Source organism: Arthrobacter sp. Rue61a (genome assembly GCF_000294695.2).
In the GTDB taxonomy this organism is placed as follows: Bacteria; Actinomycetota; Actinomycetes; order Actinomycetales; family Micrococcaceae; genus Arthrobacter; species Arthrobacter aurescens_A.
Map to the genome: position 1 here is coordinate 2,861,212 of NC_018531.1, position 230,686 is coordinate 3,091,897.

Below are 230,686 nucleotides of genomic sequence, written 5' to 3' on the forward strand. Positions count from 1 at the left end.
AGTAGACTTCGCCGTCGGCGCTGCGAGCCTGAAGATCTACGTGGTTGGCCAAGTAGAACCGCCGCTCAGTTTCCACCACGTAGCTGAACAGACCAACAACATCCCGGTACTCGCGGTAGAGCTGAAGCTCCATGTCGGTTTCATAGTTCTCAAGGTCCTCGGCGCTCATAGTTCCATCTTGCACTATCAGCCGGGCAGCACGCGCCATGGGACGCGTCGGCGCCGTTCAGGACAACGTCACAACAGCTCAGGCCCAGTAAGGTTCCAGCTGGTCCGGTGGTGTGCGCTTGGGCCCTGCAGCCGGATCACGTCCCGGTGAGCAGAGGTGGCGTAGCCCTTATTCACGTTCCAGCCATAGGAGGGAATCTCCGAATGCAGGTCCACCATGATCCGGTCACGGGCAACCTTCGCCAGAACACTCGCTGCGGCAACACTGAGGCAGCTCATATCGGCTTTCACCCTGGTGTGGACAGGCGCTTCGCACCATGGACCCGAGTCGGGTGTGTCGAAGAGAGAGGCTTGAACGTCGGGCGAAAGCCAGTTGTGGCTACCGTCCAACAGCACGACATCCGGCGTGATGCCGCCGGCCAGGATCTCAAACCAAGCGCGGGTTCCGGCCAGGCGGAGTGCTGCAATGATGCCTATTTGGTCAATCTCCCGCGACGATGCGTGCCCGACGGCGGAGGCGACGGCCCATTCCCGAACAAGTGGTTCCAGCCTGTCGCGGTCCTCGGGCTTGAGCAGTTTGCTGTCCCGGACGTCTGCCAGCAAGCCGTGGTTTTCGAGGTTGACCACGGCAATTCCCACGCTGACGGGACCAGCCAGCGCTCCCCGCCCAACCTCATCCACACCGGCCAGCAACCGCACTCCGGAGGACAAGAACGATCGTTCGACGTCAAGGGTAGGGAAACCCACCGGGCTCTTGGCCTTAGTGGTGGATTTAGCCTTCGTCTTGGCTTGGGCTTTGACCTTCGCCTTGCCCTTGGAGCCGGTAGCCGTTGTAGCCATTACGTTGCCGGTGTTGCCTTACTTGGTAGGGGTACCTTCAGGGACGTCACGGAAAACGTCCTGGTAGTTATCGAGGATGGTCCAACGGTTGATCGGCCAGGCAATGACGGTGGCCTTGCCTTCAACATCCTCAATGTTAATGAAACCACCATTGACCTCCTGGTGCGCCCGGGAATCCTCGGAATGGTTTCGGTTGTCGCCCATCACCCACACCTTTCCTTCCGGAACAACGATGTCGAAAGGCTGCGGAGAAGGTACTTCTGCCGGGTTGATATACGTCTCATTGACCGGCACACCGTTGATCGAAAGACGGCCCTCAGCGTCGCAACAGGAAACCCTGTCGCCCGGGAGCCCGATGATTCGCTTAACAAGATGTTGATCATTGTCATCAGCAGCCAAACCGACGAACTCCAGGCCGTCCCCCACCCAGTCCATGGGTCCGGCCGGCTTCTTGGCCACGGGCGGTAGCCAGGCCTGAGCGTCCCTGAAGACCACAACGTCCCCGCGTTCCAGGTCGAAAGGCCCAGGCACCAAGAGGTTGATGAAGATGCGATCGTTGACGTCCAAAGTGCTTTCCATGGACTCGGACGGAATGTAAAACGCCCTGAACAGGAAGGTCTTGAGAAGGAAGGACAAAACCAGCGCAATGGCCACCACTGTGACAATCTCTTTGACCCATACGAACACCGGGTTCTTGCGCGGTTTCTCGGCTGCGTGGGATCCACCTTCGGAATCCCGGGAACGCGGCCCGTCCGCCCCATCTCGCGAACCAGATGCGACGTCGTCAACCGGGCGGGGCTCCGCCACGCCGGCGGCACTTGCCGTTCCGTCCGAGAACCGGGCGTCGTCGTCGTACCGCTCGGGATTCTCTGGAGCTTTGTCCGGCATTTACTGTCCGTTCTTCGATGATGGTTCGGCCTGCGCTGAGCGAGGCATCTCTGCAAATCTATCAAGTGGCCAGACGATCTGGACCGGACGGCCTATAACGCGTTCCACCGGAACCATACCGCCGCCCGGGGCTCCCAGCAGTCCACGGGAGTCAGCAGAACGTGAACGGTGGTCACCCATCAGCCAGAGGCGGCCATCAGGAACTACGACGTCGAATTTCTGATCGCTGGGGTCATCCCCCGGATACAAATATGGTTCCTCAAGAATCTGGCCATTCACCGTGAGATGTCCTGCTGCGTCGCAGCACTTAACCTGGTCTCCTCCAACCCCGATGACCCGCTTTACGTAGGTGGTGTCGCTGCCGGTCAGCCCGAACCATTGGCTCGCAGCCGACACCGCATCAACAAACGGGCCTTGTCCGCTGCTCAGGGGTGCGAAGGAACCGCGGCCATCGAAGACCGCTACGTCCCCGCGGCGAATCGGCTCGTCGTTGAAGGCCGTCCGCGATACCAGGATCCTGTCCCCTTCTCCGAGGAGGGGTTCCATGGACTCGGACGGAATGTAGTAGACATCCAGCCACAAGGAACGGACCAAGCCACTGATCGCTACGGCCAACACCAGTGCGAGCAAAACAAAACGCCAGCCCTGTTTACGGGGCTGGCGTTCTGATGTGTCCATGACTCGTATCCCTGTTGCGTTGCGGATTGCTCCGGAACTACCGGGCACGAATCCTGGACCCGTTGCGTAAGTCGCAGGACTTACTTGGCGAAGTCGCGCTTTTCCTTGATCTTCGCAGCCTTACCGCGCAGTGCACGCATGTAGTAAAGCTTCGCGCGGCGGACGTCACCCTTCGTGACGACCTCGATCTTGTCGATAATCGGGGAGTGTACCGGGAAGGTACGCTCTACGCCGACACCGAAGGAAACCTTACGCACGGTGAAGGTTTCGCGAACGCCGTCACCCTGGCGGCCCAGGACGAAGCCCTGGAATACCTGGACACGGGAGTTCTTGCCTTCGATGATGTTGACGTGAACCTTGAGGGTATCGCCCGCGCGGAACTCCGGAACATCGTTACGCAGCGAGGCTGCATCTACGCTATCGAGGATATGCATTAATCCACTCCTGGTGAACGCCACAGGTCATTCACTTTGGGTTACGGCGGACAAGCCCGGGGCACGAAAGCCAACCGGAAATCTCCGCCGAAGTTTCTTAGTGTCCAGCTCCGCCACTGATTGGCGTCGCCGGGTTGTCCGACTGTTGGCTGAACTCCCCCTGTGGCAGGTGTCAGCCCAGCAGACACAAGGGTTAATTCTGCCATAGTCGCCACCATCAGGCCAACTGCAGCAACGTTCGACGGCGGGAGGTGGACTTAGTTTTCGGTGTCGCCGCCGGGCTTGGCACGGAGGCGGCCATCAACGACGTCGTACCCGAGGTCCGCGAGGGCCTGCCGGTCCGCGCGACTCAACACACCGGCGTCGAGCCCTTCCATAAGGTCCGGCCTGCGCTCAGCCGTCCGGCGGAACTGCTCGTGGCGCCGCCACTGTGCAATCTTGCCGTGGTTGCCGCTAAGGAGGATCGGCGGGACGTCGTGATCTCGCCACGCTGACGGTTTGGTGTAAACGGGATACTCCAGGAGACCATCGGAGTGGGACTCCTCTACCAAGGATTCGGGGTTTCCGACTACACCGGGAAGGAGGCGGCCAATGGCTTCGACCATGGCCAACACGGCCACTTCTCCGCCGTTGAGGACGTAATCACCGAGGCTGACAGGCCGGACCCTGAAGTGATCCTGAGCCCAATCAATGACGCGTTCGTCGATGCCCTCGTAGCGTCCGCAGGCGAAGACGAGCTGCTCTTCCTCTGCGAGTTCATATGCCAAGGCCTGGTTGAATTTCTCCCCTGCCGGCGAGGGAACAATCAGCACCGGCTTGGAGTTTTCGCGGGCGGCGGCAACCGACTCGAGGGCTTGTGCCCATGGTTCCGGTTTCATCACCATTCCAGCGCCACCACCATACGGCGTGTCATCCACTGTCCGGTGCTTGTCCGTGGTGAAGGTGCGAAGATCGTGGACGTTGAGCTCCAACAATCCGTCCTGGCGGGCCTTGCCTATGAGTGACAGCTCCAGCGGGGCGAGGTACTCAGGAAAAATGCTGACAACATCGATCCTCATTCAGGCATCATCCCCGGCGCCGTCCTTGGGCTCCTTGGCGTTCTCGTCGTTGATCTCAAACAGGCCAGATGGTGGGGTGATGAGGATGTACCCGCCCTCCACATTGACCTCCGGCACGATTTCGTCAACGAAGGGAATGAGAATTTCTTTGCCCTCCTCTGTCGTCACCGTGAGCAGGTCCTGGACCGGCAGGGTGCTGAGCGCTGCTACTTTGCCCACTACCTGTGAACCAACGCGGGCCTCCAAGCCAACGAGCTCGTGCTCGTACCAGCCTTCATCGTCATCTTCGTCGCTGAGCTCCTCGGTTTCGATGAAAAGCTTCGCTCCACGGATGACTTCGGCAGCGTTGCGGTCGGCGATTTCCTCAAAGCCAAGCAGGAGGATGTCCTTGTTCCACCTGGCGCTCCGGATGGTCAACGGGCCGGCGGAGGCGGGCTCCACGACGAACTCGGTTCCGGCGACGAATCGCTCGGAGGGTGCGTCGGTGAGTACCTGCACCGTCACCTCGCCGCGGATGCCATGGGGTTTGCCGATCCGGGCCACCTGGAGCTGCATGGGTTCCTCTGAATTCTTGTAGTGCCCGCGCTGCCGGGCAGCAACGGACAGTAAATTGTGGATAAAGCAATCCGGCCCCTCCACCATATTCGGTGAAGGGGCCGGATCTAAGACAAGTAGTGCTGAGCGCGTTACCGGCGACGGTCGGTGTCGACGACGTCGACCCTGACCTGCTCGCCACCAGCCAAAGCTGCAACCACTGTGCGCAATGCACGTGCGGTGCGTCCTTGACGGCCGATCACCCGTCCGAGGTCCTCCTGGTGAACACGCACCTCGAGGGATTCCCCGCGGCGATTGTTCTTGGCACTGACCTTGACATCCTCAGGGCTGTCAACAATCCCACGGACCAAGTGCTCGAGCGCTTCTGCCAGCAACTTACTCAGCCTCGGTGGTCTCTGCTTCAGCCTCGGCCGGAGCTTCGGCTTCGTCCTTCTTGGCCTTCTTGGTGATGGCTTCCGGAATGATGACGGAACCCTTCTCCGGGGCTACGAAGGCTTCCTTCGGAGCTTTGGTCTTCAGGGTGCCTTCCTGGCCCGGCAGGCCCTTGAACTTCTGCCAGTCACCGGTGATCTTGAGGATCGCGGCGACCTGCTCGGTCGGCTGGGCGCCAACGGAAAGCCAGTACTGGGCGCGCTCGGAAGCGACCTCGATGTACGACGGCTCTTCGGTGGGGTGGTACTTGCCGATTTCTTCAATGGCACGGCCATCGCGCTTGGCGCGGGCATCCATGACGACGATGCGGTAGTACGGTGCGCGCATCTTACCGAAGCGCTTAAGGCGAATCTTTACGGCCACTTTTGTGGTCACTCCTGTTTCTGAAACGAGGTTGAACCCGACGTTCTGCACCCGTGGGGCGGGCCATACTTGACGGTTCGAAGGACAAGATACGAGCACGGAGAGAGGGGCCGCACCGATCGAGTACCTGTCTATTGTGCCAGATGCCCGGAGCAAATACGACTTAGGCCACGCGGGGCGGCGTGTTCTTCCTCACTCCCCGGGGTTGAACGTGCGGCCAAAACCGGATCGGTGGGTTACTCAGACCACACATAGAGGCCCGTGCGCTCAGCCTTCTCCACGTCCGTCGCGAGGGCAGCGAGCTGTTGGACGTACTGGCGTGACTGGGCGGCATCGAAAGGCATGTCGTCCTGCGCGGCCCAGGCAGCAGCGACGTCGTCGAGAACGTTCGCGTCGCCTTCGCTCTCATAAGTCAGCAGTTCAGCAAGGGCCCGCACCATGGCTTCGGGAACCCCCAGAAGTGCGTCACTCGTCACATCAACCAGGGCAAGCTCGTAGTCAGCTCCGGCGGCGTGGACAGCCTGTCCTGCGAGGTCGCCCAACTGTTCGACTTCGAAGTCGGTAATGCCGTCAATCCTGACGGCCGGGCCGGTCACATCCGCGCCCTTCTCCAGGGCAGCTGCCCGTTTGAGTGCTTCATCGTGGGTGGCTACAAAAATTTCGGCAAAGCCCATGGAAAGTACTCTCATTCCTTCGTGCTGACGGGGCGGCGGCACGGAATCCATATCGGCTCCGTGCCGTCACTGCCCAGCCTAATGCAGCGGGAGGGGGCCAGCGGATCAGGCGCGGGTGGCCACGGCTTAGCAGGTGGCCGCGGCTTAACAGGTGGCCGTGGCTTATTTGGCGGCGACCCGCAGCTTGTTCCGCCAAGGATCCTCAAACTGAAGCTCAGCTCCGGTGTGATGATTCTGCACACCCGCAACTTTCAGGCGATCCGCCAGCGCTGCTACGTCTTCACTGCCGGGGACTTCGATCAAGACTTCACCCAGGCCGAGCGTGTCCTTCCGGGGTCCGGCTCCGCGACTGTTCCAAACGTTCATCGCCATGTGATGGTGGTAGCCGCCGGCGGAAACGAACAGCGCCTGACCATGCCAGCCTGCAGTCCGCTCGAAGCCAAGGGTCTCAACGTAGAACTTCTGCGCAGTCTCCACGTCGCCCACCTGCAGGTGCACGTGTCCAACGCCGGCAGCGGCCTCCCGCTGCCCCGTTACGGCAGCTTCGCTCAGGTGCTGCTGGAGGAAGCGCTGCGGCGGCAAGGCCACATTGTCCATCACTACATTCTTGCCATCCCACTGCCAGAGTTCACGCGGCTTGTCGTAGTAAAGCTCGATTCCATTGCCTTCGGGGTCAGTGAAGTAGAACGCTTCGCTGACCAGGTGGTCGGCGCTGCCCGCGAACGCCCGGGGCTCATATTCAGCGGCCGTGGCGATGGTTGCGGCCAGTGAGGGCTGATCCTGGAACAGGATGGCTGTGTGGAACAGGCCAGCCTCCCCCCGCCCCGGTATCTGCAAGCCAACCGCCGGCGCAAGATGGACAACGGGCTTACCTACGCGTCCCAAATAGAGCCCGCCATCCTGCTCGGCCACGACGTCCAGCCCCAGGGCGCGCTGGTAATAGTCACTCATGACCTTCATGTCGCCGACCTTGAGCATGACGGTGCCCATGGTGAGTTCGGCGGGAAGAAGATCCTGGCTGGAGGTGGTGGTCATGTGAAGCTCCCGGTTTTGAGGATGCCGCCTTTCGGTACCCTGCTTACCTTACTAAATTACTTGAAGCTTCAATTTATTCCTAACGTACGAACTCGCCTCGCAGGACGATGTGCTTTAGTTCGAGCACTGTCTCCAGGTGGCGCCGTGGATCGGTACTGCACAGCACGACGTCGGCACTCGCCCCGTCGCTGATGCCGTCGGCTCCCAGCCATGGACGGGCACTCCACGCGGCGGCGTCCAGGACCGCCGCCGGCGGCAGGCCGGCGTCGTGCAGTTCCTTCATTTCGTCGGCAATCCTGCCGTGCTTGATCACGCTGCCGGCGTCGGTGCCTGCATAGATGGAAACACCCGCCTCGAAGGCCTCAAGCACACGCTCACGCCTCCCCTCCCAGAGACGGGTCATATGGTCCGCGTACTCCGGAAACTTCTGCCCGGCCTGGGCTGCTATATCCGGGAAAGTAGCGATGTTGACCAAGGTGGGAACGATCGGCACTGACTGTTCCACCAAGCGGGGAAGGTGTCGCGGCAGGAGACCGGTGGCGTGCTCTATGCAGTCGATATTGGCATCAAGCATGTCGTCGATGGTGTCCTCGGCGAAACAGTGAGCCGTGACCCTGGCACCTTCATCATGCGCGGCCGAAATGGCGTCCCTCACGATCCTCGCCGGGAAAGAGGCAGCGAGATCGCCAACGCCGCGATCGATCCAGTCACCCACCAGCTTTACCCAGCCGTCGCCGTCGCGGGCTTCCTTTCGGACGGTCTCCACGAGGTCGCCGGGCTCAATCTCGTGGCCCAACCCGCGGAGGTAACGTCGGCTCCGCGCGATATGCCGGCCTGACCGGATCAACCGGGGCAAGTCCGATCGCTGCTGTACCCAGCGGGTGTCTGAGGGCGATCCGCAATCGCGGATCAGCAGCGTCCCGGCGACGAGGTCTGCTTGTGCCTGGGCAAGCGTGGCCTGCTCGTCAACCGCTCCTCCAACGCCGAGTCCGATATGGCAGTGTGCGTCAACAAAACCCGGCAGGACCCAGCCATCCAATACCTTGTCCGGCGAGGCAAGGGGACGTTCAAACGTCAGTTTGCCGTCGATGGACCACAGCCCGCGGCGCTCTTCGTCCGCCGAGACGAGCACGGGTCCACTGAATTCGATGATGTTGGCCATGGCAAAAGCGTAGCTGCGGTGGCTCGCCAGAGCCTGCTGTACTCATGTGACTGGGAGCCCGCCGGGAGCTGTGGTAGCTTCGTCTACGACCACACGGGAGCCCTTGCAGGGGCTGAGATCGGACTGATGCAGTCTGCGACCGTTGAACCTGTCCGGGTAATGCCGGCGAAGGAAGTGAGTATTCCCTTGAGCACCGCAGAAACACAGCACAGCCCTGTTCAAAATCAGATCAACGCAGGCCAAAACCAGATCAACGCAAGCGAAAACGCTCCTGAGCCCGTCACGCAATCGTTGAAGTCCCACACGTTGGCGTGGCTGGAAGACCGCGACAACGGCATACGTGTCCCCGTCACGGAGATCGCTTTGGAGCCCTCCCCCAACGGGCAAGCCAATCCCCCTTTGCAGGTGTACCGAACAGCAGGCCCGGGCAGCGATCCGGTGGTGGGGTTGGAGCCGTTCCGTGCACCGTGGATCGAAGCCCGCGGAGACACGGAGGCCTATTCTGGTCGGGAACGAAACCTACTCGACGACGGCAAGTCCGCGGTTCGGCGTGGAGCAGCGTCAGCGGAGTGGAAGGGCGCGCAACCTGTGCCGCGCCGCGCCGTCGAGGGTAGGGCCGTCACGCAGATGCACTACGCGAAGCAGGGAGTTGTGACTCCTGAAATGCAGTTCGTCGCGTTGCGGGAAAACTGCGATGTTGACCTTGTCCGCAGCGAAGTTGCCGCGGGAAGAGCGATTATCCCGAACAACATCAACCACCCCGAATCCGAGCCGATGATCATTGGCAAGGCTTTCTTGGTGAAGATCAACGCCAACATCGGAAACTCTGCAGTCACCAGCTCCATCGCCGAGGAGGTGGACAAGCTGCAGTGGGCAGCCCAGTGGGGCGCTGACACAGTGATGGACCTCTCTACGGGAGATGACATCCACACGACGCGCGAATGGATCATCCGCAACTCCCCCGTTCCGATCGGAACAGTCCCTATCTACCAGGCGCTGGAAAAAGTGAACGGCGAGGCCAACAAGCTGACGTGGGAAATCTTCCGCGATACCGTGATCGAGCAATGCGAGCAGGGCGTGGACTACATGACCATCCACGCGGGCGTTCTGCTGAGGTACGTGCCGTTGACCGCCAACCGGGTCACGGGCATCGTGTCCCGCGGCGGTTCGATCATGGCCGGCTGGTGCTTGGCGCACCACCAGGAGAACTTCCTGTACACGCATTTTGACGAGTTGTGCGAAATCTTCGCCAAATACGATGTCGCGTTTTCCCTGGGTGACGGGCTCCGCCCCGGTTCCATCGCCGACGCGAACGACGCCGCGCAGTTCGCCGAGCTGGATACGCTCGCTGAGCTGACACAACGGGCGTGGGAGTTCGACGTGCAGGTCATGGTGGAAGGCCCGGGGCACATTCCCTTCCATCTGGTGCGTGAAAATGTGGAGCGCCAGCAGGAACTGTGCAAGGGTGCGCCGTTCTACACGTTGGGTCCGCTGGTTACCGATATCGCCCCCGGCTATGACCACATCACCTCGGCCATCGGCGCCACGGAAATTGCACGCTACGGCACGGCCATGCTCTGTTATGTGACCCCGAAGGAGCATCTGGGGCTTCCCAACAAGGACGACGTCAAAACGGGCGTCATCACCTACAAGATCGCGGCGCACGCTGCGGACCTCGCCAAGGGACATCCGGGGGCTCATGAACGTGATGATGCACTTTCCAAGGCGCGGTTTGAATTCCGGTGGCGCGACCAGTTCGCGTTGTCCCTCGATCCCGTGACTGCCGAGGCCTTCCATGATGAGACGTTGCCCGCCGAACCGGCGAAGACCGCCCATTTCTGCTCCATGTGCGGACCCAAGTTCTGTTCGATGCGCATCAGCCAGGACATCCGTGACGAGTATGGTTCGGCAGAATCGCAGGCGGCCATCGCTGGAATGTACAGCGGCATGCGGGAAAAGAGCGAGGAGTTCCTGGCTTCAGGTGGAAAGGTGTACCTGCCGGAGCTTCAGGTCCCGGCAAACCAGGGCGTCAGCCGCTCAGGAAGCTTGAACTGACATAGCCCGGCCGACATCCGCGATGAACGAGCGGATAGCCTGATCTCCGTCAACGGAATCCTGGGGCCGGTGTCCTCCCGCTGCTACGCGGCGGAGGGCACCGGTTTCCTGCAGATAGCCGGCGATTTCCTCATACAAGGGCTCCCAACCTCCCGTGAGGACGAGTGTGGGAACGCCCGGCACGATATGGAGCGGGGCATCCCATGGCGGTGCTTGGAGCCGGAGCCTGCGGGCTGACCGCCGGGCCTCCGGGGTGTCCAGCCCGCCGGTTTCGGCCGAGAAAGCACGCCGGTAGAACTCGCGCTGGTAGTCGGCGTCGTTGAGCTGGTTTCTTACGTCGAACAGCGGTTCCATGAGGGCCCGGTAGGAAGCAGTCGCCGGAAGCTCAGCGGTCAGAGACAAGCAGGACGGCTCTACCAGGGAGAGCGAGTGCACCAGATCGGGGCGCTCGACGGCGGCAAGCATGGCGGATATAGCGCCTTGTTCGTGGGCAACGACGTGGCCGCCGCCGGAGTCCACCAGCGCGTTGATCAGGATGGCCACGTCCGCCGCGACGTTGGACTCCAGAGGTTCGGTGACGGCATCAAAGCCGTGCCGCCGAAGGAAGAGTGCGTCATAAGCAAGGGCCATGCCATGTTGCTTCGGCCATGCGGCTGAACCGAAACTGCCCAAACCGTGGACGAAGACTACGCGCTGCTTATGCATTGGTTCAGCCTATTCCACGGCTCTGACATCCCAACTGACCGACATTTGTGGTTGCTTTGAGTGTTCAAAACAACCACTAATGTCAGCCAGTCGGGTTGCAACGTTTACTTGCCGAGGAACTTGTCGAAGCCCTTGGGAAGGTTGAGCGATGACGGGTCGAAGTCTGCTGCGCCCTGGCCGAAAGCCGCACCCGTGGGTGCCGCCGAGGCTGCGTTTGCCCGCTTGGCTTCGGCATCGCGAAGTTCCTGGGCTGCCTTGGCGGGATTGCCGGAGCGTGCTTTCTTCTTCGGGGCATTCTTGCCGCCCTTGCGTCCGCCACCGGGGCCTCCGAGGCCCGGCATTCCGGGCATTCCCGGCATGCCGCCACCCTGAGCGAGCTTCTTCATCATCTTCTGGGCCTGGGCGAACCGCTCCAGCAGGCCATTGACCTCGGACACATGCACACCGGAGCCCCTGGCGATACGGGCGCGACGTGAGCCGTTGATGATCTTCGGAGCCACACGCTCGTGGGGAGTCATGGAGCGGACGATTGCCTCGACGCGGTCGATCTCTTTTTCGTCGAAGTTCTCCAGCTGCTGACGGATGTTCTGCGCACCCGGCATCATCATGAGCATCTTTTTCATGGAGCCCATGTTGCGGATCTGCTGCATCTGGGCGAGGAAGTCGTCCAGGGTGAAGTCTTCCTGGTCAGCGAACTTCTTCGCCATCCGGGCGGCTTCGTCCTTGTCCCACGCCTTTTCCGCCTGTTCGATCAGGGTGAGGACGTCACCCATGTCCAGGATGCGGGAGGCCATGCGGTCTGGGTGGAAGAGCTCGAAATCGTCCAGGCCTTCGCCGGTGGACGCGAACATCACCGGCTTACCGGTCACGGACGCTACCGAAAGCGCGGCACCGCCGCGGGCGTCGCCGTCGAGCTTGGACAGCACGATGCCCGTGAAGTTGACGCCTTCATCAAAAGCCATCGCCGTGTTGACGGCGTCCTGGCCGATCATGGAGTCGATGACGAAGAGGACCTCGTTGGGGATGATCGCCTGACGGATGCGGCGGGCCTGGTCCATCATTTCGGCGTCGACGCCAAGGCGGCCGGCGGTGTCAACGATCACGACGTCGTGCAGCTTCTGGCGAGCTTCCTCAACACCGGCCTTGGCGACGGCTACCGGGTCACCGGCAGGGTGCTCGAGCTCGGACGTAGCACCGGGGTGCGGAGCAAACACGGGAACGCCCGCGCGCTGGCCGACAACCTGGAGCTGGGTCACTGCATTGGGGCGCTGAAGGTCACAGGCCACCAACATGGGGCTGTGGCCCTGTGCCTTGAGCCACTTGGACAGCTTGCCGGCGAGGGTGGTCTTACCGGCGCCTTGGAGGCCGGCAAGCATGATGATGGTGGGGCCGGTCTTGGCCAGGCGGATGCGGCGGGTTTCGCCACCAAGGATCTCTTTGAGTTCCTCGTTGACGATCTTCACGATCTGCTGGCTCGGGTTCAATGCTCCCGAGACTTCGGCGCCGAGGGCACGTTCGCGGATACGGCCAGTGAACTCGCGGACCACGGATACGGCAACGTCCGCATCCAAGAGGGCACGGCGAATCTCCCGAACGGTGGCATCGACATCAGCCTCGGTGAGGCGGCCCTTGCCACGAAGGTTCTTGAAGGTTGCTGTCAACCGGTCAGAGAGTGAATTGAACACGCGCCGTGCACTTCTTTCGATGGTCTACGAATGACGGCCAATGCGGCACGCCAGAGTCTTGACGATTGCCCCCAAATAAAAATGTCTCAACCCAACAAATCTGAATCGACAAGGGGACTCGACTATCTAGGGTACCAAGTCGCACCTGCAAGATGGCATGCTGGCACAGTGACCAGCAAAACGACGGTAAAAACGTTGCTCATCCTCGGCGCGTCCGGGGACCTCACAGGCAGGCTGCTGCTTCCCGGACTCGCCGGGCTACTGGCTTCGGGCCGGGCTCCCGGTCTTCGGTTGGTCGGAGCCGGCTCCGACCCTTGGTCCCCTGAACAGTGGCAGGAAAGAGTCAAGGGCGCCTTTGAAACTGCCGTGCGCGGGGCCGACGCCACGGGGCAAGCTGCTTTGGCCGCCGTTGCCGCCGGCACGGAATACCACCAAGTGGATGTCACGGCGGACGGACCCCTGGCGGAGCTGCTCGCGACGTTGGAGGGGCCTATTGCCATCTACTTCGCCCTGCCCCCGCACGTCAGCCAGAAGGCTTGCGAGGTCCTGCACAGGGATCAGCTGCCCGCCGGTACACGCTTGGTCATGGAGAAGCCCTTCGGTTCGGGCACGGAATCGGCGCATGAGTTGAACAAGACGTTGGCCGCTTTGGTGCCTGAAGATCACATCCACCGGGTGGACCACTTCCTGGGCAAAGCCACTGTGCTGAACATCCTGGGCCTCCGCTTTGCCAACAGGTTCCTGGAACCAGTGTGGAACCGGGACCACATCGAAAAAGTGGAGGTCATCTTCGACGAGGACCTGGCACTCGAGGGTCGGGCCCGCTATTACGACACCGCCGGGGCGCTCCGCGACATGATTCAGAGCCACCTCCTGCACATCATGGCTTTCCTCGCCATCGATGCCCCAGCCACCATCGAGGAACGGGACCTTCGTGACGCCGTGGCAACGGTCCTGCGGGCCAGCAGCATCAAGGCCCCTTACACCAGCTCGACGCGGCGCGCCCGGTATGCAGCGGGAACCATCGGGGAACGCAAGGTACCGGACTACGCCGCCGAGGAAGGTGTGGACCCGTCCCGAAATACCGAAACACTCGCAGAGGTCAGGGTGGACATCGACAACTGGCGATGGAAGGGCGTCCCCTTCATCCTTCGATCGGGCAAGGCCCTGGGGCGCCGGCGCAAAGAGGCAGTGATCACCTTCCGCCCTGTGCCTCATCTGCCAAAGGGCTTCTCCGGTATGGACTCCCCCAACCAGCTGCGGATCGGTTTCGGTCCGGACGTGCTCCAACTCAACGTCGACGTGAACGGCCCCGGAGACATCTTCACCTTGGACCGCGCCAGTCTGGTGGCCGAGCTCAACGCACCCGGCATGCTGCCCTACGGAGAAGTGCTGGAGGGCATCCTGACCGGGGATCCGCTGCTGTCCGTCCGTGGCGACACGGCTGAAGACTGCTGGAGGATCATCGAGCCGGTCCTTCGGGCCTGGGAGAGCGGTACCGTCCCCTTGGACGAGTACGACGCCGGCAGCGCGGGGCCGGCGAACTGGCCCACCGACGTCGAGGACTAAAGTCAGCGGATACACCAAAAGCGGGCCGGGTACCTTGACTGGTACCCGGCCCGCTGTGGTGGGTGAGGACTTAGATTGCGGCTGCGCCGCGCTCTCCGGTCCTGACCCGGACTGCTTCGTAGACATCCACGGTCCACACCTTGCCGTCACCGGCGCGGCCGGTGTTGGAGCTGGCGATGAGGACATCCAGGATGTCGTCTGCCTGCTCATCCGTAGCGAGGACCTCTATGCGGATCTTGGGCAGCAAATCCACGTTGTACTCGGCTCCGCGATACACCTCGGTGTAACCGCGCTGACGGCCGTACCCGCTGGCCGCGCTGACCGTCAGGCCCTGGACCCCGTATGATTCGAGGCCTTCCCGGACTGCTTCAAGCTTTTCGGGACGGACGATCGCTGTGATGAGCTTCATGCCTGGACACTCTCCTTGCCTTCTGCGGGGGTCTTGGCTGCTGCGGGATCGCTCTTTCCAGTCATCGCCTCGTGCAGGGGCTGGAAGCTGCCGCCGTGGCCGTTGACACCGAATTCGTAGGCCGTCTCAGCGTGGAGGCTGAGGTCGACGCCAACGTTCTCCTGCTCAGTGGAGACCCGGAAGCCCATGGTCTTGTGGATGGCGAAGGCGATGATGGCCGTCATGATGGCCGAGAAAGCAATGGCGATACCGGCTGCCGCGAGCTGTGCCCACATCTGGGCCATGCCGCCACCGTAGAAGAGGCCGCCACCGACGCCGTCGGTGGGCAGGGCGATGAAGCCCAATGCCACGGTGCCGATGATGCCGGAAACAAGGTGGACGCCTACGACATCCAGCGAGTCGTCGAAGCCCCAGCGGAACTTCAGGCCAACGGCCAGGGCCGACGCCACACCGGCAACCACGCCGAGACCGAGTGCACCTATGGGACTGACGTTTGCACAGGCGGGGGTGATGGCCACGAGGCCGGCAACCACACCTGAAGCTGCACCGAGGGAGGTCGGGTGGCCGTCGCGGATGCGTTCGGTGATGAGCCAGCCGATCATGGCTGCTGCAGGTGCTGCGAGGGTGTTGATCCAGATGAGGCCACCCTGTTCAGCGGTGGTTGCTGCACCGCCGTTGAATCCGAACCAGCCGAACCAAAGGATTGCAGCGCCAAGCATCACGAACGGGATGTTGTGCGGGCGGTGGTTCGGGTCCTTGCCGAAACCACGGCGGTTACCAATGATGAGGACCAGGACCAAGGCTGCTACACCGGCATTGATGTGCACCACGGTGCCACCTGCAAAGTCAATGGCCGGGCCAAGGGCCTTGCCGATAGCGCCTTCCGGGCCGAAGAGTCCGCCGCCCCACACCATGTAGGCCAGCGGGCAGTAAACCAGCGTGACCCAAACCGGGACGAAGATGCTCCAGGCGCCGAACTTTGCGCGGTCAGCGATCGCGCCACTGATGAGGGCGACCGTGATGATGGCGAAGGTGGAAGCGTAGCCGACCTTGATCAAGCCATCCGGGGTGTCAATGCCTTCCAGGCCGAAGGTGGCAAACGGGTTACCCACGATCTGCAGGAAACCTTCACCGGAGCTCATCGAAGCGCCCCACAGCACCCAGACGACGCCCACGATGCCGATGGAGATGAAGCTCATCATCATCATGTTCAGGGCTGCCTTGGCGCGTGTCATGCCGCCGTAGAAAAATGCCAGACCAGGTGTCATGAACAGCACAAGCGCCGCCGCCACCATGACCCATACGTGACCTGCGGTAAGTTCCATGGTGCACGTTCCTCTCTTGCTAGATCTGCGGTTCAACCGCTGTCCTGACGCCGTTTGCGTCCTGCTTAAGAGTTTTGTGCCGCCGTGTTTCACCTGCGCAGGTTTTACATTGCGGGCTCGTTACAACAACCTCCCCAACGTAAATGGTGCATATCCCCGGTGTTACGGATATGTTTCAGGCGTCGGACTTCACAGGAAATACCCGGTTTTCGACCACACGCACCCCAATAGCCCCAGACATCCCACCTGAAGGACCAGTACCGTATGACCGAGTCGCCCAGATCCGTCAAAGCTCCAAGGATCAGGCCGGAGAAGGCTCCCCTTCCGCGCGACATCAAGGTGATGTTGGCTGCGGCTTTCCTGATCGCGTTGGGCTTTGGTCTGGTGGCTCCTGTCCTGCCGCAGTTCGCCACAACGTTCGACGTCGGCGCCACGGCTGCAGCAGTGATTGTCAGCATCTTCGCCTTCATGAGGCTGGTCTTCGCCCCGGCAGGCGGCGCGTTGATCGGACGCTTTGGCGAACGGAATGTCTACGTCTCAGGCTTGCTGATCGTGGCGGTGTCCACGGCGGCTTGCGCCTTTGCCCAAGACTATTGGCAACTGCTGATCTTCCGCGGTCTGGGCGGGGCCGGCTCGGTGATGTTCACGGTTGCCGCCATGGGACTGCTCATCCGGCTCGCACCACCCGAACGGCGGGGACGTGTGTCCGGTGCTTACGCCTCAGCTTTCCTGATCGGAAGCGTCCTGGGGCCGGTAGTAGGCGGTTTGCTGGCGGGCTTTGGCCTCCGGGTGCCCTTCCTTGCCTACGCCGGAGCGTTGTTGGTGGCTGCCCTGGTGGTGCGCACCATGCTCAGCGGGGAAGGCAATGCGGCGGAGGACGCAGCACCTGCCCCGGCAATGACTTTGAAGGAAGCTCTGGCGGACTCCGCGTACCGTGCCGCCATTTTTTCGAGCTTCGGCAACGGCTGGGTGACGTTCGGCGTCCGCATGGCCACTATCCCGCTGTTCGCCGTTGCTGTCCTGCAGTCCGCGCCGGAGACCGCCGCTTGGGCCCTGGCTATCTTTGCCGTTGGCAACGCCTTGGCGCTGACCTTCAGCGGGCGGCTCGCGGACGCTTGGGGAAGAAAGCCCTTGCTGATCCCCGGTCTGGTCATCACAGGCGCGGCCACCGGGGTCATTGGCCTCACATCAGACCTGCCCGCATTCCTCATAGCTTCGGCTGTGGCAGGATTCGGCTCCGGTTTGCTGGGGCCGGCGCAACAGGCCGCCGTCGCCGATGTTATCGGCCGGGGACGTTCGGGAGGGAAGGTACTCGCCATCTTCCAGATGGCGGCTGACACAGGCGCGATCGTCGGTCCCATCGTGGCGGGACTCCTCGCTGACCGCCTTGGCTACGGCTGGGCGTTCGGCATCACAGGAGGCGTGCTCCTCCTTACCGCCGCGGCGTGGCTGCCGGCACGCGAACCGCTTAAACCGAAAAACTGACTGGCATTAGTGGTTGCTCTGAGGGCTCGGAACAACCGCTAATGCCAGTCAGTTGGGCAGGCAGCGCTAGTTAAGCAGTGCGTCCACGAAGCTTTCGGCATCGAACGGTGCGAGGTCGTCCGGGCCTTCGCCCAAGCCAATGAGTTTCACCGGGACCCCCAATGACTTCTGGATGGCCACAACAATGCCGCCCTTGGCGGTTCCGTCCAGCTTGGTCAGGACGATGCCCGTGATGTTGACTACCTCCGCGAAGACGCGCGCCTGGTTGAGGCCGTTCTGTCCGGTAGTGGCGTCCAGGACCAGCAGGACCTCATCCACTTCGGCCAGCTTTTCGATGACGCGCTTGACCTTTCCGAGCTCATCCATCAGGCCGGTCTTGTTCTGCAGGCGTCCGGCGGTGTCCACCATGACCACATCGACTTCCTGGTCAATGCCGGCCTTCACGGCCTCGTAGGCCACGGAAGCTGGGTCCGCGCCGTCGATATCGGATTTGACGGTGGGCACACCCACGCGCTGTCCCCACGTGGCCAACTGCTCGGCCGCTGCCGCACGGAACGTGTCAGCCGCCCCCAACAGCACGTCCTTGTCTTCAGCCACCAGCACACGTGCCAGCTTGCCTACGGTGGTGGTCTTGCCAACGCCGTTCACACCAACAACAAGGACGACGGCGGGACGGTCACCCTTGCGCTCGACGTTCAACGAACGGTCCATGCCGGGATCCACCAGCTTGATGAGCTCCTCACGGAGCATCGCCTTGACGTCCTCGGGGCTGCGGGTGCCCAGCACCTTCACGCGCTCCCGCAAAGCATCGACCAGCTGCATGGTGGGTTCGGTGCCAAGGTCGGCCAGCAGGAGGGTCTCTTCAACCTCGTCCCACACGTTCTCGTCGATCTTGTCGCCTGACAACAGTGCGAGGAGGCCCTTGCCCAGGATGTTGTTGGACTTGATCAACCTGGCACGGAGACGGGTCAGGCGACCCTCCACCGGCGCCGGTGTATCGATGGCGATGGTCTCGAGCCCGGCGGCGTCATCCGGGACGTCCGTGTCCTCGACGGTTCCGTCGAAGGTCGGGGCCGGGGCCTTTACCGCATCCGGGCGGTCCTCCACAAGGGTTCCGCCGCCTGCTGCCGATGACTGGACGGGATCATTCGCGTCACGTGTTCCGGGGTACTTTGCGCCGGTCTTCCGGGCTTTCATCAGTACCGGCGCGAGTCCGCCGACCACTACGAGCGCAGCGAGAATGGACAGAATTATGGGTAGGAAATCGTTCACTCCCCTACCTTCTCATAAAGCTATGCCCCGGCACCGAGCCTCTGGCTGATCACGGTGGAGACGCCGTCGCCCCGCATCGTGACTCCGTAAAGTGCGTCGGCCACTTCCATGGTTCGTTTCTGGTGGGTGATCACGATCAACTGGCTGGACTCCCGCAGTTCCTCAAAAATGGTGATGAGCCGGCCCAGGTTGGTATCGTCCAACGCCGCCTCCACTTCATCCATGACATAGAACGGCGAGGGACGGGCTTTGAAGATCGCCACCAATAGTGCCACTGCCGTGAGTGAGCGCTCCCCGCCGGAGAGCAGCGAAAGCCTCTTGATCTTCTTGCCAGCGGGCCTGGCCTCTACTTCTATTCCCGTGGTGAGCATGTCGTCAGGGTCAGTGAGTACCAACTTTCCTTCGCCGCCGGGAAAGAGCCGGGCAAAGACGTGGTCGAACTGCGCTGAAGTATCAGCAAAGGCTTCGGTGAACACCTGCTGGACACGGTTATCCACCTCTTTGATGATGTCCAGCAGGTCTTTGCGGCTGGATTTGAGGTCTTCAAGCTGCGAGCTCAGGAACTGGTGCCGTTCTTCCAGCGCGGCGAACTCTTCCAAGGCGAGGGGGTTCACTTTGCCCAGCGCCGCAAGTTCTCGTTCGGCCTTCTTCAGCCGTTTTTCCTGCTCTGCCCGGACGAACGGAACTCCCTCGATGATGGCCTCGCCGTTCTCATCAACCGGCGCCCGAAGCTCAGCCCACTTATCGGTGGTGGCTCCAGGTGGCAGTGGAACCGGTTGATCGGGACCGTAATCGGCAATGAGTTGTTCAGCGGAGAGGCCCAGTTCTTCGATGGACCGCGATTCCAGGGCCTCGATGCGGAGCCGCTGCTGTGTCCGGGCCATTTCATCCCGGTGCACCGAGTCAGTCAGTTCGGCAAGCTCCCGGGCCAGGGCATCGTTCCCGGAGCGGACCTCAGTGAGCTCCTTCTCCAGCTGCTCACGCTTTTGCTCGGCAAGGTCACGATCATATCCGGCCAGATCCACCGAAATATCGATGAACCGGAGGGTCTGCTCCACCGCTGACGCGACTGCCGCCGCACGATTCGCCTGGGCGCGTCGGCGTTGCGCCCGACGAGCGGCCTCTTCACGGGCACGGCGTTCAGTTGCTGCTGCCCGCTCAAGAGATGCCGCCCTGTTACTGATTGCTCCCAACTGCTCTTCCGAAGTCCGGAGCGCGAGGCGGGCCTCTGTTTCCAATGCCCGGGCGGTTCTGGCGTGGGCAGCCAGTTCATCCCGTTGATCCGTGGCCGGTTCCTCATCCGGAGCTTCCTGGGCCGCAGCAAGGCGCTCCGCCGCGACCTCGAGGTCCAGTTGAGCTTCAGCGATGTTGGCTTCAGCCTTGGCCATGGATGCAGCGAGCCTTTCGCTTTCGCCAACAGCACTGCGAAGAACCGAGTTAAGATGGCCCAAGCGCTCAGCGACCGCCGCCAGCCGGGCATCCGATTCGTGCAGCCGCTCCAAGGCGGCGTCGGCGCGGTCCTGCGCTTCGGCGCGGCGCGATTGAGCTCCGGCCAAGGCGAAGCGTCCACGTTCCAGACGGGCCGTGACCTCCTGGAGCCGGGCAACGGCGTCGTCCACTGCTGCCTGAACCTCAAGCAGTGACGGCGCGGTGGCCGATCCGCCTGTGATGGTCAGGGAGGTCAGAACGTCACCTTCACGGGTGACAGCCCTGAGGCCAGGGTGCTCCGCAATGAGGTCTGCCGCCGCCTCCACATCATCGACGACGGCGGTACGGGCCAAGAGTGCGAGCGCACCTTGAGCAGCGGGATCAGCGATTTTCACCACATCGGCTGCCCAGCGACTACCGGCGGGAAGCGCGGCGTTGGCACGTACGTCTTCCTCGGCGGGTGGACCGCCGGCAAGAAGCAGTGCTGCCCGGCCGGCGTCGTCATCCTTCAGTAAACGCAAGGCTGCTACAGCGCTGTCCGTATCGGCGACCACCAAGGCGTCCGAGGCACTCCCCAGGGCGGCAGCTATGGCGGCCTCATATCCCGGCTCGATAGTTATCAGCGCGGCCAATGAACCAAGAACGCCCTCAGCCGTCAGAAGACTTCCTGACCCGTCCTTGCGGTTGAGCCCCAGTTGAAGTGCATCACGCCGAGCCGTCAGGGCGTCCCGCTCACGGACAGCTTCCCGCTCGGAAGCTTTCAGTTCCTCGATCTCCGCCAGGACAGCATCCAGGACCTCGTTGGCATTCTCGTAGTCAGCGTCGAGGCTCTCTTCGCCGTCTTCAACGCCCGCCACCTGTGTTTCGAGGGCAGTGAACTCGCTTTGCGCCTTACGGCGCCGTTCGTCACCTGCACCGAGGGATTCCCTGAGGCGACCACGCTCGGCTTCGGCAGCTTCAGCCCGGGATCTGGCCGCTGCCACTTGGCCTGCCAATCTGGCCAGCCCTTCCCTGCGGTCGGCGGCTGCCCTTAGCATGGCCGTCAGGCGCTTGTCTTCCGCGGCTGCGAGTGCTTCGGCCGAGTCCTTCGCTACCGTGGCTTCCAGGAGCGCGGCTTGTTTGGCAAGAATGTCGTGTTCAAGGGCAGCTTGTTCCTCGCGGACCCGCGCGGCCTGGCGTTCGAGTTGCTCGGGATCGCGTCCAGTATCCGGGGGCGCCTCTGAGGAGCCAAGGAGTCGCCGGCGTTCTGTTGCCAGTGATCCGAGTGAGCGGAGTCGCTCCCTGTTTGCGGAGAGCTGGTACCAGTGATCGCGTGCGGCGTTGAGTCGCGGCGTGGCTTCGGCGGCCTGCTGCTCCAAAGCAGCTTGGCGTCGCCTCCCCGAACCCAACCCGGCCTCAACCACCTGGCGGCGTTCCTGGAGGGCCGCTTCGTCGGCAACATCCTTTTCAAGGGTGGTTGTCAGTTGAACGAGCTCGTCCGCCAAGAGTCGGGCGCGGGCGTCCCGAACGTCGAATTGCACTGTTTGGGCACGGCGGGCTATCTCTGCCTGCTTGCCCAAGGGAGTCAACTGCCGCCGTATTTCCGCCGTTAGGTCACCCAGGCGCGCGAGGTTGGCCTGCATGGCCTCCAGCTTGCGGACCGTCTTTTCCTTGCGGCGGCGGTGCTTAAGGATTCCTGCCGCCTCTTCGATGAAGCCGCGCCGGTCCTCGGGTGTCGCGTGGAGTACGCGGTCCAGCTGGCCTTGTCCCACGATGACGTGCATTTCGCGGCCGAGACCGGAATCGGAGAGGAGTTCCTGTATGTCCAGGAGCCGGCACGGTGCTCCGTTGATGGCGTACTCGGATCCACCCGTTCGGAAGAGAGTGCGGGAGATGGTGACTTCGCTGTACTCGATGGGGAGCGCGTTGTCTGCGTTGTCGATAGTCAAGGCGACATGGGCGCGGCCCAGAGGCGGCCTGCCTGAGGTGCCGGCGAAGATGACGTCTTCCATCTTGCCGCCGCGAAGGGTTTTTGCACCCTGCTCTCCCATGACCCAGGCCAAGGCATCCACCACATTGGATTTACCGGACCCGTTGGGACCGACGACAGCAGTGACGCCGGGCTCAAAGTCGAAGGTCGTGGCCGACGCAAACGACTTGAATCCGCGGACAGTCAAACTTTTCAGGTGCAAGGCGCTTCGGTTCTCCTGGGTGGCCCGGGTGTCTGTATCCACTAAATCTACTGCGGTTTGTGCGGAATCCGCGGATCTGACGGCGGAAGCCCTTGCGGGCGGCATTCCACACCCCTACACTCCTGCCAAGGGTTACTTGGCGGATTTGTTCCTGTAATCCGGCTTCGGCTTGAACTTCTGTTCGGTCACTGCCGGATACGGTCCCGATCTTCGGAACATTCATTCGCCTACCCTGCGTTTCATAACTGAAGATCTTGGTTTGACCCTGGCTGGGGAGCGGCAAGCAGGGCCCGCGCGTAAAACCGCGGACCCGTCTTAGCAATTGGCGTACCACTCCAGGAGTTCTGATGCCCGGTCGTTCAGCTACCCGATCACAGCGAGTCTTCAGGGGATTTCTTGTGCCCTTGGTGATTGGCATGACGGCGGCCCTGCTGCCCCTTAGCGCACCCGTAGCGGTAGCCGCTGGCCCATGTGATCCGGTAGTAAACGCCGTGGCCTGTGAGAACTCCAAGCCCGGAAGTCCTCCGTCCGAGTGGGACATCGAGGTTCCGGGCGACGACAGCATACAAGGCTTCTCGACCGAGATGAGCGTCAATGCCGGCCAGCCAATACGCTTCAAGGTGGATACTGACGCGTCAACTTACACCATCGGGATTTACCGTACGGGCTGGTATGGCGGCAACGGGGCCCGCAAGATCGCGAATGTAACTCCATCGGTTTTCCGGCAGAATCAGCCCCAGTGCCGAACGGACTTGGCCACCGAGCTATACGATTGCGGCAATTGGGCGGTGTCTGCAACCTGGCAGGTACCGGCTACGGCCGTCTCTGGCGTCTACGTGGCGCTGCTAACCAGACCCGACACTGGCGGCCAAAGTCACATAACGTTCGTTGTTCGGTCTGACTCGAGCCGCTCGGATGTTGTGTTCCAGACGTCTGATACGACGTGGCAGGCTTACAACACCTATGGCGGCTCCAATTTTTACCAAGGCGGCGAAAACGGCAGGGCCTACAAGATCAGCTACAACCGTCCAATGGCCAGCCGCGGTGCTAATGCCGGCAGAGATTTTTACTTTGCCAATGAATACCCGATGGTCCGGTTTCTGGAACAAAACGGTTACGACGTCAGCTACATCAGCGGCCTCGATACGGACCGCAGCGGTTCGTTACTGCTCAACCACAAAGTCTTCCTCTCTGTAGGCCACGATGAATATTGGTCTGGCGCCCAGAGGGCCAACGTCGCGGCGGCCCGCGATGCGGGTGTCAACCTGCAGTTCCTGTCCGGGAACGAGATGTATTGGAAGACCCGGTTCGAACCTTCCATCGTGGACGGCGCTGCCGGGCGCACACTGACTTCATATAAGGAGACCTGGTCCAACGGCAAGATCGACCCCAGCCCACAGTGGACAGGTACTTGGCGGGACCCTCGCTTCGCATCACAAGCCAACGGCGGCGGACTACCGGAGAACGGGCTGACCGGGACCCTTTACATGTCCAATTACTCCGATCTACCCGTGACGGTTAGCTCCGAGGAAGGAAAGACCCGGCTATGGCGTAATACCCCCCTGGCGTCATTACCCGCTGGCTCATCGGCAGCCTTGGCTCAACACACAGTCGGCTATGAGTCCAACGAAGACATCGACAACGGGTTCCGTCCGGCCGGCCTCATCCGGCTTTCCACAACGGTAGGGAGCGTACCCGAATACCTGCAGGATTACGGGAACACCGTCAAGCCCGGAACTACGACACATAATGTGACGCTTTATCGCGCTGCGAGCGGCGCCTTGGTCTTCTCAGCCGGCAGCGTGCAATGGACTTGGGGCCTGGACCAGGAACACGACGGCAACGGGGCGGCAGCGGACCCCAGGATGCGGCAAGCCCAGATCAATCTCTTTGCGGATATGGGCGTGCAGCCTGCGACGCGTGCGGCAGGTCTTGTGGCCGCAGCCCCGAGCAGCGATCGGACAGGGCCTACGGTTGCTGTTACCGCACCGGCCAACGGCGCCACAATCCCCCACGGCTCCAAGGTCACCGTCACTGGCACCGCGGCCGACAGCGGAGGCGTGGTAGCCGGCGTCGAGGTTTCCACGGACGGCGGCAACACATGGCACCCTGCCGTGGGAAAGCAGAACTGGACCTTCAGCTACATACAGCAGGGCCTGGCGACTGCCACCATCCAAGTCCGGGCAATTGACGATAGCGCCAACATTGGTACGCCCACCACTCGCAACCTCGTACTCGCCGGACCCTACAGCGTCTTTGGCCAGACGGTTCCCGCCATTCAGGACTCCGGCGACGGTGGAGCCTACGAAATGGGACTGCGCTTCACTCCCACTGTTGACGGCTTCATCACCGGCGTGCGCTTCTACAAGAGCGCGGCCAACACAGGAACACATACAGGCTCGCTCTGGAGCTCCTCCGGCGAGCGCCTGGCCACGGCCACCTTTACCAACGAGACTGCCAGCGGCTGGCAGACCACGCTGTTCAGCCAACCTGTGGCTGTCACGGCCGGACAGAAGTACACCGTCTCGTACTGGGCACCACGGGGGCACTATGCCATAAAGGACTTCCAGTGGGCGAGCTTCGGGTCTACTGCTGCTCCGCTAACCGTGGCTGGTGGCTTCGGAGCTGAACCAGCAGGCGTCTACAGCACGTCGCAGAGCTTCCCGACTGCCAGTTACAACGGGGGCAACTACTTCGCCGACGCCATCTTCAGCACCGTGGACAACTCCCCTTTGACGGTGTCCGGGCACTCTCCGATCCCGTCGTCGTCCAGCGTTGCGGTTGCCACGAAGGTCAGCGCGGTGTTCTCCAAGCCCGTTACCCCAGCAAGCGTACAGTTGACGTTGCGGTCGTCCGCTGGCCCTGTGGCCGGGACCACTGCTTACGATGCTGCGACCCGCCGCGCCACTTTCACTCCAAGCTCGCAGTTGGCGTTTAGTACGCAGTACACGGCGACGATCGCCGGTACTGACGCGGTCGGCGGACAAGTAGTATCCGGCGGCACTTGGACGTTCACCACAGCGGCCACCCTGCCTGTCCCCGGCTCCTGCCCCTGCAGCTTCTACGATGACAGCGTCACTCCGGGGATTGCCGAGATTCGCGATGGCGTTCCGCTGACGTTGGGCGTTCGGTTCTCGAGCGTTTCGGCAGGCGAGGTCACAGGCATCCGCTTCTACAAGTCGGCCGGGAACACCGGCACTCACACGGGCGCCCTTTACACGGCCAACGGCCAGCAATTGGCAACAGTGACCTTCGCCAACGAGAGCAGCTCCGGATGGCAGACCGCCATGTTCAGCCAGCCGGTCCAGATTACGGCCAACACGCAGTACATTGCCTCTTACAAGACACCTACAGGCACCTATTCCGCCACCGCAAACGGTTTCGGCCCGGGCATGAGTGTTGGGCCGCTTCGGGCAGATGCCGACGCCGGCGCGTACTCGTACAGCGGGGACTTTCCCAATTCGCGGTCGACCGCCAGCTACCTGGTTGACGTCATCGTCATGATTCCAGCGCCGCCATTCACGGTTGGCTCCCATTCACCCCTGCCTGGTTCCTCAAGTGTTCCGCTGGATAAGGCTGTGTCAGCCGTGTTGTCGGAGGCCGCGGTGCCGTCGAGCGTCACGCTGTCCTTGAAGAACAGCAACGGGGTTGCGGTAGCGGGCACCACCACGTACGACCAAGCAACACGGAAGGTTACTTTCGCTCCTTCTGCGTCCCTTGCGGCAGGTATGTCCTACACGGCCACCCTCACCGCCACGGCGGTGTCCGGGCAACCGATGTCCTCCGGTGGTTCGTGGACCTTCACTACCGTTCCCCCGCCACGGACCCCGGGAGTGTGCCCCTGCACCTTGTACCAGGACACGGTAGTACCTACCACCGCCGAAGTGGACGATGGCATGGCTTTGACATTGGGCGTACGGTTCGCCAGCGATACCGCCGGTCAGATCACCGCCATCCGTTTCTACAAGTCGGGTGGGAACACCGGGACGCATACCGGGTCCCTCTATACCGCAGCGGGGCAATTGTTGGCATCAGTGACATTTACCAACGAAACAACAAGCGGCTGGCAGACTGCGACCTTCAGTCAGCCAGTGTCCATCCAGGCTGACACAGAATACGTGGCCGCATACAAGTCTCCGAGTGGCAAATATTCCTACACCGACGGAGGGTTCGGCGCCGGCTTCACCAGCGGTCCGCTCCGCACAGCGCCAGACTCCGGAATGTATTCGTATACAAACAACTTCCCGAGTGACCGTTCGTTTGCAAGCTACTTGGTGGACCTCGTGTTTAGTGTCACGACTGCTCAGCTAACGGTCTCAGAACAGATTCCGGCACCGGGTGCTACCGGGATTCCTGTGGACGTCAAGCCGTCCATCACGTTCTCGTCCGCCATCAACCCCGGCGCTTCGTTCACGTTGACCGCGAACGGCGCGTCCGTCGCAGGGACGGCTGCATTTTCTGCCGATGCCCGGACCATCACCTTCACCCCAAGCGCGCCGCTCCCCAACAGCACAGCGATTTCGGCCACCGTGGCGAACGTCGTGTCCCAGCAAGGGCAGGCGTTCCCCACCACCACCTGGCAATTTACAACTGCGGCCCCGGCCGTCCAGCAATCCACGATTTTCGGGTCGCTGGTTCCACAGGTCGCCGCAAACTCTGACTTCCTGTCTGTGGAACTGGGTACCGCCTTCACGGTGTCCCAAGCCGGGAACGTGACGGGAATCCGCTTCTACAAGGGGGCCGGAAACACGGGAACTCACGTGGGCTCTCTGTGGAACGCGGCAGGCACCCGTCTGGCGCAAGTGACCTTCACCAATGAGACGGCGACAGGCTGGCAAACTGCCACCTTGGCCACACCAGTGGCATTGACGACGGGCCAAACCTACGTGGTGTCCTACCGGGCACCGAATGGCCGCTACTCGTCGACATCCGGGTTCTTCAACCAGACATGGACGAGCGGGGTATTCACTGCCGCTGGCCCGAACAATGGCCGCTACCGGTACGGCTCCGGCGGAGTCATGCCAACCAGCTCCTGGAATGCCACCAACTACTTTGTGGACGTGGTGTATTCCTCCGCAGCTCCGGCTCAGCAGCAGCTGGCCGCCCCATCTCCGTCGCCTACACCCACTCCGACAGTGACTCCGACACCAACGCCGACCGCAACTGCGACAGCGACGCCAACTCCGAGTCCGTCACCGAGCCCGACGCCCAGTCCCACACAAACAGGCGGGCTAGTATGCGGGCTGTTGCGGGTCTGCTGAAGGCTAGCTGAAAGGGACTGCTTCCGCTGGTGTCCGAACCCCTGAACTCCGGGCCGGGCGCCAGCGGATCCATGCAGTGGACCCCTGACCTCGAGCAGCTTCAGCGGACCACGCTGGGTGACCATGCGTGGGCGATGAACAGGCTCGGCTGCGAGTCGGGATCGGTTGCCAGCTTCCAGATGTTGCTGTCCCCGTCAATGGTTTCGTCCGCTAAACCGTAGAGAACGTTCTGGTTGTCGAGCCATTCGATCTGGTCATCGACACTGCGCTTCTCAGCGAGTACCGTTTCCCGTCCCGTAGCGAGCTCAAGCACAGCGACGTTCCAGTGGGCTGCCAACGCCCCGCCGTCGTTCTTCTTAAACGCGATCCGCGTGCCATCAGGCGAGATGGACGGACACTCAACGTTGTCGTGAATGGCAGTCAGGGTCTTGGCGGACAGGCTCCCCCGCACCAGCCAGATGCGCCCTGAGGAAGCGGCAGTAGCGTAGAAAACATCGCTCTGGCCAGGCGCGAAGGTCACACCCCAAATGTTCCTGTCGGTGGCAAGAAGCCTTTCGCCGTTCACCATCAAGGCGAAGTCCTCGAGGTTACCGGAGGTACCTTCCGGAAGGCTGATCTCGGTGGCGGTGGAAAAGCCTGCTGTGGCATAGGAGTGGCCGGAAACGAAAACGGTGGTGGCGATCATGGAACCGTCGGGGCTGATGCGGGTCCTGCTGGGTATTCCCGGGACCGGCCAGGCCCGTTGCTGCTCCCAGTTGCGGTCCAGCACAGCAGCCTCGAATGCCGTCACCAATCCCCGGTTTGTCTTCAGGCACACCACGTTCTCCGGCGTTCCGTAAACGCGATCGCACTCTTGTCCACTCACCGCCCGGGTGCCATCCGGGGAGTCCAACGGAACAGTGGCGGCGTTTCCGTAGCCTTTGCCTGATGCTGTGTTGCGAAAAAGAATGAAGGGTCCGGCCGGAAGCGGCTGGCTCGCCGTGACGCCCACGGACGAGGCCGCAGTGCGACTCTCCTCGAAACGCTGATATGCGCCCACCGCGTAGATACCTGCCGCCACCAGGACCAGTGCCGTGACGGCAAGGAGGGCACCCCACCGCAACTTACCTTCCGCGAGCCCGCCGCTCATGCCTCGTCACTTGCATCCTGAACCGGGGCAACCCGGGCGCCTCGCAGGATGAACGCGGCGGCCACCACAGCGCAGGCGAGCAACCCACCGGCCACCACCATGGCCGTTGGCGCACCGACTGCGTACCAGAGGACACCGAAACCTGCCGATGCCATCATCCGGCTGAGAGCCACCACTGTCTGCGCAGAGGCAATGCCCGTGGCGAGCTTTCCCGGAGGGGTTAGTTGGCTGGCCAAGGCGGCCAGAACGCCATCTGTGGCTGCGTAGAACGCTCCCAGGAGGACCAGGCAGCCTACAGTCGCCCAAAGCCCCCCGAAAGGTGCCGCCGCGAGGAGGTAGGTTGCCAGTAGCGCAATGTGTCCCGCTACGAACACCGGGATCTTTCCCACCCGGTCCGCCAGCCGTCCCAGCGGAATGGCGAAGGCGAGGAACACTACATTTGTGCCCACGAACAACAACGGAAACCACTGGACGGCGAAGGAATCCCGTGCCTGCAGCACCAGATAGATGAAGCCGTCACCAACGGTCACCAACCCCAACAGCCCCGCAGCAATCAGCAGCTTGCCCAGCCCTGGTTCCTTCAGGTGACTCCAGGAAAAAGCGAAAAGCCGGCGTCCTTCGCGTTCCTCCGTGCCCTTAAGGCCACGCGCCTTGATATCAGGCACCACCAAAGCAAGAACAGCAACACCGATCACGGCGAACGCCAGCGACACCACAAACACCGTGCTGAAACCGTTGGGAATCATCAACAACACGAAGAACGCGATCAACGGCCCGGCCGCGGCGCCGATGTTGTCCAGCATCCTGTGCACGCCGAAGGAACGAGCCAGATGTTCGGGCTGTGCTGAGACCGAAATGAGGGCGTCCCGCGGTGCCGTACGGATGCCCTTGCCGATCCTGTCACCGGTAACTATTGCCGCTATTGCCCAGAACCCGCCCGCGAAGAGAAAACCAATCCTGGCAATCATGGACAAGCCGTAGCCGGCCAAAGCTATCCGTTTGGGGTGGCCACTGCGGTCGGCAGCCCAGCCGGCCGCAATCCTGACGATCGCACTGGCGCCCTGGTTGATGCCGTCGATGAACCCAAAGGCAATGGTGGACAATCCCAGGAATCCGGTTACATACAAAGGGAGGATCGCGGTGACCGACTCCGAGGAGACATCGGTCACCATACTCACAATGCCCAACCACAAAATGACCGGAGACAAACGGAACGGCACTTCGCTCGATAGTGCCGTTCGTGTTCCCTCCGGCTTGTCCCGTTTACCTCGGTCCGAGAGTGAAATGTACATCGCTGCCCCTAGTCCGCCGCCGTGTGCAGGCTGCCCAAAAGCTGGAAACGTGAGTTGCCGGTACCTGTTGTCGATACCGAAACCGTGACCGTGTCTGTGCCCCGCACGAACCGTTCGGCAACAGCTCCTTCCGCTGCGGGGGCTCCCTCCGACCAGAATCCATGGGCCACCAACGACTGCCGGAAGGACGCCAGGACCTCGGCCTGCGGTTTGGCAATGATTCCGTCCGCTGTTACTTGGAGGACATCACCAGACGTCGATATTGAGGTGGAACCGATCGTTGTTCCTTGGGGCAACGTCAAAATATCGGCAGGCCATCCGTCCACCACTTCACCGGCCGCACTTCCGGGCTCAGGCAAGGTGGTGATCAGTGGCGCGGGGGCAGATGGTTCGGGCAAACCTGTGGGAGTGGCGGTTACCGGCGGGAGGACCTCGAGCGGCTTGGCGGTGGACGGGCCACCCTCCTCCTCGCTGTTGTTGCCTGCGCTGCCTTCGGCGCCCGACGTCGGGCTACCGGACTGGGCGGGCTCCCCGGCACCACCCGGGGTCGGGGCCCCTGAAGCGGTGGCGTTGGAGCCTGGGGTTGGGGCGGAAGACGTTGTGCTTTGGGCGGCCGACGGCCCTGGCTTCCCGGCCATCTGGTCCAAAACTACGGCGACGGCGGCGATCAGCACAGCAAGGCAGATGCCCGCAATGACCAACCGCCGCGCCATCATGGCATGTCCGGGGTGACGGGATTGCCGAGAGGTTGGTACGCCTTTTCACGATGGACGGCGGGTAGAACTGACGCCACCCACATTGTGGTGGCGTTGATCCTTGCGATGGCGATTCGAAGCGCCAAGCTGTTCATGGGGACAGTCTGCCATTGCGACCCCGATTCCGGAACAGTTTTGGCCCTACCAACGTCCATTCCGCGGCCGCGGCTGGCACACCGGGCAGGTATAGGAAGAACGGTTCATAAACTGTTCCCGCTTCATGACGCTGTGCAATCCGATTGCCTCGCAACGGCCACACAGTTCACCGGCACGTCCGTAGGCATTGAGCGACCTGGCGAAGTACCCGGAATCGCCATTGACATTCACATAGAGGGAGTCAAAACTCGTCCCCCCTGCGGCAAGGGCGGCGTTCATGACGTCTTTCACAGCCTCAACCAGGCGCTCGGCATCCGCCCGGCGAAGTTTGTCTGTGGCCCTGGCATAGTGGAGACGGGCACGCCACAAGGCTTCATCCGCATAGATGTTGCCGATGCCGGAAATGACCCCTTGGTCCAGAAGAGCGCGCTTCAGGCCGGTCTTGCGGCCCTTGACCTTCCGGTAGAACGCGTCAAACGAGAAGTAAGGGTCAAGCGGATCCCGGGCAATGTGCGATGCTTCCTCGGCGATCTCCGGCAGGGGCGTTTCGCCCAGGCCGCCAGGGCCGCCGTCGACAGTTGGCACCAAAGCAGTCACGAACAGGCCACCAAAAATCCTCTGGTCCACGAACCGCAGCTGCTCAGGCATCCCGTCCGCCGGGCTGAGGCTGATTCTGACCTTCAGGTGCTTCTCATCCGGCACCACGGGGTCCTGCATCAGCAGCTGCCCGCTCATTCCCAGATGCGCCATCAGCGCCACCTTGGGGAGCTCGTCCGCGGGTTCGGTGTCGGATACGCCGGACATGGCGAGGGGCATCCAGAGGAACTTGCCTCGACGGACGACGTCCAGCACGGTTGCGTGCTCAAGATTCCCGATAAAGTCTTCTGTTCCGAGGGCATGGCGTCGGATGGAGCGCGGATCAAGGACATCAACACCGGTGATGGTACGGCCACGAACCCACCGGGCCAAGCCGCGGCGGACAACCTCTACTTCAGGAAGTTCAGGCATCCGGGTTCAAGCGGAAGAAGGACCGGCAGTAGTGGGATCCAAGGCAGTCAGGGCACGCCAGGCATCAGCGGCTGCTTCCTGCTCTGCTTCTTTCTTGGAATGGCCCGAGCCCCGGCCGTAGGGAGTTCCACCGATGTTCAGTACTGCCTCGAACGTCCTGGCGTGGTCCGGCCCGGAGCCCTCCACAGCATAGTGAATGGCGCCCAGTTGCCGGCTCGCCGTAAGTTCCTGGATGCTGGTCTTCCAGTCGGTTCCTGCTCCAAGGGCACCGGCATCTTTGAGCAGCGGGCCCACCAGGCGCATCACCAGTTGGCGTGCGGTCTCGATGTCGTTCGAGAGATACGTGGCCCCGATCAGGGCCTCCATGGTGTCAGCCAGGATGGAGGCCTTGTTCTTGCCGTCAGTCAGCTTCTCGCCTTGACCGAGGTAAATAAACTCGCCGACGCCGATCTCCCGGCCAATACCAGCCAAAGCACGCGTACTGACGACGGCGGAGCGTCGCTTGGCGAGCTCACCTTCAGGCAGCGAGGGGTTCTCACGGTAAAGAGAATCGGTGACCGAGAATCCCAGGATGGAGTCGCCGAGGAACTCAAGACGCTCGTTGGTGGGAATCCCGCCGTTCTCATACGCATATGAGCGATGTGTCAGAGCAAGACGAAGCGTCTCGGTGTCAATCGAGACACCGAGACGCTTCAGAAGCTCTTCAGTTGAAGACATCCTTAGTCAGCCTGTACGGCAGATTAGGCGTCTGCGACCTTGCGGCCCTTGTATTCAAGGAACAGCGCGGTGCCGGCAGAGTCAGTAACGACCTTTGCCTGGTGCGGCAGGCTGTAGGTAACCTGACCGTTTTCGATGGTCTTGACCAAGTTGGGGGCAGTTGCCTTCCACTGGGCACGGCGGGCGCGTGTATTTGCGCGAGACATTTTCCGCTTGGGAACAGCCACGGCTATCTCATTTCTCTCTTAGACGAACACTTACTAATCGGTTTGCCGGTCAGTCTTAGCCAGATCAGCTAGGGCAGCCCAGCGAGGGTCAATGACCTCGTGGTGGTGCCCCGGCTCGTCTTCCAGGCGCGCTCCACATTCGGAACACAGGCCCTGGCAGTCTTCCCGGCACACCGGCTGGAACGGCAGCATAGTGACAACTGCGTCCCGCAACACCGGCTCAAGATCGATTAGATCGTACTCGACTCGACGTTGCTCTTCATCGTCTTCTTCGCCCGAAAGCTCAACGCCTTCGTAGAAGAAAAGTTCTTGCACATTGACCTCAAGGTCATACGCAAGGGGATCCAGGCATCGACCGCATTCGCCGGTTACTTCGACGTCTACGGTTCCAGATACCAGAATTCCTTCGTGTACGGCCTCAAGACGAAGATCCAGCTCGATATCCGAGCCTTCCTTTACGCCAATGAGCGCCACACCAAGGTCACTTGGCGCAGGTACATGCTCGTTGAGTGTCCGCATGGTCCCTGGACTGCGTCCAAGGTCCTTGACTACCAGCGCCAAGGGCGAACTTGCATCTCGCTTAATGAGAACTCCTGTAGAACATATGACCGACGTATCATCTTAGCCTGATCACGCTTGAGGACTCAAACCGACGCCGGGCGCGCGTGAATGCGCGGTGATTTCAGCTTGGGAACTCCGCGCGAAGGCGCAAGGTACCCATCAAGCCTACCCCTTGCGCGAGGGTTCCGTGGGCGGCTCGCCAGCGAGGAGCCTCTTCAGCACCGATTTGGGGACGTACTCGGAGATGTCGCCGCCGAGGACGTTGACCTCTTTGATCAAGGTGGAGGAAAGGTGCACGTAATGCGCTTCCGCAGGCAGGAAGACCGTTTCGACGCCGGTCAACTGGCGGTTCATGGTGGCCATCGGCAACTCGTAATCGAAATCCGAAGATGAACGCAGCCCCTTGACTATGGCTGAGACACCGCGGTGACGGCAGTACTCCGCCAGCAAACCTTCGCCCATGGGCTCCACGATGATCCCGCGCAGAGAGGCCAATGTTTCCCGCGCCATTTCCATGCGGTCTTCAAGGCTGAACCTGTATTTTTTGGCGTAGTTGGTGGACACGGCCACGATGACTTCGTCGAACAGGCCGGCGGCCCGGGCGATGACTTCGAGATGTCCATTGTGAATGGGGTCAAAGGATCCAGGGCATACCGCGCGTCTCATGAGACGAACCTACCCCATGGCTTTGCCGGGATACCATGGCTGACATGGCATCCGCAGGCAAAAGCCCCTCCCTTGATATGAGTGCCGGCACCACCGCTGGTACTGACTCAACACCATGGCAGCGGGCCGCTACGGGAGCCAATCTGCTCTCCCCCGATGGAACGTTGGGTGTGACAATCTTCGAGGAAATGACCACCTTGGCACTGTCCACCGGTGCCATAAACCTTGGCCAGGGGTTTCCCGATGAAGACGGCCCGGCGGAAATCAAAGCGGCTGCCCAATCCGCCATCGCCCAGGGAGCCAACCAATACGCGCCAGGCAAGGGCACTGCCGCGTTGAGGGAAGCCATTGCCACACACCAACAGCGCTTCTACGGGCTTAACCCGGATCCGGACACGGAAGTACTGGTCACAACTGGCGCAACGGAAGCCATTGCCGCCACACTGCTCGCCTTCATCCAGCCCGGCGACGAAGTCCTGACCTTCGAGCCCTTCTACGACTCGTACGGGGCCATCATCGGCATGGCGGGAGGCAACCACGTCACCGCTCCCCTGCTGGCTCCGGACTTCCTCCCCGACCTCGCGGAGCTGGAAGACTCCTTCAGCAGCCGGACCAAAATCGTCCTTTTGAATAATCCGCATAACCCCACAGGAGCCGTTTTTCCGGAACCCGTACTGACCAGGATTGTGGAACTCGCAGCTAAGTACGGCGCCATCATCGTGAGCGACGAAGTCTACGAGCACCTGACATTCGGCGTAAGGCACATCCCGATCACGTCGCTGCCCGGCGCCGCCGAACGCACCATCACCATTTCGTCCGCAGGCAAGACCTTCTCCTTCACCGGGTGGAAAATCGGCTGGCTCAGCGGACCGGCGGAGCTGGTGGCGGCAGTGCGTACGGTGAAACAATTCCTGACTTACAGCTCGGGGACGCCCTTCCAAAGCGCAATCGCCGTGGGACTTGCCCTACCCGATGAGTTCTACACGGGCATTGCCAATACCCTTCGACACAAGCGCGACATTCTTGCTGAGGGCCTCCGCGCCGCAGGCTTCGGAGTCTACAACCCCAGCGGAACCTACTTCATCAACGTCGACACCGCTCCGCTGGGCATTCGGGACTCGGTGGATCTCGCACGGCGACTTCCCGGGCTCGTTGGAGTAGCAGCCATCCCTGTCCCCGTGTTCTGCCACCCCGAAGGGGCCGAGCGAACGCGGAGCCTGCTGCGGTTTGCCTTCTGCAAGAAAGCGGACGTCCTGGAAGAGGCTGCCGCCCGACTGGCCACCCTCAAGGACCGGCTCTGAACCCGGCAGGCTCCGGCCAGCATGGGGCTACCCGCTTCCTCAGAACCACAGGACAGCACGCCACCATCGAGACGGACACCCTGATTGAGGGCGGCTTCATCCTCAGCATCGGCGGAGCCGAACAATCGCATGTGAACCTGGCCGATCCATCGGAGATCTTCTACGAGTACCTGCGCAGGATCGGGCACGTGGTGGACTTGGCTGCCGAACCCGGAAAACCCATCAGCGCCCTGCATCTGGGCGCCGGCGCCCTCACCTTGGCGCGTTACATCCAAGCGACCCGTCCGGGCTCGGAACAATACGCCGTTGAGCTGGAACGTGAGCTTTTGGACTTCGTACTCCAGAAACTGCCCATGCCTGAAGGCACCACGTTGACCACCCACATCGGCGACGCCCGCGACGCGTTGGCCGAACTTCCCGCGCAGGTGACGTTCGACGTCGTGATTCTCGATATCTTCTCCGGACCGGAGGCCCCTGCCCATATCGCCTGCCGGGAATTCTATGAAGAAGCAGCCGCGCGGTTGCGGCCCGACGGGGTGCTGATCGTCAACGTGGGTGACGAACCCGCGCTGACGCTCGTACGCAGTCAAGTGGCTGCGTTGCGCCAGGCCATGCCGGACGTCGCCGCCTTCGCTGAAACGGGAATGTTCGCTGGCCGCTACCCGGGCAATATAGTGCTGGTGGGCACACGCAAGCCGTGGTCCCCGGACTGGACCGCGCGGCTGCTGGCGCTTGGCCCCCACCCCGCAACCGTCCTCACGGGCGTGGAGCTGGATAGGATTACTGCCTAGCACCCGCAAGCGTTAGGCAGGCTCAGCGAACCACAACTTGGTCTCGCCGTACTTCTTGTCCGCGAAACATTCCAGAGCCTCGGGCCACACAGGTTCCGGGCTCCGCGAACTCCGCTCCACCACCACAACGGCCGCGTCGTCCAAGTACGGTGCCAACTTTTCGAGCACGGCACTCAGGGCAGGCTCATCCAAGGGATAAGGCGGATCAAGGAAGACCAGATCCCACCTGTCAGCGTCGCCCGCACGCTCCAGGAACGACTCCACCTTGGAACGATGCACCGAGACCCTCTTGCCGCCCAGGAGCTGATTCACCAAATCCGCATTGCGCTGGCAGACATCGCTCGCCTTGGCATCAAACTCCACCAGATCCACGGTCCGGGCACCTCGGCTGGCACTCTCGATGCCCAAGGAACCGGATCCTGCATAAAGGTCCAGGACCCTGGCATCGTCAATTACCGCCAAGGATTCCAGGCGGGAAAACAGCGCTTCCTTGACCCTGTCGGTCGTGGGACGCGTAGCCGTTCCGGGAACGCTGGTCAGCGGGTTCCCGCCACCAACTCCGGCAATGATCCGGCTCACAGGGATTCTCCATGTGCGAGCATCCATGGATCTCTATCCGCGTTCAAGGAACGCCTCCTTCTCAGGGTTCAAATACTCATCGATCGCGGCGGCAAGAACCGGCTGATGGTCCAACGCCGGGTCCTCCGACACCAAGCCTTGGGCGTCAGTTCGTGCACGGGCAATGATTTCTTCGTGTTCAAGTACACGGAGCAACTTCAGCGTGGACCGCCCGCCGGATTGCGAAGCACCCAGAATGTCACCTTCCCGGCGGAGTTTCAGGTCTTCCTGGGACAGCTCAAAACCGTCGGTCGTTGAAGCAACGGCATCAAGCCGCCGCCGACTCGGGTGTCCGGGTTCCAACGTAGTCACCAGCAGGCAAGTGCCCGGCAGTCCCCCACGACCCACCCGGCCGCGCAACTGGTGGAGCTGGGAGATCCCAAAGCGGTCGGCGTCGAGAATCACCATGAGGGTGGCGTTGTGGACGTCCACGCCCACCTCAATGACAGTAGTGGACACCAGCACTTTGGTGTTGTTGGATGCGAACGAAGCCATCGTCTCGGACTTCACCTGCGGATCCTGCCGGCCGTGGAGCGGCGCCACCGGGACACCCGCCAGCGCCGGCTCCTGCAAGAGGCTTTCGACGACGGCGGTCACCGAGGCCAGCTCCCGCGCCGGGCCTTCGTCCGCGAGCTCGGCATCGCTGGGTTCCGCTTCGCCAGGGCTGAAGTCGCCGTCGTCGTCCGAGCCGATCTTGGGGCACACCACATACACCTGATGGCCGGAATCGACTTCTTCACGTGAACGCTTCCAAATGCGGTCCACCCAGCCCGGATTCTCAGCGAGCCCCACCACGTGCGTCGAAATAGGTGCACGTCCGGCTGGAAGCTCATCAAGGATGGAAGTCTCAAGGTCACCGAATACCGTCATGGCAACCGTGCGCGGAATCGGTGTGGCCGTCATGACCAGCAAATGTGGAGGCCGCCGCGCCTTTGCGCGGAGGGCATCGCGCTGCTCCACGCCAAAGCGGTGCTGCTCATCCACCACAATCAATCCGAGGTCCTGAAAGCTGGTTTTGTCGCTCAGCAAAGCATGAGTACCAATGACGATTCCCGCATTCCCGGAGGCCGCATCCAGCATTGCCTGTTTGCGTGCCGCGGTGGGCATGGAGCCGGTGAGGAGCGTTACTTGCACGGCTTCCTGAGTGGAGTCTCCTCCCAGCATGCCCGCTCCGCCAAAGATATGGTCCCGAGCCAGTGGCCCCAAGGTCTTGCGGATCGAGTGGAAATGTTGGGCCGCCAAAACCTCCGTAGGCGCCAGCAGGGCAGCCTGGCCACCCGCGTCCACTACCTGCAACATGGCCCGAAGGGCAACGATCGTCTTGCCCGAGCCCACTTCACCCTGCAGGAGCCTGTTCATGGGGGTATCGCGCCCGAGCTCTTCAGCCAGTGTCTTTCCGATTGCGGACTGGCCGGCGGTCAGCGTAAAAGGCAGGTTCTGGTCGAACTTGCTGAGCAACCCGTCCGCGCGCGGCCGGCGCGCAGTGGCTTCCTCGGCGGCGAGCTGCGCGCGACGGCGTGCCAGAGCCGTTTGCAGCACTAGCGCTTCCTGATACCGGAAGCGTTCTTGGGCCCGTTGCCAGTCCTTGGCAATGTCAGGTGAATGGATCAGACGGTATGCCTCAGCCACGCTGAGCAATGCGTCCCTTCGGACAATACTTTCCGGCAGCGGGTCTTCCAAGGAATCAAGATCCATGGTTTGGAGCAAGGCGGTGATTACTTTGTGGATGGACCAACTGGTCAGCTTGGCAGTTGCCGGGTAGACGGGGATGGGCATGGCGGCGAGCTTCTCCGGATCCACGGAACCCTCGGCTTCAGGGTCCTCGTCCAGCAGAAGGAAGTCGGGGTTGGTCAGGCCGAGGGCCCCGCCGTAGCGGGTCACCTTTCCAGAGAACATGGCCCGACGACCAGGCAGTAGTTCTGCCTTCGCACGGAACCCGTTGAAGAAGCTGACCTTCAACGTGCCTGGAACGCCGCCGCCCCCGGCCTCGTCCGTCACCACCACATCTGTGATCGAACCACGCCGGGCCCGCATCTGGCGTGTGCTGTTGGACAGCACACGGGCAATCAGCGTGACCTCTTCATCCAGCGGAAGCTTGTTGATGGGCGTCAATTCACCGCGACTCAAGTATCTGCGAGGGAAGTAGTTCAGCAAGGCTCCGGCCGTTTTGAGGCCCAAGTGCTTATCAATGACAGCCGCAGACCGCTTGCCGATTCTGCGTTCGAGGGGCAGTTCCAGCTCAGAATTCATGCCGTGACTGGCCCGGGACTGGGGAGGCTTGGTTGATGCTGGTGGATTCTCCGCCAGCTGGTTCCAGTGTGGCCGGTTCCTGCCCGTCATCACGGGGTATCGCCAGCTGGCTTACGGCGATATCAGTCGGTTCCCCCAGCGAACGTATGAGTGCTACAGCCGGCTCCGGATCCGGGACATGCACATGAACGCGCCAACGGTAGCTGATTTCGACGCCGGATTCGTCGTCATCATCATCGGCGCCCTGGGCACCACCAACTTGACTCATGATGACGGAATCGCCCATCTCGTCGAGGCGCTGGCGAAGGATGGCTGCATTCAGTGGCGAGAGGTTGATGGTGCACATGACCTCCACGCCATCGTCGGCAGGCATGTGCTCATGGATGTGGGGATCCTGCAATTTGTAGCCATGGAGACCATCCAGCAGTTCCTCCTGGAGTTCCTCACCAAGGACGGCAGCGCGGAGGCAATCCAGCACCAGCAGCATGCCCACCCCGCCCGCATCCACAACATGTGCTTCATGGAGCTGTGCGAGCTCATCCTCGGTCCGGACAACTGCTTGGTAGGCCGCCTCCACCACGGCGTCGAGCGAGAGCCCCAATGCATGGTTGCTGTCGTCGCCGCTTTGGGATGCATCCACCGCTTGGGCAGCGTGAGCGGCGGCTTCCAGCACAGACAGCATGGTGCCTGCCACAGGCTCACTCAAGGCAGACCAAGCCCGGATCTGTGCCCTGTTCAGGGCAGCGGCAAGCAGGGGTGCGCTGAGGCGCGATTTTCCCGCCAAAGGCTCTGCGGCGGCGCACAGGAACACCGCAAAAAGCGTGCCCGAATTGCCCCGTGCTTGCTCCATTGCTGCCTGCCCCGCGCGGGACAGCAAGGCGCCGACGTCGTTGCCGGTCTCGGTGGTGTCCGGCGCAGCTCCACCCAGGGCAGCCACTGCTGCCCGAACAGTGAGATAAAGGTTGGTTCCGGTATCGCCGTCAGCGACAGGAAAGATGTTGATCGCATTGAGACGGTCGCTGTGGTTGCCGAGGACAACCTCCGCCTTGCCGAGCCAACGTTTCATGGCGTGTGCATTCGCGGCGATCTTAGTCTGCAAAGTGATCCCATCCAACGGTGTCAGCAGTTTGCCCGGCAATCCGGACGCCACTGCCTGGCGGCTCGACAACGGCTTGCACCGAGCCTATCGCAGTGAAGCCCTGCGGCAGCTGAATTTCTGCCGGGAACGTAGCAAGCAAACCGTGGTCTTCTCCCCCACCGAGCACCCACCGCATCGCTTCCCCGCCCAGAACCGCAGCTGCTGGTTCCAACGGGGCTGCGTGAATCTTCAAAGCAGCAGGATCAAAGTCCAGGACCACGCCGCTGGCTCCGGCCAGCCGGCTGCCGTCCCGCAGCAGGCCGTCGGAAATATCCAACATGGCCGTGGCACCCGCATGCGCAGCCAGCGGTCCGGCTGCCAGCGGTGGCAGCGGCCGGCATTGGTTGTCCACCAAGCTCCGCAACTCACCTGACAGGCTGTCCAAGGGAATTTCACTTTCCAGCAGCGCCCAGCCGGCAGCTGCCCTTCCCAGCGTCCCTGAAACCGCCACGACGTCCCCGGGTTTGGCGCCGGACCTCAGCACCGGCGCCATACCGGCCAGCGTTCCGACGACGGCGACGGTCACCGCGAGCTCGCGGCCCCTTCCAAGGTCTCCGCCGGCAACGGAGCAGTCCTGGGCGCCTAAACCCACAATTGCCGCCGAGAGGCCATCGGCAAACGCTTCAACCCATTCGACGGGCGTTTCCGGTGGCATGGTCAGGCTCACCACGAGACTCGTGGCACTGCCGCCCATGGCATTGATGTCACTGAGGTTTTGCGCCGCAGCTTTCCAGCCGACGTCGTATCCCGTGGTCCGGTAGCCGTTACGCCACTCAAGCCTGAAGTCCTGATCCTGCGTTTGAGTGTCAATGGAGATGAGCGTCCGGCCGTCCGGGGCTGAGATCAGGGCGGCATCGTCACCAGGTCCCAGCAGAACGCCGGGGCTATGATGCAGGCGAGGAAAGATCCGGGCGAGGAGCTCAGACTCCGAAAGGTCTTGGACGTGCAACCGTTCTGCAGGCACTGCTCTCAATTCTTCTGCTGGCACTGCGTCTTCTGCTGGCACTGCGCTCGACTCTTCTTCCCGCACTGCGCTCGACTCTTCTCCTGGCAATGCTCTCCACACTTCTTCTGGCACTGCGCTCCACTCTTCTTCCCGCACTGCACTCGACTCTTCTCCTGACACTGCTCCACGCTATCGCGATCCACCGACAGAATAATGCGGCGCTGCATTGTGGGGGTTCCGACCTTAGTGTGACCCTGGCAACGCGAATCTGACTGCCAGCGCTTGCGGGATAGTCTGGATGAATGCACCGAAAGATCCTTCGCCGGACTGCTCTGGCCATCGCCTTGGCTTCGGCATCCGTCACCGCTTTGTCGGCTTGTGCGCCGGCCGTGGACGTCACGGCCGCCGCCGACGCCGCAAATCCTGCCTGCGCACCAATGATGGTGGCCCTGCCGGACCAAATCGGTGACGCCGCCCTCCGCAAAACCAACAGCCAGGCGACAGCTGCGTGGGGAGACCCTTCGCAGGTCATTCTCCGGTGCGGCGTGAACGTTCCCGGCCCCACTACCGACCGTTGCGTGAGCGTCAACGACATTGACTGGGTGATCAAGGAAGGCGATCCCGTCTACACCTTGACCACGTTCGGCCGCGAACCGGCCACGGAGATCTTGATTGATCCGGTCAAACTGGAAGCGGCAAACATCAGTTCCGCAACCGTGCTGACCGAGCTGGCAGCGGCGGTTGGCAAGATCAAGGCAACTGGAAAGTGTGTGGGCCAGGAGGACCTTCAGAACTTGCCGTCCGCGCAGTAGTCGACGCCCACTGACGGGCAAGAGTAGTTGTCTTTAGCACAACAACCACTATTGCCACGTACGTGGGTCAGCGCAGCCCGGTCTTGCGGGTCAGAGCCAGATGGATCAGTTCATCTATCAAGTCCCCGTAGGCCAGACCGGATGCCGCCCACATCTGCGGGTACATGCTTTTCGGCGTGAAGCCAGGCATGGTGTTGATCTCATTGATGATCAGCTCTCCGGCCGGGGTATAGAAGAAGTCCACACGACTGAGGCCTTCTGCTCCCACGGCGTCGAAAGCGACGGCGGCGAGTTCCCGCACGCGTGCGATCGCCTCATCCGGCATATCTGCCGGGCAGCTTAGAGCTGCGGCCCCGTCCTCAACATACTTGGCCGCAAAGTCGTAGAACTGATGTTCCCCAACTGCCACCGCAATCTCACCCGGCATGGAGGTACGTGGCGCATCCGTGCCACGGCCCTGTAGGACAGCGCACTCGATTTCGCGGCCCACGATGCCGGCTTCAATGACCAGCTTCAGGTCGTGGCGGCGCGCTTCATCGATGGCCGCGTCAAGTCCTTCCATCGAGTCAACTTTGGAGATACCCATGGACGAACCCGCGCGGGCAGGCTTGACGAACACGGGGAACCCGAGCTTGTCCACCCGCTTACGAACAGCCTCCGCGTCGGTGCTCCATTCGCGGTCTGTGACAGCCACGTACGGGCCCACGCTCAGTCCGGCGGACTCAAACACCACCTTCATGAAGTGCTTGTCCATTCCCACAGCCGAGGCCAGCACACCGGCGCCGACATAGCGCGTGTCTGAAAGCTCCAAGAGGCCCTGGATGGTCCCGTCTTCGCCCCATGGCCCATGCAGCAAGGGGAAGACAACATCCACCGAACCCAGTTCCTGGGGAACGGCATTGGGCTCGGTCACGATGAGCTGATGCTCACCACCCACTTCGGCCAAGGTTACGGTCCTGCCCGACGGCGCCACCTCGGGAAGCGCTGCGGAGCTCAAGGACCACTCACTTGTGTCGCCCGAAGCGAGAACCCACTGCCCCGATTTGGCGATGCCAATCGGTATGACCTCGTACTTGTTCTTGTCGATCGCGCCCATGACACCAGCGGCGGTAACGCAGCTGACGGCATGCTCGCTGGAGCGCCCCCCAAAGAGAATCGCTACACGGGGGCGGCCCGTCACGGGGGTGGAGTGGTCAGTCACCATCAGTAGTCGCCTTCGGACTTCAGTGCCCGGGCCAACAGTCGCGGCCCCAGGTCATCAACGGACATTCTGCCTTCAAGCACCGCCACGACGGCAGCCGTTATGGGCATTTCAACATTCAACTTGCCAGCAAGCTCGTGCACAGCAGGGCCTGACTTGATGCCCTCCGCTGTCTGCGTCATCTGTTCGGCAACCTGCTCAAGGCTGAGACCTTCGCCGAGCAATCTGCCGGCCGTGTGGTTGCGTGAGAGTGCTGAAGAGCATGTGGCAACAAGATCGCCGAGTCCGGCAAGACCGGCCATGGTGTGTGCTTCTCCGCCAAGAGCCAGCGCCAGCCGGGACGTCTCGGCGAGACCGCGCGTGATGACGGAAGCTTTAGTGTTGTCGCCCATCTGCCGGCCTTCGCAAATGCCCACGGCAAGTGCAATCACGTTCTTCACGATCCCGCCGATTTCCACACCTACGACGTCGGTGCTGGTGTACGGCCGGAAGTAGGGTGCCGTGCAGCAAAGCGCTATGGCAGCAGCGGTGTCGGCGTCGCTGCAAGCAACAACTGACGCCGTTGGTTGTTCCCTGGCAATCTCCATCGCCAGGTTAGGGCCTGAAACCACAGCAACGCGCGATGCGGGAAGACCCAGCTCCTGGGCAATGACTTCGCTCATCCGGGCGTCCGTGCCCAATTCCAGGCCCTTCATCAAGGAGACAACCACGGCGTCCGGCGCCAGCAACGGCTTCCATTCCCCCAGCTGCGGCCGCAGGGACTGGGCGGGCACGGCGAGGACCACCAAGGTGGCATCCCGGAGCACCTCCGCCACATCCGTGGACGCTGTGATGGATGACGGAAGGTCAATGTCTTTGAGGTACTGCTTGTTGCGGTGTGAAGAGTTGATCTGCTCCACAACTTCCGTGCGACGTCCCCAGATCCGGATACTGCGCTCAGATCCCGTAGCGTCAGCTGCGTCAGCCAGGACCTTGGCAAACGTGGTTCCCCACGACCCGGCACCCAAGACAGCCACGATGTCCGGTGTTTTGACGGGGCTTTCCACTGCGATCATTTGCTGTCCTCCCCTTCACGGGCATCAGGAGAGCCACCCTGAGTGAAGCGGCCGTGCTTGGACTGTTTGTGGACAGCCGGATCCCAGCGTTCAGCCGGAGCATCTTTGCCGCGAAGAGTCTCAAGGAGTTCCGTGATGGCGTCCATGATGACTTCAGTGGCCTCGGTCAGTGTGGCGCGGTCCATCGGCCGGTCACTGAACGCACTGAGATCCACGGGCTTCCCGATGAGCACGCGAACCGTTTTCCGCGGGAACACATGGAACCGCTTGGCATAACGCGGGAAAACATCTTGCGCACCCCAGTGGGCCATGGGCACCACAGGGGCTCCGGTCTGCAGGGCAAGCCTGGCGGCCCCGGTGTGCCCCTTCATCGGCCACAGATCAGGATCCCGGGTCAAGGTGCCCTCGGGATAAATAATGATGGCACCGCCGGCATCCACCACCTCTTTGGCGACTTGGAGCGAGCGGTTCGCTCCCGCCGTCGAGCGTTCAACCGGAATCTGCCTGGTGGCGTGCAGCAGGGCACCCAGCACGGGGACCTTGAAGAGGCCTGTCTTCGCGAGGAAGTGCGGTGGCCGCTTCTGGTTGTACACCATGTGTCCAATGACGATGGGGTCGATCTCGGTGCAGTGGTTTGGTACTGCGATGAAGCCGCCAGGTGGAAGGTTCTCCACACCTTCCCACTTCTTGGCCATCAGGATGTTCATCAACGGGCGCGCGAGACCCGCCAGCAGCATGAACGTTGCACGGCTCTTGGCCGATTCCTTCAAAGGATCCCCCGCTACTTGGTGGTGGTGATGTCGAAATCGGCGCCCAGACCGGCCAGCTTCTCGGTAAAGCGCTCGTAACCGCGGTTGATGATGTCTATGCCCGTAACGCGTGACGTTCCCGTGGCGGCCAAAGCCGCGATGAGGTGGCTGAAACCGCCACGGAGGTCGGGAATGTCAATGTCCGTGCCCCTGAGCGGAGTGGGACCTGAGATCACTGCTGAGTGGAGGAAGTTCCGCTGTCCGAACCGGCAGGGAACACTGCCCAGGCACTCACGGTGTACCTGAATGTTCGCACCCATCCGCGCAAGGGCTTCTGTGAATCCGAAACGGTTCTCATAGACAGTCTCGTGGACGATGGAGACGCCCTCGGCCTGTGTCAGGGCAACCACCAACGGCTGCTGCCAGTCCGTCATGAAGCCGGGGTGGACGTCCGTCTCCAGGACGAGCGGGGAGAGCTTTCCGCCCTGGTGGTAGAAGCGGATGCCGTCGTCGCCGATGTCCATGCCGCCGCCAACCTTGCGGTAGGTATTCAGGAACGTCATCATGTCCCGCTGCGAAGCACCCTCAACAAAGATGTCGCCGCGCGTGACCAAGGCGGCAGATGCCCAGGACGCGGATTCGTTGCGGTCCGGGAGTGCGCGGTGGTTGTAGCCACCAAGGTCCTTGACGCCCTCAATCCGGATGGTCCGGTCAGTCTGGACGCTGATAATGGCGCCCATTTTCTGCAGGACCGCAATGAGGTCGATGATCTCCGGTTCCGTGGCCGCACCAATGAGTTCGGTGATGCCCTCGGCGCGCGTGGCGCTGAGCAGCACCTGCTCAGTGGCTCCAACTGACGGATACGGCAGCGAAATCTTGGCTCCGTGCAGACCGTTGGGGGCGGAGATATGAATACCGCCCGGACGCTTTTCCACCACGGCACCAAATTGGCGCAGGACGTTCAGGTGGTAGTCGATGGGCCTGTCGCCGATCTTGCAACCACCAAGGTCGGGGATGAAGGCCTCGCCGATCGCATGGATCAGGGGTCCGCACAGCAGGATGGGAATCCGCGAATCGCCCGCGTGCGCATCAATTGCTGTACTGGAGGCCGTCTTGGCATCCTTGGGATCCAAGGTGAGGTCTCCCGTCACCGGATCCTTTACGACGGTTACGCCATGCAGCTGCAGCAGGCTGGTGACAACCTCGACATCCTTGATTTCCGGCACGTTCCTCAGCACCGATGGTTCGCTGCCCAGCAACGCCGCCACCATGGCCTTTGGCACCAGGTTCTTGGCACCGCGAACGGTCACTCGTCCTGTTAATGGGACGCCACCGCGGATTGTCAGAACACTACTCATCTATACCGGTTTCCTCACGACTACTCGCCCCCCAAACTTACAAAGGCTCCAGCTAAGCATAGAAGCTCGCTTTACCGAACCGAAATGGAACCGCCCGACACCCCGCCTTTCACGCTCCAGGCGCACGCCAATGAAAAAGGACCGGCGGGGCCCCTTTGAGGGGGCCCTGCCGGTCCGAAAACCGCAGCGTTGCGACCTGGCGTCGGAGGCTACTGGGCTTGAACCTTCGCGGGAAGCGTCTTCGGCTTGAAGGACGGGCGTGTGGCCTCGTAGGCCGTGATGTCTGCCTCATGCTGGAGGGTCAGGCCAATGTCATCGAGACCTTCCAGGAGGCGCCAGCGGGTGTAGTCGTCGATCTCGAACGGCGCCACCACATTGCCGCACTCAACCGTTTTGGAAACCAGGTCAACCTTGATTTCAGTCCCGGGGTGGTTCTCCAGGACCTTCCAGATGAGTTCGATGTCGTCCTGTGCCACCTGGGCCGCAAGCAGCCCCTGCTTTCCTGAGTTGCCACGGAAAATGTCGGCGAACCTGGAGGACAGAACGGCTTTGAACCCATAGTCCTTCAACGCCCAGACAGCGTGCTCACGGGATGATCCCGTACCGAAATCAGGTCCGGCCACCAGCACGGAGCCGGCATTGAACGGGGCCTGGTTCAAGATGAAGGACTCGTCCTTCCGCCAAGCGGCAAACAAGGCATCCTCGAAGCCGGTGCGCGTAATGCGCTTGAGGTACACAGCGGGGATGATCTGGTCGGTGTCCACGTTGCTCTGGCGCAGCGGGACGCCGATGCCGGTGTGGGTAGTGAATGCTTCCATGGGATCCTCCTAGACTGCGATTCCGGTCAGTGCGCCTGCCGCAGCGGGCTCAAGGTCCGATGGCGAGCTCAGCGTGCCTCGGACAGCTGTGGCCGCAGCCACGACGGGCGAGACCAGGTGCGTGCGGCCACCCTTGCCCTGACGCCCCTCAAAGTTGCGGTTGGACGTGGAGGCGCAGCGCTCCCCCGGCTCCAACTGGTCCGGGTTCATGCCCAAGCACATGGAGCAGCCGGCAAAACGCCATTCTGCGCCAAACTCCTTGAAGACCTTGTCCAAGCCTTCAGCCTCTGCTTCCAAGCGGACTCGGGCTGAGCCTGGAACCACCAGCATCCGCACGTTGGGATCCTTGGCACGGCCGCGGATGATGTCGGCGGCAACGCGCAGGTCCTCGATGCGTGAATTGGTGCAGGATCCCAGGAACACGGTATCCACGCGGATGTCCTTCATGGGGGTGCCGGCTTCCAAGCCCATGTACTGCAGGGCGCGCTCGGCAGCTGCCTTGGCATTCTCGTCACCGAAGTCCTCAGGAGACGGCACCTTTGCGGACAGGGACACGCCCTGGCCCGGGTTGGTACCCCAGGTCACGAACGGCTCCAACGTGTCGGCGTCCAGGTCAACTTCGACGTCGAAGGTTGCATCGGCGTCCGTGGTGAGCGTGTTCCAGTACTCGACGGCGGCATCCCAGTCGGCGCCTTCCGGTGCGTGTGGGCGGCCCTGCATGTAGTCGTAGGTAGTCTGGTCCGGAGCCACCATACCGGCGCGTGCGCCGGCTTCGATGGACATGTTGCAGATGGTCATGCGGGCGTCCATGGACAGCGCACGAATTGCGGAGCCACGGTATTCCAGGACGTATCCCTGACCGCCACCGGTGCCGATCTTGGCGATGACGGCCAAGATGATGTCCTTCGCGGTGACGCCGGGACGCAGGGTGCCTTCAACATTGATGGCCATGGTCTTGAACGGCTTCAAGGACAGCGTCTGGGTAGCCATGACATGTTCTACCTCGGACGTGCCGATGCCCATGGCCAGGGCACCGAAGGCGCCGTGGGTTGAGGTGTGTGAGTCGCCGCAGACCACAGTCATGCCCGGCTGGGTCAGGCCCAGCTGCGGCCCTACCACGTGCACGATCCCCTGCTCCTTGTCGCCGAGGGAGTGCAGGCGGACACCGAACTCCTTGCAGTTGGCGCGCAGGGTTTCGATCTGGGTGCGGCTGGTCAGGTCCGCGATTGGCTTGTCGATGTCCAGCGTGGGAGTGTTGTGGTCCTCCGTGGCAATGGTGAGGTCGACGCGACGCAGCGGCCGACCAGCCAGGCGCAGGCCCTCAAAGGCCTGCGGGGACGTCACTTCGTGGATGAGGTGCAGGTCGATGAAAAGAAGGTCTGGCTGGGCATTGGCTCCTTCGCCCTCACCCTTGCGCACCACGTGCGCGTCCCAGACTTTCTCGGCCAGTGTCTTTCCCACGGCCTTGCTCCCTTCACTGCGGTTGGATGATCACATCCATTGAACTGTTCGTGATCCACTGATCTCTTCATCTACTGAAGCAGCTTCAACTACTGAAGCAGCCCTGCGGCAAAATAGGCCAGCGAAACAACTTGCATCTCAGATATTGAGACGGCAATATCATTACATGGACAATTCTAGTGGAGTCGGTGTCATTGATAAAGCGGCCCAGGTACTCGATGCCCTTGAGGCCGGGCCCACGACTCTCGCCCAACTTGTGGCGGCCACGGGCCTTGCCCGGCCCACGGTTCACCGGCTCGCGCTGGCCCTGGTTCACCACCGTCTGGTGAGCCGCGATATCCAAGGACGTTTCGTCCTGGGCAGCCGGCTGGTGGAACTCGCATCCGCTGCCGGTGAAGACCGGCTCATCGCCTCAGCCGGTCCCGTGCTCATTCAACTCCGCGACGCCACGGGCGAAAGCGCGCAGATCTTCCGCCGCCAAGGCGACTGGCGTGTCTGCGTGGCCTCAGCGGAACGCCCCATCGGTTTGCGGGACACCATTCCGGTAGGCACCCAACTCTCCATGAAGGCCGGCTCTGCCGCCCAGGTCTTACTGGCGTGGGAGGACCACGACCGCCTTCTCGAAGGGCTTCAAAACGCCCGCTTTACGCCCACCGTACTGGCAGGGGTACGACGCCGGGGCTGGGGTCAGAGCCTCGGCGAACGCGAGCCCGGGGTCGCCTCGGTTTCAGCCCCCGTTCGCGGACCGTCGGGCAGGGTCATCGCGGCGGTGTCTATTTCGGGTCCGATTGAACGCCTCACCCGCCAGCCGGGCCGCCTTCACGCCGAAGTGGTTTGCAACGCCGCCCGGGTTTTGACCGAAGCCCTGCGCAAGAACAACGACTGACATGAACAGCTACGCCGTGTTCCTCCGCGGCATCAATGTGGGCGGCATCAACATCAAGATGGCCGATCTCTCGTCAGCCCTGAAGGACTACCCGTTCGCCAAGGTCAAAACCCTCCTGGCCAGCGGAAACGTGGTCCTTCAGAGTGAACTCAGCGCCAAGGACGTCAAAGCGCAGTTCGAGAAGTGCTTGCGGGAAACCTTTGACTACGACGCCTGGGTGGTAGTCCTTACCGCCGCACGGGTAAGCGAACTTGTGGACGCGTGCCCGTACCCGGCCGACGACAAATCCACGCACAGCTACATCACCCTCGCCTCCGACACAGCAATGCTCGACGAACTCTTTGAGGCAGGCGAAAACCTGGGCGGCGTAGAACAAGTGCGGCTGGGCCCGGAGGCCTCCGCTTGGCTGGCCCCCGCCGGCGGTACACTGGCCAGCCCTTTCAGCAAGCTCTCCGCCAAGGCACGCTACAAGGCCAGTACCACTACCAGGAACTTGCGCACTCTAATCAAAGTCAGGGATGCGGCCGAGGCCCTCTAGCCGGAACGCGCGGCCCTCAGCGCCGCGTTGAAAGCCTTCAACCGCGTAATTTCCACTTCAACCGGCTCCACGATCCGCTGCTCGGCAACCGCTGCCACAGCGCCCTTCAAACGCTTTGCAGCCCCCGAAGCCCTGACGCGGGCAGCCCAGCCCCCAAGCATCCGCCCGGAAATCGCCAGGACAATACCCAACACCACTCCGCCCACGACCATCAAGGTAGGCCACGGCCATCCCTCCGTGCGGGGTACTTCGGGTACAGGCATCTGGAAGTAGCCGAGGACGGCCAACACGCCGAGCCATCCAAGGCCGCCAACGGCCAGCAGAAGCGCCAGCCATTGAAGTGTATTAAAGAGCACCCACCACAGCGGACGCTTCGTGGCCTTCAGATCAGTTCCGGCAATAGCCTGATCCAACGCATCAGGCAGCTGTTCCCGGCCGTCCCTGGCCACACCACGGATGGCCGCACGCCACGGACCAGGAGCGCCGGTGGATGCGTCGTCCGCGAAGTCCCTGACGGCGGCATCCGTCCGTGCTCGCTCCGGCGCGCCCGCTGGAGGCAACGATGTCCGGCTCAACTCAGGCCGGGTGTCATCCCTGCCCAGATTTAACCTCCGCAACGGATCAGGTCGGAAACGCAACAGCCATCGGGTGACGGGCCACCCCGTCCTCTTGGCCGACTCCCTCTTGAAAGATCGCTGAACAGCATCCACCACCACCGGTACATTTGCCGCCGTCGAAAGTTCTGACGCCAAGCGGGCCTTCGCGTTTCCCTTGATGCCCCGGGCTTCACCCTCGCCGGACGCCCGAGCGAGTTCCGTGGCGGCCCTCGTGACGTCCGCCGCCAGGCGCTGTGTTGTTGCCTCCCGTTGGACCACGACGTTCCGGATGGCACCGCGGAGGGTTTGGACGCCGTCGCCAGTCAGCGCTGAGGCGCTGAGGACCCGAACCTGGCCCAGTCCGTCCCGTGCCAGGATCCCTTCCAATGACTGCTTGACTGCCGAAGCGTCCGCAGAACTGAGCTTGTCCACCTGGTTCAGGACAACCAGCGTGACGGCACCGTGGGAGGCCATGGGTCGAAGGAAATCATTATGCACAGCGGCGTCGGCGTACTTTTGCGGGTCCAGAACCCACACCAAGACATCCACCATGCCCACCATGCGCTGAACAATCTCCCGGTTTTCAACCCGAGTGGAATCGAAGTCCGGGAGGTCCAGCAGCACCAGGCCGGTGTGCTCATCTGCGAGGCCAGGGACCGGCGGCAGCGTATGCCGCTCTTTGACATCCAACCAGTCCAGCAACGGTCCGCTGCCATCTTCTCCCCAGATGCCCGCCAAAGGCGCCGAGGTTGTGGGGCGTCGCGCAGCTGCAGTCGCCAGTTCGCTGCCGGATACTGCATTGAACAAGGACGACTTGCCGCTGCCAGTAGCTCCGAAAAAGCCCACCACGGTGTGTTCTGCAGACAATGACCGCCGGGACGCTGCACGTTCCAGGACGTCATAGACAGATTGCAGCTCCTGCTCCGGAAGCACGCCTTCGGCGAGTTCCCGGGCCGTGTTGAGCGATTCAAGCCGGCGCTGCAACTGGGAAGACTCGCGGACCTGACTGTGGCGGCTCATGCGGCCCCTGCCAGGCGGCGCAAGGCTTTGGCATGCCGGGTGAGGTTGTTTCCGGAGCTGGGATTGGCCTCCTCAAGCCGGCTAAGGAACCGTTGCCTCTCATCGTCCAGGAGCCGTTGGCACTGAGTGTGCAAGTCATCCCTGGCCTGCTGGGCCAAGCGACGTACGGCGTCCTCACCGAACACCGCTTCCAGCAGTTTCTGGCCAACAACGGCCGTTCCGCCTGCGATGCCGATCTCCAAACCGCTCAGACCGGCAGTCATGGAGAACACCACCACCATGAGCGCAGCGCCGAGTCCGTTGACGCCGAAGGACAACCACCGGGCCTGGGTTCGTTTTCCCTGGCCCTGGGTCCGGATCATCTCCATCAGCCCTTCCTGCCAGGATCGGATGGCTGCTGCGGCCTTTGCGTCGAAGCCCTCGCTGGTGCCCGAAAGATCGTCGGAACCAAGGAGCTCCCGGCCAGCAGCATCCGCACGCCATCGCCTGTCCACGTTTTCGGCAGCGTTCGCGGCTTCGTCCAAGATCACCGCCTGCAACCCGGTCTCAATCGCGGTTTCAACCTTCACCGCGGGGGCGGGTTCGCCACGGAAGAATGCCCCTACGCGGTCCCGCATCCGTCCGATGTTCTGTTCGAGTGCCCGGAAGAACTCCCCCGTGCCTACAAAGTCCTGCCACCGCGCCAACACTTCGCCGCGGAGCAACGCTCCATCCTTAGTGGCCTCCAAAATGCGCGAAAGGGCTTGCCCATACTCAGCAACGCATGCTGCCTGGAGGTCGTGGGCTGCGGCATCCTGGGCAGCAGCAGCACCGGCGATTCCCTCCAACCGGACGCTGACAGCTTTGACAGCGCCATTGAGTGTGCGCCTGGCAACGTCTGCACGCCCGGCTGCATTGGCCGCCAAGGCACCCAGCCACTGGCGCAGGGGAATGACGGATTCCTCCGGCAGCATCCCCAGCCCATCCAAAGCACTCTCCGGAATGACGAAGAGTTTCGCGTCAGCCAGCCCCTGCCGATCAAGCATTGTTTGGAGGTCAGTCCTGACTTCGTCTTCCGCAGCAGCGGGCACGCGGTCCAGGACCACGGCTACGGTGATATCCCGCGAAGCTGCGTCCAGGAGCAGTCGCCAGGGAACGGCGTCGGCATAGCGGTTTGCCGTGGTGACAAACACCCAGAGGTCAGCGGCAGCAAGCAGCTGTCCGGCAAGCCTGCGGTTGTCGTCGGAGATGGAGTCGACGTCGGGCGCATCCAGGAGGGCTATGCCCTGCGGAACGCGGTCATGCCCCACCAGCACCAACGATGTGATGGCTTGTGCATCGGGAACCGCACCTGCCTGATGCGCGGGCATGGGATTCGCGGACACGGTTCCCCGGATACGGTCCAGGTTCGGAAGTATCCGGTGGCCTTCAAACCACCCTGCGTCCAGAGGATGATGCAGAAGGATGGGCTGGCGAGTGGTGGGCCTGATAGCACCGGCACGAGTCACCGGATACCCAATCAGCGCATTAACCAGCGTGGACTTCCCGGCGCCCGTTGAACCGCCGACGACGGCCAGCAGCGGAGCGTCGAGGCTGCGGTAGCGGGGAATAACGTAGTCGTCCAGCTGGGCCAGTGACTCTCGGATCCACTGACGTGCTTCCCGCACCTCCGGCACGGCGAGCGGAAGGGTTGTGGCCGCAAGTTCCGCGCGGGCATCTTCCAGGGTCTCGACGGCGGCTGCCGCGCCTGGTGCAGCTTGGGTAGCCCCGGGTGTTGCCTCATCATCATTTGCGGTCACAGCATCATCATGCCAGCCCGATCCGTCGCAGGAGCGGCGGCGCAGGCCCTGAGGGCAAAACCGTGGAAAAAAGAAATCCCCCGGAACCTGAGTTCCGGGGGATTTGTTTGTGACCCCAGCGGGATTCGAACCCGCGTTACCGCCGTGAGAGGGCGGCGTACTAGGCCGCTATACGATGGGGCCTTGCACTTTTTGTCACCGTTTCCGGCGATCAAGCTGAATGAGTATTTCATACTTTCAGCTTCACTCCAAATCGCTTCAGCGGCTTGGAGGTTCCGAATTTCCAGCGAATTCACGCGGATTTTCAGAGCTGGGATACCAGGACTCGAACCTAGAATGACGGTACCAGAAACCGTAGTGTTGCCAATTACACCATATCCCAAAGTGACTTTTGGACCGGAGTTCCTCGCGTTGGTTTCCCTCAGCTTTTCCCTCCGTGCCCCTCAGCACGAGTAATGACTCTACCGGAGTCTCGTCACCTGCACAAATCGGAAAGCCGTTACCTGCATCACATGACCCTTAGGCCGGAGTGGGAGCGGTGACCAGCAACCGGGACAGGGAGTCCACTTGGCGTCCGGTGAATGTTTCCACCACTTCCCCCGTCCTGTTGAGCCACACGCCGATCAGGCCGGCCGCGGTTGCACCGTCAGCATCAAGCAACCTGTTGTCGCCCACGTAAAGGGTTTCGCCCGGCCCGGTGCCCAACAGCCGCACGCCTTCGAGGTAGATCGCCGGATCCGGCTTTGGCACACCTACCGTGTCCGTACCCACCAGAACCTTGATCCTGGAGAGACCTGCACCGTCCAGCTTGGCCCGCTGGTAATCATGCACATTGTTGCTGACGGCACCGTAAGGAATGCCTGCGGCATCGAGCGCGTCCAGCACGCCCTCCACATCGTCGAAGGCCCGCACGTACGCCGTCTGGCGCTGGTGATACTCCGTTACCCAGGCCTGCGATTCCTCACCTTCTTCAAGCTCCACACCAAAGTGACCCAAAGCAGCCCTGCCGCGCAGCAGCCGCTGCTCGTTGAACGTCAGCTCGCCGGCCAGGTAGCGGTCGTAGAAGTGAGTAGTTTCGTGGGTAAAGATGCGCCCGAACTTCACCCACCCGGCCTGGTCCAGGCCGGGCAGGAGATGTTCGCTGACGTCGCGGAGCGCCGTTGTCATGGCGTACTCAAGGTCCACCAAGGTGTCGTCAATGTCGAAGAGGACACCGCGGATGGTGCCGAAAGTGCTTGAGATAGCCATGACTGTTTCCGTTGTTAGCCGCGGAAAGCGCGGACGCGTGCGAGGGACGAGTCCTTGCCGAGGATCACCATCGACTCGAACAGCGGCGGGGAAATCCGGCGTCCTGAGATGGCGGTGCGCACAGGCCCGAAAGCTGCCCGCGGTTTGATGCCAAGGTCCTCAACCAGAGCCTGCTTGAGCGCGGTCTGGATATTCTCCGCCGTCCACTCCCCGATAGGCTCCAGTGCCGCCAAGGCAGCATCCAGGACTTCCTCCAGGTTCTGCGGAAGACCCTTGCGGGCATCATCCGCAACGTCAATGGCGTCATCGGCCTTGAACAGGAACGCCAGCATCTCGGGAGCTTCGCCCAGAAGGGTGATTCGCTCCTGAACCAGCGGGGCGGCCTCCGCGAGGATCTCTTCCTGCCGCGGGGTGAGGATCTCTCCGACGAATCCGGCGGCGCGGAGGTAGGGAACCAGCCGCTCCTTGAAGTCCTCGGCCGCAAGCATCCGGACGTGGGTTCCGTTAATGGCTTCGGCTTTCTTGATGTCGAAGCGCGCCGGGTTGCCCAGGACGTCATGGATGTCGAAGTTGGCCACCAACTGCTCCACGGTGAAGATGTCCTCGTCCGCACTCAAGGACCAGCCGAGCAGCGACAGGTAATTCAGCAGGCCCTCGGGGATGAAGCCACGTTCGCGGTGCAGGAACAGGCTGGACTCGGGATCACGCTTGGAAAGCTTCTTGTTGCCCTGGCCCATGACATAGGGCAGGTGACCGAACTCCGGCATGTACTCGGCAACACCGATGGCGTAGAGCGCTCGGTACAGCGCGATCTGACGCGGAGTGGAGCTCAGCAGGTCCTCACCGCGCAGGACGTGCGTGATTCCCATGAGGGCATCGTCCACCGGGTTCACCAGGGTGTACAGGGGGGCGCCGTTGGCACGGACCACGGCGAAGTCGGGTACGGAGCCGGCCTTGAACGTGATTTCACCGCGTACGAGGTCGTTGAACGTCAGGTCCTCATCCGGCATGCGGAGACGCAGGACGGCTTCGCGGCCTTCGGCCTTGAACTGTGCCAGCTGTTCATCCGTCAGGTGGCGGTCGAAGCCGTCGTAGCCCAGCTTCGGATCGCGACCGGCAGCCTTGTGGCGGGCTTCGATCTCATCTGGCGTGGAGTAAGACTCGTAGACGTGTCCCCCGGCCTTGAGCTTGGCGATGACATCCTGGTAGATGTCTCCGCGCTGCGACTGCCGGTACGGCTCGTGTGGTCCGCCAACCTCTACACCCTCATCCCAGTTGATGCCAAGCCATTTGAGGGCATCCAGCAGCTGGTGGTAGCTCTCTTCGCTGTCACGGGCAGAATCCGTGTCCTCGATGCGGAAGATCAGCTTGCCACCGGTGTGGCGCGCATAGGCCCAGTTGAACAGGGCGGTGCGAATCAGGCCAACGTGCGGCGTACCCGTGGGCGACGGGCAAAAACGGACGCGGACCGGAGTCTCGGCGTTGACGGCAGGGATGGCGCTGGAGGCAGCGTTCGACGCAGAAGCAGTAGTCATAGTGGTTCCAACTTTACCGCTTGGCGCCGCTTCGGTTTCCCCGGCTGGGAGCGCCCGACGGCGGTACGCGCCTTTCGTGCGAACGGCGCGTGCCGCCGTCGAGCTGTGGCCTTCGGCGGGGTGCCTAGCGGCGGACCACCGGGTTGGACAGGCGTCCGATGCCTTCGATCTCCACTTCGAAGCGGTCGCCCTCGCTCACCAGTCCGACACCGGCCGGGGTGCCGGTCATGATGACATCACCCGGGAGCAGGGTGAACGCGTGCGAGACGATCGAGACGAGCTCGCGTACGCCGCGGATCATCTGGTTGGTGCTGCCGTCCTGGCGGAGTTCACCATTGAGTCGGCCCTGGATGGACAGGTCTTCGTGGTCCAGCTCGGTTTCGATCCACGGGCCCAGCGGCGCCGACGTATCAAAGCCCTTGGCACGTGCCCACTGGAGGTCCGTCTTCTGGACGTCGCGGGCAGTGAGGTCGTTACCGCACGTGTACCCGAAGATGACATCGTCCGCGCGGTCCTCGGGAACGTCCTTGCAGATGCGGCCGATGACGACGCACAGCTCGGCTTCGAAGGAAACTTCCTCCGAGAATTCCGGAAGGATGATGGGATCGTTCGGGCCGATCACCGAGGTGTTGGGCTTCAGGAAGAGCAGCGGTTGCTGCGGAACCTCGTTGCCGAGTTCGGCAGCGTGCTCGGCGAAGTTCCTGCCGACGCCAATGACTTTGCTGCGGGGAATGATCGGAGCGAGCAACCGCACATCCTCCAGCTTGTGCTTCACGTGGGTACGTTCGACGCCGTTGAAGAAGGGGTCACCGTTGATGACAGTGATTTCCTCACTGCCGGGCTCGCCTTCAACGACGCCGTAAAGGGGATCAGAATCAACTACAAACCGGGCGATACGCATGGGCTCAAGCCTACCGTCAGCGTTTAGCTTCGGAGGTAATCCAACTGGGCCGCGACGGATGTCTCCGCCGCCCACCTGACGGAAGGGTCGACGTCGGGATAAACGGCATCGGTAACGGCAGGTATCGATGCATCCTGTCCCAGGGAATTCAGCGCCGCCCTGATTTGATCGAGCCGCTGCTCACGGTGGTCACGGTACTCGCGGCATTTCTCGTCCAAGGCCGGTAGCACAGGCCCATGTGCGGGCAGCAGTGTTGCGGGCCCCATCGCTTCCAGCTTGTCCAAGCTTGAAAGGTAGTCGCCCAATCGACCATCCGGAAAGTCCAACACGGTGGTGCCACGACCCAAAATGGTGTCCCCCGTGAGGACGGATCCGGTGGGGCCGTCATGAGGGAGATGGAAACAGAGAGAGTCGGACGTGTGGCCCGGGGTTGCCACCACACGGATCTCCACGCCACCCGCGGTCAGGACCTCGCCGCCCATCAGCGGCTCGCCGCCATGGCAATGCTCCAGCAACGCAGCACGCACCGGCGCCCCGGTGATCTGATGGAACCGCGCAGACGCCTCGGTGTGGTCAGCATGCCGGTGAGTGATGAGTACGACGTCCACTACGCCTGCCGATGCCAAGACGGCCAAGTGCTCTTCGTCGTCAGGACCCGGATCCACAACCGCGACGTAAGGGGATCCCGGTGCGCCGATGACGTACGAGTTGGTACCGTCCAGACTCATCGGACCCGGGTTCGGGGCCAATCGGAAACGGGTGAGCTCACTGCTGCGCTGGAGGGAACTGCTGGGCTGGGGGGAACTGCTGGGCTGGGGGGAACTGCTGGGCTGGAGGGAAGAGTCGCCATTGATGGGTGAGTTGCCGGAAGTCGCCTTTGATTCTGAAGTCACTGTCCCATCTTGGCACTGAACCAACCCTCACTCACATCCCACACCCTTCACCCCAACCCTCACTCACATCCCACACCCTTCAACCCAACCCTCTCTCACATCCCACACCCTTCACCCCAACCCTCACTCACATCCCACACCCTTCACCCCAACCCTCACTCACATCCCACGCCCTTCACCCCAACCCTCTCTCACATCCCACACCCTTCCCAAGGCACGACGCCGTCAAGCGGCTGAGGTGCCAGCATCGCCGGCGTCGAACGCCCCTGCCGGAAGGTGAGTCAGGGTTCGACGCAAACCCGAGGGATCTGCGAGAGCATCCACCCCAAACCCGAGGGATCTGCGAGAGCGTCCGCCCCAAACCCGAGGGATCTGCGAGAGCGTCCGGGAAGCAGAACGGCGGCCCTTCCGCTTGTCTGCCAAGTGGAAGGGCCGCCGTCGCGCGTCTTCAGTCGTGCCAGGAAACCCGGGTACTAGACCAGGCGGGTCAGCCAGCCGTGGGTGTCCTCGACGGTTCCGGTTTGGATGCCCAAGAGCTGCTCGCGGATAGCCATGGTGGTTTCCCCGGCCTTCGCGTCTTCGGAGCCGATGAATTCCGTGGCGTCCTTGAGCACACCGATCGGCGTGATCACGGCGGCCGTGCCACAAGCGAAGACTTCGGTGATCTCACCTGAGGCCACGCCGTCACGCCACTCGTCCAGGGTGATCTTGCGCTCTGTCACTTCACGGCCCATGTCCTTGGCCACCTGAATGACGGACATCCGGGTGACGCCTTCAAGGATGGTGCCGCTGAGCGCGGGAGTGACCAGAGAGCCGTCCTTCATGACGAAGAAGACGTTCATGCCACCGAGTTCTTCCACGGCGTCATCGTTGAAGTGGTCAAGGAACAGTACCTGCTTGCAACCGTTCGCTTCGGCTTCCTGCTGCGCAATCAGGGAAGCTGCGTAGTTGCCCCCGCACTTGGCAGCACCGGTACCGCCACGGCCCGCACGGGCGTATTCGCGGGAGATCCAGATGGAGACGGGCTTGAGCTCGCCGCCAAAGTAGTTGCCGGCGGGCGAAGCGATGACGCGGAAAGACACCTCGCGCGCGGCCCGAACACCAAGGAACGCCTCCGTGGCGATCATGAACGGGCGCAGGTAAAGGGCTTCTCCGTCGCCGGAAGGAACCCATTCCTTGTCTGCCTGCACGAGTTCGCGGATGGCACCAAGGAAGTACTCCTCGGGCAACTCCGGGAGGGCGAGGCGGCGTGCGGACTTGTTCAGGCGCGCGGCGTTGGCTTCGGGCCGGAAGGTCCAGACAGAGCCGTCAGCGTGACGGTAGGCCTTGAGGCCTTCGAAGATTTCCTGGCCGTAGTGCAGGACTGCGGCCGAGGGGTCCAGGGAAATGGGTCCGTAGGGCTCGATCCGGGCATTCTGCCAACCGCCATTCCCATCGGCATCAACCTTGTAGTCGACGACGGCGGTGTGGTCGGTGAAGTAGTCGCCGAAGCCTGGGTTCGCCAGGACGGCTGCACGCTCCTCAGCAGACTTCGGGGTTTCCGAAAGCTGCTGGCTGAATTCGACGCCGTGGGCAGTCTGAGTCATGTTTCCTCCACAGTCAGCTACCTGGCAGGGCGAACCGGGCCCCCAAAAGGGTGTGGTTCAGCGATGGACCAGGGAAGCAGGTAAATAATTCAACACAAGCTTACGCCTGAGTAATGGGCCTAAAGTGCGGCCGCGATGGCATCGCCGATGGCAGCTGTGCTGCGTGGCTCACCGGTGCGGCTTTCGACGTCGGCGACTACTGCCGCTTCGATCTTGCGGGCCGCCGTGGTGTAGCCAAGGTGGTCCAGGAGTAGCACTGCGGAGAGGATGGCCGCCGTGGGATCGGCTTTTTGCTGTCCGGCGATATCCGGAGCTGAGCCGTGAACGGGCTCAAACATGGACGGTGCTGTGCGGTCCATGTTGATGTTGCCCGATGCCGCCAGGCCGATGCCGCCTGTGATGGCAGCGGCGAGGTCGGTGAGGATGTCGCCGAACAGGTTGTCGGTGACGATGACATCAAAACGGGAGGGGTCGGTCACCATGAAGATGGTGGCGGCGTCAATGTGCAGGTAGTCGTGGGTGACCTCGGGGAACTCCCGGGCCACGGCCTCGACCGTGCGCTTCCACAAATGACCGGCGAAGACCAGCACATTGTGCTTGTGGACGAGTGTGACGTGCTTGCGCGGGCGATCGCTGGCGCGGCGGAAGGCATCGCGGACAACGCGCTCCACACCGTGAGCCGTGTTGAGGGAAACTTCCGTGGCTACCTCGTGGGGAGTACCGCCCCGGAGGGTGCCGCCGTTGCCCACGTAGGGACCTTCGGTACCTTCGCGGACCACGATGAAATCGATCTCGCCGGGGTTCGCCAGTGGGCTGCCGACGGTGCCGTACAGGCGGGACGGGCGCAGGTTAACATAGTGGTCCAGGCTGAAGCGGAGCTTGAGGAGCATCTCGCGTTCAATGATGCCGGAGGGGATGCGCGTGTCACCCGGGGCTGCACCCACAGCTCCGAAGAGGATGGCATCGCGGGTGCGCAGGTCTGCAAGGACCTCGTCAGGGAGGGTCTCGCCGGTCTCAAGCCAGTGCTGTGCGCCAAGCTTGTAGTTGGTCAGCTCCAGGGCCACGCCCTGGGCGGCGACAGCCTTTTCGAGGACCTTGACGGCTTCAGCGATGACCTCAGGGCCGATGCCGTCGCCGGGGATGACAGCGAGATTGATGGACGTTGCACTCATAGCTCTATCTAGCCAAGCAATCCACATGCTGGTCAAAATCGTCTCACTCTGCGAACGCCTTCTTGCCTGCAGCCTGGGTCGGACTCAGACCACGGCATGATGCCCGAGCATGGAGCGAGCACATAGAGTCATAGCGTGGATAGAAGGCACGAGATATACGAATGGTTCCGGATCAACCGATTCAAAGTTGATATGACGGCCACGTGCCTCCTCATCCTCCTTTTCGGTCCCGTATATCTGGTCGCGGACCGGCCTTGGCTGTTCCTCTTGTCCTGCAGCCTCCTGCTTCCCCTCGCATGGCGACGCACCCGCCCGGCCGTTGCGGCCGGCGTCGTCATCCTGGTGTGCCTCGTCCAGTGGGCGGTGGCTGCCGAACCTGTAGCCGGACAGATAGCCGTCCCGCTTGTCATCTACGCGACGGCTGCTTATGGCCCCGCGTGGGCGAGTCGGACGGTTCTTCTGGCCGGACTGTTAGGTGGGGTCATGCTTACCACCCGACTCTTTTCAACCACCGCTGAGTCCGGCATCCTGGGCCTCACCATCGGTGCGCTCTATACGGTGTTGATCTGGATGCTGGTGCTGGTGAGCTGGACCCTGGGCGACCTCACGCGCGTACGTCGGTTACAGCTCCAGGCCCTTGAGGACCGCACGCGGAGGCTTGAAGTGGAGCAGATGCAGGAACGGAAACTGGCCGCCGCCGATGAACGCTCGCACATTGCCCGGGAGATGCACGACATCGTGGCGCACTCCCTGTCCGTCATCATCACCCAGGCCGACGGTGCCCGTTATGCGGCGGCCGCCAAACCCGAACTCGCGACCGAGGCGTTGGCCACTATTGCGGCCACGGGCCGGGATTCGCTGGGCGAGATGCGAAGACTGCTGGGCGTCCTCCGCTCCGACGACGATTCCCCTACCCGCCCTCAGCCCCGGCTTTCGGACCTGGATGAGCTCCTGCTCGGTTTCCGTGCCGCCACGCTTCAGGTCACCTTTGAACAAAGCGGTGCACCTCGTAGGGCCCTTCCTGCAGGTGCGGAACTGACGGCGTACAGGATCATCCAGGAAGCCCTCACCAACGTGATGAAGCACGCAGGACCAAGAGCGACGGCGGCGGTCACCCTGGCGTGGCAGGCCCGCGGCCTGCAGGTGGACGTCGTCGACGACGGCCGGGGCGCCGCTGCCGATCCGCCGACTGCCGGTGGAGGTAACGGCCTGAGGGGAATGGGCGAGCGTGTCTCGCTCTACGATGGTTCCTTGACCGCAGGCCCGGAACAGGGCGGCGGTTTCCGTGTGTCCGCTTTCATCCCTTATTCGGAGGCCTGAGCCATGCCTGTAGTTCCTTCACCCATCCGGGTGGCACTCGTCGATGACCAGCAATTGGTTCGCTCGGGATTTGGCATGCTGATCAATTCCCAGCCCGACCTCGAAGTTGTGGCCGAAGCAGGCAACGGTATCGAGGCCGTCCAAGCGCTCAGTGCCACCACGGCCGATGTGGTCCTGATGGACGTCCGGATGCCCGGGATGGACGGTATTGAAGCAACCCGTCGCATCCTGGAGCAGGCAGCGGCACAGCCGACGGGTTCGCAGCGGGCTGAGATCAAGATCGTGGTCCTCACCACCTTTGACCTGGACGAGTACGCCCTTGCCGCCATCCAGGCAGGCGCCAGTGGATTCCTCCTGAAGGATGCACCTCCGGAGGAACTTCTCGAGGCCATCCGTACCGTTTTCCGCGGGGACGCCGTGATTGCCCCGTCTACCACCAGACGCCTACTTGACCACGTGGCGCCACTCCTGAGGACGCAGACGCCGGAGCAAACTGAGCATGCTGCCGCCGTCGAGCGCCTTACCGCCCGCGAGCGCGAGGTGTTCCAGCTGATTGCGCAGGGACAGTCAAACCCGGAGATCGCGGCGGGGCTGTTCCTTTCCGAGGCCACGGTCAAGACCCATGTAGGGCATATCCTGGCGAAGCTAGGCGCACGGGACCGCGTTCAAGTGGTGGTCATCGCGTATGAAACCGGTGTCGTAGCCCCTGGCACCTAGAAGGAACATCCGGCTGGCTCATACCGGCCGACTGCCAGTCTCAGACCACGGTATGAGCAGGCACCCGGAACAATGGGCCCGCGGCCCGATCCAGCAGGGCAGCCCTGAACCATAGCGTGGAACCATGACAACTTTCACGTCTCTCCCCCACCCGTCAGGAACCGATCGCCCCGCAGGCTCGGCAGGCGCCCAGGCCCGTCCCGCCGTGGAGGCTCATGAGCTGACCAAGAGCTACGGCCGCGCCGATACCACCGTCACGGCCCTGAACAAAGTGTCCTTGAGCTTCGACGCCGGGAAGTTCACTGCCATCATGGGACCGTCCGGTTCCGGCAAGTCCACTTTGATGCATTGCCTCGCCGGCTTGGATACGGCTGATTCCGGGCGGATTGTGCTGGGCGGCACGGAACTGACGGGGCTGAACGACCGCCAGCTCACGGCGCTCCGCCGCGAGAGGATCGGCTTTGTTTTCCAGGCGTTCAACCTTGTGCCCACCTTGACTGCCGAACAGAACATCACGCTCCCCCTCGCCTTGGCAGGAACCACTGCCGACGCCGGATGGCTGGACACCGTTGTCAGCACCCTTGGGCTCAAGGACCGTTTGAAGCACCGGCCGCATGAGCTCTCGGGCGGCCAGCAGCAGCGTGTGGCGGTTGCCCGGGCGTTGCTCACGCGTCCCGACGTCGTGTTCGGCGACGAACCTACCGGCAACCTGGACTCAAGGGCGGGCGGAGAAGTCCTGGCGTTGCTGCGCCGGAGCAGCCAGGAGATGGGGCAGACCATCATCATGGTCACGCACGATCCCGTGGCAGCCAGCTACGCGGACCGGGTGGTGCTGATGAGCGACGGAGGACTGGTGGGCGAGATTCACGATCCCACAGCAGACTCTGTGCTCGTTGCACTTGGCAAGCTGGGGGCTTAAAGCATGTTGCGTGTTGCCCTTTCCCAATTGACCACACATTTCCGGCGGTTCGTGGCCATCGGGCTTGCCGTGATGTTGTCCGTCATGTTCCTCTCGGCCACCCTCATGGTGGGTGCGAGCACCAATGCGTCGCTGGGCGCGAGCATCGGTGAGGCGTACCGGAACGCGGATGTTGTGGCTACGTCCAAGAACGGGGAGCCGTTCAGCCAGGCTGCGGTGGACTCGGCGGTTTCCTCCCCCGCCGTGCAGGACAGCTATGCGGAGCGTTCCACCTACGTGACGTTCGAGGCTGGTGGCGGTGAGCAGTACGGACGCCTGCGCAGTGCGGCGCCGGCTTCCCTGGAGAGTGCAGTGCTGTCCTCGGGGTCCATGCCATCGAGCGCCTTGGAAGCCACGGTTGACGTCAAGACTGCCGACCATCTGGGCCTCAATGTCGGCAGCACCTTGGAGCTGCGGGGCGCGGGACCCGTCAAGACGGCGAAGGTGACCATTTCGGGCTTGACGAAAGCTACCAACGATCCTTTCTCGGCATCGGCTGCCCAGCTGGTTGGTTCTGAGTCTGTACTGAACGCTGTCCAGGACGCGGGCGCCGGGTATTCGGGGCTGCAGTTCGTACTCAAGCCCGGGGAAGACGCCACCGCAGCAAAGGACTACATCGCGCACCGAATGGAAGCAGCAGGTGCGGTCGAGCCCGTGCTGGAAACGGCGCAGGAGAAGGTCACCTCCACCGTGGCCATGCTCAGTGCAGGCCAGGACCAGCTGACCGTGGTGCTGCTCGCCTTCGCAGGAGTGGCCATCCTCGTTTCCACTTTGGTGGTGGCCAATACGTTCTCCGTTCTGGTGGCTCAACGGACCAGGGAGTTGGCTTTGCTCCGCTGCTTGGGGGCCGGCCGGGCACAGATCCGCGGCTCAGTCATGGTGGAGGCCCTGGTGGTCGGCTTCATTTCTTCAGTCCTGGGTGTCCTTGCTGCCACCGGCCTGATGACGGGCTTGATTGCCTGGGCGAAGTCCCAGCCCGAGCAAGCGTTCGCGACGTTGGCTGTACCGCCGTCGGCCATCATCGCCGGCCTGGTAGCCGGAACGCTCCTGACCGTGGTGGCTGCACTGGTACCCGCGAAGGCGGCAACCGCCGTCGCTCCCCTTGCCGCCCTCCGCCCGGCAGACGACGCCTCCGTGGGTAACCGACGCGGTAAGGTACGCCTGATCCTGGGCCTGGTGGCCATGCTGGGCGGAGCAGCCTTGCTGGTGTACGGCAGCATGACTGTCTCCTTGCTGGTGGCACTGCTCGGTGGTGCTGCCTCGTTTGTGGGCATCCTGCTTTGCTCCACCCTGTTCATCCCCTCCGTGGTGGCCTTGGCCGGCCGTCTGGCCGCACCGGCCGGTGTGCCCGGCAAGCTTGCGGCCGTCAACGCGACGCGAAACCCTGCCCGCACCTCCGCTACGGCCGCTGCGCTGCTGATCGGTGTCACGCTGGTCTCCCTCATGATGACCGGAGCGGCTACGTCCAGACATGCATTCAACGACACCTTGGCGGAGAACTATCCGGTGGACCTGTCCGCCCAGACAACAGTGGACGCCAGCGACCCCGCGCAGGCTGTTGCCCGGATCAAAGCGCTCGACGGCGTCAGCGCTGCAGTGCTGCTGCAGCCGGTGGGAACACTGGCTGACGGAGCCACGCCCGACGCCGGCACTACCATCTACGGGCTCTCCGCCGCTGATGCCGCATCAGTACTGCGCGACAACAATCTCAAGCCGACGCCGGGCACCGTATACCTGCCTGAAGACTCTCCGGAGGGACCAGCCGAGATCTCGACGGCGGCAGGCAGCGTTACGCTCGACGCCAAGGTTCTGCGCACCCGCCACGTACCCGCCTTCGTGGAGACTTCCAGTATCTCCTCGGCTGCGCTGCCGGAAACGCCCGGCATGGTGTGGGTGAAACTGGACGATTCGGTATCCGGGGACCGGGTTCAGGCCATCCAGAAGGAAATCGCATCGACGCTGGGTGTTCATGAGCGCACAGTCAGCGGTGCGGCCATTGAGCGGGTGACTTTCAACAGCATTATCGATGTCCTGTTGCTGGTAGTCACAGGCCTCTTAGGGGTCGCGGTGGTCATCGCGCTGATCGGCGTAGCCAACACGTTGTCACTTTCTGTCCTGGAGCGAACACGCGAGAACTCCTTGCTCCGGGCCTTGGGACTGACCAGGGGTCAACTCCGCGGGATGCTGGCCATCGAGGCCGTGCTCGTCGCTGGTGTGGCCGCAATCATGGGCGCAGGCCTGGGCATCGTTTACGGCTGGCTCGGCGCACAGGCAACCCTGGGAGGGGTAGCCACTGTTGTTCCGGCGGTGCCGTGGGTGCAACTGGCGGCCGTTTTTGGGGTCGCCGTGGTTGCCGGGCTCCTGGCTTCCGTGGTTCCTGCCCGGCGCGCGGCACGATTGTCGCCCGTTGAGGGGCTGGCAACCGCCTAAGTCGCTCTCTCACATCATCACGCCAAACGAGAATCGCTCTCTCACTTCCTGCGGTCAAACCGACGGGAAGTGAGAGAGCGATTCTCAATGAGGGCTGTTATGTGAGAGAGGGACTAAGCCTCGGCGGGTTCCTCGTAGCGCGGGAAGACCGGCGCAGGCGCGGGCAATTCGGTGCCGGCAACAATCGGTGTGGCGACAGCCGCGAATTGACGCGACTCGCCTTCCGGCTGTCCGAGAACTTCCAGGAGCTTGGCGGACGACGACGGCATGACCGGCTGAGCGAGGATCGCCACGATGCGGACAACTTCCAAGGTGACGTACAGGACCGTGTTCATACGTTCCAGATCGGTCTTGCGCAGCACCCACGGAGCCTGCTCTGCGAAGTAGGCATTGGTGTCGCCCAAAACAGTCCAGATGGCCTCGAGGGCCCTGCTGAATTCCTGCTTGTCGAACGCGGCACGTGCGGTGTCCAGCAGCTCACCGGCCTGTGCCAGCAAGGCTTTGTCCTCTGCCGTGAACTCTCCGGGTTCGGGAACCCTGCCCTCGCAGTTCTTCGCAACCATGGACAGCGAACGCTGGGCGAGGTTGCCGAAGTTGTTGGCCAGATCCGAATTCATACGCCCCACGATGGCCTCGTGGTTGTAGTTGCCATCCGCCCCGAAAGGAACTTCGCGGAGGAAGAAGTAGCGGCACTGGTCCAGGCCGTACTGGGCGACGAAGTCCTGCGGTGCCACAACGTTGCCCAGGGATTTGGACATCTTCACACCGTTGTTGGTGAGGAAGCCATGAATCATGACCCGTTTGGGCAGTTCCAGCCCGGCGCTCATGAGGAAAGCGGGCCAGTAGATGGCGTGGAAGCGGGAGATGTCCTTGCCGATAACGTGGACGTCGGCGGGCCAGAACTTCTTGAAGGATTCCGACTCGATGTCCGGGTAGCCGACGCCGGTCAGGTAGTTGGTGAGTGCGTCAACCCAGACGTACATGACGTGCTTCTCGTCGCCCGGAACCGGGACGCCCCAGTCGAAGGTGGTGCGGCTGATGGACAGGTCCTCCAAGCCGCGCCTGACGAAGCTGATGACCTCGTTGAAGCGGGATTGCGGCGCGCCGAACTCAGGCTGTTCCTCGTACAGGGCAAGCAGTTTGTCCTGGTAGTTCGAGAGCCGGAAGAAGTAGCTTTCCTCGGCCGTCCAAGTGACCAGGGTGTCCGTCTCCTTGGAGTAGCGGAGCCCGTCATCCTTCACCACGGTGTCGTCTTCGACGTAGTAGGCCTCGTCGCGGACGGAGTACCAGCCCTCGTACTTGGACAGGTAGATATCGCCGTTGGCTTCCATCTTCTTCCAGATGGCTTGGGAAGCGGCGTAGTGGTCCTGATCCGTGGTGCGGATGAAGCGGTCATGGGAGATGCCCAAGTCCTGGCTCATCTGCTTGAAGGCGGCCGAATTGCGGTCAGCGAGCTGCTTGGCAGTGATGCCTTCCTTCTCGGCTGACTGCTGCATTTTGAGTCCGTGCTCATCCGTTCCGGTCATGAAGAACACCTCATGGCCGTCAAGGCGCTTGAAGCGCGCCATGGCATCAGTCGCGATGACCTCGTAGGCGTGGCCGATGTGCGGCACGCCATTGGGGTAGCTGATTGCGGTGGTGATGTAGAACGGGGATTTCTCTGGAGACGTCACTCTAAGAAGTTACCTTTTTTTGGGATGAAATAGCTCAGTTAAGTTCGGTCAGCGTATCGCTGAGCCGCACCAGCTCATGGTCGTGGGAGGCAACCAGGACGGCAATGCCATCGCTGGTGGTGTCCTTAAGGATGCCGATGATGCGGTTCGCCGCGGCACGGTCAAGGCTGGCGGTAGGCTCGTCCACCACCAGTACGCGGGTTCCCAGGATCAGTGCACGGGCAATTGCGACTCGCTGGCGTTCACCGCCGGAGAGCTGGGCGGGACGGTGACGCATGCGGCGTCCGAGCCCCACCAGGTCCAGGAGGTCCTTGGCCATTTCGGTGCGCTGTTCAACTTCGCCGTCGGGTACTGCGGGAAGCAGGACGTTCTCAAGGGCACTCATACCGTCGATCAAGGCGCCGCCCTGGTCCACGTATCCAATGAGTGCCCGCCGGCGGTCCGCGATCTCGTCGTCGCCCATGGTGTCCAGCGCCTGGCCCTCCCAGAAGACCTTGCCCGACGTCGGGAGCGTAAGTCCCGCGCTGACCGTCAGGATACTGGTCTTACCGGAGCCGCTTCGCCCGGCGATGCAGTGCATCTCACCTGCGTGCAGGGTGAGGTTGAAGTCGTCCACGACGTCGACTTCCTCGGCTCCGCCTTTATCGCCACCGTAGTGGATGGTGACCCGGCTCAGTTCCAAGGGAGTTGCGTGGTCCGTGGCCCTCACGATGGTGTTGGCACGGGTCTGCAGCGACTCGTCCGCGGGTTCCGGGGTGGCCGTCTTCTCGGGGTTGAGGTTGTCAGTCATTTGACTACTTTCGTTGCAATCGGAATCCAGCAAATTACGGCCAACAGTCCGGCCAGCCCGGCCCAAAGAGCCGCGTAGGGAGCCAGGAGCAATCCCAGCCCCAGGGCACCAAGGACACCCAGGGGAAGTGCCACGGTGCCCACAAGTGCGTTCTCAAAGAAGCGGACCTGGCCAAGCATGTCCGGGTTCCAGCCCATGGCACGCAATGTACCGAGGTACTCCCGCTTGGCGTGGAGCTCGAAGCGGCCGGTGACCAAGGTCAAGAGGAGGCCAACAACCACACCGAAGACCGCGAGGATGACGCTCGGCAAGGCGATGCTGGCAGCGGCCAGACCACTCAAAGCACTGGCGCCGGCTGCTCGGGGGATGTCGATCAGGAGTGCGATCAGGGCGCCCACCGCTGCGCCGAACACGCCGACAGCCACGGCGAGGGAGATCGAGTTGAAGCGGTTGGTGGTGAGCTGCCTGTTGGCGAACGTCAGGGGCGAGTCCACGGTCACCAGGCGCTCATCGTGCTGCGGTTCCTGATCAATCACCACTCGGTGGCGCAACTGCTGGGCAGCCAGCAGTGCCGCGCCGGAATAGATGACCAGCATGGTCACGGAGACGATTACCGTGGCGATATTCCAACTCAGCAGGCTGAGGATAATACCGGCGGCCGCGAGGGCTGCGGCGCCCACGGCAAACTCCTCCAAGACCCAGGAACGGATGCGTTTCTGCGTCCAACCCATGGCCCTGAGGATTCCGGCTTCGCTCCTGCGTTGGCGGATGTAACTCACGGTGGAAGCACCCGTCAGGAGCGTTGCACCCAGCAGTGTCAGGAACAGCAGGGTGATGTTGGTTCCGGTGAGGGATCCTGTGACGGCGTCGGCCGCGTCCTGGCGCACCCACGACTGCTGGACGGTGCCCAGCGGTGACTCCTTGCCGGCGTCGTCCTTGCTGTAACCGGGGACGAAAATATTGGCGTCTTCACGGGCGGAACCAGCCACAACAGTTGCCTCAAGGCCGAGTTCACGGATTTGCGTGGCCAGTTTCTCTACCTCGGGCTGTGCCGTCTTCCAATTACCGGTAGCTGACGCCTTGACCCGTACGGCGTCAATGACATCCGCGTTGCTGTCGTATCCACGCGCGGCTGCAAGACCGTAGTAATCGGTGATGGCGCCGGCGGACTGGCTGACCAGACCTGTAGCACTCAGCGAGGGCTTCAGTTGCGTGCCCTCAACGTCTTTGCCCTCAGCGTCTTTTGTCAGGGTCATGGGAGTGGGGTCGTAGCCACCCAGGGGCAGCTTGTTGACATCCCCGGCCGCTGCCTGGACATCTGCAGGGTCAAAAGTGCCGTACACCATGGGCAGCGGCGTGGCCGGCTTCTTGCCCGTTTCCAGGTCTTCACGGTACGAACGCTCGTCAACCGGCTTACGCTGCGTCTGGTCCACGGCAGCCCCGAAGGACGACTTCTCAGGCAGACGGTTGACTGTTACCCAGTCCCCCGGTGTGGCGCTCTTTTCCGATGCTCCGTTGGCGGCTTCGTCACCGTCCTGGTACTGCGGAGCGGCGGCAAACGCAGTGCTCCAGGTGGCCGGGTTGTACAAACCCTGGCTGAAGGAGGCAGTGCTGCCCAGCAGTTTGCTGTAATCAGTGGATCCCGGCCATTCAAGGGCAAACGGGGACTTGGACACGAACGGAAGGTAATCCTTGTCCAGGGACCGCGTTACGGTGCCCACCTCATTGACCACCTTGCCGCTTGCATCAAGTTCCTCGATTTTGACCGAGTACTGCAGGTCAAGGGAGGTTCCGGAACGGACAATCAGCGGGATGGCCTGTGAGTCATCAGTCAGCAGGCCGTCGCGTTTGGCTTGCTGGTACTGGGTCATCAGCGGGGCCCAGTACTTGAGCTTGACGCCCAGGAAATCCGGCCCTTCTTCCAACTGGTCCATGCTGAGGCCGGTGGTGAAGAGACTCTCGAAGTGACGTCCGATGGCGCCCGCGTCACGCGCATCTGCCGGCGGGGCCTTCTCCAGCGGTGCCAGGAAATCTCCTGCGGACCCCAGCAATGCCCGCTCCGCGGCAGGGTCGACGGCGACGACGGACTCTGTCACCTCTGGCGCCAGGGGAAGCGCTACGGAGAGGTTGAAGAGGTTGTGCTCCGAGCCCAAGGCGGGGGCAGGGAACTTGACGCCGGTCTCGCCTTCGGGACCCGCGATCCGGACGTTGGAGCCGCCCGCAGTCTGCTCCTGGATCAGGCGGCCCTTGCCCAAAGTGCCTTCAGCGCTGGTTTTGAAAAGAGTTTGTTGGTTCACGCCATCCGAGCTCGTGGCGGAGGCTGTGAGACGGTACTTCTTGGGGGAATCGGGCAGCACGGATTCCGGGGCAGGCCATTTGCCCGAATCCATGGCGGAGGGGTCCCCCGCAGTCATGGCGCCAGCAAGCCCTGCATTGTAGCCCAGGTAGTCCATGGCATTGAGGCGCGGAGCCTCAAGGTTCTGCGACACACGCGAGACAAGGCTGATGGGTGCGGCCACAGCCGTTTGGCCCATGGTCCGGATCTTCTCCAACTGCTCAAAGCTGATTCCGCCTTGGCCGTTCGCGATTTCCGGCTGGATCAATGCGCCGCCGTCGCCATCTTGTGATTGGTCAGGTTTGGCCTGGACCAGGATGTCGTAGAGTCCCCGCGAGTTCTCGTCCACTGTCCTGTTCAGAGCAGCCTGCGACTGGCTCTGGACGAGGACGGACAAGCACATTGCGACGATCAAAATGGCCGCGGTCAGCAGCAGCACACGGCTTCTGATGAACCTTTGGACGGCGTTCATTGGGCTCCCTGAGACCTTGATTGCGGGCGCGCACACATGCACCGTGCTTCCTCAAAAGACACAGAGGAATACCGGGCTGTATGTGCAAAAAGTTGTGGCCGGCCTGCTGCCGGGTCCGAATCCCGGACCCAGCCATTGTAAGCAGACCGGCCACTCCTGCGTGCCAGGGTGTGTCGCCGGCACGCGAACTTAGCTGATGAAAATCAGTGCTAGTCCTCCAGGTCCACTTCACGGACCATCTCTGCGCCGATACCGGCTTTGATGGCTTCCAGTACCTGCTGAGGAACCGAGCTGTCGATGGTCAGGAGCGCCAGGACCTGGCCGCCTTCGGTCTGGCGTGCCACCTGCATCCCGCCGATGTTGATGTTGTTCATGCCCAGGATGTGTCCGATGGTGCCGATCACGCCCGGACGGTCGGCGTAGGCCACAACAACCAGGTGCTCGCTGATGGGAATTTCGACGTCATACCCGTTGACGCCTACCAGCTTCTCCACCTGCTTGGGACCCGTGAGGGTGCCAGCAACCGAGATTTGCGAACCATCGCTGAGCGCTCCACGGATGGTCAGGACGTTGCGGTAGTCCTCAGCGTCCGGGGTGGTGATCAGCCGGGTGTTGATGCCGCGCTGTTCGGCGATCACGGGAGCGTTGACGTAGGAGACCTGCTCCGTCACGACATCGGCGAAGACGCCCTTCAGCGCGGCCAGTTCGAGTACCTTGACGTCCAGGGCGGCAATTTCTCCGGCGACTTCAACGTCGATCTGCGTCAGGGACGCGTGGGTGAGCGCAGTGAAGATCCGGCCCAACTTTTCGATCAGAGGGATGCCGGGACGTACGTCCGGAGCGATGACCCCGCCGGCAACGTTCACGGCATCGGGCACGAGCTCGCCGGCAAGGGCAAGGCGAACCGACTTGGCCACCGACACGCCCGCCTTTTCCTGGGCCTCATCCGTGGACGCGCCGAGGTGCGGTGTAACAACCACGTTGTCGAATTCGAAGAACGGCAGGTCGGTGCTGGGCTCCTTGACGAAGACGTCCACGCCGGCGCCGGCAATCTGACCTTCCTTCAGAGCTGTGTAGAGGGCTTCCTCGTCCACAAGGCCACCACGTGCCACATTGATGACATATGCCGATTCCTTCATCTTGCGGAAGGCGTCAGCACCCAGCATTCCCACCGTCTCTGGCGTCTTGGGCATGTGGATGGTGATGAAGTCGGAATTTTCCAGAAGTTCATCCAGGGTGACCAGCTTGACGCCCAACTGGGCTGCACGGGCAGCCGTGATATAGGGGTCGTAGGCGAGGATCTCGGTCTCGAAGCCCTGCAGGCGTGCTGCCACCAAGGCGCCGATGCGGCCCAGGCCGATGATTCCGATCTTCTTCTCGAAGAGTTCAATGCCGGTGTACTTTGAGCGCTTCCATTCGCCGTTCTTCAGCGCGGAACTGGCCTGCGGGATGTGGCGCGCGAGGCTCAGGATGTGGCCCACGGTGAGCTCTGCGGCAGAGACGATGTTGGACGTCGGCGCGTTGACCACCATGACGCCTGCCTGCGTCGCAGACTTGATGTCCACGTTGTCCAGACCCACGCCTGCACGGGCGATGACCTTGAGGTTTTTAGCCGCAGCGATGGCTTCGGCATCCACCTGTGTAGCCGAACGGACCAGGATGGCGTCGACGTCGGCAATGGCGGACAGCAGCTGGGAACGGTCGGCGCCGTCGGTCTGTCGGATTTCAAAGTCCGGGCCCAGTGCCTCGACTGTGGCGGGCGAAAGTTCCTCGGCGAGGAGGACGACGGGTTTGCTGGCTGACACGGGGTGGCACCTTACTTTGGACAACTTTGGACAGAACTGGACAAGGAGCGGATGCGTGGCCCGGGCACGGCGCCGGGACCAGCCCAGAATATCGAATCCGGGCGGGGATTCCGGTGCCGGGGAGGGATGTTACGGCCGGACCGGTAGCTGGTGTGAAGAAGTTCACAGCCCATGCGGCTGGGCTATTCGGTGGAGAAAACTGTGAAATTCGGTGGAGAAACAACGCATCGAACGACGACGCCCGCCCGGCTGTGTTCCCCGGACGGGCGTCGTGGTGCGCGAGCCGCTAGGCCTGCACTGAAGGATCAGCGGGCTGCAGAACCTTCAACGTAGTCAGCGTCCTGCTGCTGCCAGGAGAACAGGGAGCGAAGTTCGCGGCCGACCTCTTCGATCGGGTGCTGCTCTGCCTTGGCACGCAGTTCCTTGAACTCGGTGCCGCCGTTGTCCTGATCGTCGATGAAACGCTTGGCGAAAGCACCGTTCTGGATGTCCGCGAGGACAGCCTTCATGTTTTCCTTCACCTCGGGGGTGATGACGCGCGGGCCGGAGACGTAGTCGCCGTACTCTGCGGTGTCGGAAACGCTCCAGCGCTGCTTGGCGATGCCGCCTTCCCACATGAGGTCAACAATGAGCTTGAGTTCGTGGAGAACCTCGAAGTAGGCGATCTGCGGCTGGTAGCCGGCCTCGGTGAGGGTTTCGAAGCCGTACTGGACGAGCTGGGAAACGCCGCCGCAAAGGACAGCCTGCTCGCCGAAGAGGTCGGTCTCAGTCTCTTCGGTGAAGGTGGTCTTGATGACGCCGGCGCGGGTTCCGCCGATTGCCTTGGCGTAGGACTTCGCCAGGTCCCAAGCGGAACCGGATGCGTCCTGCTCAACAGCGATGATGTCCGGGATACCGCGGCCGGCTTCGAATTCGCGGCGAACAGTGTGGCCCGGAGCCTTCGGGGCGATCAGGATGACGTCAACGCCGGCCGGAGCTTCGATGTAGCCGAAGCGGATGTTGAAGCCGTGCGCGAAGGCGAGTGCCTTGCCTTCGGTCAGCTTGTCCTTGATGGAGTCGTTGTAGATAGAGCGCTGGTGCTGGTCCGGTGCCAGGATCATGATGACGTCTGCCCATTCGGCAGCGTCTGCAACGTTCTTGACAGTGAAGCCTGCGTCTTCTGCCTTGGAGGTCGACTTTGAGCCGTCCTTCAGCGCGATAACAACCTCGACGCCGGAATCGCGCAGGTTGAGTGCGTGGGCGTGGCCCTGGGAGCCGTAGCCAACGATGGCTACCTTGCGGCCCTGGATGATCGACAGGTCTGCGTCGTCGTCGTAGAACATTTCAGTCACTTGCGTAACTCCTCTTGAGTGGTTTTTCGTAGATATTGATAGTGGTGCTGCGGTACTGGGCGCAACGCTCACGCGGAGCGGAGCGCCCTGTCACTCATGGAGCGGGATCCCCGTCCAACGGCCAAGGTGCCGGACTGCACGATTTCACGGATGCCGAACGGCTCGAGCACTGAGAGCAGTGCAGCGAGCTTCTCGGGGGTACCGGTTGCCTCAATCACCAACGAGTCTGTGGACACGTCGACGACGGCGGCACGGAACAGGTCTGCAGCCTGGGTAACCTGCAGACGTGTCGCGGCATCCGCACGTACTTTGACCAGGATGTGGTCACGTTGTACGGAAGATTCTGAAGTCAGCTCAACGATCTTGATGACGTTGACCAACTTGTTGAGCTGCTTGGTGACCTGCTCGATGAGGTCGCCGTCGGCGTCGACGACCACCGTCATGCGGGACATGCCTGGAACCTCGGTGGGTCCCACAGCCAGGGAATTGATGTTGAACGCGCGCCGGGCGAAGAGGCTGGCCACGCGGGTCAGCACGCCGGGCTTGTCTTCTACCAGAACGGACAGTGTGTGACGGCTCATGCCTAGTCCTCCTCTTCCCATTCCGGGGTCATGTTGCGGGCAACCTGGATCTGGTCGTTGCTGACGCCTGAAGGCACCATCGGCCACACCATCGAGTTGGGGCTGACGACGAAGTCGATAACCACGGGGCGGTCATTGATTTCGAGCGCCTTCTGGATGGTGGCGTCAATGTCTTCGTCGCGCTCACAACGAAGTGCTGCGCAGCCGTAGGCGTCGGCCAGCTTCACGAAGTCCGGAATCCGGATGGTGTCGTGGCCTGTGTTCAGATCCGTGTTGGAGTAACGGCCCTCGTAGAACAGGGTCTGCCATTGGCGGACCATGCCCAGTGAGGAGTTGTTGATGATGGCGACCTTGATCGGGATGTTGTTGATGGCACACGTGGCCAGTTCCTGATTGGTCATTTGGAAGCAGCCGTCACCGTCGATGGCCCAGACCACGCGGTCCGGTTCACCGACCTTGGCGCCCATGGCTGCCGGAACCGAGTATCCCATGGTTCCTGCGCCACCTGAGTTCAGCCAGGCGTGAGGCCTTTCGTACTTGATGAACTGGGCGGCCCACATCTGGTGCTGGCCCACTCCGGCTACGTAGATGCCTTCCGGACCGGTGAGTTCGCCGATGCGTTTGATCACGCGCTGCGGGGCAGTGAGACCGTCCTCGGGCTCCGTCCAACCCAGCGGGTACGTGTCGCGGAGGTTGCCCAGGAAGGCCCACCAGGAATCCAGGTCCGGGGTCCCGCTCAGTTCGAACTGAGTCTTCACGGCCTCGGTAAGTTCCGGAATGATTTCCTTGACCGAGCCAACGATCGGAACATCGGCAGTGCGGTTCTTGGAGATTTCCGCGGGGTCGATGTCAGCGTGAATGACCTTGGCAAACGGGGCAAAGGTCTTCAGCACGCCGGTGACGCGGTCATCAAACCTTGCACCGAGAGTGATCAGGAGGTCGGCCTGCTGGAGGGCAGTGACGGCGGAGACGGAACCGTGCATGCCGGGCATGCCTACATGCTGCGGGTGGGAATCCGGGAAGGCACCGCGGGCCATCAAGGTAGTGACCACGGGAGCGCCGGTAGCAAGCGCGAGCTCCATGAGCTCTGCAGAAGCATGGCCCTTGACCACACCGCCGCCTACGTAGAGGACCGGCTTGCTGGAAGCAGCGATCAGCTTGGCAGCTTCGCGGACCTGCTTGTTGTGGCCACGCACCACGGGACGGTAGCCCGGCAAGTCCACCTTCGGCGGCCAGGAGAAAGTCATCTGGCCAACCTGGGCGTCCTTGGCGATATCCACCAGGACAGGTCCCGGGCGGCCCGTGGACGCGAGGTGGAAAGCCTCTGCCATGACGTGCGGGATGTCGTTGGGGTCAGTCACCAGGAACGAGTGCTTGGTGATGGGCATCGTGATCCCCACGATGTCCGCTTCCTGGAAGGCATCGGTGCCGATGACTCCACTGGAGACCTGGCCGGTGATGGCCACCATCGGCACGGAGTCCATGTGGGCGTCCATGATGGCGGTAACGAGGTTGGTGGCACCGGGTCCCGAGGTGGCGATGCAAACGCCAACCCGTCCGGTAACCATGGCGTAGCCTTGCGCGGCGTGGCCGGCTCCCTGTTCGTGACGGACCAGGATGTGATTCATGCTGGAGGCCATCAAGGGGTCGTAGGTGGGCAGGATCGCGCCACCGGGCAAACCGAAAATATCGTCCACGCCGAGTTCTTCGAGCGACCGGACAATTGCTTGCGAGCCGGACATCACCGTTGGGGGTACAACGGTGTTCGGCCCAAGTACAGGAGAGAGAGGTGCAGCAGCGTCGACCACGACGGCCTCGGCCGTACGGTCGATCTTTTCCGGAGCTTTGTGGGCTCCAGCGGACTTTGCAGCCATCAGCGAGGGGCTGATCGGCGATCCTTTGCTCATCGGACTCTTCCTTAGTGGATCTTCATTAGATGGATCTTGCTTCGGGGAATAAAAAAACCCCTCAGCCTTCCGGCTCTTCGAGGGGTTTGCGCGTGACGGTTCGTTACCAGTCGGGCTAAGCCACGCGCTTGGTAAGGACGACGACGCCGACGGTAACGAATGTGATCATGCGTTCAGTGTTCCCTCTAAGTGAGATACGTGTCAATTGACCACTATCGTATCTCACTATTTGGACAGCTATGTCCGCCTGCCGGACTCCGGCTGTCTCATGACAGCCGGAGCCCCGTGCAGGAATTATCCGCAGTACGCTCCGGTGGAGGCGCTGTGGACAAGCTTGGCGTACTTGGCAAGAACACCCTTGGTGAACTTGGCGGGCAGTGGCTTCCAGCCCTCTTTGCGGGCTTCGAGCTCGGCTTCGTCCACCAGGAGGTCGAAGGAGCGAGCGGCGATGTCTACACGGATGCGGTCACCGTCCTTCACGAACGCGATGGGGCCACCATCCACGGCTTCAGGCGCAACGTGGCCGATGCACAGACCGGTTGTGCCACCCGAGAACCGGCCATCCGTGAGAAGGAGGACATCCTTGCCGAGTCCCGCTCCCTTGATGGCGCCGGTGATGGCCAACATTTCCCGCATGCCGGGACCGCCCTTGGGGCCTTCATAGCGGATGACCACTACGTCTCCCTTGTTGATTTCGCCGTTGTCCAACGCGCTGAGGGCGCCCTGCTCGCGTTCGAAAACGCGTGCAGTTCCTTCAAAGACGTCAGCATCAAAACCGGCACTCTTCACTACCGCTCCTTCCGGAGCCATGGAGCCGTGGAGGATGGTGATGCCACCGGTCTTGTGGATCGGGTTGTCCAGCGCACGGAGGATTTTGCCGTCAAGGTCCGGCGGGTTGATCGAGGCGAGGTTTTCCGCGAGCGTCTTGCCGGTAACGGTGAGGCAGTCGCCGTGCAGTAGTCCGGCGTCGAGCAGTGCCTTCATGATGACCGGCACGCCGCCGATCTTGTCAACGTCGGTCATCACATAACGGCCGAAGGGCTTGAGGTCCCCAAGGTGCGGAATTTTGTCGCCGATGCGATTGAAGTCGTCCAGCGTCAGCTCTACTTCGGCTTCCCGGGCGATCGCGAGCAAGTGCAGCACGGCGTTGGTGGAACCGCCGAAGGCCATGGTGACGGCAATGGCATTCTCGAACGCCTTTTTGGTCATGATGTCACGGGCCGTGATGCCCAGGCGCAGCAGGTTTACTACGGCTTCGCCGGACTTGCGTGCGAAATCATCACGACGGCGGTCTGCCGACGGCGGGGCGGCTGAACCCGGGAGGGACATGCCCAAGGCCTCGCCGATGCACGCCATGGTGTTGGCCGTGTACATACCGCCGCAGGCGCCTTCGCCGGGACAGATGGCCTTTTCGATCCTTGTGAGGTCTTCCATGCTCATTTTGCCGGCGGCGCAGGCACCCACGGCCTCGAAGGCATCAATGAGGGTGACTTCCTTCTCCGAGCCGTCCTCCAGCTTGACCCAGCCCGGCATGATGGAGCCGGCGTAAAGGAAGACGGATGCGAGGTCCAAGCGGGCAGCAGCCATGAGCATGCCCGGAAGGGACTTGTCACAGCCGGCCAGGAGCACCGAGCCGTCAATGCGCTCGGCCTGCATCACTGTTTCCACAGAGTCGGCGATGACTTCGCGGGAGACCAGGGAGAAGTGCATGCCCTCATGGCCCATGGAAATACCATCCGAAACGGAGATCGTGCCGAACTGCATCGGGAAGCCACCGCCGGCATGGACGCCTTCCTTGGCGCCTTGTGCGAGGCGATTCAGGGAAAGATTGCAAGGGGTAATTTCATTCCACGAGCTGGCAACACCGATTTGGGGTTTGGCAAAGTCGTCGTCGCCCATGCCCACCGCACGGAACATGCCGCGGGCAGGCGCCGCGTGAATGCCGTCTGTCACCACCCGGCTGCGGGGTTTAATGTCCGGCGTGCTGTCTGTCGCAATCTGGGTGGTGTCACTCATGGTCCAAAGTCTATGTCTACCGGGCGACTGCCGACGCTGTTGCACACCGGGTTAAGCCCAAACCTTCGAATATTGCGGGGCGTCCTGCCCGCTAACCAAGGCCAGGGACTCAGATCGTCCGGGTCTAAGTGCCGGGATGTGACTCGTTGAGTTCCTTGGCAATGGCCGCAGCCTCACTTTTGAGCATGTCCAAAACGATGCCAATGGTTGCCCGTGCGGCAACCTCCTGCCGGGACAGGGCCACAATGCTTCTGCTCGCCTTCACGTCCGTGAGCGGGCGAAGGACCAGCCCCCGACGCGCGCTTGCCCGGGCCGTGTAGCGGGGAAGAAGGCAAATGCCGTGCCCGGCGCCCACCAAAGCCTCAAGCACCCTGAGATCCGGATATCGCTGTCCCCTCAGAGCGGGCCTGCCTGCATGGAGTTCGATCTGGCGAAGCACGGTATCGAAAGGGAATCCCTCCGGGACGCCGATCCACGGGTAATCAACAACGTCCTGGGGGCTTAACCGGACCTTGGCTGCCAAGGGATGACCGGCAGGCATCGCGACATCCAGCGCTTCCTCCAAAAGCGGCACTACCGCCAGGCCCCTCCTGGCGAAAACTTCCGGCCCATCCACGCTGTGTGCCAGCACGATGTCGTAGTCCGCCACCAAGGGAGCGAAGTGGGCGGTTCCCGGATCTTCGAAATGGGCGTCGAAAGTCAGTCCGGCCACCGCGGAAACCCGATGCAGCACTCCTGGCAGCAGCATTTCCGCTGCGCTGGGAAAGAAAGCTGCGGAAACGCGCGTCTGCCAACCCTTGCGGTAACTGTCAATGGTGGACTCCGCCCTGGCCATGGCCGTGGCGATGTCCGACGCCGCTGCCGCCATGGCCAGTCCTGCTTCAGTCAACTGAACGCCCCGGCCCACCTTCTCCACCAGCACAACGCCGATCTCAGCCTGCAGCGTTTTCAGCTGCTGCGAGACTGCCGAGGCTGTGACGTTCATGGCCTCGGCAGTAGCGCCAACACTTTGTCGGTCTGCCAATTCGCGCAGAATCTGCAGCCTTTTGAAATCCATGGAGCCAGACTAAGCGACCCCGGGGAATTACCCGTTCATGATCTATTTTCAACCTCAAGGCAGTAAGTAAACTGATCATTTTCGGGTGAATCAGCAGGTCAAACGCTGGACAGCCCATTAGCAGCCACGTAACGTCAGGATTACCACGAGCTTCACCCCAGTGAGCAGAAGGGCCTCAACCATGGACTGGTTAATTTGGGTCATTGTCATTGTTTTGGTCGTAGCCATTATTTGGTGGCTCATGAACCGCAACAAGACAGGGAGTACTTCCTCAAGCCAAGCGCCCGCTGATGATCGCGCTGCAGGGACATCCGGGGCCGCTCCCCCTGCAGCGACGGCGCCGAGCAATACAGCGTCCCTGCCGGACGCCGGCGTAGCCGCAGCAGGCGTGGCAGGTTTGGCGGGGGTGACCAATCTCGGAAAGGCTGCCGCCGAGGGCAGCGGCCCTACCGTCGACGAACCCGGCCCAACAGAACCCAGCACTTCCGAACCCGGCCCCTCAGAACCCTCCCCTTCAAACGAAACGCCTGGGGCCTCCCCCGCCCCAGATGAGCTGCACGCCGCGCCGCGTACCGCCGTCGACGATTCACCGGCAGTGATCGCCTCCGACATTCAGCCCGCCGCAACACCGGGCTTGACCGTAGCGGAACCGGTCATCGCAACTCCCGCAGTGGCCGAACCCGTGGTTGAAGAACCAGTGGTCAACGAACCGGTGGTGGACACGGACGCGAAGGTCCATTCGGCCGACGCCGGCGACGTTGACGACTGGGACGCGGGTTCTCCTGCGGTCGCTTCCGGAGCAACGACAATCGGGGCGACTGACGCAGCAGTACCAACAGGCACCGACGAAGCAGCAGACAAGGCCGAGTGGGAATCTTCCTGGACAGATGAGAGCGGAAGCCCGGTCCACCACCACGAGTACACGGACGCGCACTCCCCAACCCTGCCTGGCGCCGAGTCCGCCGCGGCCGAAGATTCGGGGAGCTCCGGCCACCTGGCCGTGGAACACCCCTACGGCACGGGCTCGTCCAGCGCACCCGGGGATGCGTATCCCGTCAAGGCCAGCGCATCAGACATGACCTACCACGACGAAGACACGGCCGGGTATGACGACGCTGCTGCCGACGTATGGTTCGAATCCTCCGCGCACGCCGAAGCTGCCGGTTTCCGCCCACCCCGGCGCAGCAGGCACTGAACCCAGGCAGGCAAGAACATGGGCAGGCACTCTTCGGACCGACGCGAGCGTCTGGTGACTGCCTCTGCGCTTGCAGTGATCCTGGCGCTGACGGGATGCACAGGCAGTCCATCGTCGCCGGGCACCGCGGCAACACCCAACCCATCCAACATCTCCGGCAGTTCGCCTACACAGGGCGGGGCAACCTCTTCTGCAACTACGCCCCCAGGAAGCAGCCAGGCGACGAGCGCATCGCCACAGCTCCCCGAGGTGGTTCAGAAGCTCGACGTCGGACTGCAGCTGCCATGGTCGGTGGTCTTCCTGCCGGACGGTACAGCTGTGGTGTCCGAGCGCGACTCCGCTCAAGTTAAGAGCATCCGAGACGGCCAGGCCACCACCGTTGGCGAGGTACCCGGCGTCGACCCCGGCGGGGAGGGCGGGCTGTTGGGCTTGGCTCTCTCACCTGACTTCGCAACGGACCGTTGGCTGTACGCCTACTTCACTTCGCCAAGCGACAACCGCATCGCTCGGATCAAGCTGACCGGGGAACCAGGTGGTCAGTTGGCCCTGGGCGAGACTGTGGTGATTTTCTCCGGAATGTCCAAGGCCTCAACCCACAATGGTGGCCGGATCCGCTTTGGCCCGGATGGGTTCCTCTACGTCGGCACGGGTGACTCGCAGCGGCGGGAACAACCGCAGGACACCAACGCCTTGGGCGGCAAGATCCTGCGGCTCACGCCCGAGGGGCGCCCGGCGCCGGGAAATCCCTTCGGCGACAACCCGGTCTACAGCTACGGGCACCGGAACGTTCAGGGCTTGGCCTGGGACAGTGACGGACGCCTCTGGGCCAGTGAGTTCGGCCCGGACGTGGATGACGAACTGAACCTGATTACCCCGGGCGGCAACTACGGTTGGCCTACAGTGACCGGTGCACCCGGCCGCAGCGGCCTGATCGATGCCAAGGTGGTCTGGCCTTCAACGTCCGACGCCTCACCAAGCGGGCTCGAAATCGTGGACGGTATTGCCTACACGGGGGCGCTTCGCGGCCAAAGGCTGTGGGCAGTTCCACTCAGCGGTGAGACCGCCGGCACCCCTGTGGCCTATTTCACAGGAGAATACGGGCGCCTGAGGGACGTGGCCCGCGCTCCCGACGGCACCTTGTGGGTCCTCAGCAACAACAGAAACCCTGATTTTGCGCTGATTCTGAGGGCTGGGCCGTGAAGCCGCAGGCGGCAAACAGCCGATTTCACTCTTCGGCGGAAGTCGTGTAGAGTTACATGTCGTTGCGGAGATCGCCGGGGAAAGAAAAGCTCCCTGGCTTGATCAAAATCAACAGCTGCACCTCTAGCTCAACTGGCAGAGCAATTGACTCTTAATCAATGGGTTCCGGGTTCGAGTCCCGGGGGGTGCACCAAGCAAAAGGCCTTGGAGTGAATATCACTCCAAGGCCTTTTTCGTTGTTCAACGCCTTATTTCGGGGGCAAGAAAATGGCGTGCATCACGCATTGCACTTTGTGGTCTGCAGCAGCCAAAATGTGGTGTAGAGTTATTTGTCGTTGCGGAGGTCAACGGGGAATGCGAATTCCTCCACTAAGCCGAAACAATAGCTGCACCTCTAGCTCAACTGGCAGAGCAATTGACTCTTAATCAATGGGTTCCGGGTTCGAGTCCCGGGGGGTGCACCATAAGGAAAGGCTCCGGATCGTTTCTACGATCCGGAGCCTTTTTGTGTGTCCCTGCATGGGCTCCCACCGGGAAGCCCAGGTCACAGGCTTTGCTCAGGCTTGAGGCAGGTCGGTGTCAATATCGCGGGATTCCTCCTCCGGCGCCGGCAACCCGGCCAGACCCCGGACAACGATCCTTAGTTCTTCGCGGAGGCGGGCCGTGTCCACCGCCACGGGTGACAAGACATCCTGCTCAAGCTTTACTGCTTCCGCAAGAGCTGCAATGCCAGCGTCGGTAAGGGTTACCACGTGGCTTCGGCGGTCGGAATCACTGCGTTGCCGGGTGACATGCCCGTGCAGCTCAAGCCTCGCAAGAGTGGTTCCCATGGTCTGGGCCTTGACCCGTGCTACTTCGGCCAAGGCCGCCTGCGTAATGGCCCCCTTGGCAGCCAGCACCTGCATGGCAATGACACCGGCGTGCGTAAGGCCGATGGACTTCAATTTTTCGTTCCACGAGATTTCCACCAGGCGCGCAGCTGTTGAAAGCAATCGGGTGGTGGGCCATCTCTCCATATCTGGCATGCCGACAGTATATGCGCGGATGGGGTGAGGACGCGGCTTCTCCTACTAAACTGGGAAATCGCGATCACTGGCAAGGAGCACATTTTGGCTGAACGACTTATCCCTGGGGACAACGCCCCGGACTTCACACTTCAGGATGAAACCGGCAAAAGCATGAGCTTGTCCGACCTCCGCGGACGGAAAACCATCCTCTATTTCTACCCCGCCGCCTCCACTCCCGGATGTACCAAGGAAGCCTGCGATTTCCGCGACACCCTCGGTTCCCTTCAGGCTGCAGGCTACGAGGTTGTTGGCGTCTCCCCCGACCCCGTCAAAGCACTTGCCAAGTTCAGCGAGGAGGAACAGCTGACCTTCCGCCTGCTCTCGGACGAAGACCACACCGTAGCCGAGGCGTATGGAGCCTGGGGCGAGAAAAAGAATTACGGCCGCAGCTACATGGGATTGATCCGATCCACTTTTGTGGTTGATCCTGACGGGAAGGTTTCCCTGGCGCAGTACAACGTGCGTGCCACAGGGCACGTTGCCAAACTCCGGCGGGATCTCAAGCTGGACAAGTAGCGGGTACACTGGAGGCCGGTATTGCAGCGGCCGTCCTGTAAGACGGACCGATTGTCAGCCAGCGCGAGTGGTGAAATTGGCAGACACGCAGGATTTAGGTTCCTGTGCCTTCGGGCGTGGGGGTTCAAGTCCCCCCTTGCGCACAGTTATACGAATACCCCCGGTTGCAGAACCGGGGGTATTTCTGTCCTCAAGCAGCCGGGGGCTACCTGGAGTTGCGCTGGGAACCGCACTCAGGACGTTCAACTAGACTGGAATGCGGTCTGGCCGAAGCCGGCCAAAGCACTTCCAACCGGCTTGAGGGGACAAGAGTGGCAAGCAGCAAAACGCGGCGCCTGAGCATGCAGATCGGGGCTGCCGTACTGGCGTTGGGGCTGGCAGGGTGCACGGGCACACCGGGCCCCGCACCGTCGTCGTCCGCCGGCAATTCCGTCGCCGCTGAGCCCTCGGAAACTTTCAACTTCGGCACAGCGTCCATGCCCTTGGGCCTTGATCCTGCGATGACCGCGGATTCCGAGTCCTACCGTGTCACCCGCCAGGTCCTCGAAGGACTCGTGGGCGTAGATGGCGAAACAGGGCAGACAACTCCCCTTCTCGCCACGGAGTGGAAGGACAGCAACAAAGGGCTGAGCTACGACTTCACGCTCCGCTCCGGCGTGACCTTCCACGACGGCACTCCTCTGGACGCCGCAGCTGTTTGCGCCAACTTCAACCGCTGGTTCACCTTCCCCGAGGACCTCCGAAAACAAGCGCCCGGAATTTCCTTCCAGAGCGTTTTCAAGGCTTACTCGGACCAGCCGGTGTTCTCCATCTTCAAAGACTGCACAGTGGTCTCGGCCAGCAACGTCCAGATAAACCTGACACGCCCCTTCACCGGATTCCTTCAGGCCCTGACGCTCCCGGCCTTCGCCATTTCATCCCCGGCAGCCCTGAACGCACAGAAGGCCAACGTCCTTGACCAGGTCCGGAACGGCCAGGCGATGTCCAGCTACGCCGGCCATCCCGTGGGCACGGGCCCGTATGTGTTCACCGGGTGGGACGACCATAAGCTCACCCTGTCCAGCTACAAGAACTATTGGGGCGACCGGGGCCAGATAGCAACCATCAACTTCATTCCTTACGATCGCGCGGAAACGCGCCAGCAAGCTTTGTTGGACGGCAAGATCGATGCCTACGACCTCGTGACGTCCGGAACCTTTGACCAATTGGTCAAGAAGGGTGTCCAGATCATCCAGCGTGACCCGTTCTCAGTGATGTACCTGGGGATCAACCAGGCCGTTGCACCATTGGAAAAGCCGGAGGTCCGGCAAGCGATCGAAATGGCGATCGACAAGGAATCGTTGATCCGCAAGTTCTTCATCGACAACACGTCGCAGGCCTCGCAGTTCGTGCCGCCCAAGCTCAGCGGCTTCAACAACAACGCCCCGGCCTTGGGGTACAACCCGGAGAAGGCTAAAGAGCTTTTGAAGAAGGCCGGGTACAAGGGCGAGGAGCTGAAGTTCTACTATCCGCTCAACGCCACGCGGGCCTACATGCCCACCCCGGAAAAGATCTACGCCGAGCTGAGCCGCCAACTCGTCGCCGTCGGCTTCAACATCAAACCAGTTCCCATCGACTGGGAAGACGGCTACCTCCAAAGGGTCCAGTCTGCCGGAGACCGCGGACTGCACCTGCTTGGCTGGAACGGCTCCTACGCGGATGCCGACAACTTCCTGGGACCCCTCTTCGGCGAAACCCGCGCCGAGTTCGGATACGCCGACTCGGAAGTCTTCCACAAGATAGAACGCGCACGGGCCATGCCCGAAGGCGATGACCGCAACGCCCAGTATCAGTCCATCAACGCAGAGATCGCGGCGTCGGTACCGGCTGTGCCCATCGCCTTCCCCATCTCGGCGCTGGCGTTGTCCAACAAGGTGGAAAGCTACCCGGCTTCCCCCGTCCTCAACGAAGTTTTCACAAACGTCCGGCTAAAGCCTTGACGATTCCCCGCAATTTCAGTATTGAGTCTGCGCGGGGATATTCTGTGACAGCCAGTGCCGCCGCTAACGGAGATTGATCGTGACCTTCATTTCCAAGACTCAACATGCCGACGTCGTCCTTATTGGCGGTGGAATCATGAGTGCCACCCTTGGTGCGTTCATCAAGCAACTTGAACCCACCTGGACCATCTCCCTGTTCGAGAGACTCGACGAAGCGGGGCTCGAAAGTTCCGGACCGTGGAACAATGCCGGCACCGGCCATGCTGCCCTGTGTGAGCTTAACTACTCCCCCGCAGCAAAAGACGGCTCCGTAGACCCGTCCAAGGCCTTGCACATCAATGAACAGTTCCAGCTTTCCCGCCAGTTCTGGTCCCACTTGGTGGACAGCAACGTCATCGGGTCCCCCAAGGGCTTCATCAACACCGTCCCGCACATGAGCTTCGTCATCGGCGATGACCACTCGAACTTCCTCAAGAACCGGTACGAGGCACTCAAGCCCAACACGCTGTTCCGCAGCATGGAGTACACCGAGGACCAGGACCAGATCGCCAAGTGGGCCCCGTTGATCGTCAAGGGCCGCGACCGCAAGCAGCGCGTTGCCGCCACCCGCGCGGCTGAAGGCACCGACGTCGACTTTGGCGCCCTGACGCGCGAACTGACGGGCTACCTGCAAAGCAGCGGCGCCGAGGTCAACTACGGCCACGACGTCACCAACATCCACCGTGCAGCAGGCGGCGGCTGGGACCTGTCCATCAAGCACCCCAAATCCGGCGAGCATGGCCGAATCCACGCGAAGTTTGTCTTTGTCGGAGCCGGCGGCGGCGCGCTCCACCTGCTCCAAGCATCCGGCATCCCTGAAAGCAAGGGCTACGGCGGCTTCCCCGTCTCCGGCCAGTTCTTCCGCTGCACGGACGACGCCATCACCTCACAGCACAGCGCAAAGGTATACGGTCAGGCGTCCGTCGGCGCGCCGCCCATGTCCGTCCCCCACCTGGATACCCGCTATGTGGACGGCAAGCGCTCCCTCCTCTTCGGCCCGTACGCCGGCTTCTCCACCAACTTCCTGAAGACCTCCAGCTACCTGGACCTTCCGCTGTCCATCCGTCCCGGAAACATCATCCCCATGCTGGCCGTGGCCAAGGACAACATGGACCTCACCGCTTACCTCATCAAGGAGGTTGCCAAGCGGCACGAGGCCAAGGTTGAGGCCCTGCGCGAGTACTACCCGGAAGCAGCCGGGGGCAATTGGGAACTGATTACCGCAGGCCAGCGTGTACAGATCATTAAGAAGCACCCCCAAAAGGGTGGCGTCCTGCAGTTTGGCACCGAGGTCATTGCCTCCCGCGATGGTTCCATTGGCGCTCTGCTGGGCGCTTCTCCTGGTGCTTCCACCGCCGTGCCCATCATGATCGAACTGTTGCAGAAGTCCTTCCCCAAGAATTTCAAGGGGTGGCAGTCCAAACTCAAGGACATGATGCCGGGCTACGGCGTCAAGCTCAACGAGAATCCGGACTTGGCCGCCGAACTGGAAGCAAGCACCGCCAGGTCCCTGCAATTGGAAGTGGCCAACGCCATCCAAGGCTAGGCCACACCCGGGGCTGCGGCCGGTTCCCGTCAGCCGAATCGTTACGTAGACCGCAGGAGTCAATGCAATGTTCCGCTTGGCCAAACTGTCCCTGGGAAACCGGGCCCTGATCGCGCTGATCACCGTCTTTGCGGCGGTGTTCGGCGTGATCACCATGGGATCGCTCAAGCAGGAACTCATTCCCTCCATCGAGTTTCCGCAGATCACCGTTGTGACCTCCATGCCGGGCGCCTCTCCTGAGGTTGTGGACAAGCAGCTGAGCCAGCCGCTGGAAACAGCACTGAACAGCGTTGAGGGGCTTGAGTCCACCACGTCGACGTCCCGCAACGGCGTTTCGCAGATCACCATGGTGTTCACGTACGGCTCCAACCTGGACCGGGCGCGCAACCAGATTGACCGGGCCATTTCCAACGCCAAGCGTGTTCTGCCGGCGGACGTTGAGCCCCAGTCCATCGCCGGCAACATCAGCGACTTCCCCATCGTCTATTTGGCAGTGTCCTCGGACAAACCACTGAGCGAGCTCAACGCTGATCTCCTGCGACTCAGCGTTCCCCGATTGCAGAAGATCGACGGCGTCCGCGGCGCCGATGTGACTGGCGGTTCCAGCCAACACATCCTGATCCAGCCCCGCCCCGCGGACCTTGCAACTACAGGGGCCTCCGTCCAGTCCATCAGCAATGCGCTGAAGAACAACGGCACCCTGGTCCCTGTCGGCACCATCGAGGATCAGGGCAAGACCCTGTCCCTCCAGCTCGGCAGCCCCGTGGATTCCCTGGACATCATCAAGGGGCTTCCCTTGGCCGGTGCGAAAGGTGCTGCAACCATCGGGGCGGTTGCCGACGTCAGCATCGAGGACGACGCCCCTACTTCCATCACGCGTACCAACGGCAAGCCCACTCTGGCTCTGTCCGTCACCAAGAAGCCAGAGGGCGATACGGTAGCGATTTCGCATGCTGTGCGGGACGCCGTCGGACCCATGCAAGAGGAGCTCGGCAACAACGCGACCTTCACGCCGGTCTTCGACCAAGCCCCCTTCATTGAGAAGTCCATCAAGGACCTCACCACGGAAGGACTCCTAGGGCTGGGCTTCGCGGTGGCGGTCATTCTGGTTTTCCTGATGTCCGTGCGCTCCACGTTGGTCACCGCCGTCTCCATCCCGCTGTCCCTGCTCATCACTTTCATCGGCATCTCGGCAACGGGTTACTCGCTGAACATCCTTACTTTGGGTGCCCTCACCATTGCCATCGGGCGTGTAGTTGACGATTCCATCGTGGTGATCGAGAACATCAAGCGGCACCTCAGCTACGGCGAACACAAGCTGACAGCCATCCTGACGTCCATCAGGGAGGTTGCCGGGGCCATCACGGCTTCGACGCTGACCACTGTGGCCGTGTTCCTTCCAATAGCGTTTGTGGGGGACCTCGCCGGAGAGCTGTTCCGTCCCTTCGCCTTGACAGTGACCATCGCACTGTTGTCTTCGCTGTTGGTTTCCCTGACGATCGTTCCGGTCCTTGCCTACTGGTTCCTGTCCTCCCCCGGAAAGGGCGCTGAGGCACAAGCATCTGCCAAAGAGGCGGCCGCGAAGGCCCGCGAGGCGGAACAGCGGAGCCGTCTCCAGCGCGGTTACCTTCCAATCCTGGCTAAGACGCAGAAACACCCTGTCATCACGTTGTCCGCGGCAGCACTGGTGCTGGTGGCCACTATCGCCGTCTCGCCGCTGCTGGCCACTGATCTGTTGGGCCGCTCCGGTGAGAACAGCATGACGGTGCGCCAAGTCCTTCCTGCCGGCACCAGCCTGCAGGCCACCAGCGATGAAGCCTCCAAGATTGAGGATTCCCTGAAGGGCATTGAGGGCATCAAGGACGTGCAGGTCACCTCCGGAAATGCCCAGACCGGCTTCGCCGCACTCACGTCAACCGGTTCATCCAACTCGACGTTCACCATTGTCACCGACGAGAAAGTGAACCAAACCAAACTTCAAGACGAGGTTCGCGCCAAACTGGAGGGTGCCTCCGGGAAGGTCACGGTGGGATCCCAGCAGGGCGGGTTCGGCACGTCGTCCACGGTGGACATCACTATCAGGGCCGCGAACTCCGCTGACCTGCAAACAGCGAGCGATGCCATGGTGAAGGCCATGGAAGGCGTCCCGGGCAGCTCAGAAGTAGCCACGAACCTTGCTTCCACGCAGGCGGTGGTTCAGGTCCGCGTTGACCGGGCCAAGGCTGTGGCGGCCGGATTGACAGAAGAGCAGGTTGGCGCCTTCCTCGCCAGCACGGTCAGCCCCGTTCCCGCCGGTACGGTCCGAATCGAGACCAACGACTACCCCGTGCAAATCGGCGAGGGGACCCGCTTCACCAGCATTGCCGCAGTCCGTGCGCTGCAGCTCCCCACAGCCCGCGGTGGCGTGGCACTTGAGACAATTGCCGCCGTCGAGCAGGTGGACACCCCTGTGTCCATCACCAGCAGCAACGGGCAGCGGACCGCAAGGGTGACTGTGACGCCTTCCGGCTCCAACCTGGGCAGCGTCAGCACTGCCGTGCAAGAGCGGTTGGCAGCCGTGGAGCTGCCCGCCGGGGTCACGGCCACGATCGGCGGTGCCACTACACAGCAGGCGGAGTCCTTCCGGCAGCTTGGCTTGGCTCTGCTGGCAGCCATCGCGATCGTCTACGTGATTATGGTGGCCGCGTTCAAGTCACTCGTGCAGCCGCTCATCCTGCTGATCTCTGTTCCGTTCGCGGCAACCGGAGCCGTGGGCCTGCTGTTGGTGACGGGCGTTCCGTTGGGGCTGCCGTCCTTGATCGGCATGCTGATGCTGGTGGGCATCGTGGTCACCAACGCCATTGTGCTGATCGATCTCATCAACCAGTACCGTAAACCGCACGATGGCAGTCCGGGCATGAACGTTGCCGATGCCATTACGCACGGTGCGCGCCAGCGCCTGCGCCCCATCCTCATGACGGCACTGGCTACCGTGTTTGCCCTGACTCCCATGGCGTTGGGCCTCACCGGTGGCGGCGGGTTCATTTCCCAGCCACTGGCAATCGTTGTGATCGGTGGGCTGGTGTCTTCCACTGCGCTGACGCTGGTCCTGGTTCCGGTCCTCTACAAACTGGTGGAGGGGCGCCGGGAGAAGAAGGATCTGCGCAGAGCCCTCCAGGACAAGCCGACGGCGGCACCCGGCGACGGCCCTGGCGGCAGCGGCGGCAGCGGATCGGACGAGTTCCAGGACTGGACCACTGGAATGATTCCCCGCGTTACAGGCCGTCGCGCGGCCCACAATCCCGGAGAATAGCGGACTCCCAACAGACATATCCTTCATGGATAGGGCCGGGAACAATTCCCGGCCCTATCCTGTTACAGGTATCGATACATGCAAATGCATCTAGTTTGAGGTACACTGTTTACAGAGCCCGGGACCTCGGGCAGGGAGAAAGGCACATCATGCAGATCGGCGTATTCAGCGTCAGCGACATCACCACTGACCCCACCACGGGCCGCACGCCCACGGAAAACGAACGCATCAAAGCGTCCGTTGCCATCGCCAAGAAGGTCGAAGAAATCGGCATGGATGTCTACGCCCTTGGCGAGCACCACAACCGGCCGTTCTTCTCTTCCTCCCCCACCACCACACTGGCCTACATCGCAGCCCAGACCGAACGCATCACGTTGTCCACGGCCACCACCCTGATCACCACCAATGACCCGGTCAAGATCGCCGAAGACTTCGCCATGCTCCAGCACCTCTCGGACGGCCGCGTCGATCTGGTCCTCGGCCGGGGCAACACGGCACCGGTGTACCCCTGGTTCGGCAAGAACATCCAGGACGGCATTGAACTCGCCATCGAGAACTACAGCCTGCTCCGCAAGCTGTGGGACGAGGACACGGTCAACTGGTCCGGCAAGTTCCGCACGCCCCTGCAGAACTTCACCTCCACGCCGCGGCCGCTCGACGACGTCGCCCCCTTCGTGTGGCACGGCTCCATCCGCACACCGCAGATCGCAGAAGTTGCCGCCTACTACGGCGATGGCTTCTTCGCCAACAACATCTTCTGGCCCAAGGAGCACTACCAGCAGCTGATCGGCCTGTACCGTGAGCGCTACGAGCACTACGGACACGGCAAAGCAGACCAGGCAATTGTTGGCCTTGGTGGTCAGTTCTTCATGAGGAAGAACTCCCAGGATGCCGTGAAGGAATTCCGCCCGTACTTCGACAACGCACCGGTCTACGGGCACGGACCGTCCCTGGAGGACTTCACCTCGCAGACTCCCCTTACCGTGGGCAGCCCGCAGGAAGTTATCGAGAAGACGCTGACCTTCCGCGAGGCATTCGGTGACTACCAGCGCCAGCTGTTCCTGATCGACCACGCCGGACTGCCCCTGAAGACCGTCCTGGAGCAGTTGGATCTCTTCGGCGAAGAAGTCCTTCCGGTCCTGCGCAAGGAATACGCTGCCATGAAGCCTGCGCACGTGCCCGACGCACCGACGCACGCCTCACGCGTTGCCGAAGCGCTGGAAGCCAAGGTTAGCGAATCCGCTACTGCCGGTACTGCGGGGCAGGACGCCTGATGTCCAGCCCCTCGGCGTCCTCCGCCGTTCGTCTAGCCGCCGAAACCTGGGAGTCGTTGTTCCGCTCCCAGGTGGCGGTGATGCGGAAGCTCCAGTCAGGACCGGCGTTCAAGACCCTCCCCGTCAAGGAATACGACGTCCTCTTCACGCTGTCCACATGCCCATCGGGCCAGCTTCGGCTCAATGAAATCAATGACAAAGTCCTGCTGAGCCAGTCCAGCCTGAGCCGGTTGGTGGACCGCTTGGAAAAGCGTGGTTTGGTGGAACGAACAACAGCGCCCGACGACGGCCGCGGAGTCCTGCTCTCACTCACCGAAGCGGGCAGCGAGCTACAAAAAACCATCGGCCGCGAACATGTTCGGGACATCGCCCACCTGGTGGCGCCTGCGCTCACAGCCGAGGAGCAACGGGAGCTTCTGCGCCTGACGGAGAAACTCCGCGCATCGGTCGCGGGACACTAACCCGAAGTCCGGACACTAACGCAGGCTGACGAGCTCCCGGGGGTCCTCCACCGGGAGCTCGCCGTTAACCGACGCACTGACCTTCAGTGTCTTCAAGGTCAAGCTGCCACCCACGGTGGACAGAAATGCCGTATCCGAAGAATCGCGCCCGGCAGTAATCCGAAGCATGGATTCGCGGGGGGCCAGCCCGGTGGGGTCGATAATGTGCCAGGCACCGTTTATGTAGGCCTCGGCAACGGCATGGAAATCCATGGGGCTCAGCCCGGGAGCGTACACTGCCGCCAGCCGCGCAGGTACGTCCTTGGACCTCAAGAGGGCGATGGCGAGGTGGGCGAAGTCCCGGCACACGCCTTTCCGGTGAAGCAATGTTTCCACGGCTCCGTCAGTTCCCCGTGACGAACCGCTGACATACCGGAGTTCCCCATTCACCCAGTTGCGCACCGCATGGAGCAGCTCGGCACCTTGCAGGCTGCCGAACTCGGCATAGGAAGTGGGCAGCAGCCGGTCTGACTCCGCATATCGGCTGGGCCGAACGTACCTGATGAGTTCCATCGGACTGGACGCATCAGGCTCTCCCAAACCATGAACGGTTGCGCGGTAGTCCACCGAAACCTCACTCGGCTCGGTGAACTCCAGATAGTGGAAGCGGCCACCATGGTGGTCGCTGAGTTCAGAAAAAGGAACATCAGCACCATCGATAGTGATGGACAGGGTTTCCTCCACTGCGTCATACCCCTGGTTGTTGGCCACGGCTATGGCCATGGCCACCTTGGTGTTGGCTGCAGTCTTGAAAACGAGCGAGGCAGCAACGTTGCGTTCCATTGATCTCCGGGGTGGGTTGCGGCGGGCAGCCCCCATCGCCGCCGTATGTATGAGTCAGCCAATCACAGGACTACAGATTGACCTTCAGAGACAGTAGCATCCGCTGGACATTGGCGAATTCAGAACCGTGGACCGCATACTTCGCAGCCAGGTCCAGAGTGTCAAAAGCTTTGGCTGGAGCCACCTTCTCATCAGCGGCAAAGGCGTGGATCGCCTGGACATCCCCAAAGGAGATGTCGCCCTTGCCTGCAGGGCCCTGAACCCGGTTCCGCAGTTCGCAGGACTGTCCGTCCACTCCCGCCACCATGTTGGTGATGCCGTAGGAGCCGAAGAACTTGTAGCCCTGGACCACACGGAAGACCACTCGCGGATCAATGGTGTCCGGGCCATCGGAATGCGGAACGTCCAAGGGCACGCTGCTGATCACCACATAGGGGCGCGCCTGCCCGGCGGGGCAGGAAACAGCTGCGACTGGGGGAAGGCCTGTTTGGAGCGTGGCGATGTAGCGCCCTTCGCCATCCTTGACCTCCACCTTCACGGCATGGGCCAACGAACCGGCCTCCGGCGTCCCCGACTGCGCAATCCACTCCTGCGGCAGCTCGAAGCTCACTGTTTTGGCTGGGTCCGTGTATGTCTTCCAGGACACCGCCGTTGCCGCCGGGCTTGGCCCGGTGCTGGCCGAAGCGCTCGCGCCAGCTGTAGGGCTAGCGCCGGTGTTTTCGCCGGAGCCTGTTGTTTCCCCTGGGCCGGGTATTGCGGACGGCGAACCGGCCGCGGAACCCGTTGCCGGCGTCGTGCTTTCCGCGGTGCCGGTCCCCGATTCCGAACTGTTCGGCTGAGAGCCCGTGGTTGAGGTGACTTGCGGGCCTTTGTTTTCGGTGGAACAGGATGTTGTGGCGGCGAGCATGGAACCCGCCAGTACCACGGCGGCGAGCCGCATCGGAATACAGCGCAGGTTCAGGGAGCCCTTCATGACCACAGCTTATCGGCGGCCGTCCTACGACACGCACAGGGCTAGGCTGAGGGTATGGCTCCCGATCAAAAGGACTATTTCGAGGACGACATTCCCACCCTGTCAGCGGTTGATATAGCCGACTGGCGCCTGCGGACGTTCGCTCTCTACGACAAGGTGCGTCAACTGGCAGCCACCAATCCCTTTGACGCCCACGTTTTCTGGCGCCAGGAACGTGATCTGATGTTCGCCACCCACCCTGCTTCAGCGCTGACCGCGGAGATGAAAGCCTCATTTTCAGGGCTGCGAACCGCTGACTACGATCCCTCCTTCCGGATATACGCCGCCTTGTCACCCGAAGGAACCGGCCAGGAGATGAACGTCGAAACGGGGACTGACGGCGTGGTGCCCTTCACCAGGATCGGTACGTTTGAGCTGCCCGGGCTCGGCTCCTTGGCGGCCTGGCGGTTACGGAGCTATGGAGGCGGCATCTTTGTGCCCTTCCGGGATTCAACGGCCGGCAAGGACGGCGGAAGCTACGGAGCAGGAAGATACCTGCTGGACACGGTCAAGGGCTCGTTCCATGGGACGCGCGGAACGGGCGCTGATCAAGAGTTCGTGTTGGACTTCAACTTCGCGTACAACCCGTCGTGTGCCTACAACGAGGCCTGGGCATGCCCGTTGGCCGGACCAGCCAACCGCCTGGCTGCAGACGTGCCCGTGGGAGAGCTTTATCTGGGCTAGCCGAGCAGTCCGCCGGGGCCAAAGACTGCGAGCGCCGCGATGGCCGCGAGTATTGTCAGGGGCGCCACGATCAGGCCGAAGACCGCGAATCCCTTCCACTTGACCAGCACGTTCATCCGCACCAGCCTGTCGTGCCACAACAGGGTGGCCAGTGATGCCCACGGCGTGATCAAGGGACCCGCGTTGACTCCCACCAAGAGCGCGGCCATCCTCTGCGGGGTTCCTGCCAGTGGCTCGACCAGCAGGTAAGCGGGAAGGTTGTTGACGATGTTGGAGCCCAGGGCGCCCGTCATGGCCAACCTCAGCAGTTCAAGGAATCCGTTCCCCTGCCCCGCCACCTGGCCCAGCAGAATGGACGCTCCAAGGTATTGGGTTGCCTCAACCACCAGGAAAAGGCCGCAGGTGAACAGCAGCAGGGACCATGGAATCAAGGTCACTGTGAGCACCTTGGGCCTCCGGACGGCGAACGCCACTGCAAGGGTGGCCGCAGCTACAGCGGCGGGGATCCAGATGGGGACTCCGGATACCAGCGCCGGCAACAGCAACAGCAGCACCACGGCACTGACCAGCAGCAGGACCTTGTCAGTGGTTGCTGACGACGAAGGTCCTTGTGCTGGCCGGGTGGAATCGCGCGCATACGCCTTGCCCAATTCGCGGCGAAAGACTATTGCTATGAACACCAACGGGACCAGGACGGCGGCCAACGACGGTGCCCACATCAGCTGGGCGAACTGTGCCGGACTGATTCCGCCCAAGTTGTGCTGCGCCAAGAGGTTGGTCAGGTTTGAGATGGGCAGCAGCAAGCTGGCGGTGTTCGCCAGCCACACTGTGGTCAGGGCGAAGGGCAAAACCGGGAGGCCCGCTTGGCGGGCAACGGTGACCACCACCGGGGTGAGGAGCACCGCCGTCGTATCCAGCGATAGGAAGACAGTGCTGAGCGTGGCAAACAACGCCAAAAGCAACCACAGCAGGACGCTGCGTCCACGCCCCCAACCTCGCAGATGACGGGCGATCCATTGGAAGGCGCCGGCTTCACTGACGAGCTCGGTAACTACTGTCATGGCAACCACAAAACCCAGGATGGGCGCCACCCGGTCAACCAAGACCGCCACTTCCGGCCATGGCAGGACACCCGTGGCAACGGTAATCCCACCAGCCACAAGAAGGGCCAACCCGATGATCGCCAGACGCATGGAACGGATTCTAAGCCTGGCTCCTGTGTTCTTCCTCCGCGGCACGGGAATAACGCGTCATCGTACTGTAAGCAATGGGGCCCCCACAGCGCGGCGTCGAAGCCTAGCCTTGAAGCATGAACAAACTGCGGGGCATGAACGGACTCCGGAGACAGATCCGGGCCCACAAGACGCTCACCGCTGTGGCAGGGGTGGTTGTCTTGGCAGCCGTAGTGATCGGGGCGGCCCTGTTCCAGCCGTGGCGGCTCTTCACCAGCAGCAGCCTCAATGAGGCCCTTCCTGTTGTCCCATACTCAGCGACCCCGTCGCCGGAAGCTAAGTCGCCAGAAGCTAAGTCGCCAGAGGTTGGGTCGCCAGAGGTCAGGGAGGCTGCGGTTGACACCCCCACTCCTGCAGCGCCGGCGCCTGGCGGACCCGTTGTCGTCGGATCGGGCGCCTTCCTGTCCCAGGAACATGAGACCACCGGCACTGCCCGGTTGCTGAAGCTCCCTGATGGAAGCCATCTGCTCCGCCTAGAGAACCTGGCAAGCAGCGACGGCCCCGACGTCAAGGTGTGGCTGAGTAGCTTGGAAGCTGGCGGCGACTGGTTCAAATACCGTTCAGGACGCTACGTGGATCTTGGCGCGATCAAAGCCACGCACGGTAATCACAACTACGTGATCCCGGCCGGGACCGACGTCGCCGGACTGACGTCAGTAGTCCTGTGGTGTGACCGGTTCAGCGTTTCCTTCGGATCGGCCCCTCTTAGCTGACGTCGTGGCTGACGCGCTGTGAGGCCTGCTCTGCACGCCAAGAATGTGTCTTCAGGCGTAAAGCAGGCCTCGCAACGCATGGGAGGACGTAGGATGTCATCATGACTTCGCCCCTTCCCCGTCGTATCGCCCGCGTCCGGCCCGCTCCACCCCGCTCGATGACCAGCCAGTCGTTCACCGGTCTGCCGGTAACCGGCAAAGCACCGGACGAGCAATTCTTCGTGGCCAACGACGCCGCGGTGTTCGATTCGCCCGCAGGGACCCGGTGGACCGTGGTGGACTCCCCTTTCGGGGCCTCGAGGGCCAACGCCAACAGTCCTGCCAGGGAGGGCTGGGAGCTTGGTGATGTGGTCAGCCAAGACGCGTTCACCTTCCTGGCCCCTTCAGTACCTGCCAACGTCTTTGGCATGGCCCATAACACCGGGCAACCTGGCCGCGACTTGCCGCCACAGGCTTTCCACAAGGCGGCGTCGAGCGTCATCGGCCCCGGCGAGGCGATCCAACTCAGCTCCACCGTCGGTTACGTGGACCCGGAAGCTGAACTGACCGTCGTCGTCGGCCGTGCCGCACGAGGCTTGACCCTTGAAACGGCGAGCTCGGCAATTCTTGGTTACACCATCGGCAACGACGTCTCAGCCCGCGACCTCCAGAAGACCGACGAGCTCTGGATCAGCGCCAAAAGCCAGGACACCTTCACTCCCGCAGGTCCGTGGATAGTCACCAGCCTGGATGACTCAAACCTGGAGATCGGGATCGTGCACAACGGCAAGGAGCTGCAAACTGCTAGTTCCGCGGACCTTGGCTGGAAAGTGGACGAGATCATGGTCTATCTGACCTCCTTCATGACCCTCCAACCCGGCGACCTTGTGCTCACAGGGTTCCCCGCAGAGTGCGCTCGAATCCAGCCCGGAGACACCGTTGTGTGCCGGGTGGAAGGAATCGGCGAACTTCACAACCCCGTCACCAGCGCCGCCTGGGAGGAACTGCCAGCGTAGTGTGTCAGGCTTAATGGCATGGAGACAGCCGCGGACGCCACTGAGCTGCGCCCGTCTCCCTCCCCGAAGCTCCCCCGCAAACGGCACCGTGGGGTGCTCAAGTATCCCGTTGTCCGGCAATTGCTGCGTTTCACGGGGGTCGGTGTGGTGTGCACAGCAAGTTCGCTGGCGATCTATGCCTTGCTGCGTCCTTGGATCGATCCCCAACTGGCCAACGCTGTGGCCCTCATTGTGACGTCTCTGATGAACACGGCCCTTAATCGCCGTTTGACGTTCAAGATCACGGGCCGCAAGAAGCGGACCCAAGATCACCTGAGCGGGGTGATCGTCATTGTCATAGCCTTGATCATTACCGGCGGCAGCCTCGGCGTACTGCATCTCTTCCGTCCGGAAGCCACAGTCACCGAGGAGCTGTGGACCACTACCCTGGCCGGGTTCCTTGCCACGGCTGTCCGGTTCACCCTGCTGCGCCACTGGATCTTCCGGCGCGCCCGGCACATGTAGCTAGCCGGCCTGCGGGGACGCCAGGTTCCGGACACGCCCGACGGCGGTCTCCACGGCAGCGGCTGCCTGCTCCAGCTCCGCGTCGGTGATAGTTGAGGTGAAACTGAAGCGCACCGCTGTCTGGGCCGTTTCGGGCGCGATGCCAAGGGCCACCAGCACCGGCGAGGGCGCGTCGGATCCTGCCGCGCAAGCCGAGCCACTGGAACACACCACGCCGAGCCGCTCAAGTTCAAGCAGCACCGACTCGCCGCTGGTGCCCGGGAAGCAGAAGGAAGCAACTGAAGGAAGGCGCTGCTTACGGTGACCCGTGAGCAACGCGTTAGGTACGGTGGCGAGGATCCTGCCGATGAACTGATTCCTCAGCTCCGAAACACGCGCCGCCTGTTCTGGCTGCTCGGCGTGGGACAGCCTGAGCGCTGTGGACAGCGCCACGGCTCCGGCCACGTTCTCTGTCCCCGAGCGCTTTGCCCTTTCCTGGCCCCCACCGTGAACCAGGGGTTCCACCCGCAGACGACCCCTGGTGAACAGAACACCGGACCCTTTGGGCGCACCAAGTTTGTGTCCGGAAATACTCAAGGCGTCCACACCAAGCGCTCTAACGTCCAGCGTCAACCATCCGGCAGCTTGCACTGCGTCCGTGTGGAAGGGGACGCCGTGTTCCCGAGCCACTGCCGCCAAGGCAGCAATGGGCTGGACGGTTCCGATCTCGTTGTTCGCGTACATGATGCTCACCATCGCAGTTTTGGGCCCTATGACTGCCCGCAGGGCGTCAACGGAGACTATGCCGTCTCCATCGACCGGAAGCACGTCCACGGCGAACCCGTGCACTCGCTCAAGGTAGCGGGCCGACTCTTCCACTGCGGGATGCTCGATGGCGCTGATCACGATCCGGTTCAGCGAGGGGGCTGCCGCCTGCCGGGCCAGCGCGATGCCTTTGACGGCGAGATTGTCCGCTTCCGTGCCTCCGGAGGTGAAGGTCACCTCCCCGGCACGGCAGTTCAGGACCTTCGCGACGCCGGAACGGGCCTCTGCGAGTGCAGCTGCTGCCGCTTCGCCGAGGCTGTGATGACTGGAAGGGTTGCCGAACTCGCCGCTGAGGTACGGCCACATGGCTTCAAGGGCCTCACGGCGAACCGGTGTGGTGGCGGCGGCGTCGAGGAAGATCATGGCGGTTACGCCTTCAGTTCTGTGTGGGTTTAAGTTCGATGTCGAGGCCGAGATCGAGCGCGCTCACGCTGTGGGTCAGGCCTCCGACGGAGATGACGTCCACGCCCGCCGAGGCAATTTCGGTGACGGTGTTGATGTTCACGTTGCCGCTGGCTTCCACGATGGCGCGCCCGTCGACTTGCTTAACCCCTGCCCGGAGCTCTTCAAGGGAGAAGTTGTCCAGCATGATGGTGTCCACACCGGCAGCCAGCACGGGTTCGATCTGCTCGGCCCGGTCCACTTCGACTTCGAAGTGGGTGGTGTGGCCAAGCTGGGCTTTTGCTGCAATCAGCAGCTCGGTCAGCTTGCTGGAATCACCCCCGGTCATGACTGCCAAGTGGTTGTCCTTGGCCAGCACGGCGTCGGAGAGGCTGTAGCGGTGGTTGGCTCCCCCACCGCAGCGCACCGCGTAGCGCTCCAGGACACGAAGTCCGGGTGTGGTCTTGCGGGTGTCCGTGATCCGGGCGCGCGTCCCTTCCACAAGCCGGACAAACTCCGCCGTCTTGGTGGCGATGGCGCTCATCCGCTGCACCAGGTTCAAACCGACCCTTTCGGCGAGGAGCACCGAACGGGCTCTGCCACTGACCCGCGCGAGGTGTGTTCCGGCGTCGAAGGCTTCACCGTCGGCGAGCAGGATTTCCACCTCGGTGTCCGGGTCCACAAGCTTCATGGCGTCACGGAACACAGTGCCGCCGCTGAAGACGCCGGGGACGCGCGCGTTCAGCACGGCTGTTGCCCGGGCTTCGGCGGGAATCAGGAGCTGCGAGGTGATGTCGCCGCTGGGTGCGTCCTCCGCTAATGCCCGTTCCAGGATCTCCCGGACGGGGGCTGCGGGGAGGGTCAGGTTAGTCATGGACGAGGCTCGCTTTCCGGCTCATGGTGTAACGCTTGTCAAAATCGTCGACGGCGGCTGGTTCCGTCACGCTGTCGCTGCGGTAATGCGCTCCCAAAGACTCCCGCCGCTCCTGTGCCGCATGGACGAGCAACTGAGCTGCCAGGAGCAGGTTGGAATCCTCATGCTCCCGGACGTCGAGGGAATCAGGAATATTCAGAGGCAGAACGTCCTCCGCCCAAGCAGCCAAGCCGGTCCCGGCCTCACGAAGCAGACCACCGGTCCGCAAAACCCCGGCCTTCGCAGTCATCAATCGCCGTAAAGCCCCCCGCGAAAACACCCCCGCCTTCGCAAAAGAAACCTCCCGAGCCCCCGGCCCAGGCAAAGACTCAAACTCCCAGGAAACAGGAGCAGGGAACGGATCCAACGCCAACGCCCAACCGCCCGGGCTAGTCGACAAGTCCTCTTCCAGCGGCGCCGGAGGCCCCGACAGCGCCGTTGTCGCGTGAGGGCCCGTACCGGCCGCCGAGCTAGCGAGGCGATCGCCGGTACGAGGCGCGAGCGCAGGCGCCAAGGGGCCTCTGGCGCCGCGGTCACCGTAGAGGAACGCTTCCACGGCTCTCCGCCCGAACACCAGGCCTTCGAGCAGGGAGTTGCTCGCCAAGCGGTTGGCACCCTGCACCCCGGTGCAGGCCACTTCGCCGGCAGCCAAGAGCCCGGGAACGGAGGTCCGGCCGTAGAGATCGGTCACCACGCCACCCATCCAGTAGTGGGCGGCGGGTGCCACGGGAACGAGTTCCCTGGTCCAGTCGACTCCAGCTTGGCGTGTTCGTTTGCTGAGGGTGGGGAAGCGCTTGTCGAGGAAGCCTTTTCCTCGGCTTTCCTCAATCACGGTGGCATCCAGGAACACGTGGCCGTTGGGGTCGCCGAGCCTTGTGAGGTGCAGGGCGATGCTGCGGGATACGACGTCGCGGGGGGCGAGTTCCGCGTCAGGGTGGTATGCGGGCATGAAGCGATGCCCGTTGGCGTCCAGGAGGATGGCACCTTCGCCCCGCACCGCCTCGGAGATCAGCAGGGGGTCGTTGTTGCCTTCTGCTTCCCGCGCCTCAGCCGGGAGCACCATGCACGTCGGGTGGAATTGGAAGAACTCGAGGTCTGCAACCGCGGCTCCAACACGCCATGCGAGCGCCAAACCATCGGCTGTGGCAACCGCCGGGTTGGTGGTTTGGGCAAAAAGCTGCCCGGCCCCGCCCGTGGCGAGGAGGACGGAGTCGCCGTGGACGCCGAGGTGGCGTCCGTCATGGAGGAAATTTGCTCCCACCACACGGCCACCCTGCGGTCCGCCCAACGAGAGCGAGGTGACCTGGGCGTGCCCGATGACGTGGATTCTGCCCGCGGCTTGGAAATCCAGGACTGTCCGGATCAGTGCGGCCGCCACCCCGGCACCGGTGGCGTCGCCGCCGGCGTGCAGGATGCGCGGAGCCGAGTGGGCGGCTTCGAGACCCAAGGCGGGGTCGCCGTCGTCGTCGAGGTCGAACTGCACGCCGAACCGTCCCAGCCCTGCGATGTCCAAGCGCGCTTCCGTGCACAACACCTGTACTGCTTCTTCGTTGCAGTGGCCTGCCCCTGCTTTGAGGGTGTCAGCGATGTGTGCAGCCACTGTGTCACCGGGGGCCGGCTCGTCCAGTACAGCGGAAATCCCACCTTGGGCGTAGTAGGTGTTGCTGTCCGCGAGCGCACCCTTGGTCAGCAGTACCACTTCCGCGCCGGCTTCCGCGGCCAGCAGTGCGGAGTACAGCCCTGCTATTCCGCTTCCGACGACGATCAGCCGTTTGGGGGCAGGCCCTTGAGCAACGCTCGCGGTAGTCATGTGAGGCTCGATTCGGCTAGTGCGGTGTGATGTGCCTGCTGGCTTAGGCCGGCTTGGCAGCCAGCATGCGCTCCAGCGCAATCTTGGCGTTGTCCTGCACGGAGTCGTCCACCGTGATCCGGTTGACAATGCGTCCTTCCACGAGCTCCTCAAGGACCCAGGCGAGGTAGCCGGGGTGGATGCGGTACATGGTGGAGCACGGGCAGATGACGGGATCGAGGCAGAAGATGGTGTGCTGCGGGTTTTCGGCGGCGAGCCGGTTCACCATGTTGATTTCGGTTCCGATGGCGAACGTGGTGGGCTCGGTTGCGGCTGCGATGGCCTTCTTGATGAAGTCGGTGGAACCGGCGGAGTCGGCGGCGTCCACTACCTCCATGGGGCACTCGGGGTGGACGATCACGTTGACGCCGGGGAAGTCCAGCCGGGCTTTTTCGATCTGGCCTACGTTGAAGCGCTTGTGGACTGAGCAGAAGCCGTGCCAGAGGATGACGCGGGAGTCCAGCAGCGCATGTTCGTCGTTGCCGCCGAATTCCTTGCGCGGGTTCCACATGGGCATCTGTTCCAGCGGGACGCCCAGTGCCTTGGCGGTGTTGCGACCCAAGTGCTGATCGGGGAAGAACAGGACCCGCTGGCCGCGCTCGAAGGCCCATTCCAGGACCACTTTGGCGTTGGACGAGGTGCAGACGATTCCACCGTTGCGCCCACAGAACGCCTTCAGGGCAGCGGAAGAGTTCATGTAGGTTACGGGGATGACGGGTACCCGGCCGGATGCGTCAGGCTCCGTGCCGAAGATTTCTTCCAGCTGCTCCCAGCATTCCTCTACAGAGTCTTCGTCTGCCATGTCGGCCATGGAGCAACCGGCGGCGAGGTTGGGCAGAATGACTGCCTGCTGGGGCGTGGAGAGGATGTCCGCTGTCTCGGCCATGAAGTGGACCCCGCAGAAGATGATTGCTTCGGCGTCCGGCTTGGTCAGTGCTGCGTTGGCGAGCTGGAACGAGTCGCCTACGAAGTCTGCGTACTGGATGACTTCGTCTCGCTGGTAGAAGTGGCCCAGGATGACGGCGCGGTCCCCCAGCGTCGCTTTGGCGGCCCGGATACGAACGTCAAGTTCGGCGTCGGTGGCTTTCTTGTATTCTTCCGGAAGCTGGCCTTGGCGCGGCGTGGCTTTGGGCGCAACGTCGTCACTTGAGGCGCCCGGGCCATAGGCGGGCTCACCGGCGAGGGACTCGGCAAGGTCATACTCCCATGGGCCCCTGGCCAAGGCCGGGCTGCACGTGGACCCTGCGCGGGAGAGGCCCTTCTCGGCTTCTTCGCGAGTGATCAGCTGGACGGCAGTGTTGACGCTGCTCATGGTGTACTCCTGTTGTCTGGCCCGAGGCCGGGCGTGCCGGTGAAGCGGTAGAGGCGGGGTGGGCGGTGTTTTCCGCCTTGGAGGTATTCACCGGTTTCTTCGATTTCCGGTGTTGCCTTGACGTGCCTGCGGAAGTTTGCGGGATCGAGCTGGCGGTCCAGCACGGCCTCGTAGACTTCGCGGACTTGGGCGAGGGTGAAGAACTCTCCCAGCAGGTGGTAGGCGATGGACCCGTAGGCCATCTTGTTGCGGAGCCGCCATAACGCGTAGTCCACGATTGCGTTGTGATCGAAGGCCAGTTCTCCGAGCCGGTCCGCCCGGAACCAGCGCACGTTTTCTGATTCGTCAGCAAGGGCAGCTTCAGTGGGTTGCACCAGTGCCCAGTACACGATGGAGACAACCCTCTGGGTGGGCGATCTGTGGAGGCCGCCAAAAGCGTAGAGCTGCTCGAGGTAGTGGGGCGCCAGGCCGGTGGTTTCGCGGAGGTTCCGCGAGGCAGCGTCCTGCAGGGATTCGTCATGGGCCAACGGTCCACCCGGGAGCGCCCACATGTCTTTGTAGGGTTCACGAATGCGGCGGACCAGCGGCAGCCACAGGGTGGGGCGCCCGGACTTTTCGCTGGGGCGGAGGGCGAAAATCACCGTTGAAATAGCCAACGACGGCGGTGCGAGACGCCTCTCGGCGACGTTCGCTGAGTTGGTGTTCACGGCGTTCACCTCGCTTCATCGCCGTCCGGTCCAGACCGGATCATTAGTTAAAGTCATGTTGACTAGAACTAATGGTACGACTCGATGTGCACGTAGCAAAATGCTTTACGTCACACTGGCTTCGCAGCCGCTTCCATCAGCGGCAGCGTGCGGCCCTGGATGTGGCTGTTCAGGACGATGACCGACGAGCAGCGGACCACGGACTTGGTGGCAATCATGGCATCAAGGACGCGCTGCATATCCGGGTTGGACCGCGCCGCGATCCTCACCATAAGGTCCGAGTTTCCCGTGACTGTGTGGACCTCAATAATCTCCGGAATGGCACTCAGGCTTTCAATGATCGCGTCATGGCCGATCTCCTGGGTGATGGTGACCGAACAGAAGGCCACCACCGGGAATCCGAAATTGGCCGGATCGGGCTGCGGAACCCATGAACCGATGACCCCGTTCTCGATCATGCGATCGATCCGGGACTGCACCGTGGCCCTGGCAACCCTGAGCACGCGGGAGGCCTCCAGCACCGAAGATCGTGGTGAATCCGTGAAGAAACGTACAATTTTTGCATCAAGCGCATCGACCAGCATCAAAGTTCCTGTCCCCGGGGATCCATACCCATCACATCGCTAGAGCAAAAAGTGATGTATCTTACAAACTGCGAGAATTATTCCACGGCTCTTGCTGCGTCGTCGACGCCCGCGTGCCAAACCCATGAGGCCAGCACGCCAAACCAGCATGTAATCCATAGAAGGTAGACACGTATGACAACGAAGTCCATCGCGGCTCCTGCGCCAACATCCGGCCTCGGCCATTCGCTCAAGCCGCGCCAGCTCACCATGATGGGGCTCGGCAGCGCGATCGGCGCGGGCCTCTTCCTCGGCTCGGGGGCAGGCGTTCAGGCGGCCGGTCCGGCAGTCCTCATTTCCTACCTCGTCGCCGGCACCCTGATCATCCTGGTCATGTGGGCCCTCGGCGAGATGGCCGCCGCCAACCCGAACAGCGGCGCGTTCTCCGTGTACGCAGAGAAAGCCATGGGCAAAACCGCCGGCGGAACCATCGGCTGGCTGTGGTGGCTCCAGCTGGTGGTGGTCATTGCCGCCGAAGCCATCGGCGCAGCCGGGCTACTGTTCTCCATCTGGCCCGTCATCCCCGTATGGGTCCTTGCGCTGGTCTTCATGGTGGTCTTCACGGGAATCAACCTGGTGGGCGTCCGCAACTTCGGTGAGTTCGAGTTCTGGTTCGCCATCCTCAAGGTGGCCGCAATCGTCATCTTCCTGCTGATCGGCGCAGCCCTGCTGTTCGGTTGGCTGCCAAACGTTCCCTCCCCCGGATTCTCAGCGTTCGGCGACTTTGCCCCCAACGGCATCGGTGGCATCGCCGCCGCCTTGTTCGTGGTGATCTTCGCGTTCGGTGGAACCGAGATCGTCAGCGTTGCTGCTGCCGAAACCGAGAACCCTGCCCACAGCGTAGGCAAGGCCATCCGCACGGTGGTCTGGCGCATCCTGGTCTTCTACATCGGCTCCGTGTTTGTCATCGCAGCCGTTCTTCCCGTGGGATCGGAAGGACTGAAGTCCCCGTTCGCCGGCGTGCTGGACCTTGCGGGGATCCCCGGCGCCGGAGCGGCCATCACCTTGGTAGCCGTCGTCGCCCTGTTGTCCGCCCTCAACGCCAACCTCTACGGCGCCTCCCGCATGATTTTCTCCCTCTCAGAGCGCGGGGAAGCTCCCGGCTTCCTGTCCCGCCTCAGCGGCTCAAAGGTTCCCGTTGCCGCCGTCGGAATTTCGGTTGCCTTCGGCTTCATCGCCACGGTCCTCGAGTTGCTGTTCCCGGAGAAGATCCTGCCGGCCCTGCTGAACCTTGTCGGATCCACGTGCCTTGTAGTGTGGGGTACCGCGCTGGTGTCGCAGTTCATCCTGCGCCGCAGGGCTGACCGGGACGGCACAGAGCTGCCGCTGCGCATGAAGGGATTCCCCTTCCTCACCATCGTGGGCCTCGTCCTGCTGGGCCTCATCCTGGTGGTGGGCTTCGCCAACCCGGAAAGTGCCGGGCAGCTGATCGGAACGTTCATCCTGATCCTGGTCATCGCCGCCGGCTGCTTCCTCAACGCCAAGGCCAAGGCTGCCAAACACTCCACATCCGTCGAGTAACCAGCTGCTCATTGCCATCAAGAAGCCCTGCACAGTTTGTACCGTGCAGGGCTTCTTTGTGTGCCCAAATTGTACAAAGTGTTTCATTTGAACTGAGCTGATTGCGCACAGCTTCATTGGGTGACTAGGGTCACAGCCATGACTACACATCTTGTGCTGGCCGCCGTCGATGATGACTCGGCCCCGCTCACCCACCATCAACTCCGTGAGCTGTACACCCTGATGGCAGCCGTCCGGCACCTGGACACCTCTGCTGTCGCCTGGCAGCGCCAAGGCATCATCCCGGGCTATGCGCCGGAGCTCGGCCAGGAGGCCGCACAAGTGGGCAGCGGTTACGCCGTTGACCGGACCCGTGACTTCGTCTTCCCCACCTACCGTGAGATGGGCGTTGCCCGGGCAATGGGCCTGGACATGGTGGGGTACATGTCCACCCACAAGGCCACGTGGCACGGTGGCATGTACAACCCTTTGGAATCCAGGTTCGCACCTATTCAGGCCGTGGTTGCGGGGTCTGTCCTGCACGCTGTCGGCTGGGCTCACGGCCAAACCCTCTCCGGCCACGCCGCGGGTGAAACGGGCGTTGCCATGACGTACTTCGGTGACGGCGCCTCCTCGCAGGGCGACGTCCACGAAGCCATGAACTTCGCCGCAGTCATGAAAGCCCCCGTCGTCTTCTTCATCCAGAACAACGGGTGGGCCATCTCGGTCCCCACGGAACGCCAAGTTGCCGGCGGCTCCGTCGCGGCGCGCGCTGCCGGGTACGGAATTCCGGCCCTGCAGGTGGACGGCAATGACGTCGTAGCTGTTTTCGAAGCCACTCGTTCCGCTTTCGCGCACTGCCGCGCCGGCAACGGACCCGTGGTGATCGAAGCCATGACCTACCGCCGCGGGCCGCACTCCACCGCCGACGATCCCGGCCGCTACCGCACGCTGGATGAAGAACGGCTGGACGCCGGAGAGGATCCGCTGGAGCGTTTCAAGCAGCGGCTGCTCGCCGAAGGGATTGCAGACGAGGCCTTCTTCACCGAAGCGCAGCGGAAGGCCGAAGAAGAAGAGGAAGCCATCCGTACCGGCATCGAAGACCTGGGCCCCCGCCCCGGCGCCGAAATGTTCGGCCTGGTTTTCCAGGAACCAACGCCCGCCCTTCAATCCCAAGCCACCGCGTGGCGCGAGGAGTCCGAACATGTCTGAGACCATCACCGATCCGCGCAGTACTGAGTGCAGCACGGCCACCGATGCCGGGTCCGTTCAGCAACTGTCCATGCAGCAAGCACTCAACCGTGCCCTCGACGAGATCCTGGCCGAGAACCCCAAGACGGTCATCTTCGGCGAGGACTGCGGCCGGCTGGGCGGCGTCTTCCGCATCACCGACGGTCTCCAGGCGAAGCACGGCGAGGACCGCGTCTTCGACACCCCGCTGGCAGAGTCCGGCATCCTCGGAATGTCCGTGGGCCTGGCCATGGCAGGCTTCCATCCCATCCCCGAGGTCCAGTTCGATGGCTTCGCCTACCCGGCCATCAACCAGATCGTTTGCCAGATCGCCCGGATGAACTACCGCAGCCGAGGCACCCTGCCCATGCCCATCACGCTGCGTGTGCCCAGCTTCGGCGGCATCCGCGCACCCGAACACCATGGCGAGTCCCTGGAGGCGCTCTTCGCCCACGTACCGGGACTCAAAGTGGTCTCACCGTCCACCCCGCACGACGCCTACCACCAGCTCAAGTACGCCGCGACCCGCCCGGACCCGGTCATCTTCATGGAGCCCAAGTCCCGCTATTGGCAGAAGGGACCGGTGGACGTCGCCTCCGCAGTTCCGGGTCCGGCAACACACGACGACGGCACGGACGACGCTGCCGGTCTCAGCGGCGCCCGCGTGGCCAGGGAAGGCCGCCACCTTACCCTCGTGGCGTGGGGCGCCATGGTCTCCCGCTGCCTGCAGGTTGCCGAGTTGGCTGCCGAGGACGGGATCGACATCGAGGTCCTGGACCTGCGCTGGCTGAAACCGATCGATGCCGAAGCATTGGCGAGGTCTGTTGGCAAGACGCGCCGCGCCGTCGTCGTCCATGAAGCGCCGCTGACCTCAGGTTTGGGGGCCGAAGTCGCCCAACTCATCACGCAGAGCTGTTTCGCGACGCTCAAGGCGCCGGTGGAACGTGTGACCGGCTTCGACGTGCCCTATCCGTCCGGAGACCTGGAGGACGAATACATTCCCAACATCGACCGCATCCTCTTTGGGATCCAACGCGTACTGGAGTACCGCCGTGGCTGAAATTTCCTTCCCGCTCCCCGACCTCGGTGAGGGCCTCATTGAGGCAACCGTGCTGGACTGGCTCGTGGAGCCCGGTCAGCAGGTGGAACGCAACCAAGCGATCGTGGAGCTGGAGACCACTAAGTCGGCCCTCGAATTGCCCAGCCCGCAGGCGGGTAAAGTGGTGCGTATTCACGGTGCGCCCGGTGACACAATCAACGTTGGCGAGCCGCTGATCGTGTTCGAGGTCCCGGATGACACCGCCGGGATCGTGGGCACTGTTCCGAAGGACGAAGCACCCAAGCGCCGGGTCCGCCTGAGCGCCGTACTCGATGAGGACTGACATGATGACCGGCAGGCACACCATGGAACAGCACAGGCACACGGTAGAGGGCACGGATCCCGGGCTGTTCGTGGAAGTCCACGAGCCGGCCACCGACGGCGGCCTGCGCCCCGTCCTGCTTATCCACGGCTTCTCTTCCTCCACGAAACTGAACTGGGTGGACAGCGGCTGGATCACCACCCTTCAGGACGCAGGCCGCCGGGTCATCACCGTGGACCTGCCTGGTCATGGCCGGAGCCACTCCCCTGAGGATTTGGATTCGTACACGCCCAGCCGCATTCGTGCTGACCTTCTCCAGATAGTCAACGACGCCGGGGCGCGGCCCCTGCGCGACGGCGACCCGTCCACGGGACTCGACGTCATTGGCTACTCGCTCGGTTCCAGGCTGGCGTGGGAGTTCGGCGCCACCCAGCCGGACCTCGTTCACCGCATCGTTCTGGGCGGGCCGAGCTCGGCGGACCCGTTGGCAGCTTTCGACCTCGTGGCCGCACAGCGGCATCTGGCCGACGGCACACCCATTGAGGACGGGTCCACGGCAGGCCTGCTGAAGATGGCGCAAATGCTTCCAAGCAACAACCTGTTTGCCATGTTGTCGCTCATCGAGGCCATCAAGGGCGAACCTTTCGATCCTGCGGAGGCCGCCCCTCACATGCCACTGTTGCTCGTGGCCGGGGAGAAAGACGAACGGGCAGCCACCATGCCGGAGCTGGCCTCCATTGCCGGCAAACGTGGCGGCATGGTGGAGACCTTGGTGATCCCGGGACGCACCCATACCAATGTCATAACAAGCCGGGCGTTCAAGGAAGCTGCCGTCGGGTTCCTCGGCGTGTAGGAGCCCGGCGTATAGAACGGAAATAGCTTTGCGGGCGGCTGGTACTCCTGACTGACGTCAGCGGGCCAGCCGCTCGGCGTTCAGGCTCATGCGCTCCAACACACTCAGGGCCATCGCGTACTCGTCGATGCCTATGCCCATGGACAGGTCCTGACGCGCGTCTTCCACCAAGCGTTGGGCCTCGTGGTATTTTTCCCTTCCACGTTCGCTCAGCGCCAGCCTGTCGTCGATCATGGTGATCATTCCCCGCCCCACCAAGGCCGCAAGTTCGCGTTCGCGTAGCCGGGCATCGCCGCCCCACAGCGGCTGCAGGATGTCCTCCAGTCGATCAGGCCGCATGGCACCCTCCGACAGCGTGCCCAAGGTGTGCCATTGGCGCCGGGTGAGTTTGATCCGGGCCAGGGTGGCGTCCAGCTGGATTTCCAATGCGGCGTCCAACCTCTTGATCCAATATCCGATGGGCTTGTTCACAAGGCCATGCTTTCAGTGGGGGCGCCACCGGGCAAGGTGTGGACTGTAGGCTGGGAGTGCAACGAATTACGTGGAAGTGGAGCAGATGGGCATGCGTTTCAAGGACCGTGCGGAAGCCGGTCGACGCCTGGCTGAAGGACTCCCCCAACTGAGGGAGCGGCCGGACACCATCGTCCTGGGCCTGGCCCGTGGCGGAGTCCCGGTAGCCGCAGCCGCGGCCGCGGAACTGTACCTGCCGTTTGGCGCCGTGCTGGTCCGCAAACTGGGTATTCCGGGGCGTGACGAGACCGCTTTCGGGGCCCTGGCGTGGTCGCAGGGCGATGTCCTTCGGATCGTTAACAGGCCCTTGAAGGAGCTCGTCCTGGCCCACGGAATTTCCCAGTCAGCCTTGGACTCCGTGGAAGCCCATGAACGGGCCGAGTTGATCCGCCGCGCCAACCGCTACCCGGGTATCGGCCACGATCTCCGCGGAAAGACAGTGGTGCTGGCCGACGACGGACTCGCTACAGGAGCCACCATGCGGGCAGCCGTGGAAGCCGTCCGGTCCGGCGGTGCCAGCACCGTCATCGCCGCAGTGCCGGTTGCCTCCCTTGAGGCCTCGACGTCGCTGGCCCGGGTCTGCGACTTTGTGATGGCATTGCACACGCCCGGCAAGTTCCATGCAGTTGGCGCGTTCTACGACCGCTTCGAGCAGTTGTCCGACGCCGACGTCGTAGGCCAGCTTGAAGGCGCCGGGGCCAGCGGCCGTAAGTAGCCGCCGTCGTGATCTAAACGTAAAGACGGGCGCGGTCCCCTGGGACCGCACCCGTCTTTTATGCTTTTTTGCAGCTTCTAGTGGTGGACGCTATATCCCAGCGGACGGCCACGGGTTTCCTTGGCCAAGATCACGCCAATTGCGGAGATGACGCACAGAACCATGATGTAGATGCCCACTGATCCGGACCACTTGGTGGTATCCAGGAGAGCTTGGGCAATGAGCGGAGCGAAAGCGCCGCCCAGGATTGCACCCAGCGCATATCCGATGGAAATTCCCGAGTATCGGACTTGGGCAGGGAACATCTCGGCGTACATGGCGGACATAGGACCGTAGGACAGACCCAATCCGATAGTGAGGACAAACAGTGCGGTTCCATAGAGCAGGATGTCCTTGGAATCGATCAGCACGAACATGGGAATCATCCACGCGAAGACCAAGCCGTAACCGATCAGGAACGTCTTGACGCGACCAATCTTGTCTGACAACCAACCGCCCACCATGGTGAAGATGAGCCAGCCGAAGGACGCAATGGTGGTGGCCAGCAAGACCTGCGGCGTAGGCATCTTCAACGTACGTGTGGCGTAGGAGATGAAGAAGGCGATCAGCAGGTAACCGGCCGCGTTATTGGCGATGAAGATCAAGGCAGCAAGAACAACTTCCTTCTTGTTCTTGCGGAACAGTTCACCCAGGGGTGCCTTGCTTTCGGCCTTGCGCTGGGCGATCTCCTTGAAGACAGGGCTCTCACCAACGGCGCGTCGAATCAGGTATCCCACCACGATGAGGACCACGGACAGCAGGAACGGCACGCGCCATCCCCAAGACGCGAAGTCTTCCTTGGACATCCCCGACTGCAGCAGGAACAACAGACCGGTGGCCAGGATCATGCCGATCGGAACACCGATCTGCGGGTAGGCGCCGAAAAGTCCGCGCTTCTTAAGCGGCGCATGCTCCACAGCCATGAGTGCAGCACCGCCCCACTCGCCACCGGCCGAGAACCCCTGGACCACGCGCAGCGTGATGAGCAGGATAGGCGCCCATACGCCGATGGTTGCGTAGGTGGGCAGCAAGCCGATCAGCGCAGTGGCAGCACCCATCATGACCAGTGTCATGACAAGCACGGCCTTGCGGCCCATCCTGTCGCCGAGGTGTCCGGCGACAAAGGCCCCGAGAGGACGGAACAGGAAACTGATGCCGATCGTGGCGAACGACAGGAGCTGGGCCACTCCCGGGTTGGACTTCTCCAAGGGAGAAAGGAACAACGGCGCCAACAGGGTGGCGGTGAGCTGGGCGAAAATGAAGAAGTCGTACCACTCAATGGTGGTGCCCACCAACGTCCCGGCCAGTACCCTGCGCTCCTCGCGCTTGCTGCTGGGTCCTGACGGAGAGTCGACAGTGGAAGTTGCGGTCATTGGAACTCCATGGGGTGAGAGTGACTGGTCGGCGCTTGACTTGCATTAACCGACAGAACGGTCAGTTAGGAAAGAATACTACATCCTGTGACCCAAAGCACAGACCCCTGGGCTTTGGGCCACCATAGAATGGTTCGCATGAATCCCCGCAGCGACGTCAAGGGTCCACCGGAAGCAGCAACGCAGGTTCCGCCGTCGCAAACGCTCTCACGCGGTATCCGCGCGTTGGAGATTCTCGCCGCAGCCGAACGCCCCCTCAGCATTGCCGAACTCACCGAGGCCCTGGGCGTCCACCGGTCCGTGGCCTATCGAATCCTGCGGACGCTGGAGGATCACTCGTTGCTGGTGCGCGACGACTCCGGACGCGTTCAACCAGGCCCCGGACTGTCGGTCCTTGCCCGCGGAGTGTCACGAAACCTTCAAACGGCCGCACTGCCCGAGCTCACGCAACTGGCGAACACGCTGCACATGACCGCTTTCGTCGCAGTGTGGGACCACCAGGAATGCGTCAACCTGGTGACCGTTGAACCACGGCACTCCGGGGCCGCCCTCGCCCAACACCCCGGGAACCGCCACCCCATCGCCACCGGCGCCCCGGGGATAGCCATCCAATCAACCATGACGGAAGAACGCTGGCAGCAGGTAGGAGCCGGGAACCCCTACCGGGCCGAAGCCCACGAGGCCCGCCGCCTGGGCTACGCAACCAGCCATGACGAAGTGATCGCCGGGCTCTCCTCCATCGCTGCCCCCATCCGGGTTCCCGGCGGACGGCCGGCAGCGATCGCCGTCGTCTATATCCGCCTGGACCAGGACGCCGACGCCGTGGGCAAGGCGCTGGCCGCCAGCGCAGCCCGGATCGAGAGCCAGCTGGCCTGAACCCTTCTTCGCAGGTCAAGTGACGTGCCCCACAGCACAAGACGGCAGCCGTGGCAAAGCGAATACTCGAAGAAGGACCGGACACACCGTCCGGCCTTCTTTCGAGCACGAGAAGGAACCCATGAGCCTGAATCTCCTTGATACCTCCAACTGGCTGCCACTGGATGGCCTGGCCCCCGGCTTCGACGCCAACAAGGCCCCCACCGTGCAAGACCTAGCAGGAACACAGTTCTCCGTCCGCAACGACGGAGGACCCATGACGTTCAGCTTCGACGATGAAGAAGTTCAATGGGCTGCCGCCGGTCATTCAGGAACCGCCCCCTATGAGGCCTTCTTGGTAGCCGAGGGACTGTACTACGCCCAGTGGCAGAGTCAGACGGATCCCGAAATCGCAGTTTCCCTGGTCCTGGACCTGCTGCACGGCAGGGCCCTCTTCATTGGCGCGGCGCTCGGCAGGGCATCAGCCTCCAGCGTCGCCGTCCACCACGATTTCCGCCCCGGCACACTCGATGGTCACCACAGCACGGGGGCGGAAATTTCAGAGAGTCACGCACTTATTGGCCGCCGCGTTGAATGGGTCTACAGCGAATCGCACGCATATGAGCACATCTACCTCAGCCCCACCTGGTACACGTGGCAGTGCCTCGCCGGTCCGGAGCGCGGACTGGCGGACACGGACTCGAACACCGTTTTTCAGGTCCGGCCCGGAATCTTCGTGTTCACCTGGCGCGAAAAAGTCATACCGTGCGGCTCAGTCACCATCGCCGACCACCGGGATCCCCACGCCATCAGGTCCCACGGCAGCCTCTTCGGCTGGGACGAGGCAGGCACGGAACCCGTGCACTTCACCTTCGGTGCCCACGGCCGCCTGATCAGCATCAGCCGGCACAGCCCGGAACTTGATCCGGCCAAGGGGATGTAGCCCTAGGGGAAGACAACAAGAAAGCCCCGGTGAGCGTTACGCTCGCCGGGGCTTCCTTTGCTAGTGGCTGGGTATCAGCTTTCAGCCCCATGGCCGATCCGGGCGTACAGTGCCGGCTGCGAGCGCCGCAGACGCAAACCCCAGATGACACCAACCACTCCGGGCAACAGGACCAGCATCGGCAAGACAAAGGTGACAGCCGTCGATTCGGTCTGTCCCAGCAAAACGTTGAAGTTGGCCATGATGAGCACAAAGACGATGGCCAAAAGCACAAAGCCCAGGCCCGGAGCGATCACCCTGACCCACAGGCTTGCCCCATGCTGCTGCCGGCGGAAGAACCCGATCACCGCCACCGATACCACAGTCATCAGCAACACCAGGCCCATGGCCCCGCTGTTGGTCAGCCAAGTGAACATGGTCAGCACGGGGTACAGTTCGCCGAGCTCGGAACCGGATCCCGCAACGGCGAAGGCCAAGGTCACGACGACGGCAATCACCGTCTGCGCCAACGAACCGGCGAAGGGTGCCCCGCTGCCCACCCGGACTTTGGCCAGCGTTGACGGCAGGACGCGCTCGCGGCCGAGAGAGAAGAAGTAGCGGGCTACTGCGTTGTGGAAGCTGACCAGAGCGGCGAAAAGGCTGGTCACAAAGAGGATCTGGGCGATGTCGCTGAGCAGCACACCGCCGTGAGTGCCCAGAAAGGCAAAAATCATGTCGGGGCCGCTGGTGGTGGCCGCCTCAATCACAGCGGACGGCCCCGCCCCCACGGTCATGGCCCAGGCAGAGACTGCATAGAAGACTGCAATGATCCCAACGGCAGCGAAGGTGGCCCGGGCTACCGTGCGCTTGGGGTCCTTGGATTCCTCACCATAAATAGCGGCCGATTCGAAGCCCATAAAGGCGGCGATGCCGAACGAGAGAACGGCTCCGATGCCGGGAACGAACAGGCTTTCGGGGCTGAAGGTTGCTGCATTGATGCCCTCCGGAGCTACGGCGAGGCTGATGACGTCATACACGATGACCACCAGGAACTCGAGGGCCACCAGGATGCCGAGCACCTTGGCGGACAGGTCCACCCTGTTCACGCCCAGCCACCCGACGATTGCGATGCACACCAGCACGGGAATCCACCAAGGAACGCTCACACCAAGCCGTGCGGACAGCAGCGAGGAGACCGTGAAGCCAAACAACCCGTAAATGCCCACTTGCATCAGGTTGTAGGCCATGAGGGCAATCAGCGACGCGCCCACGCCTGCCGGCCGTGAGATGCCTTGTGCGATGTATGCGTAGAACGCTCCTGCGTTGGTGACGTAACGGCTCATGGCCGCGTAGCCCACAGCGAACAGCGCCAAAATTGCACCCAGGATCAGAAATGACAGCGGCACGCCGGTGACACCGGTGACCGCAAAAGTGGTGGTGACACCGCCCGCCAGCACGGTCAGCGGCGCCGAGGCCGCGATAATCATGAAGGTTACTGCCGGTACGCCCAGCCGCCTCTTGGTGCCTACGGCTCCGGCCGCCCTGCCCTTGACGGGGTTGTCGTCGCTCATAGTGTGCTCCTGCCTCGGTGCCGCGGGAGATTGCGCGGCACGGTGTCTGTCATTCCGCAATCTTCCACCGCAGGGCCGCGGCGTGACTTGTCTCACACGGCAGGGTGTTTGTCGCTGCACGCAAGCACGGACGTTGGCAGGCCCCGGTGTAGAATCGTGGGCAAGCTCACGTCCGCGCCCTTGGCATTCCCGCCCTTGTGGCAGCGGCGCCGGGGGCCATGGAAAAGGAGTTTGATGACCGTCGCGGCTGATACGGGCCCCGCAACCGTGGACACCATCGTGGCGGAGTCGTTCCAAGAGTGGAGCAAGGCGATCTCCAGCTCTTTCGTACCCCTGTTGGCTACGGGCCCAGGCAGTTCATCCTTCCAAGGTGCCACCTTCCACGGCATCATGCGCGCGCGAGTACTGGGGCAGATCTCTGTGGTGGAAATTACGGCCGGGCCCCACACCGTCCTGCGCACACCGGAGCTGATTGCCAAGTCCACGGGGCGCTTCTTCAAGCTCAGCATCCAGCTCGCAGGATCGGGCCGCCTCATTCAGGACGAACGCGAGGCGGTGCTCCGCCCCGGTGATCTTTCCATCTACGACACCTCCCGCCCGTATCAACTAACGTTCGACGACGACTTCCGTACTTTGGTGCTCATGTTCCCGCATGTCTTGTTGGACTTGCCGGCCGAAGCCATGGGACATGTGACCGCTTTGCGGATTCCGGGCGATGAGGGCCTGGGCGAACTCATCAGCCCCTTCCTGGTGAAACTGGCCGACAACCTCGAGGCCCTTTCCGGCACCAATGGGCTGCGGTTGGTCCACAACGCGTTGGACCTGGTCACCACACTTTTCAACGGTGAACTCGATCAATTGATCGAGACAGGCCGGGATCCACATCTATTACTGCTGGGCCGCATCCACGACTACATTGAGGCCAACCTCGGCGATCCCGAACTCTCCCCCGGAACAATAGCCGCTGCACACTACATCTCCACGCGGCATCTGCACGACCTCTTTCAGGAAATCGGGACCACGGTGGCCTCCTCCATTCGTCAACGCCGACTCGAACGCTGCCGGCGGGACCTCAGGGATCCTGTGCTGGCAGATCGACCTGTGACGGCCATCGCGGCGCGGTGGGGGTTCACCGATGCCGCCCATTTCAGCCGTATTTTCCGCGCGGCTTTTGGAAACTCCCCCACCGGCTACCGCAACAGCCACTGACGGCGCGCTGGACCAACAAACCCAGCGGCCGTCATCGAGCTGATGGCTACGCCGCCGCCGTCGGAGCCGTGCCCTGATCCGCAAGGGCTGCCATCTCTTCGAGCATGGTCCGCAACAGCCTGTCTTCCAATCCGGCGTAAGCAGGATCTCCCGCACGGTTGACCAGCTCCCCGGGGTCTTCGCCATGATCGTACAGTTCCGTGATCCCGGTGCCGAAGTAGCGGGTCAGCCTGCCCTCAAAGGTGATGACCGTTCGCATACGGACAGGTCCTGGCAGTCCATCCAAGCCAAATGGTTGCTCTTCCTCCACCAGGAGCGAGTCCCGATGATGCTCGGTGTCCCCCTGAAGGAGCGGCACAAGGGAGCGTCCCTGAATTCCCCTATACCCCTTGGAGCCGGCGAGCTCAAGAAGGGTCGGGGCCAGGTCCGCACTGGAAACCAAGGCCTTAGCGCGCCGGGGTGAGGTGCCCGGAAGGTGCACCACCAACGGAACGTTGGTCACGGCGCGGTAGTGGACAAAATGCTTGAGCATGAGGCCGTGGTCCCCAAAGAGATCGCCATGATCGCTGGTGAACACCACAATGGTGTCGTCGGCCAGTCCTTGGCGGTCCAGCTCGTCCAGTATCCGACCAATGTGCTCGTCCATCATGGTGATCAGGCCGTACTGGGCGGCCGCCGCGAACCTGAACTGTTCCTCCGTAGCCGCCCATGTCATGGTTGGGTCCATATTCGGCTCACCGCGGTGCTCCATCATGTTCCTGACATGCTCCGGCGAGCCGGAATGGTCCTGCTCGAAGCCCAGCGGGAGCGGCAGATCCTTTGGGTTGTAAAGGTCTGAATAGCCTGCCGGTGGCGAGAACGGGTGATGCGGGTCAGGGAAGGACACGAACATGAAGAACGGCTGGTCCTGGCCGGCAGCATCCTTCAAGTGCTCGATCGCCTTCTCGCTCACATAGCTGGTGGGGTGCACATCAGCCGGGATAGCCGTCTGATACACCTGATCCCACCCCCCGTACGTGCTGGACGAATTTCCCGGACCTCCCAGCGTTTCGGGGTCAACGCCGCGTTCCCGGGCCCAGTGCACGTAGTGTCCTCCGGGCCGGTCCCCGTGGCCAATCACGAGGTCCACATGCTGGTAGCCGTAGTAGTCTGCCGGGAGTGGAATGAAACGGGCATCGTGGGCGTCGCGGTTCTCCCATTGATCCCACCCCGGGGAAAGACCCTGACGGCGGGCGTCGCTGATCACGGCGTCCAGCAACAGGGGATCTGTTGCCCGGATCTCCTCGGCCTGGTGCGGCTCGAACTCCCAGCCCATGTTTTGATGGTGCAGCTTTCCCACACCCACCGTCCGGTAACCACCCGCCCCAAGGGATCCGGGAACTGTCCGGGTCAGCGGGTCAAGGGTGATGCCGTTGCAGCGGGTCCCGTGCGCGGAGGGCCACCTGCCGGTCATCAGGCTGGCCCGGTTAGGCATGCACGTGGGGTTGGCCACCGTCGCATTCTCGAAAACAACGCTCTTGGCTGCGAGCGCGTCCAGGTTTGGCGTCTTGACAGTGGCGTTGCCGGCAAAACCCAGGTGGTCGGCCCGGAGCTGGTCCGCGATGATGAACAGGACATTGGGCCGGCGGTTGGCGGCTGTCCGTCGCTGCCCCGTCATGCGGGCCTCTTGATGAGCGACAGCACTTCGGTTCGCTGCCGGGCGAACTCCGGCAAGGAGCGAGTAGTGATTTGATCGCGTGGTGCCGGCAATTCCACGTCCACCACCTTGAGGACGCGGGCGGGCCGGGACCCGAGGACCACTACGCGGTCCGCAAGGTAGACAGCCTCGTCGATGTCGTGGGTGACCACCAAAATAGTCATGTTGAAGTCGTTCCGGATCTTCAAGCACAGGTCCTCCAGGTCAAACCTGGTCTGTGCGTCTACTGAAGCGAACGGCTCGTCCATGATGAGGATCTCGGGCCGGTACGCCAGCGCCCGGGCGATCGCCACGCGTTGCTGCATGCCGCCGGACAACTGCCACGGATATTGGTTGTCGGCATGGGAAAGTCCGACGGCGGCCAGCGCACTATCGCAGCGCTCCTTCAGTTCCGCTGCGGGCAACTTGAGGTGCCGCAAGGGAAGGACCAGGTTCTTCCGCACGGTGAGCCATGGCATGAGCGAGCGGTTGTAGTCCTGGAACACCAGCGCCATCTCCGGTGGCGGACCGCTGATGGTTCGCCCGTCAATTGCTGCACGTCCGCTGCTTGCCGGATGAAGCCCGGCCAGGCATTTCAGGAGTGTCGTCTTTCCAACCCCTGATGGGCCGACGATGCAGACAACCTCGCCGGCATCCACGGTGAAGGTGAGGTCTTCGATGACTGTGCGTGATTTGTCGCCGCTGCCGTAGGTCTTGGCGAGGTGCGCCACGTCCAGCCGCGGTGTGGTCGCACTGATGCGGGTTTCTGGTTGCTGTGCCATGGTGGACTTTCTGTTTCGGGTGGGAAGAACCGGGACCTGCCGGGCGCTCATGCTGCACGCGCCATGCGACGGGATCCGATGTACCAGGACAAAACCTTGCGCTTGAGAAGGCTGAACAGGATGTTGACCAGGAATCCGATGACACCCAGGAGCAGGATGCCGGCCCACATGTCAGCGGTCATGAAGCTCTGTTGTGCCAGCAAGGTCATGGCTCCGATGCCCTGCGAACTGCCGAGCATTTCGCTGGCAATCATCACGATGAAGGCCACTTGAAGGCTCACCTGCAGACCGGAGAAGATCTGGGGCATCGCCGCTGGCAGGAGGACATTGAGCACCCGTTCCTTTCGGCTGAGCCGGTAAACCCTTGCGACGTCCATGAGATCGTTGCTGACACTCCGGATGCCGTCCACTGTGGCGATCATGGTGGGGAACAACGCAGCCAGGGCAATGCTGGTTACGCGCATTTGCGTACCGAAGCCGATGAGGGAGATGAAGATCGGCACCAAGGCCACGGGAGGTATACCGCGCAGGAAGTGGATCAACGGATCGATCATCCACCGGGCCGGAGGGACCAGCGCCGTGACGAACCCGACCCCGATGCCGGCCACCGCTGCGATGGCGAAGCCCAGGAACAGGTTTCCCAAGCTGAGAAGGACATCGGACTGGAAGTGGTCGAACAGCCACAGTTCCTGAAAACGGATCAGGATGGTTTCCAGCGGAGGAAAGAAAGGAGCGGCGGAGTTGGCGGATAGGAACCACCATGCCGCAAGCAGCAGCACCGGAGTTCCTGCGCCGATCACCCAGTTTCGTATTGCGACGTTTCTCATCAGGGCACCACTTCCCGGTAGGACTCATGCCAGTGCAGAACCCGGCGCTCGGCCAACCGGGTAGCACCTTGGAACAACAGACCCAGAACACCGAGGACAATTACCAATCCGTAAAGACTGGCGTAGTCACCTGCCGCTTGTGCCTGGTAAATGCTTTGGCCCAGGCCCGGACCACCGCCGAGGAGGCCTGCCACCACCGTGACCACCAAGGCGGCAGGAGCTGCCACCCGCATAGCCGTACCGATGTAGGGCATGGCACTGGGCAAAACCACCCGTGCCAGAATTTCTCCTTCGCCCATGCCGTAGGAGCGGGCAGTATCGCGTGCCACGGGGTCGGTGCCCTGCACGCCGTCAACGGTTTGCATGATGATGGGGAGCAGGCATCCGAACACCACCAGGAAAAGCGCCATCTCAGCAGTAGGACCAAGCACCAGCACCGCTAGGGGGAGGATAACGATCGGCGGGACTGGTTTCAGGAATTCCAACACGGCCAAGGTGGCATACCGGACGGATTCGAAGCTGCCTATCAGCAATCCGAGGACTACTCCCGCCAAGGCCGCCAAAGCCAACGCGAGCAATGCGATGCCAATGGTGGCGCCAAGGGCGGACCAGAAAGTGCCTGTACCCAGAATGGTCGCGAGGGTGGTGAACACTGTTGTGGCCAGTGGGAGCGCGTTTCCTGCCACGTTGGCCGTCGCCAGGACCTGCCAGATGACAAGGGCTCCGGCGATGCCCAAGGCGCTGAACGCATAGGGGCGGATGGATGCTTTCATGATGAATCTCCCATGTCGCTTACGGCCTACTTGCCGAAAATTACGTCAGCCGGCAGCTTCACAGGTGCACTCAGGAAGCCCAGCTCAGCGAGGTTTTTGTTGGCGCGTTCGATGTCCTCGAGGCGTACCTCTTCGGGCCAGTAGTTCACGGCACCGGATTTCACGACCTCCAGCGGAGTCTTGGTGATTTCGGCGCTGAGCTGCTGTGCTTCATCGATGTGGCCGTTGGCGTATGCGTTCGCCTTGTAGATGGCCGCCTTGAACCCCTCCAACGCCTTCTCCTTGGACTTCACCGTGTTCGCCCCTGACACCCAGAGGCCAATCGCGCCCTGTTCAAAGAACTCGACGCCGGGCGAGGCCAGAAGCCTGTTGCCTTCTGACGCGGCCTTGGACGTGAATGGGGCAACCAGGGATGCCGCATCGACTCGTCCGGAGTTCAACGATTGGAGTGCCGATGACGGATCGAGGACCATCCAATTCACCTTGGCGGGGTCCCCACCGTCGTCCTTGACGAGCTTGCTGACTGTAACCTCCAGCTGTGCCTTGCGGGCTGGAACACTGACGCTCTTTCCTTCCAGGTCCTTCGGCCGGTTGATGGTGGACCCCTGCTGCACCAGGAGGCCGGTGTCATCCACGCGGTTGAGGTCCGCCCCCTCACTAGCCCCGTCCTTGTAGCCATCGGCTGCGGCGATGATCTTGAGCGGTACGTTCTGGCTCAATGCATTCAAAAGCGGGACGGAGGGAGTGTAGGTGAGATCAATCTGACCGCTCTGGGCAGCTGCAATACCGGCAGGCGGGTTGGCAATGACAGAAATCTCGACGTTGAGACCCTGTTCCTTGAAATAGCCTTTGTCAGCCGCGAGGCGGATACCGGCGTCCGAACCTATACCGATGGTTCCCACCTTGAGGGTGGTGGTCCCGTCCGCAGCGGGGGCGGTGGCTGGGCCGGAACCGCCACCGCAGGCGGCCAACGTCATGGACAAAACTGCGGCCAGGGCCAAGGGAATGGTGCGTCGCATGGTGCTCCTTGAATCACGAATGGTTGGAAGAGAAATGTTCTGTCTGGTTGATTGGTGGCCTACGCTGATCGGTGGACTACGCGGCCACCGCTCAGGGTGAGCCTGACCTCAGTGTCGAGGAGCTTTTCAATGTCCTCGTCCACCGGCCAAGGGTTGGAGAGCAAGCACAAATCTGCTGTCATCCCGGGTGTCAAAGCACCCTTGAAGTGCTCCGCGTGGTCTTGCCAGGCAGCGTTGGTGGTCATGGCAGCCAACGCCTGCAAGCCAGTAATCCGCTCCGGATCCTGCGGACTGCCTGGCTGGGAACGAGTGGCTCGGCGGACGGCTGCCACCACGGTTCGCCGCCAATCGGTACTGGTGACGGGAGCATCCGAGGCAAGGTTGACATGAACTCCGGCTCCCAGTGCTGACTTCAGGGGCTGGTGCCGGGAGAAACGATCCTCACCGAGGACCTGGCGCATGATGTCACCGGCCTCTTGGCGGATGAGGGGGTTGGTGCTGTAACCAATGCCGTGGGAAGCCATGGAGTGAAGTGTCCCGAGATCATCGAAGGCCCCATGGATGATGTAGTGGCGATTCCCTGATGACAATGAATGCGCCGCGGCTCCCTCAGCTGCTGCGATGATCGCTTCAACGGCGGCTGCGGCGGCTGCGTCCCCTGTGGCGTGGACCCCTGCTTGCAACCCGGCGTCGTTGATGAGCCCCAGTATTCTGTGCAGCTCCGCAACCCGCTCGGCGTCAGTGGCCCCCTGGATCACCAGGCTGCCGTGCGTGCATGCCTTGCCATACGGTTCACTCATCCACGAGGTGCCGCTGCGGGGGATACCATCGGCGAAGATTTTGACACCCGCGATCCGCAGCTGCTCAGGATTGATACCGCGGTTCAGGTAGGTAGCGGCAAGTCCGCTGCGCAGGCCTGCCTCAACCGCCCTGGCATTGGCTCCCCCGGTTCCCGCGAAGAGCATCAGGACGTTGATCCTCAGCGTCAGTTGGTTCGCCTCGGCGAGATCGCCCAGCAACTCCAGTGCCGCCGTCGAACCTGCACCATCCATGAGTCCGGCGCTTGCCGGACCCAGGCCAGGATCGGTGAGGGAGGTGATACCGAGTGCATGCAGCTGCTCCTGCAAGGCAAGCAGAGCCGGCCGCAAGGTGGATTCGGGAACCGGCGGCATTGCCCGCGAGAGAAGTTCCATAGCTCCGTCCTGGAGCAGGCCGGATGGGCTGCCGTCGGAAGTCCTCGCCACCACGCCGCCGTGAACATCCGGCGTCGCGGCGTCAACGCCTGCCCTTCTCAGCGCTTCCCGGTTGGCCAGCAACTGGTGCCCTGTACTGTCGAACGCCACTACGGGGGTTTCCGGCCTGACTTCGAGCAGGAATCCTTGGGCCGGGCCCAGCAGGGCTTCGTCCCAGCCATGGGCACGTACCCAGCCGTCCTCACCCGCAGGTGCTGCCTCCAGGACGTCGACGACGGCCGCCCAATCAGGCGCCACGGCCGGATCCAGTCGGGTATAGCCGTAGGCGGCCATGGCCGCGGAGACGAAATGCAGGTGAGCATCGTTGATTCCGGGGATGACCGCCCCGCCGGCGGCGTCGATAACCTGCGTGTCGGGGCCAATCGACGGGCTCACCGCGTGGTGGCCCAGCGCCGCAACGCGGCCGCCCTTGACAGCGACGGCATCGCTCACGTGATGTGGTGCCGCCGGGTCCATGGTGTGGACCGAGGCATTCACGATCACCAGATCAGCGAAATCTTCCATCGGTTCTCCTCAGGTCACAGCATCCAAAATGTGATGCAGACAACGTTCCTGAAAGAAGTATGTCGCTTGACTGGGTCACTTGACTAGGTTTTGACGTAAAATTTCTTTCGGAGGACTTTTCCACCTCCCCGGCACGGCCGAAACGACGCCACGGCGGATAGCGCCTACGATCGATGAGACCGCCTGAAAGAGAAGAAGGTGCATGAATGGCCAGGGTTCCCGCTGAGGAGAGGCGGCTGCAGTTCGTCGAGGCCGCAGCAAGGGTGATCGCCCAGGACGGCCTCGCCTCTGCAACCACACGACGAATCGCCAGTGAAGCCGAAGCCCCGCTTGCGGCACTGCACTACTGTTTCCGGAGCAAGGACGAGCTCCTTGAAGAGGTCTATAACTTCCTCAGCAGGGACTACGCCAAGGCCCTGGAGCCTGTGGCTGATCCTGGAATGGGATTGCGCCACATGGTGGGTGTGCATGCCAGACGCATCTGGAGCCGTATGCTGGAAAACCCCCATGAGCAGGTCACAACTTTCGAACTGCTGCTTCGGCGCTTCCGCGTAGAGGCCGAAGACCAGCCGCAGGCCTTGCTCATGAACCGCTCCATGTACGACGGCTGGGTCAACTCAACGCTGGAGCTGTTCCGTGCAGCCGCGGAAGCCGCCGGCGAACCTGTCCCCGCCAACCTGGAGGACATCACGCGCATGTTCATTTCCGGGATCGACGGCATCAGCATGCAGCATTTGGCCGACCCCGACGACGAACGGTCACTCCGGTTGGTGGAACTCATGGCCTCGTCCCTCGCCGGAGCGCTCCACTACGACTGAGACTGGCGCTTCATCACCAAGGACGTGACTACGCCCAGCAGCAAAAGGCCGGCGGCCGCCGCCATGGAGACGACAAACGCCGCACCCGGGCCTTGCGTTTCAGCCAATTGCCCGGCCAGGTAAGAGCCCAGCGCAGTTCCTGCCACGATTCCGCTGGCGAGGGCTGTCATCACCGTTGCCATGCGCCCTGCCGGTGCTACCACGCCGCCGATGCTGAAAACGGTCACCATCACGGGCCCCACGGGAATGCCCAGTATCAGCAGGACAAAGATCATGGGCCAGATACCCGCCGGGAGAAGCAGCAAGAGCGACAGAACGGACATCGCCAAGGCTGCGGCAACCCAGCGGGAAGCCAAGCTGAACCGTTGCGGCCAGAATGCCACCGAAAGCGCTGCCACGGCTGAGCTGAGGCCCATCACTGCATACAGGAGTCCAGCGATCTCGGCAGTAGCGTACTGGGCGGAAAAGGCACTCAGGGCGTTCTGCGTTGCACCGAAAAAGGTACCCATGCACACCATCGCGACAACCGGAACGGCCACCACGGCTCCGGCCCAACGGCTACGCCGCTGCGGAGCCACCGAAGAGGATTGCTCGCTGTAAGGCCCCTGTCCACTGGGAGTGACGACGCCGGCCCGAGGCTTCCGAGGCGCGGGCACCACCGCATGCTGGCTTGGATGGACCGCAAAGGCAGGAACCAAGGTGATGGTCATGACGGCAGCCAACGCGAGCGGCAACCACGGCGCCACCATGCTGGCCAGAACACCTACCAAGGCAGGGCCCAGAACGAAGGTGATCTCGTCCGCGGTGCCTTCATAAGACAGGGCGGTGTCCAGGTCAGCCCGGTTGGCTGCGACGCTCCTGCCCCCGCTGCCGGCAGAGGAAGATAAATTGCGGGTGGTCAACGCCATCCAGCGGACACGGGCCATGGGACCCACCTGCGGGCAGCTGGCTCCCGCGAGGAAGGCTGCGATGAGGACACCGACTGCATCGCCCACCGAACCGTAGCCGGTGGTGAGGTATGCCGCGGCGAGGAGCCCCGCAACGGCAAGCGTATTCACCACCGCTGCCACGAGGAGGACGATCCGTTGTCCGGCCCGGTCGGCCAATGAGCCGAGCACCGGTGCACCCAACGCCGAGCCAATGCCAACCGCTCCGGCCGCCATACCGCCGATCGCGTAGGAGTTGCTGACGGCGGTGACCAACGTCAGGGTGCCGACCGTCAACATGGCAAGTGGGAGCCGGGCAAAAAGGCCCAAAGGCAGGAAACCAGGTCCCGCTAATTCCGGCAGCCGCGCAAAGCGCCCCGGCAGGCGTGAGGGGCGTGAAGGAGCCGGTGACAAAGGCTGTGAAACTACTGAAGATTTTTCCATTAATCCGGGTTCGCTAAAGTGTGCGCATCGTCCCTCCTCCCGATGCGCGCGACCCGGTGTAACGGGTTAAGTCTATCGGATCCGTCTCAGACCGGACCCGCTTCGGCAATCCGCACGCTTGAACCGTGCCTGCCCTTAACCACCTGCAGCTGATTGGTGATGCGTTGCTTCATCTCCCCCACGTGACTCACAAGGCCAACTACCCTGCCGCCGTCGCGCAATCCCTCCAAGGCATCCATCACTTGTTCCAGGGCCTGGTCATCGAGGCTGCCGAAGCCTTCGTCAACAAACAGGGTCTCGATATCCACGCCGCCGGCCTCCTGCTGGACCACATCGGCGAGGCCAAGCGCCAAGGATAACGACGCCATGAAGGATTCACCGCCCGACAACGTGGACGTGTCCCGCCGCTGCCCCGTCCACTCGTCCACAACTTCAAGCCCAAGCCCGGACTTTGCGCCTCTGGCAGCCTTAGCGTCCGTGTGCTGCAACGTATACCGGCCATCGCTCATGGCTACAAGGCGCTCGGAGGCCGCGGTGGCCACCTGTTCAAGGCGTGCCGCCAAGACGTAGGCGTTCAGGCTCATCCGGTAGCTGTTGTCGCCCGATCCCCTCACGGTATCGGCCAGCTCAGCCAGCATCTGCGCCCGGTTCCGCGGCTCCCTTCCGGCTTGCGCCAAGCTTTGGTACTCCGTCCGAAAACGGGCAACAGCGGCCGCCGATTTTCCAGCAAGCCCGGCCGACAAAGCCTTGGCCCGTGCATCGTCCGCGGCATTCGCAGCATGAAGCTTCGATTCGGCAAGTTCGGCTTCTCCCAAAGGATGTTCTCCAATGCTCGCTTCCTTGGCAGCGAGGACGAGGTCCTCACTGCCAAACAACTCATCCAGACGGGATGACTCAGCATCGAAATCGGCCAGGTCCTTTTCCAGGCCCACAACATCGGCGGGAGAGAGGATCTCCCGGCGGGCGTCGTCGGCCGAGGCGAACCCGGATTTCGACAAAGCTTTGTCAAGGGATGCGGCAGCGTCTTGCCTCGCTTGTTCGGCTCGTTCCAGTTCGCGGTCTGCATCCACAGCTGCCTGCAGGAGGCCGCGTTCAGCCTCGAGTGCTTCCAAACGATCGCGCAAGCTCGAAAAGTCGCCCCTCAAGCCAGCAAGATCCGTTTCGAGGGCAACACATTGCTCTTGGAGTACGTGGACAGCCGCCGACGCCTGCGCCGCTGCTCCCACGGATGCATCGTGCTCTTCCTGCGCGAGTACGATGCGCTTGATGAGGGCCTCGTGCCGGACACGAAGTTTCTCCAATGAGGCTTCCGCCGTACGTGCGGCCAAGGCCGCGGCCTGGGCATCTGCAAGCGTGGACTCTGCGGCGGCAGCATCGGCTGAACCACCCTGTGCCACCAGTCCGGCGAGCACCTGCGCTGCCGAGGAAACTTGCTCGGCGAGGAGCCCCAGGGCTCTTTCGCTCGCCTCAAACCGTTCCCTGGCCTCTTCCTCTTCCTGGGCCAGGGAAAGTGCTGTTCGCACGGCTTGGGCGGGGTTGGGGTGTTCTTCGCTTCCGCAAACAGCACATGGCTTACCGCTCTCCAACGCGGCGGCCAGTTCCCCCGCTGCGTTGGCTAAACGCAGTTCGCGGACGTCAAGCCACTTCTGCCGGAGATCCTGCGATGCGGACCGGGCGTGCAGATGCTTCCCGGTGATCACATCCAATTCGCTGGCAGCAGTTGCGTGGCGGGCCACAATTCCCACCAACTCGGCCGCAGCCGTAGCCTCCCGTTCACGTTCGGCCAGTTGGTCAGCCAAAGGTTCGAGCGGCTGGATCTCCAGCTCCACGGCGGACACTTCTTCGCGCAGCTGGTCCACCACGGTGGCCGCAGCTTCCGCAGCGGATAGATGTTCCGCCAGTTCACCACGCCTGGCCGCCAGGCGGACTGTGATCCCTTCCAAGCGCTGTTCTTCTGGCAGCCTGGCCTCAAGGACTGCGCAACTCGCCTTGACGGTTTCCAGGGCAATGGTGGGCTTTGCTGCATCCAGGCCCGCGGCATCAAGCTTCTCGCGAAGACCGGCAGCCCGCGCAGACGCCGTGTGGAGTTTGCGCGCTGCGGAGTCAACTGCTTCCAGTTGGCCGCTGAGAACAGCGGCGCGTCGGTGCTTCCCCAGCATTTCCTTGTTCTCCAAGGCACGGGGCGCTGCAAGTTCAAGCAGGACCCGCCGCTGCATCGCGGCACCGAGACGCCCATGCCGCTGGGACTTCTCCTGGGCCTCCTGGAAATGCTCCATAAGGCGGGAAGACAGGGATTCTGCCTCGGCGGCCTCGTTCTGCCGCCGCTTCCATTCAGCTTCTACTTCTGCCTCTACCCCGGCAAGCCAGGCCTCAGGCTCCTGTCCTGGTTCCGTCCCTGCGGCCGAAGTGTCAGCGGCGGGAAGGCCCAGCTGGTCCTGTTCCGATGCAACGCGGTCCAGCAGTAGCTTGAGCTCTGACGCGTTCTCCTGCACGGCACGGGCGGCCTCGGCAGCTTGGTGAACGAGCTGGCGTTCAACCGCTTCAAATCGTTGTGTGCCGAACAATTTTTGGAGGAGTTCCAGCCGGTCATTGGCCTTGGACCTCAGGAATGCGGCGAAGTCTCCCTGTGGCAGCATCACCACCCGGGTGAACTGCTCCCGGTCCATTCCGAGGACGTCCGAAAGTTCGGCCCCAACCTCGTCATTCCTGGAAGATTTCTCCTCCCAGCTCCCGGCGACGCGCTCCCTGAGGAGGGTCTTGGCTTGCTGGGTAGTGAATCCATTGCGTCCGCGGGCGCTGGGCCGGTCCCAAGCGGGCGACCGCGTCACTTCAAAACGGCGACCCCGCGCGGAGAACTCACAGACCACGCGAGGCTCCGCACCTGGCGCCGCATGATCGCTTCGTAGCCGTTTCCCTTCCTGGCGGGCGCCGGGAACGGACCCGTACAGGGCGAAGCAGATGGCATCCAGAATGCTGGTCTTTCCGGCCCCTGTGGCGCCGTTGAGGAGGAAAAGTCCTTGGGCGCTCAAATGGTCGAAGTCAATATGCTGGGGCGTTGCAAACGGACCGAAGGCTTCGATGTCCAAACGATGAATTCTCACAGTTCGGCCTCCTGCAGGCGGACAGCTTCAAGGGCTTCGCGCAGTGCAGCTTCTTCTGCATCGCTGGCGTCGCGGTCCCTGACGTGGTCCAGAAAACCACAGCAGACGCCAAGGTCGTCTTCTGCCTCGGCGAGCCGATTGCTGTAGCTGGTTGAGGTCCGCGCCGCAGCACCCTGGGGATCGAAAGAGAGCACCAAAGTGTCAGGGAAACGGGTGCGCACCCTCTCCATGGCCTGTGCCGGCCGCTGCGTATCGGTCAACGTGATCTGGCAGTAAGCATTCTCTGCCCACGCGTGCTCTTCGGCGCCCAGCAGGTCGTCCAGCGTCCCGCGCAAGGTGGCGAGGGCTTTGGGGGCTTCCCACAGAACTTCCTCAACAGCGACCACGCCGCCGGCGTCGAGGTCTACCAGCCAGGCACCCTTGTGGTGCTTGGCTTCCGAGAACGAATAGGCCAAGGGAGAGCCGGAGTACCGGACATGTGGAGCCAGCTCCTGCCGCCCATGGAGGTGACCCAATGCTGTGTAGGCGAAGTCATCAAAGAGATCCAGTGGAACCGCGCCCAAGCCGCCGATGCTCAGATCCCGTTCGCTTTCCGAGGTAATGCCCCCACTGGCAAAGGTATGCGCGAGGACCACCGGATACACGGGTCCTGATGCACGGCGCGCCTCAACATCACGCCGGATCCTTTCCACTGCGGCCAGGGTCACATCAAAATGGTTGGCGTTCTCAGCACCCAACCGTTCAGCCACGAGCCGGGGCTCAAGATAGGGGATTCCGTAGACGGCGACTTGGCCGTTCAGTGTGCTGTTCTTGGCATTCTCATCGCCTCCGAGGGGGAAGAGGACTGGTACATCAATGTCCTCCACCTTGGTCCTCAGGTGCACTCCCCCGCGTTCCAGCAGACGGGATGCAAAGCCCAACCTGATGGCGGAGTCGTGATTGCCGCTGGTCAGGACGACGCCGGCCCCTGCCTGGGTGATGCGCACGAGGGCGTCATCAAGCAGTTTCACCACGTCCAGGCCAGGCAAGGCGCGATCGTAGACATCCCCTGCAATCAGCACGACGTCAACGGACTTGGATTCCACCAGCGACACCAACTGGTCCACGAAGTTGCGTTGGGCATCAAGCATGCCAACGCCGTGGAATGACCGGCCAAGGTGCCAATCAGAAGTGTGAAGTAACCGCATATTCTCAAGTTAACCGGGGGCACCGACAATAAAGCGCAGGCGAGCCGTCCGCCGTCGATACCTTAAGGTTTATTTGCCCTTTTTACCGTCGAAAAAATCACGGGCGTCATCGGTGACCGGCACGGTCGGTACAGCCCGGGGAGGGGCAATGTCAGCTTTTGCAGCGGCTTGTTCCTTGACCTCTGAGTCTTCAGCAGGCTCATCATCAGCATCGAAGGCGTCGTTAATGCCGTCGGTGCCGCCGTGGAAGTGGTCAGTGTCAGCGACGGCGGCCTGTGACAAGCCTTGGAAACCTCGGAAGGCGAGACCGGCAAGTGCGGCACCCATCAGCGGGGCCACCCAGAAGAGCCAAAGGCCCTCAATCGCCCAGGGTGAGCTGAAGAATGCCTGCGCTGTTGCCCGCGCAGGGTTGAAGGGAAGGTTCCCCAGGACCTGTCCGAGTTGCAGCAAAACAGCCATGGCAAGGCCTACGGCGAAGGGAGCCATCGCGGGAAGAGCCCGGCGACCGGCGGTCGCGCCAAGGAACACTGCCACAAGCAGGGCCGACCCCAAGACTTCAACCAGCAGGACTCCTGCCATCTGTGTTTGCGCAGAAGCATGGTCGCCAAAACCCGGCGCAACAACGTCAAACGCGGCGCGGGCATCCGTGAGGACCGGCACGGTGGTTACCACGAAGTACATCAGGGCAGCACCAACCACGCTGCCGATGATTTGCGCCGCCACGTATGCAACGGCCGCCACGGCACGGATTCGGCCGGCAATCAGATTGCCCAAGGTGATAGCCGGGTTGAAGTGTCCTCCGGAAACATAACCGAACGCCAGCATTGCCGCTGTCACCGTGAGGCCGGTCGCTAGAGCTGCCGGCAAGGGCGCAGCACCAGGATTTGAAAAAATCCCGACTCCCACTGCCGCGACCACAACGAACATCGATCCCAAAGCTTCAGCCGACAACCGGGCAACAAGTCCCGGCTGGGGTTCGGGTGTGGCCTGTACAGGAGAGGTCATGTCGTATGAGTCCTTACGGTTGATCCGGGATGCCGGTAGGACCGGCTTCGTCTAGGGGGACGCTGGTGTTTGGCGCTGGTGCTGCGAGGGCATTGAATGCTCAAGGCCATTGAGTATCTTGCCAGCCGAGTCTGGGCGGTTGCTGAATCCCGCCATTGAGCTTATCCGCCCAAGGCGATGGCGGCGATGGCAGTGCCCCCGAGACCCATCACTGCCAGCGTGCTGACCAGGACCAGCCTTGCTGATGCCGCCGAATTTCCGACGTGGAGTTGGCGTGAGCGAACCCACACCACGGACGCCAGCACGATGGTGGCCGCGGCTGCCACGAGTGCACAGATCCCTTGGTAATCAAGTCCGGGAAGGCCTGCGATAACGTTCCCGTTGGAAGGTTCGGATGTCAGCCAACTCCGCCAGATAAACAGGTCCACCACCACAAGGGAGATCAGAGTCCTGCGCCAGGCCAGGGTGGTGCGCTCGGGCTGCAACCCGGGGTCGCGGACTTCCATACTTACCGCGCCACCAGGATCAGCACCGCAAAGGCGAATGCCGCAACGGCCACCACGATGGTCATGAACAGCATGACCCGGGAAAACGGGAGCGCCTGATCGTTACGCATCGCGGCTTCCATCTGTCCCCATCGGCGGTAAGAAAGTGCGGCCAGCCCCGCCCCGACCAAGGCAAGCAAGACACAAAGGACCAGCCGGACGGGCGTCGGCGCGATGTTCGGAGCCAGCTGGTCAACGGCAACGGCGCCGGCAAGCAAGGCAAGCGACGTGCGGATCCACGCGAGGAAGGTACGTTCATTGGCAAGGGAAAACCTGTAGTCGGGTGTCTTGCCTGTCCGTCGCCAAGCAGGTTCACGCAAAATGTCTCTCCAAGTTTTGTCAGTGCCGGGCAGCTTCCCCACCATATCAGCGGCGGTTCACGGGCACGGTAAGTTACTGGCATGAGTGTTGAGCGTACGTCCCCCGTTGTTCCTTCCTTCGAGTCCCGCGTCCACGGGTCACTTTTGGGAGGGGCACTGGGTGATTCCCTTGGTTATGCGGTGGAGTTCGACTCCCTTGCCGCAATTCGCGCCCGCTATGGTTCCGCCGGCCTGACGACGTTCGGGCAACTCGACGGCGCCAGCCACTTCTCGGACGACACGCAAATGACGTTGTATACCGTGGACGGCCTTGTGGAAGCCCTCGAATGGGCCAACGACGGCGTTGCGGCGGACGAAATTGCCTGCCTGTGGCTGGCTTACCTGCGCTGGCTCGCCACCCAGGACGTCGCCGTTGCCTCCTCCGCCCCAGTGCCGCAACCGCGGTGGATCGACAGCCAGGAGGTCCTGCGTCACCGCCGTGCGCCCGGAAATGCCTGTCTCAGTGGTTTGGCAACGGGCGAGATGGGGACAGTGGCGCGTCCGGTCAATGCCGACTCCAAGGGTTGCGGCACGGTGATGCGTTCGGCCCCGTTCGGACTCATCCCCCACATTTCCCGGGAGGCTGTGTACAAGCTCAGTTCCGACGCCGCGTCGTTGACTCACGGGCACCCTTCCGCGCGGCTCAGCGCCGCAGCCTTCGGCCTCCTGATCCACAACATCGTGGCCGGAAGCGACATCCGGACCGCCGCTACGGAGGCCCTCGCCTACGTCAATGGCGTCCCTACCAAGGCACCGGAGCTGGCGGAGCGGCTGGAAGCGGCCCTCCAGTTGTCGCTGCAGCCAACCCATCTGGACCCCGACGAACTGACCGCAGCGTTGGGCGAGGGATGGATCGCCGAGGAGGCACTCGCCGTCGGGCTTTATGCTGTGTTGGCCACCAGCGGCAGCACGCCGGCAGAACACTTCCGGACCGCAATAGCCGTGGCAATCAATCACAGTGGCGACAGCGACTCCACAGGGTCCATCGCCGGGAACATCCTGGGCGCGTACTACGGCGAAGACTGCCTGCCGGCCGATTGGCTCGAGGCCGTGGAAGCCCCGGAGGTCATCCGCGGCATGGCGGACAGGTTGCTTGCCGTAACCACCGGCTGACTCACCGCTACGTCCGGCGAAGCGTGACGTTGTTGCAGGCCTCGCACACGGCTTCATGGATATGGCCGCTGCGCTGCAGAAAGCCAAAAATTGCGCAGCCCAGGCAAAAGCCCGCAAATGCCTCCAGCGAAGCCGCCACGATCAGCAGCGCCAGCAGTATCCAAGCGGCGGGCTGGAAACCGGTGAAAAACAGCACGACGGCGGCACTCGTCAAGGCGGCCCCGATGCCTTGGGCGAAACGCTTGGGAGGACGGGCAACGAGCTTGGCGTGCCCGATCCGGGGCCAGCACCTTGACGGACAGCACTGCGAGCGGTGAGATCCGGGGACCAAACAGCACACGGAGCCATCAGACCACGGCAAGTGTCACCAAGCCCCAAGCCCAGCCGGTCAGCAGCGTTGCGACGGCCACCACCACAACCAGCCTGGCGGTGATCCGTGCAGCATATTCGTTCACCGGGTTCGGGAAGGCGAAGACGGCCCGCCAATCCACCCCGCCGTGTGTGGCAGCACCGGCAGGCGGAGGCTGAGGGGTTGGGGAAGGGCCGGCCAGGTCATGCCCCGCCCACCATCTGCAGGAATTCGCCCTCGGAGACAACCTCGATTTGTTGGCCCTTGGCGTGAAGTTCCAAGACCCGTTTGGCTTTGCCGGTCAGGCGTCCGGCGCGAAGGTCGCCTGCCACGAAGCCATCACCGACAATCAGCACGGTGGTCCGTGCTGTGACCCGGCTTTCCGGGCGGGCACCCATGTCCGCGGCCCGTGACTTCGCCTCCGGCCTGGTGATGGCGAGGTCGCCCGTGAACACCACGGTCTGGCCGAAGAGCGGATGTCCAGGTTCGGCAGCGGGGTTCGGCAAGGGGTTGGGCCCCTCCTCCGGCCACGCCGCGAAACCGCTGGGGACGCCCATGGCTCGCTCCAGTGTTCGTTCGGCTGAGCTGCCGGTCCTGGCCGCGAGCGCGGAGATGGTCGCTTTGGAGAGACCATGCGCGGGATCGAAGGCCGGTTGCTTCGGCAGGTTGAGGCCCAGTGATAGATAGAGTTCGGCGATGCTGTTGGCGTTGTTGCGGCGGGCGATGTCCACCAGGATGCCGGCGCAGGCGCGTGCGTCTTCTGCGGCGTCGTGGTGGTTCACCAAGGGAACTCCGGCTTCCTCGGCTGCGTAAGGCAAGGAATTGGACACCAGTGAGTAGCAGCGGCGGGACAGCATCACGGTGCACACGTAGTCGTAGGCTGGTCCGGCAAGACCAGAGACTTCCAGGCCTGAACGGATCACGCCAAGGTCGAAGGCTGCATTGTGCGCTGCGAGTACATCGTCCCCGATGAACGCACCGATTTCCGGGAACAGTTCCCCGAACCTCGGGCGTCCGGCGACGTCTTCGGCACGGATGCCGTGAATTCGCGTGTTGTGGAATTCGAAGTGATCGTGGTTCTCGGGTGGGCGCATCAGCCAGGAGGCTTCCTCCACCACAACGCCACCGCGGACTTTACTGAGGCCTACCGAACACGGCGACCCCCGGAAGCCGTTGGCTGTTTCAAAGTCGATCGCCGTAAAGTCCAATGCCACTGGACAAGATTACAGCCGGTAAAGGCCGCCCCAGCCGATTTCCGCGGCGGGGCGGCCCTTCCGGCCTGCTTTGTGGTGAACGCTACAGTCGGCGCTTATGGGGTTGCCCTGCGAAGGGTCGCGTAGGAGCCGACTGCGAGAACGACGCACAGCAGCGCGGCCCACCCGCTGATGGTTAGCGGTGTTTGCTGGGCAAACCAGCTTCCAACGTGCCCCCACCACTCAAGCAATGTTGTGAGGGCTGCGAAGCCTATCAACGCCAAGGCGGTTCCCAGGGTGGAGATCAGGGTGCCCGTGGTTCCCCAGCGCTTGAATATGGTGGCGAACCAGAATCCAATGATGAACATGAACATCATCAGTACGAAGAAGAACGCCGCGGTGGAGTACCAGGGACCATCCGTTACCCATGGGATGTTGAAGAAGTAGCCGTAGATGCCCCAGCCTGTGGTTGCCCTTTCAATGACACCACCGAGCAGGTAGAGCGCTGTCATCCCGAGTGCGATGAGGGAGAAGAGACCCAGAGTTCCCAGGTAGAACGCCCTGCGGCTGATGCTCAGGCCCTGGGAGAACGGGAACACCAAGGTCATGCTTTGGATTCCGAGAACCAGGAAATACCACAGGGGCGCTTGGCTTCCGCCACCGTTTTTGCCCTCGGTGACGGGGATGAGTGCGAAGATGGCGAGCGACATCAGGAAGGCTGCCGCCAGGATGGTCAACGGCCATCCGATGTACGTCCATTTATTGATCAGTTGCATTCGGGCAACTGCCAGGGTCCTGCTCATCGCCTTGCCTCCAACGTGTCGTCGGCGAGTTCTTCTGTTCTCGACGCGGGTCCGGGTACTCCCGAGCCCGCCATGGTTTTGCGGACCACCAACTGCTGCAGGGAAACGGGCGACAATTCGAGACCAAGCTCTTGGGCCACGCCACGTTCGCTGCTGCTGAGCGCCTCGTCCACTGTCACGGACGCCAGGGAGCCCAACGTTTCGCGGTGCAGAATCCTGCGGCCGGTCAGGAAAGCGTCCACTTTTTCCACGGAACCTGAAACGGTGACAGCCGAACCGCGGATTTCTTCGGCGTCGGCGTCCATGATGATCCGTCCCCGGTCAATCACCACAACATGTTCCAGGAGGTTTGCTACCTCGTCGATCAGGTGGGACGACAGGATGATGGTGCGCGGGTGCTCTGCATAGTCCTCCACGAGGCGGTCGTAGAACAACTGGCGGGCTACTGCGTCGAGCCCCAGATACGGCTCATCGAAGAATGTCAGTTCTGCTCGGGACGCCAGTCCGATGATGACTCCCACGGCAGACAACTGGCCGCGGGAGAGTTTCTTGATCCGCCTCTTGACGGGAAGCTGGAAGTCCTCGGCCAGGCGGTCCGCGAAGTCCTGGTCCCAGTTTTTGTAGAAGAGCGCAGCCGAGCGGAAGGCGTGCTGCGGCTGGAAGTCCTCCGGATATTTCTGCGATTCACGGATGAAGCAGATCCGGGACAGGACGGCGTCGTTCTCGTAAGCGTTGGCGCCAAAAACCAGGGCTTCACCGGAGGTGGCGAAAGCCTGGGCCGTAAGGATGGACATCAGCGTTGTCTTGCCGGCACCGTTGCGTCCCAACAGGCCGTAGATTCGGTTTGCCGAGAGGCTGAGGGTGACGTTGTCCAGTGCGTTGACGTCTTTGTAGTGCTTGACCAGGTTACGGGCCTCGACGATGGTCTCGTTCACAGGGCCGCGCTCCTTTCTTTATCGGTCCCGGGTTCCGGGGCAAGCCCCGAGCTTCGTTCAATCATGGTGTTCAGCTGCTCGGCCGAGATGCCCAGTTTCCGGGCTTCCAATGTCAGCGGCTTGACGTACTGTTCGAAGAACTCTTCAGTGCGGCGCGCAACCAGCTGGGCACGGGCCCCTGTAGCGACGAACATCCCTATCCCCCTGCGTTTGTAGAGAATTCCTGAATCCACCAGCACATTGACGCCCTTGGCGGCAGTCGCCGGGTTGATGCGGTGGAAAGCTGCGAACTCGTTGGTGGAGGGCACCTGCGATTCCTCGGCCATGCTGCCGTCCACGATTCCGTTTTCGATGAGTTCGGCGATCTGCATGAAGATCGGTTTGCTGTCATCGATCATGAGCACCACCGCCTTACTGGTTCATTACTCATGTAACTAACCATACAACCGGTGAACCAGGAGTCAAGCGGCTCACCGGAAAAATACGACGACGGCCGTCAAGTAGGCTTGATGGGTGATCTTTACTGCGATAAGCGACCTTGCCGTATCCACTTTCGGGGGCGCGGGCCCGGTACAGCCGCCTATGGCTTCGTTCCTGCCGGACTGGCTGAACCCCGACGTCTTCCTCCGCGATTCACCTTTGGGACCGTGGGTGGTCCTTCTGGTCTGCGCCATTGTGTTCGCAGAAACAGGCCTCCTTGTGGGGTTCTTCCTGCCCGGTGACTCGATGCTGTTCACGGCGGGGCTCCTGGTCTCCACCGGGGCTATCGAGTTCAACCTCTGGGCCATGTGCGCCATGATCATCGTGGCTGCCATCATCGGCAACCAGACCGGTTATCTCATAGGATCCAAGGCCGGCCCGGCCATCTTCAACAAGCCCGACTCCAGGCTTTTCAAAAAGGAGAACGTGGAGAGCGCCCATGCGTTCTTCGAAAAGCACGGCGGCAAAGCCTTGATACTGGCACGGTTCGTTCCCATCATCCGCACCTTCGTGCCGGTGATCGTGGGCGTGGCTCAGATGGACAAGCGCAAGTTCTTCCTCTTCAACGTCATCGGCGCCGTCCTTTGGGGCGGCGGTGTTACCCTGCTCGGCGCATGGCTTGGCCAGTTCGAGTGGGTTGGAAACAACATCGACATTATCTTCATCGTCATCGTTCTGATCTCGGTCATCCCCATCTTCATTGAGATCGGCCGTGGATTCATGGCAAAGCGCAGGGCCGCTGCCGAAGGCACGGACCCCGTGGAGGAATTCATCGAGGAACACGAGGGCGGCAAGCACGGCGAGCACTAAGGCTCCTGGAACCCCTGAAACGCGAAAGGCACCCCGCAGCAGCAGGGTGCCTTTTCACGTACAGGAGCAAGCTACGTGGCGTCTGGCCCGGACAACGCCGATACGATGGCGGGCAACAAAGCACGGAACGCCTGTCCGCGGTGGCTGATGGCGTTCTTTTCTGCGGGGCTAAGCTCGGCACAGCTCCGATCCATTCCGGCGGGTTGCAGCACGGGGTCGTAGCCGAAACCACCCTCGCCGCGGGGTTCACGCAGCAACGTCCCTTCCAACTGGCCATACTCCACGGTCTCGTGGGCAATGCCGTCGGGACCCGGGACCGCCAAGGCAGCAGCGCATACGAACGCAGCTCCGCGGAAAGCGTCCGGAACATCGGAGAGCTGTGCCAGCAACAGGTTCAGATTGCCGATGTCATCACCATGCGTGCCGGACCAGCGTGCCGAGAAGATACCCGGAGCCCCGCCCAGGACATCAACGGCCAATCCCGAGTCGTCGGCGATGGCCACCAGGCCGGTCGCCTCCGCCACCGCCCTGGCCTTGAGGAGGGAGTTCTCAGCAAAGGTGACACCGGTTTCGGCAACATCCGGGGCACCTGCCGCAGCGGCGTCCACCACCTGGGTATCGACGTCGAGCCCTGGCACCTGGCCCCGCAGCAGTTCCCGGAGTTCCTTCAGCTTGCCCTTGTTGTGTGTTGCCAGGACGAGGCGTGGAGCCTCAGAGGCCTGTGCGCTGCTCACGGTGCTTCGGCCAGCGTCTCACGCTGGATGGCGGACAGCTGCGTGGTGCCGAGGAGTGCGAGGTCCAAGAGGGCGTTGAGCTCGTCGCGATCGAACGGAGCGCCTTCTGCGGTGCCCTGAACTTCCACGAACTTGCCCGAACCGGTCACCACAACGTTCATGTCCGTCTCCGCACGAACGTCCTCCACATACGGAAGATCCAGCATCGGGACACCGTCAATGATGCCCACGGAGACCGCTGCAATGGTATCCACCAGGGGCTCCGCGTTGCGGGCAATGAGCTTGTTCTCACGTGCAAAGCGGATAGCTTCCGCCAGCGCCACGTAAGCGCCGGTGATCGCGGCGGTGCGCGTGCCGCCGTCGGCCTGCAGGACGTCGCAGTCCAGAACGATCGTGTTTTCGCCCAGTGCCTTGGTGTCGATGATGGAGCGCAGCGAGCGGCCAATGAGGCGCGAGATCTCATGCGTGCGCCCACCGATCTTGCCCTTGACCGACTCGCGGTCGGAACGGGTGTTCGTGGCACGGGGAAGCATGGCGTACTCGGCCGTGACCCATCCGCGGCCTTCGCCCTTGAGCCAGCGGGGCACACCCTCGGTCAGGGAAGCGGTGCACAGAACCCGCGTGTTGCCGAATTCGATCAGTGCCGAGCCCTCGGCCTGCTTCGACCAGCCGCGGGTGATGCTGATGGGTCGCAGTTGATCGGGGGTCCGGCCATCGGCGCGGATGACGGGAGTGGCTGTAGCTTCAGAAGTCATGGTTCAAGCTTAGCCAAGCTGAAGGCACCACCCCGACGCCGGGTAAGGTGCGAGGCTAGATCGTGTAGTGGACTCCGGCGACGGCGACTGCAACGTCACCGGTGAAGACCGGCTTGGCCTCGGACAACACCTTGGTCTGGGAGGTCCACACCGGGATGTGTGTCAGGAGGAGGCGTTTGGCACCGGCATTCATGGCAGCCTCACCTGCACGCTTGCCCGTAAGGTGGACGTCCTTGATGCCGTCATCCCTGCCTTCCTCGAATGCCGCCTCGCACAGGAACAAGTCCGAGCCCCTCGCGGCGTCCTCGAGCCCCTGGCAGGAATCCGTGTCCCCGGAGTACGTCAGGATCCTGGTAACGGGAACGCCGTCCTTGCCCGGTTCCGTGGCAGTAACGCGCAAGGCGTAAGCCTCCTCGACAGGGTGGTTGACCGCGAAAGGGGTCACAGTGAAGGGACCCACCGTGACCGGCTTGAGCTCGGTCCAGTTGGTGAAGTCGAATTCCTCGTGCATGCCGGGGTCGAGGTCCAGCCCGTAGGCGGTGGCCATTCTGTCCGCAGTAGCCGCAGGACCCCACACTGGCAGGCGATCCCGGCCCCAGCCGCCCGGCTTCCAACGAACCGCGACGTGGAGGCCGCAGAGGTCCATGCAGTGATCAGGGTGCAAGTGCGTGAGGAAGATCGCATCGATGTCTTCCAGATCCGTATAGCGCTGGATGGCACCCAAAGCTCCGCTGCCCAGGTCCATCACGATCTTCCACTCGCGCTCACCGTCGTGCGCTGTCACCAGATAGCACGACGCCGGCGAACCAGGACCGGGGAACGAGCCCGTGCAGCCTACGATGGTCAGTTTCACAGGCCACGTCCCATGGTGGTGCGAGCGTCGCCGGCGAGGGTGTCCTCCGGCTGGACGAAGTACGAGCGGCGGGACAGCCCTGCTCCCGAACGTGCGGCTTCCAGCATCTCCGGAGTGATGCGGGCCAGGCTGCCTGTGGGGTACTGGGCCGCGACGTGATCCACGTGCTTCACGGAGAGGACTTCCGGCCCCAGGAAGCGGCGGGCCAGGGTCTCGAACTGCGTGGCATCACCCGTGGCTACGAATTCGTGGCTCGGCGCCTGTGCCTCCGTCCGCTGGATGCCGTGGTTGGCCAAAGCACGGTAGACATCCTTGGCCGTCTCCTCAGCGCTGGAAACCAGGGTGACGTCCTCGCCCATGACGAAAGAAATCACGCCTGTCAGCAGCGGGTAGTGGGTGCAGCCCAGGACAACAGTGTCCACGCCGGCGGACTTGAGGGGCTCCAGGTATTCATTGGCAGCAGCCAGGAGGTCGGGACCGGTGGTGATTCCCGCCTCCACGAAGTTCACGAACGCCGGGCAAGCCACGGAAGTGATGGTGAGGTCCGGCGCGGCGGCAAACGTATCCTCATAAGCTCTGGACCCCACAGTGGCCGAGGTTCCGATCACGCCGATCTTGCCGGAGCGGGTAGCAGAGACTGCACGCCGGACTGCCGGCTGGATAACCTCGATGACCGGGATGCCATAACGGGCCGTGTAGCGTTCCCTCGCATCACGGAGCACAGCGGCGGATGCCGAATTGCAGGCAATGGTCAGCAACTTCACGCCGGAATCCACCAGTTCGTCCATGACGCCCAGCGCGTTGGCACGGACTTCGGCTATGGGCAGTGGACCATAGGGGCCATTAGCGGTGTCGCCGACGTAAAGAATCGATTCGTTGGGGAGTTGATCGATGATGGAACGTGCCACCGTCAACCCGCCCACGCCTGAATCAAAAATGCCGATCGGACGTGCCCCTATGAGTTCCCCGTTGCTGGTGGGGGTGCTGCTGCCCAACGCGCCGCTTGGTGAACCCGATGCTGAAGTCATAATTATTCGAGAATAAGGCTTCCCGTGGTGTCCGGCCATTAACTGTGTTCTCCGCCTCGTGTCTGATTTGTCACAGAGCTGAAGCAGCAACCCGCCATCCGGATCAGGATTTCGCCTGCCTTGCGGCCATCATTGCCTGCACCAAGGACTCCTGGAGCCACGTCGTAAAGTTGTAGACGAGGGCCAAGTAACTCTCCACATCCTCCGCCTGGCTCCAGTCCTGCATGCTGTGGATGTGCTCTGCATCCGCTTCATCGCGGATGTCCAGGCGTTCGGCCAGGACAAGCCGGACGTCGTTCAGCGCCATCGACCACCGCTTGGCATCCTCCGGCGTCAGAACAAGCTCGTTTTTGTCCAGGCCCAAAGCTGCAGCCCTCAAGGCACCAATTTTGCTCTCCCGAACAGAGCGTTCGGTGAGCTGGCGGAACTCCAGCGAGCCCTCGTCGTCGTCCTTCATGACGTTCGGCAACAGGCGCAGCAGGGCGCGGTCGTTGGGCTTCTTGACGTCCATGTCCAGGCCGATCAGCGCCGCCAGCGGGTCTTCGTTCTCCCGAACGTCCGATTCCAACATGGAAATGACGTCGTCCAGCAACCCGCGCAGGAGGTCACGCTCCGCGGGCTCCAGGTATCCGCTGATGCCTTTGAGTCCGTATTTGAATGCCTTAGCCACGCTGGCGGCCGCCCTTTCCGGGTGTTTCGTTGCCGCTCGCGGCCTTCTCCACAGTGGCCCACAGACCGAAACCGTGCATGGCCACCGCGTGCTGCTCCACTTGTTCCTTGCTGCCATGGGCCACAATGGACCGGCCCTTCTTATGGACCTCCATCATGAGCTTGTGGGCTTTGGACTCGGAGTAGCCGAAGTAACTCTGGAACACATAGCTCACATAGCTCATCAGGTTCACGGGATCATTCCAGATCACAAGGTTCCACGGGATATCAGGGGCTGTCAGGACATCGGTGGACGACTGCTCCGCAGCTTTCGTCCTCTCATCAATGTCCGTGCCATACGCAACGCTAGGGCTCATCTGTCCATTCTATGGCGGCTCGCACTAGAGTGAATTCGTGAGTATAGCCTCGTCGTGGGACCACCCCGCAACTTCCTTGTACACAGACCACTACGAACTGACCATGCTTCAGGCAGCCTTGCATTCGGGCGCCGCGCACCGCCGCTCGGTGTTCGAGGCATTCGCCCGGCGGCTGCCGGACGGCCGCCGCTATGGCGTAGTGGGCGGCACAGGCCGCCTCTTGGAGGGCATCGCAGACTTCCGTTTCGGCGACGCCGAGCTCGCGTTCCTTGAGCTAAACAAAGTGGTCAACCAGGAAACCCTGGACTACTTGGCCGACTACAAATTCAGCGGCGACATCTGGGGTTACGCCGAGGGTGACGCCTATTTCCCCAACTCCCCCATCCTCATCGTCGAATCAACGTTCGCCGAGGCCTGCATCCTGGAAACGTTCATCCTGTCAGTCCTCAACCACGACAGCGCCATTGCTTCCGCGGCCTCAAGGATGACCTCAGCGGCCGGCACACGCCCGTGCATCGAAATGGGCTCCAGGCGTACCCAGGAAGAATCAGCGACGGCGGCGGCCCGCGCCGCCGTGATTGCCGGCTTCGCCAGCACCTCCAACCTGGAAGCCGGCCGGCGCTACGGCATCAAAACCGTCGGCACAGCCGCACACTCCTTCACCCTCCTGCACGACACCGAACGGGAGGCCTTCGAGGCACAGATCGCAGCGTTCGGTCCAGGCACCTCGCTGCTGGTGGATACCTACGACGTCGAGACGGCGGTGCGTACCGCCGTCGAACTGGCCGGTGACAAACTCGGCGCAGTCCGGCTGGATTCGGGCGACCTCATTGCGCAGGCGCAGTGGGTACGGCAAATGCTGGATGACCTCGGCAACGTCAACACCCGCATCGTGGTCACCTCGGACCTCGACGAATTCGCCATCGCAGCGCTCCAGTCGGCGCCGGTTGACTCCTACGGTGTTGGTACGTCCCTGGTCACCGGATCCGGGGCACCCACCGCGAGCATGGTCTACAAGCTGGTCAGCCGCACCAACGACGCCGGCGAGTTCATTTCAGTTGCCAAGGCAGCCAAGAACAAGGCGAGTGTTGGTGGACGCAAATACGCCCTCCGCAAGCTCAACGAACGCGGCCGGGCCACCCAGGAGATCGTTGGCATCGGTCACCGCCCGGAAGATGACGGCAATGACCGCGTCCTGCTCCACCAATTCGTCAAGAACGGCGAGGTGCTGCCCGGATGGACCGGACCGGAAGGCGTCATCCGTGCCCGTGAACGGCACGCAGCCACCATGGCAGAGCTGCCCGCCGTCGTGAACCGCTTGCAGCGTGGCGAAGCTGCCATCCCCACCATCTACGAGGAGAACTGATGTCCAGGGCCCTGATCATCGTCGATGTACAAAATGACTTCTGCGAAGGCGGAACGCTCGCCGTCGAAGGGGGAGCCGCGGTAGCCGGTGCCATCACGGAGTATGTAGATGCCAACCAGCAACACTTCGATCACATCGTTGCCACCCAGGACTGGCACATCGAGCCCGGCGAGCACTTTTCGGATGACCCGGACATGGTTGATTCCTGGCCTCCGCACTGCAGGGCCAGGAGCAAAGGTGCCGAACTCCACGAAGACCTTGATCCCGAGTACATCCAGGCCTACTTCCGCAAAGGGCAGTTCACCGCTGCCTACTCCGGATTCGAGGGCGTCCTGGCTCCTGAGGACGATGTCCCCACCGGTGACCTCAAAGCAGGCACCACCGAAACTGAGGTCCTCGATGAAGACGCGATCGGGCTTGACGACTGGCTGCAAAGCCACGACGTCGAGGAAGTGGTGGTAGTGGGGCTCGCAACGGACTACTGCGTCAAGGCCACGGCACTGGATGCTGTGCAGGCCGGTTACACCACCACGGTCATCGCTGAACTCACGGCCGGAATCGCCGAAGACCTCACCGACGCCTACGACGAAATGGAAGCCGCCGGCGTCGAGGTTGAACGCGACTGAAGCTGAAACGGCTGGAAACACGGGAGGGCGCCGCAACCGCGGCGCCTCCCGTGTTTACTGCTGAAATTCGAACCAGCTACTTCCTGCCGATGAACCAATCCTGAAGCTTGCGCAGGCGGGCCTGCAACTGTTCCTCGTTCGCTTGGGCAACAGCGGGACCGCCGCACACTTCACGCAGCTTGGTATGAACCACTCCATGCGGCGTGCCGGTGCGGGCGGACCAGGCCGCCACGTTCTTGGCCAGCTCGTTGCGCAGGTCCATCAGCATGCGGTGGTCGGGAACCGCGGGCGAAGCCGCAGCTGCCAAGGGCGACTGGCGCTTCTTCCGTGACTGCTGTTCGTGCTGGCGCTGACGCAAGAGCGTACCTACTTGCTCGGCGTCAAGAAGCCCCGGAATTCCCAGGAAGTCCAACTCTTCATCCGAACCGATATCCGCACCTGTGCCGAACTCGCCGCCGTCAAAAAGGACCCGGTCAAAAGAGGCCTGGGAATCCAAGGCTTCGAACTTGCCCTTGGTGAGCTCGTCCGAGGCCTTGTCCTCGCGGTTGGCCTCCGCCATGAGGTTTTCTTCCGGGTTGAAAAGGCCGTCCTCGTCTTTTTCGGGGCGGTCCAACGCGTGATCGCGTTCGGCCTCCATGGTGTTGGCGAGCACCATCAGCGGAGGTACGGAGGGCAGGAAGACCGACGCCGTCTCGCCCCTCTTGCGGGCACGCACAAAGCGCCCCACGGCCTGGGCAAAGAACAGCGGCGTTGACGTTGAGGTGGCATACACGCCCACGGAGAGACGTGGAACGTCCACGCCTTCGGACACCATGCGGACAGCCACCATCCAGCGCTGGTCCCCAGCGGAGAATTCCTCGATCTTGCTGGAAGCCTTGGAATCATCGGAAAGAATCACAGTGGGCGACTGGCCCGTAATCTTCTTCAGCTGACCGGCATAGGCGCGGGCGTCATCGTGATCCGTGGCAATCACCAGGCCACCGGCGTCCGGAACCGTCCGCCGAACCTCGCCGAGCCGTTTGTCCGCAGCTGCAAGCACGGCTGGGATCCACTCGCCGGTGGGGTTCAAAGCAGTTCGCCAAGCCTGCGAGGTGATGTCCTTCGTGACGGCAGCCTCGCCCAGCGACGCCGCCATTTCATCTCCGGCACTTGTCCGCCAGCGCATCTGGCCGGAATAGGCCATGAACAGCACAGGACGCACCACATGGTCCCGCAGGGCGTTGCCATAACCGTAGGTGTAGTCGGCCTTGGAACGGCGAATACCGTCGCGGTCCTCGGCGTACTCAACGAAAGGAATCGGCGACGTGTCCGAACGGAAGGGTGTACCTGTCAAGGACAAGCGCCGCGCAGCAGGATCAAAGGCCTCGCGCAGGCCGTCACCCCACGAGAGAGCCTCGCCGCCGTGGTGGATTTCGTCGAGGATCACCAAGGTGCGGGCAGCTTCAGTCTTCGCGCGGTGCAGCATGGGCTTGCTCGCCACCTGCGCATATGTGACCGCGACACCCACGAACCCGCGGCCGTGTTGGCCGTCTGAGTTCTTGAAGTTTGGATCAATGGCGACGCCCACTTTTGCTGCGGCGTCCGCCCACTGCCGCTTCAAGTGGTCAGTGGGCGCCACAATGGTGATGCGATTGACCACCCCGCTGTCCAGCAGGGTGGTGGCGATGCGCAGCGCGAAAGTGGTCTTACCAGCGCCGGGCGTTGCCACAGCGAGGAAGTCCTTTGGATTGCGGGTCATGTAGAGGTCAAGCGCCTCCTGCTGCCACGCACGGAGCTTGGGCGCCGTACCCCAGGCAGCACGCTCCGGGTACGCCGGAGGCAGCGATGGTCCGCCAAAAAGTGTTTCTGTCATGCTGACTCCCCCGGCCTGATGGCAGCGACCACGATCGCCGGCTTTCCGGGCACGCCAAAGCGGACCGAAAGACGGTGATGATCAGTGTGGGCCGGTGTTCTCTTCCCACCCACTACTTGGAGTTGCCCGGGCCGCCGTTTTTTCCACCGTCGTTACCGGGGCGGAGGCCTTCGTAAATCTCCTTGCACTCCGGGCAGACCGGGAACTTCTGGGGATCGCGCCCCGGCGTCCAGACTTTGCCGCACAGGGCAATGACGGGCTCGCCGGTCAGGGCCGACTCCATGATCTTTTCCTTGCGGACGTAGTGCGAAAACCGCTCGCGGTCGCCGGGTTCCACTTCCTGACGCGTTTCCTCACGCTCAATAGTGGAAGTGGACGTTCCGGCTCCGGAAAGCTCGCGCATGGGGTCGTTTTCGAATGGATCCGGAGGAAGCGTAGTCATGCCAAACATCTTACCGTCTACAGTCCCTGCCACTCCGGCTTGTTGTCATAGGTGTGCCGATAATAGTCGGCCAATTTCAGCGACGACGCGGCCGCCTCGTCCACCAGAATCGTGGCGTGCGGGTGCATCTGAAGGATGGACGCCGCGCAAATGGCAGCTACCGGGCCCTCCACGAAATCGCGAACCGCCTGGGCTTTCTGGGCACCTGTTGCGACCAACACCACATGCCGGGCATCCATGATGGTCCCGAGGCCCTGTGTGACTACGTGATGGGGAACGTCGTCAATGCTGTCGAAGAACCGGGCGTTGTCCTTGCGGGTCTGCTCGATCAGCGTTTTGATACGTGTACGGGAGGCCAGGGAAGATCCGGGCTCATTAAAACCGATATGCCCGTCCGTGCCGACGCCCAGAATCTGGAGATCCACTCCGCCCACGGCCTTGATGGCATCTTCATAGCTTTGGCACGCTGCCTCAAGGTCCGCGGCCGCACCATCCGGTCCGTGGACATTCTCCGGCTTGATATTGACCCGATTGGTGAACTCACGCCGAATCACCTCGCGGTAAGACTCGGGATGTCCTGCTTCGAGCCCGACATACTCATCCAAAGCGAAACCGTGTGCTTGACTGAAGTCCAATCCCCCGGCTTCGTAGCGGCTTGCCAGTTCGTCGTAGATAGGCAGCGGAGACGAGCCCGTGGCCAAGCCCAGGACCGCGTTGGGCTTACGGCGCACCAGTGCCTCGATGGCGTCGGCTGCCAGCGCACCGATTTGCTTGGTGCCAGGGAGAATGACAACTTCCATCGTCACGGCCTTTCGTAGTTATGGTCTTCGAGCTAATTCACAATGAGGTTATCCCATGTCCCACCTTAGGGCACGGTTATTACGGGGCTAGCGGTTCACGCTGAGTTGGGCGAACATTTCCGGACCCCGCGCGTCCAACCATTTTCCACCGAGGCGCACACCAACCACGAACAAGATGACGCCCAGTAAAGGACCGACGGCCAGGTTGATCCATCCGGCCTCGGGGCCGCCGCTGAACGCTTGGACAGCCACCAGTGCAAGCTCCGGAACGAGCAGGAGCGCCAAGAGGCCCATGCCAACGGCCTGGACTGCCAGCGTCTGGGCGACATTTCCCGGAGGCTTCTTGAAAGGACTGTCCCCCGGCAACGGCACGGCGATGTTGTAGCGGGCCGATATCACGGATGAGAGTCCCAACCCGGTGAAGAGCGTTCCCAGCGACAAGCCCAAAAGGTTGGGCAGCCATTGCCAATCACCAGTGACGAAGAGTGGCCCTATGGTGAACACCAGCACCACTGGAAGTGAGATCGCCAAGCATGCCAAAGCCCGTCCCAGGCGATCGTCAATGCCCCGGACTCCCGCCGCGAGGTGAAGGGCAAAAGCCGTGTTGTCATACGAGACGTCGGCGCAAATGGACCACGCCATCATGAACGCGGTCAACGGCCCCAAAAGCATCAGCAGACCATAGCTGCCACTCTGTGATCCGCTGAAGAAAAAGAGAACGGGGAACAACGGAACAATCACCAGGGATGCCGCGTACCTCGGATCCTTCATCCAATAGATTAAGGACCGGGCAGCAACTGCGCCCGCAGGCGTCCCGGGGAGTACGCCGAACAATCCGAGTTTTCCGCCCTTCCTTGCCGAGCCTCCGGAGTACGGAGGGGTCACCAGGGCTCGCTGCAGCAGAAGATGCCAGCACAGGAGGAGGCCGGCGATGGTTGCCGCCGAGATCAGAAACTTGAGCGCCGCGGCGCCCACGTTGCCGGACTCAAGGTCGCCACCCAGAGACCACGCCGCACCTAGCGGCGTCCAGGACACAGTGCGGGCCAACACGGGCAGGTAGTCGGCGCTGCCGCGAACCCCGTCCACGATTCCCACCATGATGGGCCCCAACAGCATCAGCGGAATGAAGACGATGATGCTGCTGACGTCTTTGAAGCGTCGCGAAGAGGCAAGGCCGGCCGTCGCCGTCGTAACCACCTTGGACAAAACCACGCACGTAAGGGCCCCCAGGATGGCACCCAACAAAGCACCCGCTACGGCCGGAACACTGCGCCACCAGGTACCCACCGTGCCCAAGGCGGCGAGCAAGGTGGCGATGCCCGGAATGCCAATGAACCCTGCCAACGCAAGCCCCGCCAGGAGCTGCCTCGGCGGAATAGCGAACGTCGTAAAACGAGCGGGATCCAAAGTCATGTCAGCCGCGGAAGCGACGAGGGGAATTATGGCCCACCCCAGCACAGTGGCTGCACCGCCCAGCACCACAGCGGTGTGGGCAATCTCAGCGTCAACCCAGCGCAGCGCAATGAGTCCGCCGATCAAGAGTGACAGGACGCCCAGTGCATACAGCAAGCCGAGGGCCATGCCCACCAACTGCCACGGGCTGCGTTTGAATCCGTTAAGAAGCAGGCGCCACTTCAGGTTTAGAAGGTGCGCAACCATTCCAGCCCCTCCGTCCGGTGTCCGCCGCCCACCAACTGCACAAACCGTTCTTCCAAGGTGGAGCCGTTCCGGACCTCATCCACGGATCCTGCCGCCAGCACCCGCCCGCCCGCGACCACGGCGACGTGGCTGCACATGCGCTGCACAAGGTCCATGACATGGCTGGACACAATGACGGTGCCGCCGGAGGAGACGTAACTCTCCAAAATGCCCCTGATGTTGGCAGCCGAAACAGGATCCACCGATTCAAAAGGCTCATCCAGGACGAGGAGCCGGGGTGCATGGATAAGTGCGGACGCAAGGGCGATCTTCTTGGTCATACCTGCCGAGTAGTCAACAACCAACGTACCGGCGTCTGCTTCAAGATCAAGGGCAGCCAGCAATTCAGAAACCCTTGAGCCCACCACGTCACGGTCCATTCCGCGGAGCAACCCCGAATAGGTGACTAATTGTTCGCCCGTCAGCCTGTCGAACAAGCGCACGCCATCCGGCAGGACGCCCATGAGCTTCTTAGCCTCCAAGGGCTGCTTCCAGACGTCCACGCCGTGAACCAGGGCCGTGCCAAAATCGGGCCGCAGCAGGCCAGTAGCCATGGACAGCGTGGTGGTCTTGCCGGCACCATTGGGACCAACCATCCCGTAGAACGAACCCGCAGGTACCTCCAGGCTCACGCCATCGACGGCGATCTTCTCGCCGAATCGCTTGGCCAAGCCCCGGATGGAAAGTGCAGCCAACGGCGTACTCTCCGCAGAACCTTCGGAAGGCAACAGGAGGTTGCCAACCCCCGGCTGGTCGACGTGCTGCGTTTCGGGAGCCAGCGGCGTTGCCGGGGATTGTGGCGCAGCGGACGCTTGTGGCGGCGCGGACGCTTGTGGCGGCGCGGACGTGGGCGTGGGTTCATGGCGTGGTTCCGTCATGAACACAGCCTAACCTTTGCCAACACTAACCTGAGGAGCTCCTAGAAGCCGTGGCGGGGGACGGCCCGCTGATACTGCGGAACCCAAGGAATATCATGGCCTAGTTCGTAGGCTGCCCTGAGCCACCAGTGCGGATCCCGCAACGCGGCCCTGGCCATGAAAACGGCATCCGCCCTTCCGTTGGCCACAATGTCCTCCGCCTGCGCGGCACTCGTGAGCAAACCCACCGCGCCGGTGGGAACACCGGCGTCGTTCTTCACACGGTGGGCGAAACCTGCCTGATAACCGGGCACAGCCCTGATCTGCTGATGCGCTACTGCGCCGCCGCTGGAAACGTCCACCAGATCAACGCCACGTTCGGCAGCGGCGCGGGCCAGACGAACAGAAGCGTCAGGATCAACGCCGCCCTCCGCCCAATCAGACGCTGAGATACGGAGCAGGAGGGGCGTGGAGTCGGGAATGGCATCCCTGACCGCATCCACCACGGTGAGCATCAGCCGGTTCCGTCCCTCCTCGTTTCCGCCCCAGCCATCGGTCCGGGTGTTGATGAGGGGGCTTTGAAACTGGTGCAGCAGGTAGCCATGAGCTCCGTGGATCTCCACAGTGTCAAAGCCCACTGCCACGGCGCGACTGGCAGCGGCAGCGAAGTCAGCCACCACGCCGTGGATATCCTCTTCACTCATAACGTGCGGCGCAGCATAGCCATCAAACGGATCGCCGGTAGGTCCCACGGTGACCCATCCGCCGTCGGACTCCGGAACTGAGCCGGAGCGATCCGAAAACGGCCAATACGTAGATGCCTTGCGCCCCGCGTGGGCGAGTTGCGCCCCTATCTTGCAGTCGACGGCGGCATGCCGGTGAACGAACGCCACTATCCGTTCCCATCCGGCAGCCTGCTCATCTGAGTACAGCCCGGCGTCCAGCGGGCTGATCCGGCCTGCCGCGTTCACCGCCGCTGCCTCACTCAGGATCAACGCGGCGCCGCCGGCGGCAAAAGAGCCCAAGTGCATCAAGTGCCAGTCGTTCGGGACGCCTTCCCCGGTCTCCGGATGGCAACTGTACTGGCACATCGGCGATACCCAACCACGGTGCGGGACGCTAAGAGAGCGCAGCTGAAGCGGTGTGAACAGCGCGGATGTCACTAGAAGAGAACCCTCGCGAGCCCCTGACGGGCCTTTGCCACCCGTTGGTCCTGGGTGCCCACAACCTCAAAAAGCTCAAGAAGGCGCAGGCGGGCAGTCTCACGCTCGGGGCCGAAGTTCCTGCCAATGAACGTGATGATGCGGTTGAACGCGTCCTCGATGTGACCGCCGGAAATGTCCAGGTCGGCCACATCCAACTGGGCCTGGACGTTGTCCGGCTCTTTCGCGGCGAGGTCGCGGAGGCTTTCAGCCTCGGGTGCAGAGAGTTTTTCCAAGCGTGCCATCAGCTCCACCTGGGCAAGGCCGGCCTTGGCGTCCGTGTCTGCCGGCTGCTCGAGGAGCGCCTGCTTGTAAGCTACGGCTGCTGCGGCATAGTCTCCGGCTTCGATCGCGTCAATGGCGGCCTGGTGAAGTGGCGGCAGTGGTGCCGGTTCGGTGTCCTCGCCCGGCGCCGCGTCACCTATGCTGCCTGTTACCCCGTTGGCTGCAGCAACCTTAAGAAGTTCCTCCACAAGGCTTCGGATCTGCTCGTCATCAGCGGGCCCTTGGAAAAGCGGAACGGGCTGTCCCTTAACCACAGCAACGGCTGTGGGGACGGCCTGGACCTGGAAAGCCTGCGCCAGCTGCGGGAAAGCGTCCACATCAGCGGCTGCAAGCACCAGACGGCCACCGTAGCCTTCAACAACGCGCTCTGCTGCGTCGAGGACGGCGGGTGACTCGGGCGCATAGCGCGACCAAAGAAGGAAGAGCACGGGGATCTGCGCAGACAGCTGCACCAGATCCTGGAAATTTGATTCGGTTGCATCCACCCGAAGTGGAGCTTGGCCGGTTTCGCCTGCTGGGGGCGTGCCGTTCTCAGGCGTTTCGCCCTGCCCCGAAACAGGAGCAGCAGGCACCGGCGGGGCGGCCGGGCGGCGCAGCGACGACAGGTCAACGGCACCGCGAAGATTGAGCTGGCTGGCAGCGGCTGGAGTGGGTCGGTATCCGGGCGAACTCATACCGTCCACTCTAGCCGCTGCCCTGCCATGGATATGCCTTACTTGAAGCTGGCCCCCACCAGCCCGCGGGTTGCGGCCACGAGCTTCATGGGATCGGCAGAACCTGCCGGCGGAATGTATACGGCCACGGATTCGGCGAAGTTCAGTACCATGCCCGTCGTGGTTTCCTTTCCACCGGCGAAGACCGCAGAATCATCCTCAAGAAGAAGCTTGTCGCCTGCCGCCTTGGGCGTACCTTCGAAGGCGAAGTCCAAACGTCCCACAACCAGGGCACCGCCATCGGCTGTCCGCAGCACCACGGTCTGATTGGTGACCGGCGTGTGCGTGAACTTGAAGTTAGCGCTGGTTCCGTTCTTCACGGTGTCCGCCTGATAGGCCAGTGCGCCCGCGATGTACGGGGAAGACTGTCCATCGGCCAGCTTGCTTCGGTTGGCCGACTCAGGGTTGGTCAGCATCTCGCTCAGGATTTCCAAGGCCTCGTTACCGCTGTAGGCCAAGCCCGTGCTGTCACTCGCCGGTACAGACTCGGTACCCTTGCGCGGAATCGGGAAGGAAGGGAAGTTGGTGCCAGGCTGAAGCGGCGCACTGCCCCACAGCTTGTAGTTTTCACGAGGAGAAAGCTGCACGAGGGTCAGGACCTGGGGCACCACGTTTCCTTCGCCCTCCGTGAGGGCGAATACCGTACGGGGCCAGTCGCGCTTGGTGCTGATAACGCTGCTCTGAAGCTTAGTGGCGCGGACCGGCATGCGCGGCTCGTAGGCGGAGACCGTGGACCGGATCTTGTAGTTCTGCGTCCGGATCTGAAGTTCCATCTTGTCTACCCGGGGAGCCAGTTTTGCTGCGTCCTTGGCGGCATCCGCTGCATCCACCGTGCTGGCTACCTGCTCGAGGATCCTCTGCAGCTGGGATTCCAGCATGACAGGGGTCCCGCCGTCGGCAGTAGCTGCGGCAGAGGACGTTGAGGTGGCCTCAGGCGTCGTGGTGGCTTGGGCGGCGATGGCCGTGCCGCCCACCATGACAGCTGCCAGCGTGGCAGCGAGTGCGGTGATCCGGAGGGTCGGACCTTCGGTGCCGGCACCACGACCACGGCCTTCGTCACCCGCAGGTGACTGAACCGTTGGGGACTGTACCGTGTGCGACTGATCCTTGGGCGACTGATCCTTGGGCGACTGGACAGGCAGCGTGGTGGTCTCTCCGCCGTCGCGCGGCTCGTCGTCGTCGCCTTCGTTGCGGCGGTTACTGAGCGCTTTGGCGATGAACGGCAAGGCCGCTCCCACCAGGATGATGACGATGCCCAGAACAATCAGCGGCACTGCCCATGGGGTGGTGGCATTGTTCGGGAACGTCATGGAAATCGACGACGGCGCAGGCTGGGTACCGTCGCCGGCTACCAGCAGGGACCACTCACCATCAGCGGGAGGGTTCCATGTGTAGTCCAGCTCGCCGCTGGCGTCCTCGGTGCTGACCCACAAATCGGATCCAGCAGGGGAAGGCGCAGTGGCTTCGCCGTCCGCAGAGGAAACCTCCAGTGACTTCTGGTCCGCGGAGACACCGGTCAACGTGTTGTGGGCAGTCTCGCCAACCCAGGCTTCGACGTCGTCCGGGCGTCCCGTGGCAACGATGAAGTTGCCTTCACCCTGGATCTTGATCTTCACCGGCCCGTCGTGGAGGGCGATCAACTTTTGGTCGATCACGGTCAGCGGGGCAGCTTTGGTATCGCTGGGAACCGAGGCCGTTACGGTCTCGGAGGGGGCCCAAAAAGTCAGCTGGCCAATACCGGCCAGCATCGTCAGCAGGCCCAGCAGCACCAGCAAGGCTGCAGTCTTCAAACGCACAGGATCACCTATCATCAGCGGTCGTTGAACTTCAAGGGTAACCGTTTTGTTATCAAAGAGTCAGATCGAGGTGATCTCCCCGACATCCCGAAAAGCCCGTCACCGCGCCGATGCAGCGCCATTCCGCGCTCCTGATAGTGTGGCGATGATCATGACATAAGGGCCTTCAAACGCCTATGTCCACCCTGTACCACCACTGAAAAGGCAGCTAAACCGCGTGAAAGACCACATGGAGCCCCGTCCCGTCGATGAGCCCGGGTCAAGTGCGGTGAGTGGACCTTCCGAGGGAACTTCTGCGACCGTCCCGGTCCGGACCGGACGCCTTGCTGCCATCAGCCGCAGACTACTGCGGCCCATCCCCGGAGCACGGGACCGGCTGCGCTTCGAGATGCCCCCTGAAACTGAATCCGAAGAGGGCACCGAAGTTTTCCGGCCCGAAGACGATCACGGCTTCGGCGCCCCGGGCCCGCGGATGTCATCCCAGCACCCCGTTTATGTCGGATTCATGGGTACCGCCGGGGTCGGCATTGCCTTGGCCGTGTTCTACATTGCCAGCAACACCACCCAGCTCATTTTGTGGATCGTGGCCGCACTGTTCATCGCCCTCGGACTTGATCCCGTGGTTCGCTGGCTTGAAAGCCGCAAAGTCCCGCGGCCGGCCGGCATTCTTATTTCCGTCTCAGCGCTTGTCCTGGCAGTGGCAGGCTTCTTCGCAACACTGATACCCACCATCGTTGAACAGGTATCGGAGATCGTGCGACAAGCCCCGGAGTGGATCCGCGGCTTCCTCGACTCAGACTTCTTCCGCAACGCAGACAGCCAATTCGGCGTGCGTGACCGTATCACCACTGAACTGGACAAGTTCGTCAAGGATCCCGAGGCGATGGGTGGCATCTTCGGCGGCGTGGTCGGTTTCGGTTCCACTGTGGCCAACGGCCTGTTCGGCTCGCTGATCGTCCTGGTCCTGAGCCTGTATTTCCTGGCAGCCCTGCCGTCCATGAAAAAATGGGCTTACCGCCTCGCTCCCCGGTCCCGCCGTCCGCGTGTTGAGGCGCTCTCCGAAGCGATCACCGATTCCGTGGGCAATTACGTCATTGGCCAGGTCTGCGTAGCCCTCCTGAATGCTATTTTTGCCTTCATCCTGATGACGATCCTGGGCATACCATTCAGCGTCCTGCTTGCGTTCGTGGTTGCCCTGCTGGCGTTCATCCCCTTGGTAGGCGGCATGATCGCCGCTGTCGTGGTCATCCTGGTGGCACTGACCGCCGGCTGGCAGACAGCCGTGGTCTACGCGATCGCCTACTTCGCCTACCTGCAGTTCGAGGCGTACTTCATCTCACCCCGCATCATGCAGCGCGCTGTGGCGGTTCCGGGGGCCGTGGCCGTGATCTCGGTGATTGCCGGTGGCAGCTTGCTTGGCGTCCTTGGCGCACTGATCGCCATTCCCACAGCAGCAGCGATCATGCTGCTGATGAAGGAAGTCTTCATCGTCCGGCAAGACAGGCACTGAGCCCTCCCCCTTCTCTACGAGTTTTCGAACAGATAATGCCCCTAAACGCGATGTTTAGGGGCATTATCTGTAAGCAACTCGGCGGCCGGGCCGGCACTCGCCACCGAGCTAGGCACTCGCCACCGAGCTAGGCACTCGCCACCGAGCTAGGCACTCGCCACCGACCCCGCCCACTCCCGGGGAAGGCCGGCCGCTCCGGCACCCGCCGGAGTGACGTCGTCGACTATTTCATCCAGGATGCGCGCCGCGTACTTCTCGCCAACCCAGAGGTGCTTGGCGCCGTCGACGCCGACAAGCCGGGCCTGCGGCACGAGGCTGAACCGCTGGGCCGCTTCGGCAGGTTGCAGGTAGTCGTCGTGTTCAGGCACGAGGACTGTCAAGGGCTTCCCGGAGGCTGCCCACTCCTTAAGGTGCACGTCTGTGGCGCGGTGCAATGGCGGGGACAGCAGCACAGCTCCCTCAACCTGCGCTGCGACGGGATCCACCGCCCCGTACATCAGGGCAAGTTCGGTTCCGAAGGACCACCCCACGAGCCAGCGGTTGGGCAGGCCGCGTTCTACGGCGAACCTGACTGCAGCTTCAACGTCATAGCGCTCCCCGAGGCCTTCCTCGAACTGGCCGTCGCTGGTGCCGCGCGGCGACGCTGTGCCCCGGGTATTGAAGCGGAGGACAGCAACTCCTGCCAAAGCCGGCAGCCTGTAGGAGGCCTTGCGGTAAACGTGCGAATCCATGAATCCCCCGTGCGTGGGCAGCGGGTGGAGGGTGATCAGCGTGGCGGTGATTTCTCCTGATGCCGGGAGCGCGAGCTCACCCACCAGCACCTTGCCATCCTCAGTGGTGAATTCCACATTCTCGCGCAGGGCAGGGAGGACCGTGGAAGCACGAATTTCCGAGGGCGCTTCCTGCGGGGTGAAAACGAACGAGGCGGGGTCGAAAGTCATGCAATCAAGCCTAAGGGAATCAGCGGTAGCGGTACGTCCGTGAAGTCCAGCAATTGGTGTGCCAGTGCCTGCGCTCAGCCAAGCCCGCGGCCTGGCCGAAGAGATGGCTGTCCGACCACACCACCAAGTGCGCTATTCCGGGCATGATCGCGGTAGAACAACCAGGGCAGATGTATTGCTTCTCTGCTTTCTTGGCCGTCATGGTGCGCACCATCCAGTCCCCATCCGGCGCGCTTTCGCGCCTGGCAATTCCCCCACGCGCACGCTCAAGGTCCAGCTCCGGCGTCGGTTCCGTCCACTTGCCTCCGGTGTTGCCGGAGCGTGTGCTGGACGCGTTGCGACGAGGACGGTTGGAGCGGGGCATGCTTCCATTCTGCCCCAGCCATGCTGTTGCAGATGGTGAGACGGTAATGTGGGGCGGGTGCGACTCGTCATAGCCCGTTGTTCTGTTGATTACGTTGGCCGCCTCAAGGCCCATCTTCCCCTCGCTACCCGGCTCCTGCTGGTCAAAGCTGATGGTTCGGTGCTGGTGCATTCCGACGGCGGCTCCTACAAGCCGCTGAACTGGATGAGCCCCCCTGCGACCCTTCGGGTGACCTCACCGGAGGAGACCGAAGTGGAGGAAGGGGTGGTGGAACAGTGGACTGTTCAGTCCGCCAAAACGGATGATCGCCTCATCATCAACATCTACGAGCAACTGCACGACACCTCGCACGAGCTCGGCACCGATCCCGGCCTGATCAAGGACGGAGTCGAAGCAGATCTTCAAAGGTTGCTGGCCGAGCAAATCGAGCTTCTGGGGTCCGGCTACTCCCTCATACGCCGCGAGTACTTCACAGCCATTGGTCCTGTAGACATTCTGGCCAGGGACGCTGCCGGTGCCACCGTTGCCATTGAGCTGAAACGCCGTGGAGACATCGACGGCGTCGAGCAACTCACCCGGTATCTCGAACTGCTCAACCGCGATCCCCTGCTGGCGCCGGTGCGGGGGATCTTCGCCGCCCAACAAATCAAGCCCCAAGCGAAAGTACTGGCAAACGATCGCGGTATCGATTGCGTCACTCTGGATTATGACGCCATGCGCGGCGTGGACGACAGCGAGTCGCGGCTCTTCTGAATTCCCGTCTTCGAGAGTGTGTGCCGCAGGCCACTAGAATCAGAATCATGACTGCCGCATCCCGTTTTCCCTCCTCCGCTCCAAGCCATCAGATCATCAGAGGAACGCTTGTCAGCGACGGCGAGGTGGTGGAAGACGGCCTGGTTGCCGTGGACGGGGACCGGATCGCCTATGCGGGACCGGCCAATGGTTTCGATCCCGAAGAATTCGAAGGGTTTCAGAGCGCAATCCGTTTGGGAATTCCCAGCGGAAGCTATCTCTTCCCCGGCCTTGTGGACGTTCACTGCCACGGCGGCAACGGTGGCGATTTCCCCAGCGGCGAAGAAGCCTCGGCGCGCAAGGCTGTGGAGTTTCTGCATCGGTCCGGAACCACGACGTTCCTTGCAAGCATGGTCACCGCTCCACGGGCCGACCTCCTCCGCGGCATTGAACTCTACGTGAAGCTCGTGGACGAAGGCCTGGTAGCGGGCATTCACCTTGAAGGCCCTTTCCTTTCCCACGCCCGGTGCGGGGCCCAGAATCCTGATTACTTGCTGGAACCCGACCTTGAGTTGATGGACGAGCTCGTGGGCGCCGCGGCCGGCAAGCTCGCCACCATGACCTATGCGCCAGAGCTTCCGGGAGCATCTGCCTTGGTGGACCTGATGACATCGCATGGCGTCACACCGTCGCTGGGGCACACGGATTGCGACGACGCTACGGCTACGGCGTCGCTGGCTGCCGCCCGCGAGGGGCTCGAGTCAGCAGGGTTCGACGGCGTGAGCTCACTCCCTACGGTCACGCACCTTTTCAATGGGATGCCTCCCCTGCATCACCGCGCCCCTGGTCCCGTTGCTGCGTGTCTGCGCATGGCCCAGGAGGGAAAGGCAGTTGTTGAACTCATCGCAGACGGAACCCACCTGGACCCCAGCACGGTAGCCACCGTCTTCCAGTTGGTGGGAGCCGGGAATATTGTGTTGGTGACGGATTCCATGGCTGCAGCAGGACTAGCCGATGGAAACTACATGCTCGGCCCGTCTCCCGTCACCGTCAGTGGTGGTGTGGCCACACTGGATGCCACAGGATCCATCGCCGGAGGCACCTCCACCCTCCTGGAAGTCGTCAGCAAAACGGTGGCAGCCGGCGTCGCGCTTCCCGATGCGATTTGCTCAGCGACGGCGGTTCCGGCCGCCGTTCTGGGACTTTCCGACGAAATAGGCGGGCTTCGACGGGGCCTGCGAGCCGATGTCGTTGTAACAAACGAGGATCTGGAACTGACGGGCGTAATGCGCAATGGCCAGTGGTTGTCCTAGGTGCACCGGGAAAACGGCCCTGATGAATTCCAGAGGCCGACGTTACCTTCTTTTTACCGAAAATTTTCCTGAATTGCCCAAAACACCGTTGACCTCCGGCATAGCTCGTGAAAGTGTTGTAGCAGTCTTTGTGTAGGTGGTTTTCATGCTCGCAAGACCAGTTGCGAGCGTGAAGCTCCTGCGAATCAATCAAGCCCCGGCTTGGATGGTATTCAGGTCTTCTCGCGGAGTAACAAACCCGGTACGAGGTGTATCGGACTGATGTTCCACAATGAGGAGAAATACATGGCACTGGGAACCGTCAAGTGGTTCAACGCTGAAAAGGGCTTCGGCTTCATCACCCCGGATGACGCGGACGGAGACGTTTTCGTTCACTACTCCGAGATCCAGACCGGTGGCTTCAAGACCCTCGATGAGAACCAGCGCGTTCAGTTCGAGATCGGTCAGGGAGCTAAGGGCCCCCAGGCAACCGGCGTTACGGTGGTCTAGTCTTACCCGTTGACCTTTGCTTGTGGCAGGTCCAACAAACACGCTGACCCTGGCTTTCGAGCCGGGGTCAACGTGTCTTAACATCAGGAATGCAAGCCGGAATATGAGCTTGTCAACAAGGCTTGTTACTAAGTTTGAAGAAATACCAAAAGGGTCCTCCAAATAGGTGTTGACAATTCAACCAACCAAGCTCCGGAGCAGCCGCGCGGAATGCCGGACTGACAATCCCGGAAGGTAAGCCCTGCTGAGCGCCCGTCCTATTGCAGGAAGATGCAGCGGGTCCTGATAATACATGTACAGCGTTCTGTACTCGGGCTGGAATCTCGACTTAAAAGAAGCCAACGACCTGAATCCGTAAACAGGTTCCAAGGCCTGCCCAACCACCTCCAGTATTCCGGCCAGGCCTTTAGCCCGCTGCTCGATTTCGCTCTCTTCCCGGGCCAAGGGCGAACCGGACAAAGAAATCAGCTCCACGGAATCCCGCAGATGCAATACGGCGGAAGCGATCAGGAACTCCATGACTCCCGGGAAGGCATCGCCTCGCCGCCGCATGAAGTCCAACGTCCAACTGACAACCGCGCCATCCTCATAGACAGGAAGCCAACTGGTCACACCGTAGACAAAGCCCGTGTCATCCACAGCAACGCAGCACAGGACGTCGTCGTCATCCAACTCGTCCAAGCCGCCCATGGTGAAGCCCATTTCCGGGATCTTTTTCTGCGCTGCCCACTCCTCTGAGACCTCACTCACCTGGGCACGCACCCCATGCGGAAGGTCAGAGTACCGACCCCAGCTTGCCGTGATCCCCATTTTCGCGGCACGGTTGAGAGATGTTCTGACGTTCTGCCACTCTTTGCCCCTGAACTCCAGGCCCCTTATCCGCAGCCGTGTCTCTTGGGCAACCGAGACGCGGCGGAATCCACGTGATTGCAGCATAGGCCAGAGCTTGTCCGTGCAGGAGTAGAGGCATGGTGTCAGCGCATGCTGTGAGCAGTACTCCAGGAAGCCTTTCGCGGTGGTCGAATGGTGCTGCCGTGGTCCGAAGGGACCCGCCAACGTCAACGCCACGTGGCTGTGCTGCTGGTAGGCCACTCCCCCGGTGCCGTCGGGAGCGAACCAGTACTTATTCGGCTCCCAGAGAGCCATCCATGACAAGGAATCTCCGCCGCGCTTCACCAGGGCACGGGCCCTTTGGCGCGCCTGAAGGTCAAGTCCCCCGGTGTGATGCCCGCGGATCAGAAGCATCCACACACCAAGCAACGCGACGAGCCAAAACACCGTCCCCGAGTAAGAAAAGAGGAAGACTTCCACTACGTCACGCTCGGCGAAAACCTTCCGGTAGACACCAGGAAGCGGAACCGGGAGATACTGTCTGGCGAGCTCAGCCGCCAAACCCAGCATTCCGCCGTCGCGAACCAAGCCGCCCGATGCCAACCACACCACGGTGTAAGCCAGGCTAAGCCCTCCCCCGGTGAGGCCAACCAGCCAGAACACTTTCCGGCGGAGGTGATCCGAAGTCACCACCCGGAAATGGCCCCGGTACGCGAAAAGGAGAAGTGCCAAGGCCAAGGGGACCAGCACAAGCGGAATGATGTGAACCACAGCAGAGTTGAGCATTCCCACATGGGGGCGGCCCACCGGTCGCGGCATACCGGCGAAGAGGCCAAGGTAGATCGTGGACAAGACGACTACCACCAACTGCACGCCGATGGCAATCCCCAACGCCAGCCGGCGTCCCCGCCTCATGCCGTCGGCACAAATCAGGAGCAAGACCACCGGCACCACCGCCAGAGCCAAGCCGAACGGACCTGTGTACCCCTGGCGGGCAATCTCAAGGCAAGCGACATCGATGGTGCCCCCGCAGTTGCTTTCCAGCTGGCTCAGGGTAGGTAGGGGGTTGAGGATGACGTCCCGCAACAGAGCCAAAGGCCCGGATGGACTTTTGGCTGCAGCGGTCACGATAGGACCCACAGCGAAGATTGCCATGGTCAGTGAGAGGAGGTTCCTGACCTCACGGCTGGTTGACCGGTGAAGGTGGAGATGACCTTGGCTGCTTTGCATCCACCACCCGGTGAGCAAGCCGATCAGCGCGCCCAGGAAGCCGACCACCGTCTCTGCGTGTCCTACATAGAGCACCAGCAGCACGGAGATGGAGAGCACCACAGTGCGCAGGCGCCGCTGCCACAAAGTGGGCAGGAGGGCGCTGGCGGCCAAAGCGGTGGCCAGAACTGCGCCGTAGGATCCAATCAGGCGGATATCAGCCATCCCGGAGAGCCACCCGTCATCGGCGTACTGCGCCACTTGGGTCACAAGGAAGAACGCCGAGATGCAAGCGAACTGGCTGCCGAAGAACACCCCCGCGGTCTTTAGCGAGCCCAGGTGTCGCTCTGCCGGGCCAAGGAGAAACACGATCATGAGAACGGCCGTGACATAAGCCAACGGATTGGTGGTGAAGAACAACGATGTCCAAATAGACCACCAATCCCCCGACCGCAGACCCTCCAGCGACACACTTGCCACCGGAAGCCAAGGCTCAGGTGGCCCCGTCAGGAAGCTCGCGGATACCAACGAGAGGCCCACAAAAAGGGCAAGAACCAGCAGAGTGAACGGTGTGGACCGCAGATGCCGGCCCGCCTGCCCCATAGCTGGCTCGATCACACCCTTCAGGGCAAGGCTCACCGCGGCAACCCCCATCGGGCAGCCAGGAAATCGAGTCCACCAGGCATTCCACGTATCACTGCGTCCCAGGAGTGCCCGGCATGGGGAATGGCATGTTCTTCGGTTTCAAAACCGGCATTTCTTGCCGCGTCAGCAAGCTCATGCATGTAGTCGGTGAACTCGCGGTCAGCTTCACCCGAGACCAGATACACCCCGCTGCCGGCAAAGTTGCGCTGCTCCATCAGCACCAAGGGAGTCCTGGATTCGAAAGCTTCAACATCGCCGTCGAATGAGTCCGAAATGGTCTTGTTTCTATCCTTGGCGAGAGCGGGTTCCCGCTCGGCGGCGAAAGGCAGGATGGACGCGTACACATCCGGGTGTGAGGTTCCCATCTGCATGGCGCAAGTACCGCCAAAGGAGAAACCGCCAACTGCCCACTGCTTGTGATCCTTGGAGACATTCAACGTCTCAGTGATCCACGCCGGCACATCCTGTGAAAGATAGGTGTCCACGGAGGCGATGTTGCTGTCCATGCACATAGTGTTGGCGTTGGCTGAGCCGTTGGGGTCCACCACCACGGTGACAGGGGCGATCCCCTGGTGTGCTTCGGCGAACTTGTCCAGGAGCGTGCGGAGCTGGCCACCAGACAGCCAGTCCGCAGGACCGCCCGGCTGCCCAGCGAAGAGTACAAGCACAGGAAGGCTTGGACGAGGCACCGTCTGATAGGCCGGCGGCAAGTAGATATAGGCCTCCCGAGCAGTAAACCCGGAAGCAGTACCGGGAATCCCGGCTTTGCGCATGATGCCGTTGCGGGGCATGGAATCCGGAGCTTTCCATGCGGAAAGAGCAGGGCCGGGCTTCGCGTCCGCAGCGCGCTTAAGGCTTGCTTCGAGAGGCTGTATGCGCGCTACCGCCGTACCCAATAAGTCCGAGACGGTGTTGTTCAGTCCAAAATAGAGATTTATCTGAACCACGCAGAGGAGCACAACGCCAAGCACTGCGGCCACACTGAGCGAGCGGCCGCGCCAGGAACTTTGGGGGAAGCGCGCGGCGCACAGGAGCACAGCCGCGACAGCAGGAACCGCCCAGGCCAGAGTCTCAAAAGGCAGATTCTCAGAAAACGTGGCGGTAAGGTCCACAAGGACCCAATGAATCAGCGCCACAGCGCCTATGGAGACCACCAGGCTGGCCAGGACGAGCAGCAACCAGGAACGTCGTCGACGCCAGAGAAGGTAGGCCCCTCCGGCCGCACCACAGGCGATGCTGAACCAGAGGAACGGCCCATCCACCAGACTCACGTCCGAAAGAAAGTCCATGGCGCCTAACGCCAGGTTCCGACGCCGATGACCGGCCCGGCCTCGAGCCAGGAGGACAAACCAGCGTAGGCGTCGAAATTCATGGCGAGCATGAACTCTTTACCTTCGTACTGCAGTTCCACCACTACGACGCCGGGCTGTATCCTGACGAGTTCATCTTCCGTGGGCTGGCGGCGGCCAAGCAGTTCAAGCGAGCTGCGCTTGAACTTGTGCTTAGGGATGACGCTGAGGGACATCAGGCGGAACCACTCGAGCTCGTTGTCCTGATAACGACAAACCCCCATCTGCCAGCTGTTTCCAGCCATGCAAATGGAGGCGTCGACCGTGCCCAGGGCGCGCCGCAGATTGAAGCGGCGCACCCCGAAAAGGCACAGTGAAATGATCAGCAACGTAAACGCTGTTGCCAGGGCGATGAACGGAATGAGGGAATCGTCCATCAAGGTCGTGCTATCGGATCCCCGCTGTAGCCGCTTCGCCCAATTTGGCGTTGTCAGCAACAATCACCACGCGGTCGTTGTCCACGGAGAAGAATCCACCGTCAACAACCACCGCAATGCGATCACCGGAAACCGGCTGGATTGCCAGCTCGCCCGCGGCCATGATGGCCAGAAGGGGCGAGTGGCCCGGCAGGATTCCGATTTCACCATCGCTGGTGCGGGCCTTCACCATCTTGGCCGCACCGGACCACACGAAGTGGTCCGCTGCGACAATCTCAACCTCGAGCTCAGCCATACTACTTGGTCTGTTCCTGGATCTTGGCCCAGTTGCGCTCGACGTCATCCAGGCCGCCGACGTTGAAGAACGCCTGCTCTGCGATGTGGTCAAGCTCGCCGTCGCAGATGGCAGTGAAGCCTTCAACGGTGTCCTTGATGGACACGGTGGAGCCCTCGACGCCGGTGAACTGCTTGGCGGTGTAGGTGTTCTGCGAGAGGAACTGCTGGATACGACGTGCACGCGACACGACGATCTTGTCCTCTTCAGACAGTTCGTCAACACCGAGGATGGCGATGATGTCCTGGAGTTCCTTGTTCTTCTGCAAGATCTGCTTGACACGGACTGCCGTGTTGTAGTGATCCTTGCCGATGTACTGGGGATCCAGAATACGGGAGGTGGACGTCAGCGGGTCAACGGCCGGGTACAGACCACGGGATGCGATTTCACGGGAAAGTTCCGTGGTCGCGTCGAGGTGTGCGAAGGTCGTTGCCGGAGCCGGGTCGGTGTAGTCATCAGCCGGCACGTAGATAGCCTGCATCGACGTGATGGAGTGACCCTTGGTGGACGTGATGCGCTCCTGGAGCAGACCCATCTCGTCAGCAAGGTTCGGCTGGTAGCCCACAGCGGACGGCATACGGCCGAGCAGAGTGGAAACTTCCGAACCTGCCTGCGTGAAGCGGAAGATGTTGTCAATGAAGAGCAACACGTCCTGGTTCTGGACATCGCGGAAGTACTCCGCCATGGTCAGGGCAGACAGGGCCACGCGCAGACGCGTTCCCGGCGGCTCATCCATCTGGCCGAATACAAGGGCGGTGTCCTTGAGAACGCCTGCCTCTTCCATTTCAACCCAGAGGTCGTTACCTTCACGGGTACGCTCGCCAACACCGGCGAATACCGAAGTACCACCGAAGTTGCGGGCAACACGAGTGATCATTTCCTGGATCAGAACGGTCTTGCCAACGCCGGCGCCGCCGAACAGGCCGATCTTTCCACCCTTGATGTACGGGGTGAGAAGGTCGATGACCTTGATGCCGGTCTCGAGCATCTCCGTAGAGCCCTCGAGGGAAGCGAAGGACGGAGCCTTGCGGTGGATCGGCCAGTAGGCGTCTGCCTTGATCTCCGACTCTTCGACGTCCAGCGGCTTGCCGAGAACGTTGAAGATGTGGCCCTTGACGCCGTCGCCAACGGGCACGGAGATGGGAGCACCGGAATCCTGCACGGTGGTACCGCGGACGAGGCCGTCGGTTGCCTGCAGGGAGATGGCGCGAACGAGGTTGTCACCCAGGTGCTGTGACGTCTCGAACGTGATGGTCTTGGTCTGGCCGTTGAGAGTGATCTCAGTGGTCAGAGCGTTGTAAATCGAGGGGATTGCGTCAGCCGGGAATTCGACGTCGACAACCGGACCAATAACACGGGCAATGCGGCCGGTGGCACCGGCCGTAGCTACGTGTTCGGTAGCAGTGGCAGTCATCTCTCTCACTTCACTCAGTAGATGGCGTGGGGTTAAGTTTATCTGTTTGGTGCAGGTGCGGCTTCGAGCCGAATCCGTTGCTGGCTAGGACGCGAGGGCGTCTGCGCCGGCCACGATTTCGGAAAGCTCCTGCGTAATCTCGGCCTGGCGGGCCGTGTTGCGAAGGCGCGTGTACTTCTTGATCAAATCCGTAGCGTTGTCACCGGCCGACTTCATAGCGCGCTGGCGGGCTGCGAGCTCGGAAGCTGCGGCCTGCAGCATGGCTGCGAAGATGCGGGACTCGATGTAACGCGGAAGCAGTGCGTCAAGCACCTGCTCTGTTTCCGGTTCAAACTCGTACAACGGCAACAGCTCGGATTCCGAGGCTGCTTCCTCTTCGACGACCTCCAGCGGGAGCAAACGGATGACCGTAGGCTCCTGCGTCACCATGGACTTGAAGCGGGTGTACACAACGTGGATCTCGTCCACGCCGCCCTCTTCGAAGTCAGTGGAGAAGTCTTCAAGAAGTGCAGCTCCGACTTCCTGCGCGGTTTCGAATTCCGGTGCGTCCGTGCCACCAGTCCATACGCGGGCGTAGGACCGGTTGCGGAAATCGAAGTACGCCTGCGCCTTGCGGCCAACCAGGTACGCCTTGACTTCCTTGCCTTCTGCGTGAAGAAGCTCGGTGAGACCTTCAGCCTGCTTGAGCACGCTCGCGGAGTAGGATCCTGCAAGGCCGCGGTCCGATGTAATGATCAGGACTGCGGCGCGGCGGATCTGCTCCGGCTCGGTGGTCAGCGGGTGGTCGATTTCGCTCTGAGTTGCGACAGCAGAAACGGCGCGGGTAATCGCGTTCGCGTAAGGCAGTGAAGCTGCTACGCGGGCGCGGGCCTTACCGATGCGCGAGGTAGCGATCAGTTCCATCGCCTTGAAGATCTTGCGCATCGACGTCGTCGAGCTGATCTTCTGACGGTAGACCCGAATCTGGGCTCCCATACTTATCCTTTCCTAAGTTCCCGATGTGCTGCCCTGCCGGGGCCCTTGCGGACCCCGGCAGAGCAGGTTATCGAAACTAGCGCTTCTGCTTGACGATCTTTTCCTGGTCGACGTCGCCGCCGGAGATCGCTGCGTGCTCTTCGTGGCCAGCGCCAACCAAGTGGTTGTCGCCTTCGCCGAAGAAGCCCTTCTTGAAGGAAACAATTGCTTCCTTCAAGGCTGCAGCGGTGTCGTCATCCAGGACGTTGGTCTGTGCCAGCGTGGTCAGGATGGAGGACTTGTGCGTGAGGTGCTCCAGGAACTCGGACTCGAAGCGGCTGATGTCCTCAACCGGAACGTCGTCCAGGTAACCGTTGGTACCGGCCCAGATGGAGACAACCTGGTTCTCAACCGGGAACGGTGAGTACTGGCCCTGCTTCAGCAGTTCCATCAGGCGTGCACCACGGGTCAGCTGCTGACGGGAAGCAGCATCCAGGTCAGAGGCGAACATAGCGAATGCCTGCATGTCGCGGTACTGAGCCAGGTCCAGCTTCAAGGTACCGGAGACCTTCTTCATGGACTTGACCTGTGCAGCGCCACCAACGCGGGACACGGACACACCAACGTCAACAGCGGGACGCTGGTTGGCGTTGAAGAGGTCCGACTGGAGGAAGATCTGGCCATCGGTAATGGAGATCACGTTGGTCGGGATGTAGGCAGAAACGTCGTTTGCCTTGGTTTCAACGATCGGCAGACCGGTCATCGAACCTGCACCGAGCTCGTCAGAGAGCTTGGCACAACGCTCCAGCAGACGGGAGTGCAAGTAGAAAACGTCACCCGGGTAGGCTTCGCGTCCCGGCGGACGACGCAGCAGCAGGGATACGGCGCGGTAGGCTTCGGCCTGCTTGGACAGGTCATCGAAGATCACCAGAACGTGCTTGCCGCCGTACATCCAGTGCTGGCCGATGGCCGAACCTGCATACGGTGCCAAGTACTTGAAGCCGGCGGGGTCAGATGCCGGGGACGCCACGATGGTGGTGTACTCCAGTGCGCCGTGATCCTCGAGTGTCTGACGAACGGCTGCGATGGTGGAAGCCTTCTGGCCAACACCGACGTAGACGCAACGTACCTGCTTGGTGACATCTCCCGAAGCCCAGTTGGCCTTCTGGTTGATGATGGTGTCCACGGCGATGGCGGTCTTGCCGGTCTGGCGGTCACCAATGATCAGCTGACGCTGGCCACGGCCGATCGGGATCATGGCGTCGATAGCCTTGAGGCCGGTCTGCATCGGTTCGTGAACCGACTTGCGTTCGGTAACGCCCGGAGCCTGAAGTTCCAGGGCACGGGTGGCTTCGGCCTTGATCTCGCCGAGGTCATCGATCGGCTGGCCCAGGGGGTCGACGACGCGACCCAGGAAGGCATCGCCAACCGGGACGGACAGGATCTCACCGGTACGGTGAACTTCCTGGCCTTCTTCAATACCGGTGAAGTCACCGAGGATAATGACACCGATCTCGCGGACGTCAAGGTTCTGGGCCAGGCCCAGCGTGCCATCTTCGAAGCGAAGCAGCTCGTTCGCCATGACCGAGGGAAGACCCTCAACACGGGCGATGCCGTCACTTGCGGTGGTCACACGACCAACCTCTACGCGCTCTGCGTTTCCGGGTTCGTAGGACGCCGCGAACTCGTTCAACGCATTACGGACGTCGTCGGCGTTGATGGTCAATTCGGCCATCTGCAGTCCCTGCTCTCCTGTTTTCGTGATCATCGTTGCTCACGATGACCGGGTTTTATATCAGTTAAGTTGTGCTTTGTCTTCGCTAGCCAGCGAGCTGGCGGCGGAGTTCGGTCAGACGGGCGATAACCGAAGCGTCGAGCACTTCGTCACCCACCTGCACGCGGATTCCACCGATCAGTGCGGGGTCAACATTGACGTTGACCTTCAGTTCGCGGCCGTACAGGGCATCCAGCCCGGCCTGCAGACGGCTGGCCTGCGTTTCCGTCAACGGACGGGTAACGCTGACAGTTGCAATCCAGCGCTGCTGACGCTTGGCTGCAAGCTTGGCGAATGAATCGACAAGCTTGCTCGGCTTGACACCGCGCGGCTGCGTAACTGCCTGGCTGATGAGAACCTTTGCTTCCTCGCTGCTGCCAGGAACAAGCTTCTCGGCCAGTGCAATCTTCGCCGCGGGAGATGCCTGCGGCTCAGACAGAGCACGTTGTACCTCGTGGCTGGAGGCGACGGCCTGATTGAAGGCAAACAGATCGTTTTCCAGCTCTTCCAGCCCCGTGATACCGGAGGCAGAAACGGCCGACTTGTTTTCAGCTACGGCAATGACAACCGTGGCAGCAAGCGTCTCGAGTGCATCGCCGATATCGCGTGCCGATGCCCAGCGCGAGCTGGCCAATCCGCCTGCAATCTCAGCAGCATCAGCGGAGACTTTTCCGCCAACCAGCTGCTTGACCAGCGCCGACTTCTCGTCACCGGAACGGGACGGGTCAGTCAGGGCGCGGCGCAAGCCAGCCGAGCTGTCCACCGTTCCCAGGATTCCGAAGAGGTCCTTAGCCAACTGCAGCGAGGCGAAGGGAAGCTTGGCTTCCAGCTGCGCCAGTGCTGTGGTCAGCGATTCGCTCGATATACCTGCCATTACTTAGCTGCACCTGCGCTCTGGGTCTCCAGATCTGCAAGGAAGCGGTCCACAACGCGTGCGGCGCGCTGGTCGTCGGTGAGTGCTTCCCCAACGATGCGGCCGGCCAGCGTAGTGGCCAAAGTGCCAACCTCGGAGCGAAGCGAGACAACAGCTGCCTGGCGCTCCGACTCGATGGCAGCGTGTGCCTGCTCAGTGATGCGCGCAGATTCTGCCGCAGCCTTTGCCTTCAGGTCCGCGAGGATCTGGGCGCCTTCGGCGCGTGCTTCTTCGCGGATGCGGTTGGCTTCGGCACGGGCATCGGTGAGCTGCTGCTTGTACTCTTCAAGAGCTGCAGAAGCTTCCGCCTGGGCCGCTTCGGCCTTTGCAATGCCACCTTCGATTGCTTCGGCGCGCTCTGCGAAGGTCTTCTCGAACATCGGGACAACAAACTTGACCACGATGTACATGAGGACCGCAAAGCCCACGAGGACTACGCCCATTTCCCAGACGTTGGGAACGAGCGGATTAGCCTCCGCAGCGCCTTCAGTGGCGGCTGAGATGATCAGCTGATTCATATTTCACCCGTCCTATCTACTCGTGCTTGGGATTCGCTTGGTTCTAAGGACTAGGAAAGAACGAAAGCGAAGACCAGGCCGAGGATGGCGAGAGCTTCAGTCAGTGCCAGACCAAGGAACGCGATCGGCTGCAGCACACGCTGAGCTTCCGGCTGACGTGCAACACCGTTGATGTACGCGGCGAACACGAGACCCACACCGATACCACCGCCGATGGCCGAGAGACCGTAGCCGATGAGGTTGAGGGAGCCGTTGATGGTGCCTTCCATTTTTTCTTCCTTTCAAGATGCCGCCCGTGCGGCAGGTTGTTTGGGTTGCTTCATCCCCGCGAGGGGAAGTTTTGGGAGCCTAGTGGCTGTCGGCGTGCAGGGCGCCTTCGATGTAGATCGCGGTCAACAGTGTGAACACGTAAGCCTGCAGGGCCATGATCAGTGCTTCGAGCATGTACATGGCCACGGCGCCTACCAGTACCAGTACCGATGCGCCCTTGAGCAGGACGTTCTCCTGCATGATAAGGAACTCGATGCCGGAACCGGCGAGCATGACGATCAAGTGGCCGGCCAGCATGGTCGCGAACAGACGGAGGCTGTGCGTGACGGGGCGGACCAGGAAGTTGGAGATGATTTCGATCGGTACCACGATCGGCAGGATGTACCACGGAACACCGGACGGAACTGTGGCGAGCTTGAAGTACTTCAGGCCGTTCTTCTTGATACCGATGATGATCCAGGTGAAGTACACGATGCCGGCCATGACGTAGGCGCCGCCTACGTGCGAGAAGCTCGGAAGCTGGATCACCGGGATGGCGCCGTAGATGTTGTTCACCAGAATGAAGAAGAACAGGCTGAACAGCAGCGGGACGTACTTGATGAAGTCCTTGCCGCCGATGATGTCCTTGGCGATGCCGTTACGGACGAAGCCGTAGGCCATCTCGCCTGCGAACTGCAGCTTGCCGGGAACCAGCTGCTGCTTACGTGCAGCGAGGATGAAGAATGTAGCGATAATGACGACCGATAGGATCACCAGCAACATCTGCTTGGAGAAGCCATCGTGCGCACCCCAAGGCAGGATTGCCGGCAGGTGCATTTCGTCGATTCCGGGTGGGGTGAATGACCCCGAATCCTGGGCGGGGAGCGCAAGCGCGATCAACGCGTTTCCTCTCTGCTGTGTCCATCATTGGGCATTGGTTGGAATCCGGACGCGTTGGACGCATCTGCATTCCTTGTGAAATTATTTGGCATTACTGTCCCCGTCCGTGGACGGACCGCTGTCTGCGTTGCTCTCGCCAGAAGAGGAGCTTTGTCTGGTGAGGCCGTGCATATGGGAAAGATAGAACCCTCCTGCGGCTCCCAGCAGAGCGCCAAGGAGCACAATCCAGCGGGTCCCCCACAGATTATCCAGACCCCAGCCTATCAAACTCCAGACAATGATCCCGCCAATGATGTAGCTGAAGACGGCAATGCCGGCGTTGTATCCGCCGTCGTTTCCGGCTTCCGCGGATTCATTGCGGTTGGCAGCTTGCTGATCAGTCACAGCCGGGCGTGAATAGCGCTTACGCGGGGACATCCGGGCCGCCTTTCTGCTCAGCAGGATCGTTGTAGATCTGCAGGCGGGCCTTGCTGAAGCCATAGATCTCGGCGGCTTGCCAGAAGACGACGGTGACCACGGCGCCGATGAGGAACCAACGGTCGTGGAGCCATTCCGGAGCGCCGAGTACAAAGAGCACAACGGCGAATCCGACCACCTTGATGAAATACGTCGCAACAAAGAGGCCGACTGCACCGGAGGGGTTGTTACGGCCAACGAAGTGGCCGATCAGGAGGCTGATCCCAAAGAAGAGCATGACCAGCACGGCACCGAACGCGGCTGAAAGCGCGCCCTGCCCGCCATTGATGAAGGCTGCGATCACACAGGTGACGGCCGTGGCCGCTACTGCTGCTGCAGCGCTAAGAAGAAGCAACCGGAGCCACAACGAGGACGGCTGACCAACAGATCCAACACCACGTTTACCGGACGGGCGTCCGGTTTCGGCGTTGGATGTCATGGGGATACCAATCCTCGTGGCACAGGTGCCATATTCTCAAAGTGGGGTTACGGGCGAGTGACTGTCCGCAGAAAGAATTCTACATGAGATAGAACTGTGACCATAACCGGCCGTCACAACTACTCCCCAGGCCGCGTGGAGTTCCGGGTGAAGTAGGGCCACGCCGTTACGGCGGCCATGACCAGCGCTGCCGCTATGACCACGATGAGCACGATTTGCCATGGGAACACAGCAAAGGCGACACCGCCGAAGGCAAGAATGCACGTCCACACATAGAGCATGACGACGGCGCTGCGGTGCGAGTATCCGAGGTCCACCAACTTGTGGTGGAGGTGCCCGCGGTCAGCCGACCACGGCGATTGGCCTCTGGCTGTTCTGCGGACAACAGCCATCCCCAGGTCAAGAAGGGGAAGGGACAGTACCGCGAAAGGAAGCAAAATAGGAACGATCGTGGGGATACCGTTGGCGCGGTCGTAGAGGCCGGACCCGATCTGTCCAGTGGCCACAACACCGGCGGAAGCCATGAGCAAGCCGATAAGCATTGCCCCGGAATCTCCCATGAAGATTTTGGCGGGGAACCAATTATGCGGCAGGAACCCGATGCAACTGCCAACCAGGATGGCCATCAGGAGTGTTGCGAGATCCGAGTTGTCCGTGGATGGGTTGTTACGGTGTACCCAGTACGCGGTGAGGAAGAAGGCTCCGCCACCAATGATCGCGACTCCGGCGGCCAAACCGTCCAGTCCGTCGATAAAGTTGACGGCATTCATGGTGGTGACAATGAGGCCGGCCGTCAGCACAATCTGGACCACCTCGGACTCAAGGAAAATCGGTTCAGGGATGAAGGGCACCACAGACATCCGCACACCCCAGATAGCCACAATGAACGCTGCCGCGGCCTGGCCCAGAAGTTTGATCCACCAGCGGATGTCGAGGATATCGTCCGCGACCCCCACGGCGACGATCACTACAGCACCGGCCAGGATCCCCCAGGGGGCATCGTTGTGCCTGAAAATGTCCTTGACGAAAAAGGAATTGCTCGCGACTACCAACGCGGCGAAGAAGCCCACAAAGATGCCCAGTCCCCCAAGTTTGGAGATCAGGGCTGAGTGCATGTCACGGCTTCGGATGGGTTGGTACAAACGGAGCTTGTTTCCCACCACACGGGCACCCCATGTCCCGGCATACGCCACAACCGCAGCCGTAAGGGCCATCAGCATGTACATGATCATGCCGCGGCCCCAAAGAGCAGCCCGATGAATAACCGGGAAACCTGGATCACTGCACGCAGCCGGCGCGCACTGCCGCGAAATTGAGCGCAGCTCAGGGTGTGGAATTCTGTCTTTGGATAAATGGAACTTCTCCGTCGCCATGCCTGCACCGGCTGTGCCGAATGTTGCGGGATTTCTGTGGACTCTTGTCACGATACTAATGCCAACGGTCGTGACCACCCTGTGACGCAGCCGCCAAACCCAGCGTGTTTGGCTGAGGTTAAGCTGCGTGGCTCTTACCGAACCGGCTCTTGTCTTACCGAACCGGCTCTTGAACATTGCGCAACGCGTAGATGCCTTCGAGCACTTGGTCGTTGGAACGCGGGGCTTTCAGGCTGTGCCGCAGGCCCTTGAAAAACCCTGCCAACAGCACTTTGCGGTTGGGCGAGGCCGCGATGGTACGGGTCCAGTTGCGCAGCGAAGCACCGGTGAACAGGACCTTTTCCCACGGCGCCAAGGCATTCGATCGGGTATAGACCCAGAGCTTGTTCCGCACTTCATAATAGAAGCGGGGGCCCGGATCTGCTCCCGCGTCGCCAAAGACCTTGGTGTGGTGGTTGGCCACGGAGGCGTTGGTGGTCAAGGCGGTCCCCCGGCGGGAAATCCTGGCGGTGTACTCGAGATCATCGTTCCAGATGAAGTAGTCCGCAATAGGGAGGCCATGCTGTTTGACCTCTTCAGCACGTATCAGCACCGAAACGAACGATGCAGTCCGGATTTGGGTCGCACCCAGCCGGGCAGCTGCGCTGCGCTCGTTCTCGCTTGCTCCCATCCGCGGCCGCATGCGGTTCATCGGATGGTCGCGGCCATCAGTCCACACAACACGGCTTGCAATAAAGGCCGGGGCCTTACCTGCTGCCTGTCGGTAGGACTCCGATACGTCCAATGCTTCGCGAAGGGCATCCGGCTGCGGTTCCGTGTCGTCATCCATGATCCACACGTGGTCCGCGCGGTGGTCCAGTACGGCCCGTTCCATGCCGACAACGAACCCCCCGGCCCCGCCCACGTTCGTGTTCAAGGTAACCACATCAGTGGTCACCGTGCCTTGGTACTGCTGGAGGAACTCGGCGGTGCCGTCCGTGGAGGCGTTGTCCACGATGACGACGGCGTCCGGTACCCGGGTACCTGAAGCGATGCCTTCCAGGGTTGTCTGGAGGAGTTCACGCCGGTTATAGGTCACTACAACAGCGACCACTACAGGGTGGGACGTCATTTACTTGCCTTTGGTCTTGGATGGTTGGAAGCGGCGCCGGATCAGCAGGCCTGCCAGCTTCCAAGGTTCAACAAAAACTCTGTAGGCCACGCGGCCCGGGTGCAGGACCAGGCGCCAAGCCCATTCGAGCCCCAAGCGTCCGAGCCAGCGTGGCGCCAGTTTTTGGATGCCTGCAACTTGTTCAATGGCACCTCCTACAGCGCAGTAGAGGGCGGGCGGCAATTCCGGGAGCCTACGGTGCAGGACAGTTTCCTGAAGGGGCATCCCGAGTCCGATCAGGACCAACTGCGGTCGGAAGTCCGTCAGCCAGTCCACCACCGCGTCTTCCAGGGCGCTGTCCCACCCCTCACCCGGCATACCGTCCACTGTTGCACCGGGGACGATAGCGCGCAGCCGGGCGACCGCCGTCGTATTGGCCGCGCGTCCCGCGCCTACTACGGCCACGCGCTCCAGACCCTCGACCTTTCCAAGCTCCGGGATCCAATCCATGGAACCCAGCCGGTAGGCCATTGTTCCCTCACCCAAGGGCTGGAGTTGACGCTTGTGGGCGAATCCCCAGAGCATCGCAACGGGAGCACCATCCAAGAGGACGATCGGACTGCCCTCATACAAAGAACGGACATCCGGGCGCGAATGAAGCAACGTGATGCTGTGAAGGTTGTGTCCAAGCACCGTGGCGGTTGTTCCTGAGGCGATGAGCCCGCCCATGGCCTCAATAAGCTCATTGACGCGCAACGGAGTGGCGTCGACGTCAAGGACGGGGACGCGTTGGCGCTCCGGAATCATTCGGGCTTGGCTTCCCTTGAGGCCTCTGGCTTCACCGTTTCCAGCGTTGAGTCCTCGACGGCGGCGGCTTCCGTTACTTCCACAGGCGCGTCATCCGCTGTTGTGGGCTTCTCTTGGGGAACGATGGCTTCCTCAGCAGGTTCATCGACAGCCGCAGTATGCTCTGCGGCGCCGGCTGCTGTGGTTCCTTCAGGCGCCGCGTCGTCCACAGCAGGCTCCTCCGCAGGAATGGTGTCGGCGGCGCCAAGGGTCTCGCCAATGCCCAGTATCGACGGAACAATTTCGCGGAGCCGCTCCAGCTCAATGGCTCCTTGGCGCACTACCCGGAACGGAGTAGACGTGGCGTCAACAATGGTGGAGGGCAGGGCAGCAGTCCCCTTGATCGGACGGAAACCGCCTTCAAGGTAGACCTCAACGGACTCCGCCAGTTGGAGTCTCGCTTCCGAGGCTGTCTGTGCCGCTTCCTGGCCCGTCCGGTTGGCGGAGGAAACAGCCAAGGGACCCGTGAGCCCCAGGAGTTCCAGGGCAATCTGGTCATCAGGCATCCTCAGGGCAACGGTGCCCTTGGTGTCACCGAGGTCCCAGTCCAAGGACGGCTGTGCATGCAGGATCAGCGTCAACCCACCCGGCCAGAAGGCTTGAGCCAGTGCCCGGGCATCGGCGGGTACGTCGGCGGCAAGTCCATCCAAGGCGTTGACCCGGGGAATCAGGACCGGAGGAGGCATCTGCCGGCTGCGACCTTTGGAGGCCAGCAACATGGTCACGGCCAACGGCGAAAAGGCATCAGCAGCAATACCGTAGACAGTGTCCGTTGGCAGCACGATGCACTTCTTTTCGCTGATGGCGCGTTGGGCATGCTGAAGCCCTTCAGCCCGCTGGTCATCGGAAGTGCAGTTATAGGTTGTGGTCACAGCGCTATTCTTTCACTCATCAGGAGAGGGGCTTGCCAGGATCGCGCTGGTGGCACGTTCCTTGCCGTTCAGGTCGCAGTGCGTGGTGACGTTGTTCCAACGTCCGGTGCGTTCCAGCATCCCCGCGATCCATACTGCTTGGACCTCCGCGTGCTCCATCACGAAGAAACCACCGGGTTTGAGGAGGCGGGCCGCTGAGGCCGCCGCCGCCGTCGGAAGTACCATGCCGTCCGCTCCCCCACCGTACAGTGCCTCCGGCGGATCATGGAGGGCAACTTCAGGCTCTGTGGGGATGGCTTCGGACGGAATGTACGGCGGATTGGATACGACGACGTCGAACGTTCCGTTGTGCTCGGGGAGGGCATCCCGCAGGTCGCCTTGCACCAAGGTCACGCCCAGCGGTTCGAGGTTCTTCGCAGCCCAGGCGTGGGCAAAGGTACTGAACTCCACGGCATGGACTTCAGCGCCCGGAACCTCATGGGCAATGGATCCGGCGATGGCACCGGATCCCGTCCCGAGGTCCACCACCTTGGGCGTGGGCACTCCCGCGACGTGATCAATGACCAACTGGACCACCGATTCCGTTTCAGGACGGGGAATGAAGACACCCGGCCCCACGCGCAACTCAAGATGGCGGAAATACGCGACGCCGGTGATGTGCTGGAGGGGAACCCGTCCGGCACGCTCCTCCACCAGTTCCCCGTAGCCTTCCGGAGCGGGCGTGTCGCCGAGCAACATGGCACGCAGGCGGCCAAGGCCGACACCGAGCAGGTGTTCGGCAAGTAACTCGGCATCGACACGCGGGCTAGGCACACCGGCTTCGGCTAAGACGGCAGTAGCCTCGCGAACGGCGTCCGCGAGGCTCTGACCTTGGTAAAACGTCATGGATGAACTCTGCTGTGGTTGTTGTCCGGCAGGCAGTTATTCGCCGATGGCATCCAGGCGGGCCTGCTCGTCTGCTTCAATGGCTGACTGGATCACGGGTTCAAGATCGCCGTTCATGACGGCGTCAAGGTTGTAAGCCTTGTAGCCGGTGCGGTGGTCCGCGATACGGTTTTCCGGGAAGTTGTACGTACGGATGCGCTCTGAACGGTCCATGGTGCGGATCTGCGACTTGCGCTGTTCGGAGTTGGCGGCGTCGATCTGTTCCTGCTGGTGTGCCAAGAGACGGGCACGAAGGACGCGCATACCGGCTTCGCGGTTCTGCAACTGCGACTTTTCGTTCTGCATGGCCACCACGATGCCCGTAGGCAAGTGAGTGATGCGGACAGCGGAGTCAGTGGTGTTCACGGACTGCCCACCCGGACCGGATGAACGGTAAACATCGATCTTGAGGTCGTTCTGGTTGATCTCGAGTTCCTCAGGCTCATCAACTTCCGGGAGCACCAGGACGCCGGCAGCCGACGTGTGGATACGACCCTGCGACTCGGTTACGGGAACACGCTGGACGCGGTGAACGCCGCCTTCAAATTTCAACCGGGCAAAAACGCCCTGTGCGGGATCGTTCGAATTGCCCTTGATGGCGACGGCAACGTCCTTGTATCCACCAAGATCGGATTCGGTTGCGGAGATCATTTCGGTCTTCCAGCCCCGCGATTCGGCGTAACGCATGTACATACGCAGAAGATCACCGGCGAACAAAGCAGCTTCGTCGCCGCCTTCGCCGCCCTTCACTTCAAGGATCACGTTGCGGGCATCGTCCGGATCACGCGGGATCAGCAGACGGCGCAGCCGCTCTTGTGCCGCGGGGATCTGTTCCTCCAACTGCACAACCTCGGCAGCGAATTCGGGATCCTCGTCAGCCATCTCTTTGGCAGCTTCCAGATCATCGTTGAGCCCGCGCCACTTGTTGTAAGCCTCCACAATGCCCTGAAGCTGAGCGGATCGCCGCCCCAACTTCCTGGCAGCAGACTGATCGGCATAAACGGCAGGATCACTCAACTGCGCCTGAATAGCAGCATGCTCATCAAGCAATCCCTGTACGGACTCAAACATTTTCAAACCTCTTTCGACTCGCAGACAAGTCTAGTTGCGACGATTGGTGACTTAACGACCAACCGCTCAAATAAGCCGGCCAGCGAAGGTGACGGCAACGCCCAAGGTGACCTGACCGCCGTCGAGTAATTTTGCCGGCCCGGGAGTGGCATCGGGCCTGTCGTAGCGTTGCTGCCGACGTACGCGGTACGTCAGCAGCAACGCGAAGGGGCGGGGCCGGCAAAATTACTCGACGGCCCCACCCCAGATAACGCTATTTGTCGTTGTCCGACTTCGCTCCGAGCGTCGTCTTCTGAACCTGCATGAGGAACTCGACGTTGCTCTGCGTCTCCCGGATCTTGTTGGTCAGCAGTTCAAGGCTCTGCTGCTGTTCAAGGCCGGAAAGGACGCGGCGCAGCTTCCACATGATCTTGACCTCTTCAGGCGAGAGCAGGTTCTCTTCGCGGCGCGTGCCGGACGCGTTGACGTCCACGGCCGGGAAGATGCGCTTGTCTGCCAGCTGGCGGGACAGGCGGAGCTCCATGTTGCCGGTGCCCTTGAACTCTTCGAAGATGACTTCGTCCATCTTGGAGCCGGTCTCGACGAGAGCGGTTGCCAGGATGGTGAGCGAGCCACCGTTCTCGATGTTGCGGGCTGCACCGAAGAATCGCTTGGGCGGGTACAGGGCTGCTGAGTCCACGCCACCGGACAGGATACGGCCGGAGGCCGGTGCTGCCAGGTTGTAGGCACGGCCCAGGCGGGTCATGGAGTCCAGGAGAACCACCACGTCCATGCCCATTTCCACGAGGCGCTTTGCGCGTTCGATGGAGAGTTCGGCAACCGTGGTGTGGTCGTCGGCGGGACGGTCAAAGGTGGAGGCAATAACCTCACCCTTGACGGTGCGCTGCATGTCCGTGACTTCTTCGGGACGTTCGTCAACCAGCACCATCATGAGGTGAACCTCAGGGTTGTTGGTGGTGATTGCGTTCGCGATGGACTGCAGGATGAGCGTCTTGCCGGCCTTCGGCGGGGAGACGATCAGGCCACGCTGGCCCTTGCCGATCGGGGCCACGAGGTCGATAACACGCGGGCCGATCTTCTTGGGGTCCGTCTCGAGGCGCAGGCGCTCGGACGGGTACAGCGGTACGAGCTTGGCGAACTCGACGCGGTCCTTGAGTTCTTCCGGCGTCTTGCCGTTGACTGACGTGACGCGGACGAGTGCATTGAACTTCTGGCGGGCCGACTGCTGGCTGCGGTCTTCACCGTCACGAGGTGCGCGAATGGCACCGACGACGGCATCGCCCTTGCGGAGGTTGTACTTCTTCACCTGCGCCAGGGAAACGTAAACGTCGTTTGCACCGGGGAGGTATCCGGATGTACGGATGAACGCGTAGTTCTCCAGGACATCGAGGATGCCTGCTACGGGAAGCAGGACGTCGTCTTCGGTAACCTCGACGTCGTCAACGTCCGGTCCCTGCGCGCGGCCACGGCGACGCTCGTTGCGATCACGGAAGCGGTCGCTGCGGGTGTTGCCGTCACGGTTGTCCTGACCTCCCCGACGGTCGCTCCGGTCGGTCTGCTCGTTGCGGTCACGACGGTTCCGGCGGTTCCTGCGGTTGCCGGTGTCGTCGCCGTCGTTGTTGTCATCACGGCGGCCGCGAGTGTTGTCGCGACGTTCGCGCTGCTGCTCGCCAGAGTCGGACTGTTCGCGCTGCTCACGCTGTTCAGTGCGGTCGGCACGCTGCTCGCGCTGCTCGGTGCGATCGGCACGCTGCTCGCGCTGCTCACTGCGATCGGCACGCTGCTCCGCACGGTCAGTACGTTGCTCAGTGCGCTGCTCGGCGGCAGGTGCTTCGGCTGCTTCAGCAGGCGCTGCGGCAGCTTCGCCACGGCGTCGGTTACGGGTGCGCGGCTGACGACGCTCTGTAGCGGCCTCGCCGGTCTCAACGGCGGCCGGAGCTTCAGCAACCGGTGCGGTTGCGGACTCGGCAGGTGCTGCAGCGGCTTCAGCAGCTGCTACCACTCCATCACTGGTGGCGCGGCGGCTGCGGCCACGACCGCGACCACGAGGCGCTTCCTGGGCCGGGGCCTCGGCAGCTGCTTCTGCAGGTGCGCTGCTTTCCGCTGCAACCTTGGGCTCTGCGGTCCGGGCTTCCTTGGCCGCAGTTGCCTTTGCCGTCGCGGTGGCCTTGGCGGGCGCCTTGGCGGTTGAGGTTCCGGCGCGATGTGCCGAAATGGCCGTTACCAAGTCCCCCTTGCGCATACGGGATCCCCCGGAGATGCCCAGCTGACTCGCGAGAGCCTGAAGCTGGGCGAGCTTAAGGCCTGCAAGGCCGCTGCTCTTGGTGGTTGCTGCAGTTGACGAATCAGCAGCAGAAGATGTTGTGTCCACAGCTGAAGCCAGCTCAGTGGTTTCTGTCACGAAGGATCCTTCCCCCTCGACGGCGTCCAGAGCGAGAGCTGGACGCGATGATTTGTTCTGGGCTGCAGTTCAGATCTGCAGCCGGTGATTTGGGCCGTGCCTGATGGATTATGGCCAACAGGGCCGGATACTGATCGTCATCACTGGATCCAGTTGCCCGGACAGCCGGCGTAGCGTTCAGGGAACAGAGAGATTTCTGCGGCCCTGAGACAGGCCGGAAAGAGACGACACCACCAACGTTGGCACAGTTGACGAAAGGTACGGCAAAACACCGAGATCCAAAATCAGGGAACTGCCCGCGGCTTTACCGGCGGTGCACTTCCACTCTAGCACCTTGATCGTCTACAGCCAGCGTCATCACACGCCAACCGACGTCGGGTGTGTTGACCGCCGTGAATGTCTCGATGAATTCTGCAGTTGTGGCGGCTTCGTCAGCGCCATTGGCCAGCACCATCACGGTGGGACCGGCGCCTGAGACAACCGCTGCATGCCCCGCAGTCCGGAGGGCCGCGATGAGATCGGCGCTGGGGCGCATGGCCTGAGCGCGGTAGCTCTGGTGGAGGTAGTCCTCTGTGCCTGGCAACAGCAACGTGGGATCAGCAGTGAGCGCGTGAATCAACAGGGCTGCACGTCCGGAATTCATTGCTGCCGCGTGATGCCCCACTGATGCCGGGAGCAGCCCGCGCGCAGTTTCCGTGGAAAGCTCGTAATCGGGGATTGCCACCACGGGAATGACCGCCGCTGCGACCTCAGCGTGTGTGCTGCTGTACTGCTCGCTGTCCTGCCATGACAGCGCCAGTCCGCCGAATATGGCGGGTGCGACGTTGTCCGGATGGCCTTCCATCTCGCTGGTCAACTGCAGGATCCAATCGCGGTCCTGCCGGGATGCTGCCGGGACCAGTGCGTTTGCCGCGGTGACAGCGGCAACCACTGCCGAGGCTGAAGACCCGAGTCCCCGGCCGTGCGGGTTGACGTTGTCCGCTGTGATTTTGAGGCCCGAGTGCCGGAAGCCAAGCCGATCCAAGGCGAGGTCAATGGCACGAACCACGAGGTGGCTGGCGTCACGCGGGAGGGAGTCAGCACCCTCGCCGGAGAGCTCGAACTCGAGCTCCCCGGTGCTGAGGGTCTCCACCGTCAAGGTGTCGTAGATGGACAGGGCCAAGCCGAGGCTGTCGTAGCCGGGGCCCAGGTTGGCACTCGTACCGGGGACCTTGACGGTCAGCCGCTGGCCTGCCGCGACGAGTGCACGATCGGTCGCGGTGGGCTGCGTTGATTCCACTCTTAGTTTTCTTCCAGTCCCAGTTCTGCGGCAACAGTGACGACGTCGTTCGGCACCTTGACGGGCTGCACGTCGCTGCCGTCTTCGGTGCGGAGGGCCCACTGCGGGTCCTTGAGTCCGTGTCCGGTAACCGTGATGACGATGGTTTTGCCCGACGGAACCTCGCCGGCGGCATGCTTCTTGATCAAGCCCGCGACACCGGCAGCGGAGCCGGGTTCAACGAAAACGCCTTCCTTTGCCGAAAGCCAGCGGTGAGCAGCCAGAATCTCGTCATCGGTGACAGCCTCGATCAGTCCACCGGATTCGTCACGGGCCGCAACTGCGGTTTCCCACGAGGCCGGGTTGCCGATGCGGATGGCGGTGGCAATCGTGTCGGGCTCGGTGATGGGGTGGCCTGCAACGAACGGCGCGGCACCGGCGGCCTGGAAGCCCCACATGACGGGCGTCTTGGTGGAAACAGCAGGAAGTGTTCCATTAGTGGTCTCGAAGGGCGCGGAGTATTCCTTGTAGCCCTTCCAGTAAGCACTGATGTTGCCGGCGTTGCCTACAGGCAGTACGTGGATGTCAGGGGCATCGCCCAAGGTGTCCACCACTTCGAAGGCACCGGTCTTCTGGCCCTGGATACGGGCCGGGTTGACCGAGTTCACCAGGAACACCGGGTAGGCCTCGCCGAGCTTCCGGGCGATGTCCAGGCAGTTATCAAAGTTGCCGTCAACCTGGAGCAGTGTGGCGCCGTGCGCGATGGCCTGGCTCAGCTTGCCCATGGAGATCTTGCCTTCGGGTACAAGCACAGCGCACTTGAGGCCTGCCGCAGTGGCGTAGGCCGCAGCCGAGGCGGAGGTGTTGCCGGTGGAAGCGCAAACAACAGCCTTTGCACCGGCTTCAACGGCAGCCGTCATGGCCATGGTCATGCCGCGGTCCTTGAAGGAACCCGTGGGGTTCATGCCTTCGACCTTCAGGTACACCTCTGAGCCGGTCAGCTCGGAAAGCTTCTGCGCGTGGACGAGCGGAGTGCCGCCCTCTCCCAGGGTGATGACCTTGGTGGCTTCCGTTACAGGCAAACGATCAGCGTATTCGCGGATTACTCCGCGCCATTGGTGAGCCACTTAGACCCCTTCTACCCGCAGAACGGATGTTACAGAATTGATGACGTCCAGGCCCTTCACGGCCTCGACGGTTGCTGCGAGTGCAGCTTCGGATGCACGGTGCGTCACGATTTTCAGCTCGGCCGACTCAACGTTGGAGGCTGAGTCGCGGTGGATCGTCTGGCGCATGATTTCGATGGAAACGCCGTTCTCCGCAAAGATGTGCGCAATCCGTGCCAGCACGCCGGCCTGGTCAGCGACATCCAAGCCGATGTAGTAGCTGGTGTTCGAGGCGTCGATGGCCAGCGCCGGAACGTGGCCCGTCGTGGTTTCCGTGCGGCCGGGGCCGCCCAACACCAAGCGCCGCGCAGCGGAGACGAGGTCGCCCAGCACGGCAGACGCCGTCGGGGTGCCGCCGGCACCCTGGCCGTAGAACATCAGTTCCCCGGCATTTTCCGCCTCGATGAAGACGGCATTGAAGGCTCCACGGACAGCGGCCAGCGGGTGTTCGCGCGGCAGGAGCGTGGGGTGGACACGCACGGAAATGCCGCTGCCGTTGTCCGACGAGTCGATCTTCTCGGCAATTGCGAGCAGTTTGATGACAAAGCCGGCTTCCTTGGCGGAGGCGATGTCTGCAGCGCTGACCTTGGTGATGCCTTCGCAATAGACATCGTCCAGGGAGAAGCGGGTGTGGAACGACAACGACGCAAGGATCGCTGCCTTGGCTGCAGCGTCGTGGCCTTCCACATCGGCAGTGGGATCTGCTTCCGCGTATCCGAGGCGCTGTGCTTCGGCGAGGGCATCGGCGAACTGCGCGCCGGTGCTGTCCATCTGGTCAAGGATGAAGTTGGTGGTGCCGTTGACGATACCGAGTACGCGGGTGATGCGGTCTCCGGACAGAGAGTCACGGATGGGGCGCAGAATGGGAATGGCTCCCGCGACGGCGGCCTCGTAAGACAGCTGGACTCCGGCCTTGTCGGCCTCCTCGTAGAGAGTGGGCCCATCCTGGGCGAGCAAGGCCTTGTTGCCGGTAACGACGCATGCGCCGTTCTGGATGGCCGTCAGGATCAGTGATCGGGCAGGCTCTATGCCGCCCATGAGTTCGATGACCAGGTCTGCGTCCTTGACCAAGGTATCGGCGTCGGTGGTGAACAGTTCACGCGGCAGTTCGACGTCACGCGGCGAGTCGACATTGCGGACGGCGATGCCGGACAGTTCCAGGCGGGCGCCGCTGCGGGCAGCGAGGGCCTCGGCGTCGTCAATCAGAATCCGCGCAACCTGGGCCCCAACGTTGCCACAGCCCAGCAGGGCCACCTTCAAGGTTCGCATTTCAGACATTCGCCACTCCCATGTCGCGGTTCAAGAGATCTTCTTCGGTTTCCCCGCGGACAATCAGCCGGGCGGCTCCGTCGCGTACAGCGACAACGCCAGGCCGGGCCAGGTAGTTGTAGTTGCTGGAGAGGGCCCAGCAGTAGGCGCCGGTACCCGGTACTGCGAGCAAATCACCGGCTGCCACATCCGCGGGCAGATATACATCTCTAACAACTATGTCGCCGCTCTCGCAATGTTTGCCCACTACGCGGGACAGCTGCGGAGCCGCCGAAGAGTTCCGGGAGGCCAGAATTGCCGAATAATCCGCGTCGTACAGCACCGGACGGGCGTTGTCGCTCATTCCGCCGTCTACCGACACATAGCGGCGCGGATACGTAACGTTCTCTTGCGTTTCTTCACCCTCAGGGGCGTCAACACGGACGGTTTTGAGCGTGCCGACTTCGTAGAGAGTGAAGGTTGTGCTGCCCACAATGGCACGTCCGGGTTCAATGGAGATACGCGGTGGCGTGATGTCCAGCTCGGCGCACTTGGAGCGGACGACGTCGGCCATTGCCTGCGCGATTTCCGCTGCCGGGCGGGGGGTGTCCACGGGGGTGTAGGCGATGCCGTAACCGCCGCCGAGATCCAGTTCGGGCATGACGATGGAATACTTGGCCTGCATGGCGGCGAGGAAGCCCAGGAGCTTTTCCGCTGCAACAGCAAAGCCATCGGGCTCGAAGATCTGCGAACCGATGTGGCAGTGCAGGCCAAGCAGCTCGATGCTGGCGTAGGAGGTTGCCGCGGCCACTGCTTCTTCGGCCGCGGACAGGCCGGCTTCCTCGGTGGAGTCTTCGGCCATGGAAAGGCCGAACTTCTGGTCTTCGTGAGCCGTGGCAATGAACTCGTGGGTGTGGGCGTGCACGCCGGGGGTCAGCCTCAGCATGACCTTGGCAGTTTCGCCGCGGCTGGAAGCGATCTTGGCAACGCGCTCAAGTTCATCGAGGCTGTCCACCACGATCCTGCCAAGCAGCATGTCCAAAGCGCGGTTGATCTCGGCGTCGGACTTATTGTTGCCGTGCAGGCCAAGGTTGGGACCTTCAATTCCCGCGCGTGCCGCAACAGCCAGCTCGCCGCCCGAACAAGTGTCCAGGCGAAGGCCTTCCTCAGCCACCCAGCTGGCCACTGCAGTGCACAGGAACGACTTCCCGGCGTAGTAGACGTCCACTCCCCCGCAAATGTCGGCGAAGGCGGCATCAAAGGCGTCTTTGAATGCACGGGCACGGGCACGGAAGTCCGATTCACTCATGACGAACAGCGGGGTTCCGTACTGTTCCTTGAGCTCGCTGACGGACACGCCGTCGATGGTGACCTCGCCGGCGTCGTTCTTTTCAACCCCGGCCGCCCACATACGTGCCTGCAAGGCGTTGAGGTCTTCAGGAACGGCCAACCACCCGGGAGCGAGCGGAGAAGCGTGTGCAGCGTCTGTGTTCATTTCCCTACATCCGTTCCGGCGCAGAAACGCCCAGCAGTTCGAGTCCGTTGGCGAGCACCTGGCTGGTGGCGTCGTTCAACCACAGACGTGTGCGGTTGACGTCGAGCACAGGTTCCTCGCCCTGCGGCGAGACGCGGCATGCGTCGTACCAGCGGTGATAGGCACCGGCGATGACCTCCAGGTGGCGCGCCACGCGGTGCGGTTCACGCAGTTCGGCGGCCTTTGCCACGATGGACGGATAGCTGCCCAGATAGGAGAGCAACTCGTTTTCGGTAGCGTGGTCCAGGAGTGATGCGTCAAAGACGGAGCGGTCCACGCCTGCTTCCGCAGCATTGCGGGCCGTGCCCCGCGACCGGGCATGAGCGTACTGCACGTAGAACACGGGGTTTTCGTTGCTGTGCTTCTTCAGCAGTTCGGGATCCAGCGTCAGGGGCGAGTCGGCCGGGAAACGGGCCAGCGAGTAGCGGACAGCGTCCTTCCCGAGCCATGAGATGAGGTCCTTGAGCTCGATGATGTTACCGGCACGCTTGGACAGTTTGGCGCCATTCACGGACACAAGCTGGCCGATGAGGACCTCAATGTTGACCTCGGGATCATCGCCCGCGCAGGCTGCAATGGCCTTCAGGCGATTGATGTAACCGTGGTGGTCCGCGCCGAGCAGGTAAATCTTCTCCGTGAACCCGCGGTCCTTCTTTGAAAGGTAGTACGCGGCGTCCGCTGCGAAGTAGGTGGGTTCGCCGTTGGCACGGATCATCACGCGGTCTTTGTCGTCGCCGAAGTCGGTGGTGCGCAACCAGACGGCACCGCCGTCGTCGAACACGTGGCCCTGTTCGCGAAGGCGGGCGACGGCGGATTCGATCGCGCCGGCGTCGTGCAGTTCCTTCTCCGAGAAGAAGACGTCGAACTCTACGCCGAACTCAGCCAGCGTGGTCTTGATGTCTGACATCTGTGCCTCGTAGGCTGCGGCGCGGATGACGGGCAGGGCTGCCTCGTCTGTCAGTTCGCGGATGCCTGGGTGGGCTTTCAGCACTTCGTCGCCAAGTTCACGGATGTATTCGCCCGGGTAGCCACCCTCCGGTACACCACGGCCATGAAGGCGGGAAAGGACCGAGTTTGCGAACACGTTCATCTGCGAGCCGGCGTCGTTGATGTAGTACTCGGCGGTGACATCAGCACCCGAGGCACGCAGGACGCGGGCAATGGCGTCGCCAAGAGCGGCCCAGCGCGTGTGTCCGATGTGCAGTGGACCAGTGGGGTTCGCAGAAACGAACTCCATATTGACGACTCGGCCTGCGAGCGCCTGGTTGGTGCCGTAGCTGGCTCCTGCTTCAACAATGGCCTTGGCGAGGGCGCCTGCTGTGGCAGCATCCACTGTGATGTTCAGGAAGCCCGGACCGGCGATTTCCACTCCGGTAACGCCGGGAATGCCCTGCAGATGGTTGCTGAGGATTCCTGCGAATTCACGGGGGTTCATGCCGGCCTGCTTGGAGAGTTGCAGGGCGATGTTGGTGGCCCAGTCTCCATGATCCCGGTTCTTGGGTCGCTCCACTCGCACGGCGTCGGGCACGGCAGATTCCGTCAAGGCGATTTCGCCGGTAGAGACGGCGTCCTTTAGACAGGCGGATATGGCAGCAGAGAGTTCTTCGGGAGTCACGCTTCTAGCCTACCGGGGGCCTGCAAAGTCGCGGAATTGAGGCTCCCGTATGTGGATAGATGGACACAGTCCGCTCACAGGAATGGCTCTCTGGCAGCACAGACTGAACCATTACGCTGAATCCAACGTTGTGAACACGTAGGAGGTGGCCTTGTTGGTCATCCCGTTACACGCAGTATCCATTGATGAAAATGACCCTTGACGAATTCTTGTCCAGTTGAAACGAGCAGAACCATGACTACGCCACTCCGCAAGAGCCTCTACGTTGGTTTCGCCGGCCTCTCCATCATCGGAACCGCCGCGGCATGTGCCCCTACGACCCAAGCCCCCGCAACTCAGACTCCGGCTACCCAGGATGGCGGGCAGGCCGCAACCAACAGCCCGTCATCGGCAGGCACTTCATCGTCTGCTGCCGTCGCTTCCACCGGCGCGGCCACATACAAGGACGGGACGTACAGTTCCGACGGTACGTACACCTCGCCCAATGGGCTGGAAACGGTGGGTGTGGAGCTGACCTTGGCCGCTGACAAGGTTTCTGCCGTCAACATCACGGTCCACCCGTCCAATCCGAATACCAAGAAGTTCCAGGGGGAGTTCGCCAGCGGTATCGCAGCCCAGATCGTCGGCAAGGACATCGACGAACTCAACGTTTCCAAGGTGGCCGGCTCTTCCCTGACGTCCGGCGGCTTCAACGAAGCCGTGGAACAGATCAAGTCCCAGGCCAAGTAGCAGCCATGCCGCACCCTGGCTGGAGCACCTTCAGCTTCGAAGGGATCGGTACGCAGTGGGAGATTTCGACGCCGGACAGTTTGGTACCCGCCGTCCGGCGCGAGGTGCTTGAAACAGTCGCGGCATACGACAAGACGTGGTCGCGGTTCAGGCCGGATTCCTTGGTGTCCGGCCTGTCCCGCGGTCCGGGCATCATCACGCTGCCGGAGCATGCAGTCGCCCTCCAGAAGCTATATTCGGTGCTGTATCGCCTCAGCGATGGTGCCATGACCCCACTCATCGGCAGCAGCTTGGAGCGTCTGGGTTACGACGCCGGCTACGCTCTTGTTCCGTCAGGAAATCCCCTCGCCCCGCCGCGGTGGGAAGACGTCCTCGATTGGACAGGCACGGACCTGGCCGCGAAAGAGCCGGTAGTTTTGGACGTCGGAGCAGCCGGGAAGGGCCAGCTGGTTGACCTGTTGGGCGAAATCCTGTTGGCAACGGATCACACTGACTTCCTGGTGGATGGCAGCGGCGACATGCTGCACGCGGGAAGCGACCCGGTCACCGTTGCGTTGGAGCATCCCTATAACCCCCGGCAGGCCATAGGAACGGTGGAGCTGAACAACTCCGCACTGTGTGCCTCTGCTTCAAACCGACGCACGTGGGGTGACGGTCTCCACCATGTCCTGGATGGAACGACGGGCGAGCCTATTCACACCACGGTGGCTACATGGGCCATGGCTGCGAGCGCCCTGGTTGCAGACGGACTTGCCACGGCATTGTTCATGCTTGAACCGGCTCGGCTGGAGGAGGAATTTGATTTCTCATGGCTTTCGGTGTCGTCGAGTGGTGTTGCCGCGTTTTCGACCGGTTTTGAGGGGAGACTGTTCACATGATTGCCGCTAAGTCGCGCCTGGACACTTGGTTGGGCCGCTTCACCATGTACCGCTTGATTCTCTGGGTGCTGGGCGTGCTGGTTGTCTACAGCATGGTCCTGAACATCCTGGGGTGGTTGACCTTCGGGCTCCCGGAGATGGCGGTACACCTTGTGCTTTGCTTGGGTGTGACCTATGCCTCCAGCCGGCTGCTCGCGCTGCTCTTCGGCGTGAAGCCGCACACGGAGTCGTCACTTATTACCGGGCTGCTGATCTACTTCCTGTTCTGGCCGGCCTTTGGCGTGATGGACATGGCGGGGGTTGCTTTGGCATGCGTGCTGGCCAGCGTGTCCAAGTATGCTCTGGCCTTCCGTGGGCGGCATATTTTCAACCCGGCCGCGGCCGGTGCGTTCATCACGGGCCTGACGGGGCTCAACATCGCCACGTGGTGGGCTGCCACGCCGGCCATGCTCTGGCTCTTGGTTCCCGGGGTGCTGCTTGTCCTGTACCGCACTCGGAAAATGCTGATGGCCGCCGTTTTCCTCGTGGCTGCCACCAGCATCATCACGGTAGAGCTCCTCAGCCGCAGCATGACATTGGGCCAGGCCTTGTGGCAGTCCTTGGCACAGCGCCCGTTGCTGTTCTTCGTGGGATTCATGCTCTCGGAGCCCCTCACCCTGCCTCCCCGTCGCTGGCAGCAGCTGGCGCTTGCCGCCGTCGTGGGTGTTGTCTTCGCCGTTCCCTACAACTTTGGTTTCATTGCCAACTCCCCGGAACTCGCGCTGTTGCTGGGCAATCTTTTGGCGTTCTTCCTGGGACAGCGCGGTGGCGTCCATCTGACGTTCAAGGGCTCGCGCCCCCTCACCCCCGCCAGTACTGAATTCAGGTTCGAGCCACAGCGGCCCGTGCGCTTTGCCGCCGGACAATTCATGGAGCTGAACCTGCCGCATGCCGGATCCGACGGCAAGGGGCGCCGACGGGTTTTCAGCATCACCAGCCCGCCCGGCGCGGCCGAGGTTACGTTCGGCGTGGGTACGGCCGAGCCCCTGTCTACGGCCAAGAAGGCACTGTTTGCGCTTCAGCCCGGGGACAGCGTTTCTGCAACGGCCGTGGGCGGAGACTTTGTTTTACCGCGCGACGCCGGGAAGCCGGTCCTGCTGATCGCCGCGGGTATCGGCATTACGCCTTTCCTGTCGCAGCTGGCGGCCGACGACGCCGCCCGCGACACCGTGGTTGTGTACCTCGCAAAGGGTCGCGATGAACTTGCGTGCGTGGAACAGCTGGAAGCCTCCGGCGCCAAAGTGTTGGCCCGGCTGGCGGACGGTTCCACTCCCCCGGAGTTCATGGTGGACGCCGGTACGTCCAGGATCGATGCCGCACGCCTCAAGGAGCTGGTTCCGGATATCGGGGATCGGGAAGTTTTCGTCTCGGGCTCCCCGGCGAGCGTGGACTCCCTGCGCGCTGCAGCACGTGGTGCAGGAGCGCGCAGGGTACATGTCGACTCATTCGCGGGCTACTGATCCGCGGGGTTCCGGACCGGGCTCGCCGGAGGGGCGCCGGGTTTTCATTTGCGGCTCCGTGGCTGCTAAGCTCTAGGACGTCCCACCGGCAACGGAGGGAACCCTGGATGCCCTCGTAGCTCAGGGGATAGAGCGTCTGCCTCCGGAGCAGAAGGCCGTAGGTTCGAATCCTATCGAGGGCACAACGAATACCCCGCCAGTCCTGCTGGCGGGGTATTTTTTTGCGTGCCGGTTACCGACTATCAGTTGGGGGCTTGCCGGGCTCGAACCGCAATATTGTCCGTCCCTGATCCTAGGCTGATTCCAGTTGGTCATACCGATAGCCAAAGGGGTTTCACCGTGATGTGTTCAATTGTCCCGCCGTATATGCTGCGCAGGATTGCTGCCCGGAATGAACCAAGGCTTCGGGCGGTTGCCCGGGCCGCCAAGGAGTCCTTGCTGCACATCAAGGACCTGCAGGCCATCCGTACAGCCCCTATCCCCGCGGCACCGCCAAGCGCACGCCAAGCCAAACCGGGTCCGCCCAAGCGGACCATTTTCGACGCCGGCTCATCGGAAACCCTGCCCGGCCGCATTGTCCGCAAGGAGGGTGCCCCACCCGTCGGAGATGTCGCTGCGGACGAGGCCTACGACGGCCTCGGGAGCACGCACCGGCTGTACGGCGAGATTTTCGGCAGGGATTCCATTGACGATGCCGGGCTCTCCCTGGATGCAACGGTCCACTATGGGAAGCTCTACGACAACGCCTTTTGGGACGGCAGCCAGATGGTCTTCGGCGACGGTGACGGCCAGATTTTCCAGCGCTTCACCAAGTCCGTGAGCGTCATTGGCCATGAACTCGCCCACGGGGTTACGCAGTACACAGCCAATCTGGCGTATCGGAACCAAGCCGGAGCACTCAACGAGTCCATGTCGGACGTCTTCGGGGTCCTCGTCGAGCAGTATCTCAAGCAGGAGTCCGCAGGGGACGCCAGTTGGCTCATTGGGGAGGGCCTTTTCACCGAGCAGGTCCAAGGTGCCGCCCTGCGCTCCATGAAAGCACCGGGGACAGCTTATGACGACGACGTTTTGGGAAAGGACCCCCAGCCGGACTCCATGGATACGTACGTGCGGACGAGCGCTGACAATGGCGGAGTGCACATCAACTCCGGCATCCCCAACAAGGCTTTCTATGTTGTGGCCTCGGAACTCGGCGGCAAGGCTTGGGAGGCACCCGGCCAGATCTGGTACGGCACCTTGACCAGTGGGTCCCTGCCGGCAACCTGTACTTTTGGAAAGTTTGCCAAGACCACTCTTGCGACCGCTGAGGAACTTTTCGGTTCCGGGTCAGCTGAGCATGACGCCGTCCTGAAGGCGTGGGAGACTGTGAAGGTCAAGGTTTAGTCAGGTGGCGGGACCGGACAGTTTGCTCCGGTCCCTGCCGGTTGGCTGACTACAGAACGTCGAACGAGAAGCAGCCGGCCATGAAGATCACCGTCCAACGCAGTGGGGGAATCGCCGCGATGACACGCGTCTGGAGCGTGGATGCTGTGTCTCCCGATGAGAAGGAACGATGGGTTCCGATCGTGGAGGCCTGCCCGTGGGACGAAGCCAAAAGTCAAGCCCGGACACCCAACGAACCTGACCGGTTCATGTACTCCATCCGCGCAGGGCAACGCCGCGCCACTCTCCCCGACCGCGCCGTAACCGGGCCTTGGCAGGAACTGGTGGAATGCGCCCAAGCCGAAGGTTCGGAGTCACGGGGACGGCTCGGCAGCCGACGCTAAGAGCAGCCGCCTTCGTCGGGCAGCAGCCGCTGGGTTTCAGATGGCTTCTGCCAACTGTCCCCGGAATGCCCGCCTGTAGCTCTGTGGACTCGTGTCCAGCACTTTTGTGAAGTGGTGGCGCAGCAGGACAGAATGCCCGAACCCTGCAACACGAGCGATCTCGTCGATGTTCAGCTCAGTGGTTTCCAACAGTTCCTGCGCACGCAGCACGCGTTGCGAGTTCAGCCAGGCAGCGGGCGTAGCTCCGGTTTCCGCGCGGAAGCGCCGGGCGAACGTCCTTGGCGACATGTGGAGCCGTGCAGCCAACTCGTTCACGCTGTGTTCTTCGTCGAGGTGTTCAACCATCCAGCGAAGCAGTTCCTCCATGGGTGCGGAACCGCAACGGGGCATGGGCCTGTCAATGAACTGGGCCTGGCCACCGTCGCGATGCGGCGGTACCACCATGTCGCGTGCGATTGCAGCAGCCACGTTCGCCCCCAATTCCTCACGGACAAGATGGAGGCATGCGTCGATTCCCGCGGCCGTACCGGCGCTGGTGATGATGGTTCCGTCCTGCACGTAGAGGACGTTCTCGTCCACGATCGCGGACGGGTACCGGCTGGCCAGATCCTGCGAATAGTGCCAGTGCGTGGTGCAACGCCGTCCGTCCAACAAACCGGCGCGGGCCAGGGCATAGGCCCCGGAGCAAATGGACATCACCCACGCACCCCTGGCATGTGCTGCCCGCAACGCATCCATGACGGACTCGGGGACGTCCTGGTCCCGGCCGAACGGCGCCATGATGACGAGGTCTGCATCTGCCGCTGCTTCGAGGCCGAGGTTCACATGAAGCGACAGACCGGACTTCATGCGGACGTCACCCGGTTCCGGTGTTACCACCCGGAAATCGAAGGCCGGTACCCCGGCACCACGGTCAGATCGGTCGATGCCGAAGACCTCGAAGGCCGTACCGAATTCGAAGACCGAGAAGTTGGGTACAACAATCACCGCCACTGATTTCAACATACCTCCAGTATGGCAGAAAATTATCTAAATGGGGCATTTCTGCCACTGTTTCTTGGAGTCCCACAAGAGCAGGCTTGAGACATGGAAATCTTCGGAATCATCCTCTTCATCGTCCTCATCACCGCCGTCGCAGCTACCGTTTCAGCCCTGTTGAAGGATGGACGCGGGCACAACCCGCCCATCAATTCCAAGGAACCCTGGAGCGCCTTCGACGCTCCGAGCAGCCCGTACTGGAACCCCCGCATCTACTAGGGGCATGCCAAGCGACTGCAAGGTCCACCAAGCCAATCCAACCGACGCCCGTACGTTCACGGAATTCTGCAGGATTCCCCTGAACGGCGGGCGTCCCTATGTCTGCCCGACGCCCACCCGGGACGCCCATGGGCTAGATTCACTTGCATGATTCAAACGTCTGCCCGGCTCCTCCAGCTGCTGTCACTGTTGCAGGTGCGACGCGAATGGACGGGCCCGGCACTCGCTGATCGGATGGGCGTGACCGAGCGGACCGTCCGACGCGACATCGACAAGCTACGGAACCTTGGCTACCCCATCCACGCCTCCCCCGGGATCGCGGGCGGTTACCAGCTTGGTGCCGGCGCGCAGCTTCCCCCGCTGCTGCTGGATGACAATGAGGCCTTGGCTGTCGCCCTCGGTTTGAGTTCGGTAGCCGCCGGCCCGGTGGCAGGCATCGGCGAGGCATCCGTCCGCGCTCTGGCAAAGCTGGAGCAGGTCCTGCCGTCCCGGCTGCGCCCGAAGTTCGCCATGCTGAAAGCGGCCGTCACTACCCTTCCCAGCAATGCGGCCACCGTAGATCCTGAACAACTGACCGTCGTCTCGGCCGCGATATCGGACCGGCGCCAAATCACCTTTGACTACGTCAAGTCCGACGGCGAGTCAGCACGGCGGCTGGTGGAGCCCTACCGATTGGTGGACACGGGGCGTCGCTGGTACTTGGTGGCGTGGGATGTTGATCGGGAGGACTGGCGGACGTTCCGGGCCGACCGCCTCGCTTCCCTGCCGTCGGAACGAAAAAGATACACGCCCAGGCCCCTGCCCGCGGAAGACCTGGCAGCGTACGTCCAACAGTCGATCACCCGTTCGCCTTACAGATTCGACGTCGTGGTGCGGCTTCACGCGCCGCTGGGCGAGGTGGCCGCCGTCGTCAATTCCCAGTACGCGACGCTAACAGCCGACGGGCCGGAAGCCACCATCCTGCGGTCCGGATGGGATAACCTGGCTGCCCCGGCCGCCTATCTGGCCGCGCTGGACATGGACTTCGAGATCCTCGAGCCTGTTGAATTCACGACCTACGCCATGGAACTCGCGCACCGGCTGAGTGCGGCAGCCGGGACTGTGACGGACACAGCGGACGCCGAACCCCAGCCACAGTAGACTGACAGCAGCCATGACACTTCATATTTCCTACCCCGCAGAGCTGCCCGTATCCGAGCGCCGCGAGGATCTGATGGCGGCCATCGCCGCAAACCAGGTGACCATCATTGCCGGTGAGACCGGTTCGGGTAAGACCACGCAGATCCCCAAGATGTGCCTCGAACTTGGCCTTGGAGACAAAGGCCTGATCGGGCATACCCAGCCACGCCGGTTGGCGGCCCGCACAGTAGCCGAACGCATCGCGTCTGAACTCGATGTAGAGATCGGCCAGGAGGTGGGCTTCCAGGTCCGCTTCACCGGTGAGGTCAGCGCTTCCACCAAGATCAAGCTGATGACCGACGGCATCCTCCTCGCGGAGATCCAGCGGGACAAACTGCTCCGGAAATACAGCACCATCATCATCGACGAGGCCCACGAGCGCAGCCTCAACATCGACTTCATCCTGGGCTACCTCAAACGCATCCTCCCCCAGCGCCCGGACCTCAAGGTCATCATCACCTCGGCCACCATCGATCCCCAACGCTTCGCCAAGCACTTCGGGAGCGAGGAAGATCCAGCGCCGATCATCGAGGTCTCCGGACGAACTTACCCGGTAGAGATCCGGTACAGGCCGTTGTCCCAACCCGCCGGCGGGGAGGAAGATACCTCGGACGACGAACTTGAAGAGGACCGCGATCCCCTGGACGCCGTATGCGATGCCGTGGACGAGCTCGCCAAGGAAGCACCCGGCGACATCCTCGTCTTCTTTTCCGGTGAGCGTGAAATCAGGGATGCTGCCGAGGCCATCAACGGCCGCATCCAAACGAACCGGCGCCTTGCCGGGACGGAAGTCCTGCCCCTTTTTGCCCGATTGAGCCTGCAAGAGCAGCACAGGGTGTTCAACCCCGGCGGAAAACGACGCATCATCCTTGCCACCAACGTCGCCGAAACGTCGCTGACCGTGCCGGGTATCAAGTACGTGATCGATACCGGCACCGCCCGCATCTCGCGGTACTCGCACCGGACCAAAGTCCAGCGGCTGCCCATCGAGCGAGTCTCCCAGGCCTCGGCAAACCAGCGCTCGGGCCGCTGTGGGCGCGTGTCCGAGGGCATCGCCATCCGTTTGTACTCGGAAGAGGACTTCGAGTCGCGTCCGCAGTTCACGGATCCGGAGATCCTCCGGACCAATCTCGCTGCGGTCATCCTGCAGATGACCGCCATGGGCGTTGCGCGCGGCCCCAAGGATGTAGAGAACTTCCCCTTCGTGGAACCGCCGGACTCGCGTGCTATCAACGACGGCGTCACGCTCCTGCGCGAACTCGGCGCTTTGAGTTCGCCCAAGGCCGGTGACGTGCAGGGTAACGGTCGCAGTGGCAGTGGCCTGACCGCCGTCGGGCAGAAACTTGCCCAGCTGCCGGTGGATCCGCGGCTGGGCCGGATGATCGTGGAGGCCGGCAGACGCGGCTGCGTACGCGAAGTCATGATCCTGGCCGCAGCACTGACCATCCAGGACCCCCGCGAACGGCCCACGGACAAGCAGCAGCTTGCCGCGGAAAAGCATGCACGCTTCCGGGATGAGTTGTCGGACTTCACCGGCTTCCTTAACCTGTGGAACTACATCCAGGAAAAGCAGCGCGAACTCTCCTCAACCCAGTTCCGCAAGCTGTGCCGCAACGAATTCATCAACTACCTGCGTGTTCGTGAGTGGCAGGACCTTTTCACCCAGCTTCGGCAGATGGCCAAACCTCTTGGCATTGTGTTGGACAACAAACGCGAAGCTGATCCCGTAGGCAACTACGAGGGCATCCACATCAGCCTGCTCTCCGGATTGCTGAGCCACATCGGTCTCCTGGATGAGCGCAAGCGCGAATACGCCGGTGCACGCGGCAGCCGCTTCGCGATCTTCCCCGGCTCTGCGCTGTTCAAGAAATCCCCGGCGTTCGTGATGGCGGCCGAGCTCGTGGAAACCAGCCGGTTGTGGGCGCGTGTTGCTGCCAAGTTCGATCCTTTGTGGGCCGAGCAAGTCGCCCCGGACCTGGTGAAGAGGTCGTACAGCGGACCTCATTGGTCTTCGCGGCAAGGCGCCGTCATGGCCCATGAGAAGGTGACGCTGTACGGCGTGCCGATTATTCCTAACCGCCGGGTCAACTACGGGCGCATCGATCCCGAGCTCTCCCGGGAAATGTTCATTCGCCATGCCTTGGTGGAGGGCGAGTGGAAAACACACCATAAGTTCTTCCATCGCAACCGTGCCCTGCTCCAGGAAATCGAAGAACTCGAAACCCGCATGAGGCGGCGGGACATCCTGGTGGACGACCAGACGCTGTTCGACTTCTATGACGCACGCGTGGGCAAAGAGGTGGTCTCCGAGAGGCACTTTGATAAGTGGTGGAAGGATGCCCGCCACACGGATCCCGCTCTCCTGGACTTCGACCAATCGTTGTTGATGAGCGAAGACGCCGAGGCGCTGGACGACTCCGCATACCCGAAGAGCTGGCTGCACAAGGGATTCGAACTCCCGTTGAGCTACGAGTTCCATCCCGTGGCGCCCGGTTCGGCCCCTAATCCATCCGACGGTGTTACCGCTGAAGTCCCGGTGCTGTTCCTGAACCAACTGGACGATGCCCCGTTCCGCTGGCAAATTCCGGGGCAACGTGTAGAGCTGGTGACGGCGCTGATCAAGTCGCTACCCAAGCAAATACGGAAGAACTTTGTGCCTGCCCCGGACGTTGCACGGCAAGCAACCGCAGCGCTGGAAGCAGATTTCGACCCCGCCACCGATGAACTGGAGCCGTCCTTGGAACTGGTCCTTCGCCGGCTCCGCGGACACGTCATTCCTCCAGGCTCGTGGAACTGGGACGCGGTACCGCCTCACTTGCGCGTGAGCTTCAAGGTGGTGGACAGCAAGGGCAAGGTGCTTGACGAAGGAAAGGACCTTGCTGAACTCCAGGAGAAGCTGGCGCCGGCAACGCGCCGCGCCATCGCCGAATCGCTCGGCGCCACACCCGCGACGACGTCACGCGCCAAGGGCGGCAAGGGAACCGGCACGTCGGGCCCACCCAACGGTCAAACGCCAGCCCCGGGCGCAACGCCCGCAGGCGATGGAATTGTTGCCGAACGCGGCGGCATCACCACGTGGGACTTCGGCACGGTGGAGCGCCAGGTTACCCGGACGGTCAAGGGCCACGCCGTCACCGGGTTCCCGGCGATCGTGGACGAAGGAAAGTCCGTGGCACTCCGGGTATTTCAGACCCGCCCGGAGCAGGAGGCCGCCATGCGTGGCGGCGTCATACGATTGCTTGCCCTGCGGATCCCGCCACCCGACCGTTACGTGCTGGAGCACCTCAGTAACACGGAGAAGCTGACGTTTAGCCAGAACCCGCACGGATCCGTGAGCGCACTCATCGCGGACTGCGCACTGGCAGCCATCGACAAACTGGTTCCGCAGGATCTGCCATGGGACAAGGAGGCGTTCGATGCGTTGTACGAGGTAGTCCGCGCAGAACTGATCGATACCGTGTTCACAGTGACGGCCGTCGTCGAACGTGTCCTGGCCAGCACCCGCAGGATCCAGAAAGAGCTCAAGTCCAATGCAAGCCTGCCGCTGATCAGTGCCCTCAACGATATGAAGAGCCAGCTGGAGCAGTTGGTCTTTCCTGGCTTTGTGGCACAGACGGGCTATGCGCAGCTCAGCCAACTGCCGCGGTACCTTCAGGGCATCGAGAAACGGCTGCAAAAGCTCCCTGGCAACGTCCAACGGGACAGCTTGAACATGGCGATCATTCAGGCGCTGGAGGATGACTACGATGACGCTGTTTCTGCTCTCCTTCCGGGGCGCAGGGCGGGCACCGAGTTAACCCGCGTGCGCTGGATGATCGAAGAACTGCGGGTGAGCCTCTTTGCGGTGGAGCTCGGCACGGCCTACTCGGTGTCGGAGAAGCGGATCCGCACGGTGCTGAACCAGGCCCTGGCACCCGCATAACCGCACCCGCATTGCCATGAAAAACCCGGCGGCGCTTATTAGCACCGCCGGGTTAAGTCGTGTAGGAGTCAGTCCTCGGGGACAGCGTCCCCGTGGCCCGCTTCCCGGAGCGCCGCACGGAGCTTCACTGCCGTGGCCTCCATGACCGCGGGATCCGGGTTGTGGTCCACGTTGTGAATTTCAAAGTCTGCCGTGGAGTAGGCAGGCCACACATGAACATGCAGGTGGTCCACCTCGAAGCCTTCCATCAGGACGCCCACACGCTTGGCATCAAACAAATCCTCCTGCACCTTGCCGATGCGCTGGGCCACGTCCATGACCTTGGCCAGCAATTCGGGACTAGCATGCGTCCATGAGTCAACCTCATCACGCGGCACCACCAGGGTGTGCCCTTGGGTGATGGGCGAAATGGTCAGGAACGCAACCACGTCCTGGTCCTTCCACACAAAGCGGCCCGGGATTTCCCCATTGATGATCTTGGTGAACAGTGTGCTCATGCGTCTGCCCTTTCGGATGGTTCCTGAAGAGTTGCTGTGTCCAGTACGAAACGGTACTTCACGTCGCCGGCCACCATGCGGTCGTAGGCTTCATTGAGTTGCTCCGCAGCGACAACCTCGATGTCGCTCACCACTCCGTGTTCCGCACAGAAGTCCAGCATTTCCTGCGTCTCCTCGATGCCACCAATCAACGAACCCGCATAGGCGAGTCGACGGCGGATGAGCAACCCGGGGCTGACCGGCGGCATGTCGTCAGCGGGAAGTCCCAACTGGAAGAGGGCCCCGTCCAGGCGAAGGGTCCGGAAGTAGGGGTTGAGATCGTGGGGCGCGGCCACTGTGTCGATAATGACGTCAATGCTCCGGTTAGCGGCCTCCATGGCGTCCGCATCCTTGGACAGGACCACGTGGTCGGCGCCGAGTGCCCGGGCAGCGTCGAACTTGGATTCGGAGGTGGTGAAAACGGTGACGTCGGCGCCCATGGCCTTGGCGATCTTGACAGCCATATGCCCCAGACCACCCAAGCCCACCACTCCCACGGAGTCGCCTTCTTCCACATCGAAATACCGGAGCGGCGAATAGGTGGTGATGCCGGCGCACAGCAACGGTGCGGCCGCCGCGGCGTCCAAAGCATCCGGGACGCGCAGTACGAAGCGCCTGTCCACCACCACCGACGTCGAATACCCGCCTTGGGTGACCGAGTCGCCGTTTCGCGGATCTACAGCACCGTACGTGCCGATGTTGCCCCGCTCGCAGTACTGTTCCAATCCATCAAGACAGCTCTCGCATTCTCGGCATGAGTCCACCAAGCAGCCGACACCTACGCGGTCGCCGGGAGCGAAGTCCTGCACCGCGCCGCCTACACGGGTGACGCGACCTACGATCTCATGGCCGGGGACCAGCGGGTAGGGAGGAACCCGCCATTCACCGCGCGTTGCGTGCACATCCGAGTGGCACAGTCCGCAGAACTCAATGGCAATCTCCACGTCATCCTCTTTAGGTGCGCGGCGGGCCACCGTCAGGGGTACCAAACCACTGTCCGGAGACGTCGCGCCGTAGGCGGCCGCCATCGTGCTTCCGGTCCTGGATTCACTGGTGTCCAAAGTAATGGGCTTGGCAAGGGGCGGGGGCACAGGGCGTCCGGGAGTCATGCTCCGACGCTACTCCCGGCAGCCGTGCTTGTGCCACTTGGGTGGCCACCGGCTCCTTCAAAAGGCTCGCTGCCCACAGCGACGTCGTTGGCATCATTGTTGGACCATTGCGAGAACGATCCCGGGAACAACGCCGCACGGTAACCGGCGATCTCCAAGGCGGCGATCTCATGGGATGCCGTCACTCCGGAACCGCAATACACCGCAACATTGGACGAGGTGCCCAGACCCAACTCCTCAAAGCGCCGCCGCAACTCCTCCACCGGCAGGAACATGCCCTCGGCCGTGAAGTTCCCTGTGGTCGGCGCGCTCAGTGCGCCCGGGATATGCCCGGCCCTGGGGTCAATCGGCTCCACTTCACCGCGGTACCGCTCCCCCGCCCGGGCATCCAGCAACACGCCCCTGCGGTGCCACTGTGCCGCCTCACTCTCGGAAATGACCGGCATGCGGCCCTCGCCCAACGTGACATTCCCGACGGCGGGACTCACCTCGCCGGTCTCCACCCCGTAACCGTTCGCGCGCCAGGCTGCCAAGCCGCCGTCGAGCAGGTAGACAGCGTCAACGCCGGCGTTCCGCAGCATCCACCAAACACGTGCTGCGGCCATGTTGCCGCTGTTGTCGTACGCGACGATCGTGTCGCCGTCGTTGATCCCCCACCTTCGCGCGGAGTCCTGAAAGTGGTCGCGGGTTGGCAGTGGGTGGCGGCCCAGCCCGGGCTGCGCGTGGTCGGCCAGCTCTGTGGGGAGGTCCACGAAAACGGCGCCTGGAAGGTGGGCCGTCAGATAGTCAAGGTGACCGTCAGTACGGCCCAGGACCCAGCGGACATCCAGGAGTACGGTCCGCTCCCCGGTTTCGAGTCGCTGGTGCAGTGCTGACGCACTTATCAACGTGGCCATGGTTCTCCTTCGTTCTTGCGGCGACGGTCAGGCATCCGGTCTTCCTGCACAGGCTCTGTTGCTGCCGGTGCCCGAATTCCAGCCTAGGCTTATCCGGTGAGCAATTCGTGTATTCAGGACAGGGCATGGGCCAGTGAGGCCATCCGCAAGATCGAGGCAGAGAACAGCCGCTCGGCCGACACCCATCTTTACGCGGTTCCACTCCCGGAGCACTGGGGCGTCCAGCTGTACCTGAAAGACGAGTCAACGCATAGATCCGGCAGCCTCAAGCACCGCCTGGCACGATCTTTGTTCCTGTACGGCCTGGTCAACGGCTGGATCACGGAAGGCACCACCATTGTGGAAGCCTCCAGCGGCAGCACGGCCGTTTCCGAGGCCTATTTCGCCCGGCTCATTGGATTGCCTTTCATCGCGGTGATGACAAAGACCACCAGCCCCGAGAAGATCGCCCTGATCGAGGAGTTCGGCGGCGCTTGCCTGCTGGTCGACCACGCGTCCGAGGTCTATGCCGTGGCCGAAGAGACTGCCAGGACGTCCGGTGGTTACTACATGGACCAGTTCACCTACGCCGAGCGGGCGACGGACTGGCGCGGCAACAACAACATCGCGGAATCGATCTTCGAACAACTCTCTTTGGAAGAACACCCGGTTCCGGACTGGATCGTGGTGGGTGCAGGCACCGGCGGTACCAGCGCCACTATTGGCCGCTACCTGCGGTACAACCGCTACAACACCCGCCTGGCCGTGGTGGATCCCGAAAACTCGGCTTTCTACCCGGCGTGGCGCGACGGAGACGCGGCTGCGGCCACGGGCCTGCCCTCCAGGATCGAGGGCATCGGCCGGCCTCGCTCTGAGCCCAGCTTCGTGCCGGCGGTCATCGACCATATGATCCAAGTGCCCGACGCCGCATCCGTTGCCGCCATGCGGCACCTCCGGAAACTCACCGGCCTCCATGCGGGCCCCTCAACCGGCACCAACCTGTGGGGCGTCTGGCAGTTGGTGGCCGGGATGGTGGCTGAGGGCCGCAAAGGCAGCATCGTTTCACTCATGTGCGACGCCGGCGACCGCTATGCGGGCAGCTACAACGACGCCGGGTGGCTGGCCGCGCACGGCCTGGATCCCGCACCGCACGAAGCAGTTCTGGAGCGCTTTCACAACACCGGGGTGTGGACCGCCTAGACCTCCACGGACTCCATGGGCGCCAGTCGCACGTAAGCGGTGCCATAGCGGGCCCCGATCCGGGTGACATGCCCCTCCACGATGCCGCGTCCCAATTCGTTGAGCAGCCCGTCGTGGACCGGGAAAGCCTTGGGTGCACGGACGGAAATCACGAAGTCCACCACTTCACCCACTTTGGACCACGGTGCATGGATGGGGACCAAGAGGGTCTGGACGTTGATCCCGTCAGGGACAACGAACGAATCCCCCGGGTGGAATACGTTGTCATCCACCAGATAGCCGATGTTCGCTACCACCGGGATCTGTGCGTGGATGACGGCATGTTGTCCACCGAAGGTCCGGATACTGAACCCTGCCGCGTCAAAGGCGGAGTTGGGCTCTACGGTATGCACGCGGTCGGAGACATCGCCGTTTTCCTTCAGCGCAGCAGCCACCCCGGCCGGGGCGTGGACCTCAAGCGCGGTGTTGCTCCGCAGGGCTGCTGTCACCGCGGGACGGTCGATGTGGTCGTTATGCTCGTGCGTCACAAGTACAGCGTGGGCCCCGCTCAGCGCTTCCTCTGCTTCAGAGAAAGTCCCGGGATCGATCACCAGGACCTTTCCCTCTTTCTCCAACCGGACACAGGCATGGGTGTACTTGGTGAGCTTCATGGAGACAGCCTAGGGGCGCCCGCTGACAGTTTCCAAGCTTCCCGTACTGGTAAAATTGGGCTTTGCCAGCATCCCCAGGGAAGTGAGTCTTTCAATGCCACAAGGCACCAGTTCCGCCACGACCGGCAATGAAGCGCCGGCCACCAGCGGCGTCAAGGAGCAGCGCGTCACCAAGCAACGCTTGGCCGTCAGCGCAGCCTTGGATGAATTGGATGACTTCGTCAGCACCCAGGAGCTGTACCGGCTTTTGCAGAACAAAGGCATCTCCGTGTCGTTGGCCACTGCGTACCGCATCCTGCAGTCCTTGGCTGACGACGGACTCATTGATGTCCTCCGGAACGGTGATGGTGAAGCCGTCTACCGCCGGTGTGCAGTCACCGGACACCACCACCACCTGCTCTGCCGCAACTGCGGCAAGGCAGAAGAAGTGGAGGCACCCGCCGTCGAGACCTGGGCCGCCCGCACGGCAACTGAACACGGCTTCACCGAGGTTGCCCACACAGTGGAAATCTTTGGGCTATGCCCCGAATGCACGGCCAAAAAAGCAGCCGGCAAGCTCTAGAGCGCACCGGCCGGCTGGTCCCGTGACACCCGGCCGTTGAGGCCCCTGTTGGCGCGGACCCTGCCGATGATCCGGCACACCACGTAAATCAGGAAGGACAGCGTGGTGACGTAAGGGCTGATGGGGATGCGACTGCCCAAAGCCAAGAGAATTCCGCCCACTGTGGCCGTCATCGCGAAAAGCACACTCAACAACACCACCAAACGCGGCGATGTAGTCACCCTCAGCGCAGCAGCTGCAGGGGTGATCAGTAAGGCGAGGACCAAGAGTGCGCCAACAATCTGGATGGACAGGGCCACGCTGACCCCCAAAAGCACCATGAAGCCGATGGCCAGTCCCCGGACAGGAACGCCTCTGGCCTCAGCCATCTCCGGGTCTACGCTGGCAAAGCTCAGTGGCCGCCATATTGCCGCCAGCGCTGCCATCACTACCACGGCGGTGCCGGCCAAAACTTGCAGCTGAACCGAGTCCACGGACACAATCTGACCGGTCAGCAAGCCGAACTTGTTCGCTGCGCGCCCCTCATACAGAGCAAGGAACAAGATCCCCAGGCCCAGGCCGAATGGCATGATCACACCGATGATCGAGTTCTTGTCCCGCGCCCGGACTCCCATGAAACCAAGAAGCACAGCGGCAGCCACCGAGCCGATCAAGGAACCGAAAATGATGTCGGCACCGATCAACAGGGCAAACGCTGCGCCGGCGAAGGACAGCTCGGAGATGCCGTGAACAGCGAATGCAAGGTCCCGCTTCATGACGAACGTACCAACCAGTCCGCCCAGCAAGCCGAGAACAGCTCCCGCCCAGATGGAATTCTGGACAAGGACCAGCAACTCACCATAGTTCTCGAAGTTGAAAATGGTCTGCAGGATGCTCTCAAGATCCATCTAGAACTCCTCCCCTGCGGTGGCGTGGGCATCGTCATGGAAGTGCGTGGTTGCGTCGGGAAGACCGACGACGACGATCCTTCCGTTGGTGTGGATGACCTCCACATGGCTGTCGTACAACTCGGAAAGAACTTCCGTGGTCATCACTTCCTGGGGCGTCCCTACCCGGAACTGGCCGCCGGCAAGGTAGAGGACCCGGTCCACGTAGTCGATCACAGGGTTGATCTCGTGGGTCACGAAGACCACAGCGCTGTTCCGCTCGTGGCATTGCTTGTTGATCAGCGCACTGACCCCCTGCTGATGGTGCAAATCGAGGGACAGCAATGGTTCATCGCAGAGGAGAACCTGAGGTTCGGTGGCCAGCGCCTGTGCAACCCTGAGCCGTTGTTGCTCGCCCCCGGACAATTGCCCTACCGGCACCTTGGCATAGTCTGAGGCACCCACCTGCTCCAACAGCGCGTCGATCCGCTGGTTGACGTTGCCGGATGCGAATCGCATTCCCCAGCGGTGACCGTCAATACCCAGGCCCACCAGGTCGCGGGCCCTAAGAGGGGTGTCCGGCGCAAACGACTTTTGCTGCGGTATGTAGCCGATCCGCTTGCTGCCGCGTTCCACCGGGTGGCCACCTAACGACACGGTCCCGGAGTGGAGTTCCTGCAATCCGAGAAGGACTTTCAGGAAGCTCGTCTTGCCACTCCCGTTGGGTCCCAGCACAGCAAAGAACTCGCCCGGGTTGATGTCGAGGTCGAGATCCCGCCAGAGTGTCCTCTTGCCGAACTGCAGGCGGGCTCCGCGGAGGCTCACTACCGGTGTCAAAAGTTGTCCTCGATCCGTGCGCTCCGTGGAACGCAGTTGTTGTGCCGCTGGTGTTGGCGGGTGTGGTGGTGGCAGGCAAAAGGCCCCGCAGCCATCCTGAATATCTTAGGACGCCTACGGGGCCCTTCACCGCAATTGGGTTCCGGGAACGCTACTTCTTGAGTGCTGTCGAAATGGATTCCACGTTGTCCGTCATCCACTGGAGGTAGTCTTTCCCGTCAGGCAGCGTCTCAGTGAAGTTCACTACCGGCACGCCGGCGGTGTCCGCGGCCCGTTTGACGGCCTCGGTCTGGGGCCCTTCCGTCTGCTGGTTGTAGGCCAGGAACCGGACAGACTTGGCACTGACAAGGTCAGTGGTTTCCTTCAACACAGCTGCCGGGACATCGGTTTCCTCTTCGATGGCGGCACTGTATGCCTCAGGGGTCTTGTTTTCCAGGCCGGCTGCTTCCAGCAGGTACAGGGGAACAGGCTCAGTGACCGCCACCGGGGCGTGATCGTTGGCCGCCTTGACGGCAGCGAGTTGTCCGTTGAGTTCAGCGAGCTTCGCTTTAAAGGTGTCCGCATTGGCCGTGAAAGTGGATGCGGACCCCGCGTCCAAGGTGCCCAACTTTACGGCCACTGCATCGGCGAGCTTGCCCATCGCGTCCAGGCTGTACCAGACGTGCTCGTTGAAGTCACCGTGGTCGTGCGCGTGCTCGTCTTCACTGTGGGCCTCGGCGCTCTTGGATTCCGTGCCATGGCCTTCCTCTTCGGGCGCAAGCCCTGAGATCTCCACAGCACTGATCATGTTCTCGTGTCCGACCTTGGTCTCGTCGGCAATTTTGTGAAGGAACTCGTCGTAGCCTCCGCCGTTCTCCACCACGAGCTTCGCCTTGGAGATCACCAACTTGTCCTGGGCGCTTGCCTCGTACGAGTGCGGGTCCTGGCTTGTCTTGGTGATGATGGCACTCACGTTGACTTTATCCCCGCCAATGGCCTTCACAACGTCTCCGTAGACGTTCGTGGAGGTGACTACCTCAATAGCACCGGATGACGATGCATTGTTGGCTCCAGCCGTACCGGCGCAGGAAGAAAGCATGAGGGCGGCAAGAGCTGCTGAAGCTGCCACGGACAGGCGGGCGGCGGAACGACGCACGAGGACCTCGGATCTACTCAAAATGAGAATCAAACACAATTACTGGCAGATTCCAGTGTAACCCCTAGTTTGGAATGATTCCTATTTAGACAAGTCTGGCGCCGACCTAGGGGGTCGACGCCAGCCTGATCCATTGCTTGCTACTGCACTTGGTGACCACCGTAGCGGCGAATGCCGGTTGCCTGGGTGGCATCCCGGATCTCACCGACCAACTGTTCGATGACGTCCTCCAGGAACAGGACACCCTGAGTTTCGCCGGCTGCGCCGACAACACGGGCAAGGTGCGAACCCGTACGTTGCATGACGGACATTGCCTGCTCGATCTCGTCATCAGGCGCAAGGTTGGCCAACGACCGGATGCGGCCCTCGGCGATGGGATGCCGCCGGCCCTCGTCCGGAATGGACAGTATGTCCTTCACGTGCAGGTATCCGGCGAGTTCGCCGTCGTCGTCCACCATCGGGAACCGGGAGAAACCGGTGCGGCTGACCGCCTTTTCCAAGTCCACCGGAGTGGAAGCAGTCTTCAGCACCACCAGCTTGTCCAAAGGAACCATGATGTGCGAGGCCGTATGCTCCGAGAACTCCAAAGCGCCGCTCAGCAGGCCCGTTTCGTCATCCACCAAACCGTGGCGCGTGGATTCCTGAACAATCGACTGCACCTCCTCAAGCGTGAACGAAGAGGACACTTCATCCTTGGGCTCGATCTTCATCAGCCGCAGGATGTGGTTGGCCAACCAGTTCAGGGTCCAGATAATCGGGTTCACCACACGGGCGATGAACATCAGCGGCGGGGCCAACAGCAGGGCGGCTTTGTCCGCAACGGAAACCGAGATGTTCTTGGGGACCATCTCGCCAAAGGTGACGTGCAGGAACGTGACGAACAGCAGCGCGATGGCAAAAGCGATGATGTCTGCCAGTTCAACCGGAACACCAACCAGCTCCAATGGCTCAGCCAACAGATGGTGGATCGCGGGCTCGGCAACTTGGAGGATCAAGAGTGAGCAAACAGTGATACCCAGCTGGGCGCAAGCGAGCATCAGCGAGACGTTTTCCATGGCGCGCAGTGTTGTTTGCGCGCGCTTGGACCCGGCTTCGGCAAGTGGCTCAATCTGGCTGCGACGCGCCGACATGACCGCGAACTCGGCACCCACAAAGAAGGCGTTGCCAATCAGGAGCACCACGAGCCAGACAATTCCTACCCAGTCACTCATACGGCACCTGCTTCGCGACGCGTGCTTCCGGTATCCACGGGTGATGATTCGTCCGACTCCACGTGATGGAAACAGATCCTGTCGATCCTTCGGCCGTCCATCCGGGTGACGGTCAGCGTCCCGCCGACGGTATCCACCACATCACCTGTCCTGGCAATACGGCCAAGCTGGCTCATGACGTACCCGCCCACGGTCTCGTAGGCAGATTCATCAGGAACGGTCAGGTTGGGAATCTGCTCAGACACTTCGTCCGGCCTCAACAAGCCCGGGAAGTACCAGTCCCCGGACGCGCTCTGCAGCACTCCCGGCCGGACCTTGTCATGCTCATCGGCGACTTCGCCGACGATCTCTTCCACGAGGTCCTCAAGGGTGGTGATGCCCGCGGTGCCGCCGTATTCATCCAGCACGACGGCGAGTTGGAGGTTGCCCTCGCGCAATTCAGCAAGGAGTGCGTCCAAATGAATAGTCTCTGGAACCTGCAGCACGTCAGTCATGATCGCGCCTGCCTCAAGCTTGGCCCGACGCTCCGCAGGAACGGCCACCGCCTTCTTGATGTGAACCACGCCGCGGATATCGTCCGTGGAATCCCCAATGACAGGGAACCGGGAATATCCGGTTCTGCGCGCGGCATCCAGGACGTCGGAGACGGGCTGGTCGGCGTCGATCGTTTCCATGCGGATGCGGGGCGTCATGACGTCCGCCGCCGTGCGCCCGGAAAAGTTCAGGGTACGGGCAACGAAGTTGGCCGTACCGGCATCCAACGTCCCCAGCTCCGCCGAGCGCCGCACCAAAGATGCAAGCTCCGCAGGGGTCCTCGCCCCCGAGATCTCTTCCTTGGCTTCGAGGCCGAACAGGTTCAGCACCTTGTTCGAGAATCCATTCAGCACCACGATGGCCGGCTTGAAAACAGCCGTAAACATCAGCTGGGGGCGCGCCAGGCGTTTGCCCAAAGGAAAAGCGAGGGCAATGGCCATGTTCTTGGGGACCAACTCGCCCAGAAGCATCGAAAGGAGCGTGGCGAACGCCATGGCAACAATCAACGCGACCGAATGCGCCACCTCAGGGGCGAGGCCCAGCAGGCCGAAGGGCCCAACAAGCAGCTGCCCGACAGAGGGCTCCATCACAAAACCTGTCAACAAAGTGGTCAGCGTGATGCCCAACTGGCAACTGGAGAGCTGTGTGGAGAGCGACTTAAGGCACTTCAGCAGCGGGGCGGCAGCGTGGTCGCCGTTGTCGACTGCACGCTGAACGCTTGCTTGGTCCAAGGCAACAAGGGGAAACTCAACTGCTACAAAAAAGCCGGTGCCAAGAATCAAAGCAAAGCCGGCAAGGAGAAGAATCCATTCCACCTAGTGCATCACTCCAAGAGTGGGCGCGTGCAAGGGTGAAGAAGCCTTTGGCTCGGGGATTCTCCCCGGCGGAGGCTGGTCGGGTCCCGCGGACGCATGGTCTGCGGCACCACCGGCTGTGAGCGCCGGCGCGTGATGGGCATGTGAACGGGTATTGCCGGCTCGACGGGCACGCTGTGCGGGTTTGCCAGATTGGCTCCCCCGACAGTTCCCAGGCCGGCACCTAGATTTACTGTCCATAAGAACTTCAGTCTACAGTCCGCCCGGCCACGGGCGCTTCGCCGGCGTCACGTACGCTTCAAGAAGAAGGCCATGCCCAATACGTCAGCCGCAACATGATTTAGGTCACCACTATTGGCAGTTAACCAACGATCCTAACTAGACTGACATGGGTCTGAGTTCGCGGGACCCGGACCCTGGCCCACCGTTGTGGAGAGCATCTGTGGCCAGCGGGAAAACAACACTCATGGAAGAGGCGTATTTCAAGTGCCAGAGCAGCCCAGCCACCGTCTACCAGAGGAATTTGGCGGAAACGAGTGGCTCGTTGACGAACTGTACGAGCGGTACCAACAGGACAAGAATTCGGTCGACGCCAAATGGTGGCCACTCTTCGAGTCCTTTGCTTCCGGTGACGGCACTTCTTCCAACGGATCCTCCGCAGCCGCATCGGCTGCCAATCCCCCTACCCAAGTACTTCCCGTGGTAGCTCCGGCAGCACCGGCACCGACGCCGGCCGCTCCCGCCGCTGCCCCGGAGGCTGCACCGGCGGCGCCCGCCCCGGCGAAAAAGGCACCCGCCACGGTTGCCCGGGACGGAGCAAAGAAGCCCGCCGCCGGCACCACGGCCCAGCCCATTCCGGCACAGCTCCCCAAGAGCACCAAGGCTCCTACAGCACCTGAGGAAGACGTCGTTTCAGTCCTCCGCGGTCCTGCCAAGGCTATTGCCACCAACATGGTGACCAGCCTTGAAGTGCCCACTGCCACGAGCGTCCGGGCAGTTCCTGCCAAGCTGCTCATCGATAACCGAGTGGTCATCAACTCCAACCTTGCCCGCGCCCGCGGTGGCAAGGTGTCGTTCACGCACCTCATCGGATATGCGGTTGTCCGCGCGCTCTCCCAGTTCCCGTCGATGAACGTCTACTACGACGAGATCGACGGAAAGCCGAGCGCCGTTCAGCCCGCCCACGTCAACTTCGGCATCGCCATTGACATGCCCAAGCCCGATGGCACCCGCCTCCTGATGGTTCCGAACATCAAGAAGGCCGAGACCATGGACTTCGCCGAGTTCTGGCACACCTACGAGGACCTCATCAAGCGCGCCCGCAACGGCAAGCTGACCGCTGACGACCACGCAGGTACTACGGTCTCCCTCACCAACCCCGGTGGAATCGGTACGGTCCACTCGGTACCGCGCCTTTCCAAGGGCCAGGCGGCCATCATCGGCGTCGGCGCCCTTGACTACCCTGCTGAGTTCCAGGGCGCGAGCGAGAAGATCATCGCCCAGAACGCCATCAGCAAGATCCTCACCCTGACCTCCACCTATGACCACCGCGTCATCCAGGGCGCAGGCAGCGGCGAGTTCCTCAAGCTTGTCCACCAGCTCCTCCTCGGTGCGCAGAACTTCTACGACGAAATCTTCGAAGCCCTGCGCATTCCGTACGAGCCCGTGCGCTGGAGCCCGGACCTCCAGGTTGATCCTGCAGACGAGATCAACAAGGTAGCCCGCATCCAGCAGCTGATCCACTCCTACCGCGTGCGTGGCCACCTCATGGCCGACACCGATCCTTTGGAGTACGTACAGCGCAAGCACCCTGACCTGGACGTCCTCACCTATGGCCTGACCCTCTGGGACCTGGACCGCGAATGGCCCACCGGCGGGTTCGGTGGCAAGCCGCAGCTCAAGTTCCGAGACATCCTCGGCGTGCTCCGCGACGCCTACTGCCGCACCACGGGCATCGAGTACATGCACATCCAGGAGCCGGCAGAACGCAAGTGGTTCCAGGACCAGTTGGAGCACCCGTACTCCAAGCCGAGCCGTGAAGAGCAGTTGCGCATCGTCTCCAAGCTCAACGCTGCAGAGGCTTTCGAAACCTTCCTGCAGACTAAGTTCGTTGGCCAGAAGCGCTTCTCCCTTGAGGGTGGCGAGTCGCTGATTCCGCTGCTCGACGCCGTCATTTCCGACGCAGCCGACGACGGCTTGGACGAAGTTGCCATCGGCATGGCCCACCGTGGCCGCCTTAACGTGCTGACCAACATCGCAGGCAAGACCTACGCACAGGTCTTCCGCGAATTCGAGGGCACCCAGGACCCCCGCTCGGTCCAGGGCTCCGGTGACGTCAAGTACCACCTCGGCACGGAGGGTACTTTCACCTCGGACAACGGCAAGCAGACCAAGGTCTACCTCGCCGCCAACCCGTCCCACCTGGAAGCTGTTGACTCCGTCCTCGAAGGCATCGTCCGCGCCAAGCAGGACCGTCTGGACCAGGGCGAGTCCTTCCCTGTCCTGCCCATCATGGTCCACGGTGACGCAGCCTTCGCAGGCCAGGGTGTTGTTGCTGAAACCCTCAACCTCTCCCAGCTGCGTGGCTACCGCACCGGCGGTACCATCCACGTGATCGTCAACAACCAGGTTGGCTTCACCACCGCGCCGTCGTCATCGCGCTCGTCCACGTACTCCACGGACGTTGCCAAGATGATCCAGGCACCGGTGTTCCACGTGAACGGCGACGACCCCGAAGCCGTGGTGCGCGTTGCGCAGCTCGCCTACGAGTTCCGTCAGCGTTTCCACAAGGACGTTGTCATCGACATGGTCTGCTACCGCCGTCGCGGCCACAACGAAGGCGACGACCCCTCGATGACCCAGCCGCTCATGTACAACCTGATCGAAGCCAAGCGCTCCGTTCGCAAGTTGTACACCGAGTCGCTCATCGGCCGCGGAGACATTACCGAGGAAGAAGCTGAGCAGCTGCTCCGCGACTACCAGGAGCGCCTTGAGCGCGTCTTCGCTGAGACGCACGCTGCACAGACTTCACCGATCCCGATCATCACGGCGGACTCCGCTGCTGTCTCGGACATCGAGCGTCCCATTGCGCAGCAGGCTGACTTCGGGACCAACTCCCCTGCCTCCACTGCGATTTCCGCCGAAACCCTTGCCCGCATCGGCAAGGCGCACCTGGAAATTCCGGATGGCTTCACCGTTCACTCCAAGCTCAAGCAGCTCCTTGAGAAGCGTGAGCAGATGTCCCGTGAAGGCGGCATCGACTGGGGCTTCGGCGAGATCGCAGCCTTTGGCTCCCTGATCATGGAAGGCGTACCCGTACGCCTGGCTGGCCAGGACTCCCGCCGCGGAACGTTCGTCCAGCGTCACGCCGTGTTCCACGACCGCGCCAACGGCAACGAATGGCTGCCACTGGGCAACCTTTCCGACGACCAAGCCAAGTTGTGGATCTACGACTCCCTGTTGTCCGAATACGCGGCCATGGGCTTCGAATACGGCTACTCGGTGGAGCGTCCGGATGCCTTGGTCCTCTGGGAGGCCCAGTTCGGTGACTTCGTCAACGGCGCCCAAACCATCATTGACGAGTTCATTTCCTCGGCTGAACAGAAGTGGGGCCAGCGCTCCTCGCTGGTTCTCATGCTGCCGCATGGTTACGAAGGCCAGGGTCCGGACCACTCGTCGGCACGCATCGAGCGCTTCCTGCAGATGTGCGCCGAGGACAACATGATCGTGGCCAACCCCACCACGGCCGCCTCGCACTTCCACCTGTTGCGCCGCCAGGCTTACAGCCGTCCGCGGAAGCCGTTGATCATCTTCACACCCAAGCAGCTGCTCCGCCTCAAGGGTGCGGCTTCGGCCGTGGAAGACTTCACCACCGGCGGCTTCAAGCCGGTCATTGCTGATCCGGAAGTACAGCCTGCCAATGTGGACCGCGTCATCCTGGTCTCAGGCCGTTTGTACTACGACCTCCTGTCCAACCGTCAGAAGTCCGGCGACACTTCGACTGCGATCATCCGCGTAGAGCAGCTGTACCCGCTGCCCAAGGCTGAGATTGACGCCGAACTCGCCAAGTACCCGAACGCTGACATCGTTTGGGCACAGGACGAGCCCGCCAACCAGGGTCCGTGGCCGTTCATGGGCCTGAACCTGGCACCGGAGCTTGATCGCAAGCTTCGTCTCGTGTCGCGTCCGGCTTCGGCATCCACCGCTGCCGGTTCCATGAAGCGCCACGCTGCTGAACAGGACGCCCTGATCAAGCAGGCGTTCGAACGCAAGTAAACGAAACTGCCCGGCCTGAGGAGCGATGAACGCGCCTCAGGCCGGGCAGTTCTGTTTAATGGGACAGGTACCCGGTTCCCAAACCGGCCGATGATTCGGAAACCGTGCAAGGACCGTAACGAGTGTGAAGAGGTAACCGTGGAAGACAGGAAGCTGCGCATCGCAGCTGTAGGAGATGAACTGCTCGCGGGTCTGGGGGATCCCCGCGCATTGGGTTGGCTCGGAAGAGTGCTGGCCCGCACGCCCCAGGACTCCGTTGTGGTGGAAAGTTTCCCGCTCCCCTGCCCCATGGAAGGCACTGAGGGCCTCGCCGCCCGCTGGCAGGACGAGGCCGGCAGGCGCTTCAGCGACACGCATGAGAATCGATTGGTGATCGGTCTTTCGGGGCGCGACCTCGAGTTTGGCCTATCCACGGCGCGCAGCCGTTTGAATCTTGCCAACATCCTGGACGGCGCTTCGCACAGCAGCGTGGAAGTCTTTGTGGTGGGCCCGCCCCCCACGCTTGATCCCGCCCGCAACAAACGGCTTGCTGAACTGAACACTGCCTTCGCTGATGTCACCACGCGACGAAACCACCACTACGTTGACACGTTCTCCCCCTTGCTCAATCATGAGCAGTGGAGGACGGACCTCGCAGCCAATGGGGGAACACCGGGCCAGGCCGGCTACGGATTAATTGCGTGGCTTGTCCTGCACCGCGGCTGGTTCCAGTGGCTTAATATCGCACAACCGGAGTAGCCATGACACGGATCGTGAAGGTTTCTGTCAGAGCACCATTCACCGCGGCCATTGTTGCCGCAGTGGTAGCCACAGTTTCCTGCAGTTCCGGTCCGCCCTCTCCTTCAGCGACGTCGCCAACAGCAACGCCCACGGCTTCGTCATCAACGATTTCGTCATCAACATCCTCGCCATCAACGGCCACGGTTGCGTTGCAGCCATTCGACGCCGGAACCCTGCGCGCCGACTTCGAGCGGACCGCGAAGGAAGTCCTTGTCCCTGGGGCGGTGATGTTGTTGGTGACCCCCGAAGGGACCCTCACGGCTTCTTACGGCACTGGTGTCCGCGACGCCCAGCGCGCAGTATCCACCGAGGACCATATCCGGGTGGGCTCCGTCACCAAGACCTGGACCACAACTGCCATTCTGCAGATGGTCCAGGAGGGCAAGCTTTCCTTGGACGATCCGGTGTCCCGGCACCGGCCCGACGTTCCCAACGGGGACAACATCACTATCGATCAGCTGCTGACCATGCGGAGCGGGCTGTTCAACTACACGGAAACCCTCGAGCTCAATTCGGCCATGGACACGGACCCGCAAAGGGCTTGGCAACCGGACGAACTTCTAGCCCTGGCCTACAAACACCCACCGTACTTTGCGCCTGGCCAGGGTTTCCATTACTCCAACACCAACACGGTCCTGCTGGGCCTCATCGCCGAAAAGATCGCCGGGAAACCGTTGGGGCAACTGTTCAAGGAACGCATCTTTGAGCCGCTGGGCATGACGGGAACAGTGTTCCCCGACATCGCGTCGAACAGTATTCCCGAACCCCATCCCCAGGGCTACTTCTTCGGGGACAACGTCATGACCATGACGAATCCCGCACTCCCGGAGGCCATGCAGCAGGAAGCCAACGCCGGCACGCTCGCACCCAACGACGTCACTGACGTCAATCCATCGTGGGCTTGGGCAGCGGGTTCGGGGATCTCCACGGCCACTGATCTGAAGACTCTTGGGGAGGCCCTTGTCAACGGAAAGCTCCTGAACGCTGAACTGCAACAAAAGCGGCTTGAGACCGTCACGCCCACGAACCCGGACGACCCGCGCAGTGCCTCGTATGGTTTGGGGATCGCGAAGTTCGGTAATCTCTACGGCCACACCGGAGAACTTCCAGGCTTCAACACTTTCATGGGCAGCGATCCTGCGAATTCCGTCACGTTGGTGGTGTGGACCAATTTGGCGCCCGCTGCCGACGGCCGCGATCCCGCGGTAATCATCGCCCGCTCGCTCATCGGCAAGATTTACAGGTCATAGCCCTGACCTGCCGTCCGGCATTAGTCAACAAACCATTGCCTCCTGGCTAGACGCGATATATCGTGTTTTCTATCAACGCGATATATCGCAACTTGGAGGGATCATGTCTGACGAACTATGGACCGTGACGGGCCCGCAAACCATTGATGTGGAGAATGTCCGCTCTCTCAAACTGGGCATTGTCAAAGGCCGCTTTGACGTGGTGACGCACGACGAGCCGTTTGTCCGCATCGAGATCAGCGAGATCACGGGCGACCCTCTGACGGTCACGCTTGTTGACGGAAGGCTGGAAGTACGCCACCAACTCCAAGGACCGCAGGGCTGGTTCCGCAACCTGATGGGTACCGTCAACAACACCAGCAGCAACTCGGTGATCGTCGGCATTGCGCTACCATCCGGCGTCGACGTTGAGGCGGGTACCGTGAGCGGTGACGGCATGGTCTCGGGAATCAGCGGCCGCACTCGTCTGAACACGGTCTCCGGTTCGGTCCTTGCCGACAGCACCAGCGGCGAATTGCACGTCAATACAGTCAGTGGCGAGGTCATCGCCAGAAACCACGACGGCGTCCTGACCGCCAAGAGCGTCTCAGGCGAAGTCACCGCTTCGGGCAAGTTCAAGAACGTCCGTGCGAGCACCGTGAGCGGCGACCTCAGCTTTGACCTGCAGGACTACACCAACGACCTCGGGGCCAATTCCGTCTCCGGAGACCTGACTATCCGGCTGCCACATGATGTCGGCCTGGACATCGTGGCGAAGTCGGCCAGCGGTACCGTGGTGATCGACGACCAGATGTACGCCCAGCCCGGCAGCAACGTTCACACCATTGTGGGCCCGGACGAAAAACTGATGCTGGTTCGGACCAACACGATGTCCGGGAAGACCTACATCATGCACGGATCGGCGCCCACACCGGAAAACGGCCACCCGGCCCCCGGGGAATCGGGCCTCTGATGCCCCCGGTTTTTGCGCACGGCGCCCTGCGACTGTACCTGCTTGCCTTGCTCGAGACAGGTCCGAAGCACGGCTATGAGCTGATCAAGGAGTTGGGCGAGCGATTCGGCGGCACCTACTCCCCCAGCGCCGGAACCATCTACCCGCGTTTGGGAAAGCTGGAGGAGGAAGGCCTCGTTGCCACGGAGGCCGAAGGGCGTCGCACCAAGTACCTCATCACTGATGCCGGCCGCGCTGAGCTGGACAGCCGCCGGCAGGAGCTTGCCGATGTAGAGGACACAATTTCGGCCTCCGTCAGGCGGCTCGCCGACAATCTGCGGGAGGACATCCGAACCAATATGCGCGGCTTGCGGGCAGATCTCGCAGCCACCGCCGAGGCCGCCCGCACCAGCGCTTCTTCGGCTGCATTTCGGAGCAGGACAGCGGGCTACACTCCTGAAGGTCAGCGCATCCTCAAGGAAGCGGAACTATTGGTCCAGTCCTTTAGGGACGACATTCGTGTCGAATTGCGCCAGCACGGCGCCGCTCATCCGCTGACTCCCATTGCACTTGAAACCGTGCGCACTGTATTGGACCAGGCCCGCATCTCGATCAGGAACTCGCTGCGAAACTGACTAACGGGCTGCTCCGAGGGAGCACGACACCCGCCCGGTTCGCGGCGCAGCGCTCTGATGTGCGAAACTGGAGGGCAGCTTTATTGAGTATCAATCCTTGAAGGAGGCCAGCTATGAGCAAGCGTGCACGTAAGCGTCGTGACCGTAAGCGCGGCGGCGCGAACCACGGCAAGCGTCCCAACACCTAAGCCATCGGCTTAGCGTCACAGGCTTAAAAGCGAAGGACCCGGAAACCATGCGGTTTCCGGGTCCTTCGCAGTTAAGAGCTGGAGAAGTTGCCCCCTGTGAAGGGATCAGCTCTGGAGCGCCGGAGTTGTATCAGGCGTCCACGGCTTTGATGGAGTGAATCCTGTCAAGAATCGAGTTCTTGAGGTTTTCCGGCGCAGATTCAGTGCATGAGCGCTTGACCATGGTGCGGATGAGGCACTCAAGGTCGTACTGCTCGGCACATTCCTCGCAGGTGTCCAGGTGCTGCTTGATCTCAGTGAGGTCCTCGCGGGTCAACGCACCGTCGAGGTACTCGTAGATCCGCTGCATTCGCGTATCGTCGCAATCGCCCAATCCCTGGCAGTCGCTCATTTCTCTTTCTCCTGATTGTTGCTTCCGGCCGCGGCCTGATCATCGGTTTGGGCCCTGAAGCCCCGTTCGGCGGCATAGTCCGCCAGCATGTCCCGCAGCATCTTCCTGCCGCGGTGCAACCGTGACATGACCGTGCCGATCGGGGTGTTCATGATTTCTGAAATTTGCTTGTAGGCGTACCCTTCAACATCCGCGAAGTAGACCGCCAGCCGGAATTCCTCAGGAATTGACTGCAAAGCGTTCTTCACGTCGGAGTCAGGGAGGTGGTCCAGAGCCTCAGTCTCAGCGGACCGTAAGCCCGCGGAGGTATGCGACTCCGCCTTGGCCAACTGCCAATCCTCGATCGTGTCCGAGTTGGACTGCAGAGGCTCACGCTGCCGCTTCCGATAGAGATTGATGTACGTGTTGGTCAGGATGCGGTACAGCCAGGCCTTAAGGTTGGTACCCGGCTTGTACTGGTGAAAGGCCGAAAACGCCTTGGTGTAAGCCTCTTGGACCAGATCTTCGGCATCGGAGGGGTTGCGCGCCATCCGCATGGCTGCCGAATACAGTTGGTCCACGTACTGCATCGCGTCGCGCTCGAAGCGCTCCCGCCGCTGTTCAGGAGTCTCCGTAGCAGGATCGACGTCGGGTGCAACAGCTGCGTCGTCGTCCGCGTCGGCTGCCTGGTACATGGCCGCTGCGGCCGGTTCAATGGTGCTCATCGTTGCCAAGTCTACTGTCAGCGTGGGCGAATCCGGCTGCGCACCAAACCCAACCTCCGGTAGAACCATGCGGTCCTTCACCAAAGTCAAAAAACCAACTCCGTTCAGCGAGGCGGCATCACCATGCCGCGGTCCGGTCTCCGCCGCACCTGAAACTCACAACGGCTGCCGCTGGGTAAATATTCCGCAAAAGTGCAAGACTAGAGCAGACTGCACCCCTTGAGCACAACACTCATCGAACTAATGTGGCAAGCCATCCAGGAGGCAAGACATGTCTGTTATCCGTTTTCTCGCACGTCCCATGCTCGCGTCCAGCTTCGTCGTCGCAGGGCTGGACAAGCTCAGGAACGCGGACGACACTGCGAAGCAACTCTCACCCGTCCTTCGCCGCGCCTCGGAATCCCTGCCCTTCAAAACTGACGAAAAGACACTCGCGCGCGTCATCGGCGGTGCACAGCTGGGCGCCGGAGCATTGCTCGGGCTCGGCAAACTCTCCCGCTTCGCCGCCACGGTCCTCGCTATCACGTCGGCCTTGAACTCCTATGTCGAGTGGCGTTCGGCCGATATCAGCACGAAGGAAGGCCGGAGCGCCCGCAAGGCCCAGTTGCTGAAGAACATTTCCCTCACGGGCGGCGTGCTTCTTGCCTCAGTTGATACAGAAGGCCGGCCGAGCATTGCCTGGCGGGCAGAACACTTGGCGGCCGATGCCAAAAAAGTGACAGGCAAGCAGATCAAGCGCGCAGACAAAGCAGTTCGCAAAGCCGTAGACAACGCAGTTGGAGCATAAGGAAGCATGACAGGCACCACCCCCGCTAACACCGAATCAACAAAAGCCGCCACCACGCTCCCCTTGTGGCCGGCCCCTCATGCCAAGGGGCCCGTGGACGCAACGGTGACGGTCCCCGGTTCAAAGTCCCTGACAAACCGGTTCCTGGTGTTGGCGGCTTTGGCGGATGGTCCCTCACGGTTGAGGGCTCCCCTTCATTCCCGCGACTCCGCACTGATGATCCAAGCCCTCCGGCAGTTGGGTGCAACCGTCACCGAAGTACCCGGTGACGGCCACTTCGGACCGGACCTGGAAATTACACCCATGGATCCGGCTGCGTCGGGCGCGGAGACGGCAATCGACTGCGGACTGGCCGGAACCGTCATGCGGTTCGTTCCCCCGTTGGCGGCACTGCGTAACGGCGTTACAGTCTTCGACGGCGACCCCCACGCACGCAACAGACCCATGGGAACCATCATCGAAGCCTTGATCGCCCTCGGCGTTCCGGTGGCAGCGGACGGCGGCAGGACGCCGTCGTCCCTTCCCTTCGCTGTGGACGGTACCGGCGAGGTCCGGGGCGGCCATCTGGTGATTGACGCCAGCGCATCGTCCCAGTTCGTTTCCGCGTTGCTGCTGGTGGGTGCCCGCTTCGTTGAGGGCCTGCATCTGGAGCACGTGGGCAAGCCCGTTCCCAGCTTGGACCACATCACCATGACCGTGGAGGTCCTCCGCAGCGTGGGCGTGGTCGTGGACGATTCCGTACCCAACCACTGGCGGGTCTCCCCTGGCCGCATCCGGGCTTTTGACCAGCGTATCGAACAAGACCTCTCCAACGCAGGGCCTTTCCTCGCCGCCGCGCTGGCCACGCGTGGCACCGTCCGCATTCCCAATTGGCCTGCCGGCACCACACAAGTGGGCGACCAGTGGCGCACCATCCTGACCGCCTTGGGAGCAGAGGTGACCTTCCAGGACGGAACGCTGACAGTGACTGGCGGCGCCGAAATTAAGGGAGCCGACTTCGACGAAACCAGCGAGCTGGCACCTACTGTTGCCGCGCTGTGCGCGTTGGCCACCGGGACCTCCCGGTTAACCGGCATTGCCCACCTCCGCGGGCACGAAACTGACCGGCTTGCCGCCCTTGTAGCCGAGATCAACGGCCTCGGAGGCGACGCGGAAGAGACCGCCGATGGCTTGGTGATCCGGCCGGCGACCCTTCACGGGGGCGTGGTCCACAGCTATGCCGACCACCGCATGGCTACTGCCGGCGCGATCCTTGGTCTCGCCGTCGAAGGCGTACAGGTTGAGGACATCGCCACGACGTCCAAGACCATGCCGGAATTCCCACAGATGTGGGCGGCCATGCTGCAGCCAACCGATGCCGATGAGGCCAGTAACTGATCATGGGCCGTGACGCACGTTCCTGGGACGAATCCGACGTCCGGATCCGTCCCAGCAAAAAAGGATCCAGGCCCCGCACCAAGGATCGCCCCAGCCACGACGACGCCGTGATAGGCAGGATCATCACCGTGGACCGCGGGCGCTACAGGGCTATTGTGGGCGAAGATTCCGCACATGAGCGCATCGTGATTGCAGCCCGCGCCCGTGAACTGCGGCGCAATCCCGTTGTCCCTGGCGACTTCGTCGCTTTGGTGGGTGACGTCTCCGGGTCCCCCGACACTCTGGCGCGCCTGGTGCGGGTGGAAGAGCGGAAGACGCTCCTTCGCCGCAGCGCTGATGATACGGACCCCATCGAACGAGTGGTTGTAGCCAATGCCGATCAGCTCGTTGTGGTTGTTGCGGCGGCCAACCCGGAACCACGTACCGGATTTATTGACCGTGCTTTGGTTGCAGCATACGACGCCGGCATCGAGCCGTTGCTGCTTATCACCAAGGCGGACGTCAAGGATCCGGCGGAGCTCCTTGCCAATTACCTGAGCTTGGACTTTCCCGTGATCATCAGCCGTACGGCTGACTCCGAGGCCGGCGGCATCGATGCCCGCTCGGATGATGGACTCTCAGCCCGGCTGGACAAGGACGCCGTCTCCCAGCTCCGCTCACATCTGGGTGGCAAAGTCACCGTCATGCTCGGCCACTCAGGTGTAGGCAAATCCACCATGGTCAATGCACTGACGGGGGCAGAGCGCGCGACTGGCGGCGTCAACGCGGTGACGGGCCGTGGCCGGCACACGTCATCCTCGGCTTTGGCGCTGAAGCTGGACGATGCCCCGTCCGGCAGCTGGATCATCGATACTCCCGGCATACGCTCCTTCGGCTTGGCGCATGTGGACCCGGACCGGATCCTCCATTCCTTCCCGGACCTTGAGCCCGGCACGGAAACCTGCGACCGCGGCTGCAAGCACGGTGCCACCGCCACCAATTGCGGGCTTGATGCATGGGTGAACGATGGCCATGCAGGCCCATCAGGAGTGGCGCGGCTGGCCTCCCTGCGCCGCTTGCTGGGTGCAGACCCACGACTCGAAGCGAAAGAGACCAAGGAACTGGGCACCGTCAACTGATCGTTACCGGCTTCACGTCCCCAATGAGGCGAACGATTCAGGATAGTTTGGTGGCATGACCCATCCCGTTTCCACGTACAACGATGACCTGCGCCTTGCCCATGTCCTCGCTGACTCAGTCGATGCCCAGACCATGGATCGCTTCAAAGCGCTGGACCTCAAGATCGAAACCAAGCCCGACCTCACGCCTGTCACTGACGCTGACAAGGCCGCTGAGGAAGCAATCCGCGGTCAGCTGTCCCGCTCGCGCCCACGTGATGCGGTCCTGGGCGAGGAGTTCGGCAGCAGCGGCCACGGCTCGCGCCGCTGGATCATCGACCCCATCGACGGAACCAAGAACTTCGTCCGGGGTGTTCCGGTGTGGGCAACGTTGATCGCCCTCGTGGACGAAGGCGAACCCGTCGTGGGCGTCGTGAGCGCCCCCGCGTTGGGCAAACGCTGGTGGGCTGCCAAGGACATGGGTGCCTACATGGGGCGGTCCCTCGCCTCGGCCACTCGCCTCAAAGTTTCCAACGTCTCCAGCCTGGCAGACGCCTCCATGTCCTACTCAAGCCTTTCGGGCTGGAAGGAAAGGGGCAACCTTGACGAGTTCCTGGACCTCACCGAAGACGTCTGGCGCACGCGTGCCTATGGTGACTTCTGGTCGTACTGTCTCGTGGCCGAGGGCGCAGTGGACATCGCCTGCGAGCCTGAGCTGAACCTTTATGACATGGCAGCACTCGTCCCCATCGTCACTGAGGCCGGCGGCCGTTTCACGTCCCTGGAAGGCGAAGACGGTCCTTTCGGCGGCAATGCACTGGCTACCAACTCGATCCTTCACTCCGAGGTCCTCAAGCGGCTCAACCCCGGCCTGGACGACCTTCTCTAAACTTTTCATCGCCTTGTCTAACCAGTAGGCGACGGAATTTTCGACGGCGGCAGCCCCCTTTTGGGGGTCTCCGCCGTTTTTTATTCGACGAAGCAGGCATTTTGCCTTCCGCGTAACAAAAGGCTTAACAATCGGCAGCGGCTTTGGATGGGCCCCCGGACGTGCTCTAGCCTTTTTACAGGTCACGAGTGCCAGCGCTAAACCCCGGTTTGCTGGCCGGCAACCCTCCATTCGCGGTGGGGTGCCCCGGGTGACGACCCGGCCGGTCCGGAACGGATGCGGCAAGCGCGGATCCCCTCCGGGGGTCCCTCTTGAGTGAGGTCCCATGAGCACTGTCACGTTCGACTCAAACATCATTCCGTCCTTCGCCGCAGAAACCACAGCAGAAACAGCCCCTGCTGCACGGCCGCTGGCGGCTGTTACCGGCGCCGAGTTGCAGGCGCCCCTGATTCAGGGCGGACATGTTCGCTACGCAAACCTCGACTACGGGGCATCGGCTCCGGCGTTGACCATCGTCTCGGCGTACCTCAACGAAGTCCTTCCCTACTACGCGAGTGTCCACCGCGGCGCAGGCTACGCCTCCCAAATCAGCACGTCGGTGTACGAGAACTCCAGGAACATCGTCCGTGACTTCGTCGGTGGGCGGCCGGATGATTCTGTCATCTTCACCCGGAACACCACGGACTCCTTGAACCTGCTGGCCGGGTGCCTTCCGCAGATCGACGGCAAGCCCGCAGGCGAGGTCCTGTACCTGGATATCGAGCACCACGCCAACCTGCTTCCATGGCAGGGTGTACCGCACCGCAGCGTCGTAGCGGCCCCCACCCTGTCCGCCACACTGGACAAACTCCGCGGAGAGTTGGCCCAGGGCGGTGTCAGCCTGCTTGCGGTGACCGGAGCCTCCAACGTCACCGGCGAAATTCTTCCCATCGCAGAACTTGCTTCCCTGGCCCACGAATACGGTGCGCGGATCGTGGTGGATGCCGCCCAGCTCGCTCCGCACCGCCGGATCAATATCACCGAAGCAGACGTCGACTACATTGTCTTCTCCGGACACAAGCTCTACGCTCCCTTCGGCGCCGGCGTCGTGGTGGGCCGTCCCGACTGGCTCGACGCCGGCACTCCGCATCTGGCCGGTGGCGGCGCGGTCCGTGAAGCCCGTTTGGACTCCGTCAACTGGGCGGCCGGCCCCGCACGGCACGAGGGCGGCTCCCCCAACGTGCTGGGAGCCGCAACGCTCGCTCGCGCCACCCAGGTGCTCGCAGGCCTGGACCAGGACGCGTGGCACGCCCACGAGGCTGCCATCCGCTCGTACTTGGTGGAAGGCCTGGAGGCCATCGACGGCGTGACAGTCCACAAGATCTTCACTGACTCCTTGGACACCATCGGTGTGGTCAATTTCTCCGTCGAAGGATTCGACGCCGGATTGGTGGCCGCTTACCTGGCAGCGGAGCACGGCGTGGGCCTGCGAGATGGCCGCTTTTGCGCCCACCCGCTCCTCAAGCGCCTCGGGCTTCCCTCAGGCTCTTTGCGCGCCAGCTTCGGCGTCGGCTCCCGGTTGGAGGACGCCACCAGGCTGCTAGCAGGCATCCAAGGGCTCAAGCGCGACGGACTGGGCTGGGACTACGTGGTGGACGAGGGCCGCTGGGTTCCCGCCAATGACCACCGCAGCTACCCCGAGTGGGCGCCAAACACTCCGGGCACTGCGGGCGCAGCTCCCTGCACGGTCGACTAAGAACACAGTGAACCGGGCGTCCCGGCCGCTGCGGTAAATTCGTAGGGTACCTTTTGGCCACCCTGTGAAGGAGTTCTGCGTGTCCCTGCGTACCCCGGGCCCCGCAAACGGTGCGGCCGGCATTCCCGGACCCGCTGGACCGCGAGGTCCCAAGCTCCACGCTGCCCGTCGGCGCGAACTCGGCCAGAGCTTCCAGGACGGCGGAGAACACTATGACCGCGTGCGTCCTGGCTACCCACAGGACTCTCTGGATTGGCTCGTTCCTCCCGGGGCGCGGTCCGCGGCCGACCTCGGTGCGGGCACAGGCAAGTTCACGGCACTCCTCATCGAACGCGGACTGGCGGTCACCGCCGTCGATCCTTCCACGGACATGCTGGAGCAATTGCGAAAGAGCTACCCCCACGTCAACGCGTTGGAGGGAACGGCAGAGGCAACCGGACTGACGGACTCAGCATTCGACGTCGTCAGCGTTGCCCAGGCCTGGCACTGGTGCGAGCCCCTCGCAGCGAGCACGGAGATCGCCCGGATCCTGCAGCCCCACGGGGTCCTGGGGTTGATCTGGAATCAATTGGACACTTCGGTTCCCTGGGTTCACCGCCTTTCACGCATCATGCATGCAGGCGATGTCCACAAGCCCGGTTTCCGGCCAGTCGTCGGTCCGGAGTTCGAAGGCCTGGAATCCCACCTGACCAGGTGGGAGGATTCCCTGACGCCGGAGGACATCATGGAATTGACCAAGTCCCGCAGCTACTATCTCCGCGCCAACGATGCCACCCGGGCGAAGGTCATGCACAACCTGGAGTGGTACCTCCACGACCACCTCGGTCATTCCCCGGGTGAAACCATCGGGTTGCCCTACATGACGCAAACCTGGCGGGCATTCAAAATTCAGGGCACGACGCCACGGTAGGCTTAGGGTGTGAAGACCAGTACGCCCTCCTCCTCGATTGAGGACTACGTCAAGGTCATCTACTCCTACACGGAGTGGCAGGACAAACCAATTACGTCCTCCCAGCTCGCCCAGCGCTTGGGGGTGGCCAATTCCTCGGTGTCCGAGATGGTACGCAAGCTCAAGGACCAGGGCTTGGTGGATCACCAACCCTATAGCGCCATCAGGCTGACCCCTCAAGGTATGCGGCTCGCCCTCTCCATGGTTCGCCGGCACCGGCTCATTGAGACGTACCTGGTGGAGGAACTCGGCTACAGCTGGGACGAAGTCCATGACGAAGCCGAAATGTTGGAACATGCGGTGTCCGATACGTTCATAGAGCGTATGTCTGCCAAGCTTGGCCATCCTGTCCGGGACCCGCACGGCGACCCTATTCCGTCGGCCGATGGTTCAGTCGAGTTGCCGCACGCCTACCGGATGATCGAACTGGACCAGGGCCACTCGGGCCGCATCACACGAATCAGCGACGAAAATCCGGACCTCCTGCGCTACCTTGCCTCGGAGGAGATATCCCTGGACGCACCGGTCGAAGTCGTGGGCCGTAAACCTTTCGGCGGAGCCTTGGTAGTGCGCATCGGCAGCGGCGCAAAAGGCCGCGAGTTCGACCTCGCGGACGAAGTCACCTCGGCCCTCTGGGTCCAGAGCTCCGAGACGCACGAAGGGTGCGTTCTTCCGGCCCGTTAAGCCGGGGCGCCTCAGAGGTCAGCCGCGCTGCCCGGCCGCACCGCCGTCGTCGGAGGCTGTATCAGGTTCGCTGAGAGTGGTTGTCGCGACTTCCTGTACCGGGTTCCGGATTCCGACGGCGGACGCCACCGCCCCGATCAGGAACAGGCCTGCTGTTACCAGCAAGGCGTTGTAGAGTCCGTCCCTAGTGAAAGCCGGCCCCACAATCACCCCGGCGAAGGCGATGGAGATCAGGCCTGCTATACGGGCCACGGCGTTATTCACGGCCGAACCAATCCCGGCCTCCTCCGAAGGGACAGCGCCCAGGATGGCGGCCGTCAGGGGCGCCACCAACGTCGCCAGGCCAAGGCCAAAGACAATCTGCCCCGGGAGCACCTGCGTCCAGTAGTTGAGCGGGTCCTGAACAGACAGCGACATCAGGAACCCCGCCCCGCACAATAAGGGGCCGATCGTCATGAACCATCTTGGCCCGTACTTGCCAGCGAGGCCGCCAAAGTACGATGCACCCAGCATCAGGATGACTGTGCCGGGAAGCAGCGCCATACCCGCCACCGTGGCGCCCATGCCGCCCACTTGCTGCAGATAGATGCCCAACACGAAGAAGCCCAGGGAAATGGCGGCATAGATGGCCAGCGTGGCGAGATTACCCCAGGCAAAGTTGCGGATACTGAAAAGTCTCAGCGGCAACATGGGTTCAGCAGTCCTGGACTCGTGAACCAGGAACAGAACCATGGCAACTACACCCACCAGAAACGGAGCCCATACCTGGGCACTGCTCCATCCCATCCTCCCCTGTTCGATGAAGGCATACACCGGTCCTCCCAGGCCCACCATGGCTAGGAAAGCCCCCAGGTAGTCGATGCTCTTGCTCTTGTCCCTCGTGGCATCGGACGCCCGGAGACCGGCAAGCATGGGCCAAATGGCAACCGCGGGTATGACGTTGATGAAGAAGATGACCCGCCAGGACAGAAGATCCACGGCCACACCACCGATGAGCGGACCCACAATGGCCGCGGCGCTTGTCCAGCCGGACCATTGCCCAATGGCCTTCGACTGCGCCGGGCCTGAGAACGACGAGATGATCATGGCAAGCGAACTCGGAACCAGGAGGGCGCCAGCGATCCCTTGGAGAGCCCGCGAAACCACCAGCACCTCTCCGGTCCATGCCAGCCCGCACATGACCGAGGTCAGCGCGAAACCGGCGAGGCCCCATTCAAGAATCCTTGCCCTGCCGAAATGGTCGGATAATGAGCCGGCCACCAGGATCAACGCCCCCAAGGTGAGCAAGTACGCGTCCACCACCCATTGCTGAATGACCAGGCCGCCACCCAGTTCACGCCCGATCGCCGGAAGTGCGAGATTCACCACAAATCCATCAAGGATCGCGATGAACGAAGCCACAATCGCCACCACAAGTACGCGCTTTTGGAGCGGAGTTCTCGGCAGGAGGGCCGCTGCGTCAGTCATGTGCACAGCCTACGCCGGGGAAGTCCCGTATCGTTGAATGGTGATTAGCAGACGTGATGCCGCCTTGGCCCTTGATATTTCGATGGAAATGGCCCAACGCCACGGCATTCCGTCCCGCCTCTCAGAGGCCGAGCTCAGGGAGATGCAGGACAACCCCCCGGCGTGGCTGGTACAGTCCCGGGCCAACCGCACCGGCAAGCGACCCGTCTGGGTTCATCTGACATGCGCTGTGTGCGGCTACTCCGAAGCCGTTCGCCCCAAGAAATGGTGGCCGGACTTCTCCTTCGTCTTCTGCGGCACCCACCGAAACAACGAACTTCCCGAACTCTTCCTCGGCGACGTACGCAGCGAATACGAGGGCGTCGGAAGCCGTTTCATCGGCGTGGTGGACGTTCGTGAGGACCAAGGCTAGACAGGGAGCCTCAGCCGGCAAACACCTAGGCCGGCTGACTCATTTCGGATGGCACGGCTGTGATCTTCAGGGCCTTGCCTTCGCGGAGCACCGTCAAGGGGAAAGGCTCGCCGATAGCGTCGGCAAAAAGCAACTTCTGCAGGCTTTCAGCGCTGGAAACCGCACGGTCCTGCGCACGCAACACCACGTCCCCCGGTTGAAGTCCGGACAACTCCGCAGGCGAGCCCGGAATGACCTCCACCACCCGCAGACCCTCCTTCTGGCCGGTCCGTACCACCGCACTCGCATCGAGGGGTATCGGAGTGCTGACCAGGCCAAGGTATGCGCGGCGAACGCGGCCGTCCCTCAGCAGCGACGCGATGATCCGTTGTGTCGTGGTGTTGATTGGTACTGCCAGTCCCAGCCCGAGGCCGGCAACGGCGGTGTTGATGCCCACGATTCGTCCCCTTGTGTCGGCCAATGCACCCCCGGAGTTTCCCGGATTCAGGGCGGCGTCGGTTTGGATGACATCCTCGATCACACGCCTGTGCTCCCCCGCCCTCACGGGAATGGACCGCCCCAATCCGCTCACTACGCCAGCGGTCACCGAACCGGCCAGGCCCAGCGGATTCCCCACGGCAATCACCAATTGGCCTACCCGCAACGTGTCGGCATTGCCCAGCAATGCCGGCGGCGGGGTGGACTTCAGGCCACGGACCACTGCGAGGTCGGAGAGTGGATCTGCTCCCACCAGCTCCACATCAGTGTGCTTGCCATCAGCGAATACAGCCCGGCCGGACTGGATGCCCGCCACTACATGCGCGTTGGTCAGCATATATCCGTCGGCGGTGAAGACCACCGCGGAGCCGCTTCCCCCACGGACCCGGCCACGGCGGTCAGTACTTGTCATCTCGATCGCGGCAACATGGGGCGTCACTGATTCAGCAACGCGTATGACGATCCGGGAGTACGCATCCAAGGCTTCATGGTCGTCTGCGGATTGCTCTTCGAATGCCGGATTTGTGCTCATCACGTGCCTCCTGCCAATATCCAGCCACGCTTAACCGCGATCCTTCGGCAAAGCCCCAACAAGTACAACTGCCAAGCAGGTGCCGGTAGTCCTGAACACGCTACGCCGTAGGTGAACGCACGGTGCATTCGGCAAAAGAAAACCCCCGGATCACGAGGATCCGAGGGCTTTCCGGGGTGGAGATGGGGGGAATTGAACCCCCGTCCGATGTCGTTTTGTCAGGGCTTCTCCGGGCGCAGTTCGCGTCGGATTTTCTCGGCCCCAGCCATCCTGCGAACAGGTGGCTGATCCGGGCCCAGTCATCTAAGAGTCCCGTTTACCTCAATGACGAAGGCAAACAGCAGTGGCTATCTAAATGACGCCAGGAACCGGGGCGATAGCAACCCCGGGCTGACGGACTGTCTTACTGCTTAGGCAGCGAGAGCGAAGTCAGTGCGCTTAGATTCGGCACTTATTGGTTTGCAGACAGCGTTTACGAGATAATTCTGCATCCTCGGCCCGCTTCACCTGTCGCGACTAACATCGTCGAAACCGATCATCCCCGTATTTTGTTACCAAACCCGGCAAGAGTTCTTAAACTCCTGTCGGACTACTCATCATAACGCATTCATCCGGCGGATCATTCCCGGACACGCGCTGCCTAGCGTCGGTTGCGTTCCCGCAACTCGCGCAGGGACTCACGCTTGTCCTGCTGCTCACGGAGTGTCTGGCGCTTGTCGTAATCCTTCTTACCGCGGGCGATGGCGATTTCCACCTTGGCCCGGCCATCCAGGAAGTAGAGCTGGAGAGGCACCACGGTGAATCCGGACTCGCGAATTTTCTGCGAGATCTTGTCCAGTTCATCGCGGTGCAGCAGGAGTTTACGACGGCGCCGCGCGGCATGGTTGGTCCAGCTCCCCTGATGATATTCAGGGATGTGGATGCCCTCCATCCAGAGTTCGTCGTTGTAGAAGGTACAGAAGCCATCAACCATGGAGGCATGACCTTCACGGAGGGACTTCACCTCTGTTCCCATGAGGGCAATGCCTGCCTCATAGGTGTCCATGACATGGTAGTTATGCCGGGCCTTCCGATTGGTGGCCACTACCTTACGGCCACTTTCCTTGGGCACGGTAGAACTCCTTGGTTAGATGCGGATTTCAACTAGTGTACGCCAGCGCGGCATAGCCTCTGCGCGCTATCGACACGCTAGAGGAGAGTCATGGGGTCCACTGCTGCACTGTTGAGCCAGGTTTCGAAGTGCGCGTGGCAACCAGTCGAGTTACCCGTGCTGCCCGAGTATGCGATGAGTTGCCCCGCCGATACTTGCTGGCCGTTGGCTACGACAATGCTGCTGTTGTGGTAATAGATGGTGGTCAGCGAGTTGCCTTGCACCACACCATGGGACAGTTTTACCCGCCATCCGCCGCCGTCGGCCGAGTTCCAGCCCGAGTTGAAGACCTCGCCCGCTGCCGCTGCGTAGACGGGCGTGCCACATGCCGCACCGAAGTCGATGCCGGTGTGCATGTAACCACCGGTGCCATAGAAATCAATGGTGCCTGGTGGCGTTGCACGCCAGCCAAATCCGGAGGTGATGGGGACAGCACTTGCGAAGGGGTGCCGAAGGCCGAACGCCGACGGCGAACCAGCCGGCGGAGGGGAATATGGCGGTTCCGGAGGTGCAGGCCTACCTTGCGCTGCTGCTGCAGCAGCAGCCGCGGCCGCAGCCTCTTCAGCAATCCGGCGCTGTTCCGCTTCCCATGCTTCCCTCAGCTTCCGGTCACGCTCCACGATCTCGGCGGCCACCGTATTTTGTTCGGCCTTCACGCGGGCGAGATTGGCTTCGATGCCCGGTTTGGCTGCCTGAAGTTGTCCGTTGAGGCGGGTGGTGTCCTCGATCAACTTGTCTACTTCGGCCTTCTTGCTCGCCGCCTCGTCCCTTGCCGACTTTTCCCGGTCAAGTGCAGCGTCCGCCTTGGCCTTCAGGTCTTGGATTTCTTCCTCGACGGCAACGAGCCTCGCCTGGGAGTTCACGTTGGTGGCGTTCTGCTGGGTGAGTTTGGTCATCGCCGCGTTTTGGCTGCGCATGGCTTGGTCAGCCAAATCCATGGACTCGGTCAGGCTGCCGGATTCGCTGGACC

General features: G+C 62.3%; 210 protein-coding genes, 6 tRNA genes, 1 other RNA gene and 2 riboswitches (2 of these 219 running past the window's edge). Of the genes, 71 read left to right on the top strand and 146 right to left on the bottom strand.

Features of this window, described 5'->3' with window-relative positions; genetic code table 11:
- The 12 genes from ARUE_RS13010 to ARUE_RS13065 form a co-directional block, all read right to left on the bottom strand.
- Window positions 1-169 carry the 5' end (the start) of a DUF2469 domain-containing protein gene (locus ARUE_RS13010; RefSeq protein ID WP_018776202.1) on the bottom strand. It extends 176 nt beyond the left edge of the window, so the window shows 169 of its 345 coding nt (coding positions 1-169); its start codon is at window positions 167-169; its stop codon lies off the left edge, out of view.
- A 68-nt stretch (window positions 170-237) separates the two neighbouring features.
- Entirely contained in the window at window positions 238-1,008 is a 771-nt protein-coding gene (gene rnhB / locus ARUE_RS13015) for a ribonuclease HII (RefSeq protein WP_014922076.1), read from the bottom strand.
- Between the two features lie 18 nt (window positions 1,009-1,026).
- Window positions 1,027-1,896: a signal peptidase I gene (lepB, locus tag ARUE_RS13020; protein ID WP_014922077.1), complete on the bottom strand. Its 870-nt coding sequence runs from the start codon at window positions 1,894-1,896 to the stop codon at window positions 1,027-1,029.
- Complete coding sequence (gene lepB / locus ARUE_RS13025) at window positions 1,897-2,574, bottom strand: signal peptidase I (RefSeq protein WP_014922078.1); 678 nt, start codon at window positions 2,572-2,574, stop codon at window positions 1,897-1,899.
- A gap of 80 nt (window positions 2,575-2,654) precedes the next feature.
- Window positions 2,655-3,008, bottom strand: a complete 354-nt coding sequence (rplS, locus tag ARUE_RS13030) for a 50S ribosomal protein L19 (protein WP_014922079.1) — start codon at window positions 3,006-3,008, stop codon at window positions 2,655-2,657.
- Between the two features lie 257 nt (window positions 3,009-3,265).
- A complete protein-coding gene (gene trmD, locus ARUE_RS13035) occupies window positions 3,266-4,066 on the bottom strand; it encodes a tRNA (guanosine(37)-N1)-methyltransferase TrmD (protein ID WP_011775117.1) in 801 nt (266 codons plus the stop codon).
- Window positions 4,067-4,621 (bottom strand): ribosome maturation factor RimM, encoded by a 555-nt coding sequence (gene rimM / locus ARUE_RS13040; protein ID WP_187329883.1) that lies wholly within the window; start codon window positions 4,619-4,621, stop codon window positions 4,067-4,069. It abuts the gene before it with no gap.
- 131 nt (window positions 4,622-4,752) lie between these two features.
- The gene (locus ARUE_RS13045; protein ID WP_011775119.1) at window positions 4,753-4,995 is read right to left on the bottom strand and encodes an RNA-binding protein; all 243 of its coding nucleotides are present in this window, start codon (window positions 4,993-4,995) and stop codon (window positions 4,753-4,755) included.
- 1 nt (window position 4,996) lies between these two features.
- Window positions 4,997-5,416 (bottom strand): 30S ribosomal protein S16, encoded by a 420-nt coding sequence (rpsP, locus tag ARUE_RS13050; RefSeq protein WP_017199647.1) that lies wholly within the window; start codon window positions 5,414-5,416, stop codon window positions 4,997-4,999.
- Between the two features lie 236 nt (window positions 5,417-5,652).
- Window positions 5,653-6,090: a hypothetical protein gene (locus tag ARUE_RS13055; protein WP_238324316.1), complete on the bottom strand. Its 438-nt coding sequence runs from the start codon at window positions 6,088-6,090 to the stop codon at window positions 5,653-5,655.
- A 162-nt stretch (window positions 6,091-6,252) separates the two neighbouring features.
- Window positions 6,253-7,125 carry a VOC family protein gene (locus tag ARUE_RS13060; RefSeq protein WP_014922082.1) on the bottom strand — a complete coding sequence of 291 codons (873 nt, stop codon included), beginning with the start codon at window positions 7,123-7,125 and terminating at the stop codon, window positions 6,253-6,255.
- Between the two features lie 79 nt (window positions 7,126-7,204).
- Window positions 7,205-8,287 (bottom strand): amidohydrolase family protein, encoded by a 1,083-nt coding sequence (locus ARUE_RS13065; RefSeq protein WP_014922083.1) that lies wholly within the window; start codon window positions 8,285-8,287, stop codon window positions 7,205-7,207.
- An 83-nt stretch (window positions 8,288-8,370) separates the two neighbouring features.
- Window positions 8,371-8,478: riboswitch (TPP riboswitch) on the top strand.
- On the opposite strand from ARUE_RS13065, the gene thiC reads away from it, so the two are divergent.
- Window positions 8,474-10,342: a phosphomethylpyrimidine synthase ThiC gene (gene thiC / locus ARUE_RS13070; protein WP_071162404.1), complete on the top strand. Its 1,869-nt coding sequence runs from the start codon at window positions 8,474-8,476 to the stop codon at window positions 10,340-10,342. Its footprint overlaps the riboswitch before it by 5 nt.
- Here thiC and ARUE_RS13075 read toward each other — a convergent pair.
- Complete coding sequence (locus ARUE_RS13075) at window positions 10,325-11,047, bottom strand: alpha/beta fold hydrolase (RefSeq protein ID WP_014922085.1); 723 nt, start codon at window positions 11,045-11,047, stop codon at window positions 10,325-10,327. The two genes, thiC and ARUE_RS13075, sit on opposite strands and share 18 nt — an antisense overlap.
- A gap of 104 nt (window positions 11,048-11,151) precedes the next feature.
- A complete protein-coding gene (gene ffh, locus ARUE_RS13080) occupies window positions 11,152-12,732 on the bottom strand; it encodes a signal recognition particle protein (protein WP_011775126.1) in 1,581 nt (526 codons plus the stop codon).
- Window positions 12,733-12,762: 30 nt separating this feature from the next.
- On the opposite strand from ffh, the gene ARUE_RS13085 reads away from it, so the two are divergent.
- Window positions 12,763-14,301, top strand: a complete 1,539-nt coding sequence (locus tag ARUE_RS13085) for a glucose-6-phosphate dehydrogenase (RefSeq protein WP_014922086.1) — start codon at window positions 12,763-12,765, stop codon at window positions 14,299-14,301.
- Window positions 14,302-14,371: 70 nt separating this feature from the next.
- Here ARUE_RS13085 and ARUE_RS13090 read toward each other — a convergent pair whose 3' ends face one another.
- Together ARUE_RS13090 and ARUE_RS13095 are read right to left on the bottom strand one after the other, a co-directional pair.
- The gene (locus ARUE_RS13090) at window positions 14,372-14,710 is read right to left on the bottom strand and encodes a P-II family nitrogen regulator (RefSeq protein ID WP_011775128.1); all 339 of its coding nucleotides are present in this window, start codon (window positions 14,708-14,710) and stop codon (window positions 14,372-14,374) included.
- Entirely contained in the window at window positions 14,707-16,035 is a 1,329-nt protein-coding gene (locus tag ARUE_RS13095; protein WP_014922087.1) for an ammonium transporter, read from the bottom strand. The genes ARUE_RS13090 and ARUE_RS13095 overlap by 4 nt, the downstream gene beginning before the upstream one ends.
- A gap of 264 nt (window positions 16,036-16,299) precedes the next feature.
- Between ARUE_RS13095 and ARUE_RS13100 the strand changes: the two genes are divergently transcribed.
- Window positions 16,300-17,520, top strand: coding sequence for an MFS transporter (locus ARUE_RS13100; RefSeq protein ID WP_014922088.1), 1,221 nt, complete (start codon window positions 16,300-16,302; stop codon window positions 17,518-17,520).
- Window positions 17,521-17,586: 66 nt separating this feature from the next.
- Here ARUE_RS13100 and ftsY read toward each other — a convergent pair whose 3' ends face one another.
- Both ftsY and smc read right to left on the bottom strand, forming a co-directional pair.
- The gene (gene ftsY / locus ARUE_RS13105; protein WP_043470387.1) at window positions 17,587-18,792 is read right to left on the bottom strand and encodes a signal recognition particle-docking protein FtsY; all 1,206 of its coding nucleotides are present in this window, start codon (window positions 18,790-18,792) and stop codon (window positions 17,587-17,589) included.
- 20 nt (window positions 18,793-18,812) lie between these two features.
- A complete protein-coding gene (gene smc / locus ARUE_RS13110; protein WP_187329961.1) occupies window positions 18,813-22,391 on the bottom strand; it encodes a chromosome segregation protein SMC in 3,579 nt (1,192 codons plus the stop codon).
- 347 nt (window positions 22,392-22,738) lie between these two features.
- Here smc and ARUE_RS13115 point away from each other — a divergent pair, with 347 nt between their 5' ends.
- Complete coding sequence (locus ARUE_RS13115) at window positions 22,739-27,652, top strand: DUF4082 domain-containing protein (protein ID WP_014922091.1); 4,914 nt, start codon at window positions 22,739-22,741, stop codon at window positions 27,650-27,652.
- Window positions 27,653-27,752: 100 nt separating this feature from the next.
- Here ARUE_RS13115 and ARUE_RS13120 read toward each other — a convergent pair whose 3' ends face one another.
- The 9 genes from ARUE_RS13120 to coaD all read right to left on the bottom strand — a co-directional run bounded on the left by ARUE_RS13120 (window position 27,753) and on the right by coaD (window position 34,103).
- A complete protein-coding gene (locus ARUE_RS13120; protein ID WP_014922092.1) occupies window positions 27,753-28,781 on the bottom strand; it encodes a TolB family protein in 1,029 nt (342 codons plus the stop codon).
- Complete coding sequence (locus ARUE_RS13125) at window positions 28,778-30,001, bottom strand: MFS transporter (protein WP_014922093.1); 1,224 nt, start codon at window positions 29,999-30,001, stop codon at window positions 28,778-28,780. The genes ARUE_RS13120 and ARUE_RS13125 overlap by 4 nt, the downstream gene beginning before the upstream one ends.
- Window positions 30,002-30,081: 80 nt before the next feature.
- Window positions 30,082-30,789, bottom strand: a complete 708-nt coding sequence (locus ARUE_RS13130; RefSeq protein ID WP_014922094.1) for a hypothetical protein — start codon at window positions 30,787-30,789, stop codon at window positions 30,082-30,084.
- Window positions 30,786-30,923 carry a hypothetical protein gene (locus ARUE_RS24135; protein WP_159101464.1) on the bottom strand — a complete coding sequence of 46 codons (138 nt, stop codon included), beginning with the start codon at window positions 30,921-30,923 and terminating at the stop codon, window positions 30,786-30,788. Before ARUE_RS24135 ends, ARUE_RS13130 begins: the two co-directional genes overlap by 4 nt.
- Window positions 30,924-30,969: 46 nt before the next feature.
- Window positions 30,970-31,932 carry a bifunctional DNA-formamidopyrimidine glycosylase/DNA-(apurinic or apyrimidinic site) lyase gene (gene mutM, locus ARUE_RS13135; protein WP_014922095.1) on the bottom strand — a complete coding sequence of 321 codons (963 nt, stop codon included), beginning with the start codon at window positions 31,930-31,932 and terminating at the stop codon, window positions 30,970-30,972.
- Window positions 31,933-31,938: 6 nt separating this feature from the next.
- Window positions 31,939-32,649: a ribonuclease III gene (rnc, locus tag ARUE_RS13140; RefSeq protein WP_011775138.1), complete on the bottom strand. Its 711-nt coding sequence runs from the start codon at window positions 32,647-32,649 to the stop codon at window positions 31,939-31,941.
- A gap of 23 nt (window positions 32,650-32,672) precedes the next feature.
- On the bottom strand, window positions 32,673-32,876 hold the full coding sequence (rpmF, locus tag ARUE_RS13145) for a 50S ribosomal protein L32 (RefSeq protein WP_011775139.1): 204 nt from the start codon (window positions 32,874-32,876) through the stop codon (window positions 32,673-32,675).
- A gap of 33 nt (window positions 32,877-32,909) precedes the next feature.
- On the bottom strand, window positions 32,910-33,437 hold the full coding sequence (locus ARUE_RS13150; RefSeq protein WP_011775140.1) for a YceD family protein: 528 nt from the start codon (window positions 33,435-33,437) through the stop codon (window positions 32,910-32,912).
- 165 nt (window positions 33,438-33,602) lie between these two features.
- The gene (gene coaD / locus ARUE_RS13155) at window positions 33,603-34,103 is read right to left on the bottom strand and encodes a pantetheine-phosphate adenylyltransferase (RefSeq protein ID WP_011775141.1); all 501 of its coding nucleotides are present in this window, start codon (window positions 34,101-34,103) and stop codon (window positions 33,603-33,605) included.
- Window positions 34,104-34,180: 77 nt separating this feature from the next.
- On the opposite strand from coaD, the gene ARUE_RS13160 reads away from it, so the two are divergent.
- Both ARUE_RS13160 and ARUE_RS13165 read left to right on the top strand, forming a co-directional pair.
- Window positions 34,181-35,404, top strand: coding sequence for an aminotransferase class I/II-fold pyridoxal phosphate-dependent enzyme (locus ARUE_RS13160; RefSeq protein WP_051025093.1), 1,224 nt, complete (start codon window positions 34,181-34,183; stop codon window positions 35,402-35,404).
- Entirely contained in the window at window positions 35,401-36,195 is a 795-nt protein-coding gene (locus ARUE_RS13165) for a fused MFS/spermidine synthase (RefSeq protein ID WP_498601980.1), read from the top strand. The genes ARUE_RS13160 and ARUE_RS13165 overlap by 4 nt, the downstream gene beginning before the upstream one ends.
- A 12-nt stretch (window positions 36,196-36,207) precedes the next feature.
- Here the strand turns inward: ARUE_RS13165 and rsmD are convergent, their stop codons facing one another.
- The 4 genes from rsmD to ARUE_RS13185 are packed head-to-tail and all read right to left on the bottom strand — an operon-like array spanning window position 36,208 to window position 41,165.
- Window positions 36,208-36,774 (bottom strand): 16S rRNA (guanine(966)-N(2))-methyltransferase RsmD, encoded by a 567-nt coding sequence (gene rsmD, locus ARUE_RS13170; RefSeq protein WP_238324317.1) that lies wholly within the window; start codon window positions 36,772-36,774, stop codon window positions 36,208-36,210.
- 33 nt (window positions 36,775-36,807) lie between these two features.
- The gene (locus tag ARUE_RS13175; protein ID WP_014922096.1) at window positions 36,808-39,063 is read right to left on the bottom strand and encodes an ATP-dependent DNA helicase RecG; all 2,256 of its coding nucleotides are present in this window, start codon (window positions 39,061-39,063) and stop codon (window positions 36,808-36,810) included.
- Entirely contained in the window at window positions 39,053-40,129 is a 1,077-nt protein-coding gene (locus ARUE_RS13180) for a DAK2 domain-containing protein (protein WP_011775146.1), read from the bottom strand. The genes ARUE_RS13175 and ARUE_RS13180 overlap by 11 nt, the downstream gene beginning before the upstream one ends.
- Before the next feature lie 22 nt (window positions 40,130-40,151).
- Window positions 40,152-41,165, bottom strand: a complete 1,014-nt coding sequence (locus tag ARUE_RS13185; RefSeq protein ID WP_286139735.1) for a thiamine-phosphate kinase — start codon at window positions 41,163-41,165, stop codon at window positions 40,152-40,154.
- A gap of 284 nt (window positions 41,166-41,449) precedes the next feature.
- Here ARUE_RS13185 and ARUE_RS13190 point away from each other — a divergent pair, with 284 nt between their 5' ends.
- Entirely contained in the window at window positions 41,450-41,959 is a 510-nt protein-coding gene (locus ARUE_RS13190; RefSeq protein WP_014922098.1) for a DUF3515 family protein, read from the top strand.
- A gap of 67 nt (window positions 41,960-42,026) precedes the next feature.
- Here ARUE_RS13190 and ARUE_RS13195 read toward each other — a convergent pair whose 3' ends face one another.
- The 6 genes from ARUE_RS13195 to leuC form a co-directional block, all read right to left on the bottom strand.
- Window positions 42,027-43,163, bottom strand: coding sequence for a D-alanine--D-alanine ligase family protein (locus tag ARUE_RS13195; RefSeq protein ID WP_011775149.1), 1,137 nt, complete (start codon window positions 43,161-43,163; stop codon window positions 42,027-42,029).
- The gene (locus ARUE_RS13200; protein WP_014922099.1) at window positions 43,163-44,215 is read right to left on the bottom strand and encodes an NAD(P)H-dependent glycerol-3-phosphate dehydrogenase; all 1,053 of its coding nucleotides are present in this window, start codon (window positions 44,213-44,215) and stop codon (window positions 43,163-43,165) included. The genes ARUE_RS13195 and ARUE_RS13200 overlap by 1 nt, the downstream gene beginning before the upstream one ends.
- The gene (locus tag ARUE_RS13205) at window positions 44,212-44,985 is read right to left on the bottom strand and encodes a lysophospholipid acyltransferase family protein (RefSeq protein ID WP_011775151.1); all 774 of its coding nucleotides are present in this window, start codon (window positions 44,983-44,985) and stop codon (window positions 44,212-44,214) included. The genes ARUE_RS13200 and ARUE_RS13205 overlap by 4 nt, the downstream gene beginning before the upstream one ends.
- Window positions 44,986-44,996: 11 nt before the next feature.
- On the bottom strand, window positions 44,997-46,322 hold the full coding sequence (gene murA / locus ARUE_RS13210; protein ID WP_014922100.1) for a UDP-N-acetylglucosamine 1-carboxyvinyltransferase: 1,326 nt from the start codon (window positions 46,320-46,322) through the stop codon (window positions 44,997-44,999).
- Between the two features lie 209 nt (window positions 46,323-46,531).
- A complete protein-coding gene (gene leuD, locus ARUE_RS13215) occupies window positions 46,532-47,140 on the bottom strand; it encodes a 3-isopropylmalate dehydratase small subunit (protein WP_011775153.1) in 609 nt (202 codons plus the stop codon).
- Between the two features lie 9 nt (window positions 47,141-47,149).
- A complete protein-coding gene (gene leuC, locus ARUE_RS13220; protein WP_011775154.1) occupies window positions 47,150-48,601 on the bottom strand; it encodes a 3-isopropylmalate dehydratase large subunit in 1,452 nt (483 codons plus the stop codon).
- Window positions 48,602-48,767: 166 nt separating this feature from the next.
- Between leuC and ARUE_RS13225 the strand changes: the two genes are divergently transcribed.
- Window positions 48,768-49,487 carry an IclR family transcriptional regulator gene (locus ARUE_RS13225; RefSeq protein WP_014922101.1) on the top strand — a complete coding sequence of 240 codons (720 nt, stop codon included), beginning with the start codon at window positions 48,768-48,770 and terminating at the stop codon, window positions 49,485-49,487.
- 1 nt (window position 49,488) lies between these two features.
- Window positions 49,489-50,025, top strand: a complete 537-nt coding sequence (locus ARUE_RS13230) for a DUF1697 domain-containing protein (protein WP_014922102.1) — start codon at window positions 49,489-49,491, stop codon at window positions 50,023-50,025.
- Here the strand turns inward: ARUE_RS13230 and ARUE_RS13235 are convergent.
- The 10 genes from ARUE_RS13235 to ARUE_RS13280 all read right to left on the bottom strand — a co-directional run bounded on the left by ARUE_RS13235 (window position 50,022) and on the right by ARUE_RS13280 (window position 60,754).
- Window positions 50,022-51,641, bottom strand: coding sequence for a GTPase (locus tag ARUE_RS13235; protein ID WP_014922103.1), 1,620 nt, complete (start codon window positions 51,639-51,641; stop codon window positions 50,022-50,024). The genes ARUE_RS13230 and ARUE_RS13235 overlap by 4 nt on opposite strands.
- The gene (locus ARUE_RS13240) at window positions 51,638-53,419 is read right to left on the bottom strand and encodes a dynamin family protein (RefSeq protein ID WP_014922104.1); all 1,782 of its coding nucleotides are present in this window, start codon (window positions 53,417-53,419) and stop codon (window positions 51,638-51,640) included. Before ARUE_RS13240 ends, ARUE_RS13235 begins: the two co-directional genes overlap by 4 nt.
- A gap of 110 nt (window positions 53,420-53,529) precedes the next feature.
- Window positions 53,530-53,602 (bottom strand) — tRNA-Glu (locus ARUE_RS13245).
- A 127-nt stretch (window positions 53,603-53,729) separates the two neighbouring features.
- Window positions 53,730-53,801 (bottom strand) — tRNA-Gln (locus ARUE_RS13250).
- A 137-nt stretch (window positions 53,802-53,938) separates the two neighbouring features.
- Window positions 53,939-54,667, bottom strand: a complete 729-nt coding sequence (locus tag ARUE_RS13255; RefSeq protein ID WP_011775159.1) for an HAD family hydrolase — start codon at window positions 54,665-54,667, stop codon at window positions 53,939-53,941.
- A 14-nt stretch (window positions 54,668-54,681) separates the two neighbouring features.
- The gene (gene gltX / locus ARUE_RS13260) at window positions 54,682-56,202 is read right to left on the bottom strand and encodes a glutamate--tRNA ligase (protein ID WP_011775160.1); all 1,521 of its coding nucleotides are present in this window, start codon (window positions 56,200-56,202) and stop codon (window positions 54,682-54,684) included.
- Between the two features lie 124 nt (window positions 56,203-56,326).
- Window positions 56,327-57,103 carry a fumarylacetoacetate hydrolase family protein gene (locus tag ARUE_RS13265; RefSeq protein ID WP_011775161.1) on the bottom strand — a complete coding sequence of 259 codons (777 nt, stop codon included), beginning with the start codon at window positions 57,101-57,103 and terminating at the stop codon, window positions 56,327-56,329.
- Between the two features lie 23 nt (window positions 57,104-57,126).
- Window positions 57,127-57,852 carry an MBL fold metallo-hydrolase gene (locus tag ARUE_RS13270; RefSeq protein ID WP_051025094.1) on the bottom strand — a complete coding sequence of 242 codons (726 nt, stop codon included), beginning with the start codon at window positions 57,850-57,852 and terminating at the stop codon, window positions 57,127-57,129.
- A gap of 617 nt (window positions 57,853-58,469) precedes the next feature.
- Window positions 58,470-59,582: a branched-chain amino acid aminotransferase gene (locus tag ARUE_RS13275; RefSeq protein ID WP_011775163.1), complete on the bottom strand. Its 1,113-nt coding sequence runs from the start codon at window positions 59,580-59,582 to the stop codon at window positions 58,470-58,472.
- 119 nt (window positions 59,583-59,701) lie between these two features.
- Window positions 59,702-60,754 (bottom strand): 3-isopropylmalate dehydrogenase, encoded by a 1,053-nt coding sequence (locus ARUE_RS13280; protein ID WP_043470392.1) that lies wholly within the window; start codon window positions 60,752-60,754, stop codon window positions 59,702-59,704.
- A 135-nt stretch (window positions 60,755-60,889) separates the two neighbouring features.
- Between ARUE_RS13280 and ARUE_RS13285 the strand changes: the two genes are divergently transcribed.
- The 4 genes from ARUE_RS13285 to ARUE_RS13300 all read left to right on the top strand — a co-directional run bounded on the left by ARUE_RS13285 (window position 60,890) and on the right by ARUE_RS13300 (window position 66,179).
- Entirely contained in the window at window positions 60,890-62,074 is a 1,185-nt protein-coding gene (locus ARUE_RS13285; protein ID WP_011775165.1) for a sensor histidine kinase, read from the top strand.
- A gap of 3 nt (window positions 62,075-62,077) precedes the next feature.
- Window positions 62,078-62,791: a response regulator gene (locus ARUE_RS13290; RefSeq protein WP_011775166.1), complete on the top strand. Its 714-nt coding sequence runs from the start codon at window positions 62,078-62,080 to the stop codon at window positions 62,789-62,791.
- A 124-nt stretch (window positions 62,792-62,915) separates the two neighbouring features.
- Complete coding sequence (locus tag ARUE_RS13295; RefSeq protein ID WP_011775167.1) at window positions 62,916-63,710, top strand: ABC transporter ATP-binding protein; 795 nt, start codon at window positions 62,916-62,918, stop codon at window positions 63,708-63,710.
- Window positions 63,711-63,713: 3 nt separating this feature from the next.
- Window positions 63,714-66,179 carry an ABC transporter permease gene (locus ARUE_RS13300; RefSeq protein ID WP_014922108.1) on the top strand — a complete coding sequence of 822 codons (2,466 nt, stop codon included), beginning with the start codon at window positions 63,714-63,716 and terminating at the stop codon, window positions 66,177-66,179.
- A 113-nt stretch (window positions 66,180-66,292) separates the two neighbouring features.
- Here ARUE_RS13300 and metG read toward each other — a convergent pair whose 3' ends face one another.
- The 9 genes from metG to ARUE_RS13345 all read right to left on the bottom strand — a co-directional run bounded on the left by metG (window position 66,293) and on the right by ARUE_RS13345 (window position 80,146).
- Entirely contained in the window at window positions 66,293-67,852 is a 1,560-nt protein-coding gene (gene metG / locus ARUE_RS13305; RefSeq protein ID WP_014922109.1) for a methionine--tRNA ligase, read from the bottom strand.
- A 34-nt stretch (window positions 67,853-67,886) separates the two neighbouring features.
- The gene (locus ARUE_RS13310; protein ID WP_011775170.1) at window positions 67,887-68,642 is read right to left on the bottom strand and encodes an ABC transporter ATP-binding protein; all 756 of its coding nucleotides are present in this window, start codon (window positions 68,640-68,642) and stop codon (window positions 67,887-67,889) included.
- Entirely contained in the window at window positions 68,639-71,449 is a 2,811-nt protein-coding gene (locus tag ARUE_RS13315; protein ID WP_014922110.1) for an FtsX-like permease family protein, read from the bottom strand. The genes ARUE_RS13310 and ARUE_RS13315 overlap by 4 nt, the downstream gene beginning before the upstream one ends.
- A 209-nt stretch (window positions 71,450-71,658) precedes the next feature.
- Entirely contained in the window at window positions 71,659-73,254 is a 1,596-nt protein-coding gene (serA, locus tag ARUE_RS13320; protein WP_014922111.1) for a phosphoglycerate dehydrogenase, read from the bottom strand.
- Between the two features lie 305 nt (window positions 73,255-73,559).
- Window positions 73,560-74,585, bottom strand: a complete 1,026-nt coding sequence (ilvC, locus tag ARUE_RS13325) for a ketol-acid reductoisomerase (RefSeq protein ID WP_014922112.1) — start codon at window positions 74,583-74,585, stop codon at window positions 73,560-73,562.
- A 68-nt stretch (window positions 74,586-74,653) separates the two neighbouring features.
- The gene (ilvN, locus tag ARUE_RS13330; protein WP_011775174.1) at window positions 74,654-75,166 is read right to left on the bottom strand and encodes an acetolactate synthase small subunit; all 513 of its coding nucleotides are present in this window, start codon (window positions 75,164-75,166) and stop codon (window positions 74,654-74,656) included.
- Window positions 75,167-75,168: 2 nt separating this feature from the next.
- Window positions 75,169-77,073: an acetolactate synthase large subunit gene (locus ARUE_RS13335; protein WP_011775175.1), complete on the bottom strand. Its 1,905-nt coding sequence runs from the start codon at window positions 77,071-77,073 to the stop codon at window positions 75,169-75,171.
- Between the two features lie 294 nt (window positions 77,074-77,367).
- On the bottom strand, window positions 77,368-79,089 hold the full coding sequence (ilvD, locus tag ARUE_RS13340) for a dihydroxy-acid dehydratase (RefSeq protein ID WP_011775176.1): 1,722 nt from the start codon (window positions 79,087-79,089) through the stop codon (window positions 77,368-77,370).
- A 124-nt stretch (window positions 79,090-79,213) separates the two neighbouring features.
- The gene (locus ARUE_RS13345; RefSeq protein ID WP_014922113.1) at window positions 79,214-80,146 is read right to left on the bottom strand and encodes a LysR family transcriptional regulator; all 933 of its coding nucleotides are present in this window, start codon (window positions 80,144-80,146) and stop codon (window positions 79,214-79,216) included.
- Window positions 80,147-80,327: 181 nt separating this feature from the next.
- Here ARUE_RS13345 and ARUE_RS13350 point away from each other — a divergent pair, with 181 nt between their 5' ends.
- From ARUE_RS13350 to ARUE_RS13365, 4 genes are all read left to right on the top strand, one after another.
- Window positions 80,328-81,341: a sunset domain-containing protein gene (locus ARUE_RS13350; RefSeq protein ID WP_286139746.1), complete on the top strand. Its 1,014-nt coding sequence runs from the start codon at window positions 80,328-80,330 to the stop codon at window positions 81,339-81,341.
- Window positions 81,342-81,359: 18 nt separating this feature from the next.
- Window positions 81,360-82,541, top strand: coding sequence for a PQQ-dependent sugar dehydrogenase (locus ARUE_RS13355; protein ID WP_014922115.1), 1,182 nt, complete (start codon window positions 81,360-81,362; stop codon window positions 82,539-82,541).
- 117 nt (window positions 82,542-82,658) lie between these two features.
- Window positions 82,659-82,734 (top strand) — tRNA-Lys (locus ARUE_RS13360).
- Window positions 82,735-82,929: 195 nt separating this feature from the next.
- A tRNA-Lys gene (locus ARUE_RS13365) sits at window positions 82,930-83,005 on the top strand.
- Window positions 83,006-83,098: 93 nt separating this feature from the next.
- On the opposite strand, the gene ARUE_RS13370 is transcribed toward ARUE_RS13365, so the two are convergent.
- A complete protein-coding gene (locus ARUE_RS13370; RefSeq protein ID WP_011775180.1) occupies window positions 83,099-83,566 on the bottom strand; it encodes a MarR family winged helix-turn-helix transcriptional regulator in 468 nt (155 codons plus the stop codon).
- An 84-nt stretch (window positions 83,567-83,650) separates the two neighbouring features.
- On the opposite strand from ARUE_RS13370, the gene bcp reads away from it, so the two are divergent.
- The 7 genes from bcp (at window position 83,651) to ARUE_RS13405 (ending at window position 92,715) form a co-directional block, all read left to right on the top strand.
- A complete protein-coding gene (gene bcp, locus ARUE_RS13375; RefSeq protein WP_014922117.1) occupies window positions 83,651-84,124 on the top strand; it encodes a thioredoxin-dependent thiol peroxidase in 474 nt (157 codons plus the stop codon).
- A gap of 61 nt (window positions 84,125-84,185) precedes the next feature.
- Window positions 84,186-84,267, top strand: a tRNA-Leu gene (locus ARUE_RS13380).
- A gap of 168 nt (window positions 84,268-84,435) precedes the next feature.
- Window positions 84,436-86,103, top strand: coding sequence for an ABC transporter substrate-binding protein (locus tag ARUE_RS13385; protein WP_014922118.1), 1,668 nt, complete (start codon window positions 84,436-84,438; stop codon window positions 86,101-86,103).
- A 79-nt stretch (window positions 86,104-86,182) separates the two neighbouring features.
- The gene (locus tag ARUE_RS13390) at window positions 86,183-87,688 is read left to right on the top strand and encodes a malate:quinone oxidoreductase (protein ID WP_081589143.1); all 1,506 of its coding nucleotides are present in this window, start codon (window positions 86,183-86,185) and stop codon (window positions 87,686-87,688) included.
- A 67-nt stretch (window positions 87,689-87,755) separates the two neighbouring features.
- Complete coding sequence (locus ARUE_RS13395) at window positions 87,756-90,980, top strand: efflux RND transporter permease subunit (RefSeq protein ID WP_014922119.1); 3,225 nt, start codon at window positions 87,756-87,758, stop codon at window positions 90,978-90,980.
- A 149-nt stretch (window positions 90,981-91,129) separates the two neighbouring features.
- On the top strand, window positions 91,130-92,254 hold the full coding sequence (locus tag ARUE_RS13400; protein ID WP_014922120.1) for an LLM class flavin-dependent oxidoreductase: 1,125 nt from the start codon (window positions 91,130-91,132) through the stop codon (window positions 92,252-92,254).
- Complete coding sequence (locus tag ARUE_RS13405) at window positions 92,254-92,715, top strand: MarR family winged helix-turn-helix transcriptional regulator (RefSeq protein ID WP_011775186.1); 462 nt, start codon at window positions 92,254-92,256, stop codon at window positions 92,713-92,715. The genes ARUE_RS13400 and ARUE_RS13405 overlap by 1 nt, the downstream gene beginning before the upstream one ends.
- Before the next feature lie 15 nt (window positions 92,716-92,730).
- On the opposite strand, the gene ARUE_RS13410 is transcribed toward ARUE_RS13405, so the two are convergent.
- Together ARUE_RS13410 and ARUE_RS25085 are read right to left on the bottom strand one after the other, a co-directional pair.
- Window positions 92,731-93,537 carry a transglutaminase-like domain-containing protein gene (locus ARUE_RS13410; protein ID WP_014922121.1) on the bottom strand — a complete coding sequence of 269 codons (807 nt, stop codon included), beginning with the start codon at window positions 93,535-93,537 and terminating at the stop codon, window positions 92,731-92,733.
- 70 nt (window positions 93,538-93,607) lie between these two features.
- Entirely contained in the window at window positions 93,608-94,510 is a 903-nt protein-coding gene (locus ARUE_RS25085) for a hypothetical protein (protein ID WP_043470399.1), read from the bottom strand.
- A gap of 54 nt (window positions 94,511-94,564) precedes the next feature.
- On the opposite strand from ARUE_RS25085, the gene ARUE_RS13420 reads away from it, so the two are divergent.
- Window positions 94,565-95,233 carry a DUF1684 domain-containing protein gene (locus ARUE_RS13420; RefSeq protein ID WP_011775189.1) on the top strand — a complete coding sequence of 223 codons (669 nt, stop codon included), beginning with the start codon at window positions 94,565-94,567 and terminating at the stop codon, window positions 95,231-95,233.
- On the opposite strand, the gene ARUE_RS13425 is transcribed toward ARUE_RS13420, so the two are convergent.
- On the bottom strand, window positions 95,230-96,426 hold the full coding sequence (locus ARUE_RS13425; protein WP_014922123.1) for an SLC13 family permease: 1,197 nt from the start codon (window positions 96,424-96,426) through the stop codon (window positions 95,230-95,232). The genes ARUE_RS13420 and ARUE_RS13425 overlap by 4 nt on opposite strands.
- Before the next feature lie 116 nt (window positions 96,427-96,542).
- Between ARUE_RS13425 and ARUE_RS13430 the strand changes: the two genes are divergently transcribed.
- The 3 genes from ARUE_RS13430 to ARUE_RS13440 all read left to right on the top strand — a co-directional run bounded on the left by ARUE_RS13430 (window position 96,543) and on the right by ARUE_RS13440 (window position 98,677).
- Entirely contained in the window at window positions 96,543-97,178 is a 636-nt protein-coding gene (locus ARUE_RS13430; protein WP_011775191.1) for a DM13 domain-containing protein, read from the top strand.
- 101 nt (window positions 97,179-97,279) lie between these two features.
- On the top strand, window positions 97,280-98,173 hold the full coding sequence (locus ARUE_RS13435; protein ID WP_043470403.1) for a fumarylacetoacetate hydrolase family protein: 894 nt from the start codon (window positions 97,280-97,282) through the stop codon (window positions 98,171-98,173).
- Between the two features lie 18 nt (window positions 98,174-98,191).
- On the top strand, window positions 98,192-98,677 hold the full coding sequence (locus ARUE_RS13440; RefSeq protein WP_011775193.1) for a GtrA family protein: 486 nt from the start codon (window positions 98,192-98,194) through the stop codon (window positions 98,675-98,677).
- Here ARUE_RS13440 and ARUE_RS13445 read toward each other — a convergent pair whose 3' ends face one another.
- The 6 genes from ARUE_RS13445 to ARUE_RS13470 all read right to left on the bottom strand — a co-directional run bounded on the left by ARUE_RS13445 (window position 98,678) and on the right by ARUE_RS13470 (window position 105,227).
- Window positions 98,678-99,844, bottom strand: a complete 1,167-nt coding sequence (locus tag ARUE_RS13445) for a cysteine desulfurase family protein (RefSeq protein ID WP_014922126.1) — start codon at window positions 99,842-99,844, stop codon at window positions 98,678-98,680.
- 13 nt (window positions 99,845-99,857) lie between these two features.
- Window positions 99,858-100,736: a carboxylating nicotinate-nucleotide diphosphorylase gene (nadC, locus tag ARUE_RS13450; protein WP_014922127.1), complete on the bottom strand. Its 879-nt coding sequence runs from the start codon at window positions 100,734-100,736 to the stop codon at window positions 99,858-99,860.
- On the bottom strand, window positions 100,729-102,585 hold the full coding sequence (locus ARUE_RS13455; RefSeq protein WP_014922128.1) for an L-aspartate oxidase: 1,857 nt from the start codon (window positions 102,583-102,585) through the stop codon (window positions 100,729-100,731). The genes nadC and ARUE_RS13455 overlap by 8 nt, the downstream gene beginning before the upstream one ends.
- Before the next feature lie 43 nt (window positions 102,586-102,628).
- A complete protein-coding gene (gene nadA, locus ARUE_RS13460; RefSeq protein WP_014922129.1) occupies window positions 102,629-103,936 on the bottom strand; it encodes a quinolinate synthase NadA in 1,308 nt (435 codons plus the stop codon).
- Window positions 103,933-104,652 carry an NUDIX hydrolase gene (locus tag ARUE_RS13465; RefSeq protein ID WP_011775198.1) on the bottom strand — a complete coding sequence of 240 codons (720 nt, stop codon included), beginning with the start codon at window positions 104,650-104,652 and terminating at the stop codon, window positions 103,933-103,935. The genes nadA and ARUE_RS13465 overlap by 4 nt, the downstream gene beginning before the upstream one ends.
- Window positions 104,653-104,753: 101 nt before the next feature.
- Complete coding sequence (locus tag ARUE_RS13470) at window positions 104,754-105,227, bottom strand: Lrp/AsnC family transcriptional regulator (RefSeq protein ID WP_014922130.1); 474 nt, start codon at window positions 105,225-105,227, stop codon at window positions 104,754-104,756.
- A gap of 174 nt (window positions 105,228-105,401) precedes the next feature.
- Here ARUE_RS13470 and ARUE_RS13475 point away from each other — a divergent pair, with 174 nt between their 5' ends.
- The 5 genes from ARUE_RS13475 to ARUE_RS13495 all read left to right on the top strand — a co-directional run bounded on the left by ARUE_RS13475 (window position 105,402) and on the right by ARUE_RS13495 (window position 110,210).
- A complete protein-coding gene (locus tag ARUE_RS13475; protein WP_011775200.1) occupies window positions 105,402-106,787 on the top strand; it encodes an amino acid permease in 1,386 nt (461 codons plus the stop codon).
- Between the two features lie 138 nt (window positions 106,788-106,925).
- Window positions 106,926-107,978, top strand: coding sequence for a thiamine pyrophosphate-dependent enzyme (locus ARUE_RS13480; protein ID WP_051024982.1), 1,053 nt, complete (start codon window positions 106,926-106,928; stop codon window positions 107,976-107,978).
- On the top strand, window positions 107,971-109,056 hold the full coding sequence (locus ARUE_RS13485) for an alpha-ketoacid dehydrogenase subunit beta (RefSeq protein WP_014922132.1): 1,086 nt from the start codon (window positions 107,971-107,973) through the stop codon (window positions 109,054-109,056). Before ARUE_RS13480 ends, ARUE_RS13485 begins: the two co-directional genes overlap by 8 nt.
- On the top strand, window positions 109,049-109,378 hold the full coding sequence (locus ARUE_RS13490) for a biotin/lipoyl-containing protein (protein ID WP_014922133.1): 330 nt from the start codon (window positions 109,049-109,051) through the stop codon (window positions 109,376-109,378). The genes ARUE_RS13485 and ARUE_RS13490 overlap by 8 nt, the downstream gene beginning before the upstream one ends.
- 1 nt (window position 109,379) lies before the next feature.
- Entirely contained in the window at window positions 109,380-110,210 is an 831-nt protein-coding gene (locus ARUE_RS13495; RefSeq protein ID WP_014922134.1) for an alpha/beta fold hydrolase, read from the top strand.
- Window positions 110,211-110,267: 57 nt separating this feature from the next.
- Here ARUE_RS13495 and ARUE_RS13500 read toward each other — a convergent pair whose 3' ends face one another.
- Window positions 110,268-110,681 (bottom strand): winged helix DNA-binding protein, encoded by a 414-nt coding sequence (locus ARUE_RS13500; RefSeq protein ID WP_011775205.1) that lies wholly within the window; start codon window positions 110,679-110,681, stop codon window positions 110,268-110,270.
- A 70-nt stretch (window positions 110,682-110,751) separates the two neighbouring features.
- Here ARUE_RS13500 and ARUE_RS13505 point away from each other — a divergent pair, with 70 nt between their 5' ends.
- Window positions 110,752-111,435 carry a phosphoribosyltransferase gene (locus ARUE_RS13505; RefSeq protein WP_014922135.1) on the top strand — a complete coding sequence of 228 codons (684 nt, stop codon included), beginning with the start codon at window positions 110,752-110,754 and terminating at the stop codon, window positions 111,433-111,435.
- Between the two features lie 77 nt (window positions 111,436-111,512).
- On the opposite strand, the gene ARUE_RS13510 is transcribed toward ARUE_RS13505, so the two are convergent.
- On the bottom strand, window positions 111,513-112,847 hold the full coding sequence (locus ARUE_RS13510; protein ID WP_011775207.1) for an MFS transporter: 1,335 nt from the start codon (window positions 112,845-112,847) through the stop codon (window positions 111,513-111,515).
- A 129-nt stretch (window positions 112,848-112,976) separates the two neighbouring features.
- On the opposite strand from ARUE_RS13510, the gene ARUE_RS13515 reads away from it, so the two are divergent.
- Window positions 112,977-113,723 (top strand): IclR family transcriptional regulator, encoded by a 747-nt coding sequence (locus ARUE_RS13515; RefSeq protein ID WP_014922136.1) that lies wholly within the window; start codon window positions 112,977-112,979, stop codon window positions 113,721-113,723.
- A gap of 19 nt (window positions 113,724-113,742) precedes the next feature.
- Window positions 113,743-114,645 carry a MoaF C-terminal domain-containing protein gene (locus tag ARUE_RS13520; protein WP_014922137.1) on the top strand — a complete coding sequence of 301 codons (903 nt, stop codon included), beginning with the start codon at window positions 113,743-113,745 and terminating at the stop codon, window positions 114,643-114,645.
- Window positions 114,646-114,719: 74 nt separating this feature from the next.
- Here ARUE_RS13520 and ARUE_RS13525 read toward each other — a convergent pair whose 3' ends face one another.
- The gene (locus ARUE_RS13525) at window positions 114,720-116,195 is read right to left on the bottom strand and encodes an APC family permease (protein ID WP_014922138.1); all 1,476 of its coding nucleotides are present in this window, start codon (window positions 116,193-116,195) and stop codon (window positions 114,720-114,722) included.
- A 234-nt stretch (window positions 116,196-116,429) separates the two neighbouring features.
- Between ARUE_RS13525 and ARUE_RS13530 the strand changes: the two genes are divergently transcribed.
- On the top strand, window positions 116,430-117,404 hold the full coding sequence (locus tag ARUE_RS13530) for an AraC-like ligand-binding domain-containing protein (protein ID WP_014922139.1): 975 nt from the start codon (window positions 116,430-116,432) through the stop codon (window positions 117,402-117,404).
- 46 nt (window positions 117,405-117,450) lie between these two features.
- Here ARUE_RS13530 and ARUE_RS13535 read toward each other — a convergent pair whose 3' ends face one another.
- The 6 genes from ARUE_RS13535 to ARUE_RS13560 are packed head-to-tail and all read right to left on the bottom strand — an operon-like array spanning window position 117,451 to window position 124,237.
- Window positions 117,451-119,061, bottom strand: coding sequence for a sulfatase-like hydrolase/transferase (locus tag ARUE_RS13535; RefSeq protein ID WP_014922140.1), 1,611 nt, complete (start codon window positions 119,059-119,061; stop codon window positions 117,451-117,453).
- Window positions 119,058-119,912 (bottom strand): ABC transporter ATP-binding protein, encoded by an 855-nt coding sequence (locus ARUE_RS13540; protein ID WP_014922141.1) that lies wholly within the window; start codon window positions 119,910-119,912, stop codon window positions 119,058-119,060. Before ARUE_RS13540 ends, ARUE_RS13535 begins: the two co-directional genes overlap by 4 nt.
- On the bottom strand, window positions 119,909-120,688 hold the full coding sequence (locus tag ARUE_RS13545) for an ABC transporter permease (RefSeq protein WP_043470409.1): 780 nt from the start codon (window positions 120,686-120,688) through the stop codon (window positions 119,909-119,911). The genes ARUE_RS13540 and ARUE_RS13545 overlap by 4 nt, the downstream gene beginning before the upstream one ends.
- Window positions 120,688-121,461 (bottom strand): ABC transporter permease, encoded by a 774-nt coding sequence (locus tag ARUE_RS13550; protein WP_011775215.1) that lies wholly within the window; start codon window positions 121,459-121,461, stop codon window positions 120,688-120,690. Before ARUE_RS13550 ends, ARUE_RS13545 begins: the two co-directional genes overlap by 1 nt.
- Before the next feature lie 26 nt (window positions 121,462-121,487).
- Window positions 121,488-122,480, bottom strand: a complete 993-nt coding sequence (locus ARUE_RS13555) for an ABC transporter substrate-binding protein (RefSeq protein WP_014922143.1) — start codon at window positions 122,478-122,480, stop codon at window positions 121,488-121,490.
- Window positions 122,481-122,539: 59 nt separating this feature from the next.
- Window positions 122,540-124,237 (bottom strand): amidohydrolase, encoded by a 1,698-nt coding sequence (locus ARUE_RS13560; protein ID WP_014922144.1) that lies wholly within the window; start codon window positions 124,235-124,237, stop codon window positions 122,540-122,542.
- A 206-nt stretch (window positions 124,238-124,443) separates the two neighbouring features.
- Here ARUE_RS13560 and ARUE_RS13565 point away from each other — a divergent pair, with 206 nt between their 5' ends.
- Window positions 124,444-125,055: a TetR/AcrR family transcriptional regulator gene (locus ARUE_RS13565; protein ID WP_011775218.1), complete on the top strand. Its 612-nt coding sequence runs from the start codon at window positions 124,444-124,446 to the stop codon at window positions 125,053-125,055.
- Here the strand turns inward: ARUE_RS13565 and ARUE_RS13570 are convergent.
- The 6 genes from ARUE_RS13570 to ARUE_RS13595 form a co-directional block, all read right to left on the bottom strand.
- Window positions 125,046-126,425 (bottom strand): MFS transporter, encoded by a 1,380-nt coding sequence (locus tag ARUE_RS13570; RefSeq protein ID WP_014922145.1) that lies wholly within the window; start codon window positions 126,423-126,425, stop codon window positions 125,046-125,048. The genes ARUE_RS13565 and ARUE_RS13570 overlap by 10 nt on opposite strands.
- 86 nt (window positions 126,426-126,511) lie before the next feature.
- Window positions 126,512-129,526 (bottom strand): AAA family ATPase, encoded by a 3,015-nt coding sequence (locus ARUE_RS13575; protein ID WP_043470412.1) that lies wholly within the window; start codon window positions 129,524-129,526, stop codon window positions 126,512-126,514.
- Window positions 129,523-130,713 carry an exonuclease SbcCD subunit D gene (locus tag ARUE_RS13580; RefSeq protein WP_014922147.1) on the bottom strand — a complete coding sequence of 397 codons (1,191 nt, stop codon included), beginning with the start codon at window positions 130,711-130,713 and terminating at the stop codon, window positions 129,523-129,525. The genes ARUE_RS13575 and ARUE_RS13580 overlap by 4 nt, the downstream gene beginning before the upstream one ends.
- A gap of 69 nt (window positions 130,714-130,782) precedes the next feature.
- Window positions 130,783-131,718: an aquaporin gene (locus tag ARUE_RS13585; RefSeq protein ID WP_014922148.1), complete on the bottom strand. Its 936-nt coding sequence runs from the start codon at window positions 131,716-131,718 to the stop codon at window positions 130,783-130,785.
- Window positions 131,719-131,879: 161 nt separating this feature from the next.
- The gene (locus ARUE_RS13590) at window positions 131,880-132,224 is read right to left on the bottom strand and encodes a DUF202 domain-containing protein (RefSeq protein ID WP_014922149.1); all 345 of its coding nucleotides are present in this window, start codon (window positions 132,222-132,224) and stop codon (window positions 131,880-131,882) included.
- 2 nt (window positions 132,225-132,226) lie between these two features.
- Window positions 132,227-132,583: a YidH family protein gene (locus ARUE_RS13595; protein ID WP_175538584.1), complete on the bottom strand. Its 357-nt coding sequence runs from the start codon at window positions 132,581-132,583 to the stop codon at window positions 132,227-132,229.
- Between the two features lie 81 nt (window positions 132,584-132,664).
- Here ARUE_RS13595 and ARUE_RS13600 point away from each other — a divergent pair, with 81 nt between their 5' ends.
- Window positions 132,665-133,735 carry an ADP-ribosylglycohydrolase family protein gene (locus ARUE_RS13600; RefSeq protein WP_014922150.1) on the top strand — a complete coding sequence of 357 codons (1,071 nt, stop codon included), beginning with the start codon at window positions 132,665-132,667 and terminating at the stop codon, window positions 133,733-133,735.
- A 7-nt stretch (window positions 133,736-133,742) separates the two neighbouring features.
- Here the strand turns inward: ARUE_RS13600 and ARUE_RS24995 are convergent, their stop codons facing one another.
- From ARUE_RS24995 to ARUE_RS13625, 6 genes are all read right to left on the bottom strand, one after another.
- The gene (locus ARUE_RS24995) at window positions 133,743-133,949 is read right to left on the bottom strand and encodes a DUF4395 family protein (protein WP_353580098.1); all 207 of its coding nucleotides are present in this window, start codon (window positions 133,947-133,949) and stop codon (window positions 133,743-133,745) included.
- Window positions 133,950-134,082: 133 nt separating this feature from the next.
- Window positions 134,083-134,226 (bottom strand): hypothetical protein, encoded by a 144-nt coding sequence (locus tag ARUE_RS25000; RefSeq protein ID WP_353580099.1) that lies wholly within the window; start codon window positions 134,224-134,226, stop codon window positions 134,083-134,085.
- 61 nt (window positions 134,227-134,287) lie between these two features.
- Window positions 134,288-135,298 carry a 3'-5' exonuclease gene (locus ARUE_RS13610; RefSeq protein WP_011775227.1) on the bottom strand — a complete coding sequence of 337 codons (1,011 nt, stop codon included), beginning with the start codon at window positions 135,296-135,298 and terminating at the stop codon, window positions 134,288-134,290.
- Window positions 135,299-135,393: 95 nt separating this feature from the next.
- A complete protein-coding gene (locus ARUE_RS13615) occupies window positions 135,394-136,080 on the bottom strand; it encodes a hypothetical protein (RefSeq protein WP_011775228.1) in 687 nt (228 codons plus the stop codon).
- A complete protein-coding gene (locus ARUE_RS13620) occupies window positions 136,077-137,015 on the bottom strand; it encodes an ABC transporter ATP-binding protein (protein ID WP_014922153.1) in 939 nt (312 codons plus the stop codon). Before ARUE_RS13620 ends, ARUE_RS13615 begins: the two co-directional genes overlap by 4 nt.
- Window positions 137,012-137,413, bottom strand: coding sequence for a GntR family transcriptional regulator (locus ARUE_RS13625; protein ID WP_197533143.1), 402 nt, complete (start codon window positions 137,411-137,413; stop codon window positions 137,012-137,014). The genes ARUE_RS13620 and ARUE_RS13625 overlap by 4 nt, the downstream gene beginning before the upstream one ends.
- Window positions 137,414-137,543: 130 nt before the next feature.
- Here ARUE_RS13625 and ARUE_RS13630 point away from each other — a divergent pair, with 130 nt between their 5' ends.
- Complete coding sequence (locus ARUE_RS13630) at window positions 137,544-138,305, top strand: DedA family protein (RefSeq protein WP_187329962.1); 762 nt, start codon at window positions 137,544-137,546, stop codon at window positions 138,303-138,305.
- 71 nt (window positions 138,306-138,376) lie between these two features.
- Here the strand turns inward: ARUE_RS13630 and rdgB are convergent, their stop codons facing one another.
- The 6 genes from rdgB to clpS all read right to left on the bottom strand — a co-directional run bounded on the left by rdgB (window position 138,377) and on the right by clpS (window position 142,700).
- On the bottom strand, window positions 138,377-139,039 hold the full coding sequence (rdgB, locus tag ARUE_RS13635; protein WP_014922155.1) for an RdgB/HAM1 family non-canonical purine NTP pyrophosphatase: 663 nt from the start codon (window positions 139,037-139,039) through the stop codon (window positions 138,377-138,379).
- Window positions 139,036-139,794 carry a ribonuclease PH gene (rph, locus tag ARUE_RS13640; RefSeq protein WP_011775233.1) on the bottom strand — a complete coding sequence of 253 codons (759 nt, stop codon included), beginning with the start codon at window positions 139,792-139,794 and terminating at the stop codon, window positions 139,036-139,038. Before rph ends, rdgB begins: the two co-directional genes overlap by 4 nt.
- Before the next feature lie 55 nt (window positions 139,795-139,849).
- On the bottom strand, window positions 139,850-140,647 hold the full coding sequence (locus ARUE_RS13645) for an MBL fold metallo-hydrolase (protein ID WP_011775234.1): 798 nt from the start codon (window positions 140,645-140,647) through the stop codon (window positions 139,850-139,852).
- Complete coding sequence (gene murI / locus ARUE_RS13650; RefSeq protein ID WP_014922156.1) at window positions 140,644-141,714, bottom strand: glutamate racemase; 1,071 nt, start codon at window positions 141,712-141,714, stop codon at window positions 140,644-140,646. Before murI ends, ARUE_RS13645 begins: the two co-directional genes overlap by 4 nt.
- Window positions 141,715-141,778: 64 nt before the next feature.
- Window positions 141,779-142,345, bottom strand: a complete 567-nt coding sequence (locus ARUE_RS13655; RefSeq protein ID WP_011775236.1) for a DUF2017 domain-containing protein — start codon at window positions 142,343-142,345, stop codon at window positions 141,779-141,781.
- Window positions 142,338-142,700, bottom strand: coding sequence for an ATP-dependent Clp protease adapter ClpS (gene clpS / locus ARUE_RS13660; RefSeq protein WP_011775237.1), 363 nt, complete (start codon window positions 142,698-142,700; stop codon window positions 142,338-142,340). The genes ARUE_RS13655 and clpS overlap by 8 nt, the downstream gene beginning before the upstream one ends.
- Before the next feature lie 37 nt (window positions 142,701-142,737).
- Here clpS and ARUE_RS13665 point away from each other — a divergent pair, with 37 nt between their 5' ends.
- The gene (locus ARUE_RS13665) at window positions 142,738-144,066 is read left to right on the top strand and encodes a nicotinate phosphoribosyltransferase (RefSeq protein WP_081589144.1); all 1,329 of its coding nucleotides are present in this window, start codon (window positions 142,738-142,740) and stop codon (window positions 144,064-144,066) included.
- Complete coding sequence (locus ARUE_RS13670) at window positions 144,066-144,692, top strand: isochorismatase family protein (RefSeq protein ID WP_014922158.1); 627 nt, start codon at window positions 144,066-144,068, stop codon at window positions 144,690-144,692. The genes ARUE_RS13665 and ARUE_RS13670 overlap by 1 nt, the downstream gene beginning before the upstream one ends.
- 76 nt (window positions 144,693-144,768) lie before the next feature.
- Here the strand turns inward: ARUE_RS13670 and ARUE_RS13675 are convergent, their stop codons facing one another.
- The 8 genes from ARUE_RS13675 to ARUE_RS13710 form a co-directional block, all read right to left on the bottom strand.
- On the bottom strand, window positions 144,769-146,544 hold the full coding sequence (locus ARUE_RS13675; protein ID WP_011775240.1) for a DEAD/DEAH box helicase: 1,776 nt from the start codon (window positions 146,542-146,544) through the stop codon (window positions 144,769-144,771).
- Between the two features lie 112 nt (window positions 146,545-146,656).
- Window positions 146,657-146,995 (bottom strand): DUF3039 domain-containing protein, encoded by a 339-nt coding sequence (locus ARUE_RS13680; RefSeq protein WP_014922159.1) that lies wholly within the window; start codon window positions 146,993-146,995, stop codon window positions 146,657-146,659.
- An 8-nt stretch (window positions 146,996-147,003) separates the two neighbouring features.
- Entirely contained in the window at window positions 147,004-147,786 is a 783-nt protein-coding gene (nagB, locus tag ARUE_RS13685) for a glucosamine-6-phosphate deaminase (RefSeq protein WP_014922160.1), read from the bottom strand.
- Window positions 147,787-147,873: 87 nt separating this feature from the next.
- The gene (locus ARUE_RS13690; protein WP_014922161.1) at window positions 147,874-149,445 is read right to left on the bottom strand and encodes a hypothetical protein; all 1,572 of its coding nucleotides are present in this window, start codon (window positions 149,443-149,445) and stop codon (window positions 147,874-147,876) included.
- Window positions 149,427-150,362 (bottom strand): ABC transporter ATP-binding protein, encoded by a 936-nt coding sequence (locus tag ARUE_RS13695; RefSeq protein ID WP_286139751.1) that lies wholly within the window; start codon window positions 150,360-150,362, stop codon window positions 149,427-149,429. The genes ARUE_RS13690 and ARUE_RS13695 overlap by 19 nt, the downstream gene beginning before the upstream one ends.
- 41 nt (window positions 150,363-150,403) lie before the next feature.
- Window positions 150,404-151,504 (bottom strand): NADH:flavin oxidoreductase/NADH oxidase, encoded by a 1,101-nt coding sequence (locus ARUE_RS13700; RefSeq protein WP_043470417.1) that lies wholly within the window; start codon window positions 151,502-151,504, stop codon window positions 150,404-150,406.
- Entirely contained in the window at window positions 151,504-152,502 is a 999-nt protein-coding gene (locus ARUE_RS13705) for a tetratricopeptide repeat protein (RefSeq protein ID WP_014922164.1), read from the bottom strand. Before ARUE_RS13705 ends, ARUE_RS13700 begins: the two co-directional genes overlap by 1 nt.
- A 38-nt stretch (window positions 152,503-152,540) precedes the next feature.
- Complete coding sequence (locus ARUE_RS13710) at window positions 152,541-154,352, bottom strand: DUF8094 domain-containing protein (protein WP_014922165.1); 1,812 nt, start codon at window positions 154,350-154,352, stop codon at window positions 152,541-152,543.
- Between the two features lie 202 nt (window positions 154,353-154,554).
- Here ARUE_RS13710 and ARUE_RS13715 point away from each other — a divergent pair, with 202 nt between their 5' ends.
- The gene (locus tag ARUE_RS13715; RefSeq protein WP_014922166.1) at window positions 154,555-155,847 is read left to right on the top strand and encodes an AI-2E family transporter; all 1,293 of its coding nucleotides are present in this window, start codon (window positions 154,555-154,557) and stop codon (window positions 155,845-155,847) included.
- Between the two features lie 146 nt (window positions 155,848-155,993).
- Here ARUE_RS13715 and ARUE_RS13720 read toward each other — a convergent pair whose 3' ends face one another.
- The gene (locus ARUE_RS13720; RefSeq protein WP_011775249.1) at window positions 155,994-156,788 is read right to left on the bottom strand and encodes an alpha/beta hydrolase; all 795 of its coding nucleotides are present in this window, start codon (window positions 156,786-156,788) and stop codon (window positions 155,994-155,996) included.
- 19 nt (window positions 156,789-156,807) lie between these two features.
- Complete coding sequence (locus ARUE_RS13725; RefSeq protein ID WP_014922167.1) at window positions 156,808-157,152, bottom strand: Rv1322 family protein; 345 nt, start codon at window positions 157,150-157,152, stop codon at window positions 156,808-156,810.
- Window positions 157,153-157,209: 57 nt separating this feature from the next.
- On the opposite strand from ARUE_RS13725, the gene nucS reads away from it, so the two are divergent.
- The 3 genes from nucS (at window position 157,210) to ARUE_RS13740 (ending at window position 159,686) form a co-directional block, all read left to right on the top strand.
- Window positions 157,210-157,905, top strand: coding sequence for an endonuclease NucS (gene nucS / locus ARUE_RS13730; protein WP_014922168.1), 696 nt, complete (start codon window positions 157,210-157,212; stop codon window positions 157,903-157,905).
- A gap of 47 nt (window positions 157,906-157,952) precedes the next feature.
- A complete protein-coding gene (locus ARUE_RS13735; RefSeq protein ID WP_014922169.1) occupies window positions 157,953-159,197 on the top strand; it encodes an N-acetylglucosamine-6-phosphate deacetylase in 1,245 nt (414 codons plus the stop codon).
- Between the two features lie 285 nt (window positions 159,198-159,482).
- Complete coding sequence (locus ARUE_RS13740) at window positions 159,483-159,686, top strand: cold-shock protein (RefSeq protein WP_017199737.1); 204 nt, start codon at window positions 159,483-159,485, stop codon at window positions 159,684-159,686.
- Between the two features lie 177 nt (window positions 159,687-159,863).
- Here ARUE_RS13740 and ARUE_RS13745 read toward each other — a convergent pair whose 3' ends face one another.
- From ARUE_RS13745 to argS, 25 genes are all read right to left on the bottom strand, one after another.
- Window positions 159,864-162,380 carry a bifunctional lysylphosphatidylglycerol flippase/synthetase MprF gene (locus ARUE_RS13745; protein WP_014922170.1) on the bottom strand — a complete coding sequence of 839 codons (2,517 nt, stop codon included), beginning with the start codon at window positions 162,378-162,380 and terminating at the stop codon, window positions 159,864-159,866.
- On the bottom strand, window positions 162,362-163,660 hold the full coding sequence (locus ARUE_RS13750) for an alpha/beta hydrolase (protein ID WP_011775255.1): 1,299 nt from the start codon (window positions 163,658-163,660) through the stop codon (window positions 162,362-162,364). Before ARUE_RS13750 ends, ARUE_RS13745 begins: the two co-directional genes overlap by 19 nt.
- 5 nt (window positions 163,661-163,665) lie before the next feature.
- Complete coding sequence (locus ARUE_RS13755; protein WP_014922171.1) at window positions 163,666-164,097, bottom strand: DUF2550 domain-containing protein; 432 nt, start codon at window positions 164,095-164,097, stop codon at window positions 163,666-163,668.
- A gap of 10 nt (window positions 164,098-164,107) precedes the next feature.
- Entirely contained in the window at window positions 164,108-164,392 is a 285-nt protein-coding gene (locus tag ARUE_RS13760; protein WP_014922172.1) for a F0F1 ATP synthase subunit epsilon, read from the bottom strand.
- A gap of 1 nt (window position 164,393) precedes the next feature.
- Window positions 164,394-165,845 carry a F0F1 ATP synthase subunit beta gene (atpD, locus tag ARUE_RS13765; protein ID WP_014922173.1) on the bottom strand — a complete coding sequence of 484 codons (1,452 nt, stop codon included), beginning with the start codon at window positions 165,843-165,845 and terminating at the stop codon, window positions 164,394-164,396.
- 84 nt (window positions 165,846-165,929) lie between these two features.
- A complete protein-coding gene (locus ARUE_RS13770) occupies window positions 165,930-166,820 on the bottom strand; it encodes a F0F1 ATP synthase subunit gamma (protein WP_011775258.1) in 891 nt (296 codons plus the stop codon).
- Between the two features lie 76 nt (window positions 166,821-166,896).
- Window positions 166,897-168,534, bottom strand: coding sequence for a F0F1 ATP synthase subunit alpha (gene atpA, locus ARUE_RS13775; protein WP_011775259.1), 1,638 nt, complete (start codon window positions 168,532-168,534; stop codon window positions 166,897-166,899).
- An 85-nt stretch (window positions 168,535-168,619) separates the two neighbouring features.
- On the bottom strand, window positions 168,620-169,447 hold the full coding sequence (locus tag ARUE_RS13780) for a F0F1 ATP synthase subunit delta (protein ID WP_014922175.1): 828 nt from the start codon (window positions 169,445-169,447) through the stop codon (window positions 168,620-168,622).
- The gene (locus ARUE_RS13785) at window positions 169,447-170,004 is read right to left on the bottom strand and encodes a F0F1 ATP synthase subunit B (protein ID WP_011775260.1); all 558 of its coding nucleotides are present in this window, start codon (window positions 170,002-170,004) and stop codon (window positions 169,447-169,449) included. The genes ARUE_RS13780 and ARUE_RS13785 overlap by 1 nt, the downstream gene beginning before the upstream one ends.
- 50 nt (window positions 170,005-170,054) lie before the next feature.
- Entirely contained in the window at window positions 170,055-170,273 is a 219-nt protein-coding gene (atpE, locus tag ARUE_RS13790; protein WP_011775261.1) for an ATP synthase F0 subunit C, read from the bottom strand.
- Window positions 170,274-170,352: 79 nt separating this feature from the next.
- Window positions 170,353-171,153, bottom strand: a complete 801-nt coding sequence (atpB, locus tag ARUE_RS13795; RefSeq protein ID WP_014922176.1) for a F0F1 ATP synthase subunit A — start codon at window positions 171,151-171,153, stop codon at window positions 170,353-170,355.
- 81 nt (window positions 171,154-171,234) lie between these two features.
- Window positions 171,235-171,570 (bottom strand): hypothetical protein, encoded by a 336-nt coding sequence (locus tag ARUE_RS13800; protein ID WP_043470421.1) that lies wholly within the window; start codon window positions 171,568-171,570, stop codon window positions 171,235-171,237.
- Entirely contained in the window at window positions 171,557-172,048 is a 492-nt protein-coding gene (locus tag ARUE_RS13805) for a Cg1360 family ATP-synthase-associated protein (protein ID WP_011775263.1), read from the bottom strand. Before ARUE_RS13805 ends, ARUE_RS13800 begins: the two co-directional genes overlap by 14 nt.
- 119 nt (window positions 172,049-172,167) lie before the next feature.
- Window positions 172,168-173,280, bottom strand: coding sequence for an MraY family glycosyltransferase (locus tag ARUE_RS13810; RefSeq protein WP_187329886.1), 1,113 nt, complete (start codon window positions 173,278-173,280; stop codon window positions 172,168-172,170).
- A 295-nt stretch (window positions 173,281-173,575) separates the two neighbouring features.
- Window positions 173,576-174,532, bottom strand: a complete 957-nt coding sequence (locus tag ARUE_RS13815; RefSeq protein WP_014922178.1) for a glycosyltransferase — start codon at window positions 174,530-174,532, stop codon at window positions 173,576-173,578.
- Complete coding sequence (locus ARUE_RS13820) at window positions 174,533-175,318, bottom strand: WecB/TagA/CpsF family glycosyltransferase (protein ID WP_011775266.1); 786 nt, start codon at window positions 175,316-175,318, stop codon at window positions 174,533-174,535.
- On the bottom strand, window positions 175,315-176,229 hold the full coding sequence (locus ARUE_RS13825; RefSeq protein WP_014922179.1) for an L-threonylcarbamoyladenylate synthase: 915 nt from the start codon (window positions 176,227-176,229) through the stop codon (window positions 175,315-175,317). Before ARUE_RS13825 ends, ARUE_RS13820 begins: the two co-directional genes overlap by 4 nt.
- 12 nt (window positions 176,230-176,241) lie before the next feature.
- On the bottom strand, window positions 176,242-177,114 hold the full coding sequence (gene prmC / locus ARUE_RS13830) for a peptide chain release factor N(5)-glutamine methyltransferase (RefSeq protein WP_014922180.1): 873 nt from the start codon (window positions 177,112-177,114) through the stop codon (window positions 176,242-176,244).
- A 36-nt stretch (window positions 177,115-177,150) separates the two neighbouring features.
- Window positions 177,151-178,224 (bottom strand): peptide chain release factor 1, encoded by a 1,074-nt coding sequence (gene prfA / locus ARUE_RS13835; protein ID WP_014922181.1) that lies wholly within the window; start codon window positions 178,222-178,224, stop codon window positions 177,151-177,153.
- A 253-nt stretch (window positions 178,225-178,477) separates the two neighbouring features.
- Window positions 178,478-180,625, bottom strand: a complete 2,148-nt coding sequence (gene rho, locus ARUE_RS13840; protein ID WP_014922182.1) for a transcription termination factor Rho — start codon at window positions 180,623-180,625, stop codon at window positions 178,478-178,480.
- Window positions 180,626-180,929: 304 nt separating this feature from the next.
- Window positions 180,930-181,904 (bottom strand): homoserine kinase, encoded by a 975-nt coding sequence (thrB, locus tag ARUE_RS13845; RefSeq protein ID WP_014922183.1) that lies wholly within the window; start codon window positions 181,902-181,904, stop codon window positions 180,930-180,932.
- A gap of 2 nt (window positions 181,905-181,906) precedes the next feature.
- Complete coding sequence (thrC, locus tag ARUE_RS13850) at window positions 181,907-183,010, bottom strand: threonine synthase (RefSeq protein ID WP_011775273.1); 1,104 nt, start codon at window positions 183,008-183,010, stop codon at window positions 181,907-181,909.
- Window positions 183,011-184,327, bottom strand: a complete 1,317-nt coding sequence (locus ARUE_RS13855) for a homoserine dehydrogenase (RefSeq protein ID WP_011775274.1) — start codon at window positions 184,325-184,327, stop codon at window positions 183,011-183,013.
- Window positions 184,320-185,792, bottom strand: a complete 1,473-nt coding sequence (gene lysA, locus ARUE_RS13860) for a diaminopimelate decarboxylase (protein ID WP_014922186.1) — start codon at window positions 185,790-185,792, stop codon at window positions 184,320-184,322. Before lysA ends, ARUE_RS13855 begins: the two co-directional genes overlap by 8 nt.
- Before the next feature lie 4 nt (window positions 185,793-185,796).
- The gene (argS, locus tag ARUE_RS13865) at window positions 185,797-187,446 is read right to left on the bottom strand and encodes an arginine--tRNA ligase (RefSeq protein ID WP_011775276.1); all 1,650 of its coding nucleotides are present in this window, start codon (window positions 187,444-187,446) and stop codon (window positions 185,797-185,799) included.
- A 234-nt stretch (window positions 187,447-187,680) separates the two neighbouring features.
- On the opposite strand from argS, the gene ARUE_RS13870 reads away from it, so the two are divergent.
- From ARUE_RS13870 to ARUE_RS13895, 6 genes are all read left to right on the top strand, one after another.
- Complete coding sequence (locus tag ARUE_RS13870) at window positions 187,681-188,175, top strand: FMN-binding protein (protein ID WP_014922187.1); 495 nt, start codon at window positions 187,681-187,683, stop codon at window positions 188,173-188,175.
- Window positions 188,176-188,180: 5 nt separating this feature from the next.
- Window positions 188,181-189,053, top strand: a complete 873-nt coding sequence (locus tag ARUE_RS13875; protein WP_011775278.1) for an FAD:protein FMN transferase — start codon at window positions 188,181-188,183, stop codon at window positions 189,051-189,053.
- Complete coding sequence (locus tag ARUE_RS13880) at window positions 189,050-190,552, top strand: FAD-dependent oxidoreductase (protein WP_011775279.1); 1,503 nt, start codon at window positions 189,050-189,052, stop codon at window positions 190,550-190,552. The genes ARUE_RS13875 and ARUE_RS13880 overlap by 4 nt, the downstream gene beginning before the upstream one ends.
- Before the next feature lie 109 nt (window positions 190,553-190,661).
- Window positions 190,662-190,734, top strand: a tRNA-Arg gene (locus ARUE_RS13885).
- A gap of 160 nt (window positions 190,735-190,894) precedes the next feature.
- Window positions 190,895-191,935: a M4 family metallopeptidase gene (locus tag ARUE_RS13890; protein WP_043470426.1), complete on the top strand. Its 1,041-nt coding sequence runs from the start codon at window positions 190,895-190,897 to the stop codon at window positions 191,933-191,935.
- 80 nt (window positions 191,936-192,015) lie between these two features.
- The gene (locus ARUE_RS13895; RefSeq protein WP_014922189.1) at window positions 192,016-192,318 is read left to right on the top strand and encodes a protealysin inhibitor emfourin; all 303 of its coding nucleotides are present in this window, start codon (window positions 192,016-192,018) and stop codon (window positions 192,316-192,318) included.
- Window positions 192,319-192,354: 36 nt separating this feature from the next.
- On the opposite strand, the gene ARUE_RS13900 is transcribed toward ARUE_RS13895, so the two are convergent.
- The gene (locus ARUE_RS13900) at window positions 192,355-193,323 is read right to left on the bottom strand and encodes a GlxA family transcriptional regulator (RefSeq protein ID WP_011775282.1); all 969 of its coding nucleotides are present in this window, start codon (window positions 193,321-193,323) and stop codon (window positions 192,355-192,357) included.
- Between the two features lie 81 nt (window positions 193,324-193,404).
- Between ARUE_RS13900 and ARUE_RS24485 the strand changes: the two genes are divergently transcribed.
- From ARUE_RS24485 to hrpA, 3 genes are all read left to right on the top strand, one after another.
- The gene (locus tag ARUE_RS24485; RefSeq protein WP_014922190.1) at window positions 193,405-193,575 is read left to right on the top strand and encodes a hypothetical protein; all 171 of its coding nucleotides are present in this window, start codon (window positions 193,405-193,407) and stop codon (window positions 193,573-193,575) included.
- 147 nt (window positions 193,576-193,722) lie between these two features.
- On the top strand, window positions 193,723-194,715 hold the full coding sequence (locus ARUE_RS13905; RefSeq protein ID WP_014922191.1) for a helix-turn-helix transcriptional regulator: 993 nt from the start codon (window positions 193,723-193,725) through the stop codon (window positions 194,713-194,715).
- Between the two features lie 13 nt (window positions 194,716-194,728).
- Complete coding sequence (gene hrpA, locus ARUE_RS13910) at window positions 194,729-198,676, top strand: ATP-dependent RNA helicase HrpA (protein ID WP_014922192.1); 3,948 nt, start codon at window positions 194,729-194,731, stop codon at window positions 198,674-198,676.
- Between the two features lie 68 nt (window positions 198,677-198,744).
- On the opposite strand, the gene ARUE_RS13915 is transcribed toward hrpA, so the two are convergent.
- From ARUE_RS13915 to ARUE_RS13925, 3 genes are read right to left on the bottom strand one after another with little or no spacing between them, the layout of a single operon-like run.
- Window positions 198,745-199,173, bottom strand: a complete 429-nt coding sequence (locus ARUE_RS13915; protein WP_011775284.1) for an HIT family protein — start codon at window positions 199,171-199,173, stop codon at window positions 198,745-198,747.
- Entirely contained in the window at window positions 199,170-200,321 is a 1,152-nt protein-coding gene (locus ARUE_RS13920; RefSeq protein ID WP_014922193.1) for an NAD(P)-dependent alcohol dehydrogenase, read from the bottom strand. Before ARUE_RS13920 ends, ARUE_RS13915 begins: the two co-directional genes overlap by 4 nt.
- Window positions 200,318-201,217: a sulfurtransferase gene (locus ARUE_RS13925; RefSeq protein ID WP_014922194.1), complete on the bottom strand. Its 900-nt coding sequence runs from the start codon at window positions 201,215-201,217 to the stop codon at window positions 200,318-200,320. The genes ARUE_RS13920 and ARUE_RS13925 overlap by 4 nt, the downstream gene beginning before the upstream one ends.
- A gap of 96 nt (window positions 201,218-201,313) precedes the next feature.
- Between ARUE_RS13925 and cds1 the strand changes: the two genes are divergently transcribed.
- The gene (gene cds1 / locus ARUE_RS13930) at window positions 201,314-202,396 is read left to right on the top strand and encodes an L-cysteine desulfhydrase Cds1 (protein ID WP_014922195.1); all 1,083 of its coding nucleotides are present in this window, start codon (window positions 201,314-201,316) and stop codon (window positions 202,394-202,396) included.
- On the opposite strand, the gene ARUE_RS13935 is transcribed toward cds1, so the two are convergent.
- Entirely contained in the window at window positions 202,393-203,046 is a 654-nt protein-coding gene (locus ARUE_RS13935) for an MBL fold metallo-hydrolase (RefSeq protein ID WP_011775288.1), read from the bottom strand. The genes cds1 and ARUE_RS13935 overlap by 4 nt on opposite strands.
- A 94-nt stretch (window positions 203,047-203,140) precedes the next feature.
- On the opposite strand from ARUE_RS13935, the gene ARUE_RS13940 reads away from it, so the two are divergent.
- Window positions 203,141-203,608 (top strand): Fur family transcriptional regulator, encoded by a 468-nt coding sequence (locus ARUE_RS13940; protein WP_014922196.1) that lies wholly within the window; start codon window positions 203,141-203,143, stop codon window positions 203,606-203,608.
- Here the strand turns inward: ARUE_RS13940 and ARUE_RS13945 are convergent.
- The 5 genes from ARUE_RS13945 to ARUE_RS13965 form a co-directional block, all read right to left on the bottom strand.
- The gene (locus ARUE_RS13945) at window positions 203,605-204,495 is read right to left on the bottom strand and encodes a metal ABC transporter permease (protein WP_014922197.1); all 891 of its coding nucleotides are present in this window, start codon (window positions 204,493-204,495) and stop codon (window positions 203,605-203,607) included. The two genes, ARUE_RS13940 and ARUE_RS13945, sit on opposite strands and share 4 nt — an antisense overlap.
- The gene (locus tag ARUE_RS13950; protein WP_011775291.1) at window positions 204,496-205,311 is read right to left on the bottom strand and encodes a metal ABC transporter ATP-binding protein; all 816 of its coding nucleotides are present in this window, start codon (window positions 205,309-205,311) and stop codon (window positions 204,496-204,498) included.
- A gap of 151 nt (window positions 205,312-205,462) precedes the next feature.
- Window positions 205,463-206,479 (bottom strand): metal ABC transporter solute-binding protein, Zn/Mn family, encoded by a 1,017-nt coding sequence (locus ARUE_RS13955; RefSeq protein WP_014922199.1) that lies wholly within the window; start codon window positions 206,477-206,479, stop codon window positions 205,463-205,465.
- A gap of 107 nt (window positions 206,480-206,586) precedes the next feature.
- The gene (locus ARUE_RS13960; protein WP_011775293.1) at window positions 206,587-207,657 is read right to left on the bottom strand and encodes a hemolysin family protein; all 1,071 of its coding nucleotides are present in this window, start codon (window positions 207,655-207,657) and stop codon (window positions 206,587-206,589) included.
- Entirely contained in the window at window positions 207,654-209,006 is a 1,353-nt protein-coding gene (locus tag ARUE_RS13965; protein WP_014922200.1) for a hemolysin family protein, read from the bottom strand. Before ARUE_RS13965 ends, ARUE_RS13960 begins: the two co-directional genes overlap by 4 nt.
- Before the next feature lie 486 nt (window positions 209,007-209,492).
- Between ARUE_RS13965 and ARUE_RS13970 the strand changes: the two genes are divergently transcribed.
- Window positions 209,493-213,281 carry a multifunctional oxoglutarate decarboxylase/oxoglutarate dehydrogenase thiamine pyrophosphate-binding subunit/dihydrolipoyllysine-residue succinyltransferase subunit gene (locus ARUE_RS13970; protein WP_014922201.1) on the top strand — a complete coding sequence of 1,263 codons (3,789 nt, stop codon included), beginning with the start codon at window positions 209,493-209,495 and terminating at the stop codon, window positions 213,279-213,281.
- Window positions 213,282-213,371: 90 nt separating this feature from the next.
- Window positions 213,372-214,019: a GDSL-type esterase/lipase family protein gene (locus tag ARUE_RS13975; protein WP_011775296.1), complete on the top strand. Its 648-nt coding sequence runs from the start codon at window positions 213,372-213,374 to the stop codon at window positions 214,017-214,019.
- Here ARUE_RS13975 and ARUE_RS24710 read toward each other — a convergent pair.
- Window positions 213,997-214,203: a hypothetical protein gene (locus tag ARUE_RS24710; protein ID WP_238324325.1), complete on the bottom strand. Its 207-nt coding sequence runs from the start codon at window positions 214,201-214,203 to the stop codon at window positions 213,997-213,999. The two genes, ARUE_RS13975 and ARUE_RS24710, sit on opposite strands and share 23 nt — an antisense overlap.
- Window positions 214,204-214,210: 7 nt before the next feature.
- On the opposite strand from ARUE_RS24710, the gene ARUE_RS13980 reads away from it, so the two are divergent.
- The 4 genes from ARUE_RS13980 to ARUE_RS25090 all read left to right on the top strand — a co-directional run bounded on the left by ARUE_RS13980 (window position 214,211) and on the right by ARUE_RS25090 (window position 217,065).
- The gene (locus ARUE_RS13980) at window positions 214,211-215,311 is read left to right on the top strand and encodes a serine hydrolase domain-containing protein (RefSeq protein ID WP_286139752.1); all 1,101 of its coding nucleotides are present in this window, start codon (window positions 214,211-214,213) and stop codon (window positions 215,309-215,311) included.
- Between the two features lie 103 nt (window positions 215,312-215,414).
- Complete coding sequence (locus tag ARUE_RS13985; protein WP_014922204.1) at window positions 215,415-216,263, top strand: DUF4097 family beta strand repeat-containing protein; 849 nt, start codon at window positions 215,415-215,417, stop codon at window positions 216,261-216,263.
- Window positions 216,263-216,877: a PadR family transcriptional regulator gene (locus ARUE_RS13990; RefSeq protein WP_011775299.1), complete on the top strand. Its 615-nt coding sequence runs from the start codon at window positions 216,263-216,265 to the stop codon at window positions 216,875-216,877. Before ARUE_RS13985 ends, ARUE_RS13990 begins: the two co-directional genes overlap by 1 nt.
- A gap of 113 nt (window positions 216,878-216,990) precedes the next feature.
- Window positions 216,991-217,065: a 50S ribosomal protein bL37 gene (locus tag ARUE_RS25090; RefSeq protein WP_369299106.1), complete on the top strand. Its 75-nt coding sequence runs from the start codon at window positions 216,991-216,993 to the stop codon at window positions 217,063-217,065.
- Window positions 217,066-217,195: 130 nt separating this feature from the next.
- Here ARUE_RS25090 and rsrA read toward each other — a convergent pair whose 3' ends face one another.
- Complete coding sequence (gene rsrA / locus ARUE_RS13995) at window positions 217,196-217,456, bottom strand: mycothiol system anti-sigma-R factor (RefSeq protein WP_011775300.1); 261 nt, start codon at window positions 217,454-217,456, stop codon at window positions 217,196-217,198.
- Window positions 217,453-218,250: a sigma-70 family RNA polymerase sigma factor gene (locus tag ARUE_RS14000; protein ID WP_011775301.1), complete on the bottom strand. Its 798-nt coding sequence runs from the start codon at window positions 218,248-218,250 to the stop codon at window positions 217,453-217,455. The genes rsrA and ARUE_RS14000 overlap by 4 nt, the downstream gene beginning before the upstream one ends.
- Window positions 218,251-218,431: 181 nt before the next feature.
- Here ARUE_RS14000 and ARUE_RS14005 point away from each other — a divergent pair, with 181 nt between their 5' ends.
- The 7 genes from ARUE_RS14005 to ARUE_RS14035 all read left to right on the top strand — a co-directional run bounded on the left by ARUE_RS14005 (window position 218,432) and on the right by ARUE_RS14035 (window position 225,678).
- The gene (locus ARUE_RS14005) at window positions 218,432-218,947 is read left to right on the top strand and encodes a DoxX family membrane protein (RefSeq protein ID WP_011775302.1); all 516 of its coding nucleotides are present in this window, start codon (window positions 218,432-218,434) and stop codon (window positions 218,945-218,947) included.
- A gap of 6 nt (window positions 218,948-218,953) precedes the next feature.
- Window positions 218,954-220,324: a 3-phosphoshikimate 1-carboxyvinyltransferase gene (aroA, locus tag ARUE_RS14010; RefSeq protein WP_043470431.1), complete on the top strand. Its 1,371-nt coding sequence runs from the start codon at window positions 218,954-218,956 to the stop codon at window positions 220,322-220,324.
- Between the two features lie 2 nt (window positions 220,325-220,326).
- A complete protein-coding gene (gene rsgA / locus ARUE_RS14015; RefSeq protein ID WP_011775304.1) occupies window positions 220,327-221,442 on the top strand; it encodes a ribosome small subunit-dependent GTPase A in 1,116 nt (371 codons plus the stop codon).
- Window positions 221,443-221,497: 55 nt separating this feature from the next.
- Window positions 221,498-222,310 (top strand): histidinol-phosphatase, encoded by an 813-nt coding sequence (gene hisN / locus ARUE_RS14020; RefSeq protein WP_011775305.1) that lies wholly within the window; start codon window positions 221,498-221,500, stop codon window positions 222,308-222,310.
- A 180-nt stretch (window positions 222,311-222,490) separates the two neighbouring features.
- Window positions 222,491-222,604, top strand: a riboswitch (SAM riboswitch).
- A 31-nt stretch (window positions 222,605-222,635) separates the two neighbouring features.
- Window positions 222,636-224,045 carry an aminotransferase class V-fold PLP-dependent enzyme gene (locus ARUE_RS14025; protein ID WP_014922207.1) on the top strand — a complete coding sequence of 470 codons (1,410 nt, stop codon included), beginning with the start codon at window positions 222,636-222,638 and terminating at the stop codon, window positions 224,043-224,045.
- 85 nt (window positions 224,046-224,130) lie between these two features.
- Window positions 224,131-224,955 (top strand): class I SAM-dependent methyltransferase, encoded by an 825-nt coding sequence (locus ARUE_RS14030; protein ID WP_286140381.1) that lies wholly within the window; start codon window positions 224,131-224,133, stop codon window positions 224,953-224,955.
- Window positions 224,956-224,964: 9 nt separating this feature from the next.
- Window positions 224,965-225,678, top strand: a complete 714-nt coding sequence (locus ARUE_RS14035; RefSeq protein WP_011775307.1) for a metal-dependent transcriptional regulator — start codon at window positions 224,965-224,967, stop codon at window positions 225,676-225,678.
- Between the two features lie 18 nt (window positions 225,679-225,696).
- Here the strand turns inward: ARUE_RS14035 and ARUE_RS14040 are convergent, their stop codons facing one another.
- Window positions 225,697-227,151, bottom strand: coding sequence for a DHA2 family efflux MFS transporter permease subunit (locus tag ARUE_RS14040; protein WP_014922209.1), 1,455 nt, complete (start codon window positions 227,149-227,151; stop codon window positions 225,697-225,699).
- Window positions 227,152-227,182: 31 nt separating this feature from the next.
- Here ARUE_RS14040 and ARUE_RS14045 point away from each other — a divergent pair, with 31 nt between their 5' ends.
- The gene (locus tag ARUE_RS14045) at window positions 227,183-227,557 is read left to right on the top strand and encodes a hypothetical protein (protein WP_286139753.1); all 375 of its coding nucleotides are present in this window, start codon (window positions 227,183-227,185) and stop codon (window positions 227,555-227,557) included.
- A 25-nt stretch (window positions 227,558-227,582) separates the two neighbouring features.
- Here ARUE_RS14045 and ARUE_RS14050 read toward each other — a convergent pair whose 3' ends face one another.
- The 4 genes from ARUE_RS14050 to ARUE_RS14060 all read right to left on the bottom strand — a co-directional run.
- Window positions 227,583-228,566: a S1C family serine protease gene (locus ARUE_RS14050; protein ID WP_187329887.1), complete on the bottom strand. Its 984-nt coding sequence runs from the start codon at window positions 228,564-228,566 to the stop codon at window positions 227,583-227,585.
- Between the two features lie 174 nt (window positions 228,567-228,740).
- Window positions 228,741-229,109: a transfer-messenger RNA gene (gene ssrA, locus ARUE_RS23585) on the bottom strand.
- 97 nt (window positions 229,110-229,206) lie between these two features.
- Window positions 229,207-229,677: an SsrA-binding protein SmpB gene (gene smpB, locus ARUE_RS14055; protein ID WP_011775311.1), complete on the bottom strand. Its 471-nt coding sequence runs from the start codon at window positions 229,675-229,677 to the stop codon at window positions 229,207-229,209.
- 77 nt (window positions 229,678-229,754) lie between these two features.
- Window positions 229,755-230,686, bottom strand: partial view of a M23 family metallopeptidase gene (locus ARUE_RS14060; protein ID WP_014922212.1) — the 3' portion only. Its footprint extends 484 nt past the window's final position; the window shows 932 of its 1,416 coding nt (coding positions 485-1,416); the start codon falls outside the window, past its right edge — the gene reads right to left on this strand; its stop codon occupies window positions 229,755-229,757.

Excerpts from the sequence above, each read along its gene's own strand:
- ARUE_RS13935 (WP_011775288.1), bottom strand. The coding sequence starts at position 203,046 with ATGAAGCTCACCAAGTACACCCATGCCTGTGTCCGGTTGGAGAAAGAG.
- ARUE_RS13800 (WP_043470421.1), bottom strand. The coding sequence starts at position 171,570 with ATGTCCCCGCGTAAGCGCTATTCACGCCCGGCTGTGACTGATCAGCAA.
- ARUE_RS13075 (WP_014922085.1), bottom strand. The coding sequence starts at position 11,047 with ATGCATAAGCAGCGCGTAGTCTTCGTCCACGGTTTGGGCAGTTTCGGT.
- ARUE_RS13280 (WP_043470392.1), bottom strand. The coding sequence starts at position 60,754 with ATGAGTGCAACGTCCATCAATCTCGCTGTCATCCCCGGCGACGGCATC.
- ARUE_RS13710 (WP_014922165.1), bottom strand. The coding sequence starts at position 154,352 with ATGATAGGTGATCCTGTGCGTTTGAAGACTGCAGCCTTGCTGGTGCTG.
- ARUE_RS13725 (WP_014922167.1), bottom strand. The coding sequence starts at position 157,152 with ATGCCCCGCTCCAACCGTCCTCGTCGCAACGCGTCCAGCACACGCTCC.
- ARUE_RS13750 (WP_011775255.1), bottom strand. The coding sequence starts at position 163,660 with ATGGACTTTCTTTCGGACGTGAGTCTGGTGGATGGGCCGTTCCTCTGG.
- hisN (WP_011775305.1), top strand. The coding sequence starts at position 221,498 with ATGACCCATCCCGTTTCCACGTACAACGATGACCTGCGCCTTGCCCAT.
- ARUE_RS13515 (WP_014922136.1), top strand. The coding sequence starts at position 112,977 with ATGGTTCGCATGAATCCCCGCAGCGACGTCAAGGGTCCACCGGAAGCA.
- ARUE_RS13900 (WP_011775282.1), bottom strand. The coding sequence starts at position 193,323 with ATGTTGAAATCAGTGGCGGTGATTGTTGTACCCAACTTCTCGGTCTTC.
- rimM (WP_187329883.1), bottom strand. The coding sequence starts at position 4,621 with ATGCAGCTCCAGGTGGCCCGGATCGGCAAACCCCATGGCATCCGCGGC.
- rsrA (WP_011775300.1), bottom strand. The coding sequence starts at position 217,456 with ATGAGCGACTGCCAGGGATTGGGCGATTGCGACGATACGCGAATGCAG.
- ARUE_RS24135 (WP_159101464.1), bottom strand. The coding sequence starts at position 30,923 with ATGAACAGCTTGGCGCTTCGAATCGCCATCGCAAGGATCAACGCCACC.
- rsgA (WP_011775304.1), top strand. The coding sequence starts at position 220,327 with ATGGGCCGTGACGCACGTTCCTGGGACGAATCCGACGTCCGGATCCGT.
- ARUE_RS13990 (WP_011775299.1), top strand. The coding sequence starts at position 216,263 with ATGCCCCCGGTTTTTGCGCACGGCGCCCTGCGACTGTACCTGCTTGCC.
- ARUE_RS13780 (WP_014922175.1), bottom strand. The coding sequence starts at position 169,447 with ATGGCAGGTATATCGAGCGAATCGCTGACCACAGCACTGGCGCAGCTG.
- ARUE_RS13355 (WP_014922115.1), top strand. The coding sequence starts at position 81,360 with ATGGGCAGGCACTCTTCGGACCGACGCGAGCGTCTGGTGACTGCCTCT.
- ARUE_RS13295 (WP_011775167.1), top strand. The coding sequence starts at position 62,916 with ATGACAACTTTCACGTCTCTCCCCCACCCGTCAGGAACCGATCGCCCC.
- ilvD (WP_011775176.1), bottom strand. The coding sequence starts at position 79,089 with ATGAGTGACACCACCCAGATTGCGACAGACAGCACGCCGGACATTAAA.
- ARUE_RS13535 (WP_014922140.1), bottom strand. The coding sequence starts at position 119,061 with ATGACGGGGCAGCGACGGACAGCCGCCAACCGCCGGCCCAATGTCCTG.
- ARUE_RS13755 (WP_014922171.1), bottom strand. The coding sequence starts at position 164,097 with ATGGACGATTCCCTCATTCCGTTCATCGCCCTGGCAACAGCGTTTACG.
- nadC (WP_014922127.1), bottom strand. The coding sequence starts at position 100,736 with ATGACTAACCTGACCCTCCCCGCAGCCCCCGTCCGGGAGATCCTGGAA.
- ARUE_RS14045 (WP_286139753.1), top strand. The coding sequence starts at position 227,183 with ATGGTGATTAGCAGACGTGATGCCGCCTTGGCCCTTGATATTTCGATG.
- ARUE_RS13805 (WP_011775263.1), bottom strand. The coding sequence starts at position 172,048 with ATGACATCCAACGCCGAAACCGGACGCCCGTCCGGTAAACGTGGTGTT.
- ARUE_RS13540 (WP_014922141.1), bottom strand. The coding sequence starts at position 119,912 with ATGAGCGCCCGGCAGGTCCCGGTTCTTCCCACCCGAAACAGAAAGTCC.
- ARUE_RS13475 (WP_011775200.1), top strand. The coding sequence starts at position 105,402 with ATGACAACGAAGTCCATCGCGGCTCCTGCGCCAACATCCGGCCTCGGC.
- ARUE_RS13940 (WP_014922196.1), top strand. The coding sequence starts at position 203,141 with ATGCCACAAGGCACCAGTTCCGCCACGACCGGCAATGAAGCGCCGGCC.
- ARUE_RS13570 (WP_014922145.1), bottom strand. The coding sequence starts at position 126,425 with ATGGAAAAATCTTCAGTAGTTTCACAGCCTTTGTCACCGGCTCCTTCA.
- ARUE_RS13975 (WP_011775296.1), top strand. The coding sequence starts at position 213,372 with ATGATTCGGAAACCGTGCAAGGACCGTAACGAGTGTGAAGAGGTAACC.
- ARUE_RS13410 (WP_014922121.1), bottom strand. The coding sequence starts at position 93,537 with ATGGAACGCAACGTTGCTGCCTCGCTCGTTTTCAAGACTGCAGCCAAC.
- ARUE_RS13120 (WP_014922092.1), bottom strand. The coding sequence starts at position 28,781 with ATGAGCGGCGGGCTCGCGGAAGGTAAGTTGCGGTGGGGTGCCCTCCTT.
- ARUE_RS13195 (WP_011775149.1), bottom strand. The coding sequence starts at position 43,163 with ATGGTGACTGACCACTCCACCCCCGTGACGGGCCGCCCCCGTGTAGCG.
- ARUE_RS13530 (WP_014922139.1), top strand. The coding sequence starts at position 116,430 with ATGACCGTCGCGGCTGATACGGGCCCCGCAACCGTGGACACCATCGTG.
- ARUE_RS13675 (WP_011775240.1), bottom strand. The coding sequence starts at position 146,544 with ATGACAGAAACACTTTTTGGCGGACCATCGCTGCCTCCGGCGTACCCG.
- atpA (WP_011775259.1), bottom strand. The coding sequence starts at position 168,534 with ATGGCCGAATTGACCATCAACGCCGACGACGTCCGTAATGCGTTGAAC.
- rph (WP_011775233.1), bottom strand. The coding sequence starts at position 139,794 with ATGACTTCTGAAGCTACAGCCACTCCCGTCATCCGCGCCGATGGCCGG.
- ARUE_RS13435 (WP_043470403.1), top strand. The coding sequence starts at position 97,280 with ATGACTTCGCCCCTTCCCCGTCGTATCGCCCGCGTCCGGCCCGCTCCA.
- ARUE_RS13890 (WP_043470426.1), top strand. The coding sequence starts at position 190,895 with ATGTGTTCAATTGTCCCGCCGTATATGCTGCGCAGGATTGCTGCCCGG.
- ARUE_RS13600 (WP_014922150.1), top strand. The coding sequence starts at position 132,665 with ATGAGTGTTGAGCGTACGTCCCCCGTTGTTCCTTCCTTCGAGTCCCGC.
- ARUE_RS13480 (WP_051024982.1), top strand. The coding sequence starts at position 106,926 with ATGACTACACATCTTGTGCTGGCCGCCGTCGATGATGACTCGGCCCCG.
- nagB (WP_014922160.1), bottom strand. The coding sequence starts at position 147,786 with ATGGAAGTTGTCATTCTCCCTGGCACCAAGCAAATCGGTGCGCTGGCA.
- ARUE_RS13060 (WP_014922082.1), bottom strand. The coding sequence starts at position 7,125 with ATGACCACCACCTCCAGCCAGGATCTTCTTCCCGCCGAACTCACCATG.
- ARUE_RS13395 (WP_014922119.1), top strand. The coding sequence starts at position 87,756 with ATGTTCCGCTTGGCCAAACTGTCCCTGGGAAACCGGGCCCTGATCGCG.
- ARUE_RS13905 (WP_014922191.1), top strand. The coding sequence starts at position 193,723 with ATGATTCAAACGTCTGCCCGGCTCCTCCAGCTGCTGTCACTGTTGCAG.
- ARUE_RS13880 (WP_011775279.1), top strand. The coding sequence starts at position 189,050 with ATGATTGCCGCTAAGTCGCGCCTGGACACTTGGTTGGGCCGCTTCACC.
- prfA (WP_014922181.1), bottom strand. The coding sequence starts at position 178,224 with ATGTTTGAGTCCGTACAGGGATTGCTTGATGAGCATGCTGCTATTCAG.
- hrpA (WP_014922192.1), top strand. The coding sequence starts at position 194,729 with ATGACACTTCATATTTCCTACCCCGCAGAGCTGCCCGTATCCGAGCGC.
- ARUE_RS25085 (WP_043470399.1), bottom strand. The coding sequence starts at position 94,510 with ATGAAGGGCTCCCTGAACCTGCGCTGTATTCCGATGCGGCTCGCCGCC.
- ARUE_RS13820 (WP_011775266.1), bottom strand. The coding sequence starts at position 175,318 with ATGATTCCGGAGCGCCAACGCGTCCCCGTCCTTGACGTCGACGCCACT.
- ARUE_RS13370 (WP_011775180.1), bottom strand. The coding sequence starts at position 83,566 with ATGCCAGATATGGAGAGATGGCCCACCACCCGATTGCTTTCAACAGCT.
- rnc (WP_011775138.1), bottom strand. The coding sequence starts at position 32,649 with ATGTCTTCAACTGAAGAGCTTCTGAAGCGTCTCGGTGTCTCGATTGAC.
- ARUE_RS13405 (WP_011775186.1), top strand. The coding sequence starts at position 92,254 with ATGTCCAGCCCCTCGGCGTCCTCCGCCGTTCGTCTAGCCGCCGAAACC.
- ARUE_RS14050 (WP_187329887.1), bottom strand. The coding sequence starts at position 228,566 with ATGAGCACAAATCCGGCATTCGAAGAGCAATCCGCAGACGACCATGAA.
- ARUE_RS13545 (WP_043470409.1), bottom strand. The coding sequence starts at position 120,688 with ATGAGAAACGTCGCAATACGAAACTGGGTGATCGGCGCAGGAACTCCG.
- ARUE_RS13130 (WP_014922094.1), bottom strand. The coding sequence starts at position 30,789 with ATGATGGCGCGGCGGTTGGTCATTGCGGGCATCTGCCTTGCTGTGCTG.
- ARUE_RS13855 (WP_011775274.1), bottom strand. The coding sequence starts at position 184,327 with ATGTCTGAAATGCGAACCTTGAAGGTGGCCCTGCTGGGCTGTGGCAAC.
- ARUE_RS13550 (WP_011775215.1), bottom strand. The coding sequence starts at position 121,461 with ATGAAAGCATCCATCCGCCCCTATGCGTTCAGCGCCTTGGGCATCGCC.
- aroA (WP_043470431.1), top strand. The coding sequence starts at position 218,954 with ATGACAGGCACCACCCCCGCTAACACCGAATCAACAAAAGCCGCCACC.
- ARUE_RS13400 (WP_014922120.1), top strand. The coding sequence starts at position 91,130 with ATGCAGATCGGCGTATTCAGCGTCAGCGACATCACCACTGACCCCACC.
- ARUE_RS13690 (WP_014922161.1), bottom strand. The coding sequence starts at position 149,445 with ATGGTTGCGCACCTTCTAAACCTGAAGTGGCGCCTGCTTCTTAACGGA.
- ARUE_RS13920 (WP_014922193.1), bottom strand. The coding sequence starts at position 200,321 with ATGACTCCCGGACGCCCTGTGCCCCCGCCCCTTGCCAAGCCCATTACT.
- ARUE_RS13065 (WP_014922083.1), bottom strand. The coding sequence starts at position 8,287 with ATGGCCAACATCATCGAATTCAGTGGACCCGTGCTCGTCTCGGCGGAC.
- ARUE_RS13925 (WP_014922194.1), bottom strand. The coding sequence starts at position 201,217 with ATGGCCACGTTGATAAGTGCGTCAGCACTGCACCAGCGACTCGAAACC.
- clpS (WP_011775237.1), bottom strand. The coding sequence starts at position 142,700 with ATGAGCCCTAGCGTTGCGTATGGCACGGACATTGATGAGAGGACGAAA.
- ARUE_RS13585 (WP_014922148.1), bottom strand. The coding sequence starts at position 131,718 with ATGACCTCTCCTGTACAGGCCACACCCGAACCCCAGCCGGGACTTGTT.
- ARUE_RS13235 (WP_014922103.1), bottom strand. The coding sequence starts at position 51,641 with ATGAGCCGCCACAGTCAGGTCCGCGAGTCTTCCCAGTTGCAGCGCCGG.
- ARUE_RS13430 (WP_011775191.1), top strand. The coding sequence starts at position 96,543 with ATGAACAAACTGCGGGGCATGAACGGACTCCGGAGACAGATCCGGGCC.
- ARUE_RS13580 (WP_014922147.1), bottom strand. The coding sequence starts at position 130,713 with ATGCGGTTACTTCACACTTCTGATTGGCACCTTGGCCGGTCATTCCAC.
- ARUE_RS13510 (WP_011775207.1), bottom strand. The coding sequence starts at position 112,847 with ATGACCGCAACTTCCACTGTCGACTCTCCGTCAGGACCCAGCAGCAAG.
- ARUE_RS13895 (WP_014922189.1), top strand. The coding sequence starts at position 192,016 with ATGAAGATCACCGTCCAACGCAGTGGGGGAATCGCCGCGATGACACGC.
- ARUE_RS13230 (WP_014922102.1), top strand. The coding sequence starts at position 49,489 with ATGAACAGCTACGCCGTGTTCCTCCGCGGCATCAATGTGGGCGGCATC.
- ARUE_RS14025 (WP_014922207.1), top strand. The coding sequence starts at position 222,636 with ATGAGCACTGTCACGTTCGACTCAAACATCATTCCGTCCTTCGCCGCA.
- ARUE_RS13350 (WP_286139746.1), top strand. The coding sequence starts at position 80,328 with ATGGACTGGTTAATTTGGGTCATTGTCATTGTTTTGGTCGTAGCCATT.
- ARUE_RS13705 (WP_014922164.1), bottom strand. The coding sequence starts at position 152,502 with ATGAGTTCGCCCGGATACCGACCCACTCCAGCCGCTGCCAGCCAGCTC.
- ARUE_RS13190 (WP_014922098.1), top strand. The coding sequence starts at position 41,450 with ATGCACCGAAAGATCCTTCGCCGGACTGCTCTGGCCATCGCCTTGGCT.
- atpD (WP_014922173.1), bottom strand. The coding sequence starts at position 165,845 with ATGACTGCCACTGCTACCGAACACGTAGCTACGGCCGGTGCCACCGGC.
- ARUE_RS13960 (WP_011775293.1), bottom strand. The coding sequence starts at position 207,657 with ATGAGTGACTGGGTAGGAATTGTCTGGCTCGTGGTGCTCCTGATTGGC.
- ARUE_RS13810 (WP_187329886.1), bottom strand. The coding sequence starts at position 173,280 with ATGATCATGTACATGCTGATGGCCCTTACGGCTGCGGTTGTGGCGTAT.
- ARUE_RS13985 (WP_014922204.1), top strand. The coding sequence starts at position 215,415 with ATGTCTGACGAACTATGGACCGTGACGGGCCCGCAAACCATTGATGTG.
- lepB (WP_014922077.1), bottom strand. The coding sequence starts at position 1,896 with ATGCCGGACAAAGCTCCAGAGAATCCCGAGCGGTACGACGACGACGCC.
- ARUE_RS13760 (WP_014922172.1), bottom strand. The coding sequence starts at position 164,392 with ATGGCTGAGCTCGAGGTTGAGATTGTCGCAGCGGACCACTTCGTGTGG.
- rnhB (WP_014922076.1), bottom strand. The coding sequence starts at position 1,008 with ATGGCTACAACGGCTACCGGCTCCAAGGGCAAGGCGAAGGTCAAAGCC.
- ARUE_RS13225 (WP_014922101.1), top strand. The coding sequence starts at position 48,768 with ATGGACAATTCTAGTGGAGTCGGTGTCATTGATAAAGCGGCCCAGGTA.
- ARUE_RS13945 (WP_014922197.1), bottom strand. The coding sequence starts at position 204,495 with ATGGATCTTGAGAGCATCCTGCAGACCATTTTCAACTTCGAGAACTAT.
- trmD (WP_011775117.1), bottom strand. The coding sequence starts at position 4,066 with ATGAGGATCGATGTTGTCAGCATTTTTCCTGAGTACCTCGCCCCGCTG.
- ARUE_RS13875 (WP_011775278.1), top strand. The coding sequence starts at position 188,181 with ATGCCGCACCCTGGCTGGAGCACCTTCAGCTTCGAAGGGATCGGTACG.
- murI (WP_014922156.1), bottom strand. The coding sequence starts at position 141,714 with ATGGCCGGACACCACGGGAAGCCTTATTCTCGAATAATTATGACTTCA.
- murA (WP_014922100.1), bottom strand. The coding sequence starts at position 46,322 with ATGAGTAGTGTTCTGACAATCCGCGGTGGCGTCCCATTAACAGGACGA.
- ARUE_RS13300 (WP_014922108.1), top strand. The coding sequence starts at position 63,714 with ATGTTGCGTGTTGCCCTTTCCCAATTGACCACACATTTCCGGCGGTTC.
- coaD (WP_011775141.1), bottom strand. The coding sequence starts at position 34,103 with ATGAGACGCGCGGTATGCCCTGGATCCTTTGACCCCATTCACAATGGA.
- ARUE_RS13815 (WP_014922178.1), bottom strand. The coding sequence starts at position 174,532 with ATGACGTCCCACCCTGTAGTGGTCGCTGTTGTAGTGACCTATAACCGG.
- ARUE_RS13770 (WP_011775258.1), bottom strand. The coding sequence starts at position 166,820 with ATGGGAGCCCAGATTCGGGTCTACCGTCAGAAGATCAGCTCGACGACG.
- ARUE_RS13275 (WP_011775163.1), bottom strand. The coding sequence starts at position 59,582 with ATGACTCAGACTGCCCACGGCGTCGAATTCAGCCAGCAGCTTTCGGAA.
- ARUE_RS13090 (WP_011775128.1), bottom strand. The coding sequence starts at position 14,710 with ATGAAGCTCATCACAGCGATCGTCCGTCCCGAAAAGCTTGAAGCAGTC.
- ARUE_RS13745 (WP_014922170.1), bottom strand. The coding sequence starts at position 162,380 with ATGGGGGTTGCCGCGGTGAGCCTTGCCCTGAAGGGTGTGATCGAGCCA.
- ARUE_RS13085 (WP_014922086.1), top strand. The coding sequence starts at position 12,763 with ATGACGGCCAATGCGGCACGCCAGAGTCTTGACGATTGCCCCCAAATA.
- atpE (WP_011775261.1), bottom strand. The coding sequence starts at position 170,273 with ATGGAAGGCACCATCAACGGCTCCCTCAACCTCATCGGCTACGGTCTC.
- gltX (WP_011775160.1), bottom strand. The coding sequence starts at position 56,202 with ATGACTACTGCTTCTGCGTCGAACGCTGCCTCCAGCGCCATCCCTGCC.
- ARUE_RS13100 (WP_014922088.1), top strand. The coding sequence starts at position 16,300 with ATGACCGAGTCGCCCAGATCCGTCAAAGCTCCAAGGATCAGGCCGGAG.
- ARUE_RS13740 (WP_017199737.1), top strand. The coding sequence starts at position 159,483 with ATGGCACTGGGAACCGTCAAGTGGTTCAACGCTGAAAAGGGCTTCGGC.
- ARUE_RS13445 (WP_014922126.1), bottom strand. The coding sequence starts at position 99,844 with ATGATCTTCCTCGACGCCGCCGCCACCACACCGGTTCGCCGTGAGGCC.
- ARUE_RS24485 (WP_014922190.1), top strand. The coding sequence starts at position 193,405 with ATGGAAATCTTCGGAATCATCCTCTTCATCGTCCTCATCACCGCCGTC.
- ARUE_RS13440 (WP_011775193.1), top strand. The coding sequence starts at position 98,192 with ATGGAGACAGCCGCGGACGCCACTGAGCTGCGCCCGTCTCCCTCCCCG.
- ARUE_RS13335 (WP_011775175.1), bottom strand. The coding sequence starts at position 77,073 with ATGAGCAAAGGATCGCCGATCAGCCCCTCGCTGATGGCTGCAAAGTCC.
- ARUE_RS13695 (WP_286139751.1), bottom strand. The coding sequence starts at position 150,362 with ATGACGGAACCACGCCATGAACCCACGCCCACGTCCGCGCCGCCACAA.
- ARUE_RS13160 (WP_051025093.1), top strand. The coding sequence starts at position 34,181 with ATGAGTGCCGGCACCACCGCTGGTACTGACTCAACACCATGGCAGCGG.
- nadA (WP_014922129.1), bottom strand. The coding sequence starts at position 103,936 with ATGAGCAGCGTCAACACTGCCGTCCAGCTGATCACTCGCGAAGAAGCC.
- ARUE_RS13680 (WP_014922159.1), bottom strand. The coding sequence starts at position 146,995 with ATGTTTGGCATGACTACGCTTCCTCCGGATCCATTCGAAAACGACCCC.
- ARUE_RS13470 (WP_014922130.1), bottom strand. The coding sequence starts at position 105,227 with ATGCTGGTCGATGCGCTTGATGCAAAAATTGTACGTTTCTTCACGGAT.
- mutM (WP_014922095.1), bottom strand. The coding sequence starts at position 31,932 with ATGCCTGAACTTCCTGAAGTAGAGGTTGTCCGCCGCGGCTTGGCCCGG.
- prmC (WP_014922180.1), bottom strand. The coding sequence starts at position 177,114 with ATGACGTTTTACCAAGGTCAGAGCCTCGCGGACGCCGTTCGCGAGGCT.
- ARUE_RS13345 (WP_014922113.1), bottom strand. The coding sequence starts at position 80,146 with ATGGATTTCAAAAGGCTGCAGATTCTGCGCGAATTGGCAGACCGACAA.
- ARUE_RS13420 (WP_011775189.1), top strand. The coding sequence starts at position 94,565 with ATGGCTCCCGATCAAAAGGACTATTTCGAGGACGACATTCCCACCCTG.
- ARUE_RS13200 (WP_014922099.1), bottom strand. The coding sequence starts at position 44,215 with ATGATCGCAGTGGAAAGCCCCGTCAAAACACCGGACATCGTGGCTGTC.
- ARUE_RS13055 (WP_238324316.1), bottom strand. The coding sequence starts at position 6,090 with ATGGGCTTTGCCGAAATTTTTGTAGCCACCCACGATGAAGCACTCAAA.
- ARUE_RS13485 (WP_014922132.1), top strand. The coding sequence starts at position 107,971 with ATGTCTGAGACCATCACCGATCCGCGCAGTACTGAGTGCAGCACGGCC.
- ARUE_RS13590 (WP_014922149.1), bottom strand. The coding sequence starts at position 132,224 with ATGGAAGTCCGCGACCCCGGGTTGCAGCCCGAGCGCACCACCCTGGCC.
- ilvN (WP_011775174.1), bottom strand. The coding sequence starts at position 75,166 with ATGAGCCGTCACACACTGTCCGTTCTGGTAGAAGACAAGCCCGGCGTG.
- ARUE_RS13560 (WP_014922144.1), bottom strand. The coding sequence starts at position 124,237 with ATGGAAGATTTCGCTGATCTGGTGATCGTGAATGCCTCGGTCCACACC.
- ARUE_RS14005 (WP_011775302.1), top strand. The coding sequence starts at position 218,432 with ATGTCTGTTATCCGTTTTCTCGCACGTCCCATGCTCGCGTCCAGCTTC.
- ARUE_RS13095 (WP_014922087.1), bottom strand. The coding sequence starts at position 16,035 with ATGGAACTTACCGCAGGTCACGTATGGGTCATGGTGGCGGCGGCGCTT.
- ARUE_RS13425 (WP_014922123.1), bottom strand. The coding sequence starts at position 96,426 with ATGCGTCTGGCGATCATCGGGTTGGCCCTTCTTGTGGCTGGTGGGATT.
- ARUE_RS13735 (WP_014922169.1), top strand. The coding sequence starts at position 157,953 with ATGACTGCCGCATCCCGTTTTCCCTCCTCCGCTCCAAGCCATCAGATC.
- ARUE_RS13495 (WP_014922134.1), top strand. The coding sequence starts at position 109,380 with ATGATGACCGGCAGGCACACCATGGAACAGCACAGGCACACGGTAGAG.
- ARUE_RS13455 (WP_014922128.1), bottom strand. The coding sequence starts at position 102,585 with ATGACTACCGCGAGCGTTGCTCAAGGGCCTGCCCCCAAACGGCTGATC.
- ARUE_RS13525 (WP_014922138.1), bottom strand. The coding sequence starts at position 116,195 with ATGAGCGACGACAACCCCGTCAAGGGCAGGGCGGCCGGAGCCGTAGGC.
- ARUE_RS13265 (WP_011775161.1), bottom strand. The coding sequence starts at position 57,103 with ATGCGTATCGCCCGGTTTGTAGTTGATTCTGATCCCCTTTACGGCGTC.
- ARUE_RS13180 (WP_011775146.1), bottom strand. The coding sequence starts at position 40,129 with ATGAAACGTTGGCTCGGCAAGGCGGAGGTTGTCCTCGGCAACCACAGC.
- rplS (WP_014922079.1), bottom strand. The coding sequence starts at position 3,008 with ATGCATATCCTCGATAGCGTAGATGCAGCCTCGCTGCGTAACGATGTT.
- ARUE_RS13720 (WP_011775249.1), bottom strand. The coding sequence starts at position 156,788 with ATGACTTTCGACCCCGCCTCGTTCGTTTTCACCCCGCAGGAAGCGCCC.
- ARUE_RS13565 (WP_011775218.1), top strand. The coding sequence starts at position 124,444 with ATGGCCAGGGTTCCCGCTGAGGAGAGGCGGCTGCAGTTCGTCGAGGCC.
- ARUE_RS13290 (WP_011775166.1), top strand. The coding sequence starts at position 62,078 with ATGCCTGTAGTTCCTTCACCCATCCGGGTGGCACTCGTCGATGACCAG.
- lepB (WP_014922078.1), bottom strand. The coding sequence starts at position 2,574 with ATGGACACATCAGAACGCCAGCCCCGTAAACAGGGCTGGCGTTTTGTT.
- lysA (WP_014922186.1), bottom strand. The coding sequence starts at position 185,792 with ATGAACACAGACGCTGCACACGCTTCTCCGCTCGCTCCCGGGTGGTTG.
- leuD (WP_011775153.1), bottom strand. The coding sequence starts at position 47,140 with ATGGAAGCATTCACTACCCACACCGGCATCGGCGTCCCGCTGCGCCAG.
- ARUE_RS13615 (WP_011775228.1), bottom strand. The coding sequence starts at position 136,080 with ATGAGCAGGACCCTGGCAGTTGCCCGAATGCAACTGATCAATAAATGG.
- ARUE_RS13625 (WP_197533143.1), bottom strand. The coding sequence starts at position 137,413 with ATGATCGATGACAGCAAACCGATCTTCATGCAGATCGCCGAACTCATC.
- ARUE_RS13555 (WP_014922143.1), bottom strand. The coding sequence starts at position 122,480 with ATGCGACGCACCATTCCCTTGGCCCTGGCCGCAGTTTTGTCCATGACG.
- ARUE_RS13315 (WP_014922110.1), bottom strand. The coding sequence starts at position 71,449 with ATGAACGCCGTCCAAAGGTTCATCAGAAGCCGTGTGCTGCTGCTGACC.
- ARUE_RS13310 (WP_011775170.1), bottom strand. The coding sequence starts at position 68,642 with ATGACTGACAACCTCAACCCCGAGAAGACGGCCACCCCGGAACCCGCG.
- ARUE_RS13175 (WP_014922096.1), bottom strand. The coding sequence starts at position 39,063 with ATGAATTCTGAGCTGGAACTGCCCCTCGAACGCAGAATCGGCAAGCGG.
- ARUE_RS13870 (WP_014922187.1), top strand. The coding sequence starts at position 187,681 with ATGACTACGCCACTCCGCAAGAGCCTCTACGTTGGTTTCGCCGGCCTC.
- ARUE_RS13670 (WP_014922158.1), top strand. The coding sequence starts at position 144,066 with ATGTCCAGGGCCCTGATCATCGTCGATGTACAAAATGACTTCTGCGAA.
- ARUE_RS13785 (WP_011775260.1), bottom strand. The coding sequence starts at position 170,004 with ATGAATCAGCTGATCATCTCAGCCGCCACTGAAGGCGCTGCGGAGGCT.
- ARUE_RS13115 (WP_014922091.1), top strand. The coding sequence starts at position 22,739 with ATGCCCGGTCGTTCAGCTACCCGATCACAGCGAGTCTTCAGGGGATTT.
- ARUE_RS13915 (WP_011775284.1), bottom strand. The coding sequence starts at position 199,173 with ATGAGCACACTGTTCACCAAGATCATCAATGGGGAAATCCCGGGCCGC.
- ARUE_RS13255 (WP_011775159.1), bottom strand. The coding sequence starts at position 54,667 with ATGGCTATCTCAAGCACTTTCGGCACCATCCGCGGTGTCCTCTTCGAC.